206 protein-coding genes, 12 pseudogenes and 1 riboswitch (1 of these 219 cut by a window edge) are annotated in these 228,368 nt (G+C 58.1%); of the genes and pseudogenes, 167 read left to right on the top strand and 51 right to left on the bottom strand.

The window, feature by feature from the left end; genetic code table 11:
- From AB4N33_RS14485 to AB4N33_RS14475, 3 genes are all read right to left on the bottom strand, one after another.
- Positions 1 to 70 carry the start of an SH3 domain-containing protein gene (locus AB4N33_RS14485; protein ID WP_460140009.1) on the bottom strand. Its footprint begins 344 nt before the window's first position, so only the first 70 of its 414 coding nucleotides appear in the window; its start codon is at positions 68 to 70; its stop codon lies off the left edge, out of view.
- Positions 71 to 180: 110 nt separating this feature from the next.
- Positions 181 to 480, bottom strand: a complete 300-nt coding sequence (locus AB4N33_RS14480; protein ID WP_008156126.1) for a YciI family protein — start codon at positions 478 to 480, stop codon at positions 181 to 183.
- 1 nt (position 481) lies between these two features.
- Positions 482 to 1,078: a septation protein A gene (locus AB4N33_RS14475; protein WP_460117201.1), complete on the bottom strand. Its 597-nt coding sequence runs from the start codon at positions 1,076 to 1,078 to the stop codon at positions 482 to 484.
- Between the two features lie 87 nt (positions 1,079 to 1,165).
- Between AB4N33_RS14475 and AB4N33_RS14470 the strand changes: the two genes are divergently transcribed.
- The 7 genes from AB4N33_RS14470 (at position 1,166) to arfB (ending at position 8,196) form a co-directional block, all read left to right on the top strand.
- Positions 1,166 to 2,029 carry a PHP domain-containing protein gene (locus tag AB4N33_RS14470; protein WP_476457609.1) on the top strand — a complete coding sequence of 288 codons (864 nt, stop codon included), beginning with the start codon at positions 1,166 to 1,168 and terminating at the stop codon, positions 2,027 to 2,029.
- 13 nt (positions 2,030 to 2,042) lie between these two features.
- Positions 2,043 to 2,672, top strand: a complete 630-nt coding sequence (locus AB4N33_RS14465; RefSeq protein WP_460117198.1) for an L-threonylcarbamoyladenylate synthase — start codon at positions 2,043 to 2,045, stop codon at positions 2,670 to 2,672.
- Positions 2,673 to 3,494, top strand: a complete 822-nt coding sequence (locus tag AB4N33_RS14460; RefSeq protein WP_460117197.1) for a segregation and condensation protein A — start codon at positions 2,673 to 2,675, stop codon at positions 3,492 to 3,494.
- An 11-nt stretch (positions 3,495 to 3,505) separates the two neighbouring features.
- A complete protein-coding gene (gene scpB, locus AB4N33_RS14455) occupies positions 3,506 to 4,450 on the top strand; it encodes an SMC-Scp complex subunit ScpB (protein ID WP_476457608.1) in 945 nt (314 codons plus the stop codon).
- A 224-nt stretch (positions 4,451 to 4,674) separates the two neighbouring features.
- The gene (gene rluB / locus AB4N33_RS14450; RefSeq protein WP_476457607.1) at positions 4,675 to 5,850 is read left to right on the top strand and encodes a 23S rRNA pseudouridine(2605) synthase RluB; all 1,176 of its coding nucleotides are present in this window, start codon (positions 4,675 to 4,677) and stop codon (positions 5,848 to 5,850) included.
- 374 nt (positions 5,851 to 6,224) lie between these two features.
- Positions 6,225 to 7,637 carry an amino acid permease gene (locus AB4N33_RS14445; protein ID WP_476457606.1) on the top strand — a complete coding sequence of 471 codons (1,413 nt, stop codon included), beginning with the start codon at positions 6,225 to 6,227 and terminating at the stop codon, positions 7,635 to 7,637.
- Between the two features lie 145 nt (positions 7,638 to 7,782).
- On the top strand, positions 7,783 to 8,196 hold the full coding sequence (arfB, locus tag AB4N33_RS14440; protein ID WP_460117193.1) for an alternative ribosome rescue aminoacyl-tRNA hydrolase ArfB: 414 nt from the start codon (positions 7,783 to 7,785) through the stop codon (positions 8,194 to 8,196).
- Here the strand turns inward: arfB and AB4N33_RS14435 are convergent.
- The 6 genes from AB4N33_RS14435 to phhA all read right to left on the bottom strand — a co-directional run bounded on the left by AB4N33_RS14435 (position 8,193) and on the right by phhA (position 12,561).
- Positions 8,193 to 9,407 (bottom strand): MFS transporter, encoded by a 1,215-nt coding sequence (locus tag AB4N33_RS14435; RefSeq protein ID WP_460117192.1) that lies wholly within the window; start codon positions 9,405 to 9,407, stop codon positions 8,193 to 8,195. The genes arfB and AB4N33_RS14435 overlap by 4 nt on opposite strands.
- A gap of 103 nt (positions 9,408 to 9,510) precedes the next feature.
- Entirely contained in the window at positions 9,511 to 9,693 is a 183-nt protein-coding gene (locus AB4N33_RS14430; protein ID WP_460117191.1) for a hypothetical protein, read from the bottom strand.
- A gap of 75 nt (positions 9,694 to 9,768) precedes the next feature.
- Positions 9,769 to 9,900: a hypothetical protein gene (locus AB4N33_RS14425; RefSeq protein WP_368557644.1), complete on the bottom strand. Its 132-nt coding sequence runs from the start codon at positions 9,898 to 9,900 to the stop codon at positions 9,769 to 9,771.
- 208 nt (positions 9,901 to 10,108) lie between these two features.
- Complete coding sequence (locus tag AB4N33_RS14420; RefSeq protein ID WP_476457605.1) at positions 10,109 to 11,302, bottom strand: amino acid aminotransferase; 1,194 nt, start codon at positions 11,300 to 11,302, stop codon at positions 10,109 to 10,111.
- Entirely contained in the window at positions 11,302 to 11,658 is a 357-nt protein-coding gene (locus tag AB4N33_RS14415) for a 4a-hydroxytetrahydrobiopterin dehydratase (RefSeq protein WP_476457604.1), read from the bottom strand. The genes AB4N33_RS14420 and AB4N33_RS14415 overlap by 1 nt, the downstream gene beginning before the upstream one ends.
- Before the next feature lie 117 nt (positions 11,659 to 11,775).
- The gene (gene phhA / locus AB4N33_RS14410) at positions 11,776 to 12,561 is read right to left on the bottom strand and encodes a phenylalanine 4-monooxygenase (protein WP_476457603.1); all 786 of its coding nucleotides are present in this window, start codon (positions 12,559 to 12,561) and stop codon (positions 11,776 to 11,778) included.
- A 275-nt stretch (positions 12,562 to 12,836) separates the two neighbouring features.
- Between phhA and AB4N33_RS14405 the strand changes: the two genes are divergently transcribed.
- The 60 genes and pseudogenes from AB4N33_RS14405 (at position 12,837) to AB4N33_RS14110 (ending at position 79,179) form a co-directional block, all read left to right on the top strand.
- A complete protein-coding gene (locus AB4N33_RS14405; protein WP_476457602.1) occupies positions 12,837 to 14,408 on the top strand; it encodes a sigma-54-dependent transcriptional regulator in 1,572 nt (523 codons plus the stop codon).
- A gap of 136 nt (positions 14,409 to 14,544) precedes the next feature.
- Positions 14,545 to 15,246: a WbqC family protein gene (locus tag AB4N33_RS14400; RefSeq protein WP_476457601.1), complete on the top strand. Its 702-nt coding sequence runs from the start codon at positions 14,545 to 14,547 to the stop codon at positions 15,244 to 15,246.
- Between the two features lie 49 nt (positions 15,247 to 15,295).
- The gene (locus tag AB4N33_RS14395; protein ID WP_476457600.1) at positions 15,296 to 18,841 is read left to right on the top strand and encodes a glycosyltransferase; all 3,546 of its coding nucleotides are present in this window, start codon (positions 15,296 to 15,298) and stop codon (positions 18,839 to 18,841) included.
- Positions 18,842 to 18,886: 45 nt separating this feature from the next.
- Positions 18,887 to 19,615: a class I SAM-dependent methyltransferase gene (locus AB4N33_RS14390; protein ID WP_476457599.1), complete on the top strand. Its 729-nt coding sequence runs from the start codon at positions 18,887 to 18,889 to the stop codon at positions 19,613 to 19,615.
- Positions 19,612 to 20,460 carry an NAD-dependent epimerase/dehydratase family protein gene (locus AB4N33_RS14385; protein ID WP_476457598.1) on the top strand — a complete coding sequence of 283 codons (849 nt, stop codon included), beginning with the start codon at positions 19,612 to 19,614 and terminating at the stop codon, positions 20,458 to 20,460. Before AB4N33_RS14390 ends, AB4N33_RS14385 begins: the two co-directional genes overlap by 4 nt.
- Positions 20,457 to 21,434 carry an ATP-grasp domain-containing protein gene (locus AB4N33_RS14380; RefSeq protein WP_476457597.1) on the top strand — a complete coding sequence of 326 codons (978 nt, stop codon included), beginning with the start codon at positions 20,457 to 20,459 and terminating at the stop codon, positions 21,432 to 21,434. The genes AB4N33_RS14385 and AB4N33_RS14380 overlap by 4 nt, the downstream gene beginning before the upstream one ends.
- Positions 21,415 to 22,092, top strand: coding sequence for a metallophosphoesterase family protein (locus tag AB4N33_RS14375; RefSeq protein ID WP_476457596.1), 678 nt, complete (start codon positions 21,415 to 21,417; stop codon positions 22,090 to 22,092). The genes AB4N33_RS14380 and AB4N33_RS14375 overlap by 20 nt, the downstream gene beginning before the upstream one ends.
- Positions 22,093 to 22,143: 51 nt before the next feature.
- A complete protein-coding gene (rffA, locus tag AB4N33_RS14370) occupies positions 22,144 to 23,289 on the top strand; it encodes a dTDP-4-amino-4,6-dideoxygalactose transaminase (RefSeq protein WP_476457595.1) in 1,146 nt (381 codons plus the stop codon).
- A 191-nt stretch (positions 23,290 to 23,480) separates the two neighbouring features.
- Positions 23,481 to 24,221 (top strand): flagellar basal body rod protein FlgF, encoded by a 741-nt coding sequence (locus AB4N33_RS14365; RefSeq protein WP_476457594.1) that lies wholly within the window; start codon positions 23,481 to 23,483, stop codon positions 24,219 to 24,221.
- Positions 24,222 to 24,266: 45 nt separating this feature from the next.
- Positions 24,267 to 25,052, top strand: coding sequence for a flagellar basal-body rod protein FlgG (flgG, locus tag AB4N33_RS14360; protein WP_008055493.1), 786 nt, complete (start codon positions 24,267 to 24,269; stop codon positions 25,050 to 25,052).
- Positions 25,053 to 25,104: 52 nt separating this feature from the next.
- Complete coding sequence (flgH, locus tag AB4N33_RS14355) at positions 25,105 to 25,800, top strand: flagellar basal body L-ring protein FlgH (protein WP_460117175.1); 696 nt, start codon at positions 25,105 to 25,107, stop codon at positions 25,798 to 25,800.
- A 27-nt stretch (positions 25,801 to 25,827) separates the two neighbouring features.
- Positions 25,828 to 26,916 (top strand): flagellar basal body P-ring protein FlgI, encoded by a 1,089-nt coding sequence (locus AB4N33_RS14350; RefSeq protein ID WP_476458825.1) that lies wholly within the window; start codon positions 25,828 to 25,830, stop codon positions 26,914 to 26,916.
- An 11-nt stretch (positions 26,917 to 26,927) separates the two neighbouring features.
- The gene (flgJ, locus tag AB4N33_RS14345; protein ID WP_476457593.1) at positions 26,928 to 28,226 is read left to right on the top strand and encodes a flagellar assembly peptidoglycan hydrolase FlgJ; all 1,299 of its coding nucleotides are present in this window, start codon (positions 26,928 to 26,930) and stop codon (positions 28,224 to 28,226) included.
- Positions 28,227 to 28,251: 25 nt separating this feature from the next.
- Entirely contained in the window at positions 28,252 to 30,330 is a 2,079-nt protein-coding gene (flgK, locus tag AB4N33_RS14340) for a flagellar hook-associated protein FlgK (RefSeq protein WP_476457592.1), read from the top strand.
- A 13-nt stretch (positions 30,331 to 30,343) separates the two neighbouring features.
- Positions 30,344 to 31,891 (top strand): flagellar hook-associated protein 3, encoded by a 1,548-nt coding sequence (locus AB4N33_RS14335; RefSeq protein WP_460117171.1) that lies wholly within the window; start codon positions 30,344 to 30,346, stop codon positions 31,889 to 31,891.
- A gap of 110 nt (positions 31,892 to 32,001) precedes the next feature.
- Entirely contained in the window at positions 32,002 to 35,574 is a 3,573-nt protein-coding gene (locus AB4N33_RS14330) for a glycosyltransferase (RefSeq protein WP_476458824.1), read from the top strand.
- Between the two features lie 73 nt (positions 35,575 to 35,647).
- Positions 35,648 to 38,407, top strand: a complete 2,760-nt coding sequence (locus tag AB4N33_RS14325) for a glycosyltransferase family 2 protein (protein ID WP_476457591.1) — start codon at positions 35,648 to 35,650, stop codon at positions 38,405 to 38,407.
- On the top strand, positions 38,404 to 39,183 hold the full coding sequence (locus AB4N33_RS14320) for a class I SAM-dependent methyltransferase (RefSeq protein ID WP_460117169.1): 780 nt from the start codon (positions 38,404 to 38,406) through the stop codon (positions 39,181 to 39,183). The genes AB4N33_RS14325 and AB4N33_RS14320 overlap by 4 nt, the downstream gene beginning before the upstream one ends.
- Before the next feature lie 295 nt (positions 39,184 to 39,478).
- On the top strand, positions 39,479 to 40,405 hold the full coding sequence (locus AB4N33_RS14315; protein ID WP_460117168.1) for a ketoacyl-ACP synthase III: 927 nt from the start codon (positions 39,479 to 39,481) through the stop codon (positions 40,403 to 40,405).
- Between the two features lie 274 nt (positions 40,406 to 40,679).
- Complete coding sequence (locus AB4N33_RS14310; RefSeq protein WP_460117167.1) at positions 40,680 to 41,528, top strand: flagellin domain-containing protein; 849 nt, start codon at positions 40,680 to 40,682, stop codon at positions 41,526 to 41,528.
- A gap of 73 nt (positions 41,529 to 41,601) precedes the next feature.
- Complete coding sequence (locus AB4N33_RS14305; protein WP_460117166.1) at positions 41,602 to 41,967, top strand: flagellar protein FlaG; 366 nt, start codon at positions 41,602 to 41,604, stop codon at positions 41,965 to 41,967.
- An 82-nt stretch (positions 41,968 to 42,049) separates the two neighbouring features.
- Entirely contained in the window at positions 42,050 to 43,483 is a 1,434-nt protein-coding gene (gene fliD / locus AB4N33_RS14300) for a flagellar filament capping protein FliD (protein ID WP_460117165.1), read from the top strand.
- Between the two features lie 130 nt (positions 43,484 to 43,613).
- Complete coding sequence (gene fliS / locus AB4N33_RS14295; RefSeq protein ID WP_460117164.1) at positions 43,614 to 44,009, top strand: flagellar export chaperone FliS; 396 nt, start codon at positions 43,614 to 43,616, stop codon at positions 44,007 to 44,009.
- A gap of 10 nt (positions 44,010 to 44,019) precedes the next feature.
- A complete protein-coding gene (gene fliT, locus AB4N33_RS14290; protein WP_460117163.1) occupies positions 44,020 to 44,316 on the top strand; it encodes a flagellar protein FliT in 297 nt (98 codons plus the stop codon).
- Between the two features lie 172 nt (positions 44,317 to 44,488).
- Positions 44,489 to 45,964 carry a sigma-54 dependent transcriptional regulator gene (locus tag AB4N33_RS14285; protein WP_460117162.1) on the top strand — a complete coding sequence of 492 codons (1,476 nt, stop codon included), beginning with the start codon at positions 44,489 to 44,491 and terminating at the stop codon, positions 45,962 to 45,964.
- Between the two features lie 110 nt (positions 45,965 to 46,074).
- A pseudogene (locus AB4N33_RS14280) lies at positions 46,075 to 47,297 on the top strand (sensor histidine kinase).
- A gap of 5 nt (positions 47,298 to 47,302) precedes the next feature.
- Positions 47,303 to 48,688 (top strand): sigma-54-dependent transcriptional regulator, encoded by a 1,386-nt coding sequence (locus AB4N33_RS14275; protein WP_476457590.1) that lies wholly within the window; start codon positions 47,303 to 47,305, stop codon positions 48,686 to 48,688.
- A 119-nt stretch (positions 48,689 to 48,807) separates the two neighbouring features.
- Positions 48,808 to 49,137, top strand: coding sequence for a flagellar hook-basal body complex protein FliE (gene fliE / locus AB4N33_RS14270; RefSeq protein WP_460117159.1), 330 nt, complete (start codon positions 48,808 to 48,810; stop codon positions 49,135 to 49,137).
- A 15-nt stretch (positions 49,138 to 49,152) separates the two neighbouring features.
- Positions 49,153 to 50,940: a flagellar basal-body MS-ring/collar protein FliF gene (gene fliF / locus AB4N33_RS14265; RefSeq protein WP_476457589.1), complete on the top strand. Its 1,788-nt coding sequence runs from the start codon at positions 49,153 to 49,155 to the stop codon at positions 50,938 to 50,940.
- Positions 50,933 to 51,952: a flagellar motor switch protein FliG gene (fliG, locus tag AB4N33_RS14260; protein ID WP_192302130.1), complete on the top strand. Its 1,020-nt coding sequence runs from the start codon at positions 50,933 to 50,935 to the stop codon at positions 51,950 to 51,952. The genes fliF and fliG overlap by 8 nt, the downstream gene beginning before the upstream one ends.
- A gap of 7 nt (positions 51,953 to 51,959) precedes the next feature.
- On the top strand, positions 51,960 to 52,754 hold the full coding sequence (gene fliH / locus AB4N33_RS14255; protein WP_460139995.1) for a flagellar assembly protein FliH: 795 nt from the start codon (positions 51,960 to 51,962) through the stop codon (positions 52,752 to 52,754).
- Positions 52,744 to 54,102, top strand: a complete 1,359-nt coding sequence (gene fliI / locus AB4N33_RS14250) for a flagellar protein export ATPase FliI (RefSeq protein WP_476457588.1) — start codon at positions 52,744 to 52,746, stop codon at positions 54,100 to 54,102. Before fliH ends, fliI begins: the two co-directional genes overlap by 11 nt.
- A gap of 6 nt (positions 54,103 to 54,108) precedes the next feature.
- Positions 54,109 to 54,558: a flagellar export protein FliJ gene (gene fliJ, locus AB4N33_RS14245; protein ID WP_460117155.1), complete on the top strand. Its 450-nt coding sequence runs from the start codon at positions 54,109 to 54,111 to the stop codon at positions 54,556 to 54,558.
- A gap of 137 nt (positions 54,559 to 54,695) precedes the next feature.
- Positions 54,696 to 55,001 (top strand): STAS domain-containing protein, encoded by a 306-nt coding sequence (locus AB4N33_RS14240; RefSeq protein WP_460117154.1) that lies wholly within the window; start codon positions 54,696 to 54,698, stop codon positions 54,999 to 55,001.
- Positions 55,002 to 55,006: 5 nt separating this feature from the next.
- Positions 55,007 to 56,713, top strand: coding sequence for an ATP-binding SpoIIE family protein phosphatase (locus AB4N33_RS14235; RefSeq protein WP_476457587.1), 1,707 nt, complete (start codon positions 55,007 to 55,009; stop codon positions 56,711 to 56,713).
- Positions 56,714 to 56,743: 30 nt separating this feature from the next.
- The gene (locus AB4N33_RS14230; protein ID WP_460117152.1) at positions 56,744 to 57,106 is read left to right on the top strand and encodes an Hpt domain-containing protein; all 363 of its coding nucleotides are present in this window, start codon (positions 56,744 to 56,746) and stop codon (positions 57,104 to 57,106) included.
- An 81-nt stretch (positions 57,107 to 57,187) separates the two neighbouring features.
- Positions 57,188 to 58,570: a flagellar hook-length control protein FliK gene (locus AB4N33_RS14225; RefSeq protein WP_476457586.1), complete on the top strand. Its 1,383-nt coding sequence runs from the start codon at positions 57,188 to 57,190 to the stop codon at positions 58,568 to 58,570.
- A 164-nt stretch (positions 58,571 to 58,734) separates the two neighbouring features.
- Complete coding sequence (gene fliL, locus AB4N33_RS14220; RefSeq protein ID WP_460117150.1) at positions 58,735 to 59,238, top strand: flagellar basal body-associated protein FliL; 504 nt, start codon at positions 58,735 to 58,737, stop codon at positions 59,236 to 59,238.
- Between the two features lie 9 nt (positions 59,239 to 59,247).
- On the top strand, positions 59,248 to 60,216 hold the full coding sequence (gene fliM / locus AB4N33_RS14215; RefSeq protein ID WP_460117149.1) for a flagellar motor switch protein FliM: 969 nt from the start codon (positions 59,248 to 59,250) through the stop codon (positions 60,214 to 60,216).
- A gap of 69 nt (positions 60,217 to 60,285) precedes the next feature.
- Entirely contained in the window at positions 60,286 to 60,744 is a 459-nt protein-coding gene (gene fliN / locus AB4N33_RS14210) for a flagellar motor switch protein FliN (RefSeq protein ID WP_460139993.1), read from the top strand.
- Positions 60,745 to 61,188, top strand: a complete 444-nt coding sequence (fliO, locus tag AB4N33_RS14205; protein ID WP_460117147.1) for a flagellar biosynthetic protein FliO — start codon at positions 60,745 to 60,747, stop codon at positions 61,186 to 61,188.
- The gene (gene fliP, locus AB4N33_RS14200) at positions 61,188 to 61,946 is read left to right on the top strand and encodes a flagellar type III secretion system pore protein FliP (RefSeq protein WP_053156624.1); all 759 of its coding nucleotides are present in this window, start codon (positions 61,188 to 61,190) and stop codon (positions 61,944 to 61,946) included. Before fliO ends, fliP begins: the two co-directional genes overlap by 1 nt.
- Positions 61,943 to 62,212: a flagellar biosynthesis protein FliQ gene (gene fliQ, locus AB4N33_RS14195; protein ID WP_460117146.1), complete on the top strand. Its 270-nt coding sequence runs from the start codon at positions 61,943 to 61,945 to the stop codon at positions 62,210 to 62,212. The genes fliP and fliQ overlap by 4 nt, the downstream gene beginning before the upstream one ends.
- 3 nt (positions 62,213 to 62,215) lie before the next feature.
- Positions 62,216 to 63,001 (top strand): flagellar biosynthetic protein FliR, encoded by a 786-nt coding sequence (gene fliR, locus AB4N33_RS14190; protein WP_460139991.1) that lies wholly within the window; start codon positions 62,216 to 62,218, stop codon positions 62,999 to 63,001.
- Positions 63,002 to 63,004: 3 nt separating this feature from the next.
- Positions 63,005 to 64,144 carry a flagellar biosynthesis protein FlhB gene (flhB, locus tag AB4N33_RS14185; protein ID WP_460117144.1) on the top strand — a complete coding sequence of 380 codons (1,140 nt, stop codon included), beginning with the start codon at positions 63,005 to 63,007 and terminating at the stop codon, positions 64,142 to 64,144.
- Positions 64,145 to 64,365: 221 nt separating this feature from the next.
- On the top strand, positions 64,366 to 66,495 hold the full coding sequence (flhA, locus tag AB4N33_RS14180) for a flagellar biosynthesis protein FlhA (RefSeq protein ID WP_460117143.1): 2,130 nt from the start codon (positions 64,366 to 64,368) through the stop codon (positions 66,493 to 66,495).
- An 11-nt stretch (positions 66,496 to 66,506) separates the two neighbouring features.
- Positions 66,507 to 67,838 carry a flagellar biosynthesis protein FlhF gene (flhF, locus tag AB4N33_RS14175; protein WP_476457585.1) on the top strand — a complete coding sequence of 444 codons (1,332 nt, stop codon included), beginning with the start codon at positions 66,507 to 66,509 and terminating at the stop codon, positions 67,836 to 67,838.
- 110 nt (positions 67,839 to 67,948) lie between these two features.
- The gene (gene fleN, locus AB4N33_RS14170; protein WP_008001746.1) at positions 67,949 to 68,779 is read left to right on the top strand and encodes a flagellar synthesis regulator FleN; all 831 of its coding nucleotides are present in this window, start codon (positions 67,949 to 67,951) and stop codon (positions 68,777 to 68,779) included.
- Positions 68,776 to 69,516: an RNA polymerase sigma factor FliA gene (fliA, locus tag AB4N33_RS14165; RefSeq protein WP_007894214.1), complete on the top strand. Its 741-nt coding sequence runs from the start codon at positions 68,776 to 68,778 to the stop codon at positions 69,514 to 69,516. Before fleN ends, fliA begins: the two co-directional genes overlap by 4 nt.
- Positions 69,517 to 69,683: 167 nt before the next feature.
- Positions 69,684 to 70,055, top strand: coding sequence for a chemotaxis response regulator CheY (locus AB4N33_RS14160; protein WP_008006721.1), 372 nt, complete (start codon positions 69,684 to 69,686; stop codon positions 70,053 to 70,055).
- A gap of 22 nt (positions 70,056 to 70,077) precedes the next feature.
- Positions 70,078 to 70,866 (top strand): protein phosphatase CheZ, encoded by a 789-nt coding sequence (locus tag AB4N33_RS14155; protein WP_460117140.1) that lies wholly within the window; start codon positions 70,078 to 70,080, stop codon positions 70,864 to 70,866.
- Positions 70,867 to 70,903: 37 nt separating this feature from the next.
- The gene (locus tag AB4N33_RS14150) at positions 70,904 to 73,168 is read left to right on the top strand and encodes a chemotaxis protein CheA (RefSeq protein WP_476457584.1); all 2,265 of its coding nucleotides are present in this window, start codon (positions 70,904 to 70,906) and stop codon (positions 73,166 to 73,168) included.
- Positions 73,169 to 73,218: 50 nt separating this feature from the next.
- Positions 73,219 to 74,337, top strand: coding sequence for a protein-glutamate methylesterase/protein-glutamine glutaminase (locus AB4N33_RS14145; RefSeq protein ID WP_476457583.1), 1,119 nt, complete (start codon positions 73,219 to 73,221; stop codon positions 74,335 to 74,337).
- Entirely contained in the window at positions 74,337 to 75,077 is a 741-nt protein-coding gene (locus AB4N33_RS14140; RefSeq protein ID WP_192302110.1) for a flagellar motor protein, read from the top strand. Before AB4N33_RS14145 ends, AB4N33_RS14140 begins: the two co-directional genes overlap by 1 nt.
- A 15-nt stretch (positions 75,078 to 75,092) precedes the next feature.
- Positions 75,093 to 75,983: a flagellar motor protein MotD gene (gene motD, locus AB4N33_RS14135; RefSeq protein ID WP_460117137.1), complete on the top strand. Its 891-nt coding sequence runs from the start codon at positions 75,093 to 75,095 to the stop codon at positions 75,981 to 75,983.
- A gap of 43 nt (positions 75,984 to 76,026) precedes the next feature.
- Positions 76,027 to 76,815 (top strand): ParA family protein, encoded by a 789-nt coding sequence (locus AB4N33_RS14130; RefSeq protein WP_460117136.1) that lies wholly within the window; start codon positions 76,027 to 76,029, stop codon positions 76,813 to 76,815.
- Position 76,816: 1 nt separating this feature from the next.
- Positions 76,817 to 77,695, top strand: coding sequence for a CheW domain-containing protein (locus AB4N33_RS14125; protein ID WP_460139986.1), 879 nt, complete (start codon positions 76,817 to 76,819; stop codon positions 77,693 to 77,695).
- 74 nt (positions 77,696 to 77,769) lie between these two features.
- Positions 77,770 to 78,255 (top strand): chemotaxis protein CheW, encoded by a 486-nt coding sequence (locus tag AB4N33_RS14120; RefSeq protein WP_192302106.1) that lies wholly within the window; start codon positions 77,770 to 77,772, stop codon positions 78,253 to 78,255.
- Complete coding sequence (locus tag AB4N33_RS14115; protein ID WP_460117134.1) at positions 78,256 to 78,648, top strand: DUF2802 domain-containing protein; 393 nt, start codon at positions 78,256 to 78,258, stop codon at positions 78,646 to 78,648.
- 297 nt (positions 78,649 to 78,945) lie between these two features.
- Positions 78,946 to 79,179 carry a hypothetical protein gene (locus AB4N33_RS14110; RefSeq protein ID WP_476457582.1) on the top strand — a complete coding sequence of 78 codons (234 nt, stop codon included), beginning with the start codon at positions 78,946 to 78,948 and terminating at the stop codon, positions 79,177 to 79,179.
- Positions 79,180 to 79,773: 594 nt separating this feature from the next.
- Here the strand turns inward: AB4N33_RS14110 and AB4N33_RS14105 are convergent.
- From AB4N33_RS14105 to fliK, 6 genes and pseudogenes are all read right to left on the bottom strand, one after another.
- Entirely contained in the window at positions 79,774 to 80,397 is a 624-nt protein-coding gene (locus AB4N33_RS14105; RefSeq protein ID WP_476457581.1) for a hypothetical protein, read from the bottom strand.
- Between the two features lie 408 nt (positions 80,398 to 80,805).
- A complete protein-coding gene (locus tag AB4N33_RS14100; protein ID WP_476458823.1) occupies positions 80,806 to 81,771 on the bottom strand; it encodes a hypothetical protein in 966 nt (321 codons plus the stop codon).
- 219 nt (positions 81,772 to 81,990) lie between these two features.
- Positions 81,991 to 82,227, bottom strand: a pseudogene (locus tag AB4N33_RS14095) (PAAR domain-containing protein); the annotation flags it as partial.
- On the bottom strand, positions 82,227 to 82,715 hold the full coding sequence (locus tag AB4N33_RS14090; RefSeq protein ID WP_476457580.1) for a PAAR domain-containing protein: 489 nt from the start codon (positions 82,713 to 82,715) through the stop codon (positions 82,227 to 82,229). The gene AB4N33_RS14090 and the pseudogene AB4N33_RS14095, both read right to left, overlap by 1 nt.
- A gap of 183 nt (positions 82,716 to 82,898) precedes the next feature.
- Positions 82,899 to 83,228: an EscU/YscU/HrcU family type III secretion system export apparatus switch protein gene (locus AB4N33_RS14085; protein WP_460117131.1), complete on the bottom strand. Its 330-nt coding sequence runs from the start codon at positions 83,226 to 83,228 to the stop codon at positions 82,899 to 82,901.
- Entirely contained in the window at positions 83,225 to 84,799 is a 1,575-nt protein-coding gene (gene fliK / locus AB4N33_RS14080; protein WP_476457579.1) for a flagellar hook-length control protein FliK, read from the bottom strand. Before fliK ends, AB4N33_RS14085 begins: the two co-directional genes overlap by 4 nt.
- Positions 84,800 to 84,995: 196 nt before the next feature.
- Between fliK and ccmA the strand changes: the two genes are divergently transcribed.
- The 12 genes and pseudogenes from ccmA (at position 84,996) to AB4N33_RS14020 (ending at position 93,163) form a co-directional block, all read left to right on the top strand.
- Positions 84,996 to 85,631 carry a cytochrome c biogenesis heme-transporting ATPase CcmA gene (gene ccmA, locus AB4N33_RS14075; protein WP_460117129.1) on the top strand — a complete coding sequence of 212 codons (636 nt, stop codon included), beginning with the start codon at positions 84,996 to 84,998 and terminating at the stop codon, positions 85,629 to 85,631.
- The gene (gene ccmB, locus AB4N33_RS14070) at positions 85,628 to 86,296 is read left to right on the top strand and encodes a heme exporter protein CcmB (RefSeq protein ID WP_266018381.1); all 669 of its coding nucleotides are present in this window, start codon (positions 85,628 to 85,630) and stop codon (positions 86,294 to 86,296) included. Before ccmA ends, ccmB begins: the two co-directional genes overlap by 4 nt.
- Before the next feature lie 94 nt (positions 86,297 to 86,390).
- Positions 86,391 to 87,146, top strand: a complete 756-nt coding sequence (locus AB4N33_RS14065) for a heme ABC transporter permease (RefSeq protein WP_460139980.1) — start codon at positions 86,391 to 86,393, stop codon at positions 87,144 to 87,146.
- Positions 87,143 to 87,319, top strand: a complete 177-nt coding sequence (ccmD, locus tag AB4N33_RS14060) for a heme exporter protein CcmD (protein WP_476457578.1) — start codon at positions 87,143 to 87,145, stop codon at positions 87,317 to 87,319. The genes AB4N33_RS14065 and ccmD overlap by 4 nt, the downstream gene beginning before the upstream one ends.
- Positions 87,316 to 87,771, top strand: a complete 456-nt coding sequence (gene ccmE, locus AB4N33_RS14055; RefSeq protein WP_460117127.1) for a cytochrome c maturation protein CcmE — start codon at positions 87,316 to 87,318, stop codon at positions 87,769 to 87,771. The genes ccmD and ccmE overlap by 4 nt, the downstream gene beginning before the upstream one ends.
- Positions 87,772 to 87,774: 3 nt before the next feature.
- Complete coding sequence (locus AB4N33_RS14050) at positions 87,775 to 89,763, top strand: heme lyase CcmF/NrfE family subunit (RefSeq protein WP_460117126.1); 1,989 nt, start codon at positions 87,775 to 87,777, stop codon at positions 89,761 to 89,763.
- Positions 89,760 to 90,296: a DsbE family thiol:disulfide interchange protein gene (locus tag AB4N33_RS14045; protein ID WP_460139978.1), complete on the top strand. Its 537-nt coding sequence runs from the start codon at positions 89,760 to 89,762 to the stop codon at positions 90,294 to 90,296. The genes AB4N33_RS14050 and AB4N33_RS14045 overlap by 4 nt, the downstream gene beginning before the upstream one ends.
- Positions 90,293 to 90,766, top strand: coding sequence for a cytochrome c-type biogenesis protein (locus AB4N33_RS14040; protein WP_476457577.1), 474 nt, complete (start codon positions 90,293 to 90,295; stop codon positions 90,764 to 90,766). Before AB4N33_RS14045 ends, AB4N33_RS14040 begins: the two co-directional genes overlap by 4 nt.
- Positions 90,759 to 91,976, top strand: coding sequence for a c-type cytochrome biogenesis protein CcmI (ccmI, locus tag AB4N33_RS14035; protein WP_476457576.1), 1,218 nt, complete (start codon positions 90,759 to 90,761; stop codon positions 91,974 to 91,976). The genes AB4N33_RS14040 and ccmI overlap by 8 nt, the downstream gene beginning before the upstream one ends.
- 13 nt (positions 91,977 to 91,989) lie before the next feature.
- The gene (locus AB4N33_RS14030) at positions 91,990 to 92,394 is read left to right on the top strand and encodes a hypothetical protein (protein WP_460117123.1); all 405 of its coding nucleotides are present in this window, start codon (positions 91,990 to 91,992) and stop codon (positions 92,392 to 92,394) included.
- 152 nt (positions 92,395 to 92,546) lie between these two features.
- Positions 92,547 to 92,759 (top strand): annotated as a pseudogene (locus AB4N33_RS14025) (type II toxin-antitoxin system HicA family toxin).
- Positions 92,759 to 93,163 (top strand): type II toxin-antitoxin system HicB family antitoxin, encoded by a 405-nt coding sequence (locus tag AB4N33_RS14020; RefSeq protein WP_460139975.1) that lies wholly within the window; start codon positions 92,759 to 92,761, stop codon positions 93,161 to 93,163. Before AB4N33_RS14025 ends, AB4N33_RS14020 begins: the two are co-directional and overlap by 1 nt.
- Positions 93,164 to 93,184: 21 nt before the next feature.
- Here AB4N33_RS14020 and AB4N33_RS14015 read toward each other — a convergent pair whose 3' ends face one another.
- The gene (locus AB4N33_RS14015) at positions 93,185 to 94,390 is read right to left on the bottom strand and encodes an MFS transporter (RefSeq protein ID WP_460139974.1); all 1,206 of its coding nucleotides are present in this window, start codon (positions 94,388 to 94,390) and stop codon (positions 93,185 to 93,187) included.
- Between the two features lie 159 nt (positions 94,391 to 94,549).
- On the opposite strand from AB4N33_RS14015, the gene AB4N33_RS14010 reads away from it, so the two are divergent.
- The gene (locus AB4N33_RS14010; protein ID WP_476457575.1) at positions 94,550 to 95,476 is read left to right on the top strand and encodes a class I SAM-dependent methyltransferase; all 927 of its coding nucleotides are present in this window, start codon (positions 94,550 to 94,552) and stop codon (positions 95,474 to 95,476) included.
- An 83-nt stretch (positions 95,477 to 95,559) separates the two neighbouring features.
- Here AB4N33_RS14010 and AB4N33_RS14005 read toward each other — a convergent pair whose 3' ends face one another.
- From AB4N33_RS14005 to gcl, 8 genes are all read right to left on the bottom strand, one after another.
- The gene (locus AB4N33_RS14005) at positions 95,560 to 96,555 is read right to left on the bottom strand and encodes a sulfate ABC transporter substrate-binding protein (RefSeq protein WP_460139972.1); all 996 of its coding nucleotides are present in this window, start codon (positions 96,553 to 96,555) and stop codon (positions 95,560 to 95,562) included.
- A gap of 93 nt (positions 96,556 to 96,648) precedes the next feature.
- On the bottom strand, positions 96,649 to 97,473 hold the full coding sequence (locus AB4N33_RS14000; protein ID WP_460117119.1) for an ion transporter: 825 nt from the start codon (positions 97,471 to 97,473) through the stop codon (positions 96,649 to 96,651).
- Positions 97,474 to 97,494: 21 nt separating this feature from the next.
- Positions 97,495 to 98,409 carry an urea transporter gene (locus tag AB4N33_RS13995; protein WP_460139970.1) on the bottom strand — a complete coding sequence of 305 codons (915 nt, stop codon included), beginning with the start codon at positions 98,407 to 98,409 and terminating at the stop codon, positions 97,495 to 97,497.
- 102 nt (positions 98,410 to 98,511) lie between these two features.
- Complete coding sequence (gene pyk, locus AB4N33_RS13990) at positions 98,512 to 99,927, bottom strand: pyruvate kinase (RefSeq protein WP_460139969.1); 1,416 nt, start codon at positions 99,925 to 99,927, stop codon at positions 98,512 to 98,514.
- The gene (locus tag AB4N33_RS13985; protein ID WP_460117116.1) at positions 99,917 to 101,197 is read right to left on the bottom strand and encodes a glycerate kinase type-2 family protein; all 1,281 of its coding nucleotides are present in this window, start codon (positions 101,195 to 101,197) and stop codon (positions 99,917 to 99,919) included. Before AB4N33_RS13985 ends, pyk begins: the two co-directional genes overlap by 11 nt.
- 173 nt (positions 101,198 to 101,370) lie before the next feature.
- A complete protein-coding gene (locus AB4N33_RS13980; protein ID WP_460117115.1) occupies positions 101,371 to 102,264 on the bottom strand; it encodes a 2-hydroxy-3-oxopropionate reductase in 894 nt (297 codons plus the stop codon).
- Between the two features lie 141 nt (positions 102,265 to 102,405).
- Positions 102,406 to 103,188 (bottom strand): hydroxypyruvate isomerase, encoded by a 783-nt coding sequence (hyi, locus tag AB4N33_RS13975; RefSeq protein ID WP_460117114.1) that lies wholly within the window; start codon positions 103,186 to 103,188, stop codon positions 102,406 to 102,408.
- 118 nt (positions 103,189 to 103,306) lie between these two features.
- Positions 103,307 to 105,082 carry a glyoxylate carboligase gene (gene gcl / locus AB4N33_RS13970; protein ID WP_476457574.1) on the bottom strand — a complete coding sequence of 592 codons (1,776 nt, stop codon included), beginning with the start codon at positions 105,080 to 105,082 and terminating at the stop codon, positions 103,307 to 103,309.
- A 268-nt stretch (positions 105,083 to 105,350) separates the two neighbouring features.
- Here gcl and AB4N33_RS13965 point away from each other — a divergent pair, with 268 nt between their 5' ends.
- Both AB4N33_RS13965 and AB4N33_RS13960 read left to right on the top strand, forming a co-directional pair.
- A complete protein-coding gene (locus AB4N33_RS13965; RefSeq protein WP_476457573.1) occupies positions 105,351 to 105,791 on the top strand; it encodes a GlcG/HbpS family heme-binding protein in 441 nt (146 codons plus the stop codon).
- 212 nt (positions 105,792 to 106,003) lie between these two features.
- Positions 106,004 to 106,460 (top strand): annotated as a pseudogene (locus tag AB4N33_RS13960) (REP-associated tyrosine transposase).
- A 110-nt stretch (positions 106,461 to 106,570) separates the two neighbouring features.
- Here the strand turns inward: AB4N33_RS13960 and AB4N33_RS13955 are convergent.
- The gene (locus AB4N33_RS13955; protein WP_476457572.1) at positions 106,571 to 107,176 is read right to left on the bottom strand and encodes a TetR/AcrR family transcriptional regulator; all 606 of its coding nucleotides are present in this window, start codon (positions 107,174 to 107,176) and stop codon (positions 106,571 to 106,573) included.
- Between the two features lie 135 nt (positions 107,177 to 107,311).
- Here AB4N33_RS13955 and AB4N33_RS13950 point away from each other — a divergent pair, with 135 nt between their 5' ends.
- Positions 107,312 to 108,226: a DUF808 domain-containing protein gene (locus tag AB4N33_RS13950; RefSeq protein WP_460117110.1), complete on the top strand. Its 915-nt coding sequence runs from the start codon at positions 107,312 to 107,314 to the stop codon at positions 108,224 to 108,226.
- 128 nt (positions 108,227 to 108,354) lie between these two features.
- On the opposite strand, the gene AB4N33_RS13945 is transcribed toward AB4N33_RS13950, so the two are convergent.
- Together AB4N33_RS13945 and AB4N33_RS13940 are read right to left on the bottom strand one after the other, a co-directional pair.
- Positions 108,355 to 109,143: an MlaA family lipoprotein gene (locus tag AB4N33_RS13945; protein ID WP_460117109.1), complete on the bottom strand. Its 789-nt coding sequence runs from the start codon at positions 109,141 to 109,143 to the stop codon at positions 108,355 to 108,357.
- Positions 109,136 to 110,434 (bottom strand): alpha/beta fold hydrolase, encoded by a 1,299-nt coding sequence (locus tag AB4N33_RS13940; RefSeq protein ID WP_460117108.1) that lies wholly within the window; start codon positions 110,432 to 110,434, stop codon positions 109,136 to 109,138. The genes AB4N33_RS13945 and AB4N33_RS13940 overlap by 8 nt, the downstream gene beginning before the upstream one ends.
- 224 nt (positions 110,435 to 110,658) lie before the next feature.
- On the opposite strand from AB4N33_RS13940, the gene AB4N33_RS13935 reads away from it, so the two are divergent.
- Complete coding sequence (locus AB4N33_RS13935) at positions 110,659 to 111,018, top strand: hypothetical protein (protein WP_460139963.1); 360 nt, start codon at positions 110,659 to 110,661, stop codon at positions 111,016 to 111,018.
- Between the two features lie 105 nt (positions 111,019 to 111,123).
- Here the strand turns inward: AB4N33_RS13935 and AB4N33_RS13930 are convergent.
- Positions 111,124 to 112,718: pseudogene (locus AB4N33_RS13930) on the bottom strand (glycoside hydrolase family 17 protein).
- Positions 112,719 to 113,005: 287 nt separating this feature from the next.
- Here AB4N33_RS13930 and AB4N33_RS13925 point away from each other — a divergent pair.
- The 3 genes from AB4N33_RS13925 (at position 113,006) to AB4N33_RS13915 (ending at position 116,061) form a co-directional block, all read left to right on the top strand.
- On the top strand, positions 113,006 to 113,857 hold the full coding sequence (locus AB4N33_RS13925) for a glycine betaine ABC transporter substrate-binding protein (protein WP_460117106.1): 852 nt from the start codon (positions 113,006 to 113,008) through the stop codon (positions 113,855 to 113,857).
- Positions 113,858 to 114,094: 237 nt separating this feature from the next.
- Positions 114,095 to 114,406, top strand: coding sequence for a DUF485 domain-containing protein (locus AB4N33_RS13920; RefSeq protein WP_008052644.1), 312 nt, complete (start codon positions 114,095 to 114,097; stop codon positions 114,404 to 114,406).
- Positions 114,403 to 116,061, top strand: a complete 1,659-nt coding sequence (locus AB4N33_RS13915) for a cation acetate symporter (protein ID WP_460117105.1) — start codon at positions 114,403 to 114,405, stop codon at positions 116,059 to 116,061. Before AB4N33_RS13920 ends, AB4N33_RS13915 begins: the two co-directional genes overlap by 4 nt.
- A 293-nt stretch (positions 116,062 to 116,354) precedes the next feature.
- Here the strand turns inward: AB4N33_RS13915 and gltA are convergent, their stop codons facing one another.
- Positions 116,355 to 117,644, bottom strand: coding sequence for a citrate synthase (gltA, locus tag AB4N33_RS13910; protein WP_421140421.1), 1,290 nt, complete (start codon positions 117,642 to 117,644; stop codon positions 116,355 to 116,357).
- 363 nt (positions 117,645 to 118,007) lie between these two features.
- On the opposite strand from gltA, the gene sdhC reads away from it, so the two are divergent.
- From sdhC to AB4N33_RS13850, 12 genes and pseudogenes are all read left to right on the top strand, one after another.
- The gene (gene sdhC, locus AB4N33_RS13905) at positions 118,008 to 118,382 is read left to right on the top strand and encodes a succinate dehydrogenase, cytochrome b556 subunit (protein WP_460117104.1); all 375 of its coding nucleotides are present in this window, start codon (positions 118,008 to 118,010) and stop codon (positions 118,380 to 118,382) included.
- Positions 118,376 to 118,744 (top strand): succinate dehydrogenase, hydrophobic membrane anchor protein, encoded by a 369-nt coding sequence (sdhD, locus tag AB4N33_RS13900; RefSeq protein WP_027922414.1) that lies wholly within the window; start codon positions 118,376 to 118,378, stop codon positions 118,742 to 118,744. The genes sdhC and sdhD overlap by 7 nt, the downstream gene beginning before the upstream one ends.
- Before the next feature lie 3 nt (positions 118,745 to 118,747).
- Positions 118,748 to 120,520: a succinate dehydrogenase flavoprotein subunit gene (gene sdhA, locus AB4N33_RS13895; protein ID WP_460117103.1), complete on the top strand. Its 1,773-nt coding sequence runs from the start codon at positions 118,748 to 118,750 to the stop codon at positions 120,518 to 120,520.
- An 11-nt stretch (positions 120,521 to 120,531) separates the two neighbouring features.
- Positions 120,532 to 121,236: a succinate dehydrogenase iron-sulfur subunit gene (locus tag AB4N33_RS13890; RefSeq protein WP_192302072.1), complete on the top strand. Its 705-nt coding sequence runs from the start codon at positions 120,532 to 120,534 to the stop codon at positions 121,234 to 121,236.
- Between the two features lie 262 nt (positions 121,237 to 121,498).
- Positions 121,499 to 124,330, top strand: a complete 2,832-nt coding sequence (locus AB4N33_RS13885) for a 2-oxoglutarate dehydrogenase E1 component (protein WP_460117102.1) — start codon at positions 121,499 to 121,501, stop codon at positions 124,328 to 124,330.
- A gap of 42 nt (positions 124,331 to 124,372) precedes the next feature.
- Positions 124,373 to 125,596, top strand: coding sequence for a 2-oxoglutarate dehydrogenase complex dihydrolipoyllysine-residue succinyltransferase (gene odhB, locus AB4N33_RS13880; protein ID WP_368553157.1), 1,224 nt, complete (start codon positions 124,373 to 124,375; stop codon positions 125,594 to 125,596).
- A 106-nt stretch (positions 125,597 to 125,702) separates the two neighbouring features.
- Positions 125,703 to 127,139 carry a dihydrolipoyl dehydrogenase gene (gene lpdA / locus AB4N33_RS13875; protein WP_460117101.1) on the top strand — a complete coding sequence of 479 codons (1,437 nt, stop codon included), beginning with the start codon at positions 125,703 to 125,705 and terminating at the stop codon, positions 127,137 to 127,139.
- Positions 127,140 to 127,316: 177 nt separating this feature from the next.
- Positions 127,317 to 128,483: an ADP-forming succinate--CoA ligase subunit beta gene (sucC, locus tag AB4N33_RS13870; RefSeq protein ID WP_003223015.1), complete on the top strand. Its 1,167-nt coding sequence runs from the start codon at positions 127,317 to 127,319 to the stop codon at positions 128,481 to 128,483.
- Complete coding sequence (gene sucD / locus AB4N33_RS13865) at positions 128,483 to 129,364, top strand: succinate--CoA ligase subunit alpha (RefSeq protein WP_068587916.1); 882 nt, start codon at positions 128,483 to 128,485, stop codon at positions 129,362 to 129,364. Before sucC ends, sucD begins: the two co-directional genes overlap by 1 nt.
- Positions 129,365 to 129,727: 363 nt before the next feature.
- Positions 129,728 to 131,040 (top strand): annotated as a pseudogene (gene brnQ / locus AB4N33_RS13860) (branched-chain amino acid transport system II carrier protein).
- Between the two features lie 197 nt (positions 131,041 to 131,237).
- Positions 131,238 to 131,975 carry a DUF599 domain-containing protein gene (locus tag AB4N33_RS13855; RefSeq protein WP_460117099.1) on the top strand — a complete coding sequence of 246 codons (738 nt, stop codon included), beginning with the start codon at positions 131,238 to 131,240 and terminating at the stop codon, positions 131,973 to 131,975.
- Entirely contained in the window at positions 131,975 to 132,376 is a 402-nt protein-coding gene (locus tag AB4N33_RS13850; RefSeq protein WP_476457571.1) for an MAPEG family protein, read from the top strand. The genes AB4N33_RS13855 and AB4N33_RS13850 overlap by 1 nt, the downstream gene beginning before the upstream one ends.
- A gap of 48 nt (positions 132,377 to 132,424) precedes the next feature.
- Here AB4N33_RS13850 and AB4N33_RS13845 read toward each other — a convergent pair whose 3' ends face one another.
- The gene (locus AB4N33_RS13845; RefSeq protein WP_476457570.1) at positions 132,425 to 132,679 is read right to left on the bottom strand and encodes a hypothetical protein; all 255 of its coding nucleotides are present in this window, start codon (positions 132,677 to 132,679) and stop codon (positions 132,425 to 132,427) included.
- A 160-nt stretch (positions 132,680 to 132,839) separates the two neighbouring features.
- Here AB4N33_RS13845 and AB4N33_RS13840 point away from each other — a divergent pair, with 160 nt between their 5' ends.
- From AB4N33_RS13840 to htpG, 3 genes are all read left to right on the top strand, one after another.
- A complete protein-coding gene (locus AB4N33_RS13840) occupies positions 132,840 to 133,316 on the top strand; it encodes a PaaI family thioesterase (protein ID WP_476457569.1) in 477 nt (158 codons plus the stop codon).
- Positions 133,313 to 133,765, top strand: coding sequence for a PaaI family thioesterase (locus AB4N33_RS13835; protein WP_476457568.1), 453 nt, complete (start codon positions 133,313 to 133,315; stop codon positions 133,763 to 133,765). The genes AB4N33_RS13840 and AB4N33_RS13835 overlap by 4 nt, the downstream gene beginning before the upstream one ends.
- An 81-nt stretch (positions 133,766 to 133,846) precedes the next feature.
- Entirely contained in the window at positions 133,847 to 135,751 is a 1,905-nt protein-coding gene (htpG, locus tag AB4N33_RS13830) for a molecular chaperone HtpG (RefSeq protein ID WP_476457567.1), read from the top strand.
- A gap of 391 nt (positions 135,752 to 136,142) precedes the next feature.
- Here htpG and AB4N33_RS13825 read toward each other — a convergent pair whose 3' ends face one another.
- Both AB4N33_RS13825 and AB4N33_RS13820 read right to left on the bottom strand, forming a co-directional pair.
- Positions 136,143 to 137,003, bottom strand: a complete 861-nt coding sequence (locus AB4N33_RS13825; RefSeq protein ID WP_476457566.1) for a pirin family protein — start codon at positions 137,001 to 137,003, stop codon at positions 136,143 to 136,145.
- A 61-nt stretch (positions 137,004 to 137,064) separates the two neighbouring features.
- Positions 137,065 to 137,481 (bottom strand): OsmC family protein, encoded by a 417-nt coding sequence (locus tag AB4N33_RS13820; RefSeq protein ID WP_460117091.1) that lies wholly within the window; start codon positions 137,479 to 137,481, stop codon positions 137,065 to 137,067.
- A 145-nt stretch (positions 137,482 to 137,626) separates the two neighbouring features.
- Between AB4N33_RS13820 and AB4N33_RS13815 the strand changes: the two genes are divergently transcribed.
- Positions 137,627 to 138,637 carry an amidohydrolase family protein gene (locus AB4N33_RS13815; RefSeq protein WP_476457565.1) on the top strand — a complete coding sequence of 337 codons (1,011 nt, stop codon included), beginning with the start codon at positions 137,627 to 137,629 and terminating at the stop codon, positions 138,635 to 138,637.
- 54 nt (positions 138,638 to 138,691) lie between these two features.
- Here AB4N33_RS13815 and AB4N33_RS13810 read toward each other — a convergent pair whose 3' ends face one another.
- From AB4N33_RS13810 to purM, 3 genes are read right to left on the bottom strand one after another with little or no spacing between them, the layout of a single operon-like run.
- Entirely contained in the window at positions 138,692 to 139,405 is a 714-nt protein-coding gene (locus AB4N33_RS13810; protein WP_476457564.1) for a DUF3108 domain-containing protein, read from the bottom strand.
- A gap of 8 nt (positions 139,406 to 139,413) precedes the next feature.
- A complete protein-coding gene (gene purN, locus AB4N33_RS13805) occupies positions 139,414 to 140,064 on the bottom strand; it encodes a phosphoribosylglycinamide formyltransferase (protein WP_460117088.1) in 651 nt (216 codons plus the stop codon).
- A complete protein-coding gene (gene purM, locus AB4N33_RS13800) occupies positions 140,064 to 141,122 on the bottom strand; it encodes a phosphoribosylformylglycinamidine cyclo-ligase (RefSeq protein WP_460139953.1) in 1,059 nt (352 codons plus the stop codon). Before purM ends, purN begins: the two co-directional genes overlap by 1 nt.
- Positions 141,123 to 141,492: 370 nt before the next feature.
- Here purM and AB4N33_RS13795 point away from each other — a divergent pair.
- The 6 genes and pseudogenes from AB4N33_RS13795 (at position 141,493) to AB4N33_RS13770 (ending at position 146,853) form a co-directional block, all read left to right on the top strand.
- Positions 141,493 to 142,552: pseudogene (locus AB4N33_RS13795) on the top strand (DUF2066 domain-containing protein).
- 34 nt (positions 142,553 to 142,586) lie between these two features.
- Positions 142,587 to 143,660 (top strand): AI-2E family transporter, encoded by a 1,074-nt coding sequence (locus tag AB4N33_RS13790; RefSeq protein ID WP_476457563.1) that lies wholly within the window; start codon positions 142,587 to 142,589, stop codon positions 143,658 to 143,660.
- A 229-nt stretch (positions 143,661 to 143,889) separates the two neighbouring features.
- Complete coding sequence (gene hda, locus AB4N33_RS13785) at positions 143,890 to 144,594, top strand: DnaA regulatory inactivator Hda (protein WP_460117084.1); 705 nt, start codon at positions 143,890 to 143,892, stop codon at positions 144,592 to 144,594.
- Positions 144,595 to 144,807: 213 nt separating this feature from the next.
- Positions 144,808 to 145,437, top strand: a complete 630-nt coding sequence (locus AB4N33_RS13780) for a C40 family peptidase (protein ID WP_460117083.1) — start codon at positions 144,808 to 144,810, stop codon at positions 145,435 to 145,437.
- A gap of 213 nt (positions 145,438 to 145,650) precedes the next feature.
- Complete coding sequence (locus AB4N33_RS13775) at positions 145,651 to 146,184, top strand: C40 family peptidase (protein ID WP_460117082.1); 534 nt, start codon at positions 145,651 to 145,653, stop codon at positions 146,182 to 146,184.
- A 15-nt stretch (positions 146,185 to 146,199) separates the two neighbouring features.
- Positions 146,200 to 146,853: an O-methyltransferase gene (locus AB4N33_RS13770; protein ID WP_476457562.1), complete on the top strand. Its 654-nt coding sequence runs from the start codon at positions 146,200 to 146,202 to the stop codon at positions 146,851 to 146,853.
- A gap of 135 nt (positions 146,854 to 146,988) precedes the next feature.
- Here AB4N33_RS13770 and AB4N33_RS13765 read toward each other — a convergent pair whose 3' ends face one another.
- Together AB4N33_RS13765 and AB4N33_RS13760 are read right to left on the bottom strand one after the other, a co-directional pair.
- A complete protein-coding gene (locus tag AB4N33_RS13765; protein ID WP_476457561.1) occupies positions 146,989 to 148,302 on the bottom strand; it encodes a PQQ-dependent sugar dehydrogenase in 1,314 nt (437 codons plus the stop codon).
- 68 nt (positions 148,303 to 148,370) lie between these two features.
- Positions 148,371 to 148,955, bottom strand: coding sequence for a hypothetical protein (locus AB4N33_RS13760; protein ID WP_476457560.1), 585 nt, complete (start codon positions 148,953 to 148,955; stop codon positions 148,371 to 148,373).
- A gap of 154 nt (positions 148,956 to 149,109) precedes the next feature.
- A riboswitch (cobalamin riboswitch) is annotated at positions 149,110 to 149,324 on the top strand.
- A gap of 83 nt (positions 149,325 to 149,407) precedes the next feature.
- Here AB4N33_RS13760 and cobO point away from each other — a divergent pair.
- The 14 genes from cobO to AB4N33_RS13690 all read left to right on the top strand — a co-directional run bounded on the left by cobO (position 149,408) and on the right by AB4N33_RS13690 (position 160,967).
- Positions 149,408 to 150,019 (top strand): cob(I)yrinic acid a,c-diamide adenosyltransferase, encoded by a 612-nt coding sequence (gene cobO / locus AB4N33_RS13755; protein WP_075948452.1) that lies wholly within the window; start codon positions 149,408 to 149,410, stop codon positions 150,017 to 150,019.
- Entirely contained in the window at positions 150,016 to 151,398 is a 1,383-nt protein-coding gene (locus AB4N33_RS13750; RefSeq protein WP_476457559.1) for a cobyrinate a,c-diamide synthase, read from the top strand. Before cobO ends, AB4N33_RS13750 begins: the two co-directional genes overlap by 4 nt.
- Complete coding sequence (gene bluB / locus AB4N33_RS13745) at positions 151,395 to 152,045, top strand: 5,6-dimethylbenzimidazole synthase (RefSeq protein WP_476457558.1); 651 nt, start codon at positions 151,395 to 151,397, stop codon at positions 152,043 to 152,045. Before AB4N33_RS13750 ends, bluB begins: the two co-directional genes overlap by 4 nt.
- Positions 152,042 to 152,950, top strand: coding sequence for an adenosylcobinamide-phosphate synthase CbiB (gene cbiB, locus AB4N33_RS13740; protein WP_476457557.1), 909 nt, complete (start codon positions 152,042 to 152,044; stop codon positions 152,948 to 152,950). The genes bluB and cbiB overlap by 4 nt, the downstream gene beginning before the upstream one ends.
- Positions 152,943 to 153,935, top strand: coding sequence for a threonine-phosphate decarboxylase CobD (gene cobD, locus AB4N33_RS13735; protein ID WP_476457556.1), 993 nt, complete (start codon positions 152,943 to 152,945; stop codon positions 153,933 to 153,935). The genes cbiB and cobD overlap by 8 nt, the downstream gene beginning before the upstream one ends.
- Positions 153,932 to 155,404 (top strand): cobyric acid synthase, encoded by a 1,473-nt coding sequence (locus AB4N33_RS13730; RefSeq protein WP_476457555.1) that lies wholly within the window; start codon positions 153,932 to 153,934, stop codon positions 155,402 to 155,404. The genes cobD and AB4N33_RS13730 overlap by 4 nt, the downstream gene beginning before the upstream one ends.
- A gap of 122 nt (positions 155,405 to 155,526) precedes the next feature.
- On the top strand, positions 155,527 to 156,048 hold the full coding sequence (gene cobU / locus AB4N33_RS13725) for a bifunctional adenosylcobinamide kinase/adenosylcobinamide-phosphate guanylyltransferase (protein WP_476457554.1): 522 nt from the start codon (positions 155,527 to 155,529) through the stop codon (positions 156,046 to 156,048).
- Positions 156,045 to 157,100 (top strand): nicotinate-nucleotide--dimethylbenzimidazole phosphoribosyltransferase, encoded by a 1,056-nt coding sequence (gene cobT / locus AB4N33_RS13720; protein ID WP_476457553.1) that lies wholly within the window; start codon positions 156,045 to 156,047, stop codon positions 157,098 to 157,100. The genes cobU and cobT overlap by 4 nt, the downstream gene beginning before the upstream one ends.
- Complete coding sequence (cobC, locus tag AB4N33_RS13715) at positions 157,097 to 157,672, top strand: alpha-ribazole phosphatase family protein (RefSeq protein ID WP_476457552.1); 576 nt, start codon at positions 157,097 to 157,099, stop codon at positions 157,670 to 157,672. Before cobT ends, cobC begins: the two co-directional genes overlap by 4 nt.
- Positions 157,673 to 157,674: 2 nt before the next feature.
- Complete coding sequence (locus tag AB4N33_RS13710) at positions 157,675 to 158,406, top strand: adenosylcobinamide-GDP ribazoletransferase (protein WP_476457551.1); 732 nt, start codon at positions 157,675 to 157,677, stop codon at positions 158,404 to 158,406.
- Positions 158,407 to 158,575: 169 nt separating this feature from the next.
- Complete coding sequence (locus AB4N33_RS13705) at positions 158,576 to 158,980, top strand: MarR family winged helix-turn-helix transcriptional regulator (protein WP_460117068.1); 405 nt, start codon at positions 158,576 to 158,578, stop codon at positions 158,978 to 158,980.
- A 54-nt stretch (positions 158,981 to 159,034) separates the two neighbouring features.
- Entirely contained in the window at positions 159,035 to 160,243 is a 1,209-nt protein-coding gene (locus AB4N33_RS13700; protein ID WP_460117067.1) for an MFS transporter, read from the top strand.
- Complete coding sequence (locus tag AB4N33_RS13695) at positions 160,240 to 160,362, top strand: hypothetical protein (RefSeq protein ID WP_460117066.1); 123 nt, start codon at positions 160,240 to 160,242, stop codon at positions 160,360 to 160,362. Before AB4N33_RS13700 ends, AB4N33_RS13695 begins: the two co-directional genes overlap by 4 nt.
- Before the next feature lie 53 nt (positions 160,363 to 160,415).
- Entirely contained in the window at positions 160,416 to 160,967 is a 552-nt protein-coding gene (locus AB4N33_RS13690) for a glutathione peroxidase (protein ID WP_476457550.1), read from the top strand.
- Between the two features lie 136 nt (positions 160,968 to 161,103).
- Here the strand turns inward: AB4N33_RS13690 and AB4N33_RS13685 are convergent, their stop codons facing one another.
- The 3 genes from AB4N33_RS13685 to AB4N33_RS13675 form a co-directional block, all read right to left on the bottom strand.
- Positions 161,104 to 162,381: an OmpP1/FadL family transporter gene (locus AB4N33_RS13685; RefSeq protein ID WP_460117064.1), complete on the bottom strand. Its 1,278-nt coding sequence runs from the start codon at positions 162,379 to 162,381 to the stop codon at positions 161,104 to 161,106.
- Positions 162,382 to 162,528: 147 nt separating this feature from the next.
- On the bottom strand, positions 162,529 to 163,011 hold the full coding sequence (locus AB4N33_RS13680) for a hypothetical protein (protein ID WP_460117063.1): 483 nt from the start codon (positions 163,009 to 163,011) through the stop codon (positions 162,529 to 162,531).
- Positions 163,012 to 163,386: 375 nt separating this feature from the next.
- On the bottom strand, positions 163,387 to 163,611 hold the full coding sequence (locus AB4N33_RS13675) for a hypothetical protein (protein WP_008031832.1): 225 nt from the start codon (positions 163,609 to 163,611) through the stop codon (positions 163,387 to 163,389).
- A gap of 982 nt (positions 163,612 to 164,593) precedes the next feature.
- Here AB4N33_RS13675 and AB4N33_RS13670 point away from each other — a divergent pair.
- Positions 164,594 to 164,917: an SEL1-like repeat protein gene (locus AB4N33_RS13670; RefSeq protein ID WP_460117062.1), complete on the top strand. Its 324-nt coding sequence runs from the start codon at positions 164,594 to 164,596 to the stop codon at positions 164,915 to 164,917.
- 196 nt (positions 164,918 to 165,113) lie between these two features.
- Positions 165,114 to 166,457 (top strand): DNA recombination protein RmuC, encoded by a 1,344-nt coding sequence (locus AB4N33_RS13665; RefSeq protein WP_460126788.1) that lies wholly within the window; start codon positions 165,114 to 165,116, stop codon positions 166,455 to 166,457.
- Between the two features lie 389 nt (positions 166,458 to 166,846).
- On the opposite strand, the gene AB4N33_RS13660 is transcribed toward AB4N33_RS13665, so the two are convergent.
- Both AB4N33_RS13660 and AB4N33_RS13655 read right to left on the bottom strand, forming a co-directional pair.
- Positions 166,847 to 170,317 carry a hybrid sensor histidine kinase/response regulator gene (locus tag AB4N33_RS13660; RefSeq protein ID WP_476457549.1) on the bottom strand — a complete coding sequence of 1,157 codons (3,471 nt, stop codon included), beginning with the start codon at positions 170,315 to 170,317 and terminating at the stop codon, positions 166,847 to 166,849.
- Positions 170,318 to 170,458: 141 nt separating this feature from the next.
- Positions 170,459 to 170,998 carry a TetR/AcrR family transcriptional regulator gene (locus AB4N33_RS13655; protein WP_476457548.1) on the bottom strand — a complete coding sequence of 180 codons (540 nt, stop codon included), beginning with the start codon at positions 170,996 to 170,998 and terminating at the stop codon, positions 170,459 to 170,461.
- Positions 170,999 to 171,089: 91 nt separating this feature from the next.
- On the opposite strand from AB4N33_RS13655, the gene AB4N33_RS13650 reads away from it, so the two are divergent.
- From AB4N33_RS13650 to AB4N33_RS13635, 4 genes are all read left to right on the top strand, one after another.
- Positions 171,090 to 172,286, top strand: a complete 1,197-nt coding sequence (locus AB4N33_RS13650; protein ID WP_476457547.1) for an MFS transporter — start codon at positions 171,090 to 171,092, stop codon at positions 172,284 to 172,286.
- Positions 172,287 to 172,360: 74 nt separating this feature from the next.
- Positions 172,361 to 172,672, top strand: a complete 312-nt coding sequence (locus tag AB4N33_RS13645) for a cupin domain-containing protein (RefSeq protein ID WP_476457546.1) — start codon at positions 172,361 to 172,363, stop codon at positions 172,670 to 172,672.
- 106 nt (positions 172,673 to 172,778) lie between these two features.
- Positions 172,779 to 173,930, top strand: coding sequence for a TDT family transporter (locus AB4N33_RS13640; RefSeq protein WP_460139939.1), 1,152 nt, complete (start codon positions 172,779 to 172,781; stop codon positions 173,928 to 173,930).
- A 99-nt stretch (positions 173,931 to 174,029) separates the two neighbouring features.
- Positions 174,030 to 175,904: an MFS transporter gene (locus tag AB4N33_RS13635; RefSeq protein ID WP_476457545.1), complete on the top strand. Its 1,875-nt coding sequence runs from the start codon at positions 174,030 to 174,032 to the stop codon at positions 175,902 to 175,904.
- Between the two features lie 36 nt (positions 175,905 to 175,940).
- Here AB4N33_RS13635 and AB4N33_RS13630 read toward each other — a convergent pair whose 3' ends face one another.
- The 5 genes from AB4N33_RS13630 to AB4N33_RS13610 all read right to left on the bottom strand — a co-directional run bounded on the left by AB4N33_RS13630 (position 175,941) and on the right by AB4N33_RS13610 (position 180,697).
- Positions 175,941 to 176,840, bottom strand: a complete 900-nt coding sequence (locus tag AB4N33_RS13630; protein WP_476458822.1) for a GGDEF domain-containing protein — start codon at positions 176,838 to 176,840, stop codon at positions 175,941 to 175,943.
- Positions 176,841 to 177,029: 189 nt separating this feature from the next.
- Positions 177,030 to 177,770, bottom strand: coding sequence for a YciK family oxidoreductase (locus AB4N33_RS13625; protein WP_460117054.1), 741 nt, complete (start codon positions 177,768 to 177,770; stop codon positions 177,030 to 177,032).
- Between the two features lie 163 nt (positions 177,771 to 177,933).
- Positions 177,934 to 178,605: an N-acetylmuramic acid 6-phosphate phosphatase MupP gene (gene mupP / locus AB4N33_RS13620; RefSeq protein WP_476457544.1), complete on the bottom strand. Its 672-nt coding sequence runs from the start codon at positions 178,603 to 178,605 to the stop codon at positions 177,934 to 177,936.
- Between the two features lie 4 nt (positions 178,606 to 178,609).
- Positions 178,610 to 179,308, bottom strand: coding sequence for a bifunctional 2-polyprenyl-6-hydroxyphenol methylase/3-demethylubiquinol 3-O-methyltransferase UbiG (gene ubiG / locus AB4N33_RS13615; RefSeq protein ID WP_476457543.1), 699 nt, complete (start codon positions 179,306 to 179,308; stop codon positions 178,610 to 178,612).
- 54 nt (positions 179,309 to 179,362) lie between these two features.
- Positions 179,363 to 180,697 carry a TRZ/ATZ family hydrolase gene (locus AB4N33_RS13610; RefSeq protein WP_476457542.1) on the bottom strand — a complete coding sequence of 445 codons (1,335 nt, stop codon included), beginning with the start codon at positions 180,695 to 180,697 and terminating at the stop codon, positions 179,363 to 179,365.
- A gap of 108 nt (positions 180,698 to 180,805) precedes the next feature.
- Here AB4N33_RS13610 and mtnA point away from each other — a divergent pair, with 108 nt between their 5' ends.
- From mtnA to AB4N33_RS13440, 34 genes and pseudogenes are all read left to right on the top strand, one after another.
- Positions 180,806 to 181,882 (top strand): S-methyl-5-thioribose-1-phosphate isomerase, encoded by a 1,077-nt coding sequence (gene mtnA, locus AB4N33_RS13605; RefSeq protein ID WP_476457541.1) that lies wholly within the window; start codon positions 180,806 to 180,808, stop codon positions 181,880 to 181,882.
- A gap of 419 nt (positions 181,883 to 182,301) precedes the next feature.
- A complete protein-coding gene (gene gyrA, locus AB4N33_RS13600; protein WP_476457540.1) occupies positions 182,302 to 184,956 on the top strand; it encodes a DNA gyrase subunit A in 2,655 nt (884 codons plus the stop codon).
- 226 nt (positions 184,957 to 185,182) lie between these two features.
- Entirely contained in the window at positions 185,183 to 186,268 is a 1,086-nt protein-coding gene (gene serC, locus AB4N33_RS13595; RefSeq protein WP_476457539.1) for a 3-phosphoserine/phosphohydroxythreonine transaminase, read from the top strand.
- Positions 186,268 to 187,362, top strand: a complete 1,095-nt coding sequence (gene pheA / locus AB4N33_RS13590) for a prephenate dehydratase (RefSeq protein WP_460117046.1) — start codon at positions 186,268 to 186,270, stop codon at positions 187,360 to 187,362. The genes serC and pheA overlap by 1 nt, the downstream gene beginning before the upstream one ends.
- A gap of 10 nt (positions 187,363 to 187,372) precedes the next feature.
- Entirely contained in the window at positions 187,373 to 188,485 is a 1,113-nt protein-coding gene (gene hisC / locus AB4N33_RS13585) for a histidinol-phosphate transaminase (RefSeq protein WP_460139934.1), read from the top strand.
- Positions 188,486 to 188,513: 28 nt separating this feature from the next.
- Positions 188,514 to 190,721 (top strand): bifunctional prephenate dehydrogenase/3-phosphoshikimate 1-carboxyvinyltransferase, encoded by a 2,208-nt coding sequence (locus AB4N33_RS13580; protein WP_476458821.1) that lies wholly within the window; start codon positions 188,514 to 188,516, stop codon positions 190,719 to 190,721.
- Positions 190,718 to 191,405: pseudogene (gene cmk, locus AB4N33_RS13575) on the top strand ((d)CMP kinase). The gene AB4N33_RS13580 and the pseudogene cmk overlap by 4 nt, the downstream one beginning before the upstream one ends.
- A gap of 119 nt (positions 191,406 to 191,524) precedes the next feature.
- A complete protein-coding gene (gene rpsA / locus AB4N33_RS13570; protein WP_460117043.1) occupies positions 191,525 to 193,219 on the top strand; it encodes a 30S ribosomal protein S1 in 1,695 nt (564 codons plus the stop codon).
- A 211-nt stretch (positions 193,220 to 193,430) separates the two neighbouring features.
- Positions 193,431 to 193,710, top strand: a pseudogene (locus AB4N33_RS13565) (hypothetical protein).
- Between the two features lie 143 nt (positions 193,711 to 193,853).
- Positions 193,854 to 194,150 (top strand): integration host factor subunit beta, encoded by a 297-nt coding sequence (ihfB, locus tag AB4N33_RS13560; RefSeq protein WP_460117041.1) that lies wholly within the window; start codon positions 193,854 to 193,856, stop codon positions 194,148 to 194,150.
- Positions 194,151 to 194,177: 27 nt separating this feature from the next.
- Positions 194,178 to 194,417 (top strand): LapA family protein, encoded by a 240-nt coding sequence (locus AB4N33_RS13555; protein ID WP_476457538.1) that lies wholly within the window; start codon positions 194,178 to 194,180, stop codon positions 194,415 to 194,417.
- Between the two features lie 440 nt (positions 194,418 to 194,857).
- On the top strand, positions 194,858 to 195,382 hold the full coding sequence (gene rfaH / locus AB4N33_RS13550; protein WP_476458820.1) for a transcription/translation regulatory transformer protein RfaH: 525 nt from the start codon (positions 194,858 to 194,860) through the stop codon (positions 195,380 to 195,382).
- 160 nt (positions 195,383 to 195,542) lie between these two features.
- The gene (locus tag AB4N33_RS13545) at positions 195,543 to 196,523 is read left to right on the top strand and encodes an NAD-dependent 4,6-dehydratase LegB (RefSeq protein WP_460117039.1); all 981 of its coding nucleotides are present in this window, start codon (positions 195,543 to 195,545) and stop codon (positions 196,521 to 196,523) included.
- A 9-nt stretch (positions 196,524 to 196,532) separates the two neighbouring features.
- A complete protein-coding gene (locus AB4N33_RS13540) occupies positions 196,533 to 197,681 on the top strand; it encodes a LegC family aminotransferase (RefSeq protein ID WP_476457537.1) in 1,149 nt (382 codons plus the stop codon).
- Positions 197,678 to 198,832, top strand: a complete 1,155-nt coding sequence (gene neuC / locus AB4N33_RS13535) for a UDP-N-acetylglucosamine 2-epimerase (RefSeq protein ID WP_476457536.1) — start codon at positions 197,678 to 197,680, stop codon at positions 198,830 to 198,832. The genes AB4N33_RS13540 and neuC overlap by 4 nt, the downstream gene beginning before the upstream one ends.
- Before the next feature lie 3 nt (positions 198,833 to 198,835).
- Complete coding sequence (locus AB4N33_RS13530; RefSeq protein ID WP_476457535.1) at positions 198,836 to 199,468, top strand: N-acetylneuraminate synthase family protein; 633 nt, start codon at positions 198,836 to 198,838, stop codon at positions 199,466 to 199,468.
- Complete coding sequence (locus AB4N33_RS13525; RefSeq protein WP_476457534.1) at positions 199,392 to 199,928, top strand: N-acetylneuraminate synthase family protein; 537 nt, start codon at positions 199,392 to 199,394, stop codon at positions 199,926 to 199,928. Before AB4N33_RS13530 ends, AB4N33_RS13525 begins: the two co-directional genes overlap by 77 nt.
- On the top strand, positions 199,925 to 200,593 hold the full coding sequence (locus tag AB4N33_RS13520; protein ID WP_476457533.1) for an acetyltransferase: 669 nt from the start codon (positions 199,925 to 199,927) through the stop codon (positions 200,591 to 200,593). Before AB4N33_RS13525 ends, AB4N33_RS13520 begins: the two co-directional genes overlap by 4 nt.
- A 17-nt stretch (positions 200,594 to 200,610) precedes the next feature.
- Positions 200,611 to 201,249: a sugar phosphate nucleotidyltransferase gene (locus AB4N33_RS13515; RefSeq protein WP_476457532.1), complete on the top strand. Its 639-nt coding sequence runs from the start codon at positions 200,611 to 200,613 to the stop codon at positions 201,247 to 201,249.
- A gap of 58 nt (positions 201,250 to 201,307) precedes the next feature.
- The gene (locus tag AB4N33_RS13510; RefSeq protein WP_476457531.1) at positions 201,308 to 201,655 is read left to right on the top strand and encodes a sugar phosphate nucleotidyltransferase; all 348 of its coding nucleotides are present in this window, start codon (positions 201,308 to 201,310) and stop codon (positions 201,653 to 201,655) included.
- Positions 201,656 to 201,884: 229 nt separating this feature from the next.
- Positions 201,885 to 203,144 carry a lipopolysaccharide biosynthesis protein gene (locus AB4N33_RS13505; protein ID WP_476457530.1) on the top strand — a complete coding sequence of 420 codons (1,260 nt, stop codon included), beginning with the start codon at positions 201,885 to 201,887 and terminating at the stop codon, positions 203,142 to 203,144.
- Positions 203,145 to 203,222: 78 nt separating this feature from the next.
- The gene (locus AB4N33_RS13500; RefSeq protein ID WP_476457529.1) at positions 203,223 to 204,494 is read left to right on the top strand and encodes a hypothetical protein; all 1,272 of its coding nucleotides are present in this window, start codon (positions 203,223 to 203,225) and stop codon (positions 204,492 to 204,494) included.
- 27 nt (positions 204,495 to 204,521) lie between these two features.
- Positions 204,522 to 205,664, top strand: a complete 1,143-nt coding sequence (locus AB4N33_RS13495) for an N-acetyl sugar amidotransferase (RefSeq protein WP_476457528.1) — start codon at positions 204,522 to 204,524, stop codon at positions 205,662 to 205,664.
- Complete coding sequence (hisH, locus tag AB4N33_RS13490; protein WP_476457527.1) at positions 205,661 to 206,275, top strand: imidazole glycerol phosphate synthase subunit HisH; 615 nt, start codon at positions 205,661 to 205,663, stop codon at positions 206,273 to 206,275. Before AB4N33_RS13495 ends, hisH begins: the two co-directional genes overlap by 4 nt.
- A 1-nt stretch (position 206,276) precedes the next feature.
- Positions 206,277 to 207,059, top strand: coding sequence for an AglZ/HisF2 family acetamidino modification protein (locus AB4N33_RS13485; RefSeq protein WP_476457526.1), 783 nt, complete (start codon positions 206,277 to 206,279; stop codon positions 207,057 to 207,059).
- A 39-nt stretch (positions 207,060 to 207,098) separates the two neighbouring features.
- Positions 207,099 to 208,133, top strand: coding sequence for a polysaccharide biosynthesis protein (locus AB4N33_RS13480; RefSeq protein ID WP_460117028.1), 1,035 nt, complete (start codon positions 207,099 to 207,101; stop codon positions 208,131 to 208,133).
- Between the two features lie 3 nt (positions 208,134 to 208,136).
- Positions 208,137 to 209,255 carry a UDP-2-acetamido-2,6-beta-L-arabino-hexul-4-ose reductase gene (wbjC, locus tag AB4N33_RS13475; RefSeq protein WP_460117027.1) on the top strand — a complete coding sequence of 373 codons (1,119 nt, stop codon included), beginning with the start codon at positions 208,137 to 208,139 and terminating at the stop codon, positions 209,253 to 209,255.
- A 23-nt stretch (positions 209,256 to 209,278) separates the two neighbouring features.
- Positions 209,279 to 210,410, top strand: a pseudogene (gene wecB / locus AB4N33_RS13470) (non-hydrolyzing UDP-N-acetylglucosamine 2-epimerase).
- 14 nt (positions 210,411 to 210,424) lie between these two features.
- Positions 210,425 to 211,677, top strand: a pseudogene (locus AB4N33_RS13465) (glycosyltransferase family 4 protein).
- On the top strand, positions 211,677 to 212,642 hold the full coding sequence (locus tag AB4N33_RS13460; RefSeq protein ID WP_476457525.1) for a UDP-glucose 4-epimerase family protein: 966 nt from the start codon (positions 211,677 to 211,679) through the stop codon (positions 212,640 to 212,642). The pseudogene AB4N33_RS13465 and the gene AB4N33_RS13460 overlap by 1 nt, the downstream one beginning before the upstream one ends.
- Entirely contained in the window at positions 212,642 to 213,661 is a 1,020-nt protein-coding gene (locus AB4N33_RS13455) for an MraY family glycosyltransferase (RefSeq protein ID WP_460117023.1), read from the top strand. The genes AB4N33_RS13460 and AB4N33_RS13455 overlap by 1 nt, the downstream gene beginning before the upstream one ends.
- A 93-nt stretch (positions 213,662 to 213,754) precedes the next feature.
- Complete coding sequence (locus tag AB4N33_RS13450) at positions 213,755 to 215,764, top strand: polysaccharide biosynthesis protein (RefSeq protein ID WP_460117022.1); 2,010 nt, start codon at positions 213,755 to 213,757, stop codon at positions 215,762 to 215,764.
- 311 nt (positions 215,765 to 216,075) lie between these two features.
- Positions 216,076 to 216,561: a hypothetical protein gene (locus AB4N33_RS13445; RefSeq protein ID WP_460117021.1), complete on the top strand. Its 486-nt coding sequence runs from the start codon at positions 216,076 to 216,078 to the stop codon at positions 216,559 to 216,561.
- A 32-nt stretch (positions 216,562 to 216,593) separates the two neighbouring features.
- Complete coding sequence (locus AB4N33_RS13440) at positions 216,594 to 217,598, top strand: hypothetical protein (protein ID WP_476457524.1); 1,005 nt, start codon at positions 216,594 to 216,596, stop codon at positions 217,596 to 217,598.
- A gap of 522 nt (positions 217,599 to 218,120) precedes the next feature.
- Here AB4N33_RS13440 and AB4N33_RS13435 read toward each other — a convergent pair.
- The 4 genes from AB4N33_RS13435 to AB4N33_RS13420 all read right to left on the bottom strand — a co-directional run bounded on the left by AB4N33_RS13435 (position 218,121) and on the right by AB4N33_RS13420 (position 221,139).
- Positions 218,121 to 218,873: a class I SAM-dependent methyltransferase gene (locus AB4N33_RS13435; protein ID WP_476457523.1), complete on the bottom strand. Its 753-nt coding sequence runs from the start codon at positions 218,871 to 218,873 to the stop codon at positions 218,121 to 218,123.
- Positions 218,870 to 219,232, bottom strand: coding sequence for a GtrA family protein (locus tag AB4N33_RS13430; RefSeq protein WP_460126782.1), 363 nt, complete (start codon positions 219,230 to 219,232; stop codon positions 218,870 to 218,872). Before AB4N33_RS13430 ends, AB4N33_RS13435 begins: the two co-directional genes overlap by 4 nt.
- Before the next feature lie 276 nt (positions 219,233 to 219,508).
- Positions 219,509 to 220,453 carry a glycosyltransferase family 2 protein gene (locus AB4N33_RS13425; protein ID WP_460117018.1) on the bottom strand — a complete coding sequence of 315 codons (945 nt, stop codon included), beginning with the start codon at positions 220,451 to 220,453 and terminating at the stop codon, positions 219,509 to 219,511.
- Complete coding sequence (locus AB4N33_RS13420) at positions 220,450 to 221,139, bottom strand: WbqC family protein (RefSeq protein ID WP_460117017.1); 690 nt, start codon at positions 221,137 to 221,139, stop codon at positions 220,450 to 220,452. Before AB4N33_RS13420 ends, AB4N33_RS13425 begins: the two co-directional genes overlap by 4 nt.
- Before the next feature lie 383 nt (positions 221,140 to 221,522).
- On the opposite strand from AB4N33_RS13420, the gene AB4N33_RS13415 reads away from it, so the two are divergent.
- From AB4N33_RS13415 to AB4N33_RS13400, 4 genes and pseudogenes are all read left to right on the top strand, one after another.
- Positions 221,523 to 221,861, top strand: coding sequence for a ComEA family DNA-binding protein (locus tag AB4N33_RS13415; protein WP_460117016.1), 339 nt, complete (start codon positions 221,523 to 221,525; stop codon positions 221,859 to 221,861).
- A gap of 201 nt (positions 221,862 to 222,062) precedes the next feature.
- On the top strand, positions 222,063 to 222,857 hold the full coding sequence (locus AB4N33_RS13410; RefSeq protein ID WP_460117015.1) for an SDR family NAD(P)-dependent oxidoreductase: 795 nt from the start codon (positions 222,063 to 222,065) through the stop codon (positions 222,855 to 222,857).
- A 32-nt stretch (positions 222,858 to 222,889) separates the two neighbouring features.
- A pseudogene (gene fabF, locus AB4N33_RS13405) lies at positions 222,890 to 224,047 on the top strand (beta-ketoacyl-ACP synthase II); the annotation flags it as partial.
- 2,664 nt (positions 224,048 to 226,711) lie between these two features.
- Positions 226,712 to 226,909: a hypothetical protein gene (locus tag AB4N33_RS13400; RefSeq protein ID WP_476457522.1), complete on the top strand. Its 198-nt coding sequence runs from the start codon at positions 226,712 to 226,714 to the stop codon at positions 226,907 to 226,909.
- The last annotated feature ends 1,459 nt before the right edge of the window (positions 226,910 to 228,368 follow it).

Raw genomic sequence — 228,368 nt, 5'->3', positions numbered from 1 at the left:
TTTCCTCACCGTGGGCGGGCGCGACAATCGACAACGTGACCAACAGCAGACACAACGGACCTTTGCGCATGGCAACTCCTGAATTCCAATCGAGTATTGGGCAGGTTGTCGGCAGGCAAACGAGAATAATGAGCGATTGAGAGCGCGATGAACCGCGAAGGTTCATCGCGAGCCTGGACTTTAAGGCAGGACTTGCTTGAATGGCTTGACCGAAACGTTGGCGTAGACGCCGGCAGCGATGTACGGGTCGGCATCGGCCCAGGCCTGGGCGGCGCTCAGGGAATCGAACTCGGCGACGATCAGGCTGCCGGTGAAACCCGCTGCGCCCGGATCATTGCTGTCGACCGCAGGGTGCGGGCCGGCCAATACGATACGGCCTTCGCCCTTGAGCACTTGCAGACGCTCGAGGTGCGCGGGGCGCGCGGCCAGGCGGGCTTCCAGGGAGTTGGCGACGTCTGTGGCAATGATTGCGTAAAGCATGTCAGTCCTCGGTTTTTGGCGTGGTGGTATCGGTGTCGTGCAGGTGGCGCGACAGGTAGATGCCCTGGGCAACCAGGAACAGCACCGTCATGCCCAGGCTGCCGAAGACCTTGAAGTCGACCCAGTAGTCCTGGAAGGTGAACGCGACAAACAGGTTGGCGGCGCCGCAGAACAGGAAGAAGGCGATCCAGGCAATGTTCAGGCGTGTCCAGACAAGGTCCGGCAACGTCAGCGCGTGACCCATGATGCGCTTGATCAGCAACTGATTGCCGATGAAGTGACTGCCAATGAACGCCAGGGCAAACAGCCAGTTCACCACCGGGGCTTTCCATTTCAGGAAGGTCTCGCTATGGAAGGCCAGGGTCAGGCTGCCGAAGACCAGGCAGGCGATGAGCGTCAGCCATTGGCTTTTTTCCAGCTTGCGCTGTTTGATGAACAGGGCGCCATAGACCACAAGGGAGCTGATGATGAGCATCGCGGTGGCGCTGTAGATACCGCCTACAGTGACCTGGTGACCGGCGATGTCGACAACCCGAGGGTCTATTTTGAATACGATGAAAAACAGCAGGAGCGGGATGAAATCGATGAATTGTTTCACAGTGGCAGCCAGAAGCAGGATGTGGCGGCATAATAACAAACATATGGGCGCGCGATAGCGCCAGCTGATTTGAGGTCATGTATCCCCGTGAATGTCGATTTGCACTGCCACAGCACCGCCTCCGATGGTGCGCTCGCGCCCGCCGCCCTGGTGGCGCGCGCGCATGAGAAGGGCGTGCAGGTCCTGGCCTTGACCGATCATGACACGGTCGAAGGCCTTGAAGAGGCCCGCAGCGCGGCGACGGCACTGGGGATGCAACTGATCAATGGTGTGGAGTTGTCCTGCACCTGGGGCGGCGCGACCATCCACGTATTGGGTTACGCATTTGACCCAGACGCGCCGCCGTTGGTCGAGGCAATAGCCCGATTGCACGATGGGCGTTGGCTACGGTCTGAAGAAATAAGCCGCAAGCTGTCGCTCAAGGGCATGCCGGGGGCGCTGGACGGCGCCCGTGCCATCCAGCAGGAACTGGGCGACAGCGGCAATGCGCCGGCCCGTCCGCATTTTGCCGACTGGATGGTGCGAGAAGGGTTCGTCAAGGATCGCGCCGAAGCGTTTCGCAAATGGCTGGGCGCGGGCAAGCTGGGGGACGTCAAGCAACACTGGCCGGCCCTGGAGGAAACCGTGGAAACCCTGCGTGCATCCAATGCCTGGGTCAGCCTGGCACATCCCTGGCACTATGATTTCACGCGTAGCAAGCGTCGTCGGCTGATTTCTGACTATATTCAAGCGGGAGGCCAGGCGCTCGAAGTAGTCAATGGTCATCAGCCCGCCGAGCAAGTGGGCAGCCTTGCCATCCTGGCTCGGGAGTTTGGTCTGCTGGTCAGTGCCGGCAGTGATTTTCATGGCCCTGGAGGCTGGTCCGAGATCGGCGAATACCGCCCGCTCCCGGAGGATCTGCCACCACTGTGGTGTCGATTCAAACATGACCCAATTATTACCGTCGTCTGAACAGGTAGAGAATGTGAGTCAATTTTTCCAGATTCATCCGGAAAACCCGCAAGCGCGTCTGATCAAACAGGCTGTCGAGATCATCCGCAAGGGCGGGGTGGTGATTTATCCCACCGACTCGTCCTACGCCATTGGTTGCCAGATCGGTGACAAGGTGGCCGTGGAACGCGTACGCCGCCTGCGTGGGCTCGACGACAAGCACAACTTCGCGCTGATCTGCAGCGACCTGTCGCAGCTGGGGCTGTTCGCCAAGATCGACACCGGGACCTTCCGTATCCTCAAGGCGCATCTGCCGGGGCCCTACACGTTTATCCTCAACGCCACCCGCGAAGTCCCACGGCTATTGCTGCACCCGAAAAAACGCACCATCGGCCTGCGGGTGCCCAGTCATCCCATTGCCCTGGCGCTGCTGGCCGAGCTCGGCGAGCCGCTGATGAGCGTCACGCTGATCATGCCCGGCGACACCGATCCGCTGAGCGATCCGTACGAGATGCGCCAGTTGCTGGAGCATCAGGTAGACCTGATCATCGACGGCGGTTTTGGCGGGATCAAGGCGTCCACCGTGATCAACCTCGCCGATGGCGAGCCGGAAGTGATCCGCGTCGGTTGCGGCGACCCTTCGCCGTTCATGGCCGAGGCCTAGATGTCGGCCGTGGAACCCGCTGTCGACAGTCAGGCCGGCGCCCAGCAGGAACTGCCCTTTGCCATGGTCTATGGGCAGGCGGTGCTGGAAATGCCCCTGGACCTGTACATCCCGCCCGATGCGCTCGAAGTGTTTCTCGAAGCCTTCGAAGGCCCGCTCGATTTGCTGCTGTACCTGATCCGCAAGCAGAACATCAACATCCTTGACATCCCGGTGGCGGAAATCACCCGCCAGTACATGGGTTACGTCGAGTTGATGCAGTCGGTCCGCCTGGAACTGGCCGCCGAGTATCTGGTGATGGCCGCGATGCTGGCCGAGATCAAGTCGCGGATGTTGCTGCCTCGGGCGGAGACTGTCGAAGACGAAGAAGACGATCCGCGCGCCGAGTTGATCCGCCGCTTGCAGGAGTACGAGCGCTTCAAGAACGCGGCCGAAGGCATCGACGGCCTCAGCCGTGTCGGTCGAGACGTGGTGGTGCCAAAACTGGATGCCCCGGAGGCCCGGGCCCGTAAGTTGTTGCCGGATGTCAGCCTGGAAGAGCTGTTGATGTCCATGGCCGAGGTGCTGCGCCGCGGCGACATGTTCGAAAGCCATCAGGTCAGCCGCGAGGCCCTGTCTACTCGCGAGCGCATGAGCGATGTGCTGGAGCGGCTCAAGGGCGGCGGTTTCGTGCCGTTTATCGAGCTGTTCACTGCCGAGGAAGGACGCCTGGGAGTGGTGGTGACTTTCATGGCGATCCTCGAACTGGTCAAGGAATCCTTGGTCGAGCTGGTGCAGAATGAGCCGTTCGCGGCGATTCACGTGCGAGCCCGAGCCGAATAACGAGTTGAATCATGAACCTGACTGAACCCCGCGAGCTGGCGCCACTGCTTGAAGCCTTTCTGTTGGCCTCGGGAAAACCGCAATCGCTTGAACGCCTCTACGAACTGTTTGAGGAAGGCGAACGGCCGGAGCCCCCGGTGTTCAAGAAAGCGCTGACATTGCTGGCCAAGTCCTGCGACGGTCGTGCTTTTGAACTGAAGGAAGTCGCTTCCGGTTATCGGCTGCAGATACGCGAAAAATTCTCGCCGTGGGTGGGGCGCTTGTGGGAAGAGCGGCCGCAACGCTATTCCCGCGCCATGCTGGAGACCATGGCGCTGATTGCCTATCGTCAGCCCATTACCCGTGGCGAAATCGAAGACGTGCGGGGCGTGGCGGTCAATAGTTATATCGTCAAGACGCTGCTGGAGCGCGAGTGGATCCGCATCGTCGGCTACCGCGATGTGCCGGGAAAACCGGCGATGTTCGCCACGACCAAGGCGTTTCTCGACCATTTCAACCTGAAGAACCTCGACGATTTACCGCCGCTCGCGGACTTGCGTGAGCTGGAGCCGGACCCGGTCCTGGACTTTGATGACGCACCGGTGCCTGCCGGATTGCAGGAACTGGCCGATGCCAGTGCCGAGCCGGAAGAACCCAAGGAAGAAACCAGTTTCCACACGCTGTTGCTGGAGTTGGACAGCATGGAAGAGGGGCTCAAGACCGATTTCGACGATATGTTGCGTGATGGCGATTCGGGAGAGATGCCGGAGGTTGAGGCCGAACCCGAACCCGAACCCGAGCCCGAGCAAGAAGACGATGTGCTTGGCGTGGCCGAGGCACGGGAAAAACTCCTGGCCGCCGTCGCCGCCCTCGAACAGACACCGCCCGAACCGGAGCCCGAACTGAGCGAAGAAGAAGCCGAGGCCCGCGCCCTGGCCGAAGCGATCGAAGCCGAACGCCGCGAATTCGAGGATTGACGCGGTTGAACTGACTATGGAAATCCCTGTGGGAGCGGGCAAGCCCGCTCCCACAATGGAAATACAGTGATAGTGAGATTTATACGCCCCACCACCGGTCGCCCCACGACCGGCAAATTCCCTCCATCAACTAGTCTTTGATGCGCAAACGCCCTCATGCGCGTATGATTCGCGACCCTCAGGCGATCCCTTCGCCGATTCAGACCACACCGGGAGGTGCCCAGATGAGTATCAACGATCAGCAAGACGACCAGCCAATCGGCCCAGCAGGCGAAAAACTGCAGAAAGTCCTCGCCCGTATCGGCGTCGGCTCGCGCCGTGACGTGGAAGCGTGGATCAGCCACGGCCGGATCAAGGTCAACGGCAAAGACGCCACCCTTGGCCAGCGTGTCGATATGCACGACGCCATCAGCATCGATGGCAAGGTGATCAAGCGTGAAGAGGCCGCCGAGTCGGTCCGCCGCGTGATCATGTACAACAAACCCGATGGCGAAATCTGCACACGCGTCGACCCGGAAGGTCGCCCTACGGTGTTCGACAAACTGCCAAAGCCCAAAGAGGGGCGCTGGATCAACATCGGCCGCCTGGACATCAACACCACTGGTCTCTTGATGTTCACCACCGACGGTGAGTTGGCCAACCGCCTGATGCATCCATCCTTCGAGATGGACCGTGAATACGCTGTGCGTGTGCGTGGTGAAGTCGACGACGAGATGATCGAGCGACTGAAAGCGGGCGTCGTTCTCGAAGACGGTCCGGCCAAATTTACCGACATCAAGCAAGCACCCGGTGGGGAAGGTTTCAACCACTGGTACCACTGCGTGGTGATGGAAGGCCGCAACCGCGAAGTCCGTCGCCTGTGGGAATCCCAGGGCCTTGTGGTCAGCCGTCTGAAGCGCGTGCGTTTCGGCCCGGTGTTCCTCAATTCCGATCTGCCGATGGGGCGCTGGCGCGAAATGAGCCAGTACGAAGTCGACATCCTCAGCTCTGAAGTGGGCCTGACGCCGGTAGCGATGCCGCAGATGAACGCCAAGAGCAAGGACAAGCTGGAGCGGATGCAGCGCAAATCGTCGCGGCCAATGGCGCGCACGGATCGTGTGCGCACCCTGCGCCCGGCGGCTGACGCACCGGCTTCCCCACGCGTGGCTCGCGAGCCGCAGATTGAGGGCGAGCGCAGGCCGGCCGCCCGCCAGGACGGTGAGCGCGCGCCACGCCCGCCACGCCCGGCCAAGGGCCGTACCGAGCGCGGCGAAGGTCGCGGTACGCCGGTGGCTGATCGTCCGGTCGAAACCAAGCGTCCGGCCAAACCGGCCGCCAAGCGTCCGGGCATCAAGCTGGTCGACGGTGATGCGCCTGCGGGCAAGCGTCGCGGCGCGCCGACGGGTGTGAAGAAGCGGTAAGCGATAAGCGGTAAGCTGCAAGTTAAAAACGCCATCCTTTGGGGTGGCGTTTTTTTTGGTTTGCCTTTCAGGGTGTGTTGGCTGGACTGGCCTCATCGCTCCCACATGTTTACCGCAGCCCCCTGTGGGAGCGGGCTTGCCCGCGATGGGGCCATTGGCAACACCACACATCCCTGCCCAGACATCCCTGGCAACAAGCCGCCGACCCCTCGGCGTCTGGCACGGCGCGGTCAGCGGTGTACAATGCGCCCCGTTTTACCTGTGACCTCCTGCGCAGCAGCGCAATCCTCAAGGCTACCCGCTTTGTTCACTCCGCCACGTCACGAGCGTGTCGGGTTCGATTTCGTCACAGATAAAAACAAAACAGGTGACGCATGACCGCTGTAGATAATCTGAATTCAGGCGAGCTGAAACGCGGCCTGAAGAATCGTCATATTCAACTGATCGCCCTCGGTGGCGCGATTGGTACCGGCCTGTTCCTCGGCTCGGCCGGTGTCCTCAAGTCCGCTGGTCCGTCGATGATTCTCGGCTACGCCATCTGTGGCTTCATTGCCTTCATGATCATGCGCCAGCTCGGCGAGATGATCGTCGAAGAGCCCGTGGCCGGCTCCTTCAGCCACTTCGCCCACAAATACTGGGGCGGATTCGCCGGCTTTCTGTCGGGCTGGAACTGCTGGATCCTGTACATCCTGGTGGGTATGTCTGAGCTGACCGCGGTCGGCAAATACATTCATTACTGGGCGCCGCACATCCCGACCTGGGTGACGGCCGCCGGCTTCTTTGTGCTGATTAACCTGATCAACCTGGCCAACGTCAAAGTGTTCGGTGAAGCCGAGTTCTGGTTTGCGATCATCAAGGTCGTGGCGATCATCGGCATGATTGCCCTGGGCAGCTACTTGCTGGTCAGCGGTCATGGCGGCCCGCAGGCCTCCGTGACCAACCTGTGGTCCCATGGCGGTTTTTTCCCCAATGGCGTCGGAGGCCTGGTGATGGCCATGGCGATCATCATGTTCTCCTTCGGCGGCCTGGAAATGCTCGGTTTTACTGCCGCCGAAGCTGACAAACCGAAAACGGTGATCCCCAAAGCCATCAACCAGGTGATCTACCGGATTCTGATTTTCTATATCGGGGCCCTGGTCATCCTGCTGTCGCTGACACCTTGGGACAGTCTGCTGGCGACGCTGAACGCTTCGGGCGACTCCTACAGCGGTAGCCCGTTCGTGCAGGTGTTCTCGATGCTGGGCAGCAACACTGCTGCGCATATCCTCAACTTCGTCGTGCTGACCGCTGCGCTGTCGGTGTACAACAGCGGCACTTACTGCAACAGCCGCATGCTCCTGGGCATGTCGGAGCAGGGCGATGCGCCCAAGGCATTGGCGAAGATCGACAAGCGTGGCGTGCCGGTGCGCTCGATCCTGGCGTCGGCCGCAGTGACCTTGATCGCGGTCTTGCTCAACTACCTGATTCCGCAAAACGCGTTGGAATTGTTGATGTCGCTGGTGGTCGCTACGCTGGTCATCAACTGGGCGATGATCAGCTACTCGCACTTCAAGTTCCGCCAGCACATGAACAGGACCGGCCAGACGCCGCTGTTCAAGGCGCTGTGGTATCCCTACGGCAACTTCATCTGCCTGGCGTTCGTGGTGTTCATCCTGGGTGTGATGCTGCTGATCCCGGGCATCCAGATTTCCGTATATGCGATCCCGGTGTGGGTGGTGTTCATGGGGATCTGCTATTGGATCAAGAACAAGCGCAGTGCGGGGCGGGAGTTGGCGGGAGCCAGGTAAACTTCCCTAGACCTCACGGTCCCCTGTAGGAGCGAGCTTGCTCGCGATTCGATATGCCAGACAAAGGCTGGGTGACTGACACTCCGCTATCGCGAGCATGCTCGCTCCTACACGAGTCACAGGTCCAGAATAGGGACGCCATTGCATGCTGGTGATTTCCAACACCGTACAACTGCCGGATCATGAGATCGAGTTGACCGCCATCCGCGCCCAAGGCGCCGGTGGGCAGAACGTCAACAAGGTCTCCAGCGCCGTGCACCTGCGCTTCGACATCCCGGCTTCGTCTTTGCCCGAGTTCTACAAGGAACGCTTGCTGGCGTTGCGTGACAGTCGCATCACCAGCGACGGCGTTTTGATCATCAAGGCCCAGCAGTACCGCACGCAGGAAGCCAATCGTGCCGATGCACTGGAACGGCTGGTCGAGTTGATCCAGAGCGCCACCAAGGTTGAAAAAAAACGCCGCCCAACCAAGCCCACATTGGGCTCGAAAACCCGACGGCTCGAATCCAAGAGCAAGCGCGGCAGTATCAAGGCCGGTCGCGGCAAGGTCGACTTCTAGCGCGTCGAACGTTCTTCGCGGTGTTTTTCATCCAGTTGCTTCGGCATTTGCCGGTACAGGTAAACACTGAGGACCAAGCCCGTCAGGGCGGCGAGTGCGGCGAACAGGAAGATCGAGGCGAAGCCAAAACCGGCAGCAATCGCGCCCGCCAGCGGTCCGGTGATGCCCAGCGACAGGTCGATGAACAGTGAGTAGGCGCCCACCGCTGCGCCACGACTGGAAGCCGGCACCAGGTTGACCGCTTCCACGCCAAGGGCCGGGAACACCAGCGAAAAACCGAAACCACTCAATGCCGCCCCGGCCAGCGCCCAATGGGCATCCGGCGCGAGCCAGAGCAGCAACAGGCCCAGAGTTTCCACCGAAAGGCAGGCAATCGCCACGCGAAAGCCCCCGAGCCGGTTGATCAGGTTGCCGAACAGCAACCGCGCGCCGATGAAGCTGGCACCGAAAAGGCTCAGGCACAGCACCGCGTTATCCCAATGCTGGGTGGCGTAATACAACGTGATGAAGGTGGCGATGGTGCCGAAGCCGATCGAGCCCAGCGCGAGGCCGCAGCCGTGCGGCAGTACTCGACCCAACACGTGCATGAACGGCAAGCGTTCTCCGGCGACGATCGGTGCAGCCGTTTTCGGCCAGGCCAGCGCCAGCCCCAGCACCGCCAGCAGCACGATGCTCACGCCCATGCTCCACAAGCCCAGGCCATTGACCAGAAATACCCCCAACGGTGCGCCGACTGCCAGCGCGCCATAACTGGCGATACCGTTCCAGGAGATCACTTTGGCCGTATTTGCCGCGCCAACCCGGCCAATGCCCCAGCCGATCGACCCCGAGCCCACCAGGCTTTCCGCGCTGCCGAGCACCAGACGGCCGATCAACAGGCTGATCAGGCTGAGCATCGGCAGGCTCTGGGTCCAGGCCGAAATCAACATGAACACGCCGCTCAAGCCGCAACCCGCCAGGCCATACATCACCGCGAGTTTGCTGCCCTTGATGTCGATGATTTTGCCGGCGTACGGACGGCTGAGCAGGGTGGCCAGGTATTGCACGCTGATCACCAGCCCTGCGATCACCGCGCTGAAGCCCAGATCGTTGTGGACGTAGCCGGGCAATACGGCCAGGGGAATGCCGATATTGAGATAGCCGATGAACGTAAAGAGGACGATGGAAACGACTTGCAGCGTGACCGCCAGGGGGCGCTGGTTTTCAGACATGGGGCAAAGGTCCACGGGAAAGCAGAATAGATAGGCTGCTTATGATAGCGGTGCAAGCGCCTATCAGGCGTGGAAAAGTAAAACTATTTGCCGGACGGAAGCGTCAGGGTTGGGTGGGAGCGACCAGTTGGGTCGTGACCAGTGCGGCCAGCGCATTTTCTTCGCTGCCGAAACGGGCGAGCAGGGCGGCCTGTTTTTCCGGGGAGAGGCGGTTCCAGATCTCGATCATCTTTTCAGCGGTGCCAATCAGTACGCTGGCTTGCTCTTCGGAAAATTCATCGGTCATGGGGGAGGGCTCAAGGTTCAGGCAGTGTGGAAAGCGCATGTTAGCGCTTTCCACACGGTCTGTACGGCGGGTGTTTCAGTCTTCGCTGTCGGCCTTGCGGCTGTCAGTGGCTTCTTTCGGCTCGGGCTGTTGGGCGCCGGCTTGTTGCGGGGTCGTCTGCTCAGGTTCGTGCAGGCTTGGGAAGGGGAGATTGGGAATCTCGTGCATGGTTGCGCTCCTCGCTAAGTCTGTTGGTAGATCTGGTAGATCCGCGCTTTCAAAAAAGCTTGGGCAGGATACAGCAGGAGAAATGACAAATAGACTTTTATATCTGTTTGTTTCGACGGGTGGGGTTGTCTAGACAGGTCGGTGGGAGGTACTGATCCCCTGCAGGAGCGAGCATGCTCGCTCCTGCAGGGGTTGCGGCGTTTGTGGGTTACTTACACACGTCCGCAATCGCTTCCGCCAGCAGATCCAGGCGCGTCGCGTCGATGCCGGCCACGTTTGCCCGACCGGTGCCGACCATGTACACGCTGTGGCGGTCACGCAGTTGCTTGACCTGCTCGGGTAACAACCCGGTGTATGAAAACATGCCGCGCTGCACGCCAATGTGCGCAAAACGCTCGCGCAAGCCATGGGGCTCGAGCGCCTCGACCAGGCCGCTGCGCAATTGTGCGATGCGCAAACGCATGCCTTCGACTTCATCGGTCCACAGGCTTTTGAGCTCGGGATCGCCCAGGATCGTTGCCACCACGGCCGCGCCATGATCCGGGGGTGTCGACCACAGGTTGCGGGCGATGTTGGCGAGTTGGCTGCGGATATCCAGCAGTTTGTCGGTGCTCTTGGCGCAGACGATCAACGCGCCGGTGCGGTCGCGGTACAGACCGAAATTCTTCGAGCAGGAACTGGTGATGAGCACTTCCGGCAGTTCGGCGGCAAACAAGCGGGTCGACCAGGCGTCCTGTTCCAGGCCATCGCCAAAGCCTTGGTAAGCGAAGTCGATCAGCGGCACCAGATCGCGACGACGCACCACTTCCAGCACACGACGCCATTGCTCGTGACTCAGGTCGAAACCGGTGGGGTTGTGGCAGCAGGCGTGCAGCAACACCACGTCGCCGATTGGCGCCTGGTTCAGCGCAGCCAGCATCGCCTCCACGTCGAGGCGGTTATCACTGCCCACGTAGGGGTAGTGGTTCACCTTGACCCCGGCCGTGGCGAAAATGGTTTCGTGGATCGGCCAGGTTGGGTTGCTCAGCCAAACGCCGCGACCCGGCAGGCATTGGGCGATGAAGTCCGCGCTCAGGCGCAATGCGCCGGTGCCGCCGGGGGTCTGGGTAGCGCCAACCCTTTGTTCGGCGATCAGCGCAGAGTCGGCGCCGAGCACGAGCGCATTGATCGCCTTGCCGAACGCCGGCTCGCCATGCCCGCCGATGTAGGTCTTGGTGGTCTGGCGATCCACCAGGCGTTGCTCGGCGAGTTTCACGGACGCAAGGATCGGCGTCAGGCCCTGGGCATCCTTGTAGACGCCAACGCCCAGGTCGAATTTGCGCGGGTTCGGGTCCTGCGCGTAGGCCTCCATCAGGCCCAGGATCGGGTCGCCGGGTACTCGAGCGATGGCGTCGAAATGCATTACTTGCGGCCCTCGGCATCCTTGGCCACGTCGTCGGTGCGCGCGGCCATGATGAAGTCGTTGCGGTGCAGGCCCTTGATGGAGTGGCTCCACCAGGTCACGGTGACTTTGCCCCATTCGGTCAGCAGGCCCGGGTGGTGGCCCTCGGCCTCGGAGATTTCACCGACGGCATTGGTGAAGGCCAGCGCGTGCTTGAAGTTCTTGAACAGGTACACCTTTTCGAGCTGCATGACGCCGTCGCGAACTTCAATGTTCCAGTCAGGGATCTGTTTGATCAGTACCGGCAGTTCTTCGTCGCTGACCTGTGGTGCGTCGGCGCGGCAGGCTTCGCAATGGGCTTGGTTCAAAGTGGACATGATGTGTTCCTGAAATCGAATGTTTGGGAAGTCGGGGTCATCGTTACCAGGGGATGGCTTTACGCTAAAGCAAAGCGTCGCTCGGTAACAGACACACTTGTTGCGAAAAGTCGCGGGTCACGCAGCTTTCGGCGGAAATTTCGGGGCGTGCAGGCCCAGTTGCATGCCTTGCTTGACCATACCCATGATGTCTTCGTGGGCGAGGTCGAACAGGCGCTTGAGATCGGGCAGGACAAAGTACAAGGGTTGCAGGATGTCGATGCGATACGGCGTGCGCATGCATTCCAGCGGATCGAATGCCTGGTGCTCGGGTTCGTCCGAGAGGCAGTAAACGGTTTCCTTCGGCGAGGAGAGAATGCCGCCGCCGTAGATGCGCAGTCCTTGGGGCGTATCCATCAGGCCGAACTCGATGGTCATCCAGTACAGGCGCGCCAGGTACACGCGTTCTTCCTTCGAAGCTAGCAGGCCAAGTTTGCCGTAGGTGTGGGTGAATTCAGCGAACCATGGGTTGGTCAACAGCGGGCAGTGGCCAAAGATCTCGTGGAAAATGTCAGGCTCTTGCAGGTAATCCAGCTCTTCGCGCGTACGGATGAACGTCGCCACCGGAAACTGCTTGTTGGCCAGCAATTCGAAAAAGGTCTGGAACGGAATCAGCGCCGGCACGCGTGCCACTTGCCAGCCGGTGGTTTCACCCAGGACCTTGTTGATTTCACTCAGCTGCGGGATACGGTCGTGGGGCAGGCCGAGTTGTTCGATGCCGTCCAGGTACTCCTGGCACGCACGGCCCTCGATCACTTTCAGTTGGCGGGTGATCAGCGTGTTCCACACCGCGTGCTCTTCGCTGGCGTAGTGGATAAAACCTTGCGCATCGGGCTCACGGGCCACGTATTGCGTCTGCTTCATGCTGTTCTCCAGGGGAATACGTTCTTGTTATGGCGGCTATGGATTCAGAAATAGCGCATGCATTGCGCCATTGCAGTACGGGGAAGCCATTGCTTGCGAAGTGTTGAGCGGGTTTTTGTAAAGTTTTCGTTACGATGTCGCTGTCATTGAGCTCCGCTTCGATTTTGGTGGGTTGAATAGCGGCTCGAGTGTCACGTAATCTTTACGACTAAATGACCCCCTGCGCAGAAAATTCCTCTCACGGGGCGTCGGTCACTCGAGATCCGAGGCTCCCCATGCGTATCAAAGTCCACTGTCAGAACCGCATCGGCATCCTGCGCGACATCCTCAACCTGCTGGTGGAGTACGGCATCAACGTGGCTCGCGGTGAGGTGGGTGGCGAGCATGGCAACGCGATCTATCTGCATTGCCCCAATCTGATCAATCTCCAGTTCCAGGCATTGCGTCCGAAGTTCGAGTCGATTGCCGGGGTCTTTGGCGTCAAGCGTGTAGGGCTGATGCCCAGCGAGCGTCGGCACATGGAACTCAATGCCTTGTTGGGTGCGCTGGAGTTTCCGGTGTTATCGATTGATATGGGCGGATCTATCGTCGCGGCTAACCGCGCGGCGGCGCAGTTGCTTGGAGTGCGGGTGGACGAGGTGCCGGGCATTCCGTTGTCGCGTTATGCCGAGGACTTCGACTTGCCGGAACTGGTGCGCGCCAACAAATCGCGGATCAACGGGCTGCGCGTCAAGGTCAAGGGCGATGTGTTCCTGGCTGACATCGCGCCTTTGCAATCGGAACACGACGACAGCGAAGCCATGGCGGGGGCCGTGTTGACGTTGCACCGTGCCGACCGGGTGGGCGAGCGCATCTATAACGTGCGCAAGCAGGAACTGCGCGGCTTCGACAGCATCTTCCAAAGCTCGAAGGTCATGGCTGCCGTGGTGCGCGAAGCCCGGCGCATGGCGCCGTTGGATGCGCCGCTATTGATAGAGGGCGAAACCGGCACCGGCAAGGAGTTGCTGGCACGTGCCTGTCACCTCGCCAGTCCGCGCGGGCAGTCGCCATTGATGGCGCTCAATTGCGCGGGGCTGCCAGAATCCATGGCCGAAACCGAGTTGTTCGGCTACGGCCCCGGCGCGTTCGAAGGCGCGCGCGCCGAGGGCAAGCTTGGCCTGCTGGAGTTGACGGCCGGCGGAACCCTGTTTCTCGATGGGGTGGCAGAAATGAGCCCGCGCCTGCAGGTGAAATTGCTGCGCTTCCTGCAGGAAGGATGCTTCCGACGTGTCGGCAGCGATGAAGAGGTGTACCTGGATGTGCGGGTGATCTGTGCGACCCAGGTCGACCTCTCGGAATTGTGTGCCCGTGGCGAGTTCCGCCAGGATCTGTATCACCGCTTGAATGTGCTGTCGCTGCACATTCCGCCCCTGCGTGAATGCCTAGACGGTTTGCCGCCGCTGGTGGAGCATTTCCTCGACCAAGCCAGCCGGCAGATCGGCTGCCCTTTACCGAAACTGGCATCGTCTGCCATGGAAAGACTCACTCACTATCATTGGCCGGGTAACGTTCGCCAGCTGGAAAACGTGTTGTTCCAGGCGGTCTCGCTGTGCGAGGTCGGGACGGTCAAGGCCGAACATATTCGCCTGCCGGATTATGGCGCGCGTCAGCCGCTTGGCGATTTTTCGTTGGAGGGCGGTTTGGATGCGATTGTCGGTCGGTTCGAAAAGGCGGTGCTGGAGTGTCTTTACGCCGAATACCCCAGCAGCCGCCAACTCGGCAAACGGTTGGGGGTTTCGCACACCACCATCGCCAATAAGTTGCGCGCGTACGACGTACAAGTAGACCAAATCCTCCCAGAGCCTTGATCCCGGCGGTCAGCACCTCAACCGAGGGGGTGGTATGGGATTTGCTAGTTCGGGGTTCCTGTCAGATTTTTCATGTCTGGCGGCGACTTTTTGACTAGGCAACGCTGCGGTTTGCGCTGTGTACGTGAGGTTCAGGATGCAAAAGAAAATTGCTGTGGTGCAGTCGAACTATATCCCCTGGAAGGGCTATTTCGATCTGATCCGCAGTGTCGATGCATTCGTCCTCTATGACGACGTCCAGTACACCCGCAGTGACTGGCGTAACCGCAACCAGATCAAGACCGCTCAGGGCGAGCATTGGTTGAGCATCCCGGTCAAAAAGAAAGGGCTTCTCGGTCAGTTGATCAATGAAGTGCAGATCAGTGATCCGGGATGGGCCGCAGCGCACTGGAAGACCATCGAGCAGAGCTATCGGCGTGCAGCATGCTTCTCTCGAATGGAGTCGCCAATCCGCGCCCTCTACGAGCAGGCGGCTGACCTGACCCACCTGAGCGCCATCAACCACCTGTTCATCGCAGGCTTGTGCCCTCTGCTGGACATTCACACACCGCTCTACCGCTCCGAGGACCTGGGCGGCGTGGAGGGCAGGAACGAACGCCTGATCCATTTATGCGGGGCCCTCGGTGCCAACGAATACCTCTCGGGACCTGCGGCCAGTCATTACCTCGACGAAGCGGCGTTCGCCGCCCATGGAATCACCGTGGCGTACATGAGTTATGCAGGCTATCCCGAATATCCGCAGGTGTACGGCGAATTTCAGCATGCGCTCAGTGTGATCGACCTGCTGTTCAATACCGGCGCGGATGCATCGGCTTATCTGAAGAAAGGGGTGGCCTGAGCAATCTCTGCCAGTCCCCCTGTTTGATTTGATTTGGAGATTGCACCCGATGTCGAACCTAGCGCAGCTAGACGCTCCCTCGCTCGAACAGGCACTGGCGCGTCTGCGGCTGATGTATGCCAAACCCGAACATCCATACTATTTCCTGGCGCCTGCCTACCGGGAGACGTCGTCGGGTGTCGTCACGCTGCATTATCTCTGCCATATGCTCAACCTCAGCGGGCGCGAGGCTTACATCTGCGGCAACGATGTGGTCAATCCGGACCTGAAGACGCCCGTGCTGACCTCGGCGATTGCCCAGCGCCATGTGGCGATGGGCAAGGTGCCGATTGCGGTGTATCCCGAGGTGTTCCCGGGTAACCCGCTCAACTGTTCGGTCGTGGCCCGATTTCTGCTGAACTTTGAGGGCTTTCTCACCGCAAAAGGCATGGATGCCGCCCCCAGCGACTTGATTTTCTATTACGCCGCTCGCCTCGCCGAGCACCGGGGTGACCCGGACGGCGACCTGTTGTGCGTGCCGGCCATCGACGTCGAAATGTTTTCGCCAACCGCCCCTGACACCGTGCGCAAGGGCGCGTACCTGTACCAGAACCGTCACCCGCTCGAGAAAATCGACTACTCGCAACTGCCCGCGGATATCGAGCTTCTGAGCATGGCCAATCCCCGGACCCTGCCTGAGCTGGCCAAGCTGCTGCGTCAGGCCGAAGTGATGTACAGCTATGAGTGGTCGATGACGTGCGTGATGGCGGCGATGTGTGGGTGTCCGGTGATCTTCATGCCAGGGCATGGCATCGACCAGCAGGTGCTCGATACCAGTTTCTTCGGCAGTACCGGCTTTGCCATGTTCGATCAACCGCAGCCATTGGCCATCGCCCGGTCAACCCTGGGTGATGCCTTGCATCGTTACGTCGAGCGTACGGCGTCTTTCTGGCAGCAACTCGATGTGTTTATTGCCAAGACCCAGGCCAGCGCCGCCCGCCAGGCGGAGGGTAACCGCCTGGGGATGCTCGACTGGTTGCGCCAGCGCTACCCGCTCGCGCCGCAATTGCGCCTGATCAATGAGCGGTTGGCGAGCCCGACAGCGCCGAGCTTCACCGTACTGGTTCGCGATGATGGCGATCAGTTGGCCTTGGCTCGTAGCCTGGACAGCCTGGATGAGCAACTGTACCCGCGTGTGCATGTCTGCGTGATGGGCAGCGCTGATCCGGGGCGTGCCAATGTTCAATGGCTGGCCTGTGAGCCGAAGCAGCCGGCCGCCGCGATCAATGGCTGGCTCGAAAACAATCAGAGCGACTGGTTGCTGCTGATCGACGCCGGGGAGGAGATCATCGCCCCCGGGTTGCTGGTAACGGCCCTGAATCTGCTCGAAGCGCCCGACACTTGCCTGGCGGTGTACGCCGACGAGGCATTGCGTGTCGGTGGCGGGGTGGTCGACATCGCGTTGCGCCCGGATCTGAACCTGGACATGCTGTTGGCGTTTCCGGCCAGCTTGTCCCGTCATTGGCTTTATCGTCGCGAGGCGCTGGTGCGCCTGCACGGGTTTGACAACTTCAGTGGTGGCGCCTTTGAACTGGCCTACCAACTTCGCCTGATCGGCGAGCAGGGTGTGGCCAGCATCGGCCATGTCAGCGAGCCACTGCTGACCGCCAACGAGGTGCGCAAAACCGCTTGTGCCGACGAGCGCGCGGTCATCGAGGCGCATCTTCACGGACGTGGGTATGGGCAGGCGCGTGCCATCGCGCTGGAAAACGAGCCGGGCCGCTATCGTATCGACTACGGTCAGGCACGACAGGCCTCGGTCAGTATCCTGATTTACCTGCAGGGGCAGTTGGCGAACTTCCAGCGTTGCCTGGAAAGTCTGTTTGCGCACACCGACTCCGTGGACTACGAAATCCTGCTGATCGAGCCGGGCAGCGAGGAACCCGCTTTATTGGAGTGGCTCGGGCTGATCGAGCAGATGGGGGGAAGTCGCATCCAGGTGTTGCGATTCATGCCGGGCCAGCCTCGTGCAGCGATGTGCAATGCGGCGGCGCAGGAGGCGCGTGGCGAGTATCTGGTCTGGCTCGATGCACACAGCGCTGTGCTCGATGCCGAGTGGCTGCCAGCTTTGCTCAATCACGCCCAGCGTCCGGAAGTCGGTGCCGTGGGCGGCAGGTTGCAGGACAGCCGCGATCGCATCGTTCAGGCCGGCCTTGTGCTGGGTTTGGGCGGGACGCTCGGGAAAGCATTTGAAGGCTTGTCGTCCGAGGCGCCGGGTTACATGGGGCGTCTTCGCCTTGAGCAGAACTGCTCGGCAGTTGGCGGCGAATGCCTGATGGTGCGTCGGGCGCTGTTCCTGGAGGCAGGCGGTTTCGATATCGATTCGTCTCAGGCCCCCTGGACAGCGGTCGACCTGTGCCTGAGGTTGCAGCAGGCTGGCTACCTGAACGTCTGGACGCCCTATGCGCGACTGTTGCTGGACCCGGTACCCGTCGCCTCAGCCAGTAGCGACCAAGAGGACGCATTGTTCGCGCGATGGTTGCCGCAGTTGGCCCATGACCCGTCCTACAATGCCAATTTTTCGCTTCGCTCAGGCGAGGCCTTCGTGCTGGAAACCAATGACCTGATCTGGCAAATGCCGAAAGGCAGCGTGCCGAGGGTGCTGGCCTGTGTCACCGACCAGCAGGCGCCGGGGCACTCGCGACTGGCTCAGCCGCTCAAGGCCTTGCTGGAGGCAGGGGAAGTCGACGGGGCGGCCGTTTCGAGTCTGTTGTCAGCCGTGGAAATCGAGCGCCTGGCGCCGACCAGTGTGGTGTTGCAACGGCCTCTGGATGATGCCGGGCTGGCCACTTTGCGGCGCTTGAGGGCGTTTTCCAAGGCGTTCATCGTCTACGATCTGGACGGTTACTTGCCGCACATGGAGTTGAACGGCGATTACTCCTCCGATGAACTGCTCGAACGGATGCGTTTAGGGCTGATGCAGGCCGATCGGGTACTGGTCGGCACGCCTGCGCTGGCCGAACTGCTGCAGGGTGAGCACGACGATATCCGCGTGGTGGAGAGCCTGCTGCCCGCTCCGTGGGGACGGATACAAAGCCAGCGGGGCGTGGCGTCCAAGCCGCGCCTGGGCTGGCTGGGTGGGAAGGACTCGCAACTGCTCGCCGATGTGCTGCCTGCGCTGGCGGGCGAAGTCGAGTGGGTGGTGCTCGGCGACTGTCCCGAGTCCATGCGACCGTTTTTGAAGGAGCTGCACCCGGCCGTCGAGCAGCGCCAGTTGGCGGTGGCCATGGCCGCACTGAATCTGGACCTGGCGCTGGTGCCCATGGAAGAAACCCTGAACAATACATGTTCCGGTGATCTGCGAGTGCTGCAACATGCCGCCTGTGGGCATCCGATCATTTGCAGTCGAGTGCAGGGTTTTGTCGGGGGTGAGGTCCTGCCGCTTTCACGGGTGAGCAACCAGGCGCAGGACTGGATTCGGGCGATTCGCCTGCATCTGGAAGATCGTGCCGCCTCGGCGACGCTGGGCGACGCCTTACAGTCGACCGTGCGTGCACAGTGGCTGCTCGAGGGGGAGCGTCTGGAGGCCTGGCGACGAGCCTGGCTGGCCGATTGATGCATACTGATTATTATTTTTGCCGCTCAGCGGAGTGCCAGTGACATGAGCAACGACCTTGATACATTTATCGCCGCCTACAGCGACAGCTTTGGCTATGCGTATGACAACAACATCATTTTGAACTGGTACCCTCGGCGTATCATGGCGTTATGCACCAAAGAGCAAAGCCTGCTGGAACTCGGTATTGGCCATGGATTCAGCACCAATCGTTTCTCGCAGTTCTTTGGTGAGCACACGGTGATCGATGGTTCCGCCTCGGTGATCGGTCAGTTCAAGGCACAATACCCGGACAATACGGCCGAGATCGTCGAAAGTTACTTCGAGACATTCGACACCGACAAGCGATTCGACCTGATCGTCATGGGGTTTGTGCTTGAGCATGTCGACGATCCGCAGGCTGTCCTGCAAAAGTTCAAGCACTACCTGGCCCCGGGCGGGCGTTGCTTCGTGCTCGTGCCCAATGGTGAGTCCCTGCATCGGCGGTTCGGTCATGCCGCCGGGCTGCTCGGCGACATGATGGCGCTGGGGCAGGGTGATCTGGAGTTGGGTCATGTGCGCAGCTATTCGCTTCAGAGCCTGACCTCTGAACTGGAATCCGCCGGATACCAAGTGGTGCGCAAGGAGGGGGTATTTCTCAAGCCATTCACTACCGGGCAATTGAAGGCATTGGACTTGAGTGCCGACGTGGTGGCAGCCATGTGCACCGTGGGCATCGACTATCCGGAGCTCAGTTGTGCGTTGATGCTTGAAGCGACCGTTGCCCCGTCATGAAAAGCCTGGTCATCGGAAGCACGTCAGTCATCGGCAGGGCGGTCGCCCGCGAGTTGTCACGTCTTGGGCAGGTCAAGTTGGCGGGGCGTCGGGATGCCGATGTCACGTTTGACTTGAGCAGTCAGGAACCTTGCGATTGCGACGAGCGCTTTGACCTGGTTGTACTCGCTGCTGCCGATTTCGGCGGCGGCCAACCGGACGATCTGGTCCGTGCCGAACTGGTCAACAGCGTGGGAGCATTGGCTGCCTGCCGCCTTGCCGAACAATGCGGAGCGCGGCATTTCATCCTGTTGTCATCGCATTCGGCCTGCTATCAGCCAACGGATCCCTACTTTGGCATCTATTCGCTGTCCAAGCGCCATGCCGAAGAAGTGGCGAGCCTTTATTGCCAGGCGCGGGGCATGGCGTTGACGGTGCTGCGCATCAGTCAAGTCTATGACAGCGAGGGGCTGTGCCAGCCTCATCAGCCTTTGCTCTACGCCATTGCCGACAAGGCCCGGGAGGGCCAAACTGTCGAGTTGTATGGCAGCAATGATGCAAGGCGTAACTACCTGCATTTGAATGATCTGGCCGAGATCTGCGCCCGGTTGGCGGAGCAAGGTATCCCTGGTTTTTACAACTGCGGACACCCTGAAAGCCTTCATCTTTCCGAGATTGTCCAGGCTGCATTCGATGCGGTTGGCAAGCCATTGGATCTCCGCTTCCTGGTGGAAAAAAGTGATATTCCCGATCTGCCACTCTTTGAGGGTGCGGGTGAGTTGTTCGAGTGCATTGGATTCACCCCGCGAATCGGTGTTCGCCAGGGCTTCGAGCTGATGAGAGCACACCGGGAGAATCTATTATGAAGACCGTCATGGTGACGGGCGTAGGCGCCATCATGGGCTACGGCCTGCTTAAGTCGCTGCGTGCGGCGGACCCCTCCGTTCGCCTGGTTGGCACCGATATCTACGAAGACGCTGTGGGGCGCGGCTGGAGCGATGTGTTCGAGCAGGCGCCGTTGACCTCTGCGCCGGAGTACGGCCAATGGTTGGGCAATACGCTGGCCCAGCACCAGGTTGACCTGCTGATTCCGGGGATTGAACAGGACATTCACTGGCTGTCGGACAACCGGGCGTTGCTGGCCACCTTCGACTGCCGGGTCGTGCTCAATAGCCAGAACCTGATCGAACTTTCCAGGGACAAATGGGCAATGGCTCAGGCATTGCTGGCGCTGGGGGATGCCAGTCGTATTCCCACGCTGCTTAGCGGAGATTTTCATTCGCTCAAGGCCGCCCTGGGCCTGCCGTTCCTGCTCAAGCCGCGTAGGAGCTATGCCTCCAAAGGGTTGGTCTGGGTTCGTGAAGAGCGTGACTTTGCCCCTCATGCAGCCCTGCTCGGTGACCATCTCATGGCGCAGCCGATCATCGGCAGCGCAGCCGATGAGTTCACGGTGGCGGCGTTTGGCGACGGTCGGGGAGGTGCCGGGCCGATCATTACCTTCCGCCGGAGTCTGGCCTCGGACGGTTCCACCGCCAAGGCTTGGGTGGAGCAGCATGATTCGCTGGACCAGACGGTCATCAGGCTGTGCCAGGCGTTCAAGCCGGCAGGGCCGACCAATCTGCAGTTCCGCCGTGGCAGTGACGGCACTTGGCGTCTGCTCGAAATCAACCCCCGCATTTCCTCGACCAGCTCGATCCGTCGCGCATTTGGCTACAACGAGGCCGCCATGTGCCTGGACCATTACCTCGATGGCAAGACGCTGGCCCAGCCAGTGATCCGCAGTGGTTTTGCTGTTCGTTTTATAGAGGACTTCATTGTCTATGATCGGGATCATTTCTGATGTACACGGCAACTACAGCGCCCTTCGGACCGTGCTTGCGAAGCTCGATGAGCTGGGCGTGTCGCGGATTATCTGTCTGGGCGATACGGCCGGTTATTACAGTCAGGTCAACGAGTGTTGTGAGGCCTTGCGCGAGCGCAACATCTTTTCCGTGATGGGCAATCATGACTGGTATCTGGCCAGGCGCGAGCAATGCCCTCGCTCCAACAGTGCCAATGCCTGCCTGGACTATCAGCGCAGCGTCATCACGGCGCAGAACCTGGCGTGGCTGGACTCCCTTGCAGAGCGCTCGATCCAGGGTGAATTGAGTGTCGTCCATGGCGGCTGGAACGATCCACTGGATGAATACCTGCGGCCGTCGAATGAATACTTCATGCCTTTGCCTGGCCGGTTTTTCGCATCGGGCCACACCCATGTGCAGTGCTTGTGGAGTGGTGCGGGCAAGGCCTATTGCAATCCCGGTTCGGTGGGCCAGCCCCGGGACGGTGATGCTCGAGCAGGTTTCGCGACCTGGGACGGCGAAGCATTCGAGCTGTACCGAATTGAATACGACATCGGTGAAACCCAGCAAGCGATGAAGAAGGCCGGCTTCACTCCGTACTTCTATGAGAATCTTGATAAGGGCACTCAGATAGGTGGCCGAATCAGCACACTTTGAGACGTTGTGTCTTGCGCCACTAATTACTATGCCCACCCAGGGAAGTTCGCAATGAGCAAAGAAAAGATATTCTTCAACCGGCCTCACATGACTGGCAAGGAGCTGAATTACATCGCCCAGGCCAAGTTCGGTAACATGCTTGCCGGTGATGGTCCATTCACCAAGCATTGTCACCGCTGGCTGGAGTCCAATACTGGTTGCAACAAGGCATTGCTCACGCACTCGTGTACTGCGGCACTGGAGATGGCGGCCCTCCTGCTGGACATTCAGCCGGGCGACGAAGTCATCCTGCCTTCCTTTACCTTCGTTTCCACGGCCAATGCTTTTGTGTTGCGTGGCGCGGTGCCGGTTTTCGTCGACATTCGTCCCGATACCCTGAACCTGGACGAGCGCCTGATCGAGGCAGCCATCACGCCACGGACCAAAGTGATCGTACCGGTGCACTACGCAGGCGTAGCCTGCGAGATGGATGCAATTCTCGCGATTGCGCGCAAGCATGGGCTGGCGGTGGTCGAAGACGCCGCGCAAGGCGTAATGTCGACCTACAAGGGTCGTGCCCTGGGCAGCATCGGCGACCTTGGGGCGTTCAGTTTTCATGAAACCAAGAACGTCATTTCGGGAGAGGGTGGGGCATTGCTCGTCAACGATCCCGAGCTGGCATTGCGAGCCGAGATCATCCGCGAGAAAGGCACCGATCGCAGCCGGTTCTTTCGCGGCGAGGTCGACAAATACACCTGGCAAGAGGTCGGCTCCTCGTTTCTGCCTGGCGAACTGATCGCGGCTTTCCTCTGGGCGCAACTGGAAGAAGCTCAAGCCATTACCCATAGCCGACTGGCGATCTGGGAGCACTATCATGCGGCCCTGGCGGAATTCGAACGCGATGGCTTGTTGCGTCGCCCGATAGTGCCTGAAGGTTGTCAGCACAACGCGCACATGTACTACGTACTGCTCGCCCCGGGTATTGATCGTCAACGGGTGCTCGACGAGTTGAAGAAACAGGCCATCTATGCCGTGTTTCATTACGTGCCGCTGCATTCTTCGCCTGCCGGGAGGCGTTATGGCCGTGTGCATGGCTCCATGGAAGTGACCGATGGATATTCCGAGCGCTTGCTGCGATTGCCTCTATGGCTTGGTTTGTCCGGGGAGCAACAGAACCAGGTCGTGGGTGTTCTGCGCAGTGCGCTGGCAAGGGTCTGACGGTCCTTGCCTCTTACCGGCATGACACCGCCGGTTTTTCGTCTTCGATAGATTCCCCTGTCTCCCCCTGATCCCTTCAACCCCTTTGTTTAGCGGCTCCAACGCCGCTGAAACAAAGTTGGTCTGCAAATTGCTTGAGGCTCAGTAATACAGCAGTGGGCGGCAAACGCCCGGCATGCAGAGGAAAGAGTGTGGACAAGTACCTTTATGTGGCAATGACCGGCGCCAGCCAGAATGCACTGGCGCAGAAGGCTCACGCGAACAACCTGGCGAACATCTCCACCAATGGTTTCCAGCGGGACCTGGAGCAGGCCCGTTCGATGCCGGTGTTCGGTGACGTCTTTCCGGCGCGTGCGTTTGCCATGTCAGAGCGTCCCGCCACCGACTTCTCCCCGGGTTCGTTGGTGCAGACCGGTCGCGATCTCGACGTCGCGGTGCAGGGCAATGGCTGGCTCGCCGTTCAGACTCCGGATGGCGGTGAAAGCTATGTGCGCACCGGCAGCCTGAACATTGATGCCCTGGGCGTATTGCGCGCCGGCAACGGTATGCCCGTGCTGGGCAACGGCGGACCTATCTCCGTGCCGCCCGAGCAGCAGATTGAAATTGGCGAGGACGGTACCGTCAGCATTCGTGCGATGGGCGAAGGTCCACGCGTGATGGCCGAGGTCGACCGCATCAAGCTGGTCAACCCGGACTTCAAGAACATGACCAAAGGCCTGGATGGCTCCATTCACACCAAGGACGGTCAGCCGGCGCAAGCCGATGCCAACGTCAAACTGGTGTCCGGGTTCCTTGAGTCGAGCAACGTCAACGCCGTGGAAGAAATGACTTCGGTGCTGGCGCTGGCCAAGCAGTTCGAGCTGCACGTCAAGATGATGAACACCGCCAAAGAAGACGACCAGGCCATGGCTCGGGTCTTGCAGATCAGCTAATTATCAGAACGTCGCGCCGTAAAACAGGCGCACGAGGAGAATCGAATGCTTCCGGCTCTATGGGTTGCCAAAACCGGTCTGTCCGCCCAGGACACCAACCTGACCACCATTTCCAACAACCTGGCGAACGTGTCGACCACGGGTTTCAAACGTGACCGTGCCGAATTCCAGGACCTGCTGTATCAGATCAAGCGTCAGCCAGGCGCCCAGTCGACCCAGGACAGCGAACTGCCTTCGGGTCTGCAACTGGGTACCGGTGTGCGGATCGTCGGCACCCAGAAAAACTTCAATGCCGGCAGCCTGCAAACCACCGAGCAGCCGCTGGACATGGCCATCGACGGCCGCGGTTTTTTCCAGATCCTGCAACCGGATGGCACCACGTCCTATACCCGTGACGGCACCTTCCACCTCGATTCCAATGGCCAGATCGTCAACGCCAGCGGTTTCGCTCTGGAGCCGGCCATTGTCATTCCGAACGATGCCCAGACCTTCACTGTGGGCAAGGACGGTACCGTGTCCATCACGGTCGCCGGCAACCCGGCCTCCCAGGTAATCGGTAACCTGCAGACCGCCGACTTCATCAACCCGGCCGGCCTGCAAGCCGTGGGTAACAACCTGTTCCTGGAAACCGCTGCCAGCGGCGCGCCGCAAGTCGGCACTCCTGGTCTGGCCGGTTTCGGTACCACGCTGCAGAACACCCTGGAAACGTCCAACGTCAGCACCGTTGAAGAAATGGTCAACATGATCACCACTCAGCGCGCCTACGAGATGAATTCCAAGGTGATCTCCACCGCCGACCAGATGCTCTCGTTCGTAACGCAGAATCTGTAATCAAGTCTATGAGGCGGCCCTGAGGTCGCCTGCTACACCGTGAGGTAGGGTCATGAATCGCTTTGTATCTGTCCTGGCACTGAGTGGGGTCGCCGCATTGGCAGGGTGCGTCGGCCCGACGCCCAAGCCCAATGACCCTTACTACGCTCCGGTGTTGCCGCGTACGCCATTGCCGGCTGCCGCGAATAACGGCTCGATCTACCAGGCCGGGTTCGAGCAGAACCTGTACAGCGACCGCAAGGCGTTCCGGGTCGGTGACATCATCACCATCACCCTGAACGAGAAGACCCAGGCCAGCAAGAACGCCAACTCACAGGTCGGCAAGACCAGCAAGGCCGGTATCGGTTTGACCTCGTTGTTCGGGACAGTGCCGAACACCAACAACCCGCTGGGCAGTGGTGACCTGACCCTGGAGGCCGGCTACAGCGGTGATCGTGCCACCAAGGGCGACAGCAAGGCCGGGCAGGGCAACAGCCTGACGGGTTCGATCACCGTGACCGTCGCCGACGTGTTGCCCAACGGCATTATCGCCGTGCGTGGCGAGAAGTGGATGACCCTCAACACCGGTGACGAACTGGTGCGCATTGCCGGTCTGGTTCGCGCGGATGACATCGCCACTGACAACACCGTTTCGTCGACCCGCATCGCCGACGCACGCATCACTTACTCGGGCACCGGTTCGTTTGCCGATGCGAGTCAGCCAGGCTGGTTCGACCGTTTCTTCCTCAGCCCGCTGTTCCCTTTCTAGGTGGCTACGTTGAATTTCAAACACCTTATGGTGGCTGCCCTGACGCTGTGTGCAGCCTTCAGCGCTCAAGCCGAGCGCTTGAAGGACATCGCCAGCATTTCCGGCGTACGTTCCAACCAATTGATCGGCTACGGCCTGGTGGTCGGGCTTAACGGTACGGGTGACCAGACCACCCAGACCCCGTTCACCCTGCAGACCTTCAACAACATGCTCTCGCAGTTCGGCATCAAGGTGCCGGCAGGTTCCGGTAACGTGCAATTGAAGAACGTTGCGGCCGTGTCGATCAGCGCCGATTTGCCGGCCTTTGCCAAGCCCGGTCAGCAGGTGGATATCACCGTCTCGTCCATCGGTAACTCCAAGAGCCTGCGTGGCGGCACCCTGTTGCTGACCCCGCTCAAGGGTATCGATGGCAACGTCTATGCGGTCGCCCAGGGCAACCTGGTGGTCGGCGGTTTCGATGCTGAAGGTCGCGACGGTTCGAAGATCACCGTCAACGTTCCGTCGGCAGGTCGTATTCCTGGCGGCGCCTCCGTTGAACGAGCCGTGCCGAGCGGTTTCAACCAGGGCAACAGCCTGACCCTGAACCTCAATCGTTCGGACTTCACCACCGCCAAGCGCATCGTCGACAAGATCAACGACATGCTCGGCCCAGGGGTGGCCCAGGCCATCGACGGTGGTTCGATTCGCGTCAGCGCGCCGCTGGACCCGAGCCAGCGCGTCGACTACCTGTCGATCCTGGAAAACCTCGAAATCGATCCGGGTCAGGCCGTGGCGAAAGTCATCATCAACTCGCGTACCGGCACCATCGTCATCGGCCAGAACGTCAAGGTTTCACCGGCCGCCGTGACCCACGGCAGCCTGACCGTGACCATCACCGAAGACCCGATCGTCAGCCAGCCAGGCCCGCTGTCCAATGGCCAGACGGCGGTTGTGCCGCGTTCGCGGGTCAACGCCCAGCAGGAAGCCAAGCCGATGTTCAAGTTCGGCCCGGGCACCACACTCGACGAAATCGTGCGTGCGGTGAACCAGGTTGGCGCGGCGCCGGGTGACTTGATGGCCATCCTCGAAGCACTGAAGCAGGCCGGCGCGTTGCAAGCCGACCTGATCGTGATCTGAGGACGGCAACCATGGATATGTACAAGAGTGGTCTGGTCAGCAGCAGCGATTCGGGTTCCTACTCGGACCTCAATCGCCTGAACCAGCTCAAGGTCGGCGACAAGAACAGCGATGCGAACATGCGCAAGGTGGCGCAGGAATTCGAGTCGCTGTTCCTCGGCGAAATGCTCAAGTCCATGCGCAAGGCCACTGACACCCTGGGCGAGGGCAACCCGCTCAACACGCCGGCGGCCAAGCAGTACCAGGAAATGTACGACCAGCAACTGGCCGTTTCCATGTCTCGCGAAGGCGGCGGTATCGGCCTGGCGGACGTGCTGATGCGCCAGATGTCGAAGAACAAACCCCTGGCGCCGGGCGAAGCCGAAGCGGCATCGGCGGCCAAGCAGGCGGCGGCGAAAGCTGCCGTGGAAACCCCGATTGCCGCTGGTACGCTGGCCGTCAACGGGCCATTGTCGCGGGTCAATGGCGAGCGTCCATTGTGGGCTTCGCGCTCGGTACGCGCACCGCAGGCGGCGGGTGAGGGCGAGCATCGCAATGATATGGCGCTGCTCAATCAGCGCCGCCTGGCGTTGCCGCCGAAACTGGCTGATCGCTTGCTCGCGGGCCTGGTGCCTTCGGCGACGACGGCCAGCGCGACCACGGTCGCAGCAGCCAGCAAGACTCAGCTTCCGGAGCGCTCTACAATCACCGGTTCTGGCCCGCTGTTCAACGGCGACTGGCTGGCGAACGCACAATCCGCCGCCAACGGTGGCCTGCAGATTCATGGTCGGGCCATGGCGCAGATTCCGTTGGCGCCGGCGAAGAAAGCCTTCGGTTCTGCCGACGAATTCGTCGACACCATGCTGCCGATGGCCCAGGAAGCGGCCGCGCGCATCGGCGTCGATCCGCGTTATCTGGTGGCCCAGGCCGCGCTGGAAACCGGTTGGGGTAAATCGGTCATGCGCGCCCAGGACGGCAGCAGCAGTCACAACCTGTTCGGCATCAAGGCCAGTGGCAACTGGACGGGCAATTCGGCGCGGGCGATCACCAGCGAATTCAGGAATGGCGCGATGGTCAAGGAGACGGCCGAGTTCCGTTCCTACGACTCTTACAAGGACAGTTTTCATGACCTTGTGACTTTGCTGCAAACCAATAATCGCTATCAAGATGTCGTGAAATCGGCCGATAACCCAGAACAGTTTGTACGCGAGTTGCAGAAGGCCGGTTACGCAACCGACCCGAACTACGCAAGCAAGATTTCGCAGATAGCCAAGCAGATGACGAGTTACCAGAACTACGCTGCGGCGGGCGTTTCCACTACGCCTTTATAAGGGCACAAGGATTAAGGTCTGAACCATGAGTTTGCTCAATATCGGGATGTCGGGTCTGTCCGCTGGTCACTCTTCATTGGTGACCACCGGCAACAACATCGCCAACGTCGACACCGCCGGGTACTCACGCCAGCAAACAGTGCAGGGCACCAAGGCCTCGCAGCAGTTCGGCAATGTGTGGATCGGTACCGGTACGACGCTGGCCGATGTACGCCGGGTCTACAACAGCTACCTCGACGCCCAGTTGCAGACCACCACGTCGCTCAACAGTGATTCGGCCGCCTATCTGGGCCAGGTCACGCCGCTGGACAAGCTGCTGTCGGACAGCGGCACCGGCCTGAACGGCGCCCTGACCAAGTTTTTCGCCTCGGTACAGAACGTCAATGCCAAGCCAGGTGACGACGCGTCCCGCCAGTTGCTGCTCAGCGATGCCCAGGCCTTGAGTAATCGCTTCAACTCGATATCCACGCAGTTGAACCAGCAGAACACCGCGATCAACGGCAACCTCACGAGCATGGCCGATCAGGTCAATAAACTGGCTGCTACCGTGGCCCAGTTGAACCAGCGCATTTCGGAAGTTTCCAGCACTGGTGGTATGCCGAACGAGTTGCTCGACGCCCGTAACGAAACCATCCGCCAACTGTCGACCTTCACCGGTGCACAAGTGGTCGAGCGTGAAGGCAGTCTCGATATTTACCTGGGCAGCGGTCAACCGCTGGTCATGGGCAACACCGTGAACAAACTGGAAGTGGTGCCGAGCAAGGACGATCCGAATCGTCTGGCGCTGCAAATGAACCGCGGTTCGAGCAGCATCGATATCACTTCGATCATGACCGGCGGCGAAATCGGTGGTCTGCTGCGCTACCGCAGTACCGTGCTGGATCCGGCCATGAACGAACTGGGCCGCGTGGCCCTGGTTGTCGCCGATCAGATGAACAGCCTGCAGGCCCAGGGCATCGACAAGAACGGTGACTTCGGCTCGACCCTGTTCAACAGCATCAACAGCGCCGCCCAAGTGGCTCAGCGCAGCATCGCCACCATCGGCAACAACGCTGGCACTGGCAATTTCGATGTGACCATCGAAGATTCCGGCAAGCTGACCACCAGCGATTACAAGGTCACGTTCACCAGCGCCACCGACTACACCGTCCAGCGTCTGCCGGGCAACACCCCGGTGGGCACCTACAGCACCACGACGACCCCGCCACCGGTGATCGACGGTTTCTCGCTGAACCTCAAGGGCGGCACGCCTGCTCCGGGCAATACCGCCACCGCCGGTGACACATTCAAGATCACCCCGACCCGCAACGCGGCGGCGAACATCAAGACCGAGATGACCGACTCCAAGCGTCTGGCCATCGCGGCACCGTTGGGCGCAGCCATTGCTGCAGGCTCCAGCGGCACCCTGACAATTCCGGCCAGCGGTCAACCGACCCTGACCACCAAGTTCGACATCTACGACACCGCCACCGCGACGGCGATGCAGAACGGCCTGAAGTACTCCACGCCAACCAAGGTTGTATTCGGTGACGTGTCCGCCGATGGCACCAGCCAGGCCTACCAGTTCCTGGATGCCAATGGCGGTGTGATCAGCAGCGGCACGATCAAGCCAAACGAGAACAACACGCTCAACTTGAGCATCCCGCTCAAGGACGCCACTGGCGCGCCGATTCCGCCGCCACCTGCGACCCAGTACACGGCCACCTTTGAAATGACCGTTGCCGGTTCTCCGGCCAAGGGCGCCGCGATCAACGTTTCGTTGAGTCAACCGGGTACTCTGGACAACCGCAACGGCACCGCACTGGCCAATCTGCAGACCGCCCAGACCGTGGACACCGGTTCGGGCAGCAAGGGCATTTCCCTGACCGATGCCTACGGCAAGCTGGTTGAAGGTGTAGGCTCCAAGGCGGCCCAGGGCAAGCTCGACAGCGCTGCCACCGACGCCATCCTGGCCAACGCCAAGGGCGCGCGCGACTCGCTGTCGGGTGTCGACCTCGATGAAGAGACCGGCAACCTGGTCAAGTATCAGCAGTACTACACCGCGTCTTCGCAGATCATCAAGGCTGCGCAGGAAATCTTCAGCACACTGATCAACAGCCTTTAAGGAGTCGTAGTCCATGCGCATTTCTACCGCCCAGTTTTACGAGTCCACGGCCGCCAACTATCAGAAGAATTTCGCCAACGTGGTCAAGAGCAGCGAAGAGGCCAGCAGCCTCGTGCGCGTCAACACCGCCGCCGATGATCCGGTCGGTGCTTCGCGCCTGCTGCAATTGGGTCAGCAAGCGTCGATGCTCGATCAGTACGCGGCCAATACCAACACCATCAAGGCAACCCTGGGTCAGGCTGAGTCGGTGTTGACCAGCATCAACAACGTGCTGCAACGTGCCAAGGAATTGGCCATCGGCGCCAATAACTCTGGTTACACCGATTCCGACCGCCAGGCTAACGCCTCGGAACTGGGCCAGATCGAAGAACAGTTGTTGAGCCTGATGAACACTCAGGATGAAAACGGCAAGTACATCTTTGGCGGTTCCAAGGGCGACACGGTTCCGTTCACCCGTAACTCCGATGGCACCTACACCTACAATGGCGACCAGTCGACGTTGAACCTGCCCGTGGGCGACAGCATGTCGATGGCCACCAACAGCACCGGCTGGGAGCTGTTCCAGCAAGCGGTCAACACCGCCCGTACCCAAGTGACCGGTTCGATGAATGACGGTCTGGTGACCCTGTCCAATGGTCAGGTGAACTCGAGCGTGACGTACAACAACAAGTTCCGCGGTGGCGAGCCGTACACGATCGACTTTGTCAGCGCGACCCAGTTGAGAATCACTGATGGTACCGGCCAGGACGTGACCAACGAAGCCTCGCAGAATGGCGTGATCACCACGGGTACCAATCAGAGCTTCAGCTTCCGTGGCATCGACCTGAGCCTTAACTTCAACGACCCTAACGCACCGTTGGCCGGTCGTACGTTCTCGCTGGAATCCAAACCCGACACCTTCAACGTTTCCCGAGCGCCTGGAAACCCGGGGCCTGTGCAAGCAACCGGTACCCGGATTACTGATCCCGCTGCGTACAAGGCCAGCTTTCCAAATGGCTCTGCGGTGCTGAAGTTCACCAGCGCCACAACATTTGATTTGTACGCTGCACCTATCACTGCCGACAGCCGTCCGGTCTCCAGCGGCACCATGGTGGGTAATACCGCGACGGCCTCCGGTGTGGAGTTCACGTTGAACAACACTGCGGCCGATCCACTTCAAAACGGTGACCAGTTCAATATTGCGGTCAACACCCACGAGACCCAGAACATCCTGGACACCGTGAGCCAGTTGAAGACTGCCTTGAACACGCCGACCACCGGTAACGCCGTAGCTGCCCAACAACAACAGGCAGCGATGACGGCAGGCTTGGGCAACCTCGCCAGCGGCATCGACCAGGTGTCAGCCGGATTGAGTTCGATCGGTGGTCGTGGTTCGGCGCTCGATACACAGAGCGACACCAACCAGGCACTGGTACTGGCAAACGCCCAGACCCAGTCGACGATCCGGGACTCGGACCCGGCTGAAGTGATGACCCGCCTGACCTTGCAACAAACCATGTTGCAGGCCTCGCAACTGGCGTTCAGCAAGATTGCGCAATTGGGCCTGTTCAACAAAGTCTGATCCGGAGCAGGGATCGCATGAGGGCATGCGATCCCTGATCCTCTATTTTTTACGGTTCAGGACGTTGCGCTTCCGCAGCAGATGACGCCCGCCGGTCGAGAATCATGCGCGTGAATCCTAATCCTCTTGTCAGCATCGCCATCCCCGCCTACAACCCCCGTTTTTTCCGTGCGGCACTGCAAAGCGCACTCGACCAGACCTACGAAAACCTTGAAATCGTCATTTGTGATGATTGCCCTACGGATGAAATCGAGCAGATCGTCGACTCGATGAGCGTACCGGCGCACGTGCGCGTGAATTACCAGCGCAACGCCGTCCGCCTGGGTTTCCAGCAGAACCTGCTGCATTGCTTCGAAAAGAGCCGGGGCGAGTTCATCAAGTTTCTCTGTGATGACGATCAACTGATGGTGAACGATATCAGGCAGCAGGCCGCCGTTTTGAGCGAGCATGCCGAAGTGATCCTGGTGGTCAGCAAGCATCATGTGGTCGACGCCAACAACTACATCTTGCCGATCCGCATGGAAAACGTCGGGCTGACGTCGTTCGATGCGTTGTTCAAAGGTGATGATCTGCTGGCCGCCTTCGAAAGAAGCCCGCGCAATATTCTGGGTGGTTTCACATGTGCGCTCATGCGTCGAGATGACATTGCCACATTGTTGCCAACGCTGATTGAGGCCGGGTTCACTGCCGTCCTCGATTTCGCCTTGTATCTTTGCCTGTTGCGTCGTGGCAACCTGGTCCAGCTTAGCAACGTCGGCAGCATCGAGCGTCTTTACCCGGAGCGGTTGAGCAAGCGCCCGGAAATGGTTTCTGCTGCGGTCACCGAATGGGAATGGGTGGCTCAGATGATCTCCCAGCGCGGTGGCGAGGCTGCGCCGGCCACCGATTGGGTGCGATACGTGATGATGGAGGAGCTCACGGATGTGCAACCACGCGAGTGGGATGAGCTCAATCTTTACTCGGTCATGTCCACCCGTCAGGGGATCATGTTGGTTCAGGTCGGCACGGACTCGGAGAGTTATGCCGAGCTCTACTCGCAATGGATCAACTGCCGCCGCTTGACGCCATCGCGCAAGCAAGTGTTGTCTCGGCAGATAGCGCGCTGGGCGCATCGTCCCGCCATTGTGCCGGTGGTCATCGATCTCGACGAAGATGCTTACGAACTTGGCGTGACCCTCAAGAGCCTCGCGGCTCAAACCTACGCCTGTGAAACGATTGTGCTGTTGTCCAATGGAACCGGTGAGCTGGATGCAGGGATTGTGCGCCTGCCGATGCAATCGGACTGGCCGCAGCAACTGAACCAGTTGATGCCCCAACTTGATCAGGCTGACTGGTTCTACCTGTTGCGTGCTGGCGACCGGCTCACCGAGTCCGCGCTGCTGGTGCTGGCCGACCGGATTGTGGGCGCGCCGGGCGCCTCGTGCATCTACAGCGACGAAGGTGCGCTGGTGGACGGCAAGTCCGAACAGCCGATTTTCAAGCCTGATTTCAATCTCGACCTCATGCGCGGTTATCCGTATGTCGGTCGCACCCTGGCCTTCGAGCGCCAGCGCTTCCTCGCCCTGGGCGGTTTCGATGAGGCGGCGGGTGAGCTGGCCCCCCATGACCTCATATGGCGTCTGGTGGAAAAGGACGGCCCGCACGTCATCGGTCATATTCCCGAAGTGCAGGTCGAATCGACGTTCGCCTTTGCACAGTGGTTATCCCTGCAGCAAGTGATCGAACAAAACGCGCGCGTGATCACGGCTCACTTGCAACGCATCGGCGTCAGGCACGAGCTGCATCCGGGGCCGGTGCTGAAATTGGTCCCGCGGATCGAATATCACCATGCCGAGCGCCCGCTGGTGTCGATCATCATCAATGTGTGTGACGAATTGGCTGCGCTTGAGCGCTGTGTCAACAGCCTGATCAGCACCACTGCTTACAGCCACTATGAAATCATTATCGTCGACAATGCCAGTCAAAGCGCCGAGATGCGCCATTGGCTCAAGGCAATGGCTGAACTGGGCAGTGACACGTTGCGCATTCATTGCTGTTCGGAGAAGGCCGGCGATGCACAGGTCAGGAACTTCGCGGCCCAGCAGGCGCGAGGAGATTATCTGCTGTTGCTCAGTCCTTACTGTGTGGCACATGAAGAGCGCTGGCTGGATGAACTGCTCAATCATGGTCAGCGTCCGGAAGTGGGGATCGTCGGGCCGCGCACGGTCAACCTGCAAGGTAATGTGATTGATGGTGGCCTGGTTTTGGGTCTCAACGGCCTGGCGGGCAGGGCATTTGTCAATGAGCCTGCAACGTCTGGTGGCTACATGCAGCGCCTGAATGTGGTGCAGAACTGGAGTGCGGTCAGCGGTCATTGCCTGTTGGTGCGAAAGCAGGTGTTCGACAGTGTTGGTGGTTTCGAGGAGACCATCAGTACCCAGGGTATCAACGTTCTCGAACTGTGCCTGCGCATTGGTCGAGAGGGTTACTTGCTCCTCACGACGCCATACTCCAATGTCGTGCTGCTGCCTTCACCACAGAACCGTAACGAGGAGCGCAGCCAGCAACTGGAACTTGAACAGGAAGCGTTCTACCGACGCTGGCTGCCGCAGATCGCCAACGATCCTGCCTACAACCGCAACCTGAATCTGAGTGGTGACAGCTTCAGCCTGAATCCTGGTTCACGTACCGGCTGGAATCCGCTGTGCATGCGCAATGTGCCGTCGATTCTCGGTTTGGCGCTCAACAGCTCGGCGATTGGTCATTACCGTGTCAGCCAACCGCTCTTCGAGTTGCAGAATGCCGGGCGAATTGTTGGACGAGTGGCGTATGACATGCCGTCGATCATTGAAGTCGAGCGCCAATCGCCAGACGTCATCATTCTTCAGGGGCGGTATAACCCCAACAAAATCAACGACGTCACTCAGGTGAAGAATTACTCCCGGGCCATGCGAATTTATGAGCTGGACGATTACGTCGTCCGGATTCCGGAGAAAAACGAACACACGCGCAACATGCCTGCAAATATCGAGGCAATGATGCGCAAAGGTATCGCCATGTGCGATCGGGTGGTCGTGTCGACCCATGCGCTGGCCGGTGCCCTGGCGGATATGCACCACAATATTCGCGTGGTGCCAAACATGTTGGCGCCGTATCTGTGGAGCCACCTTACCAGTCAGCGACGGACCTCAAGCAAGCCGCGTATCGGCTGGGGTGGAGGTACCAGTCACCGAGGTGACCTGGAACTGATCGCCGATGTCGTTCGCGAGTTGGCAGATGAGGTCGAATGGGTGTTCTTCGGTATGTGCCCTGACTTGCTCAGGCCCTATATCCACGAATTTCACCAGGGCGTGGCCCTTTCCGCCTACCCGGAAAAACTCGCGAGCCTTAACCTCGATCTTGCGCTGGCGCCGCTGGAGTTCCATATCTTCAACGACTGCAAGAGCAACCTGAGGCTGCTCGAATATGGCGCCTGCGGCTACCCGGTGATTTGTTCGGATACCGAGGCTTATCGCGGGCATTTGCCATGCACCCGCGTTCGCACCAACAGTACGGACGAATGGCTCCAGGCTATTCGCATGCATTTGTCGGACCCGGCGGCCAGCTATCGGATGGGCGACGATTTGCGGGAAGTGGTCTTGCGCGATTTCATGCTGCGCGGCGATAACCTGCAGTACTGGGCCGATGGCTGGCTACCGGATTGATGAAGCTCAACATCAAACTGCCAAAAGAACGTAATGCCGATGATCCGGCAACCCGCTCGTTATAGGAATTGATATGCAAAGCAACTTCTCGAATGGAACAACTGCTGCGTTGAACGAGCGGATGACTCTGGTGCTGCTGGCCCACGAACAACCGCGCGCCGTGCGTCGTGCGTTGCGCTACTACAGCACCTTGCCATGCGCCGTGTTGGTGGTCGACTCTTCTACAGAGCCCGATACCGGTCTGGCTGCGGCTTTCTCCGGCATACAGTACCTGCACGCCCCCGTGCCGCGCTTGGAGCATTTCACCGTGACCGTGCGCAAGGTAATAGAGCGCATCTCGACGCCTTACATGGTTGTCGCTGAAGTCGAAAGCTTCCTGCTGCCTGAAGCCCTCGGCCAATCACTGGCGTTCCTTGAAGCCAATACTGACTATGGCACTTGCCAGGGTTATAGCCTGGCGTTCGAAGCCCATGCTGATCGTATCGATTTCTATCGCCGCGACCGAAAGGGTTGCGAGGATTACAACGACGATTCGGCTGAAGCCCGCTTGGTCGTGCTGGAACACGAAGGCACGTCCCTCGCCAACGCCGTTACGCGCACTGATGTCCTGCGGCGCTGGTATGCGTCTATGGAACAGGGTTTCAACCCGAACGGACGCGGCAACGGTTATTCCAATGGGTTGGCAGCGGGCGCCAAAGTGCGCGTCTTGCCCATCCCTTATGCACTGCACGAGCGGCGCAGCATCACGTTTGGCGAAGTGACCGAGAAACTGTTCGAGTCGACCTGGAGTGCCCAGCTGGGTGGGCCGGTTCGTCGCTTCGAACCTACGCAATACGTCGAGTTGCCGTTCTATAACCAGGCGTTTTTTGAAGTGCTGAGTGAGCTGGAGTTTCTGCTGCACGCAGTGCCGACGAGCCGGATGCAACTTGAAGAGCTTGAGGCCGCGATGCTCAAGCAGAAAGAGTGGTCGCGCATTCACCGAAACACCAGCGCCGAACCGCTCAATGAGCGCTTGCTCAAGGCCTTCGAGCTGTACGCGTTCAATCAGGATGTGGTGCAGCAACTCGCTCGTTCGCTGCAAGCCGATGGCGACAAGGAGCAGGCACAAAAAGTGCTGGCGTGGGGCCAGCGCCTGGGGGCAGCGACGCTTGAAGACAATGGCAGGCTGTTCGATGCCACGCCGTCCGGTCAGCTGCTGCAGTGGCTGGAGGCGCGCGATCCGAGCGCAGCTCAGGTCAAGGACATATCCCGGCACCTTGCGCGTCATGCCGGTGGTCCGACGTTCGGCATTCTGTTGCTGGACCTGGAAGCCGATATTCACAAGCTGCAGGCGACCTTCGACAGCATCATGAATAGCTACTGCCGTGCGTTCAAGATCGTCGTCTTCACCACCGGCGATCTGCCGGCCGAAACCACGCTGAAAAATACGCTGCATTTCGTCAAGGTCAACGAAAGCAATTATGTCGACAAGATCAATCAAGTCGCCGAGCAGACTGACTGCGATTGGTTGATGTTGGCCGAAGCGGGTGATGAGTTGACGCCGAGCGGCCTGTACCAGGCGAGTCTGGAACTGCTGGGCGAGAAAGAGATTCGTGCCGTGGCCATGGATGAATTCCAGCGACAGGAGAACGGCACGTTGACCGGTGTCTTCCGTCCAGGCTTCAATCTCGATCTGTTGCAAAGTTACCCTGGCGTGATGGCTCGTCATTGGCTGATCCGCCGGGAAGTGATGGTTGAAGCCGGTGGATTTGCGCGCGAATTCAAGAAGGCGCTGGAATTCGACCTGCTGCTGCGTTTGATCGAACAAGGCGGGCTTGATGGCTTCGCGCACCTGGCTGAGCCCCTGTTGATTTGCACTGCACCGCAACTGGAGGCCAGCACGGATGAGCGCAGGACGCTGTTACGTCACCTCGCCACCCGTGGCTACCAGGCCGATGTCGGCACACTGGTGCCGGGCACTCACAAAATCGACTACCGCTTCACCGAGCGCCCCATGGTCTCGGTTATCTTGCATGGCGTCAGCGATCTCGAGACTTTGCAACGCTGCATTCGCAGTATCCTGCAGCGCACTCGCTACCATCGTTACGAAGTGCTGCTGGCGGACGATTCGGCTTACTCGGCGGCTTTGGGCAACTGGCTGGACAGTCAGGGCCCGCACGCCAACCGGGTTCGTCTGTTCAGCGCTGAGACCGGCCTGTCAACGGCCAACCTGATCAACACCGCCAGCCAGCATGCTCAGGGTGAATACCTGGTGACCCTGGCAGCCGATGCGCAGGTGGTCAATGTCAACTGGATCGAGTCCTTGCTCAATCAGGTGCTTCGTCCGGAAGTCGGCGTGGCCGGTGCCAAACTGCTCGACGACCAAGGTTTTGTCACGCAGGCGGGTCTGATCCTGGGTTTCAACGGTTTGGTGGGTTCACCGTTCGTTGGCGAGTCGAAGACTGCAAATGGCTACATGAATCGCCTGGCCTTGGAGCAAAACTGCTCGGCCGTTTCCTTTGCCTGCCTGATGATTTCCAAGCAGCTGTTCGAAGCGGCTGATGGCATCGATGTCGAGCAGTTCGGCGAAGCGTTCGGTGATATCGACTTGTGCCTGCGTGTCGGCCAGGCCGGCTATCTGACTGTTTGGACGCCTCACGTACAGGTCATCCAGTCGGGCGTGCTGGCGCAGTCCGAAGTGGCTCGCCAGGCGTTCGGCGAGAAGTGGGCAGCGGTGCTCGGGCATGATCGTTTCTACAACAGGAACCTGTCCGTTGAAGGTAGCGGTTTCACACTTGGGCAAGTCATCAGCATTGACTGGTCTGAAGTCATGAAAGAGAAGGAGCAGGTATGAAAGTCTGCATTACCCACCGAGAAGCCTTTTATCACCTTCTCCGCGCAGTGTTTACCGCCTACGACAAACAGCCGCTGGTAGCTGAGCTGGGTGTACTGCGTGGTGAGAACGCGTTGAATCTATACAACGCGCTGAACCCCAGACACATGGTCCTGATCGATAGCTGGAGCCCCGCCGCCAACGACGCCTACAGCCCTTTTGATCAGTTGCCACCCTGGGTCGAGCCGGTCGAAAAATACGCTTACTACTACGGTGGCCCCATGTATGACATGGCCACTTACGACAAGCTGTATGAAGAGTGCCTGAACAGATTCAGCGACAAGGACAACGTGACGCTGATCCGTTCCGAGACGATTGCCGCCATCGACGACATTCAGCCGAGAACCGGTATCGATAAATTCGACCTGGTCTACATCGATGCCAATCATCAGTATGAGTACATCCTGCGTGACTTGATGTACTACCAGAACCTGGTGGCCGACGATGGCTTCATCCTGCTGAACGATTGCTGCCACAGTGTGCAGGGCACCAAGCAGAACCTGGGTGTGCTTGAAGCGATGAGCAGCTTCATCAAGCGATCGGACTTCATCCCCCTGGCGGTCAGCAGTACCGACTGGTCCGACGTGATTCTGGTTAGGAAAAACTCGATCATGGTGCAGCTCGTCGACATCGCGCTGACCAACTCGGACATTCCGTTTGTCGAGATCCCTCACCAGCTCATGCCGGCGGCCCGGGTTGTCTATGGCCAGCGACGGGTCAACCTGAGCTTCGCCTGATTCACCCTGATACAAAGCCCCGTTCGGGGCTTTGTTCATTCTGCGACAGCAACCTCTGGCCCATGGTCCGAGAAGCACGCAAAGTCAGCCCTTTCCTGCAGCATTGTTTCGTTTCGCAGGTGAAATATTACATTCATGCGCTTAACGGCGTGACGCATAGGTCATAAAGTGCATCTTCACTGTATTGTGTTCCTGGGTGCGGGCGATCAGTCCGCCTCCGGAAATCAACCATTTTGATGCGCCCCTGAGCTTTTTCGGGGTGAACCTAGTCGCTGTTTATGATCGGGAAGCCATAATGATTGGCATAAAAAGCATAGCGAGTTACGTGCCGGTGGCCGGCGTGGATAACTACGCTCAGGGTGCCAAATTCGCCAAGGATGAAGAGTTCATCCTGGGCAAGATTGGTTCGGCGTTCCTGCCGCGCAAAGGCGCTGAGCAGGAAACCTCGGACCTGTGTGTTGAAGCCGTCAACGCACTGTTTGCCAACAATCCTGATCTGAAGCGTGAGTCCATCGACGCGCTGATCGTCGTCACCCAGAATGGTGATGAGGAAGGCCTGCCCCACACCGCCGCAATCGTTCAAGATAAACTCGGCTTGCCTACGCATGTGGCTGCGTTCGACATTTCCCTGGGGTGTTCGGGTTATGTCTACGGCATCTACGCCATGAAAGGATTCATGGAAGCCGCTGGCTTGAAGAATGGTTTGCTGATCACCGCCGACCCTTACTCAAAAATCGTCGATCCGGAAGACCGCAATACCACCATGCTCTTCGGTGATGCCGCCACGGCTACCTGGATGGCGGACGACGCGTCCTGGCAGTTGGGGAAATCCAAGTTCGGCACCGACGGTTCTGGTGCACCACATCTGAAAGTCAGCGACGGTGTGTTCTTCATGAATGGTCGCCAGGTCTTCAACTTTGCGCTGTTGAAGGTGCCTGCGCACCTGCATGAGCTGCTTGACGAATCGGCCCTCCAAGCCAGCGACATCGACGCTTTCTGCATCCATCAGGGCAGTGCGGCCATTGTCGATGCCGTGGCGCGACGCTTTGAAGGCGAACCGGAGAAGTTCATCAAGGACATGGTCGAGACGGGTAACACGGTCTCTTCGAGCATTCCTTTACTGTTGGAAAAACACGTCCTGACGTCTGACTGGAGCCGCGTGGCCATCAGTGGATTCGGCGTGGGCCTGTCTTGGGGCTCTGCGATTCTCTATCGCGACTGATCATTCGAAGTTTTTTCATAGCGCTGCCGGCTTGCCGTCAGCGCTATTTTTTTGCCTGGATCTTTCTGTCGCGGCTTTTTTGGCGCCATTTTTTTATGCCGTACCAGTGGCAAGTCCTTGATTTACGGGGGATGGCAGTCTGCTAGTAATTTTTTTTAAAAAAGCCCTCAAGCAACCTGCCACGACGACGATAACTATTACGAAGGTTCTCTAGGCCATACCCGGCGGTTGCCAGGGCCGGAAGCCGCAGTACCCAACCAACGAGGAATTCGTCATGGCTTTAACAGTAAACACTAACGTTACATCGTTGAACGTTCAGAAAAACCTGAACAAGGCTTCCGATGCTCTGTCGACTTCGATGACCCGCCTGTCGTCCGGCCTGAAAATCAACAGCGCCAAAGACGACGCTGCTGGCCTGCAAATCGCTACCCGCATGACTTCGCAGATCCGTGGTCAGACCATGGCGATCAAGAACGCCAACGACGGTATCTCGATCGCTCAGACCGCTGAAGGCGCGATGCAGGAACAAACCAACATCCTGCAACGTATGCGTGAACTGGCTGTTCAATCCCGAAACGACAGCAACAGCTCCGACGACCGCGACGCTCTGAACAAAGAGTTCTCGCAGATGGCTGCCGAGCTGACCCGTATCGCCGGTTCGACCAACCTGAACGGTAAGAACCTGCTCGACGGTTCCGCCAGCACCATGACCTTCCAGGTGGGTTCCAACACTGGCAGCACCAACCAGATCACTCTGGACCTGACCGCCAAGTTCGACGCCGACAGCCTGGGTATCACCTCCGGTATCACCATTGCCGGTTCGGACAGCACTGTTGCCGAAACCAACTTCTCGGCAGCTGTTGGCGCGATCGACGACGCTCTGAAAACCATCAACTCCAGCCGTGCTGACCTCGGTGCTGCACAAAACCGTCTGACCAGCACCATCTCCAACCTGCAGAACATCAACGAAAACGCCAGTGCTGCACTGGGTCGCGTACAAGATACCGACTTCGCTGCTGAAACTGCACAGCTGACCAAGCAACAAACTCTGCAACAAGCTTCCACCTCGGTTCTGGCACAAGCCAACCAACTGCCATCCGCTGTACTGAAACTGCTTCAGTAATAGCCGGTGACTTTCGGCGGGGGAGTGCGCTTGTCGCGCTCTCTCGCTTTTTTGATTAAGTGAGGTGGTGGACATGGATATGAGCGTGAAGCTGAACTTGTCTTATCCTGCGGTCAAGCCGGCGACGTCTACTGCTGAAGCGGCTGCTGAAAAGCCTCAAGCCGATGTTGCAAAAGTGGCGTTGGTCAAGGATGAGTCCAAGGATGCAATGAGTGATCAGGACAAGCTTAAAACGGCTGTCCAGGAAATTGAAAAATTCGTTCAGTCGATAAAGCGTAACCTGGAGTTCTCGATTGACGAGCCTTCGGGCAAAGTTGTTGTTAAAGTCATTGCCAGTGATTCGGGTGAGGTGATCCGTCAGATCCCCAACGAAGAAGTCCTGAAGTTGGCTAATAGTTTGAATGACGCAAGCAGTCTGCTGTTCAGCGCCAAAGTCTGACAGCTGGCACGAAATTTGTTGCTATGTTCTTTTGGGCGTTGTAGTGGTCAAAAGACCGGCGAGACACTGAAGGGAGATCTACATGGCAAGTCCAATTCTACCGGGCACGGGTTTAGGTTCGGGCCTCGATACCGGTGCTATCGTCAAGGCACTGGTCAACGCTGACAAGGCGGCCAAGCAGGGTCAGATCGATCGTGGCACTACTACCAACACCGCGTCGATCTCCGGTGTCGGCACTTTGAAGTCTTTGCTCGCCACCTTCCAGGCGTCCATGAAGACTCTGGGCAACTCCACGGAGCCTCAGTTCACCGGTTTCGTTGCCACGTCGGCCGATACCAAGGTGCTGACCGCGACCGCCAACAATTCGGCTGTCAGCGGCATCTACAAGATTCACGTCGACGCGCTCGCGACCGGTTCGAAAGTGGCCACGCAGGCATTTGCCTCGGGTCCTACTGCGTCCGTGAATAGCGGTGCTGCCGGTGTTCTGACCATCACGCAGGGTACGCCCGACGGTGCCGACAAGACCTACAACCTTGACGTGCCGGCCGGTTCGACACTTGAGTCGGTCGCCAAGGCGCTCAACAGCAAATATCAATTCAGCGGCCTGAGCGCCAGCGTCGTGACGGATAACTTCGGCTCCCGTCTTGTGGTGAGTTCGGCAAACACCGGCGCGGGCAGCGATATTTCGCTTAGCGGTGTTGCTGGCCTGGAGGTCGATGGCAAGGCAGTGATGTCCACTACGCCGCCGTCGGCCACTTCGTCGGGTGCGGTCGGTGCGGTGGCGCAAGACGCCAAGTTCACACTGGACGGAATGCCGATCACGAGCCACACCAACAAGCTGGACAAGACGCTGTCGGGTTTGTCGATGACATTGACAGGCACTGGTGACACTCAGGTTGTCATTGGTGCCAACACTGACGGTCTGAAGGCTTCGATCCAGAAATTTGTCGATGCCTACAACGCCGTGGCCAATGCGATCACCTCGCTGACCAAGCCTTCGCTCGATGATGACGGCAATCCGACCATTGCGGCCGCATTGACCGGTGACTCGATGCCGCGCTCCATCATGGCGGCAATGCGCGGGCCGTTGGCTGAGACCGGTAATGGCGACAAGCTGACCGTGCTCTCGCAGTTGGGTATCACCACCGACCAGAAGACCGGTGCGCTGAACTTCGATTCCAACAAGTTCAACGCTGCCATGACCGACAAAAAGCTTGGCGGCGAAGTGCAGACCCTCTTCACGGGTGACAACGGCCTGCTGGCTCGCATGGACAAGGCCCTCACGCCTTACACTGAGACCGGTGGCATTCTCGACACCCGCACCACGGCGTTGAACAAGACCAAGACCAAGCTGGCGAACGACCAGTTGGCCCTGGATCGCCGCATTGAGTCCCTGACCGCCGTACTGACCAAAAAGTACAACGACATGGATACGCTGGTGGGCAAGCTGAAGGCCACTGCCAGCAACATCACTTCGATGTTCGAAGCGATGAACGCCCAGCAGAAGAACAGCTAACTCGCCAATAACGCCAAAAGCCCGGCAGCGTCGTCAAGCGCTCCGGGCTTTTGTGTTTGGTCATTAAAGTTTTTTGACGCGTCGTCGATACGCTGTTTATACGAACCACCGTTTTTTGATGAGGTAAAACATGAATCCAATGTTAGCCCTTCGCCAATACCAGAAGATTGGCGCGCAGGCGCAGACTTCCGAAGCCAGTCCTCACCGTCTCGTGCAGATGCTGATGGAGGGTGGGCTCGACCGTATCGCCCAAGCCAAGGGCGCGCTGGAGCGCAAGGACATTCCCGCCAGGGGAATTTTGATCGGCAAGGCCATCGGCATCATCGGTGGTCTTCTCGAAGGCCTGGACTTGGAAAATCAGTCGGAGTCAGTCGGCGAGCTGGCCAACCTGTACGAGTACATGATGAAGCGCCTGACCGAAGCCAATGCCAAAGCCGACGCTAAGATCCTCGACGAAGTCGCTGACCTGCTGCGCACGGTCAAGGACGGTTGGGATGCCATCGGCACGCCGGCTCCGCAGTTTTAAGGAGATCACCATGAGTCTTGTATTGCAGCGAATCGAAGAAACCCGTGAAGGCCTGGTCGATGCCCTGGCCAACCGAAACTGGGAAGCCATTGGTGAATTGGACCTGGCTTGCCGTTCCTGCATGGAAGACGTCTTGAGTGAGGCTTCGGTGGACGAGACGGCGTTGCGCGATAACCTTGAGGTGCTGCTGGGGGTCTACAAGCAGCTACTCGAGGCGGCAACGGGGGAGAGGCAGGCGATTGTTGACGAGATGTCGCAGATCCACCAAGCGCAGAACGCGGCGAAGGTATACCATCTGTTTGGTTAATTGAGCTCAGTTAATCCAAGCGAGTGCGCCATAAATTTGACTGTGCACGGTTTTTTGACTTAACTAGTGGCTGGTTGCAGATATCAGGCGTCTACAGGCATAACGTGTCTGCAAGCGTCGAGCTTGCCCCGCATTTTTCGGGCATTGAGTTGACTAGGGAAGTTGCTATTGCATGTGGCGTGAAACTAAAATTCTGCTGATCGATGACGATAGCGTCCGCCGCCGCGATATGGCGGTGATCTTAAATTTTCTCGGCGAAGAAAATTTACCCTGCGGTAGCCATGACTGGCAGCAGGCTGTCGGCTCTTTGTCATCAAGTCGTGAAGTGATCTGTGTCCTCATTGGCACGGTCAACGCCCCGGGCGCACTTCCGGGCTTGTTAAAGACACTCTCAACCTGGGATGAGTTCCTTCCAATTTTGTTGATGGGCGATAATTCTTCCATCGACCTGCCGGAAGACCAGCGTCGCCGAGTGCTTTCGACCCTTGAAATGCCGCCCAGCTACAGCAAATTGCTCGATTCACTGCACCGTGCGCAGGTCTATCGCGAGATGTACGACCAGGCCCGTGAGCGCGGTCGTCAACGCGAACCCAATCTTTTCCGCAGCCTCGTCGGCACCAGCCGGGCGATTCAACATGTCCGCCAAATGATGCAGCAGGTTGCCGACACCGACGCCAGCGTGCTGATTCTCGGCGAGTCCGGCACGGGCAAGGAAGTGGTCGCACGCAACCTCCACTACCATTCCAAGCGTCGTGAAGCGCCTTTCGTGCCCGTCAACTGCGGGGCGATCCCGGCCGAGTTGCTGGAAAGCGAATTGTTCGGTCATGAGAAGGGCGCCTTCACCGGCGCCATCACCAGCCGCGCCGGGCGTTTTGAACTGGCCAATGGCGGCACGCTGTTTCTCGACGAAATCGGCGACATGCCGCTGCCGATGCAGGTCAAGCTGCTTCGCGTTTTGCAGGAGCGCACCTTCGAGCGCGTGGGCAGCAACAAGACCCAGAGCGTCGACGTACGTATCATCGCGGCGACCCACAAGAATCTGGAAAGCATGATCGAGGTCGGCTCCTTCCGCGAAGACCTCTACTATCGCCTGAACGTTTTCCCGATCGAGATGGCACCGCTGCGTGAGCGTGTTGAAGACATCCCGCTGCTCATGAACGAGTTGATCTCGCGGATGGAGCACGAGAAGCGCGGTTCGATCCGTTTCAATTCTGCGGCGATCATGTCGCTGTGCCGTCACGGCTGGCCGGGCAACGTCCGAGAGTTGGCCAACCTGGTGGAACGCATGGCGATCATGCACCCGTATGGGGTGATCGGCGTGGTCGAGTTGCCGAAGAAATTCCGCTACGTCGACGATGAAGACGAGCAATTGGTCGACAGCCTGCGCAGCGACCTGGAAGAGCGTGTGGCGATCAATGGCCATACCCCGGACTTCGCTGCCGGCGCCATGCTGCCGCCGGAAGGCCTCGACCTCAAGGACTACCTCGGAGGTCTGGAGCAAGGCCTGATTCAGCAGGCGCTGGACGATGCCAACGGTATCGTCGCACGTGCTGCCGAGCGCCTGCGGATTCGTCGAACCACGCTGGTCGAGAAGATGCGCAAGTACGGCATGAGCCGCCGTGAAGGTGATGAACAGGCGGATGATTGACGCCCGTTTTTCAAGTCATTCATTTTACAGCGGTTTTTTTTAGGCACGGGTATTGCTAAGTCCCTCGCAACGTTCCGTTTCACTGACGGTCAGCCAAGCGAGAGAGCACGATGCCCCAAGCCGCCCAGATGTCTCCTGTCCCTGACGCTTCGGGGCACCCGTCCTCCGTAGAGCAGGCCAGTCGTCAAGGCCTTGAGCAGGCATTTGCGCTGTTCAGCCAGATGTCCAGCCAACTGACCGATTCCTACAGTCTGCTGGAAGCCCGGGTCACCGAACTCAAGGGTGAGCTGGCAGTGGTCAGTGCCCAGCGTATGCAGGAGCTGGCGGAAAAGGAACGCCTGGCCAATCGTCTGCAAAACCTCCTCGACCTGCTGCCCGGTGGCGTGATCGTCATTGACGCGCAAGGCATCGTGCGCGAAGCCAATCCCGCCGCTTGTGAATTACTCGGCTTGCCCCTGGAAGGTGAGTTGTGGCGCCACGTCATTGCCCGTTGCTTTGCCCCACGCGAAGACGACGGTCATGAAATTTCTCTGAAGGACGGTCGACGCCTGTCGATCGCGACCCGCTCGCTGGATGCCGAGCCGGGCCAGTTGGTGTTGCTCAATGACCTGACTGAAACCCGTCATCTGCAAGGTCAGTTGGCCCGCCACGAGCGCCTTTCGTCCCTCGGTCGGATGGTCGCGTCGCTTGCCCACCAGATTCGCACGCCGTTGTCTGCCGCACTGCTCTATGCCAGTCATCTCACCGAGCAAGAGTTGCCGGCCGCCACGCAGCAGCGTTTCGCCGGGCGCCTGAAGGAACGGCTGCATGAACTTGAGCATCAAGTGCGCGACATGCTGGTGTTTGCGCGCGGCGAACTGCCGCTGACCGATCGTGTCACGCCGAAGGTGTTGATGCAGTCACTTCAGTCGGCGGCTTCGGCGCATGTCCAGGGCCTCGCGATTCGCTGGCAGTGCGACAGCCATGTGGGGGAGTTGCTGTGCAATCGCGACACCCTGGTCGGTGCGCTGCTGAATCTGATCGAGAACGCCGTCCAGGCCAGTGCGGGCGACGTACGCCTCAAAGTCCATCTCTATGCCCGCGACAACACTTTGCGGGTGTCGGTCAGCGACAGTGGCAGCGGCATCGATGCCCAGGTGCTGGCACGTCTGGGAGAACCTTTTTTACCACTAAGGCGACCGGAACGGGCCTGGGCCTGACTGTGGTCAAGGCGGTGGCCCGTGCACATCAGGGAGAGTTGCACCTGCGCTCGCGACCCGGTCGGGGCACTTGTGCGCAGGTTGTCCTGCCACTTTTTTCCGGTGAAAGGCTCAGCGCTCTGGGAGCGGAGTGAAGGATATGGCTATCAAGGTTTTACTGGTCGAGGACGACCGCGCATTGCGCGAAGCGTTGGCCGATACATTGTTGCTGGCCGGACATGACTTCAAGGCAGTCGGTTCGGCTGAAGAGGCCCTGGATGCTGTAGGAGGAGAGGCCTTCAGCCTGGTGCTTAGCGACGTGAACATGCCGGGCATGGATGGGCACCAGTTGCTGGGCATGCTTCGAACGCGCCAGCCGCAATTACCGGTGTTGCTGATGACTGCGCACGGCGCGGTGGAGCGTGCGGTGGATGCGATGCGCCAGGGGGCGGTGGATTATCTGGTCAAGCCGTTTGAGCCCAAGGCGTTGCTGGATCTGGTCAGTCGTCATGCCCTGGGTAATGTGGGGGCGGGTGATAGCGAAGGTCCGATCGCCGTTGAGCCGGCCAGTGCACAATTGCTCGAACTGGCCGCGAGGGTGGCACGCAGTGATTCCACGGTGTTGATTTCCGGCGAGTCCGGCACCGGCAAGGAAGTGTTGGCGCGCTACATTCATCAGCACTCCCATCGAGGGAGCCAGCCGTTCATTGCGATCAACTGTGCGGCGATCCCTGACAACATGCTCGAGGCGACGCTGTTCGGTCACGAAAAGGGATCGTTTACCGGCGCCATCGCGGCGCAGGCCGGCAAGTTCGAGCAGGCAGACGGCGGGACCATCCTGCTCGACGAGATTTCGGAAATGCCCCTGGGGCTCCAGGCCAAGTTGCTGCGCGTGTTGCAGGAGCGAGAAGTCGAGCGAGTGGGGGCGCGCAAGCCCATCACGCTGGACATTCGTGTAGTGGCGACCACCAACCGCGATCTGGCCGGGGAAGTCGCGGCAGGGCGGTTCCGTGAAGATCTCTATTATCGTCTTTCGGTATTTCCGCTGGCCTGGCGTCCGCTCCGTGAGCGTACCGCCGATATCCTGCCGTTGGCCGAGCGTCTTCTGGTCAAGCACGTCAATAAAATGAAGCACGCTGCTGCAAGACTGTCGCCTGAGGCCCGGGCGTGTCTGGTGGGGTACCCGTGGCCGGGTAACGTGCGCGAGTTGGATAACGCGATACAGCGTGCATTGATTCTGCAGCAAGGAGGGTTGATCCAGCCCCAGGATTTCTGTCTTGCCGGGCCTGTCGCCTGTGCACCGTTGTCGGCCGCAGCGCCATCGCCGGTGCGTGCGGTGGGGGTCGATGCAGAGTCGGCGGGTGCGCTGGAGGATGATCTGCGCCGTCGAGAGTTCCAGATGATCATCGACACGCTGCGCGCCGAGCGCGGGCGCCGCAAGGAGGCTGCCGAGCGTTTGGGTATCAGCCCTCGCACCCTGCGGTACAAGCTGGCGCAGATGCGGGACGCCGGGATGGATGTCGAGGCCTATCTGTTTGCCAGTTGAGAATTGCCGTCGGGTAGGGGATTTGTTGAAGTTCCCCCGGAGCTGGCACCCTTGTTGCTAACACCTTGGTATCGCTGAGCGAGTGTCAAAAAAACGCGTGCCGCCATTGAGAGTAGAACATGAGCCAAGGTATTGAATTTAATCGATTGATGCTGGATATGCGCGCCATGCAAATGGACGCCATGTCTGCGCAGAAATCGACTGCCGCCGTCCCTGAAATGAGTGGCAGCAGTTTTTCCGACATGCTCGGTCAGGCCGTCAATAAAGTGAACGATACCCAACAGGCCTCCAGCCAGTTGGCCACGGCTTTTGAAATCGGCAAGAGCGGCGTCGATTTGACGGACGTGATGATCGCCTCGCAAAAGGCCAGCGTGTCTTTCCAAGCCTTGACCCAAGTGCGTAACAAGCTGGTTCAAGCCTATCAAGACATCATGCAGATGCCGGTTTAAGGACGAGATTGAGTCATGGCAGAAGCAGTCGCCGATAACGTTCCGGCCAAGGCCACTCCGATAGACGGCAAACCGCCGCTGTTCGGCTTGTCCTTTCTGGAAAACCTCTCCGAGATGACCATGTTGCGTCAGGTGGGCCTGTTGGTCGGCCTGGCTGCGAGCGTGGCGATTGGCTTCGCCGTGGTGTTGTGGTCCCAGCAGCCGGATTATCGGCCTCTGTACGGCAGCCTTGCCGGTATGGATGCCAAGCAGGTCATGGACACCCTGGCGGCCGCCGACATTCCCTACACCGTGGAGCCGAACTCCGGTGCCTTGCTGGTCAAGGCCGATGACGTTTCGCGTGCACGTTTGAAACTCGCGGCTGCGGGTGTCACCACCGGCGACGGTAACATCGGCTTCGAGATTCTCGACAAGGAACAGGGCCTTGGCACCAGTCAGTTCATGGAAGCGACCCGTTATCGTCGCGGCCTGGAAGGTGAGCTGGCGCGGACCATCTCCAGCCTGAACAACGTCAAGGGTGCCCGTGTGCACCTGGCGATCCCGAAAAGTTCGGTGTTCGTGCGCGATGAGCGCAAGCCCAGTGCTTCGGTTCTGGTCGAACTGTATTCGGGCCGCTCACTGGAGCCTGGTCAGGTCCTGGCCATCGTCAATCTGGTGGCGACCAGCGTTCCTGAGTTGAGCAAGTCGCAGATCACGGTGGTCGACCAGAAAGGCAACCTGCTCTCGGATCAGGCGGAAAACTCCGAGCTGACCGTGGCCGGCAAGCAATTCGATTACAGTCGCCGGATGGAAAGCATGCTGACCCAGCGTGTGCATAACATCCTGCAACCGGTCCTGGGTAACGATCGTTACAAGGCCGAAGTGTCGGCCGACGTGGACTTCAGTGCTGTCGAATCCACTTCCGAGCAATTCAACCCCGACCAGCCGGCGCTTCGCAGCGAGCAGTCGGTCAACGAACAACGCACCGCCAGCAATGGCCCACAAGGTGTGCCGGGTGCCCTGAGCAACCAGCCACCGGCACCGGCTTCCGCGCCTCAGACCACGGGCGGGGCGACTGCCCAGGCGGGCATGGTGCAGCCAGGTCAGCCTTTGCTGGACGCCAACGGTCAGCAAATCATGGATCCTGCGACCGGTCAGCCAATGCTGGCGCCGTACCCGGCGGACAAGCGTCAACAGTCGACCAAGAACTTCGAGCTCGACCGTTCCATCAGCCATACCAAGCAGCAACAGGGCCGCTTGAATCGCCTCTCGGTGTCGGTGGTCGTGGACGATCAGGTCAAGGTCAACGCGGCCAACGGCGAAACCACCCGTGCGCCGTGGACCGCCGACGAATTGGCGCGCTTCACCCGTCTGGTCCAGGATGCCGTCGGCTTCGATGCCAGTCGTGGTGACAGCGTCAGCGTGATCAACATGCCGTTTTCGGCTGATCGCGGTGAAGTGGTCGCCGATATTCCTTTCTACTCTCAGCCTTGGTTCTGGGACATCGTCAAACAGGTGCTGGGTGTGTTGTTCATCCTGGTGCTGGTGTTCGGCGTACTGCGCCCGGTGCTCAACAACATCACCGGTGGTGGCAAGGGCAAGCAACTGGCCGGCATCGGCAGCGACGTGGAGCTCGGCGGCATGGGCGGCCTGGATGGCGAACTGGGCAACGATCGCGTCAGCCTCGGCGGCCCGACCAGTATCCTGCTGCCGAGCCCGAGCGAAGGCTATGACGCACAATTGAACGCAATCAAGAGTTTGGTGGCAGAAGACCCGGGCCGTGTGGCCCAGGTCGTGAAAGAGTGGATTAACGCAGATGAGTGATAACCGAGCCGTTGCCGCCAAACTGACCCGGGTCGACAAAGCCGCGATTCTGCTGCTGTCCCTGGGCTCTACCGACGCTGCCCAAGTATTGCGCCATATGGGCCCCAAAGAAGTTCAGCGCGTTGGTGTGGCCATGGCGCAGATGGGGAACGTGCATCGCGAGCAGGTCGAGCAGGTCATGAGCGAATTCGTCGACATCGTCGGCGACCAGACCAGCCTGGGCGTCGGTTCCGACGACTACGTGCGCAAAATGCTCACCCAGGCTCTGGGTGAAGACAAGGCCAACGGCCTGATTGACCGCATCCTGCTGGGCGGCAACACCAGTGGTCTCGACAGCCTGAAGTGGATGGAGCCGCGAGCCGTCGCCGACGTGATCCGTTACGAGCACCCGCAGATCCAGGCGATCGTGGTGGCGTACCTCGACCCGGACCAGGCCGGTGAAGTGCTGGGTAACTTCGATCACAAGGTGCGTCTGGACATCATTCTGCGAGTTTCCTCGCTCAATACCGTGCAGCCGGCCGCCTTGAAGGAACTCAACCAGATTCTCGAGAAACAGTTCTCCGGCAACTCGAATGCCTCGCGCACCACCCTGGGTGGCATCAAGCGCGCGGCGGACATCATGAACTTCCTCGACAGCTCGATCGAAGGCCAGCTCATGGACTCGATCCGCGAAGTCGACGAAGACCTGTCCGGTCAGATCGAAGACCTCATGTTTGTATTCAACAACCTGGCCGATGTCGATGACCGCGGTATTCAGGCGTTGCTGCGCGAGGTGTCTTCCGACGTACTGGTCCTGGCCCTCAAGGGCTCGGACGAAGGCGTCAAGGAAAAGATCTTCAAGAACATGTCCAAGCGTGCTGCCGAACTGCTGCGCGACGACCTGGAGGCCAAGGGCCCGGTGCGCGTCAGCGACGTGGAAACTGCACAGAAGGAAATCCTCACCATTGCTCGCCGTATGGCCGAAGCCGGAGAAATCGTTCTCGGCGGGAAGGGCGGCGAAGAGATGATCTAAGTTCACTATGTCGTCCAAACATGATGAGTCCAACACCGACCTGATCCGTGCCAAGGATGTCGGTGGTTTTGATGTCTGGTCGTTGCCCAGTTTCGACCCGCATGTACCGGAGCCGGAACCCGAGCCGGAGCCAGAACCGCCCGAAGTCGAGGAGGTGCCGCTGGAAGAAGTCCAGCCACTGACGCTCGAGGAGCTCGAAGCCATTCGCCAAGAGGCTTACAACGAAGGCTTTGCGACTGGCGAAAAAGAGGGTTTTCACAGCACCACGCTCAAGGTCCGTCAGGAGGCCGAGGCGGCCCTGACGCCGAAGATCGCGGCGCTGGAACAACTGATGGTCAATTTGTTCGAGCCGATTGCCGAACAGGACACGCAGATCGAAAAGTCCCTGGTCGACCTCGTGCAGCACATCGCCCGTCAGGTGATTCAGCGCGAACTGGCCATAGACTCTACGCAGATCGAACACGTCATGCGTGATGCCCTCAAGCTGTTGCCCCTGGGCGTGAACAATGTGCGGCTGTACATCAATCCGCAGGACTTCGAACAGGTCAAGGCCCTGCGCGAGCGCCATGAGGAAACCTGGCGCATCGTCGAGGACGAAGCCTTGCTGCCGGGCGGTTGCCGCGTCGAGACCGAGCACAGTCGTATCGATGCCACCATCGAAACCCGCGTTGCCAGGGTCATGGACAAACTGTTCGATCAGTTGCATGACCAAGCCTTGCATCCCGCAGCGCCGGATCTGAGCCTGGAGTTGCCGATCACGCCAGCGCCTGAACCCGGGCCGGAAGAACCCGATGCGCCTTGACCGTACCAGCTTCGCCAAGCGCCTGGGCAGTTACTCCGAGGCCACGGAGCTGGCTGGCGCGCCAATTCTTGAAGGCCGTCTACTTCGCATGGTCGGGCTGACCCTCGAAGCCGAGGGTTTGCGCGCCGCCATGGGCAGCCGCTGCATGGTCATCAACGATGACAGTTATCATCCGGTGCAGGTTGAAGCCGAGGTCATGGGCTTCTCCGGCAGCAAGGTCTTCCTGATGCCCGTCGGCAGCGTAGCCGGCATTGCACCCGGCGCACGCGTGGTACCGCTGGCGGATACCGGTCGTTTACCGATGGGTATGAGCATGCTGGGGCGGGTGCTCGACGGTGCCGGCCGTGCGCTGGACGGCAAGGGCGGCATGAAGGCCGAAGACTGGGTGCCGATGGACGGCCCGACGATCAACCCGCTCAAGCGTCATCCGATCAGCGAACCGCTGGACGTGGGCATTCGTTCCATCAACGGTTTGTTGACCGTCGGTCGCGGCCAGCGTCTCGGTCTGTTCGCCGGTACGGGCGTGGGCAAGAGTGTGCTGCTGGGCATGATGACGCGCTTCACCGAGGCCGACATCATTGTCGTCGGGTTGATCGGTGAGCGGGGTCGTGAGGTCAAGGAGTTCATCGAGCACATTCTCGGTGAAGAAGGCCTCAAGCGCTCGGTAGTGGTGGCGTCTCCGGCGGACGATGCGCCGCTGATGCGCATGCGTGCAGCCATGTATTGCACGCGGATCGCCGAATATTTTCGTGACAAGGGCAAGAATGTCCTGTTGCTCATGGACTCGCTGACCCGTTTCGCCCAGGCCCAGCGGGAAATTGCCCTGGCCATCGGCGAACCGCCCGCGACCAAGGGTTACCCGCCCTCGGTGTTCGCCAAATTGCCCAAACTGGTGGAGCGCGCCGGTAATGCCGAGAAGGGTGGTGGCTCGATCACTGCGTTCTACACGGTATTGTCCGAAGGCGATGACCAGCAGGACCCGATCGCCGATTCGGCGCGGGGCGTGCTCGATGGCCACATCGTCCTGTCCCGGCGCTTGGCGGAGGAAGGACATTACCCGGCCATCGATATCGAAGCGTCCATCAGCCGGGTGATGCCGTCGGTGGTGTCGCCGGAACACATGACCCGCGCGCAGTATTTCAAGCAACTGTGGTCGCGTTATCAGCAAAGTCGCGACCTCATCAGCGTCGGCGCCTACGTCGCCGGTGGTGACCGGGAAACCGACCTGGCGATTTCCCTGCAGCCACAATTGGTCAAATACCTGCGCCAAGGGCTCAACGACAGCATCAGCCTGGGTGAGAGCGAAGCCTACCTCGGCTCGATCTTCGCGCCTGCGGCGGGCGGTTAATCGGTCATGGCACAAAGTCGGGCTGGGCGCCTGGCGCCCGTGGTCGAAATGGCCGAGAAAGAGGAGAAAACGGCCGTCCAGCGTCTGGGGCATTTTCAAGGCCAGGTGCGTTTGGCCGAGAGCAAGCTCGCTGACCTCGAGGCCTTCCGTCTCGATTATCAGGAGCAATGGATCATTCGTGGCAGCAGTGGTGTTTCGGGCCAATGGTTGCTCGGTTATCAGGGCTTTCTGGCGCAACTGGGCGTGGCGATTGACCAGCAGCGCCAAAGCCTGGCCTGGCATCAGAACAATCTGAACAAGGCTCGGGAAACCTGGCAACAGGCCTACGCCCGGGTCGAGGGCTTGCGCAAGCTGGTGCAGCGCTACGCCGATGAAGCCCGGCAACTGGAAGACAAGCGCGAGCAGAAGCTGTTGGATGAGTTGTCCCAGCGGTTGCCGCGAGAGCATCCTTACTGAGTCACGTTTTTATCCTGTAGGAACGGGCTCGCCCACCAAGGCGTCCTTGATAACACCAAGACTCAGCCCTTGCCCCCACCTGCACCAAGTGCTAAACCTTGTACAACATTGTTCAATAATGACAAGGAAGCCGTCCAATGTCAGTCGTTACTGAAGTCTCTCCCGATGGGCAAAAACTGACGATATCGATCAAGGGACGATTCGATTTCGCCAAGCATCAGGCGTTTCGCGAGTCCTATGAGCACTTGCATCCAAAGCCCGACTTTTTTGAAGTGAACCTGAAAGACGCCACCTACCTCGACAGTTCGGCGCTTGGCATGCTGTTGTTGCTGCGCGATCACGCGGGTGGCGAGAATGCCGAAATCAGGTTGACCCATGCCAATACGGATGTGCGCAAAATTCTCGCCATCTCCAATTTCGAACAGATCTTCGACGTGGTGTGAGTGTCGTGCAGCCGATGTTCGAAACGTTGACGATACTGATCGCCGAAGACAGCGCGGCCGATCGCATGTTGTTGTCCAGCATTGTCCGCCGTCAGGGCCACGAAGTGCTGACGGCGTCGAACGGCGCGCAAGCAGTCGAAGCATTTCGTCAGCAGCGACCACAACTGGTGTTGATGGATGCGATGATGCCAGTCATGGATGGCTTTGAAGCTGCGCGGCAGATCAAGGCCCTGGCCGGGGAGACCCTCGTACCGATCATTTTCCTGACGTCGCTCAGCGAAAGCGAGGCCTTGGCTCGCTGCCTGGAGGCTGGGGGTGACGACTTTCTGGCAAAACCCTACAACCAGGTGATCCTCGCCGCCAAAATCAAGGCGATGGACCGCTTGCGCCGGTTACAGGCGACGGTACTGGAGCAGCGTGACCAGATTGCCAGGCACCACGATTATCTGCTCAACGAGCAACGCGTGGCCAAGGCAGTGTTCGACAAGGTCGCTCATTCCGGTTGTCTGAACGCCCCCAACATCCGCTATCTGCAATCGCCCTATGCATTGTTCAACGGCGACTTGCTGTTGGCAGCGTTCACCCCGGCCGGCGACATGCATGTATTGCTGGGAGATTTTACCGGCCATGGCTTGCCCGCTGCCGTCGGGGCCATGCCTTTGGCGGAAGTTTTCTATGGGATGACTGCCAAGGGCTATGGTCTGGCGGAAACCCTGCGGGAAATGAACGCCAAGCTCAAGCGCATACTGCCGGTCGACATGTTTTGTTGTGCGACGCTGCTGAACCTGAGTTTTCAGCGGGGCTCGGTGGAAGTGTGGAATGGCGGGATGCCAGACGGTTATCTGCACAGCGTTGCCAGCAACGAGCGCACGCCGTTGAAGTCTCGATATCTGCCGCTTGGCGTACTGAGTCCGCACGCCTTTGATGACCGGACCGAGGTGTACCCGATGGCCGTGGGTGACCGGGTCTTCCTGTTGTCCGACGGGGTCATCGATACCTGTGACGCCAACGAACACCTGTTTGGGGTCGAGCGTTTGCAGCAAGTGTTTGCCGCCAACTGCGATCCGGATCGCCTGTTCGAAGAGATCGAACAGGCGTTGCGGGATTTTCGCGGTGAGGCTCGCGATGACGTGAGCATGGTCGAAGTGAGTCTGTTGCAAGCGGCTCAACTGACACTGCCGGCACCCGTTTATTCAGACAGTGGCCAGTCCTGTCCGTTGGATTGGTCGGTGAGTTTCGAGTTTCGTGCCGCTACCCTCAAGCGCTTTAATCCGTTGCCGTACCTGCTGCAATTGCTGCTGGAGGTTCACGGTTTGCGCGGCCAGAGCGGAGCGCTCTACAGCGTGCTCGCGGAGTTGTACTCCAATGCCCTGGAGCACGGCGTGCTGGGGCTTGACTCAAGTCTCAAGCGCGACGCCTGCGGATTTGCCCGCTATTACCAAGAGCGCAATGTGCGTCTGGAAGCGTTGCAGGAAGGTTATGTTCGGGTGCATTTGCAGGTGGTGCCAAAGGAGGAGGGTGGCCGTCTGACCGTTCGGGTCGAGGACAGTGGCAAGGGGTTTGATGTGGAGCGAGTCATGGCTCGTCCGGTTGACGGTATCCGTTTGTCGGGTCGTGGCGTCAGTTTGATCCGCCAGTTAGGGCGTAATGCAAACTGGTCCGACGATGGTCGTACCGCCTGCGTGGAGTTTTTCTGGGACGCTCTGGCATAATCCACGCATTCTTGATCAAGGAGTGAACAAGTGGCTGACAAACACCTGAATCGCGACGTCCTCAGCTCGTTGCAAGAGGTCATGGGCGAAGAGTATCCAACGTTGCTCGATACGTTCCTGGCCGATTCCGAAGTACGCCTGAGCCAGTTGCACGAGACTGGCGATGCCGAAGCACTCGGCGCCACTGCGCACAGTTTCAAAGGCAGTTGCAGCAATATGGGCGCGACCCGTCTGGCACAGCTATGCCATGAACTTGAACAGCGCAGCAAACAGAAGCCACTGCAAGGCATCGAGAGGCTGGTCGGCGAGATCAATGGCGAATTTGCCGTTATTCGCCCTCTCTATGAGGCGGAGCGCAGACGCTCCCTCAATTCGACCGTTCAGCGTTTTTAAATCGGGTTTGCCAAAACTGGCTCAACCTTTGCAGCATTCTGGGGACTGTACCTACGATTCCAGTGCAGCGGAGACCGTTTCATGCCCGTTACCCCCAATATTCTTCTTCAAGCCACTGCGCAGGCCAAGACTCAGGCCGCTTCCGCCAATTCATCGGCGCTGACCGCAGAGACCGGGGACAAGGCGTCCAGCTTCGCTCAGGTCTACGCCAATCAGTCTCAGAACAAGTCCTTCGCTGCGGTTGATGTCCCGGCGAAACCGCTTCGGGACAAGGTCCCGGAAAAGACCGCAGACACCGCCAGCAAAAAGGATGTCGCCGACAAGAAGTCTGCCGCCCCGGAACCGACGGTTGCCGATAGCGGCAAATCCTTGCCCGCCGACAAACCGGCGGCTAACGGCGACACGGCTGCCAGTGATGACGTGACGAATGCGGCTCCTGCGGCCGAGGCCCCAGTCGCTGACGCCGCGCCGGCTGATCCGACCCTCGATCCTGCCTTGTTGCAGGTAGCGTTGCCGGTGGTCACCGAGCCAGCGCCACAAGCAGCACCGGTGGTGGTCACGGTGCAGCCTCAGGTTGAAGCGCCTGTCGCTGCCGCGGTGGTGACTGCGCAGCAGCCTGCGGTCGCGGCTGAAAGTGATTTCGATCCAGAGGCAGACCCGCTCGACGCATTGCCAGCAGTGCGCATGGCCATGGAGCAGGGTGGCCATATTTCCGCCGCCAGTCAGGCACAGCCCAAGGCTGCACCGACGTCCGCCCAAGCGCAGTCGGACGGTGAGCCGACCTCGGCGCAGAACTTCGCCGCCGGTATGGCGAGCATGCTCGACGTGCAGGCTGACAAAGACAGCACCAGCCAGGGTGGGGAGAAGGCGTTCAGCGGTCTGATCAGTGACGGGCTCAAGGACTTGAAGTCCGCCACCAGTGATACCCGCGTCGACGATTTCGCCAACCGTCTGGCGGCGCTGACCCAGGCTGCTACGCCGAAAACCGCCAACGCGTTGCCGGTGAATCAGCCTATTGCCATGCACCAGAACGGCTGGACCGAGGAAGTCGTGAATCGGGTCATGTACCTGTCCAGCGCCAATCTCAAGGCGGCCGACATCCAGTTGCAACCCGCCGAGCTGGGGCGGCTCGATATCCGCGTCAACATGGTTCCGGATCAGCAAACACAGGTGACGTTCATGAGCGCTCATCCAAGCGTTCGCGAAGCGCTGGACGGCCAGATGCACCGCCTGCGCGATATGTTTGCGCAGCAGGGCATGGGCCAGGTTGATGTCAACGTCTCTGACCAGTCCCGAGGTTCGCAGCAGGGGCAGGAGCAGGCTCAACAAAGCCAGAGCGGGCGCGCGACGTCCAATGGTGGGCGAATTGATGCGTCGGAAGACGAGCTTGCAACCGGCATCGCCGAAGCCGCCGCAACGGCGACGAGTGTGATTGGCACCAGTGCGGTCGATTATTACGCCTGATCCCTAGTGATCCCCGAGTAGGAGCGAGCTTGTCGAGGCGTCGAACCGTCGCGACAAGCTCGCTCCTACAGTTGTTTGTGCTATCCGGTGGAAGGTTCTGGCATAACACTTGCTCTCCCCAATCCGTGCGACTGTGAACCCCCGAATAGTGACGGATTATTGGCATGGCGAAGAGCGAAGCTGCAGCAGTAAAAGACCCCGCAACCAAAGGCAAACTCAAGCTGATCATCGCGGGCGTGGTGGCTTTGCTGCTGGCGATTGGCTTGTCGGTGGGCGCCACCTGGTACTTCATGCACAGTGCCCAGAGCAAGCCGCAAGCCCCGGTTGATGCCGCCCCGGTTGGCAAACAGGCGGCGGTGTTCGAGGCGATGGCGCCGGCCTTCGTGGCCAACTACAACCAGAACGGTCGCCAGCGCTACATGCAGGTGAGCATCACCATGCAGGCGCGCAGCCAGGCTGATCTGGATGCCCTCAAGGTGCACATGCCGGTCATCCGCAACAACCTCGTCATGCTGTTCTCCGGGCAGGATTTCGCGACCCTGGCATCGCCGGTCGGTCAGGAAATGCTGCGCCAGAAGGCTACGGCCAGCGTCCAGGAAGTGGCGCAGAAAGAACTCGGCAAAGTGGTCATCGAACAGTTGCTTTTCACCAATTTCGTACTGCAGTAGGAACACGACATGGCCGTGCAAGACCTGCTGTCCCAGGATGAGATCGACGCGCTGTTGCATGGTGTCGACGATGGTCTGGTACAGACCGATACCGCTGCCGATCCCGGTAGCGTCAAAAGCTATGACCTGACCAGCCAGGATCGCATCGTCCGTGGACGCATGCCGACCCTGGAAATGATCAACGAGCGTTTTGCCCGCTACACGCGTATCAGCATGTTCAACATGTTGCGTCGCTCGGCGGACGTGGCGGTCGGTGGTGTGCAGGTGATGAAGTTCGGCGAATACGTGCACTCGCTGTACGTACCGACCAGCCTCAACCTGGTCAAGATCAAGCCCTTGCGCGGCACCGCGTTGTTCATTCTCGACGCCAAGCTGGTGTTCAAGCTGGTGGACAACTTCTTCGGCGGCGACGGCCGCCACGCAAAGATCGAAGGGCGTGAGTTCACCCCGACCGAACTGCGTGTGGTGCGCATGGTGCTGGAGCAGGCCTTCGTCGATTTGAAGGAAGCCTGGCAGGCGATCATGGAAGTGAACTTCGAGTACATCAACTCGGAAGTGAACCCGGCCATGGCCAACATCGTCGGGCCGAGTGAGGCCATCGTGGTGTCAACCTTCCACATCGAACTCGATGGCGGTGGCGGCGACCTGCACGTGACCATGCCGTATTCGATGATCGAGCCGGTGCGCGAAATGCTCGATGCCGGCTTCCAGTCCGACCTCGACGACCAGGACGAGCGCTGGGTCAATGCCCTGCGTCAGGACGTGCTGGATGTCGACGTGCCAATCGGCGCCACGGTTGCCCGCCGCCAGTTGAAGCTGCGCGACATTCTGCACATGCAGCCGGGGGACATCATCCCGGTGGAAATGCCCGAAGACATGATCATGCGCGCCAACGGCGTGCCGGCCTTCAAGGTCAAGATGGGCTCCCATAAGGGCAACCTCGCGTTGCAAGTGATCGAGCCGATCGAGCGCCGATAAGCGGCGCTCCCACCTATTTGCTATTAACTGACGGCAGCCCGCGAAGAGGTTGCCTGCCGAGGACACATGATGGCTGACGAAATGAATACCCAGGACGACCAGGCACTGGCTGATGAATGGGCTGCGGCCCTGGAGGAAACCGGTGAAGGTGGCCAGGACGACATCGACGCGCTGCTCGCGGCAGATGCGGCCAGTACTTCATCCAACCGTCTGCCGATGGAAGAGTTTGGCAGCGTGCCGAAGAACAACGAACCGGTGAGTCTGGAAGGTCCGAACCTGGATGTGATCCTCGACATCCCGGTGTCGATTTCCATGGAAGTGGGCAGCACCGACATCAACATCCGCAACCTCCTGCAGCTCAACCAGGGTTCTGTGATCGAGCTTGATCGCCTGGCGGGCGAGCCGCTGGACGTGCTGGTCAACGGCACGCTGATCGCCCATGGCGAGGTGGTGGTGGTCAACGAAAAGTTCGGCATCCGCCTGACTGACGTGATCAGCCCAAGCGAACGCATCAAGAAGTTGCGCTGAGTGAAAAAGGTTCTGGGTTCCTTGTTGCTGCTGGCGCTGTCGTCCGCGGCGCTGGCGGCCGAGCCTGCGGCAACCGCTGCTGCGGCACCGGCTGTCAGTGGTGGTGTCGCGGGGCAACTGACGCAGTTGGTGCTCGGTCTGCTGCTGGTGCTGGGGTTGATCTTCTTCCTCGCCTGGTTGTTGCGCCGGGTCCAGCAAGCCGGGCCCGCCGGCAAAGGGCAGGTGATCGAGTTGATCGGTTCCCGTGCGCTGGGTCCGCGGGATCGTCTGATGCTGGTGCAGGTGGGTAATGAGCAGATTCTGCTTGGCCTGAGCCCAGGTACCATCACGGCGTTGCATGTGCTCAAGGAGCCAGTGCAGGTGCCTGTTACCGAAAACGCCACCCCGGAGTTTGCCCAGCGTCTGATGGAGCTGATGGGCAAGGATCAGAAGGATAAGAAGTAATGGGTGCGCTACGCATCGTCTTGACGCTGGCACTGATGCTGGCGGCGCCGCTGGCCTTCGCCGCCGATCCGTTGTCGATTCCGGCCATCACCCTGGGTACCAATGCCGAGGGTGCGCAGGAGTATTCGGTCAGCCTGCAGATTCTGCTGATCATGACCGCGCTGAGCTTCATTCCAGCGTTCGTCATGCTGATGACCAGTTTCACTCGGATCATCATTGTCTTCTCGATCCTGCGCCAGGCCCTGGGTTTGCAGCAAACGCCGTCGAACCAGATCCTCACCGGCATGGCGCTGTTCCTGACCCTGTTCATCATGGCGCCGGTATTCGACCGGGTTAACCAGGATGCCTTGCAGCCGTATCTGGCAGAAAAACTCACTGCGCAGGACGCGGTGGCCAAGGCCCAGGTGCCGATCAAGGACTTCATGCTCGCCCAGACCCGCAGCAGCGACCTGGAACTGTTCATGCGCCTGTCCAAGCGTACGGACATCGCGACGCCGGATCAGGCGCCTTTGACCATTCTCGTGCCGGCGTTCGTCACGTCTGAGCTGAAAACTGCGTTCCAGATCGGTTTCATGATCTTCATTCCGTTCCTGATCATCGACCTGGTGGTGGCCAGTGTGCTGATGGCCATGGGTATGATGATGCTGTCGCCGCTGATCATTTCCCTGCCGTTCAAGATCATGCTGTTCGTGCTGGTGGATGGTTGGGCATTGATCATCGGAACCCTGGCGAGCAGCTTCGGCGGTGTCTCGCCATGACGCCGGAAGTTGCGGTAGACATCTTCCGGGAGGCGTTGTGGCTGACCACCATGATGGTGGCGGTGCTGGTGATTCCCAGCCTGCTGGTCGGCCTGCTGGTGGCGATGTTCCAGGCTGCCACGCAGATCAACGAACAGACACTGAGCTTTCTGCCGCGCCTGCTGGTGATGCTGGTCACCTTGATCGTGGCCGGTCCATGGCTGGTGCAGACCTTCATGGAATACATTATCCAGCTTTACCACAACATTCCGCTGGTCATCGGTTAAGCCATGTCGTCTCTGCTGCAACTGACCGATACCCAGATCAGTACCTGGGTGGCGACGTTCATGCTGCCGCTGTTTCGCGTCGGGTCCATGTTGATGGTCATGCCGGTGTTCGGTACCAAGATGGTACCCACGCGAGTGCGCCTGTACTTCGCCCTGGCGATCACCTTCGTGATTGTCCCCGCGCTGCCGCCCATGCCGGCGGTGAGTCCGCTTGATTTGAGCGGTCTGCTGTTGATTGCCGAGCAGATTCTTATCGGCGCCGTCCTCGGGTTTTCCCTGCAGTTATTCTTCCAGGCCTTTGTGGTGGCCGGGCAGATCGTGGCGGTCCAGATGGGTATGGGCTTCGCCTCCATGGTCGATCCTACCAACGGTGTGTCCGTGGCAGTGATCGGGCAGTTCTTCACCATGCTGGTGACGCTGTTGTTCTTGTCCATGAACGGCCATCTGGTGGTCTTCGAAGTGCTGACCGAAAGCTTCACTACGCTGCCGGTCGGCGGTGGGTTGATGGTCAATCATTTCTGGGAGCTGGCCGGCAAGCTGGGTTGGGTGCTCGGTGCCGCACTGATGCTGGTATTGCCGGCAATTACCGCGCTGCTGGTGGTCAATATCGCGTTTGGCATCATGACCCGGGCGGCGCCGCAGTTGAACATCTTCTCCATCGGCTTCCCGTTGACCCTTGTGCTCGGGCTGTTCATTGTTTGGGTGGGGCTGGCGGACATTCTCAATCAGTATCAACCGCTGGCCTCCGAGGCCCTGCAGTTTTTACGCGAACTGGCACAGGCGCGCTGAGTCATGGCTGAGAGCGAAAGCGGTCAGGACAAAACAGAAGACCCCACGGAGAAAAAGAAAAGGGACGCCCGTGAGAAGGGGGAAATTGCCCGCTCCAAGGAGCTCAATACGCTGGCGATCATGATTGCCGGGTCTGTTGCGTTGTTGATTTTTGGCGGTGCTTTGGCTCAAGACCTGATGGCGCTGATGCGGCACAACTTCACCTTGCCGCGAGAGGTCATTCTCGACCAGAAGTCCATGAGCACTTATCTCATGAGTTCGGGATTGAGTGCGTTGCTGGCCATCCAGCCGATCATGATTACCCTGGTGCTGGCAGCGTTGATCGGTCCTATTTCCCTGGGTGGGTGGTTGTTCGCGGCCGGCTCGCTGGCGCCGAAATTCAGTCGCATGAACCCGTTGGCGGGTCTCAAGCGGATGTTCTCGATCAAGGCGGTAGTGGAGCTGCTCAAAGCATTCGCGAAGTTTCTGATCGTGTTAATCGTGGCGCTGACCGTATTGTCATCGGACATCGATGACCTGATGCGCATCGCCCATGAGCCTCTGGACATGGCTATTATCCATTGCCTGCAGGTAGTGGGCTGGAGCACGTTGTGGATGTCTTGCGGGCTGATCATCATCGCTGCGGTGGACGTGCCAGTACAGCTCTGGGAAAGCCACAAGAAGCTGCTGATGACCAAGCAGGAAGTGCGCGACGAGCACAAGGACTCGGAAGGGAAGCCTGAGGTCAAGCAGCGCATTCGCCAGCTTCAGCGCGAAGTGTCCCAGCGACGCATGATGGCGGCGATTCCCGAAGCTGACGTGGTCATCACTAACCCGACCCACTACGCCGTCGCGCTCAAGTACGACGCGGACAAAGGCGGAGCGCCAGTGCTGCTCGCCAAGGGCAGCGACTTCCTGGCGCTGAAGATTCGCGAAATTGCCGTGGCCAACGAAGTGATGCTGCTCGAATCGCCGGCGCTGGCGCGTTCGATCTACTACTCCACCGAGCTGGAGCAGGAAATCCCTGGCGGCCTGTACCTCGCTGTCGCCCAGGTGTTGGCCTATGTCTACCAGATCCGCCAGTACAAGGCGGGCAAGGGCAAGCGGCCTGATCCTCTGAAGGATGATTTGCCGATTCCGCCGGATTTGCGGCGCGATTCGTAATCCTTCAATGCTCCCGGCCTTGTAGGAGCGAGCTCGCTCGCGATGGTCGTCAACGATTACGCTGGCAGCCTGGCACACCACGGTGTCTGATCCGCGAGGAAGCCGCTCCTGCAAAACAGCTCTATTCCCACCCTCTGCAAAAGTTGGACAGCTTTTTGCAGTAGCCCCGGTGCGCCTGCTTCAGGCGTCAAAAGTTTGCTTTAAAGGAACGGGGAAAACCGGTGGATCGCTCTCAGTTACTCAACAGTGCCCGCACGAACATGGCCGACCTCAGTCGAGGTAATCTGGGCGTGCCGTTGTTGTTGCTGGTCATGTTGGCGATGATGATGTTGCCGGTGCCGCCGTTCCTGCTGGACGTGTTTTTCACCTTCAACATTGCCTTGTCGATTGTGGTCCTGCTGGTGTGTGTCTACGCCTTGCGGCCGCTGGATTTTGCGGTGTTTCCGACCATTCTGCTGGTGGCGACGCTGTTGCGACTGGCGCTGAACGTGGCCTCCACCCGGGTGGTCATGCTTCACGGTCAGGACGGTCACGCCGCCGCGGGCAAGGTGATCCAGGCGTTCGGCGAGGTGGTGATCGGCGGCAACTACGTGGTTGGTATCGTGGTGTTCGCCATTTTGATGATCATCAACTTCGTCGTGGTGACCAAGGGCGCCGGGCGGATTTCCGAGGTGAGTGCACGTTTTACCCTCGATGCGATGCCCGGTAAGCAAATGGCGATCGACGCCGATCTGAACGCCGGCCTGATCGATCAGGCTCAGGCGAAGGCCCGTCGTTCTGAAGTGGCTCAGGAAGCCGAGTTCTACGGTTCCATGGACGGTGCCAGCAAGTTCGTACGCGGTGACGCCATCGCCGGCCTGCTGATCCTGTTCATCAACCTGATTGGTGGCATGGCGGTCGGTATCTTCCAGCACGGCATGACCTTTGGCGACGCCGGTCGTGTTTATGCCTTGCTGACTATCGGTGACGGTTTGGTGGCGCAATTGCCATCACTGTTGTTATCTACAGCTGCTGCGATCATGGTGACCCGCGCTTCCGGTTCGGAAGACATGGGCAAGCAGATCAATCGCCAGATGTTCGCCTCGCCCAAAGCGCTCGCGGTGGCGGCGGGCTTGATGGCGGTGATGGGCCTGGTGCCTGGCATGCCACACTTCTCCTTCCTGACCATGGCCGCCCTGGCGGCCGGTGGTGCGTACCTGTTCTGGAAGAAGCAAAATGTCGCCAAGGTCCACGCGCTGCAAGAGGTCAAGCGTCAGCAGGAACTGCTGCCATCGCCAGCCCGAGCCATGGAAACCAAGGAGCTTGGCTGGGATGACGTTACGCCGATTGACATGATTGGCCTGGAGGTCGGTTACCGCCTGATTCCACTGGTGGACCGCAACCAGGGCGGCCAATTGCTCGCGCGAATCAAGGGTGTGCGCAAGAAGCTCTCCCAGGACCTCGGCTTCCTCATGCCGACAGTGCACATCCGGGACAACCTCGACCTGGCGCCAAGCGCCTACCGCCTGACCCTGATGGGCGTCATCCTGGCCGAAGCGGAGATTTATCCAGATCGCGAACTGGCGATCAACCCGGGGCAGGTCTACGGCTCGCTCAATGGCATCAACGCCAAAGATCCGGCTTTCGGGCTGGAGGCTGTCTGGATCGAAATCAGTCAGCGTGCGCAGGCGCAATCCCTTGGTTACACCGTGGTCGATGCCAGTACCGTAGTGGCGACCCACTTGAACCAGATTCTGTACAAGCACTCCAGTGAGCTGATTGGCCACGAGGAAGTGCAGCAACTCATGCAATTGCTGGCCAAAAGCTCGCCTAAGCTGGCAGAAGAGCTGGTGCCGGGCGTGGTGTCGTTGTCGCAGTTGCTCAAGGTGTTGCAGGCGTTGCTGGCCGAACATGTGCCGGTGCGTGACATCCGCAGCATTGCCGAAGCTATCGCGAACAATGCCGCCAAGAGTCAAGATACCGCCGCGTTGGTCGCTGCCGTGCGGGTCGGTGTATCCCGCGCAATCGTGCAAAGCATCGTGGGGACTGAGTCCGAGCTGCCAGTTATCACGCTGGAGCCAAGGTTGGAACAGATTTTGCTCAATAGTCTGCAAAAGGCAGGACAAGGCTCGGAAGAGGGCGTTCTGCTGGAGCCAAGCATGGCCGAGAAGCTGCAACGTTCGTTGATCGAAGCAGCCCAGCGTCAGGAAATGCAAGGTCAGCCAGTGATTCTGCTGGTGGCTGGCCCGGTCCGCGCGATGCTGTCGCGATTTGGCCGGCTGGCAGTTCCTGGCATACACGTGTTGGCTTACCAGGAAATCCCGGACAACAAGCAAGTGACCATCGTTGCGACAGTAGGGCCCAACGGCTGAGGTAGTGGTTTATGCAAGTTAAGCGTTTTTTCGCCGCCGATATGCGTCAGGCCATGAAGCTGGTTCGTGATGAGCTGGGCGCTGAGGCCGCCATCATCGGTAATCGCCGGATCGCCGGCGGTGTCGAGCTGACGGCGGCCCTGGATTACAAACTGTCGGCACTGGCCCCGCGTGTTCCCAACATGGAACTCGAGGATGAGCTGCGCAAGACCCAATCGCGGATCGTCACCGCTCAGGCCGAACTGAGCCTGCGCAGCGAAGGCGAGAGCGACAAGTCGACCAATCGCCAGTTGTTCGCCGGCTTGCCGTTGACCGCTGCCGAGCCGCTGATCGAGCCGACGTACAGCGAGCCACGCCGTGCCGCAGCTGCGCCTGCGCCCGCTGCACCGGCCGGCGTCGATCCACGGATGCTCGATTCGATGCGTTTCGAGCTCAACAGCCTGCGCGAACTGATGGAAGTACAACTGGGCTCGCTGGCGTGGAGCCAACTGCAGGGTAATGCGCCGGCCCAGGCCAACCTGTGGCGTCGTCTGCAGCGTATTGGTTTGTCCGGCCCGTTGTCGCGCGACCTGCTGGAAATGATCTCTGGCGTTGAGGAACCTCGGCAGGCCTGGCGCATGTTGCTGGCGCACCTGGCGCGGATGATCAGCACGCCGGAAGTCGAGCCACTGGAAGAAGGAGGCGTGATTGCCATGGTCGGTCCGGCCGGCATGGGCAAGACCACCACCCTGGCCAAACTGGCGGCCCGCTACGTGCTCAAGTACGGCGCGCAGAGCATTGCCCTGGTGAGCATGGACAGCTACCGCATCGGTGCCCAGGAGCAACTCAAGACCCTGGGGCGCATTCTCAACGTCTCGGTCACCCACGTCGATCCGGGCCAGTCCCTGGTTCAGGCACTGGATCCGTTGCTGCGCAAGCGCGTGGTGTTGATCGATACCGCCGGCCTCCAGGCCAGCGATCCAGCGCTGCGCATGCAGCTTGAAAGCCTGGCCGGTCGTGGCATCCGGGCAAAAAATTACCTGGTGCTCGCAACCACCAGCCAGAAGCAGGTTCTAACGGCCGCTTATCATAGTTACAAGCGCTGCGGGCTGGCAGGCTGCATCCTGACTAAACTGGATGAAACGGCTAGTTTGGGCGAAGTGTTGAGCCTGGCAATCAGTCATGAATTGCCGGTGGCTTACCTCACCGATGGACCACGTATTCCGGATGACTTGCATTTGCCGCGCCGTCATCAGTTGGTCAGTCGCGCCGTCAGCGTGCAAATGCAGGAAGAACCCAGCGAAGAAGCCATGGCTGACATGTTCGCTGACATCTACCACAGTCCGACCAAGCAGGTTGGCTGAGGTGAACAGTTTTTGTACCTACATCGATGGTCTGCCAGGCATTGTTCCAGTTGCGAACGCGCAGCCAGTCATGTGGCCTCCGTCTATGCAAGACAAGGTAAAGAAATAACATGGGCAGCATGCATCCCGTACAGGTGATCGCGGTGACCGGCGGCAAGGGTGGCGTCGGCAAGACTAACGTGTCAGTGAACTTGTCCCTGGCTCTAGCGGAGCTAGGCCGGCGGGTCATGCTGCTGGACGCCGATCTGGGGCTGGCGAACGTCGACGTTCTGCTGGGCCTGACACCCAAACGCACCCTGGCCGACGTGATCGAGGGCCGCTGCGAGCTGCGTGACGTATTGTTGCAAGGCCCCGGCGGCATCCGCATCGTTCCCGCCGCCTCCGGCACACAGAGCATGGTGCACCTGAGTCCGGCCCAGCATGCCGGCCTGATTCAGGCGTTCAGCGATATCGGCGACAACCTCGATGTGCTGGTGATCGATACCGCTGCGGGTATTGGTGACTCGGTAGTCAGTTTTGTCCGCGCCGCCCAGGAAGTCCTCCTGGTGGTCTGCGACGAGCCAACGTCCATCACCGACGCTTACGCTCTGATCAAGCTGCTCAACCGTGATTACGGCATGAACCGTTTCCGCGTCCTGGCCAACATGGCCCAGAGCCCTCAGGAAGGGCGCAACCTGTTCGCCAAGTTGACAAAGGTCACGGATCGTTTCCTTGACGTCGCCCTACAATACGTCGGCGCGGTGCCCTACGACGAAAGCGTACGCAAGGCCGTCCAGAAGCAGCGCGCTGTTTATGAAGCTTTCCCGCGTTCCAAGTGCTCGCTGGCTTTCAAGGCCATTGCACAGAAGGTCGATACCTGGCCACTGCCCGCCAACCCGCGCGGGCACCTGGAGTTTTTCGTCGAGCGCCTCGTGCAACAAACGGCAGGACCCGTGCTATGACCGCCAGCGGTTACAACCTCTACAAGAAATCGGCGCGTGACGCGCAGTACGAGCTGATCGAGCGTTACGCGCCACTGGTCAAACGCATTGCGTATCACTTGTTGGCGCGCCTGCCGGCCAGTGTTCAGGTCGAAGACCTGATCCAGGCCGGGATGATCGGCCTGCTGGAAGTGTCCACCAAATACGACGCCAGCAAAGGCGCCAGTTTCGAGACGTACGCGGGCATTCGAATCCGTGGCGCCATGCTTGATGAAGTGCGCAAGGGGGATTGGGCGCCACGCTCGGTTCACCGCAATACCCGCATGGTCAGCGACGCAATTCGCTCGATTGAAGCTAAAACCGGCCGTGACGCTAAAGATCACGAAGTTGCGGCCGAACTCCAATTGAGTCTCGATGATTATTACGGGATTTTGAACGACACCCTGGGCAGCCGGTTATTCAGTTTCGACGATCTTTTGCAGGACGGCGAACACGAAGGGCTGCATGAGGATGGCGCGAGTGCTCATCTCGAGCCGTCACGCGATCTGGAAGACGAACGCTTCCAGGCGGCGCTGGCGGACGCGATTGCCAATTTGCCGGAGCGCGAGCGACTGGTGTTGGCGCTGTACTACGACGAAGAATTGAATCTCAAGGAAATCGGTGAGGTCCTGGGGGTCAGCGAATCTCGGGTCAGCCAGTTACACAGCCAGTGCGCGGCCCGTTTGCGGGGGCGTTTGGGGGAGTGGCGAGCGCGCTGAAGGCAGTGTGGGGACACTGCGAACGTGGCTGGTGCGGGGTTGAACCGCGCCGGTCTCGATCTGTTGTGCTCCAGACAGTCATTGAGTGCTCTGCCGAATTGATTGAAATGGCGCGTCCAGGTGCTGGGCGCGTTTAAGACTGCTTGGAGGTCGAATTGGACAAGAACATGAAAATCCTCATCGTTGATGACTTTTCAACGATGCGGCGGATCATCAAGAACCTGTTGCGTGACCTTGGGTTCACCAACACGGTTGAGGCTGACGATGGCATCACCGCCATTCCGGTTCTCAACAGCGGAAGCATCGACTTTCTGGTAACCGACTGGAACATGCCTGGCATGACCGGTATCGATCTGCTGCGCCACGTGCGCGCCGACGAAAAACTCAAGCACCTGCCGGTATTGATGGTCACTGCAGAAGCCAAGCGCGAGCAGATCATCGAAGCCGCCCAGGCCGGTGTAAACGGTTATGTCGTCAAACCCTTCACGGCCCAGGCGTTGAAAGAAAAAATCGAGAAGATTTTCGAACGCATCGGTTGAGTCACCGCGCCACGGGGGAGCTATGGACCACAAAGAATCTTCACAGGGCGAGTTCGAGTCGACCCTGAAAAAACACGCGGTCGAATTGGTCGAAAGCCTTGAAAAAGGCAAGTTCGGTGACGCGGTACAACTGATCCATGAGCTCAATCAGACCCGTGACCGCGGCCTGTATCAGGAAGTGGGCAAGCTCACCCGCGAATTGCATAGCGCGATCGTCAATTTCCAGATTGATCCGCACATGCCGCAAGCCGAGGAAGTGTCCCAGATCACGGATGCCACCGAGCGCCTGGGGTATGTTGTCAAGCTGACCGAGGCCGCTGCGAACCGCACCATGGATCTGGTCGAAAGCTCAACGCCTCTGGTCAACAGCCTTGGCGATGAAGCCCAGGCATTGAGCACGGACTGGGGGCGTTTCATGCGCCGCGAAGTCGGGGCCGAAGAGTTTCGCGAACTGGCGCGGCGTGTCGACGGTTTCCTGGCTCGCAGCAGCAAGGACAACCGGGCGGTATCGAGCAACCTCAACGACATTCTGCTCGCGCAGGATTACCAGGATCTCACCGGTCAGGTGATCAAGCGTGTGACGCAATTGGTCACGGACGTTGAAACCAATCTGCTCAAACTTGTGCTCATGGCCAGTCAGGTGGACCGCTTTGCGGGCATCGAACATGACCGGGAAGCGATGCTTGCAGAAAAAGATCCACAAAAACATCTCTCTCAGGGTGAAGGTCCGCAGATTCATGCCGATAAAAGAGAAGACGTTGTGTCCGGTCAGGACGATGTGGACGATTTGCTATCCAGCCTTGGATTTTAGGTTTTATTAGACCTGTTCTGTTAGGAGCACACCATTAATGAGCTTCGGCGCCGATGAAGAGATCCTTCAGGATTTCCTGGTTGAGGCCGGCGAGATTCTAGAGCAACTGTCCGAGCAGCTGGTCGAGCTGGAAAGTCGACCTGATGATGCGGACTTGCTCAATGCAATTTTTCGCGGTTTTCACACTGTAAAAGGGGGCGCCGGCTTCCTCCAGCTCAATGAGCTGGTGGAGTGCTGTCACATCGCCGAGAACGTGTTTGACATCCTGCGCAAGGGTGAACGTCGCGTCGACTCGGAATTGATGGACGTGGTTCTCGAAGCACTGGACTCGGTGAACAGCATGTTCAGCGAAGTTCGCGACCGTAGCCCGATTACGGCTGCTACGCCTGAATTGCTCGCCGCGCTGGCTCGTCTGGCCGAGCCGCAATCGGCTGATGAGGCCGCGCCGGTTGCAGCCGTGGCTGAAGAGCCACAAGCAGCGGCGCAAGCCGAATCAGGCGACATCACCGACAACGAATTCGAACAGTTGCTGGACTCGCTGAACGCCGTCAAGGCCGAAGCCGAGGCGCCGGTGGCCGCTGCGGTCGAAACGTCCGAGGTGGCCAGTGATGAGATCACCGACGCCGAGTTCGAGTCGCTGCTCGACCAGTTGCACGGCAAGGGCCAGTTCGCCGCCGATGCGGTCGGTGCCGCGCCAGCCGCACCTGCGGCCAGCGCGAGCGCGAAAGAGCCGGGCGACAGCTCCGACATCACCGACGACGAGTTCGAGGCACTGCTCGATCAGTTGCATGGCAAAGGTAACTTTGCGGTCGACGCATTGGAGTCGGCCATCGCATCGGTCCCTGCGTCGGCTGCGCCAAACGCTGCCGCTGCCGGCAGCGATCTGATCACCGATCACGAATTTGAATCGTTGCTCGATGATTTGCACGGCAAAGGCAAGTTCACCGATGTGAACGGCGGTGCGTCTGCTGCTTCGGTGGCAACACCTGTGGCCAAGGCTCCGGCGGCGGCTGCCAAGGCGTCCGAGCCCAAGGCCGAAACACCGAAGCCTGCTGCCGCAGCCAAACCAGCTGCCGCACCGGCACCTGCCCGCGCGGCAGCGGCGCCGCCGGCGGAAAAACCGGCGAGCGAAGCCGAGACCACCGTGCGGGTCGACACCGCACGCCTCGACGAAATCATGAACATGGTCGGTGAACTGGTGCTGGTGCGTAACCGCCTGGTGCGCCTGGGCGCCAACAGCGCCGATGAAGCCATGTCCAAGGCCGTGTCGAACCTCGACGTGGTCACTGCCGACTTGCAGACCGCGGTCATGAAGACCCGGATGCAGCCGATCAAGAAAGTCTTCGGGCGCTTCCCGCGCCTGGTTCGTGACCTGGCTCGCCAGCTCAAGAAAGAGATCAACCTGGAGTTGGTCGGTGAAGAGACCGACCTCGACAAGAACCTCGTCGAGGCCCTGGCCGATCCGCTGGTCCACTTGGTGCGAAACGCCGTCGACCACGGTATCGAGTCGCCGGAAGAGCGCGAAGAATCGGGCAAGGCCCGGGGTGGCAAAGTCATCCTCGCCGCCGAACAGGAAGGCGACCACATCCTGCTGTCGATCTCCGATGACGGCAAGGGCATGGACCCGAATGTCCTGCGCGCCATCGCGGTAAAACGCGGGGTGATGGACAAGGACGCGGCCGACCGCCTGAGCGACACCGAGTGCTACAACCTCATCTTCGCCCCGGGTTTCTCGACCAAGACCGAGATCTCCGACGTGTCGGGTCGTGGCGTGGGCATGGACGTGGTGAAAACCAAGATTTCCCAGCTCAACGGTTCGATCAACATCTACTCGACCAAGGGCCAGGGTTCGAAGATCGTCATCAAGGTGCCGTTGACGCTGGCGATCATGCCGACCCTGATGGTCATGCTCGGCAACCAGGCGTTTGCGTTCCCGCTGGTAAACGTCAACGAGATTTTCCACCTCGACCTGTCGACCACCAACGTGGTGGATGGCCAGGAAGTGGTGATCGTGCGGGACAAGGCGCTGCCGTTGTTCTACCTCAAGCGCTGGCTGGTCAGTTCTGCCGCTCACGAAGAGCAGCGTGAAGGCCACGTGGTGATCCTCTCGGTGGGCACACAGCGGATCGGCTTCGTCGTCGATCAACTGGTGGGCCAGGAAGAGGTGGTCATCAAGCCATTGGGCAAAATGCTCCAGGGAACCCCAGGCATGTCGGGCGCCACCATCACCGGTGACGGTCGCATCGCACTGATTCTCGATGTTCCGAGCATGCTCAAGCGTTACGCCGCACGGCGTATTTGATTCAGGGGGAGCGGGGCGCTAGTGCCCCGCCGCCGCCTAACGGAGTGTTTATGGCAGTCAAGGTCCTGGTGGTGGACGATTCGGGTTTTTTCCGCCGCCGCGTCTCGGAAATTCTTTCAGCAGACTCCAACATCCAGGTCGTCGGTACGGCGACCAACGGTAAAGAAGCGATCGATCAGGCGCTGGCCCTCAAGCCGGACGTGATCACCATGGACTACGAGATGCCGATGATGGATGGCATCACGGCGGTGCGGCACATCATGCAGCGCTGCCCGACTCCGGTGTTGATGTTCTCCTCGCTGACGCACGAAGGCGCCCGGGTCACCCTGGATGCGCTGGACGCTGGTGCGGTGGATTTCCTGCCGAAGAATTTCGAAGACATCTCGCGTAATCCCGAGAAGGTCAAGCAACTGCTGTGCGAGAAGATCCTGAGCATCTCGCGCAGTAATCGTCGTGGCAGTGCCTACAGCGCACCGGCACCGACGCCAGGGCCGAGTTCTGTGTCTTCCAGTCTTGGTGGTAGCAGCACCCCTGCGCGTGTGGCGGCTACACCAACCCGCACAACGGCAGCGGCCCACGCACCGTCTTCGCCGGCGCCCAAGCGCAAACCCTACAAACTGGTGGCCATCGGTACGTCTACCGGTGGTCCGGTTGCCCTGCAACGGGTGTTGACCCAATTGCCGGCCAGTTTCCCGGCACCGATCGTGTTGATCCAGCACATGCCGGCAGCGTTCACCAAGGCGTTCGCCGAACGTCTGGACAAGCTCTGCCGTATCAGTGTCAAGGAAGCCGAGGATGGCGACATCCTGCGTCCGGGCTTGGCGTTGCTGGCACCGGGTGGCAAGCAGATGATGATCGACGGCCGGGGAGCGGTGAAAATCCTGCCCGGTGACGAGCGTCTGAACTACAAGCCGTGCGTGGATATCACCTTCGGTTCGGCGGCCAAGTCCTACGGCGACAAAGTTCTGGCGGTAGTTTTGACCGGCATGGGCGCTGACGGTCGTGAAGGCGCGCGCCTGCTCAAGCAGGGTGGCAGTTCGATCTGGGCGCAGGATGAAGCCAGTTGTGTGATCTACGGCATGCCGATGGCCATCGTCAAAGCTGAACTCGCCGACGCGGTGTACAGCCTCGACGATATTGGCAAGCACCTGGTCGAGGCGTGCATCTGATGGACGTACTCAGCCTTATCGGGATCATCATGGCGTTTGTCGCCATCATCGGCGGCAACTTCCTTGAAGGCGGTCACCTGGGTGCGCTGGCAAACGGTCCTGCGGCGCTGATCGTGCTCGGCGGGACCATCGGCGCGGCGCTGCTGCAGTCGCCCATGAGCGCCTTCAAGCGCGCCATGCAGATTCTCGGCTGGATCCTGTTCCCGCCGCGCGTTGACCTGGCCGGCGGCATCGATCGCGTGGTGAACTGGAGCCTGACCGCGCGCAAGGAAGGCCTGCTCGGTCTGGAAGGCGTGGCCGATGCCGAACCCGATAGCTACTCGCGCAAGGGCCTGCAACTGCTGGTCGATGGTGCCGAGCCTGAAGCGATTCGCAGCATTCTTGAGGTGGATTTCTACACTCAGGAAAGCCGCGACATCGAAGCCGCCAAAGTCTTTGAAAGCATGGGCGGTTACGCGCCAACCATCGGCATCATCGGTGCGGTCATGGGCCTGATCCACGTCATGGGCAACCTGGCTGATCCGGCGAACCTGGGGAGCGGCATCGCCGTGGCCTTCGTCGCCACCATCTACGGTGTGGCCAGCGCCAACCTGGTGCTGCTGCCAATCGCTGCCAAGCTCAAGTCCGTGGCTTTGCGTCAGTCGCGTTATCGCGAAATGCTGCTCGAAGGCATCCTGTCCATCGCCGAAGGTGAAAACCCTCGCTCTATCGAATTGAAGCTTCAGGGCTTCATGGATTGATGGGGGTAATGGGCAATGGCACGACGTCGACATCGTGAAGAGCATGTAAACCATGAGCGTTGGCTGGTTTCCTACGCCGACTTCATCACCTTGCTCTTCGCCTTCTTCGTGGTGATGTACTCGATTTCCTCGATCAACGAAGGCAAGTACAAGATTATTTCGCAAGCGCTGGTCGGCGTTTTCACCGATGCGGATCGCTCGCTGCAACCGATTCCCATCGGCGAGGAGCGGCCCAAGACCGTGACCCCGGCCAAGCCGCTGGTCAAGGACAGCGAGCAGGTGGATGCCGGTATCGCCGGGTCCACCGATCCGCTGAAAAGCATCGCCGATGACATCAGCGCCGCGTTTGGCGACCTGATCAGCTCCAACCAGATGACGGTTCGTGGCAACGAACTGTGGGTCGAGATCGAACTTAACTCCAGCCTGTTGTTCGGTAGTGGTGATGCCATGCCCAGCGACGTCGCGTTCAATATCATCGACAAGGTCGCGGGCATCCTGAAGCCGTTCGACAACCCGATCCATGTCGAAGGTTTTACCGACGACCAGCCGATCCGCACCGCGCAATACCCGACCAACTGGGAACTGTCCTCGGCGCGCTCGGCAAGCATCGTGCGCATGCTGGCGATGCAGGGCGTCAACCCCAGTCGGATGGCGTCGGTGGGTTACGGCGAATTTCAGCCAGTGGCCAACAACACCACGGCAGAGGGCAGGGCGCGTAACCGCCGCGTGGTATTGGTGGTGTCTCGCAATCTCGATGTGCGTCGCAGCCTGACCGGCACCGGAACGGCCAATGCGCAACCGGATGCGGCGTTGAAGCGTGCTGGCACACAAACTGCACCTGCACCGGTCAAACCGCCGGTACGTGAGAGCTCCGTCAATTCTCCGTCACCCGTATTAACACGTTGAGCTATTTCTCGGTCGACCGGTGCGGCCGGGAGGAACAATCCGAATGAGAGTCTGGGCAGTTGCCAATCAAAAGGGTGGTGTTGGTAAAACCACTTCCTCCATCGCGTTAGCCGGGTTACTGGCCGATGCGGGCAAGCGCGTGGTCGTTGTCGATCTCGACCCACACGGGTCGATGACCAGCTACTTCGGTTACGACCCCGACAGCCTGGAGCACAGCAGCTACGATCTGTTCCTGCACAAGGGCAGCGTGCCGCAGGGCCTGCCTGGGCAGTTGCTGTTGCCCACCAGTCACGCCAGCATATCCCTGCTTCCGTCGAGCACTGCGTTGGCGACCCTGGAGCGTCAGTCGCCAGGGCAGAGTGGCCTGGGCCTGGTCATCGCCAAGAGCCTCGCGCAACTGTGGCAGGACTTTGATTACGCAGTGATCGACAGCCCACCGCTGCTCGGCGTGTTGATGGTCAATGCCTTGGCGGCCAGTCAGCAATTGGTTATTCCGGTACAGACCGAGCACCTGGCCGTCAAAGGCCTGGAGCGCATGGTCAATACCCTCGCAATGATCAATCGCTCGCGCAAGCAGCCACTGGCGTTCAATATCGTGCCGACCCTGTTTGACCGCCGCACTCAGGCGTCCCTGGGCACCTTGCGCGTCTTGCGCGACAAGTACCCGGATGAAATTTGGCAGGGCTATATCCCGGTCGACACGCGCTTGCGCGACGCCAGCCGTGCCGGTGTCACGCCTTCGCAGTTCGACGGCAAGAGCCGTGGCGTCTTGGCCTACCGTGCCCTGCTCAAGCAATTGCTGGCGCAGCAATCCGTCGCGCAGGTGGCGTAAGATGAATCGCCCGGTCAAAATCACGTCTCGTCCACAACTGGCACTCCAGTCTTATCTGGACAGCTTGCTGATGGATGCGACCGAAGAATTGCCGCCAGAAGTCGAGGTGGTTGCCGAGGTGCCCGAGGTCGAAGCGGCACTCGACGAATTCCAGGCCGCAGTGCTCGAAGAGCAGGCTCGTGATGCCCAGAAGGCGCCCGAGAAACCAGCGCCTGTCGCTGCCCCAGTGGCAGCGCCGGTCGTGAAAGCGCCGGTCGCGTTAGTGGATGCACCCGCCCCGGTAATGGCGCCGGTGTCAACCATTGCGCCGTTGCTGCAGGCGCTGGTGCCACCGATCGTTGAAGTCCACCTGCCGCCGAGCAACACACCGCCACCGGTGGAGTCCGACGGTCGTCCAGCATGGGCGGCCGACGCGTTCGAATGCCTGTTATTCGATGTGGCCGGGCTGACCCTGGCAGTGCCGCTGGTGTGCCTGGGTTCGATTTATTCCCTGGCCGGCCAGGAACTGACGCCCTTGTTCGGGCAACCGGAGTGGTTCCTCGGCATCCTGCCGAGCCAGGCCGGTAACCTGAAGGTGCTGGACACCGCCCGCTGGGTCATGCCTGATCGTTATCGCGATGACTTCCGCCAAGGCTTGCAATACGTAATTTCTGTCCAGGGCTACGAGTGGGGGCTGGCGGTGCATCAGGTCAGCCGCTCATTGCGCCTGGACCCGAACGAAATCAAATGGCGCACCCATCGTGGCCAGCGACCGTGGCTGGCAGGCACGGTCATTGAGCACATGTGCGCGCTGCTCGACGTTGCCGCACTCGCCGAGCTGATTGCCAGCGGCGGTGCAAAGCACATGGGCGGCGTCAAGCCGATCCACAAACCAACATAAAAACACGCGGGGGCAAATGACTTGCCATCGCACCGAACACACACCGCCAGGGCGGTTTTTCGAGGGGTCAGGGTATGAATGATAAGGCGTCGTCTGCAAAGGGTTCCGAAGATCCGATCCTGCAATGGGTAACCTTCAAGCTGGACAATGAAACCTACGGCATCAACGTGATGCGCGTTCAGGAAGTCCTGCGCTACACCGAGATCGCGCCGGTTCCGGGTGCTCCAAGCTATGTGCTGGGTATCATCAACCTGCGTGGCAACGTGGTGACCGTGATCGATACTCGCCAGCGTTTCGGCCTGATGAACGCCGAGATCAGCGACAACACCCGTATTGTCATCATCGAAGCCGACAAGCAAGTCGTTGGCATCATGGTCGACAGCGTGGCCGAAGTGGTTTACCTGCGTCAGTCGGAAATCGAAACCGCACCTAATGTCGGTAACGAAGAGTCCGCCAAGTTCATTCAAGGCGTGTGCAACAAGAACAACGAGTTGCTGATCCTGGTCGAGCTGGACAAGATGATGAGCGAAGAGGAATGGTCGGAACTGGAGAATATCTGATTGATTCTCGAGGTTGCGGTCATTGTCCTGTTCCTTTTCTGGGCAGGCACGCTGGCAATGTTCCTGGCGTACATTCGTGGTCAGCGGCAGATCGCCGCGCAACAGGCCCAAGGCGATGCGCTGCGTGATCAGCGCATCAAGGAACTGGCCAGGCTGGTCGAAAACTATCAGAGCGGCAACGTGCGCATGGGCGAAGACCTGCATGAACTGCGCGCGGTGGTCGCTCCGCTGCCCGACAAGCTGGCTCAGTTGGAGCAGCGTGACCCCTCCAGCCTGTCATTTGCCCAGGCGGCACGATTGGTCGGGATGGGCGCAAGCGTCGACGAACTGACCCAGTCCTGCGGCCTGACACAGGCCGAGGCGGAGTTGATGAGCAAGTTGCACAGAGGCTGAATCCCTCCCTGACCCGCGGCGTCTGCCTCGCTCCCAAGGTGACACACAAACCTGTAGGAGCGAGCTTGCTCGCGATGGACTTAAACTATGACGCTACATGCCTGATGCACCGCGTTGTTTGGTCCTCCATCGCGAGCAAGCTCGCTCCTACAGATGCTGTTCATATCTGGCAATACTCGGATCCAGCCCGGTTTTGCTAACAGATCTGCCAGATTACACCTGCGGTTACTCTCTTTAAGATGCGTGTTCGCTCACCGGCGATATCCTCCTCGGACTTAACCACGCTGGAGAGTAACGATGAGCAAAGTTGTTCGGGTTAAAGGTGTCATTACAACATGTGATCTGGAAAAGTCGCTTCTAGGTTTAATTACCGGTGAGGATGGACAAGAACTCAAGTACTTCAGGAAGTCCTTTCTTGACTGGGATGGTGATTTTGATAATCCTCCCGAAGTAGGTCAGAAAGTAACGTATGAAGTTCAACTCAGTCACCCCCATGGCCATATAGCGGCTCAGATTCGCAGGGAAAATTGAATGCCCTGTCGATAAATTTTCAGAACGCGCCATCTTTCAACAGGTATGGCGCGTTTTGTACTGTGCTCCGGACTCAATGCCATGTAGAGGGTATTGGATGTTGTCGAAGCACAGTATGGGGCTAAATTTTGATAAATATGACGAGGTCGGCGCAGAAGGTCGTAGTTGCCGACGCTTAATGACGTTTCGTTTGGGTTTAAACTACCTCATCTATAAATTTAAAAAGTAATGCACCTGCAACTCCCCAGGAAAATGCGATATATACTAACCAGCAAGATGCAAGTAGTCGACATTTTAAACTATTTGGGAAGTTTTCCAGGTCCGTAGGGTTTAATAGTCCGCGACGAATATTCAAATTTTTATGCAGCAGTAAACCGCTGATCGCGGCTACTGTATAGCATCGGGATATCAGGTTATCGTCTGAGAACCTGAATAGAGGATGCTCAAGGGCTTTGCTATTGGAGAGTGCGGTTCTCATTCGGTGAAAATCGTTTGTGCCAGCAATGTAGGCGCCCAAAGCCATGCCAGACCAACCGATTATGAATGGAGTGACGCCGAAAGCTATTTGCGCATACAACCAAAACTTGTATTCGCTCACTTCGTGGCCTTATAGGTTGTTTCACCTATCAATTCGCCGAACCATTCTCCTACTTCACCCCCTAGGTAGCTGCCTGCTCCAACCAATATTAAACCGCACACCACCCCGCCCACACCTGCGGTGGCAGCTCCAACTCCAACGCAAACAGTGGACGCCGCGGTGCCGCCACTCCATGCGCCGAACCCACCGAACCCCATCCCACCCACAAAACTCCCCGTCTCCGTAAACCGCACTTTTTCACATTCCTCCGTTTCTCCGGCCCGACACACTTCCTGAACTTTCATATACGACGTAGCGCCTCCCAGCGTGGTGCCGACATATCCGCCGTATTTAAGGTACTTGGCCGTTTTGGCGATCTGCTCCATGTGGGTGGCATAACCCGGTATCGGCCCCGAGGCGCCTGCCTTGTTCCAGTGATGGACGAGGCTGCGTGTGGATATACCGAGGTCTCGGCGCAGGAGGTCGTAGTTGCCAAGGTTGAGCGGTTTGTTCAGGAAGGTGCTTTTCAGTTGCCCATCCAGTTGTTGGTAAAGCTCACGGCGCGCGTTGAAAAACGCCGGGCTTTTCAGGTGGCCGTGGGCGTTGAACTCGCGTTGGTGGAGATGCTCGAAGCTGCCCACGGGCAACCAATGTGATTTAGGCTAACCTCTAATCAATGTGAACGTAGTTGATTATCATCGCCCAAAGCATCCCCGCAGTTGTCAACCAAAATGAGAGAAACATTCGTCGTTTCAAACGAAAAGGAAAATTTTGCACGTCGTTTGCGTCCAGCGCGCCAAGGCGGATGTTTCTATTTGAAAGGAGGAGGAATCCAGTAAATGCGCATACTAGGTAGCAACGCCACTTGAAGCTTTTATCGCCCAAAACATTAAGGTAATGCAGGGGCGCTTTACTGTTCGAGAGCGCATTCTGAATGTTCTCAAAATCTCGTGTGCAAGCAATATGCACACCTATGCCGATTCCAACCACCCACAGCATGAACGGGGATAGCAAAGCCGATAGTTTCCACCAGAAACTCCATGAGTCGATCATGGGTTGACTGCTCTAAAAATGAGTTCACCTGCTTCTTCCCCTATTTTTCCCCCCTGTACTCCTCCAAAGTAGCTCCCTGCTCCAACAACTATCACACTACACGCGATCCCTCCGATCCCAGCGGTTGTAGCTCCAATTCCGATACATAGAGCATTCCCCGCTAGTGCGCCTACCCATGTCCCTGCAGCACCACCCCCCATCCCACCCACAAAACTCCCCGTCTCCGTAAACCGCACTTTTTCACATTCCTCCGTTTCTCCGGCCCGACACACTTCCTGAACTTTCATATACGACGCAGCGCCTCCCAGCGTGGTGCCGACATATCCGCCGTATTTAAGGTACTTGGCCGTTTTGGCGATCTGCTCCATGTGGGTGGCATAACCCGGTATCGGCCCCGAGGCGCCTGCCTTGTTCCAGTGATGGACGAGGCTGCGTGTGGATATTCCGAGGTCTCGGCGCAGGAGGTCGTAGTTGCCAAGGTTGAGCGGTTTGTTCAGGAAGGTGCTTTTCAGTTGCCCATCCAGTTGCTGGTAAAGCTCACGGCGCGCGTTAAAAAACGCCGGGCTTTTCAGGTGGCCGTGGGCGTTGAACTCGCGTTGGTGCAGATGCTCGAGGCTGCGCACCGTGTCCTTTATCCGTTGCAGACCACTGTCGAGTATGTCTTTGCTGACGCCCAGCGATTGACTGACGCCCGACATGATGGCGATCTCGACCTGGTGACGGGCCATGAAGTCGGCTTCATCCTCGCTCAGGGGCGCCAGGGCCGAGCGCACTTGTTCCGCGGCGGCCATCATTGCGGCTTCTTCGCGGGTGCACATCATGGGCGCGTGGGAATCGCCCAGCACAAAGAGTTCACCGGCCTTGTAGCCTTTTTCGAATGTCGGGTTGAGCATCAGCAGCCGGTCGGTCGGCTGCGCAGGGGAGGAGGGGAGTAACCGAGCCAGCAATTGCGAGCCGGACATGCTGAACGGAACGACGTGGAAGCCCGGTTCCAGAATAGGCGAGTCTGTCGGTTGAGCAGGCGCAGGGGCATGCAGACTGGATGGACGATTTGCCGGTTGAGCCCCAGAGGTGGCCGCAGCAGGCAAGTCGCTCACCGCTGTACGACCAGCGCTGGTGCGTAATCTGGCCGGTCGCTCAAGCGGAGCTTTCAGCCGGTTGGTACCCGGCGGGCACCCACAGCGGATTTGCGCCCCGTCCAGCACCGTCGGAATGCCGCGCCACTTCATGGCCGGCATACTGTCGGTGATAACGCCGGGTTCACCGCACCTCGGGCACGGCGTGGTTTTATCCCCAAGCCTCAATACGGCTCGCCCTCCCTGAGTAGCACAGGGGAGGCTACTGATACAGACCGCACCGGTAGTCGTCCGGTCTTCGTGCAGTCCCTGACCCAACCCGTTGACGCTTTGTCGACCCATTATTCATTCCCTACGCAGGGGAGAAAGTCTTCGGGCATGGGAGAGCCGTCGCGAATCACGAACAGACTGACGTTTTGCGGCGTATTGATGATGGTATCGCCGTTATCCAGTTGACTGCCGACCAGCGCGACGTGGCTATTACTCTGCCCGGCGCCTGTCACGATTCTTGCGGTTTGGCCATTCGCATACAGCGCGTAGTCTCCAACGCGGGCAACTCGCACCTCTTGGTCGTCTTCGAGCGTGATCTGTACAACACCTGAGGCCTGAACGATGACGCCGCCGTCGCGGGTCTGACTGCCTTCAGTTGCCATCCTGCGAATGGCTATCGGGGGGTGGTTCTCGCAGAAAATCAAATTCTGGCGATGACAGGCGAGGGCTTGTTCACTGAACCCTTCGAGTTGTTGCTCGGTAAAGGGAGCTTGGTCCAGTGATTGGAGAAATTCAGAAGACACTTCGTTGGTGTAGAAGCGGCGAGAAAGTGCGTTCATTCCATGATCCTGACTTTTTTTGATTAACAGAACACAGAGTTCGCTTCACAAGCGTGTGTCCTGCGTTCGGCGAATGGCCGAAAGCTACCAGCCAACCCCGAAGCTAAAAAGTCGTTACTAAAAAATCAGAAACTACGCACACTGACCCAGCCCAATTCCTACAAAATCGGGTCGAAACCGACCTCAATAATCATCCCCGCGGTCGGTTACATCCTTCTCCACCATCGGCGCATCCGGATCGTGCCCCTCGGGAAACCTGCCCTTCAGGTTCCACGCGAACGCAATGATCTCGGCGATCGTGCGGTACAACTCCTCCGGAATGCTGTCCCCCAGTTCCATGCGTGCCAGCAATCGAACCAATTCGGGGTTCTCGTAGATTGGCACTTCATAGTCGCGGGCGATCCGCAGAATCTCTTCGGCCAGCTCCTCGTCGCCCTTGGCGGTCAGGGTTGGCGCGTGGCTGCCGTCGTATTTGAGGGCGATGGCCTGGCGTGGAGTGTGGAAATCATTCATGCCGTTTCGTCCACCCAGCGTTGTTCCAGACGGGTTTGCGGCCCCTGGGGAGGTTTGCCGTGATGGCAGTCGAGGTCGCCCACATTGAGGCCCGAATCCAGCAGGCGCTGGCGCAGGGCAACCAGGTTGTTTTCGATCAGGCTGGCGGTGTACGGGCGTTCAGCCCATAGCTGGCTGGACAGGCTGCCAGCGATCAACTGCGCCTGAACCTGCAAAGGGCCCAGCGGCTCCATGTCGAACGCCAGATCCACACGCCACAATTGCTGCTTGGGTTCGCGTTCGTCACGACGTTCCTGGGGCTGTTCTTTCTCCGGTGCTTCCTCGCGCTGGAACTTGACTTGCAAGGGCACGATGTCCTGCATATTGCGCATCGGGATTTCCAGCTGCCAGGTGCTCATCAGGCGACCATCGCTGGTCACGCCGGTCTGCTCCAGGCTCGATAGCTGATGGCTTTGCAGGCGCGATACCGCAGCGGCGGCAAGGCGCAGCAGGTGTTCGAGATCGCCTTCACCTTCAGCGCTTTGCAGCAGGCGCTCGGGTATCGGGAAACTGGTGGGCGACGGCTTGGCGCTGACTTGCCCGAGCATGCCCAAGGCATTACGCACGAAGCTGGGCATGGCCTGGGCGAGTGTATTGGCGGCAATGATCGCGCCGAGACTGGTGTTGGCCGGCAGGCCCTGCGCGGCTTGTGCAATCAGCTTGAGCAAATCGCCTTTCATGTCCGGCGCCAACGTCGGGTTTTGCCCGCCGAGCAGCTTCGACTCCAGGAAGGCGCCGCTGCTGGCGAGGGCCAGGGCCAGGCCTTTGGGCGTGGTCAGTTGCGCAACGTCCGGCAGGCCAGCGAGCAACCGGCTGGCGGCGGCACGCAGGTCGCTGGAAGTCTGGTCGCTGGCCGGCAGGTTTTGCAGCAGTTTGAGCAGACCGTCCAGCGAACCCTGGCGGCTCTGCTGGCCGGCCAGTTGCTGGGTAACAGCCAACTGCTCCTGGCGATTGCTCAGGGGGACGAACTTCAGGGTCTGGCTGTCCTGCACCTGGGCACTGAGCAAAGTGCCGATGCGCAAGGGCGTCGGGCTATCGATGGTCAGCGTCTTGCCGCTCAACGCGGTGTTGAGCAGGCTCACCAGCGAACGGAAGACCGTCGGCTGACCGGGTACTTGCGGCAGCACCTGGGCCGTCAGCACCTTGCCTTGCAGCAATGTGCCCAGCGGCAATTGAGCGGTGTCGATACGGGTGAGGGTGGCGACGCTGGAGGCAATCGCCTGTTGTACCGTGACCGCCAGATTGCCCGCCGAAGGCTGGGTGATTGCCAGGCTGGTGCCCTGGGGGAGCGGCTGGTTGCTGGTGGCCTGGACCGTGGTCTGCCGGCCGCCCTCGAGGGTCACCTTGAGCAGCAGCTGAAACGTCTGATCCGCCTGCTTTAACGACAGTACTTCAGCCTTGGCCGATTGCCCGGCGCTGATCAGGCCTTCCACCGGCGTCAGCAATTTGAGCAACTCACCGCTCATCACCAGCGGCCGTGAGGTCGCGGGGGTGGGTTGGGGGAGCGGGAGGATGTTCATTTCGCCTGTCATACGCGGTCACAACCTGAAGAAATTGCCCTCTTGAGAGTAGGGCATGACATGTATAATGCCGCCCGTCTTTCAGAGAGTGGCAAAAACATTGCAATTGTTTGACGCAGCTCTCTAGAACAGGCCGCCAATGCGACTATGCTGCACCCCTTTAGCGGCCGCCGAGCTGCCGACTTGAACCGTAAAGGCCCGTGATCTCTTGACCAGTCCAGTCCTGCAAACCGTCGCCCTCGCCTGTGAGCGAGACCTCCGACTGCTGTTCGAAAATCTCGATTTGAGACTGGCCAGTGGCGAAATGGTGCAAATCAGCGGTCCCAACGGCAGCGGCAAGACTAGCCTGCTGCGCTTGTTGTCCGGCCTGATGCAGCCGACGGCTGGTCAAATCCTGCTAAACGGCCAACCGCTTAACGAGCAGCGCAACGAACTGGCACGTAACCTGTTATGGATCGGCCATGCCGCCGGCATCAAGGACCTGCTGACGCCGGAAGAAAACCTCAGTTGGCTCTGCGCCCTGCATCACCCGGCCAACCGTGAGTCCATCCAGGATGCGCTTGCCCTGGTCGGACTGCGCGGATTCGAGGATGTTCCCTGTCACACCCTGTCCGCCGGCCAGCAACGTCGCGTCGCGCTGGCGCGGTTGTACCTGGACAGCCCGCCGCTGTGGATTCTTGACGAACCGTTCACCGCCCTCGACAAGCAGGGCGTGGCGCAACTCGAAGCTCATCTGGCCGGCCACTGCGAACGCGGCGGCATGGTGGTGTTGACCACTCACCACACACTGACTCGCAAGCCGGTCAATTATCGCGACATCGATTTGGGGAATTGGGCCGTATGAGTGTGTTCGGTCTGCTGGTGGCCCGTGAGGCGCGTCTGTTGTTCCGCCGTCCTGCGGAGTTGGCCAATCCGCTGGTGTTCTTCGCCATTGTGGTTTCCCTGTTTCCACTGGCGGTCGGACCCGAGTCTCAATTGTTGCAAACCTTGTCTCCGGGACTGGTGTGGGTAGCGGCTCTTTTATCGGTCCTGCTCTCGCTGGACGGGCTTTTCCGCAGTGATTTCGAGGACGGTTCCCTCGAACAGTGGGTCCTTTCGTCGCACCCCCTGCCTCTTCTGGTTTTGGCCAAGGTACTGGCACACTGGGCCTTCTCTGGCCTGGCCCTGGTTTTACTCGCTCCACTGCTGGCATTGATGCTGGGTTTGCCAGCCGCCTGTCTGCCGGTGTTGCTGCTTTCCCTATTACTGGGTACACCCGTGCTGAGCCTTCTGGGTGCAGTGGGTGCAGCCCTGACGGTGGGGTTGAAGCGCGGCGGCCTGCTGTTGGCTTTGCTGATTCTGCCGCTGTATATCCCGGTGTTGATTCTCGGCAGCGGCGCCTTGCAGGCCGCGTTGATGGGCATGCCGGCGACCGGTTATCTGCTGTGGCTTGGCAGCCTGACCGCCCTGGCAATAACCCTGACACCGTTTGCAATCGCTGCTGGCCTGAAGATCAGCGTCGGCGAATAATAATGAGGTCTGATCAAAAACTGATCACTTCTTTGAACCAAAGAATGACCCACGCTCCTCGTGATGGCGAGTGGCAACCGTGATGGAAACAGCAATGAACTGGACCTGGTTTCATAAGCTCGGCTCACCCAAGTGGTTCTACGGCATCAGCGGCAAGCTGCTGCCCTGGTTGAGCGTCGCCGCCGTGCTGCTGATTGGCGTCGGTGCCGTCTGGGGCCTGGCCTTCGCGCCGCCTGACTATCAGCAAGGCAACAGCTTTCGCATCATTTATATTCATGTCCCCACCGCGCTGCTGGCCCAGTCCTGCTACGTGATGCTCGCGGTGTGCGGCATCGTCGGGCTGGTATGGAAAATGAAACTGGCCGATGTCGCCCTCCAATGCGCGGCCCCCATCGGCGCCTGGATGACCGCGGTGGCGCTGGTCACCGGAGCGATATGGGGCAAGCCGACCTGGGGGTCATGGTGGGTCTGGGATGCCCGACTGACGTCCATGTTGATCCTGCTTTTCCTGTACTTCGGTCTTATTGCACTGGGCAACTCCATCAGTAATCGTGACAGTGCGGCCAAGGCCTGCGCGGTGCTGGCGATTGTCGGCGTGATTAACATTCCGATCATCAAGTACTCGGTGGAGTGGTGGAACACCCTGCATCAGGGCGCCACCTTCACCCTCACTGAAAAACCGGCGATGCCCGTGGAAATGTGGTTGCCGCTGCTACTGATGGTGCTGGGTTTCTACTGTTTCTTCGGCGCCGTGCTGTTGCTGCGCATGCGTCTTGAAGTGCTCAAGCGCGAAGCCCGCGCCAGCTGGGTCAAAGCAGAAGTGCAGAACAGCCTGGAGGCCGCTCGATGAGTTTTGCTTCATTTGGCGATTTCCTCGCCATGGGCCATCACGGCCTGTATGTCTGGTCGGCCTATGGCATCTGCCTGGCGGTGCTGGTTCTGAACGTGGCGGCGCCGGTCCTGGCCCGCAAGCGGTATCTGCAACAAGAGGCGCGTCGTCTGCGCCGGGAGAGCAGCAAGTGAATCCGTTGCGTAAAAAGCGTCTTATCATCATTCTGGCGATTCTGGTCGGTGTCGGTGCTGCGGTTGGTCTGGCGCTGAGCGCCCTGCAGCAGAACATCAACCTGTTCTACACGCCCACCCAGATCGCCAACGGCGAAGCGCCGCTTGACACGCGCATCCGCGCCGGCGGCATGGTCGAGAAGGGGTCGCTGCAACGTTCAGGCGATTCGCTGGACGTGAAATTCGTCGTTACCGATTTCCAGAAGTCCGTCACGGTCACCTATCGCGGCATCCTCCCGGACCTGTTCCGTGAAGGACAGGGCATCGTCGCCCTGGGCAAGCTCAACGCCGATGGCGTGGTGGTCGCCGATGAAGTGCTGGCCAAGCATGATGAAAAATACATGCCCCCGGAAGTGACCAAGGCGCTTAAAGAAAGCGGTCAATCTGCCCCAACACCCGTGAAGGAGGGTTGATCGATGACTTCCGGTCTGTTTATTCCAGAGCTGGGTCACCTGGCGATGATCCTGGCGTTGTGTTTTGCCTTGTTCCAGGCCGTGGTGCCGTTGTTGGGCGCCTGGCGCGGTGATCGCTTGTGGATGAGCCTGGCTCAGCCCGCCGCCTGGGGGCAGTTTGCCTTCCTGGCGTTTGCCTTCGGTTGCCTGACCTACGCGTTCATGACCGACGATTTCTCGGTCGCCTACGTCGCCGGCAACTCCAACAGCGCATTGCCCTGGTATTACAAATTCAGCGCCGTATGGGGCGCGCACGAAGGTTCGTTGTTGCTGTGGGCGTTCATCCTCGGCGGTTGGACCTTTGCCGTGTCGGTGTTCTCGCGTCAACTGCCGCAAGTCATGCTGGCGCGGGTGCTGGCAGTGATGGGCATGATCAGCAGCGGTTTCCTGATGTTCCTGATCATCACCTCCAACCCGTTCTCGCGCATCCTTCCGCAGATTCCCACAGACGGTCGTGACCTCAATCCGTTGTTGCAGGACATCGGCCTGATCGTGCACCCGCCGATGTTGTACATGGGGTATGTCGGTTTCTCCGTCGCCTTCGCCTTTGCGATCGCCGCGTTGCTTGGCGGTCGCCTCGATGCGGCATGGGCGCGGTGGTCGCGTCCATGGACTATCGTCGCCTGGGCCTTCCTGGGCATCGGTATCACCCTCGGCTCGTGGTGGGCTTACTACGAGCTCGGCTGGGGTGGCTGGTGGTTCTGGGACCCGGTGGAAAACGCCTCTTTCATGCCATGGTTGGTGGGAACAGCGTTGATTCACTCGTTGGCGGTCACGGAAAAACGTGGCGTGTTCAAGAGCTGGACCGTGCTGCTCGCCATTGCGGCCTTCTCCTTGAGCCTATTGGGTACGTTCCTCGTGCGTTCCGGCGTGTTGACCTCGGTTCACGCCTTCGCCGCCGATCCAGAGCGCGGCGTGTTCATCCTGTTTTTCCTGTTGTGCGTCGTCGGTGGCTCGTTGACCCTGTTCGCTCTGCGGGCACCGGTGGTCAAGAGCCAGGTCGGATTCAATCTCTGGTCTCGGGAAACCCTGTTGCTGGGCAACAACCTGGTACTGGTAGTGGCTGCCTCGATGATTCTGCTGGGCACTTTGTATCCGCTGGTCCTCGACGCGATGACCGGGGCCAAGCTGTCGGTCGGCCCGCCGTACTTCAATGCGCTGTTCATTCCGTTGATGGCCGTGTTGATGGTGGTCATGGCGGTCGGTGTGTTGGTGCGCTGGAAAGACACCCCGGTGAAATGGCTGACAAGCATGCTCACCCCTGTGTTGCTCGGCAGTGCTGCGCTAGCGGTAGTGGCAGGCATCGCTTATGGCGATTTCAACTGGGCGGTGATTGCGACGTTCATGCTGGCGGCGTGGGTATTGCTGGCCGGCGTGCGCGATATCCTCGACAAGACGCGCCACAAAGGCCTGATCAAAGGCCTGCCGACCCTGACCCGCAGCTACTGGGGCATGCAAGTCGCGCACCTGGGCATCGCCGTGTGCGCACTCGGTGTCGTGCTGTCGAGCCAGAACAGTGCCGAACGTGACCTGCGCCTGGCTCCGGGCGAGTCCATGGACCTGGGCGGTTATCAGTTTGTGTTCGAAGGTGCCAAGCACTTCGAAGGCCCGAACTTCACCTCCGACAAGGGCACCATCCGAGTCATCCGTGACGGTCGTGAAATCAGTGTGCTCCATCCGGAAAAACGCCTGTACACCGTGCAGGGCTCGATGATGACCGAAGCCGGGATCGATGCCGGTTTTACCCGCGACCTCTACGTTGCTCTCGGCGAGTCGCTGGGGGATGGTGCCTGGGCCGTGCGAGTGCACGTCAAACCGTTCGTTCGCTGGATCTGGTTCGGCGGGTTGCTCACCGCGTTCGGCGGGTTGCTGGCAGCGATGGATCGTCGTTATCGGGTCAAGGTAAAAAGCCGCGTGCGTGAAGCACTGGGCATGAGTGGAGCCACTGCATGAAACGTTGGTTGATGCTGTTGCCACTGGCGATTTTTCTGGTGGTGGCTGTTTTCCTGTATCGCGGGCTGTACCTGGACCCCGCCGAGCTGCCTTCGGCGATGATCGGCAAGCCATTCCCCGAGTTTTCGCTGCCTGCTGTGCAGGGCGACAAGACCCTGACCCGGGCCGACATCGTGGGTAAACCGGCGCTGGTCAATGTCTGGGGCACCTGGTGCATTTCCTGCCGGGTCGAACACCCGGTACTGAACAAACTGGCCGAGAAGGGCGTGGTGATCTACGGCATCAACTACAAGGACGTCAACGCCGATGCCTTGAAGTGGCTGGCGGAGTTCCACAACCCCTATCAGTTGGACATCCGTGACGACGAAGGCACTTTGGGCCTGAACCTGGGCGTGTACGGTGCACCGGAAACCTTTTTCATCGACGCCAAGGGCATCATCCGCGACAAATTCGTCGGGGTGATCGACGAACAGGTCTGGCGTGAAAAACTGGCGGCCAAGTACCAGGCCCTGGTGGACGAGGCCAAGCCATGAAGCGCTGGATTGCAGCGGCCATTCTTGGTTTGAGCATCGCCGGCGTGGCGCACGCCGCCATCGATACCTACGAGTTCACCAAGGAAGGCGATCGCGAGCGCTTTCGCGAGTTGACCAAAGAGCTGCGTTGCCCAAAGTGTCAGAATCAGGACATTGCCGACTCCAATGCCCCCATCGCCGCTGACCTGCGCAAAGAGATTTTCCGCATGTTGGGTGAGGGCAAGGACAATCAGCAGATCATCGACTTCATGGTCGACCGCTACGGTGATTTCGTCCGCTACAAGCCGGCCCTCACCGCCAAGACCGCGTTGCTGTGGTTCGGGCCCGCCGGCCTCTTGCTGGGCGGTGTGGTGATCATTGCCGTCATCGTCCGCCGTCGTCGCTTACAGCGCGCCGACAACCGCGCCGAGCTTTCCTCTGATGAGCGTGAGCGTCTCGACCACCTGTTGGATAAAACCAAGAATGATTGATTTCTGGCTCGCTGCAGGTCTACTGCTTCTGGTAGCCCTGAGTTTTCTGCTGATTCCCGTTCTTCGTGGCCGTCGTGCCCAGCTCGAAGAAGATCGCACTGCGCTCAACGTCGCACTCTATCAAGAGCGCGTGGCCGAGCTGCAGGCTCAGCAGCAAGAAGGTGTTCTCGACAGCGCGCAAATGGACAGTGGTCGCGCCGAAGCCGCCCGTGAGCTGTTGGCCGACACCGAGGGCGCAGACACTTCCCGGGTTTCTCGCCTGGGCAAACCGTTGCCTCTGTTGGCGGCGATCCTGGTGCCGTTGCTCGGCTTGGGGCTCTATCTGCATTTTGGTGCCAGCGACAAGGTCGAGCTCACCCGTGAGTTCGCCCATGCACCGCAATCGATGGAAGAAATGACCCAGCGCCTGGAGCGAGCGGTCGAGGCGCAGCCGGATTCAGCGGAAGGCCTGTACTTCCTTGGCCGTACCTACATGGCACAGGATCGTCCTGGGGACGCGGCGAAGATCTTCGAGCGCACCGTCAATCTGGCGGGTCGCCAACCTGAGCTGTTGGGGCAGTGGGCTCAGGCCCAGTATTTCGCCGACGGCAAGAAGTGGTCGGACAAGATCCAGACCCTGACCGACGAAGCCTTGAAGGCCGACCCGAAGGAAGTCACCAGCCTTGGCCTGTTGGGCATCGCCGCGTTCGAGAGCGCGCGTTACCAGGACGCCATCGACTATTGGACACGCTTGTTGACGCAACTGCCGCCGCAAGACAATTCCCGCGCAGCCTTGCAGGGCGGCATTGATCGTGCGACCGAGAAGCTCCAGGCCAGCGGCGGTAAAGTGGCGCAGGCACCTTCGCAAAAGCCACCTGTGGCCAAGGGCCCAGCGCTGCTCAAGGTCAGTGTTGACCTGGCGCCGGAGCTCAAGGCCAAGGTCCAGCCAGGTGACAGCGTGTTCATTTTTGCCCGCGCCGTTTCCGGACCTCCGACACCGCTGGCCGCCAAACGACTGACCGTGGCGGACCTGCCGGCGACTGTCGAACTGGGCGATGCCGATGCAATGATGCCGCAGTTGAAACTGTCGAACTTCCCTGAAGTCCAACTGGTTGCACGCATCTCCCGCGCTGGCCAGCCGGCAGCCGGTGAGTGGATCGGTCGCAGCCAGCCTCTGGCCAGCAGTACCACCGCGGCGCAAACACTGACCATCGACAGCCCGGACAAATAACAGGAACGCCACCATGACCGCTATCGCACGTATCACTCTGCTCAGTCTTGTCATGGGGTTAAGTGCGTGTGCGGTCCAGCGGCCCGAGCCGACTCCGCTGCCGCCGATCCCGCCCTCGCAGCCGAGCCCGACACCGTCGACGAGTCCGGCACCCGGCAAACCGGGTGTGCCAGCCAAACCGGCCAAACCGGTGCCACGCACCTCTGCCAGCTTCGCGCCTCCGCCGGGTGGCAACAGCCACTGGGATCAGAAGATGGGTGTGTATGTGCTGGACGACCAACCCAATACCTTCTACCGCCAGCGTACCTATTATCGCTGGAACAACGGCTGGAGCCGTTCGATCAGCCCAAATGGGCCATGGGAAGACACCGACATCCATGGCGTGCCGGGTGGCCTGGGACGGCAATTCGGGCAGTAGTAACAAGGCGACCTTCGGGTCGCCTTTTTTGTGGTCGCTCCTTCAAGGACTTCACAATCGGCAACACAACCGAACGTCGTGAACCGGGTTTTTGTGCTTGTCTATATATAACTCTGGAGTTACTTTTCTCGAGCCGAAGCAAGGAGGCGTTGGTGCAGAGCAGGTTATTGATCAAGGAATTGGAGGAGGCCGGTTGGAGGCTGGATCGAGTCACAGGCAGCCATCATTTGTTCACTCACCCCTACAGCCCGTTCATCGTCCCGGTTCCTCACCCGAAAAAGGATTGACCCATCGGCACGGTCAAGAGCATCAGACGGCGAGCCGCTCTGCACCACCCGCCAGCCAGTCACGCAGGAGATCCATAATGCAATATCCCATCTGTATCGAATGGGGCGACGAGAACACCGCCATCGGTATTCAGATCCCCGATATCCCGGGGGCCGTCACCGCCGGGGACACCTTCGAAGACGCCTATAACGCGGCCATCGAGATTGCCCACATCATGCTTCAGGAAATAGCCGCCGACGGCGAGGCGATTCCAATGCCAACCTCGGCAGCTGTCCACCGTAGCAATCCGGACTTCGCTGAAATGGGCTGGGGCATGCTCGAACTGGACATCGCGCCCTACATGGGTAAAACCGAGAAGGTCAACGTGACATTGCCCGGTTATGTCATCCAGCGCATCGACCGCTACGTGCGCGAGCACAACGTGAAGAGTCGCTCTTCCTTCCTGGCCGACGCTGCGCTGGAGAAGCTGGTCCGGCAATGAACATCAGCGGGAAGGTGGCGGTCATGCCGCCGCCAGCGAATGCTCTCGCGAAGCGCTCAGGAAGCGCAACAACGCCAGCAATGGGAACGCGCTACCAACGATCACGATCCACAACCAGCCACCGTGCTCGTACACCACACTGGCCACCGACGACCCGAACGCGCCGCCAATGAAAATGCTGGTCATGTAAAGCGCGTTCAGGCGACTGCGACTTTTGCCGTCGAGGGCATAGACCGCCCGTTGGCCCAGGACCATGTTCATCTGGACGCAAAAGTCGAGCACTACACCGGTGACGGCCAGGCCGATGACGCTGTAGGCCGGGTGGATGAAGGCGGGCAGGAAACTCAGGCTGGCGAACAGCAGGGCCAGCAGCGAGGCGATGCGCGTGTGCCCGGCGTCCGCCAGCCGGCCGGCGATGGGGGCGGCGATGGCACCGATGGCACCTACCAGGGCGAAGATTGCGATCTGCGTTTGCGACAGGCCATGATGACGCGCCAGTTCCAGCGGCGCGGCCGTCCAGAACAGGCTGAAGGTGGCAAACATGCAACCCTGGTAAAACGCTCGCTGGCGTAAAACCGGCTGTTGGCGCAGCAGCGTCCACAACGACCCCAGCAACTGGCCGTAGGAGGCACTGTGGTCAGGCTGCCGTTTGGAAATGGTGAGCGCCAGCACAAGGCTGATGGCTGCCATCAGCGCTGCCGCAATCACGAACATCGCACGCCAGCCGAAATGGTCGGCCACGATGCTGGATACGGGGCGGGCCAAGAGAATCCCCAACAGCAAGCCGCCCATGATGCCACCGACCACTCGGCCACGGCTTTCCTCGGGGGCCAGGTGGGCGGCCAGAGGAATGAGGATCTGCACTGACACGGAGCTGAAACCCACCAGCAGCGAGATCAGCAAGAAGACGTTCGGTTGGTCCGTGAAGGCGGCACCCAGCAGGCTGGCAATCGCCACCAGCGTGGTGAGGATCATCAGTCGGCGGTTTTCCAGCAGATCGCCCAGCGGCACCAGGAAAAACAGGCCCAGGGCGTAACCGATCTGGGTCAGCGACACGATCAGACTGGCCAGGGTGCTGCTTAGGCCAACGTCCGGTGCGATCAGTTCGATGATCGGTTGCGCGTAGTAGATGTTGGCGACAATGGCGCCGCAGCAGAAGGCAAACAGCAGCACCCTGCCTTTGGTCATGGTTGCGGCGCCGTGGGGGGCGGTGTGGGCTGGTGTCATCAGGTTTCTCGTTGCGCAGGGTGGTATGCATGCAGCCCCGAAAAATAGGGCGAAACGCATTCTTGCTCAATGTTTTTTTGCGCTTGCCGATAGTTTGAAGGCGTAGGTACGTTTCTCTTTTTTTCCATTAAGCAGGTCTCTCAGGGATTTGGAGTCGATATGAATGTGCAGGGCATGGCGTTGGCCAGCAAGTATTGTCAGGGCGCAGGCCTGGAGGTCGGTGCCGCTGCGCACAATGCGTTTTATCTGCCCAATTGCATCAACCTGGGTCCCAGCGATGGCGAAGCCTTTCTGTATCCACAGGATCTCGTCGACTACGGTCACTACAAAAAGGAGCAGGCAAATTACAACGTCGAGTCCGCCAGGGTTGATGCGCTGGGCGATTTTATGGACATTCCATTTCTTGATGCGACTTTCGATTACCTGATCAGCTCACATGTGATCGAGCATGTCCCGAACTTGTTTGCCGCTTTCATTGAGTCTTCCCGGGTGGTGAAGGACGGTGGGGTGTTCTTCTGCATTTTTCCGAAAAGAAACGCCGAACCGACCGACCGACCGCGAGCGCTGACCACTCTGGATCAGATGATCGACAGCTATGAAAAGCGTGTCGACATGAACACCGTGGACCTGGAAACGTGGAGATGTCACTACCTGGTGTTATCGTTGCAAAGCATGCTCCGCGCAATCAACCTGATGAACTCGGTCGGCCTCGGGCATTGGCTGATCGAATGCATTGAAGAAACCGATACCAAAGTCGGAAACGGTCACACGGTGGTGTTGAGAAAACAGGTCGGCTTGTCCGCTTCGCTGTACAAGGACATCAAACTGTTCAACGAAGCGTTCAATGCGCACCTGACTGCACAGGAGCTCGGCAAGGCGCTGCACTTGGTCAAGGTCGCTCTGTCATTCGACTTCTTCAATGCTCATTTCTTGTATCTGGCGTTTGCACTCAACTGCCAGATGGACAATATTCGCGAAGGGATAGAATTTTTGCGTCAGGCCTTGGTCATCGATCCTGAGAACGAAGAGTATCGTCGATTGTTCATCCAGTTCACGGGCGGGCCTTATATCAACCCTGTGCAATAAGGCTGTCAGCCAGCCACCCCTGATTGCCTGATACGCTGGCGAAAAAAAGGCGACCTTTACAGGTCGCCTTTTTCATTGCTGGCTTACTGCGTGTAGATCTGATCGAAAATCCCACCATCATTGAAGTGGGTTTTCTGCACGGTACGCCAGTCGCCGAAGGTCTTTTCCACCGACAGGAAGTCCACTTTGGGGAAGCGATCGGTGTATTTGGCCAGCACGGCTGGGTCGCGCGGACGCAGGTAGTTGGCAGCGGCAATTTCCTGCCCTTGCGGCGACCACAGGAATTTCAGGTATTCCTCGGCGGCAGCACGAGAACCTTTTTTCTCAACCACTTTGTCGACGACGGACACCGGTGGCTCGGCTTCGGCGGAGACGCTTGGGTAGATGACTTCGAACTGATCGCGACCGAACTCGCGGGCAATCATTTCCGCTTCGTTTTCGAAGGTCACCAGCACGTCGCCGATCTGGTTGGTCATGAAGGTGGTCGTGGCGGCACGGCCACCGGTGTCGAGCACAGGTGCCTGCTTGAACAGTTTGCCAACGAATGCCTTGGCCTTGTTCTCATCGCCACCGTTTTTCAGCACGTAGCCCCAGGCGGACAGATAGGTGTAGCGGCCGTTGCCCGAGGTTTTCGGGTTGGGCACGATCACTTGTACGCCGTCCTTGAGCAGGTCAGGCCAGTCTTTCAGGGCTTTGGGGTTGCCTTTGCGCACGATGAAAACGGTGGCGGAGGTGAATGGCGCGCTGTTGTTCGGCAGACGGGTGACCCAGTTCTCCGGAACCAGTTTGCCGTTGTCGGCCAGGGCGTTGATGTCGGTGGCCATGTTCATGGTGATCACGTCAGCCGGCAGGCCGTCGATGACCGAGCGCGCCTGTTTGCTGGAGCCGCCGAAAGACATCTGCACGGTGATGTTTTCGTTGTGCTCGGCTTGCCAGTGTTTCTGGAAGGCAGTGTTGTAGTCCTTGTAGAAATCTCGCATCACATCGTAGGACACGTTGAGCAGGGTCGGTGCGGCCTGGGCCACGCTGGTCAGGGCGAGACCAGCGGCCAGAAGTGAGGCGCCAAAGAGTTTTTTCACTGCGCATTCCTTGTTCGATATTTGAGATGAGGCATTTTGCCAGCGACTATAACCGGCGCCGCATAGGCGTTTAAAGATTAAAAAGCACTTTGCTTATTCCAGTTTCTTAAACAACGCATTGCCGCAACGGGAACAGAATGCAGCGCCGTGCTCGTGGCTGTTTTTCTTGCACACCGGGCAGTCGTGTTGGAGCTGTTCGCCACGCATGGCATTGGCCAGTTCGGCGGTAAAAATCCCTGTCGGTACGGCGATGATCGAGTAACCGGTGATCATCACCAGCGACGAAATGACCTGCCCCAGCGGCGTCTTTGGCACGATGTCGCCGAAGCCCACCGTGGTCAGCGTCACGATAGCCCAATAGATGCCTTTGGGGATGCTGGTGAAGCCATGTTCCGGACCCTCGATGACATACATCAGGGTGCCGAACACCGTTACCAGTGTGCAGACGCTGACCAGGAACACCACGATCTTCTGTTTGCTGCCGCGCAGCGCCGACATCAGGTAGTTGGCTTGCTTGAGGTACGGGCTGAGCTTGAGCACCCGGAAGATCCGCAGCATCCGGATGATGCGGATAATCAGCAAATACTGGGCATCGGAGTAATAGAGGGCGAGGATGCCGGGGACGATGGCCAACAAGTCCACCAGGCCGTAAAAACTGAAGGCATAGCGCAACGGCTTGGGCGAGCAATACAGGCGCAGGATGTACTCGGCGAGGAAGATCACCGTAAAGCCCCATTCGATGTACGCCAGCACATCGGCGTAGTTCTTGTGGACGGTGTCGATGCTGTCGAGCATCACGATCACCAGGCTTGAGAGGATGATCAACAGCAGAATGCCGTCGAAGCGCCTGCCAGCCTTGGTGTCGGTCTGGAAAATCATGACGTAAAGCTGATCACGCCAGTTTTTGCTGCTGTCCATGGATAACGCCTGACTCGTAGATCAGCGCAGCCTAGGTTGATTGTCCCTGTGAGCGCAAGGCGTGTCATCACGCGGGGTTTTGCCGAACATTTGCATGCCGGTACGAATGAGCCAGCAGGCGAGGATGAAGGGTGCGGTCAGCGTCGCCAGGCCAATGGCAGCGAACAGCGGCGTCAACAACAGCACCATGACGACGCCCAGCAGCGGCAGCCACGGGTGCTGGCGCTGCGTGCTGAGGGCAAGGGCGGTCAGCACGGCGTTGTAGCCACCAAGGCCGAGCAGGGCGGTGCCGGTTTCGTGATGCAGCAAGCTGGAGCCAAGGCCGAGCAGAGACGCCGTCATCGCCCAGCAGAAGGCTCGACGATCAGCAATCAGCAAACCGCTGGCAATCATTGCCCCGGCCAGCGGATGGTCGAGAAACATCACCTGGCCGATCCCCCGGAGCGATGCTGCCAGCAGGTCCACGGTGTTCATTTCGATGAGCGGTGTGGGGACCGATGGCGTGGCGAAACACAGCAGTAACCAGCTCAAACCCACGAATGGTGCGGTATAGGCGGGAACACATTGATTGACCCGGGCACGCTTGAGCCATTGCTGGGTGATCATCGCGCTCAGGCCGCCGGCTGCCAGGATAAGCGGTGGCATTATCGCCGACCAAGGGAAATACAAGCTCAACATCAGACCGAGCAACACGCCGTTGTAGCTGAACAATCCAGCCTGGCGATCAGCCTTCGCATAGTTGCGCCGTTGCGCGGTCAGCAGTCCGGCGACGCCGCCCAGCAGCGCGCCACCCAGTAGCGCCGGCGCAGTGAACAGAATCGCACACAGGCACAGCAGGCCGCATAACGGATGGCGCTGGAGGAATATCTGGCTGAAGCCATTAAGCAGGGCTTCGGCCCAGTCGGGGCAGTGGGTATTGAAGTGATTGGCAGGCATGGCAGTTAAAAAATAAGAAGTGGCACCGAGTCGCCTGCATCGCGGGCAAGCCCGCTCCTACTGGAGCGGGGCTGTTCCGGCGATGAGGCCGGTAAGGGCGTTCTAGATCAACGTCTCGATACGCAACGAGTTAGTCGACCCAGGCTGCCCAAACGGCACACCCGCCGTGATCAACAGGGTATCGCCCCGTTCGGCCATGCCCTGGGCCTGGGCAATTTCCAGTGCGGTGGAGCACACCTCGTCCACCTGGCGCAGGCGGTCATTGACCACCGACTGCACTCCCCACGCTACCGTCAGGCGCCGTGCTGTCTGCAGATTTGGCGTCAGGTTGAGAATCGGCACCGTCGGCCGCTCCCGCGCCGCCCGCAGGCTGGAGGCCCCCGACTCGCTGTAATTGACCAATACCGCCACGGGCAGCACATTGCTGATGCGGCGGATCGCGCAACTGATCGCATCGGCCACTGTGGCTTGCGCCTTCGGTCGGCTCACGTCCAGTTGTGTCTGGTAGTCCGGGCCGTTTTCCACCTGGCGGATGATCTTGCTCATCATCTGCACGGCTTCCAATGGGTACTCGCCGGACGCGGTTTCCGCCGACAGCATCACCGCATCGGCGCCCTCGGCCACGGCATTGGCCACATCGGTGACTTCGGCGCGGGTCGGCGCCGGGGAAAACCGCATCGACTCCAGCATCTGCGTCGCCACCACCACCGGTTTGCCGAGCTGGCGGCAGATGCCAATGATGTTCTTCTGGATCTGCGGCACGCTTTCGGCCGGTACTTCCACGCCCAGATCACCCCGGGCGACCATGATCGCGTCGCTCAACTCCGCGATTTCCCGCAGATGAGTGACTGCCGACGGTTTCTCGATTTTCGCCATCAAGAAGGCTTTGTCGCCGATCAGCGTGCGGGCCTCGCGGATGTCTTCCGGGCGCTGCACGAACGACAGCGCCACCCAGTCCACGCCCAGCTCAAGTCCGAAGCTCAGGTCGCGGCGATCCTTGGCGGTCAACGGGCTCAACTCCAGCACCGCTTGTGGCACGTTTACGCCCTTGCGGTCGGACAGTTCACCACCATTGAGCACCGTGGTGTCGATGGCGTCGCTGTACTTGCTGACCACCCGCAGGCGCAACTTGCCGTCGTCCAGCAGCAGGTCCATGCCGGGTTCGAGCGCGGCAATGATTTCCGGATGCGGCAGGTTGACCCGGCGCTCGTCGCCCGGCGTCGGGTCCAGGTCTAGGCGCAGGGCCTGCCCGCGATGCAGTTGAACGCGGCCTTCGGCGAACTTGCCAACGCGCAGTTTCGGGCCTTGCAGGTCCATCAGGATGCCCAGCGGATAGTTGAGCTGTCGCTCGACTTCACGAATCCATTGGTAGCGCTGGGCGTGGTCGGCGTGATCACCGTGGCTGAAGTTCAGGCGGAAGATGTTCACCCCGGCCTGAACCAGTTCACGTATGCCGTCGATCCCGTCGATGGCAGGGCCCAGCGTGGCGAGGATTTTGACCTTTTTATCAGGCTTCATGATGAGGGTTCTCGAGTATTAGGATGGCGCGAAAGTCGTTGACGTTGGTGCGCGTCGGCTCGGTGACGATCAGGGCGTCGAGTGCCGCGAAGTAGCCGTAGCCGTTGTTGTTATCCAGCTCGTCGCTGGCGCTGAGGCCCAGGGCGGTGGCGCGGGTGTAGCTGTCCGGGGTCATGATCGCGCCGGCGTTGTCTTCGGAGCCGTCGATGCCATCGGTGTCACCGGCCAGGGCGTAGACGCCGGGCAAGCCTTTGAGGCTGTCGGTCAGGCTCAGCAGGAATTCGGCATTGCGTCCGCCACGGCCATTGCCACGCACGGTGACGGTGGTTTCGCCGCCGGAGAGAATCACGCAGGGCGCTGCCAGAGGCTGGCCGTGTTGCACCACCTGACGGACGATACCGGCATGGACTTTCGCCACTTCGCGCGATTCACCTTCCAGGTCGCCCAGGATCAGCGGGCTGAACCCGGCCTGACGGCACTTCACCGCCGCCGCTTCCAGCGATTGCTGCGGGCGCGCGATCAACTGGAAGTGACTGCGGGCCAGGCTTGGGTCACCGGGTTTGACGGTTTCCGATTCCGGGCTTTGCAGCCAGTTGCGCACCGACGCTGGCACGTCGATGCCGTAGCGCTTGAGGATCGCCAGTGCTTCAGCGCTGGTGCTCGGATCCGCCACGGTGGGGCCGGAAGCAATGACAGTAGCAAGATCGCCCGGTACATCGGAAATCGCGTAGGTGTATACAGTCGCCGGCCAGCAGGCCTTGCCCAGGCGTCCGCCCTTGATTGCAGAGAGATGCTTGCGCACGCAATTCATCTCGCCGATGGAGGCGCCGGACTTGAGCAGGGCCTTGTTGATCGATTGCTTGTCGGCCAGGGTGATCCCGACGGCCGGCAAAGCCAGCAACGCCGAACCGCCACCCGACAACAGGAAAATCACACGGTCCTCTTGCGTCAGGTTGCTGACCAGCTCGAACACGCGCTTGGCAACGGCCTGGCCAGCGGCGTCAGGCACCGGGTGGGCGGCCTCGACCACTTCGATTTTCTCGCAAGGGGCGCCATGACCGTATCGCGTCACGACCAGGCCGGATACCTCTCCCTGCCAGCAGCGCTCGACCACTTGAGCCATGGCCGCTGCGGCCTTGCCGGCGCCTATGACGATGACCCGCCCCGTGCGATCGGCGGGCAGATGGGCTTCGAGCACTTGCTGCGGATGGGCGGCGTTGATGGCTGTGGTGAACAGCTCGCGCAGCAATTGTTGCGGATCGACCGACATGGCGGGCTCCCGGGATTCTTGTTATTTGGAGTAGGGCGATAACTTCTGGGCGCCTGGTCTCTTGTGGGAGCTGGCTTGCCTGCGATTCAGACGCTGCGGTCGTACAGGTGGACCGAGGTGATTTCATCGCGGGCAAGCCCGCTCCCACAGGACCGGGTTGGAACGGGCAGGGCTTACGGCTTCTCGCGAATCGAAAAATTCGCCATGTGTTCCAGGCCCTTGATCAGTGCCGAGTGGTCCCAGTTACTGCCGCCGATGGCCGCGCAGGTGCTGAACACCTGTTGGGCGTTGGCGGTGTTGGGGAGGTTGATGTTCAGCTCCCTGGCGCCTTGCAGGGCCAGGTTAAGGTCCTTCTGGTGCAGGCTGATGCGGAAGCCCGGATCGAAGGTGCCCTTGATCATGCGCTCGCCGTGCACTTCGAGGATCTTCGAGGACGCAAAACCACCCATCAACGCTTCACGAACCTTGGCCGGATCGGCACCGTTTTTCGAAGCGAACAGCAGGGCTTCCGCGACGGCCTGGATGTTCAGCGCGACGATGATCTGGTTCGCCACTTTTGCGGTCTGGCCATCGCCATTACCGCCGACGAGGGTGATATTTTTGCCCATGGCCTGGAACAGCGGCAGGGCGCGTTCGAAGGCATCGGCGTCGCCGCCGACCATGATGCTCAATGTGGCAGCCTTGGCACCGACTTCGCCGCCGGAGACTGGCGCGTCGAGGTACTGAGCGCCTTTTTCATTGATTTTCGCGGCAAAGGCTTTGGTGGCGGTCGGCGAGATCGAGCTCATGTCGATCACTACCTTGCCTTTACCGACACCGGCGGCTACGCCGTCGGCGCGGAACAGCACGTCATCGACCTGCGGGGTGTCCGGCACCATGACGATGATGAATTCGGCTTCCTGCGCCACTTCTTTCGGGTTGGCCAGGGCGATGGCACCTGCGGCGACCAGATCGGCCGGGGCAGCATCGTGGTGCGCTGACAGGAACAGGCTGTGACCGGCTTTCTGCAGGTTCGCCGCCATTGGGTGGCCCATGATGCCGGTGCCGATGAATCCGATTTTAGCCATGAGAAATTCCTCTTGTTTTAATGAGTCGCAACGCCTGCCCCCTGTAGGAACGAGCTTGCTCGCGATAGCGGTGTGTCAGGCAACAGGGGTGTTGAATGTGCCGGCCTCATCGCGAGCAAGCTCGCTCCTATAGGGAGGGGGTCAGATCGCGTTATGGGTTTTCAGCCAGCCCAGGCCCGCTTCGGTCGTGGTCAGTGGCTTGTATTCGCAACCGACCCAACCCTGATAACCGATGCTGTCCAGGTGTTCGAACAGGAAGCGGTAGTTGATCTCACCTGTGCCTGGTTCGTTGCGCCCCGGATTGTCGGCCAACTGGATGTGGTTGATCTCGCTCAGGTGCGTGGCCATGGTGCGGGCGAGGTCCCCTTCCATGATTTGCATGTGATAGATGTCGTATTGCAGGAACAGATTGGCGCTGCCCACCTGTTCGCGAATCGACAGGGCCTGCGCCGTGTTGTTCAGGTAGAAGCCTGGAATGTCGCGGGTGTTGATCGCCTCCATCACCAGTTTGATGCCCGCCGCTTGCAGCTTGTCGGCCGCGTACTTGAGGTTGGCGACGAAGGTCTTTTCCACGGTGGCATCATCGACGCCTTGCGGGCGGATGCCGGCCAGGCAGTTGACCTGGGTATTGCCCAGTACTTGCGCGTAAGCAATCGCCAGGTCGACGCCGGCGCGAAACTCTTCAACCCGGTCCGGCAGGCAGGCCAGGCCGCGTTCGCCCTTGGCCCAGTCACCGGCGGGCAGGTTGAACAGCACCTGGGTCAGGCCGTTGGCATCAAGCCGGGCCTTGATTTCGGCGGAGCTGAAATCGTAGGGGAACAGGTACTCGACGCCACTGAAGCCGGCCTTGGCGGCCGCTTCGAAACGGGCGAGAAAATCCTGCTCGGTGAACAGCATGGATAGGTTGGCTGCGAAACGCGGCATGGTGGTCTCCTGTAAATCTTGTGAGGACCCCCTGCAGGAGCGAGCTTGCTCGCGATAGTGCATATCTGACACACCGCTATCGCGAGCAAGCTCGCTCCTACAGGGGGAGCTTCAATTGTTAATCAAGCATCGAAATCGCCGTGGGCGCATCGTTGCCGACCAGCGCCAGGTCTTCGAACTCGTTGACCGCGTTGATCTCGGTGCCCATGGAAATGTTGGTCACGCGCTCCAGGATAATCTCGACGATCACCGGCACCTTGAACTCTTCGATCAGCGCCTCGGCCTTGCGCAGGGCAGGGGCGATGTCAGCCGGTTCGAACACCCGCAGCGCCTTGCAGCCCAGGCCTTCGGCCACCGCGACGTGATCGACGCCATAACCGTTGAGCTCTGGCGCGTTCAGATTATCGAAGGACAGCTGCACGCAGTAGTCCATTTCGAAACCGCGCTGGGCCTGGCGGATCAGCCCCAGGTATGAGTTGTTCACCACCACGTGGATGTACGGCAGCTTGAACTGCGCGCCCACGGCCAGCTCTTCGATCATGAACTGGAAGTCATAGTCGCCCGACAACGCCACGACCTTGCGGCTCGGGTCGGCCTTGACCACGCCCAGTGCTGCCGGAATGGTCCAGCCCAGCGGGCCGGCCTGACCGCAGTTGATCCAGTGACGTGGCTTGTAGACGTGCAGGAACTGCGCGCCGGCAATCTGAGACAGGCCGATGGTACTGACGTAGCAGGTGTCCTTGCCGAACACCTGGTTCATCTCTTCGTATACGCGTTGCGGTTTGACCGGCACGTTGTCGAAGTGGGTCTTGCGTTGCAGGCTGGCCTTGCGCTGCTGGCAGTCCTGCAACCAGGCACTGCGGTTTTTCAGCTTGCCAGCGGCTTGCCATTCGCGCGCGACTTCAATGAACACGGTCAGTGCCGAGGCCGCGTCGGAGACGATGCCCAGGTCCGGGGTGAACACGCGGCCGATCTGCGTGCCCTCGATATCGACGTGAATGAACTTGCGGCCTTCGGTGTAGACATCGACCGAGCCGGTGTGGCGGTTGGCCCAACGGTTGCCGATGCCCAGCACCACGTCGGACTTGAGCATGGTCGCGTTGCCGTAGCGATGCGAGGTTTGCAGGCCGACCATGCCGACCATCAACGGGTGATCGTCGGGGATCGTGCCCCACCCCATCAAGGTCGGGACGACCGGGATACCGGTCAGCTCGGCGAATTCGACCAGCAGGTCGCTGGCGTCGGCGTTGATGATGCCGCCGCCGGCCACCAGCAGTGGGCGTTCGGCCTGATCGAGCAGGGCCAGGGCTTTTTCCACTTGCACGCGGGTGGCGCAGGGCTTGGCCAGGGGCAGCGGCTGATAGGCATCGATGTCGAATTCGATTTCGGCCATCTGCACGTCGAACGGCAGATCGATCAGCACTGGGCCTGGACGACCGGAGCGCATTTCATAAAAAGCTTTCTGGAACGCGTACGGCACCTGGCCCGGCTCCAGGACCGTGGTTGCCCACTTGGTCACTGGCTTGACGATGCTGGTGATGTCGACAGCCTGGAAGTCTTCCTTGTGCATACGGGCGCGCGGAGCCTGGCCGGTGATGCACAGGATCGGAATCGAGTCGGCGGAGGCGCTGTACAGGCCCATGACCATGTCGGTACCGGCAGGACCGGAAGTGCCGATGCACACGCCGATATTGCCGGCCTTGGTGCGGGTGTAGCCCTCGGCCATGTGCGAGGCGCCTTCAACGTGGCGAGCGAGGACGTGATCGATGCCGCCGACCTTTTGCAGGGCGGAGTACAACGGGTTGATCGCGGCGCCGGGAATGCCAAAGGCGGTTTCAACCCCTTCACGGCGCATCACCAGAACGGCGGCTTCGATTGCTCTCATTTTGCTCATGGTTTTGTGCCTCTTTACGTTTTTTAATTGTATACAAGTGGCTTTGCGTGGAGTTTATTCACGACTGGCTGCGAAGGTCAATCCATTTTCTCAAGCGCCTGTTTCATTCGTCGGAAGGCCAAATTGCTGTGACTTTTCGTCGCATGTAACGTTTTACGCGGATTATTGTATACAAAAAGAGAATTTACTGTGTTCTATTTGTTGCATGAGGCTGCGACGTAAACGCGCAGCTCGACCGCTTTCCCTATAACAAAATGAGGACAGCACCATGAGCGCTTTAACCTTGAAAGTGGCAGTCAACCTGGTCAACGAGGCCATCAACGCCGGGCGGGCCATTGCGGCCGCCCCCCTGACCATCGCGGTGCTCGATGCCGGCGGGCATCTGATCGCCCTGCAACGTGAAGACGGCGCCAGCCTGCTGCGTCCGCAGGTCGCCATCGGCAAAGCCTGGGGCGCCATCGCCCTGGGCAAGGGGTCGCGCCTGCTGGCCTCGGACGCCCAGCAACGCCCGGCGTTCATCGCCGCCTTGAACACCATGGGGCAGGGCAGCGTCGTCCCCGCGCCCGGTGGCGTGCTGGTGCGCGATCAGGAGGGCAATGTACTGGGCGCGGTGGGCATCAGCGGAGATTTGTCGGATGTCGACGAGCAGTGCGCGATCAATGCGATCGAGGCGCTGGGGTTGCGGGCGGATGCGGGGGTTGTGGTTTGATTTGATTTGCAGGGCCTGAACTGACGCCATCGCGGGCGAGCCCGCTCCCACACTGTTCGGGGTATGCAGATGATCTGTGTACAGCATCAATCACTGTGGGAGCGGGCTTGCCCGCGATGGCTGTCTGACTGACACATCCAGCGAAAGGTTTGAATCATCTCTAGGCATTTTCATAACTAGCCTTCCCAGTACTTCACCAGGAGGGCAAAGGAATGCTTGATTTACCTGCTTCACGTCGCTTGAGATGGGGCGATATACCGAACCCCACAGGTCTACTTGCTGACCACCAATACAATTGATCGGGAGCCCATTTTCAGAGATGTCAGATTGGGCATATTGGTCGTGAATCAATTTCGCCGGGCTCAGAATTTTGGGTGGGCGAACGCGCTGGCTTGGGTCGTTATGCCGGACCACTTTCACTGGTTAATCGAGCTGGAGAATTGTTCGCTCTGCAATTTGATGCGCAGAACCAAATCATTGATTGCCCGAGAGGTGAATCTTGCCAGCAATAGAATCGGACCGCTTTGGCAGCAGGGTTATCACGATCGCGCTTTAAGGCGAGAAGAGGATCTGGTGAAAATAGCGCGGTATGTTGTCGCCAATCCTTTGCGGGCGGGATTGGTCGAGCGTCTTGGCGACTATCCACTGTGGGATGCGATCTGGCTTTGACGACTGAAATTGAGTCGTCCCCATCGCGGGCAAGCCCGCTCCCACAGGATCCCTGGAACTCACAAAACCATTGTGGGAGCGGGCTCGCCCGCGATAGGGTCAATGAGATTTCAGTCCAGCTCACATCCCTTGAGCACCAACCGGATAATCGTCTGTGCCGCCGCTTCATAATCGGCTTCGTCCAGCTTTTCCTTGCCGGTGACGGCGGTGATTTGCCAGTCGAAGTCGGCGTAAGTCTGGGTGGCCGCCCAGATGCTGAACATCAGGTGGTTGGGGTCGAGCGGGGCGATCTGGCCGCGGTCGATCCAGGTCTGGATGCAGGCGATGTTGTGCCGGGCCTGGCTGTTGAGCTGTTCGACCAGATCGCTGCTCAGGTGCGGGGCGCCGTGCATGATTTCGCTGGCGAACACTTTCGAGGCAAAGGGCAGGTCGCGGGAGATGCGGATTTTCGAACGGATGTAGCCGCTCAGTACATCATTGGGTTCGCCTTCAGGGTTGAAGGGGGTCGAAGCCTGCAGAATCGGCTCAATGATGCTTTCCAGGACCTCGCGATAGAGGTTTTCCTTGGTCTTGAAATAGTAATAGACGTTGGGCTTGGGCAACCCGGCCCTGGCGGCGATGTCGCTGGTTTTGGTCGCAGCGAAGCCTTTGTCGGCAAATTCTTCACTGGCGGCACGCAGTATCAGTTGTTTGTTGCGCTCGCGGATCGTGCTCATAAACCAGGGGGTTCCTTGCCTGTTCTGGCGGTTGCGCATGGTAGCACCGGGCTTCGGCGGCGCTCAAGAATGCTCCATGCGGCGCGCCGCCGCGCTATGCTGCTTGGCATCCATACAAAGAAGGAAGCGTGATTCATGGCAGGAAGCAGCCTACTGTTGCTGATCGACGACATTGCCGCCGTGCTGGACGACGTGGCGTTGATGACCAAAATGGCCGCCAAGAAAACCGCCGGCGTGTTGGGCGACGATCTGGCGCTCAATGCCCAGCAGGTGAGCGGTGTGCGGGCCGAACGGGAAATCCCCGTGGTGTGGGCGGTTGCCAAGGGATCGTTCATCAACAAACTGATCCTGGTGCCTTCGGCTCTGGCCATCAGCGCATTCATCCCCTGGCTGGTGACGCCTCTGTTGATGGTCGGTGGCGCTTACCTGTGTTTCGAAGGATTCGAAAAACTCGCTCACAAAATCCTGCACAGCAAAGCCGAAGAGCAGACGGAGCACGCGCAATTGGTCGAGGCCGTGGCAGACCCGGCAGTGGATCTGGTGGCGTTCGAAAAGGACAAGATCAAGGGTGCGATCCGCACCGACTTCATTCTCTCGGCGGAAATCATCGCCATCACCCTTGGCACGGTGGCGGGGGCGTCTCTGACCCAGCAAGTCATCGTGCTATCGGGCATCGCGATCGTCATGACCATCGGCGTCTATGGCCTGGTGGCGGGGATCGTCAAACTCGACGACCTGGGCTTGTGGCTGACGCAAAAGCCAGGGCAGATGGCCCGTAGCGTCGGTGCCGGGATTCTGCGCGCGGCACCGTACATGATGAAAAGCCTGTCGGTGATTGGTACGGCGGCGATGTTCCTGGTAGGCGGCGGGATTCTCACCCACGGGGTGCCGGTGGTGCATCACTGGATCGAGAGTGTCAGTGCCGGGGCCGGTGGGGCCGGGTTTATCGTGTCGATGTTGCTCAATGGCGTGGCGGGGATTATCGCGGGGGCGGCGGTGCTGGCGGTGGTGATGGCTGTTGGCAAAATCTGGAAGGCGTTCAAAGGTTGAATTGAAACACTGAACGGATGTGGGAGCGGGCTTGCTCGCGAAGGCGGTGCATCATTCGACTCAAACGTCGACGGATACAATGTCTTCGCGAGCAAGCCCGCTCCCACAGGTTTAGCTGTTGCCTTTGGTTACTCGGCAATCTGCAACTTGCGCGACTCGGTATACACGTAACGCACCTTTTCATACTCGAACGGCGAGTTCAGCTGACCGTAGCGGAAGCTGGTCTGATAGCGCTTGTCCACAGCCCGCAAGGCCCACACTTCCGGGTGGTTTGAGCTGACTTCGGCCACGTTGAGGAAGTTGATCGCGTTCTCGGCGCTGAAGTCCACCACTAAACCGCCGGTATCGCGCAGGTTCGACGGCCCGAGTATCGGCAGTACGAAGTAGGCACCGGCCGGCACACCGTAGAAACCCAGCGTCTGGCCGAAGTCTTCGCTCTGTCGCTGGAGCCCCATGGCGGTGGCCGGGTCCCACAGGCCGGCGATGCCGATGGTGGTGTTGAGCAGCAGGCGTCCGGTGATTTCCATCGAACGCTGGCCCTTGAACTGCAACAGGCTGTTGAGCAGGTTCGGCACGTCGCCAAGGTTGTTGAAAAAGTTGCTGACCCCGGTGCGCACGAAGCTCGGAGTGATGTAGCGATAACCATCGACCACCGGCAGGAATACCCACTCGTCGAAGCGATAGTTGAAGTGGTAGACGCGACGGTTCCAGGATTCCAGCGGGTCATACACGTTCAACGCACTCAGCGTGGAGCGTTCGAACTCGCGCTGGTCCAGCCCCGGGTTGAACTTGAGTTTGCTCAACGGCTCCTTGAAGCCATCACTGTCGATGACCACAGGCGCGTTGGCCTTGCTGTTGTCAGCATTGGCGGTGGTTGCACAGAGGAGCGCGGCGATAAGCAGGAGGTATTTAGCCACGGAAGAACTCCAGCATGGCGTCGCTGTTGACGCGGTAGTTAAGGTTGCCGCAATGGCCGCCCAGTGGGTAAACGGTCAGGCGATCGCCGAAAGTGCGGCGCAGGAAACCGAGATCGCCCGGGCCCAGGATCACGTCATCGGCGTTGTGCATGACGGCAATTTTAGGGCTCTTGTGCAGGTAATCCGCCAGTGCGTACAGGCTCACCTGGTCGATCAGTTGCAGCAGGCTGCCGCCATCGGTGCGGGCGCGCCACATCGGGATGACCTGTTCGGTGATGTAGCAGTCGAAGTCGCATTGCAACGCACGCTTGAGGTACGGCGTAAGGCTGGTGCCCTCGGTGATCGGCGTCTTGGGCGGCGTGATCAGGCCGCGACGGTTGATCAGGTCCGAGGTAAAAGCGATATCGGCGGCCGAGAAGCGGAACGAGGTGCCGATCAGCATTGCCATCTGCTCGTTGCTCAAATGCTGCTTGGACTGCTGGAAGTCATAGAGCAGCGCATCGTTGAGGTCGATGTAGCCTTTCTGCTGGAAGTAGCGGGTCAGTTTGTTCAGCACCAGCTCATAGAAGGTGGTGGTGTTGTTGATGCCCTTGACCTCGGTTTGAACAAGCTTGTCGAGGTTTGTGATCGAGGTGTAGAGGTTGACCGGCGGGTTGAGCAGCAGGACTTTCTTGAAATTGAAACTGCGGCGGGTTTCGTCCAGATGGGCGACGAATGCCGCATCCAGTGCGCCCAGGCTGTACCCCGTGAGGTAGTAATCGGTGACCGGCAACTTCGGGTTTTGCGCCCGCACGGCCTGCATGACGCGATACATGTCTTCGGCATCGTCCTTGGTGATGCCTGGCGTGGCAAAGCGCGACGCCGCGCTGATGAAGTCGAAGCTGGTGGGCGAAGACAGCTGTACTACGTGGTAGCCAGCCTTGTAATACAGCTTTTTCAAATACTCGTTCAGGGTGCTGTCATAACGCGCGCCAGTGCCGGCGATCAGGAAGATCAGCGGGGCAGGTTTGTCCTGGGTTGCGATGCGATAGGTGAGTTTTTTCACTGGCCAGAAGTTGTCTGGCAGCTGGAACTCACGCTCAGGGCGTAGCCTGAGGGTGTGATCCGATTGATCGATGTCGTCGTCCAGTGGCAACTCCGGACGCAAATCCGGTGGCGTCGTGGCGATGGTCGCTTCAAACGGGTTGGTCAAGGGGTAGCCATAACTGGCGGGGTCGATATCTGCCGCCAGTGCGGACGCACTCAGGATAAGGCCACCCAACAGGGCGGCGAAGCGCAAGGAACGGAGCATGACTGAATCCCTTAAGAAAGGTGCCGAATGAAGTTCGCAGGCTATGACCACCGGGTTTGCGCCAAAGTGCCACGCAGCGGCACCAAACAGGCCTGATTTCGGAGTAATAGTAGCTGGACGATACACTTTGCAGCGATTGGATAGCCAGTTAACAGTTGTTAGCGTTTTGCTTAACGCTGACCTGCGATTAAGCTGGCCGCCGTTTTCGATGATTGGAGTGCTTCATGTCCCGCCGCCTGCCCGTGATTCTTCTGCTCATTCTGCTGCCGTTATGGCTGGCCGCCAGCTATGGCGCGCGTTACGGCTTCATGGAGGATGCGCAGTGGGTCGGCCTCTGTGTCGATGAGGCGAGCCGTTGGGAGTGCCAGGTCCGTTCGAACCTGGGGTTGATGATTCACTTCAAGGTATTGGGCTGGGGAGCAGTCGCCGCCGCCTTGATCGGCTTTGTGCTGCCGGGGCGAGCAGGGTGGTGGCTGGCGGTGCTGGCGCTGGTGCTCGGGTTTCCGGCGCTGGCGCTGTACAACACCACGCTGGCGGTGTTTGCGGTGGTGATTGCGGGGTTGCGTCTGGTTCGCGGCGCCTGATAAGCCGCCATCGCGGGCAAGCCCGCTCCTACAGGTCTTGTGTACGCCACAAATCCCTGTAGGAGCAGGCTTGCCCGCGATGAGGACAGTAAATTCACCGAAGATTCAAGCCTTGCGCACCCGCAATGATCGCCACAACGCCGCCATCATCAACACGCTCACCAGCGCCCAACCCCAGGCCTGCTGGTTCTGCAGCCCTTCACGAAACAGCTGCGGCGCTATTCCGGCGCCAATGATGAAAGTCAGCAACGCAATTTCCCGACGTGGCACGCTGACCGGACGACACAGATAGACCAGCGCCGGCACGATGAATGCCACGCTCGGAAAGCTGCGATAGCGCGGGTCGAAGACCAGTTCCAGCATCGACACCGCCGCTGCAAATCCAATCAACGCCACCAACACGCCTGAGCGACGTTCGAGCACATTGAATGCACGCCCACGCCAGCCGCTGCGCGGGCTCAATGCCAGTGCCCCATGTGCCAGCGCCAGCAGATTCAACGCTGTCAGCAATCCGACCCACAGCCATTCACTGGAAAATCGCGTGGTCACTCGGGCCAAGTCGCCCCATACGCCGAGCGAACCGGCGGCAAGCGCCCCCAGCAGCGGCAACACAAGGGCGGCACGTGTATCACGCACGCGCCCGCCCAGGATCAGTGTGCCGATGAAGATCAAGCCACCGACAATCAACCACTGCGACCAGTACGGCACATTCGTGACCGGCCCTGCCAGCACGCCCTTGTCCTGGCGGTCGGCATCGAACAATCCCCAGTAACCGCCAACCGCCCCTTCGCTGGCGCGTTTCCATGGTTGGTCGAAGGCCTCGATCAGGTTGTAATGCCAGCCTTGCTGCTCGGCCATGGCGACAAAACCGCGAATGAACTTGGCTTCGTTGACTCGGCTCGGTAATGCCGTTTCACGTTGGCGGCCTTCGCTGGGCCAGCCGGTTTCGCCGATCATCACGTCCTTGGGCGCGAACTTGTTGCCGAATACTTGGCGTACCTCGGCCACATGCTGCAAGGCGGCATCGATATTGGAAGGATCGTCTTCCCAGTACGGCAGCAGATGGATGGTCAGGAAGTCCACCGCCGGTGCGATTTCGGGATGCTTGAGCCAGAACTCCCAGACATCGGCGTAAGTGACCGGTTGTTTGACCTGGCTTTTAACCTTATTGATCAGTCTGGCGAGTTGTGGGCCGGTCACCTCTTTGCGCAACAATGCTTCGTTGCCGACGATCACTGCGCTGACCACATCCGGGTTGGCGTTGGCGGACGCGATCAGCAGGTCGACCTCTTTCTCGGTGTCCACCGGGTTGCTGTTGACCCAGGCGCCAATCATTAACTTCAGGCCGTGTTTGCGTGCGAGATCCGGCAGGGCGTCGAGACCCGTCATCGAGTAGGTGCGGATGCACTCAAAGCGCGTGGACAGCAGGGCCAGGTCTGCGTCCATGCGCTCGGGACGCAGCTTGAACGGCTGATCGAACGGTGATTGATCCTTGTCGAACGGGGTGTAGGACGCGCATTGAAGCTTGTGCGTGGCGCTGGCGACATCGGGCAGGATCACCGGCTGGCCGATGCCATACCAAAAGCCACCCAGGGCAAACAGGCCCAGCAGGCAAGCGAACAAATAGGCAAAAAAAGGAAAGCGTGAGGTCGCAGGCATGGTCAGCCGTCCGGAAGCAAAGCGGCGCATGTTACCTGCATTTGCAGCGCGCTTGGTGGCCTGCACGATTTTGACATGCAAAGTTCAGGCTGATCGTCCGAGACATTTATATGGCGTGTGGTTAATGGCGTTCTGATGTCGTTTCTCGATGCCTTGAGGTCGCTGGCAGCACAGGTTCAGGTTGGCGTCAGGTTGATGATCAAAGCGTCAGTACTCCGCTGATGTTCGAATGAGTTTGCGGTGAAGCGTGATGGGGGCGCTGTGCACCATAACAATACGTTGACGCGGCTCGGCACCCGTCGAGCGCAGCACTTTCGGGGAAGTAACGATGAAGATGCGACGACTTTTAGGCGCAGGTGCCGCTCTGGTACTTGCGATGGGTTCGACATTCGCCAACGCAGAAAAGCAGACCCTGAGCATCGGTTACGTTGACGGCTGGTCCGACAGCGTTGCGACGACTCATGTGGCAGCAGAAGTGATCAAGCAGAAGCTCGGTTATGACGTGAAGCTGCAAGCCGTCGCCACCGGCATCATGTGGCAAGGCGTGGCCACCGGCAAACTCGACGCCATGCTGTCGGCCTGGCTGCCGGTGACTCACGGTGATTACTGGGCGAAGAACAAGGACCAGGTCGTCGACTACGGCCCGAACTTCAAGGATGCCAAAATCGGCCTGATCGTGCCGGAGTACGTCAAGGCCAAGTCCCTTGAAGACCTGAAAACCGATGACAGCTTCAAAAAGCGCATCGTCGGCATCGACGCCGGTTCAGGCGTGATGCTCAAGACCGAGCAGGCCATCAAGGATTACGACCTGACCGGCTATCAACTCAAGGCCAGTTCCGGCGCCGGCATGATTGCCGAGCTGACCCGTGCCGAGAAGAAAAATGAATCCATTGCCGTGACTGGCTGGGTGCCGCACTGGATGTTCGCCAAGTGGAAACTGCGCTTCCTCGAAGACCCTAAAGGGGTGTATGGCGCGGCTGAAACCGTGAACAGCATCGGCAGCAAGGAGCTGGATACCAAGGCGCCGGAAGTGGCCAAGTTCCTGAAAAACTTCCAGTGGGCTTCGAAGGATGAAATCGGTGAAGTCATGCTGGCCATCCAGGAAGGCGCCAAGCCTGACGCGGCTGCCAAGGACTGGGTCGCCAAACACCCGGATCGTGTGGCGGAGTGGGTCAAGTAAGCGGTTGAGTTAATCAGACAAGCTTTCTCCCCCCCTCCTGTAGGAGCGAGCTTGCTCGCGATAGCGGATTGTCAGGCACGCAAATGTTGACTGACACACCGCCATCGCGAGCAAGCTCGCTCCTACATTGGCGATTCTGTCATGGCGATCTAAGACTAAGGTCGTCTGGAACCCGGCTCGCAGCCGAATAAAGTGGGTACCGTTCCAACAATAATCTGTGCTGCGAGGATAAAAACAATGAACGACAGCATTTACCTCTCGATTCAAAACAGCCCCCGATTCAAGGAGCTGGTGAGCAAGCGAGAAAGGTTCGCCTGGATTCTTTCGGCGATCATGCTTGGGCTTTACTCTGGCTTCATCCTTCTGATCGCTTACGGGCCGCAGGTGCTGGGGGCGAAAATCAGCCCTGAGTCATCCATTACCTGGGGTATTCCAATTGGTGTCGGCTTGATCGTTTCGGCGTTCATCCTCACCGGGATCTACGTGCGACGCGCCAACGGCGAGTTCGACGACCTGAACAATGCGATTCTCAAGGAGGCTCAGCAATGATCCGGCGTCTAATGGCTCTTTTGAGTATCGCGGCCTTTGCACCGGGCGCCTGGGCAGCTGATGCCCTGACCGGTGCCGTGCAAAAACAACCTCTCAACGTATCCGCGATCCTGATGTTCGTCGCGTTCGTCGGCGCGACCTTGTGCATCACCTACTGGGCGTCCAAGCGCAACAAGTCGGCTGCCGACTACTATGCGGCGGGCGGCAAAATCACCGGTTTCCAGAACGGTCTGGCGATTGCTGGTGACTACATGTCCGCAGCGTCCTTCCTGGGGATTTCCGCGCTGGTGTTCACCTCCGGCTACGATGGCTTGATCTATTCGATCGGCTTCCTGGTGGGCTGGCCGATCATTCTCTTCCTGATCGCCGAGCGTCTGCGTAACCTGGGTAAATACACGTTTGCCGATGTGGCGTCCTATCGCCTGGGCCAAACCCAGATTCGCTCGCTGTCCGCCTGTGGTTCGCTGGTGGTGGTGGCGTTCTACCTGATCGCGCAAATGGTCGGTGCCGGTAAGCTGATCCAACTGCTGTTCGGCCTCGACTACCACGTTGCGGTGATCCTGGTGGGTATCCTGATGTGCGCCTACGTGCTGTTCGGCGGCATGCTGGCAACCACTTGGGTGCAGATCATCAAGGCGGTGCTGCTGCTGTCCGGTGCGTCCTTCATGGCACTGATGGTGATGAAGCACGTCAACTTCGACTTCAGCACGCTGTTCTCCGAGGCGGTCAAGGTTCACCCCAAAGGTGAGGCGATCATGAGCCCTGGCGGTCTGGTGAAAGATCCGATCTCCGCATTCTCGCTCGGCCTGGCACTGATGTTCGGTACTGCTGGCCTGCCGCACATCCTGATGCGCTTCTTCACTGTAAGTGACGCGAAGGAAGCTCGCAAAAGCGTACTGTACGCGACTGGCTTCATTGGTTACTTCTACATCCTGACCTTCATCATCGGCTTCGGCGCGATCCTATTGGTCAGCACCAACCCTGCGTTCAAGGATGCGGCGGGTGCGCTGTTGGGCGGTAACAACATGGCGGCGGTGCACCTGGCCGACGCAGTGGGCGGCAGCATCTTCCTGGGCTTCATCTCGGCGGTTGCGTTCGCGACCATCCTGGCTGTAGTTGCGGGCCTGACCCTGGCCGGTGCCTCGGCGGTGTCCCACGACCTTTACGCCAGCGTGATCAAGAAAGGTAAGGCCAACGAGAAGGACGAAATCCGCGTTTCGAAAATTACCACCATCGCCCTTGCGGTATTGGCGATTGGCTTGGGCATTCTGTTCGAAAGCCAGAACATCGCGTTCATGGTGGGCCTGGCGTTCTCCATTGCCGCGAGCTGCAACTTCCCGGTGCTGCTGCTTTCCATGTACTGGAAGAAACTGACCACCCGCGGTGCGATGATCGGCGGCTGGCTGGGGCTGCTCAGTGCCGTGGGCCTGATGATCCTCGGTCCAACCATCTGGGTGCAGATCCTGCATCACGAGAAGGCTATCTTCCCGTATGAGTACCCGGCGCTGTTCTCGATGATCATTGCCTTCGTGGGGATCTGGTTCTTCTCGATCACCGACAAATCGACTGCAGCCGACAACGAGCGGGCGCTGTTCTTCCCGCAATTCGTTCGCTCGCAGACCGGTCTGGGCGCGAGTGGGGCGGTTTCGCACTAAGGCTTGATGCTTTTATATAGATAGCGAAGCTTGAAGAAATACCCCGGTCGAGAGATCGGGGTATTTTTTTTGCCCGCCCGTCCCCCGGCTTCCCCGCCCCCTGTAGGAGCGAGCTTGCTCGCGATGGAGGCCCAGGCACCACGGGCATCCAGGCACCCAGCGGTGTCCGGGCTACCATCGCGAGCAAGCTCGCTCCTACAGGGGGGGTGTCCGTATCGGCCACAAACAAAAACGGCCTCTATCAGATAGAGGCCGTTCTCGGTGCAACTCAACACGCTAGAGCAAGACAGGTCTTACTTGCGGTCTTCCAGCTTGGTGATGTCACGCGACTCGTAGCCGGTGTACAGCTGGCGAGGGCGGCCGATCTTGTACGGGCTGGAGAGCATTTCTTTCCAGTGCGAGATCCAGCCTACGGTACGCGCCAGGGCGAAGATCACGGTGAACATGCTGGTTGGAATGCCGATGGCCTTGAGGATGATCCCCGAGTAGAAGTCGACGTTCGGGTACAGCGAGCGCTCGATGAAGTACGGGTCGGTCAGGGCAATCTCTTCCAGGCGCATGGCCAGTTCGAGTTGCGGATCGTTGTTGATGCCCAGTTCCTTCAGCACTTCGTCACAGGTCTGCTTCATGACGGTGGCGCGTGGGTCGCGGTTCTTGTAAACGCGGTGACCGAAGCCCATCAGCTTGAACGGATCGTTCTTGTCCTTGGCCTTGGCGATGAACTTGTCGATGTTCGAGACATCGCCGATTTCATCGAGCATGGTCAGCACGGCTTCGTTCGCACCGCCGTGGGCAGGGCCCCACAGTGCGGCGATGCCGGCAGCGATGCAGGCGAACGGGTTGGCGCCCGAAGAGCCGGCCAGGCGTACGGTGGAGGTCGAAGCGTTCTGCTCGTGGTCAGCATGGAGGATGAAGATCCGGTCCATGGCCTTGGCGAGCACCGGGCTGATCGGTTTGATCTCGCACGGGGTGTTGAACATCATGTGCAGGAAGTTTTCGGCGTACGACAGGTCGTTGCGCGGGTACATCATGGGTTGACCCATGGAGTACTTGTAAACCATCGCTGCCAGGGTTGGCATCTTGGCAACCAGGCGGATCGCGGAGATTTCGCGATGCTGCGGGTTATTGATGTCCAGGGAGTCGTGGTAGAAGGCCGAGAGGGCGCCGACTACGCCGCACATGACGGCCATCGGGTGGGCGTCGCGACGGAAGCCGTTGAAGAACGTCTTCAGCTGTTCGTGAACCATGGTGTGGTTCTTGACGGTGCTGACGAATTGGGCCTTCTGTTCCGCGGTCGGTAATTCGCCGTTGAGCAGCAGGTAGCAGGTTTCCAGATAGTCCGACTTCTCAGCCAGTTGCTCGATCGGGTAGCCGCGATGCAGCAGGATGCCATTGTCGCCGTCGATGTAGGTGATCTTCGACTCGCAGGAGGCGGTCGACATGAAACCTGGGTCAAAGGTGAAACGGCCCGTGGCCGTCAGGCCCCGTACGTCGATAACATCGGGACCAACGGTGCCGGTTAAAATGGGCAGCTCGACGGGGGCTGCGCCCTCGATGATCAACTGCGCTTTTTTGTCAGCCATGTGGCCTCCTATTTATGCTTGAAATCATCAGACAGACCCCCCACGCAGGGCCCGCACCACTATAGTGAGATAAATTCGAATGTCAATTTGCCTAAAGTCTTGCTCCAGAAGGCTTTAACCCTACTTTTTTCTCGAAATTGCCTGCCATTTACGCCTTTTATCCAACTTGCGCAATCCGCTATTAGGGGAAGGTGAACGCGTTGTCATTAGTAGCCTAACTGTCTATACTCGGCAGCCGACCGCCAAGGGCTTTTGGGCTTGCGTTATTGGGGGTCGCCTCCCTGGGTGGTGGTTACCTGACCAGTGCACTCCCCAACAACTTTGCCCTGATTGTTAGGGGCTCTTCAGTGTGAAAAATAAGCCGTGAAAAGCCAACGACCTGTAAACCTAGACCTAAGGACCATCAAACTCCCAGTCACTGCTTACACGTCCATTCTTCACCGTATTTCCGGTGTCATCCTCTTCGTGTGCCTTGCCATCATGCTTTTTGCATTGGACAAGTCGCTCAGCTCCGAGGAAGGCTTCGGCGAGGTGAAAGCGTGTCTGACCAGTCCGCTAGCCAAGCTAGTGATTTGGGGCATCCTGTCCGCTCTGCTGTATCACCTGGTAGCCGGTGTGCGCCATTTGATCATGGACATGGGCATCGGTGAGACGCTGGAAGGCGGCAAGCTGGGCTCGAAAATCGTTATCGCCGTTTCCGTGGTGGTAATCGTTCTGGCAGGAGTTTGGATATGGTAACTAACGTCACGAACCTCTCGCGTTCGGGCCTCTATGACTGGATGGCGCAACGTGTGTCGGCGGTCGTTCTCGCGGCTTACTTCATTTTCCTGATCGGATACGTCGTTGCCCACCCTGGCATCGGCTACGCCCAATGGCATGAACTGTTCGCAAGCAACTGGATGCGTATTTTCAGTCTCCTGGCCCTTGTTGCCCTCGGCGCTCACGCCTGGGTCGGCATGTGGACCATCGCGACCGACTACCTGACGCCAATGGCGTTCGGCAAGTCCGCGACTGCAATCCGTTTCCTTTTCCAGGCAGTATGCGGCGTTGCGATGTTCGCTTACTTCGTCTGGGGTGTGCAGATTCTCTGGGGTATCTGAGTCATGGCTAACATTCCAACGATTTCTTTCGACGCCATCATCATTGGTGGCGGCGGCGCCGGCATGCGCGCAGCGCTGCAGCTGGCACAGGGCGGTCACAAGACTGCCGTGATCACCAAGGTGTTCCCGACGCGTTCGCACACCGTATCGGCTCAAGGCGGCATCACCTGCGCCATCGCCTCTGCGGATCCGAACGATGACTGGCGCTGGCACATGTACGATACCGTCAAGGGTTCCGACTACATCGGTGACCAGGACGCTATCGAATACATGTGTCAGGAAGGTCCTGCCGCGGTTTTCGAGCTGGACCACATGGGTCTGCCGTTCTCCCGTACCGAGCAAGGCCGTATCTACCAGCGTCCGTTCGGCGGTCAGTCCAAGGACTACGGTAAAGGCGGCCAGGCTGCCCGTACCTGTGCGGCATCCGACCGTACCGGTCACGCCCTGCTGCACACCCTTTATCAAGGCAACCTGAAAGCCGGTACCACGTTCCTGAACGAGTACTACGCCGTTGACCTGGTGAAGAACGACGCAGGCGAGTTCGTCGGCGTTATCGCCATCTGCATCGAAACCGGCGAAACCACCTACATCCGTGCAAAAGCCACTGTGCTGGCGACCGGTGGCGCTGGCCGTATCTACGCTTCGACCACCAATGCCCTGATCAACACCGGTGACGGCGTCGGTATGGCCCTTCGTGCAGGCGTACCGGTGCAAGACATCGAAATGTGGCAGTTCCACCCAACCGGCATCGCCGGCGCCGGTGTACTGGTCACCGAAGGGTGCCGTGGTGAAGGTGGTTACCTGATCAACAAGCACGGCGAGCGTTTCATGGAGCGTTATGCTCCGAACGCCAAAGACCTGGCAGGTCGTGACGTGGTTGCTCGCTCGATGGTTAAAGAGATCATCGCGGGTAACGGTTGCGGTCCGAACGGCGACCACGTAATGCTTAAACTCGACCACTTGGGCGAGGAAGTGTTGCACAGCCGTCTGCCTGGTATTTGCGAACTGTCGAAAACGTTTGCTCACGTTGACCCAGTCGTTGCTCCGGTTCCGGTTGTTCCAACCTGCCACTACATGATGGGCGGCGTTGCCACCAACATTCACGGCCAGGCGATCACCCAGAATGGCGAAGGCGTGGACACCATCATCCCGGGCCTGTTCGCTGTAGGCGAAGTGGCTTGCGTATCGGTTCACGGTGCCAACCGCCTGGGCGGCAACTCGCTGCTCGACCTGGTGGTATTCGGCCGTGCTGCCGGCCTGCACCTGGAAAAGGCGCTGACCGACGGTATCAACTACGACGACGCCACCGAAGCCAACATCAATGCCGCTCTGGCCCGTCTGTCCGCCCTCAACGAGCGTACTGATGGCGAAGACGTGGCTACCCTGCGTCGCGAGCTGCAAAGCTGCATGCAGAACTACTTCGGTGTATTCCGTACCGGCGAATACATGCAGAAGGGTATTGCCCAACTGGCCGACCTGCGCAAGCGCATTGCCAACGTCAAGATCAACGACAAGTCGCAAGCGTTCAACACGGCTCGTATCGAGGCACTGGAACTGCAAAACCTGCTGGAAGTGGCTGAAGCTACCGCCATCGCTGCCGAAGTACGTAAAGAGTCCCGCGGTGCTCACGCCCGTGAAGACTTCGAAGACCGTGACGACGAAAACTGGCTGTGCCACACCCTGTACTTCCCGGGTGACAAGCGCGTTGCCAAGCGTGCCGTGAACTTCTCGCCGAAGACGGTTCCGACTTTTGAACCTAAGATTCGGACTTATTAAGGGTGGCCGCCATGTTGCAAGTCAGTGTTTATCGCTACAACCCTGATCAGGACGCTGCGCCGTTCATGCAGGAATTCCAGGTCGATACCGGTGGTAAGGACCTGATGGTGCTGGACGTGCTCGCGCTGATCAAGGAACAGGACGAGGGTTTCTCCTATCGTCGCTCCTGCCGTGAGGGCGTTTGCGGCTCCGACGGCATGAACATCAACGGCAAGAACGGCCTGGCGTGCATCACGCCGCTGTCCGCTGTCGTAAAAGGTAACAAGTTGATCGTTCGTCCTCTGCCAGGTCTTCCGGTGATCCGTGACCTGGTCGTCGATATGAGCATCTTCTACAAGCAATACGAGAAGGTTAAGCCATACCTGCAGAACGACACGCCGGCTCCAGCCATCGAGCGTCTGCAGTCCCCTGAAGAGCGCGAAAAGCTCGACGGTCTGTACGAGTGCATCCTGTGCGCCTGCTGCTCGACCTCTTGCCCGTCCTTCTGGTGGAACCCGGACAAGTTCCTGGGTCCAGCTGCCCTGCTGCAAGCGTACCGCTTCCTGGCAGACAGCCGCGACACCAAGACTGCCGAGCGTCTGGCTTCGCTGGATGACCCGTTCAGCGTATTCCGCTGCCGCGGGATCATGAACTGCGTCAACGTTTGTCCGAAAGGCCTGAACCCGACTAAGGCCATCGGTCACGTACGTAACATGTTGCTGCAAAGCGGCGTGTGATTCAGCTGCAGTACCCGTAGGACTGTTGTACCCGTAGATGCTGCGGCGCAGGCTTCAACCGGCGCCGTAGTTTTAACCTGAGCAGCAGCTCGTGAAGTTGCGGCTCTTATTTTGAAGAAATGAGACAAGCAGGGGCATCCGGGCTGGTACCCGGACTATCAGCGTGATCCTAGGTGGCTTGTTTTGGTCGCTGCATTCGGACTTCTGCAAGTTTGCTCGGTGTCGACGCCGGTGGTGTTCCCCTAACCGAGGGTGACCAAGCATGCAAGAAAGCGTGATGCAGCGCATGTGGAACAGCGCGTACCTTTCCGGAGGTAACGCTGCCTATGTGGAAGAGCTTTACGAGCTCTACCTGCACGACCCTAACGCTGTGCCAGAAGAGTGGCGCACCTACTTTCAGAAGTTGCCGACCGAAGGCAACTCTGCCACCGATGTTTCGCACTCGACAATTCGCGATCATTTCGTCTTGCTGGCAAAGAACCAGCGCCGCGCCCAACCGGTTTCCGCCGGCAGCGTGAGCAGTGAGCACGAGAAGAAGCAAGTTGAAGTGCTGCGATTGATCCAGGCCTACCGTATGCGTGGCCACCAGGCAGCCCAGCTTGACCCGCTGGGGCTGTGGCAGCGTCCTGCACCAGCAGACCTGTCGATCAATCATTACGGCTTGACCAATGCCGATCTTGATACGACCTTCCGTGCCGGCGACCTGTTCATCGGCAAAGAGGAAGCGAGCCTACGCGAAATTCACGAAGCGTTGCAGCAGACATATTGCCGCACCATCGGCGCTGAATTTACGCACATCACCGATTCCGAGCAGCGCCAGTGGTTCCAGCAGCGTCTGGAAAGCGTGCGTGGCCGTCCAGCGTATTCCGCGGACATCAAGAGCCACTTGCTCGAGCGCGTGACCGCCGGTGAAGGCCTGGAAAAATACCTGGGCACCAAATACCCGGGCACCAAGCGTTTCGGTCTGGAAGGCGGCGAAAGCCTCATTCCAATGCTCGACGAACTGATCCAGCGTTCCGGCTCCTACGGCACCAAGGAAATCGTCATCGGCATGGCCCACCGTGGTCGTCTGAACGTACTGGTCAACACCTTCGGCAAGAACCCGCGCGAGCTGTTCGACGAGTTCGAAGGCAAGAAGAAGGTCGAGCTGGGTTCCGGTGACGTCAAATATCACCAGGGCTTCTCGTCCAACGTCATGACCACCGGCGGTGAAGTTCACCTGGCGATGGCGTTCAACCCATCCCACCTGGAAATCGTTTCCCCAGTGGTCGAGGGTTCGGTGCGTGCCCGTCAGGATCGTCGTAACGATTCCACCGGTGAGAAGGTCCTGCCGATCTCCATCCACGGTGACGCGGCATTCGCCGGTCAGGGCGTGGTGATGGAAACCTTCCAGATGTCGCAAACCCGCGGTTTCAAGACCGGCGGTACCGTGCACATCGTGATCAACAACCAGGTTGGTTTCACCATCAGCAACCCGCTGGACTCGCGCTCCACCGAATACGCGACCGACGTTGCGAAAATGATCCAGGCGCCGATCCTCCATGTAAATGGTGATGATCCGGAAGCCGTCCTGTTCGTGACTCAGCTGGCCATCGATTACCGCATGCAGTTCAAGCGTGACGTGGTGATTGACCTGGTCTGCTACCGTCGTCGCGGCCACAACGAAGCTGACGAGCCAAGCGGCACCCAGCCTCTGATGTATCAGCAGATCACCAAACAGCGCACCACCCGTGAGCTGTATGCCGACAGCCTGACTCAGAGCGGCGTGCTGGATGTAGAGCGTGTTCAGGCGAAAGTCGACGAATACCGCAATGCGCTGGACAACGGCCTGCACGTTGTAAAAAGCCTGGTCAAGGAACCGAACAAAGAGCTGTTCGTGGACTGGCGTCCGTACCTGGGCCACGCCTGGACCGCGCGTCATGACACCCGCTTTGATCTGAAAACCTTGCAGGAACTGTCCGCCAAGTTGCTGGAAGTTCCGGAAGGCCTGGTCGTTCAGCGTCAGGTCGCCAAGATCTACGAAGACCGCCAGAAGATGCAAGCCGGTGGCCTGCCGATCAACTGGGGCTTCGCCGAAACCATGGCGTACGCGACCCTGTTGTTCGAAGGTCACCCGATTCGCATGACCGGCCAGGACATCGGTCGCGGTACGTTCTCGCACCGTCACGCTGTCCTGCACAACCAAAAAGACGCCAGCACCTACGTACCGCTGAAGAACCTGTACGACGGTCAGCCGCGTTTCGAAATGTACGACTCGTACCTGTCCGAAGAAGCCGTACTGGCATTCGAATACGGCTACTCGACCACCACGCCGGATGCGCTGGTGATCTGGGAAGCCCAGTTCGGTGACTTCGCCAACGGTGCCCAGGTGGTTATCGACCAGTTCATCACCAGTGGCGAGCACAAGTGGGGCCGTCTGTGCGGTCTGACCATGCTGCTGCCGCACGGTTATGAAGGTCAGGGTCCGGAGCACTCGTCGGCGCGTCTGGAGCGTTACCTGCAATTGTGTGCCGAGCACAACATTCAGGTGGCGGTACCGACTACGCCAGCCCAGATCTACCACTTGCTGCGTCGTCAGGTGATCCGTCCGCTGCGCAAGCCGCTGATCGTGTTGACTCCGAAGTCGCTGCTGCGTCACAAGTTGGCCATCTCGACCCTGGAAGACCTGGCCGAAGGTTCGTTCCAGACCGTTATCCCGGAAATCGATGCCCTGGACCCGACAAAGGTCGAGCGCGTTGTTCTGTGTAGCGGCAAGGTCTACTACGACCTGCTGGAAAAACGCCGTGCCGAAGGCCGTGACGATATTGCCATCGTGCGTATCGAACAGTTGTACCCATTCCCTGAGGACGACTTGAAAGAAGTCCTGGCTCCTTACACCAACGTCAAGCATGCCGTCTGGTGCCAGGAAGAGCCGATGAACCAGGGTGCCTGGTACTGCAGCCAACATCACCTGCGTCGTAGCATCGCAAACCTCAACAAGTCTCTCGTACTCGAGTACGCGGGCCGTGAGGCTTCTGCTGCACCAGCATGTGGTTACGCATCGATGCACGCCGAGCAGCAGGAAAAACTGCTGCAAGACGCCTTTACTGTTTAACGCCTTCGCGCACCTGAAACCGAATTTAAGGAACCACAGACAATGGCTATCGAGATCAAAGCCCCCACTTTCCCGGAATCGGTTGCCGATGGCACCGTTGCCACCTGGCACAAACAACCGGGCGACGCGGTCAAGCGCGACGAGCTGATCGTCGACATCGAAACCGACAAAGTCGTACTGGAAGTGTTGGCCACCGCTGACGGCGTGCTGGGCGCAATCGTCAAGAACGAAGGCGACACCGTTCTGTCCGACGAAGTGCTGGGCTCGATCGTTGAAGGTGGCGCTGCTGCCGCCGCTCCGGCTGCCGCTGCTGCTCCGGCCGCTGCCCAGGCTGCTGCTCCAGCTGCAGAAGGCGAAGACGATCCAGTAGCTGCCCCGGCTGCTCGCAAGCTGGCTGAAGAAAACGGCATCAACATCGCTTCCGTTGCCGGCACCGGCAAAGGCGGTCGTGTGACCAAGGAAGACGTGGTTGCAGCCGTAGCCGCCAAGAAAGCCGCTCCGGCCGCTGCACCTGCCAAGGCTGCCGCACCGGCCGCTGCTGCTCCTGTGTTCGCTGCTGGCGACCGCATCGAGAAGCGCGTGCCGATGACCCGCGTTCGTGCGACCGTGGCCAAGCGCCTGGTAGAAGCCCAATCGAACATGGCCATGCTGACCACTTTCAACGAAGTCGACATGACCGAAGTCATGGCCCTGCGTTCGAAGTACAAGGACCTGTTCGAGAAGTCTCACAACGGCGTGCGCCTGGGCTTCATGTCGTTCTTCGTGAAAGCGGCCACCGAGGCGCTGAAACGCTTCCCGGCTGTCAACGCGTCGATCGACGGTGGCGACATCGTTTACCACGGCTACGCCGACATCGGTGTTGCCGTTTCCAGCGACCGTGGCCTGGTTGTGCCGGTCCTGCGTAACGCCGAACTGATGAGCCTGGCCGAAATCGAAGGCGGCATCGCCACCTTCGGCAAAAAAGCCCGTGACGGCAAACTGTCGATGGACGAAATGACCGGTGGCACGTTCACCATCACCAACGGTGGTACCTTCGGTTCGATGATGTCGACTCCGATCGTCAACCCGCCGCAGGCTGCGATTCTGGGCATGCACAACATCATCCAGCGTCCTATGGCAATCAACGGCCAGGTCGTTATCCGTCCGATGATGTACCTGGCGCTGTCCTACGATCACCGTCTGATCGATGGCAAAGAAGCTGTAACCTTCCTGGTGACCATCAAGAACCTGCTGGAAGATCCGGCTCGTCTGTTGCTGGATATTTAAAAAGCAGCGGCAAGCCGCAAGCGACAAGCCCCAAGCTCAAGCCGAGCGGGCTTTGAACTTGCGGCTTGCGGCTTGTAGCTTGTTGCTAAAAAGAGGATTCTTTTACATGTCGCAGAAATTTGACGTAGTAGTGATCGGCGCGGGCCCTGGCGGCTATGTGGCCGCCATCAAGGCCGCACAATTGGGCTTTTCCGTTGCTTGCATCGAGAAATATACCGATGGCGAGGGCAAACTGGCCCTGGGCGGCACCTGCCTGAACGTCGGCTGCATTCCATCCAAGGCGTTGCTGGACAGCTCCTGGAAGTACAAGGAAGCCAAAGAAAGCTTCAACGTCCACGGTATCTCCACTGGCGAAGTCAAAATGGACGTCGCTGCGATGGTTGGCCGCAAGGCTGGCATCGTCAAGAACCTGACCGGCGGTGTTGCCACCCTGTTCAAGGCCAACGGCGTTACTTCGATCCAGGGCCACGGCAAGCTGCTGGCTGGCAAGAAAGTCGAAGTCACCAAGCCTGACGGTTCGGTTGAAGTCATTGATGCCGAGAACGTGATTCTGGCCTCCGGCTCGCGTCCGATCGACATTCCGCCTGCTCCAGTCGACCAGAAAGTCATCGTCGACTCCACTGGCGCCCTGGAATTCCAGACCGTGCCTAAGCGCCTGGGTGTGATCGGCGCCGGCGTCATCGGCCTGGAACTGGGTTCGGTATGGTCGCGTCTGGGTGCAGAAGTGACTGTCCTGGAAGCCCTGGACACCTTCCTGATGGCTGCTGACACTGCCGTTTCCAAGGAAGCGCTGAAAACCCTGACCAAACAGGGCCTGGACATCAAGCTGGGCGCTCGCGTGACCGGTTCGAAAGTCAACGGCGACGAAGTCGTGGTTAACTACACCGACTCCAACGGCGAACAGACCATCACTTTCGACAAGCTGATCGTTGCCGTTGGTCGCCGTCCAGTGACCACTGATCTGCTGGCTGCCGACAGCGGCGTGACCATCGACGAGCGTGGTTTCGTATTCGTCGACGACCATTGCGCCACCAGCGTACCGGGCGTCTACGCCATCGGTGACGTGGTTCGCGGCATGATGCTGGCACACAAGGCCTCGGAAGAGGGCATCATGGTCGTCGAGCGCATCAAGGGCCACAAAGCCCAGATGAACTATGACCTGATCCCTTCGGTTATTTATACTCACCCGGAAATCGCGTGGGTCGGTAAAACCGAACAGGCCTTGAAAGCTGAAGGCGTAGAAGTTAACGTCGGCAGCTTCCCGTTCGCAGCATCCGGCCGTGCCATGGCCGCCAACGATACCGGTGGTTTCGTCAAGGTCATCGCCGATGCCAAGACTGACCGTGTATTGGGCGTCCATGTGATTGGCCCGAGCGCTGCAGAACTGGTTCAGCAAGGCGCGATCGCAATGGAATTCGGCACCAGCGCTGAAGACCTGGGCATGATGGTTTTCTCCCATCCGACCCTGTCCGAAGCCTTGCACGAAGCAGCTTTGGCTGTGAATGGCGGCGCCATCCACATCGCCAACCGCAAGAAGCGTTAAGACAATAAGAAACCACGGCGGTATGGCCCGTCGTGAGCCTTGCGTGCAAGACTCACCGCGGAATATCCGCTGGACGCAGTCTTGCGTAGCCCAGGCTACGCAAGCAGCAGTCACAGGTGGTGCGGCACTCTGAGTGCAGCACCGAATGCGCAGTACCTAACGAAGACGGTAATAAGCATGAATCTTCACGAGTATCAGGGTAAGCAGCTGTTCGCTGAGTACGGCCTGCCAGTATCCACCGGTTACGCGGTAGACACCCCGGAAGCAGCAGCAGAAGCTTGCGACAAAATCGGCGGCAGCGAGTGGGTTGTCAAAGCCCAGGTCCACGCCGGTGGTCGCGGTAAAGCGGGCGGCGTCAAGCTGGTTCGCAACAAAGAAGACGCCAAAGCCTTCGCACAGCAGTGGCTGGGCAAGCGTCTGGTGACTTACCAGACTGACGCCAATGGTCAGCCTGTCACCAAGATCCTGGTTGAATCGTGCACTGATATCGCTAAAGAGCTGTACCTGGGCGCTGTCGTTGACCGTTCGAGCCGTCGCATCGTGTTCATGGCTTCCACCGAAGGTGGCGTGGACATCGAGAAAATCGCTCACGACACTCCAGAAAAAATTCTGAAGGCCACTATCGATCCACTGGTTGGCGCTCAGCCATTCCAGGGTCGCGAGCTGGCGTTCCAACTGGGTCTGGAAGGCAAGCAAGTTGCCCAGTTCGCCAAGATCTTCGTTGGTCTGGCCAAACTGTTCCAGGATCACGATCTGGCCCTGCTGGAAGTGAACCCGCTGGTGATCAAGGCTGATGGCGATCTGCACTGCCTGGACGCCAAGATCAACATCGACGCCAACGCCATGTACCGTCAGCCTAAGCTGAAGACTTTCCACGATCCGTCCCAGGACGATCCGCGCGAAGCGCACGCTGCCAAGTTCGAACTGAACTACGTAGCGCTGGAAGGCAACATCGGTTGCATGGTCAACGGTGCTGGCCTGGCCATGGGTACCATGGACATCGTCAACCTGCACGGCGGCAAGCCAGCCAACTTCCTTGACGTGGGCGGCGGTGCTACCAAAGAACGGGTTACCGAAGCATTCAAGATCATTCTGTCCGACACCAACGTCGCTGCAGTACTGGTTAACATCTTCGGCGGCATCGTTCGTTGCGACATGATTGCCGAAGGCATCATCGGTGCAGTGAAAGAAGTCGGCGTGAAAATCCCGGTTGTTGTTCGTCTTGAAGGCAACAACGCTGAACTGGGCGCTAAAGTACTGGCAGAAAGCGGTTTGAACATCATCGCTGCTACCAGCCTGACCGACGCTGCTCAACAAGTCGTTAAAGCTGCGGAGGGCAAGTAATGAGCGTCCTGATCAATAAAGACACCAAAGTTATCTGCCAGGGCATTACCGGTTCGCAAGGTAGCTTCCACACCCAGCAAGCCATCGAGTACGGCACCCAGATGGTGGGTGGTGTAACTCCGGGCAAAGGCGGCACCGAACACCTGGGCCTGCCAGTGTTCAACACCGTGAAAGACGCTGTAGCTGCCACTGGCGCTACCGCCAGCGTGATCTACGTTCCGGCTCCTTTCTGCAAGGACTCGATCCTGGAAGCAGCTTTCGGCGGCATCAAGCTGATCGTCTGCATCACCGAAGGCATTCCTACCCTGGACATGCTGGACGCTAAAGTTAAGTGCGACGAGCTGGGTGTTACCCTGATCGGCCCTAACTGCCCAGGCGTGATCACTCCAGGCGAATGCAAGATCGGCATCATGCCAGGTCACATTCACTTGCCAGGCAAGGTCGGTATCGTTTCCCGTTCCGGCACCCTGACCTACGAAGCTGTGAAGCAGACCACTGACGCCGGTTTCGGTCAGTCGACTTGCGTCGGCATCGGCGGTGACCCGATCCCAGGCTCGAACTTCATCGACATCCTGAAGCTGTTCCAGGAAGACCCGAAGACCGAAGCGATCGTCATGATCGGTGAGATCGGCGGTTCGGCTGAAGAAGAAGCGGCTGCCTACATCAAGGCACACGTGACCAAGCCGGTTGTTTCCTACATCGCTGGTGTGACTGCTCCTCCGGGCAAGCGCATGGGCCATGCTGGCGCAATCATCTCCGGCGGCAAAGGCACTGCAGACGAGAAATTCGCTGCTCTGCAAGACGCAGGCGTGAAAACCGTGCGTTCGCTGGCAGACATCGGCAAGGCCCTGGCCGAGCTGACTGGTTGGGCTGTCAAGTAAGCCTCGCGCTTGGCTGACGCTTTACCAAACAAAGGCCACCTTCGGGTGGCTTTTGTCGTTTTGAAGCAGTTGCGAGCGGTAAGCTCCAAGCTGCAAGCAGTCCCAGCGCGAACGAGCTTGTAGCTTGCAGCTCGCTGCTTGAAGCTGCCTTTTTGCGACACAAAGATGTCGTAGATCGGAATGTTTGCCCTCAATCAGTGCGTTTTTCTGCCAGATTCGTTAGTCTAGCCGCGATTTTTTCGCGTGAAGCCCAAAAGGCAGTCTCACGCCAACCGGGTCGGTCCTATACGGATTGACAGCATTTCCCTCACCCATAGGGAAATCCCCCTCTAAATTCCGATTCAGTAGTGTGGTATTTCCTTAATGAAAGTGTTGAAAGGTCAGGACATCCTGGCACTTGGTTTTATGACGTTTGCCCTGTTTGTCGGGGCCGGTAACATCATCTTCCCGCCTATCGTCGGTTTGCAGTCCGGGCCTCATGTCTGGATGGCGGCGCTAGGCTTTCTGATCACGGCAGTCGGCCTGCCGGTCATCACCGTCGTCGCCCTGGCCAAGGTCGGGGTGCCATGGACGCCCTGAGCAGTCCCATCGGCAAAATCGCCGGTGGCTTACTGGCGGCCGCCTGCTACCTTGCCGTGGGCCCGTTGTTCGCGACGCCGCGCACCGCGACCGTGTCGTTCGAAGTCGGCCTGGCCCCGTTGACCGGCGAGAGCCCGCTGGCATTGTTCCTGTATAGCGCCGTGTATTTCCTGCTGGTGTTCTTCATTTCGCTCTACCCGGGCCGCCTGCTGGATACCGTTGGGCGCTTCCTCGCGCCGCTGAAGATCATCGCCCTGGCTGTCCTGGGCATTGCGGCTTTCGCGTTGCCGGCCGGTGACATTGGCGTGGCCACGCCCGAATATGTCGCGGCGCCATTTTCCCAGGGCTTCATCAATGGTTACCTGACCATGGATACGCTCGGCGCACTGGTGTTCGGCATTGTGATCGTCAATGCCATCCGTTCCCGTGGCGTTGAATCGCCAGCGCTGATCACCCGTTACGCGATCATTGCAGGCCTGATCGCTGGCGTTGGCCTGGCCCTTGTGTATGTCAGCCTGTTCCGTCTCGGTTCGGGCAGCCATGAAGTGGCGGCCGGTGCGACCAACGGTGCGGCCGTGCTGCATGCTTACGTCCAGCACACTTTCGGCTCGCTGGGCAGCGGGTTCCTCGCGGTGCTCATCTCGCTGGCGTGCCTGGTGACGGCGGTTGGCCTGACCTGCGCCTGCGCCGAATACTTCAGCCGTGTACTGCCGCTCTCCTACAAGACGCTGGTGGTGATACTGGCCGCATTCTCATTGCTGGTGTCCAACCTGGGCCTCACCAAGCTGATTGCGTTCTCGATCCCGGTGCTGACCGCGATCTATCCGCCGTGCATCGCCCTGGTCGCCCTGAGCTTCTGCAAGGACTTCTGGCATGAGCAGGGTCGTATTGTCGGCCCGGTCATGCTGGTGTCGTTCCTCTTCGGTGTGATTGATGCCCTCAAGGGAGCCGGCCTGGCGGACTGGATGCCGGCCCAACTGGCTCATCTGCCACTGAGCGAGCAAGGCCTGGCCTGGCTGGTACCGTCGGTGATGACCCTGGTCGTCGCGGTGGTGTGCGACCGCATGCTGGGCAAGCGAGCCGAAGCACTGGCGTAAGCTTCGCCGCTCAACCGAAATGCCCCGTATCAAACGATACGGGGCATTTTTTTCGCTTCACGCAAATCATTGTGGGAGCGGGCTTGCTCGCGAAGGGGGCTTATCATTCAATAGTTGCATCGACTGATACGCCGCCTTCGCGAGCAGGCTCGCTCCCACAGGACTCGGTGTTTTGCCATTTCATCACAAGGACCTGCATGTCGTTCATCCAAGCCAACCTGATCCACATCATCGCCGCTGCCTGGTTTGTCATTTGCTGGGGCGGCTACACCCGCTACGCGACGTGGAAGGGCCGCGACACCGCGTGCCTGGCCAGTGTGTTGCACTTGTATCGCGAAGACTGGATGCGTCGGATGCTGCTGCGCGACAACCGCATCGCCGATGCGAGCGTGATCGGCAACCTGGAGCGCAACGCGTCGTTCTTCGCGTCCAGTACGCTGATTATCCTGGCGGGCATTCTGACCGTGTTGGGGGCGTCGGAGAGGGCCGTGTCGTTGCTGGCCGATATCCCCATGGTGCAACAGGCTTCCCAGGGCATGTCGGAGATCAAGCTGCTGTGTCTGGCGCTGGTGTTTGTCTATGCGTTTTTCACGTTCAGTTGGTGCATGCGCCAATACAACTTCGCCGCGATCCTGGTGGGCTCAGCACCGATGATCGGCGAGCGTCACGTCTCCGAACAGGAGCGCAAGGCCTTTGCGGCCCGGGCGGCGAGGGTTATTTCCATGGCTGCCAACCAGTTCAACTTTGGCCTGCGTTCCTACTATTTCGGCATGACGATGCTGGCCTGGTTTGTCAGTCCGTGGCTGTTCATGTTGTTGAGTGCCGGGGTGGTGCTGGTGCTCTATCGCCGGGAATTTCATTCCGACGTACTCGATGTGATGGTCTATACCCCTACAGAGGCGCCATTGCCTGACACGCCTAAAGAGGTCGTTTGATGAGTATCCCGTTCTGGTGTGTGTTGATCAGTGCTCTATTGATTTACGTGGCCCGCATGCCGGTCACCAAGGCCATGAAGGAGCAGGGTGGTTACAACAACCATCTGCCGCGTCAGCAGCAGGCGCAACTCACCGGGTTCGGTGCCAGAGCGCTCGCCGCGCACCAGAACAGTATCGAGGCGTTCATTTTGTTTGCGGTGGGGGTATTGATGGCGCATACCACGCAGACGGCGGGGTGGCTGATCGATTCGCTGGCAATCATCTTTGTCATCACCCGCATTCTGTACTTGTTCTGCTACTGGCGGGATCTGGCTTCGTTAAGAAGTCTGGTGTGGTTGATCGGGCTGGTATGTTCGTTACTGCTGATGATTAGTCCGACTTTTAGAACTATCTTGATCTAAGCATGTAAAACAAACGGACAAAAGAAAACCCGCGATTGGCGGGTTTTCTTATCGCACTGAAAGAACGGTTAGTTCTTTTTTGGCTTCTTCAGCAGCGGCTTCGTTCGATTCAGCCTGATCTTTGGCGGCTTCGGCGTTTTCCTTCGCGGCGTCGTTCACTTTATCCTGAGCTTCGTTCATTTTTTCCTGAGCTTGCTCGGCGTGTTGGTTGGCATCTTGAGCTTTGTCCTCGGATTTTTTATCGCAGGCAGCGAGACCGAGGGAAGCGGTCAACATCAAGGCAATAGCTAAAGTCTTACGCATGGGGTGTTTCTCCTTATGGAAATCATCTACTTGCCCTTTCGAGCGCGACCCTCATGGTTAAGTTCCTTGAATCGTTCAGATATATAAGTTTGAAGCTGCGCGGAACTTTTACCGAACCTGCCGAGTGCGATGTCTGACTATTAACAAGAGTACTTTTCAAATGGCCGCAAACCCCGTTTTTGAGCGCGCGACGCGATTTCTGTCGGCCCTTCGCCACTGTCACGTGCTTGGCTTGCGCGTACACAGCGCGAGCAACGACGGCCTTACCGTGATATTGCCGTACAGCCCGCAAATCGTCGGAAATCCCGAGACCGGGGTCATTCATGGTGGTGCTTTGACGTCGTTGATGGACACTGCTTGTGGCATGTCCACGCTTTGCGTGTTGCCGGAGTTCGAGGTCTGTCCGACCCTCGACTTGCGCATCGACTACATGCATGCCGCTGAACCACATAAGGATGTCTATGGTTTCGCCCAATGCTATCGGGTCACCACGGACGTGATCTTTGCCCGAGGGTTCGCCTATCAGGACGATCCCGAGCAGCCCATTGCTCACGTGGTGGGCACGTTCATGCGCATGGGCAAGGGCGTTAAGGGCACCAAGGGCTTTGGCGGCGTCATCACAGGGGCTGCGCAATGATCGAGAACCTCACGGAGCAACTGCAACAAGCTCACGAGAAAGGCGACTACACCGAACTGCTGCGACTGATCCCCTACGCCCAACTGATCGGTGTCGAATGTTCGCGGGTGGGAGATGACCTGTTGTTTCGTCTGCCAGCCAACAAGGACAACATTGGTAACCCTTTACTGCCGGCGATCCATGGTGGCGTGATTGCCGGGTTCATGGAGCTGTCGGCAGCGCTGCACTTATTGATATTCACCGGGGCCCCGGACGTACCGAAAATCATCGACTTCTCCCTGGATTACCTGCGTGCCGGGCAGTTTCGCGATACGTGGGCCCGGTGCCAGGTGTGTCGCCAGGGGCGTCGTGTCGCGAATGTGGCCGTGACCGCCTGGCAGAGCACCGAAGGCGAGCCCATTGCCACGGCCCGCGCGCATTTCAAAGTCAATGAGCCCTTGAAATCCTGATCGCTGCCCCCAACTTTGATGACAACCCGCCGCCGACCCTCTGGGACGCGGTCACTGCCATCTGATTGGAGTTTGATGACCATGAGTGTGGAAACTCAAAAGGAAACCCTGGGCTTCCAGACCGAGGTGAAGCAACTGCTGCACCTCATGATCCATTCGCTGTATTCCAACAAGGAAATCTTCCTTCGCGAATTGATCTCGAACGCCTCTGACGCTGTCGACAAATTGCGCTTCGAAGCCCTGTCCAAGCCTGAGTTGCTGGAAGGTGGCGGCGAACTGAAAATCCGCGTGAGCTTCGACAAGGACGCCAAGACCGTCACCCTCGAAGACAACGGCATCGGCATGAGCCGTGAAGATGTGATCACCCACCTGGGGACGATCGCCAAGTCCGGTACTGCCGACTTCATGAAAAACCTGTCGGGCGACCAGAAGAAGGATTCGCACCTGATCGGTCAGTTCGGTGTCGGCTTCTACTCGGCGTTCATCGTTGCCGACAAGGTCGACGTCTTCAGCCGTCGTGCCGGCGCTGCTGCCAGCGAAGGCGTGCACTGGTCGTCCAAGGGCGAAGGCGACTTCGAAGTGGCGACCGTCGAGAAAGCCGAGCGCGGCACTCGCATCGTATTGCACCTCAAGTCCGGTGAAGACGAGTTCGCCGACGGCTGGCGCCTGCGCAACATCATCAAGAAGTACTCCGACCACATCGCTCTGCCGATCGAATTGCCCAAGGAAGTCGCCGCTGCCGAAGGCGAAGAGCAACCGGCCGCCGAATGGGAAACCGTCAACCGCGCCAGTGCCCTGTGGACCCGTCCTCGCACCGAGATCAAGGACGAGGAGTACCAGGAGTTCTACAAGCACATCGCTCACGATTTCGAGAACCCGCTGAGCTGGAGCCACAACAAGGTCGAAGGCAAACTTGAGTACAGCTCGCTGCTCTACGTGCCGGCCCGTGCTCCGTTCGACCTGTACCAGCGTGAAGCGCCAAAAGGCCTGAAGCTGTACGTGCAGCGCGTGTTCGTCATGGATCAGGCCGAGTCGTTCCTGCCGCTGTACCTGCGTTTCATCAAGGGTGTGGTCGACTCCAACGACCTGTCGCTGAACGTGTCGCGGGAAATCCTGCAGAAAGACCCGATCATCGATTCGATGAAGTCGGCGCTGACCAAGCGTGTGCTGGACATGCTGGAAAAGCTGGCGAAGAACGAGCCTGAGCAATACAAGGGCTTCTGGAAGAACTTTGGCCAGGTCATGAAGGAAGGCCCGGCAGAAGACTTCGTCAACAAGGAAAAAATTGCCGGCCTGCTGCGTTTTGCCTCGACCCACGGCACCGATGAAGAGCAGAACGTTGGCTTGGCCGAGTACCTGGCGCGTGCCAAGGAAGGTCAGGACAAGATCTACTTCCTCACCGGTGAATCCTACGCCGCCGTCAAGAACAGCCCGCACCTGGAAGTCTTCCGCAAGAAAGGCATCGAAGTGCTGCTGCTGACCGACCGTATCGACGAATGGCTGATGAGCTACCTCAGCGAGTTCGACGGCAAGAGCTTTGTCGACGTGGCACGCGGTGACCTGGACCTGGGCAACCTGGACTCGGAAGAGGACAAGAAAGCCGCAGAAGAAGTCGCCAAGTCCAAAGAGGGTCTGGTCGAGCGCCTGAAAACCGCTCTGGGTGACTCTGTTGCCGAAGTACGGGTTTCCCATCGCCTGACCGACTCGCCGGCGATCCTCGCCATCGGTGAACAAGACCTGGGCCTGCAAATGCGCCAGATCCTCGAAGCCAGTGGACAGAAGGTGCCGGACTCGAAGCCGATCTTCGAATTCAACCCGGCTCACCCGCTGATCGAGAAGCTCGACAACGAGCAGAGCGACGAACGTTTTGGCGATCTGTCGCACATCCTCTTCGACCAGGCAGCCCTGGCGGCGGGCGACAGCTTGAAAGACCCGGCCGCGTACGTGCGCCGTCTCAACAAGCTGTTGGTTGAGCTCTCGGCTTAACCGAGTTGCAACAAAAAACCCGCTTCGGCGGGTTTTTTTGTGGGAGCGGGCTTGCCCGCGAAAGGGCCGACACATCCAACATCTTCGCTGCTGACATACTGCCATCGCGAGCAAGCTCGCTCCTACAAGGGCTCAACGGTGACATCGAGTTCCCCTGTAGGAGCGAGCTTGCTCTCGATGCGGTCAGCACATCCACCATCATTGGCGCCTGATACTCCGCTATCGTGAGCATGTTCGCTCCTACAGGGGGAACAGTGTCGACCACACATTTTTTGGCCGCTGAGATTCATTGTGGGAGCGGGCTTGCTCGCGATGCGGTCAGCACATCCACCATCTTCGCTGGCTGACACACCGTTATCGCGAGCAGGCTCGCTCCTACAGAGTCTCGCTCTCAGGGCAGTTCGATGCGCTCCACTTCTCCTGGTACGGTTGGCCAGTCTCCGGCGGCCCATCGGCGGCGGGCTTCGTCGATGGCTGCCGGGTCGCTCGCGACGAAGTTCCAGTTGATGCGTCGCGGTCCATCCAGGGGCGCGCCACCGAACACCACCGCATGCGCGTCGCTTTCGGCGAACAAAGTCATCTCCTGCCCTGGCGGCAATACCACCAGCGCGTGGGGCTCGATCACCTCGCCATCGAGCTGTACGGCGCCTTCGAGCACATACAGCGCGCGCTCTTCGTGCTCGGTCGGGATCAGCAATGTCGTCGCAGTTTGCAGGTGCAATTCGGCATACAACGTAGGAGAAAGCACCGGTACCGGGGATTCCAGGCAAAAGCCTGATCCGGCGATCATGCGGATTTTCACCCCCAGGTTGTCGCTAAACGGCAACGTCGCCGCCGGGTGATGGCTGTAATGCCCAGGACCCTGCTCATGGTCCTTGGGCGAAGCCAGCCAGATTTGCAAGCCGTGCAGGGTAAACCCGCTGGCTTTCAAGGCTTCGGGCGTGCGCTCGACGTGGGCAATGGCGCTGCCCGCCGTCATCCAACTGACATCGCCGGCATTCACCACCTGATCGGAGCCGAGGCTGTCCTTGTGCTGTACCGAACCTTCGAACAAGTAGGTCAGGGTCGACAGGCCAATGTGCGGGTGCTGACGGATGTTCATGCCTTTACCTGCCGGATAGCGGGTTTCGAGCATGTGGTCGAAAAACACGAAAGGCCCCACGTTGCGGCATTTGGTGGATGGCAGAGGGCGAAGTATCGGTTGGCCTTCGACATCTTCGGTGCGGGGACGGATCACAAGCGGAGAGTTCATGGTGCATTCCAGGCTGAGCGGGTGACGCGTGGAGCATAACCCGCTTGCCCGTGCGTTGCTGCTATTGGCTGAAAGCGCCTTCGGACAGATGAGTCTCGATGCTGACATCAGTGGTGGTCATCAGTTTGTGGATCGGGCAGCGATCGGCCACACGGTGTAACTCATCGCGCTGGGCGTCGGTGAGCACACCCTTGAGGGTCAATTTGACGTGCAGCGCATACTTGCCCTTGAGTTCCTCGCTGTTGTCGCGTTTGACCTCAACGCTAACGCCGGTCAGCGGGATGTTCTTTTTCTTCGCATACAGTTTCAGGGTCAGGGCCTTGCAAGCGCCGAGGGCCGCGTCGAAATAGTCGTGTGGCTCGGGTGCCGAGCCTTCACCACCGGCGGAGGGCGGTACATCGGCAAACAGCTCGTGCTCATCTATTTGCACGCTATGGCGAAAACCCTCGGCGGAAACGGTATTGACGGTGACGGTCATGAGATACCTCAGTAGTCGGAAAAGTCATTGGGTCGCAGACCCTACTGTTATAGAGCATTACGACCCTTTTACGTTGCACTTTCTTGTTGGTGAACCCAGGTCCATACGCTGGGGTCTACGCTGTTCATGACCCTGGAGATTGCCCGTGCCCTTGAATCGCTTGAGTCTCGCCTGGTTGGGGGCGTTGTGCAGCCTGTGCGTTGAAGCCCGCGAATATTCCTATAGCGATGCGCACCTGCATTACGTGGATTTTTTCCAGGAAACGGCGGGCATGCCGAAACTGCTCAAGGCCATGGCGGACAATCGCATCGAACATGTGATGATGTCGGGCATTCCGGTGGCCAAGAAATGGCACGAAGACGAACCCAAGCGCCCGCGTTACTACGCCGGCGACGACGCCGATGCCTACTGGTACAGCGCAACCGACACCATCGTCGCTGCGGCTGTAAACCGGCTGACGGTCGAGCAGCGCCAGCACTTTCACCCATTCCTGTCTGGCTTCAATCCCAACGACAAGAACTCCGCCACGCATATCCAGCGCATGCTCGATCTCAATCCAGGCCTATGGCAGGGCATCGGCGAAGTCTTTACCCGCCATGATGACCTGACCGCGCTGACGTCCGGCGACACGCCTCGGGCGAATAACGAGGCGATGACACGCATCTACCACCTGGCCGCCGAGAACGACCTGCCGGTGATGCTGCATTCGAACATTACTTCCAAGCGCGAGCGCAACCCGCTGTATCTAGCCGAAGTTGAGGAGCCGCTGCGTAACCACCCGCATACCCGTTTCATCTGGGCTCACGCCGGAACCAGTGCCGAAATCCACCGGCATCAGACTCGCCTGGATTTTCTGCTGCCAACCCTGACGCGGATGCTGGAGGCGTACCCCAATCTGTATATCGATCTGTCCTGGAGCCTGCTGACGCCTTATCTGCTGGACGAACAAGGCACCCCGCGTCGGGAGTGGGTGCAGTTGGTGGAGCGCTTCCCAGACCGCTTCATGATCGGCTCGGATGTCGTTGGGCGTTTCAACAAGCTTGGAAAGGAAATGCGCAGCTTCGATCCGTTTCTGGACGCGCTGCCGGAGGAGGTGGCGAGAAAGGTCGCCCGGGACAACTTCCTGTCGATCCTGCCGCGAACGGTTCAGCACTGAACAAAAAAAGCCCCGCATTGGCGGGGCTATTTCGGATCGGGGGGGGCAGCGGTCTCAGTTGCCTTTGACGGTCTTGCCGTTGACCTTGCCGTCCTGGAGCATGATGTTGTACTCCTTGCCGTCGGTTTCAACCTGTTGCAGGCGAACCAGCAGGTAATCCCAGTCCTTGGCGAACCACAGTACGGTGATGCGCTTGCTTTGTGTCGGGTCGCGTACGCGTTCGACCTTGATTGCATCGATCTGGCCGGCCTTGGTATCGACCTTTTCCGATCCCAGCACGCGGAAATCATAGGTGTCGACTTCGCCATCATCCACAACCTGATAGCTCATGCTTTTCTTGCCGGCGGCCACGTCGTGTTGCAGGGCCAACTGGTAAGTGGACTTGTCGACCATGCCACGGTTGAGCGGAATGTTGACCGCGTCGCCGCGATCAGTACCGGTCACCTTTTTCGCGGTCCAGTCAAAGTCCAGGTCGGCTTTCTTGGCTTTGCCCAGGCCGCCACGTTCAAAGTGATAGGACTGTGGCAGCAGGGTGTCCTTGTCCAGCGTGAGGGTGCTTTCTTCGGACAGGCTGGCGATCATCATCGACGCCTTGAAGCTGAGTTTCCAGACGCCGTTGGCTTCCTTGGTCAGGCTGCGCTCGGCTGTGCCGCTCATGGGGAGCTGCTTCCAGTCGGCGGTGTAGCTGGCGGAGAAGGGTTGAAGGTCTGCAGCCTGCGCGAAAGGCAGGGCGAACAGAGCGCAAGCGAAGAGCAGGGCGCGACGCATAAAATCTCCTAGGTTCGAATCAAGTGGCCGCTGGCCGCGAGTAACTGGCCATCGAGTAAAGCACCTTGTTCGCCGAGTGATAAACGACCTTCGGCAAACCAGCGTACCGCCATCGGGTAGATCAGGTGTTCCTGGGTGTGAACTCGCTGCGCCAGACTCTGCGGTGTGTCGTGCAACTCTACCGGTAATACTGCCTGTACGACCAGTGGTCCGCCATCGAGTTCCTCGGTGACGAAGTGCACGGAGCAGCCATGTTCTGTGTCGCCGGCTTCCAACGCTCGCTGATGAGTGTGTAACCCTTTGTATTTGGGCAGCAACGAGGGGTGGATGTTCAGCAGGCGGCCCGCGTAATGGCGGACGAAGTCAGCACTGAGGATGCGCATGAAACCGGCCAGGACGACCAGTCTCGGTTGGAAAGCGTCGATCAGTTCCATCAGCGCGGCATCGAAGGCCTCGCGGCCCTCGTAAGCCTTGTGGTCCAGGGATCGGGTGGCAATACCTGCGTCCCTGGCACGTTGCAGGCCGTAGGCGTCGGCGCGGTTGGAAATCACCGCAGCGATGCGGACCGGGCTGTCGCCGGTCCGCGTGCTGTCGATCAAGGCCTGCAAGTTACTGCCGGTGCCGGACAGCAGCACCACGACATCACAGGTGGCAGGCATCAGTGCGCCTTGAGGTTCTTCAGTTCAACCTGGGCCGCGCCTTCGGCAGCGGTGGAGATCTGGCCGATGACCCATGGCTGCTCGCCGCCTTCACGCAGGACGTTCAGCGCGGTCTCAACGTGCTCTTGCGCCACGCAGATCACCATGCCAACGCCGCAGTTCAGGACGCGGTGCATTTCGTTCTCGTCGACGTTGCCTTTCTCTTGCAGCCAGTCGAAAACGGCAGGACGGGTCCAGCTCGCGACGTCGACCACCGCTTGTGCGCCTTTTGGCAGTACGCGGGGGATGTTGTCCAGCAGGCCGCCGCCGGTGATGTGAGCCATGGCCTTGACTGCGCCGGTTTCCTTGATCAGCTTCAACAGCGGCTTCACGTAGATACGGGTCGGGGCCATCAGCAGGTCGGTCAGCGGTTTGCCGTCGAGCTGGGTGTTTTCGATGTCGGCGCCGGACACTTCGATGATCTTGCGGATCAGCGAGTAGCCGTTGGAGTGCGGGCCGGAAGAAGGCAGGGCGAGCAGGGCATCGCCAGCAGCGACTTTCGAACCGTCGATGATTTCGGATTTCTCCACGACGCCGACGCAGAAACCGGCCAGGTCGTAGTCTTCGCCTTCGTACATGCCAGGCATTTCAGCGGTTTCGCCGCCGACCAGGGAGCAGCCGGACAGTTCGCAGCCAGCGCCGATGCCGGTCACCACTTGAGCGGCGGTGTCGACGTTCAGTTTGCCGGTGGCGTAGTAGTCGAGGAAGAACAGCGGCTCCGCGCCGCAGACCACCAGGTCGTTCACGCACATGGCGACCAGGTCGATGCCGATGCTGTCGTGCTTGTTAAGGTTCAGCGCCAGACGCAGCTTGGTGCCCACGCCATCGGTGCCGGAAACCAGCACAGGCTGCTTGTAGCCGGCCGGGATTTCGCAGAGGGCGCCAAAACCGCCCAGGCCGCCCATGACTTCCGGGCGCGCAGTGCGCTTGGCGACGCTCTTGATGCGTTCGACCAATGCTTCACCGGCGTCGATGTCTACACCGGCGTCCTTGTAGCTCAGGGAGGGTTGCTTGCTCATGATCCAGGCCTTTAGGGGGGATTCAGGGGTAACGACCGAGTCCAGTGGGGCCGCCGAAACAACGATGGGCAGATGCCATGCGCGGATTTCGGGGGGCCCGGCTGTTGCCGGTCTGCGAAGGCGCGCGATTTTATCAGGCTTGAGCACCAGCGGCCATCCTCAGGCCGACAGCAGGGGCATATCGACACAAAAAAACCGCGTTGTTCGGCTCCGTGCCTATATAAGGTAGGACCAGGAACCGTCTATCGTTAGGGTTGTACGAAAAACATAAGCGGAACAGGTGAATGTTTTGCGTCGGGCGATGGTCACAGCCTTGCTCGATTGTCTTCATGCGGTCAGTTCCAGCCGCTCTTGTCGTCAGGAATTCTTCATGCGCTTTTTCAGATCATTGTTTGTGGGTTGCTTGTCTGTGGTGAGCCTGGCGAGCCATGCCGAAACCGTCAAAAGCCTTTATCAGGTGCGTGAGCCCGTTACCAGCCAGACCCCCGATGAGCGCGATCAAGCCACCCAGCGTGCACTCGACACATTGGTGTTGCGTCTGACCGGCGATCCCAAGGCGGCGCAAAACCCGGGCCTGGCTGACATTCGCAAGGATCCGCAGCAAATCATCAGCCAGTATGGTTTCGATGCGGGCCCGCCGGAAGTGCTGAAGGTCGATTTCGACCCCGCCAGCACCGCGCAGGCATTGCGTCGCGCCGGGCTGTCATTGTGGGGGGCGAATCGGCCATCGATCCTGGCCTGGTGGTTGAACGACTCCACTGAAGGTTCGAGCCTGGTAGGAGATGGCCAGGCGAGCGCCGAACCGCTACGACGTGCGGCTCAACACCGAGGGGTTGCCGCTGCGGCTGCCCTTGGCGGACCTCAGTGAGCAACTGGTTGCCACGGCGCCGACGCTCGAAGGAGCCGATGCCACGCCGTTGCGTGATGCTTCCGAGCGTTACAACGCCGATGCCTTGCTGGCGGTGCATGCCCGTGAGGAGGGCGGCCAATGGCAAGCCAAATGGCACCTCTGGCTGGGTGACCAGAAGGAGGCGGGCAGCGTTCAGGGCGCGGACCAGGCAGCACTGGCGGATGCAGTGATGCTGGCGGTCAATCAGCGGCTGGCACCCCGATTCGTGGTCAAGCCAGGCGCATCCGGCGAGCAGTTGCTGGAAGTACAGGGCATGAACCTGGAGCGTTATGCAACGCTGGGACGCCTGTTGGACCCCTTCGGTGCGCGGCTGGTGGCTGTCGACGCCGACCGGATTGTGTACCGGGTCAATGCCAGTGCCGAACAGTTGCGCTCGCAGTTGTCGCTGGCGAAGTTGCAGGAGGTTCCGGTGAGTGATGCGCCAGCGCCCACGGCGCCTGTACAGCCCGCTGCCGAAGGGGCTGCGCCAGCCGTGGCCGCCACACCGGCCCTGGTGCCGCAATTGCGTTTCCGTTGGTAATTTTTTCTCTGGATAGATGCAGATGGAGTGGTACATGGCCGATACGCGGCGTTGGTTCTGGTTGGGTGGAGTGGTCCTGCTCTGTGCTTTTATCTGGTTGTTGCATCCGATTCTGACGCCATTTTTGGTGGCGTTGCTTTTGGCTTACCTGTTCGACCCGCTGGTGGATCGGCTGGAACGGGTCGGGTTATCCCGTACTTGGGGAGTGGTGGCGGTGTTTACCCTGTTCACCTTGATTGTGGTTGCCTTGCTGCTGGTGCTGGTGCCGATGCTCGCCAAACAGCTCGTTCGCCTGTATGAGCTGGCGCCGCAGATGCTCGACTGGCTGCAGCACACCGCGCTGCCGTGGGCGCAATCGAAGTTCGGCTTGTCGGATGGTTTCTGGAAGTTCGACAAGGTGAAGGCCGCCATCAGTGAGCACATGGGCCAGACCACTGACATCGTCAGTGTGGTGCTGAGTCAAGCAACGGCCTCCAGTCTCGCGTTGATCGGTTGGCTGGCCAATCTGGTGTTGATCCCGGTGGTGAGCTTTTACCTGCTGCGTGACTGGGATTTGATGATGGCCAAGATTCGCAGCCTGCTGCCCCGTGATCGCGAAGAGCGAGCCGTGGCGCTGGCGGGTGAGTGCCATGAAGTGCTGGGCGCTTTTGTGCGCGGGCAATTGCTGGTGATGCTGGCGTTGGGCGTGATCTACGCCGCGGGCCTGATGCTGGTCGGATTGGAGCTGGGCCTGTTGATTGGCCTGATTGCCGGGTTGGCGGCCATCGTGCCGTACATGGGCTTCGTCATCGGGATTGGCGCCGCGCTGATTGCCGGTCTGTTCCAGTTCGGTGGCGATCTGTACCCGATGATCGGCATCGTCGCCGTATTCATGGTGGGGCAGGCGCTGGAGGGCATGGTGCTTACGCCGTTGCTGGTGGGGGATCGGATTGGCCTCCACCCGGTGGCGGTAATCTTTGCGATCCTGGCCGGCGGCGAGTTGTTCGGCTTTACCGGTGTGCTGCTGGCGCTGCCGGTGGCGGCGGTGATCATGGTGCTGGTGCGCCACGTGCACGACTTGTACAAGGATTCGGATATCTACAGCGGCGCCGATGACCCTGAGCTCTAGCGCCTGTCGATGCGCTGCTTGGGGTGGCCTGGTTCATGACCGGGCTGCCCCATGCCTTCGCGTGGCTGTCACATGCGCCGCCAAAGAAACCCTCGGAAATACGGCGTAATAACGCAAACCTTTGATTTTGCTTGTGGTCTGTCGGATTGTGCGGCCAGCCTCACGGGTATAAACTTCGCGAACTTTACACAGAGGCCACTAACGGTTCATTTGGAACCGTTCAGTCAGCATGAAACCGATTCAGCTGCCCCTAGGTGTGCGTCTGCGTGATGACGCTACCTTTATCAACTACTACCCAGGCGCCAATGCCGCTGCACTCGGCTATGTCGAGCGGCTTTGCGAAGCCGACGCCGGCTGGACCGAAAGCCTGATTTACCTCTGGGGCAAGCACGGGGTAGGGCGTACGCATCTGCTGCAGGCCGCGTGCCTGCGTTTCGAACAGATGGGTGAACCAGCGGTTTACCTGCCGCTGGCCGAGTTGATGGATCGCGGCGTTGAAATTCTCGACAACCTCGAACAGTACGAACTGGTCTGTCTGGACGATTTGCAGTCGGTGGCCGGGCATGCGGACTGGGAAGAGGCCCTGTTCCATCTATTCAACCGTCTGCGCGACAGCGGGCGGCGGCTGTTGATTGCAGCTTCGACCTCTCCGCGCGAATTGCCGGTGAAGCTCGCCGACCTCAAATCACGCCTGACCCTGGCACTTATCTTTCAGATGCGACCCTTGTCCGACGAAGACAAACTGCGCGCGTTGCAGCTACGCGCGTCTCGTCGCGGCCTGCACCTGACTGACGAAGTCGGGCATTTCATCCTGACTCGAGGCACTCGCAGCATGAGCGCATTGTTCGACCTGCTCGAGCAGCTCGATCAGGCCTCCCTGCAAGCCCAGCGCAAGCTGACCATCCCTTTCCTGAAAGAAACATTGGGCTGGTGAGCCCCGGTTTTTCAGGGCTTTCGGCATATTTCAGGCGTCAACAAACCCGCGTTCATACAGGGTGTAGGCCGCGTAAGCGTCTAAATGGGGCTTAAGCGCTTAGATGTAAACGCGAAAACGAAAAGTCACAAAAGTTTTGATTGAATTTGCAAATGAGGTCGATAGCGGGCATAGTCTCGGCTTCTTTACAACTATGAAGTCACGGTCGTGCCCATGCTAAAGCGCTTCGCACCCCTCGTGCCCCTCGCACTCGTTACCCTGTTGTTCGGTTGCGCCGCCCACACCCCAGTGTCGGAGCAGGCTCCTCAACAGCAGGTCAGCAAAAATTCGGTTACCGCACAATCTTCCGCCGAGCGTTTCCAGCAAGAACTGGAAACCGACAAGGAACTGGCCAACTTCGCCGACGGCAAGTCGTACCAGCTTCCGGTCCTGGCGGACAGCATCCTCGAGCGCGGTATGTCCCTGATCGGTACCCGCTACCGTTTCGGCGGCACCTCCGAGGCTGGCTTTGATTGCAGCGGTTTCATCGGCTATCTGTTTCGTGAAGAGGCTGGCATGAACCTGCCACGCTCCACTCGCGAAATGATCAACGTCGATGCGCCACTGGTTTCCCGTAGCGCGCTCAAGCCGGGCGATCTGCTGTTTTTCGCTACCAACGGCCGTCGCGGTCGTGTGAGTCACGCCGGGATCTACCTGGGCGACAACCAGTTCATCCACTCCAGCAGCCGCAAAAGCGGTGGTGTACGGGTCGATAGTCTGGGCGACAGCTACTGGAGCAAGACCTTCATCGAAGCCAAGCGTGCACTCGCCATGGCGCCGACAGTGGTTACCGCACGCAAGTAATGTTTGATTCGGTCGCCATATTCATGGCGGCCACTGCCGGGCAGTAACCGCACTGGTTACATGGTGAACTTAAAGTCTTACTTGAAGTTTGCCCCATAGGCGCTAGAATCCTGATCTATTATTGATGGCAAACCGCCTGCGTCTTGCGCAGGCGGTTTTCTTTTCTGTCGCTTGGGCAGAAAAAAGCCGCAGACAGATCAGGATGCCCTGCTTATGACGATGTCGGCCCGCCTCGCACTCATGCTCCTCGCCGCGCTGCTCAGCGCTTGCGCCAGCCGCACGCCACCTGCGCCTGTGGTTCGCGCGCCGATTGTCTTTGGTACGCCACAGCCGTCCTCACCCGAGGCAGAAGACGTGTTGTTTCGCGCTCTGGGCCTGGTCGGCACACCTTATCGCTGGGGTGGCAACACACCGGATTCCGGTTTCGATTGCAGTGGCCTGATTGGTTACGTCTATCGCGACGCCGCCGGTATTTCGTTGCCGCGTACGACTCGCGAAATGATCAGCATGCAGGCGGCCGATGTCGGCAAAGAAGGCCTGCAAAGTGGTGATCTGGTGTTCTTCGCCACCAATGGCGGCTCTCAGGTGAGTCACGCCGGGATCTACGTTGGTGAGGGTCGATTTGTCCATGCGCCGGCCACCGGTGGCACGGTCAAGCTCGACAGCTTGTCCAAGGCGTATTGGCAGAAAGCCTACCTGAGCGCAAAGCGTGTTCTGCAACCCGAGCATCTGGCGCGCAACCCCTAGTCTGGAGAGGTTGTCATGACCGCTCGCACGCTGAATCTCGATGATGCCCTGTACCAATACCTGCTCGACGTTTCCCTGAGGGAAACGCCGCTGCTCAAACGGCTGCGCGACGAAACCCAGGCGCTGCCCATGGCGCGCTGGCAGGTGGCCCCGGAACAGGGGCAATTCCTTGCCTTGCTGGTCAGGCTGATCGGTGCAAGACGAATTCTGGAAATCGGCACTTTCACCGGTTACAGCGCGTTGTGCATGGCGGCCGCCTTGCCGGATGACGGTGCACTGATCTGCTGTGATGTACCCGGCGACTATAATGTCATCGCGCGTCGTTACTGGCAGGAGGCGGGCCTGGACGAGCGGATTGACCTGCGGCTGGCGCCTGCGCTGCACACCCTGTCTCAGTTGGATGAGCCAGGGCAGTTCGATCTGATCTTCATCGATGCCGACAAGGCCAACTACCCCCACTATCTTGAGCATGCCCTGCGTCTGTTGCGCGTTGGCGGCCTGGCGGTGTTCGACAACACGCTGTGGAGTGCGCGGGTGCTGGAGTCAGCGCCCGAAAGCGCTGACACCCGCGCGATCCAGGCGCTCAATCGTGCGTTGAAGGATGACGCGCGAGTGGACCTGTCGCTGTTGCCACTGGGGGATGGGTTGACGCTTTGTCGTAAGCGCTAGAGGCCTTCACGCGCGCCCTGTAGGAGCGAGCATGCTCGCGATGGACTGGAAAACGCCGCTGGGTGTCAGATAGCCAACGTTTTCGTTGACGATCATCGCGAGCATGCTCGCTCCTACAGGAAGCAGGGCGCTGCATCACTTGAGCGCCGACACCCGCCACACCTTGTTCCCCACATCATCGGCCACCAGCAGGTCGCCTTGCTGATCGATCACCACGCCCACCGGGCGACCCATGGCTTTCTCTTCGTCATTGAGAAAACCCGTGAGCACATCCACTGGCGCGCCGCTCGGTTTGCCCGCGCTGAAGGGCACGAAGATCACTTTGTAGCCACTGTGCGGTTTCCGGTTCCACGAGCCATGCTGGCCGACGAATGCGCCTTCCTTGAATTGGGCCGGCAACGTATTGCCTTCTGCGAAGGCCAGGCCCAATGAGGCGGTATGCGGGCCGACTGCGTAATCCGGTGCAATAGCCTTGGCCACCAGGTCTGGATTTTGAGGTTCTACGCGTACATCGATGTGCTGGCCGTAGTAACTGAACGGCCAGCCATAGAACGCACCTTCCTTCACCGAAGTGATGTAGTCCGGCACCAGGTCACTGCCGATTTCATCGCGCTCGTTGACCGCTGTCCACAGCGCGCCGCTCTGCGGTTCCCACGCCATGCCGTTGGGGTTGCGCAAGCCCGAGGCGAATATCCGGTGGTTGCCAGTGGCGCGATCCACTTCCCAGATCGCCGCGCGTCCTTCTTCCTTGTCCATGCCGTTTTCGCCGACGTTACTGTTGGAGCCCACCGTGACGTACAGCTTGCTGCCGTCCTTGCTTGCGATGACGTTTTTTGTCCAATGGTGATTCAGCGTGCCACCCGGCAGGTCAATCACCTTCATGGGTTGGGATTTGATCGTGGTGTCGCCTTGCTGGTAATTGAAACGCAGCAGTCTGTCGGTGTCGGCGACGTACAGGTCATTACCCACCAGTGTCATGCCGAAGGGCGAGTTGAGGTTTTCCAGGAACACGGAACGGATTTCGGCGATGCCATCGTGGTCTTTGTCGCGCAGCAACGTGATGCGGTTGGGGCTGGGTACGGCAGCCCCGGCACGGCTCATGACTTTCTTGGTGATCCAGCCCTTGATGCCTTTATCGTCATCGGGTTTGGGCGGCGCATTGGTTTCGGCCACCAGCACGTCGCCGTTGGGCAGTAAGTAGAGCCAGCGTGGGTGATCGAGGCCTTCGGCAAATGCAGCCACCTGAGTGCCCGCTGCTGCCGTCGGTTTGGCGCCGGCCGGCCAGCCGATGGCCGGGGCGATGTTCATTGTCGGGAACAGTGTCTTGTTCGGTTCTGGCAGTTGCGGGGATGGGCCGGTGCCGTCGGAGACCTGTAGGGTGGAAGTTTCACCGCAGGCAGCGAGCCCGGCGGCCATGGTGATGACGAGAGCGAGCTGGGGCTTGCGCATGCTGAACTTCCCTAAGAATGCAGTGACCTGATCAGTAGAGAAGCGCAAGCCCGAGATGGTTCAACCGGTCAGCCGTGAGCTTCCTTGAACAACACCGCGATGCCCGGATGATAGTTGCCCGCTTCGTTGCGTAATTTGCGGTAGGCGTAGGGGAAGTACCAGGCGACCGCGCAGGAATGTTCTTTTTGCAGGTCATCGACCATGTCCTGCAGCTCTTCCGGCGTGGCGCCGTGCTGGGCTTTTTGCGGGGCCACGAACAGGCAGCCCAGTTTCAGGTCGCTGCTGTAGCTGATGCGCTTGGCGTCGCTGGTGATTTCCGCCAGCGCCTGGGTCAGGTTGAGGCTGTTGACCCGTGGCCAGCGTTGAGTGGCCTGAAGATACGCGCGCGTTTCGCTGGAGGCGATGAGCAGATTGGCGCGGGCGTTGCGTTCGCCTTCCTCAAGCTGCTTGCGGGTCTGGGTGTCTTGCAGGGTGACCATTTCGGCCATCCAGGCGGCGGCCGCGAGCAAACCCAGATTGGCTTTTTCGTCGTACCAGTAAGGCGTGTCGTTATCGCCCCGTACGGCGTTGTAGCGGTCTATACAGTCAAACCAGCGTTCCAGCAGCGGGCGCAGGAATTCCAGTCGCGGATTGCTGATAATCATGCCTTGCATGGTGCTCACCCTTGTTCTTGTGATGTGGGGTTGTGGCTCTTTGATATCACTGCTGGGAGTCTGGCACAAGATTGGCGTCATTTTATTGATCGACGGCAGTTATTCATCCGCCAGCGTCCCGGCTTTAATTGACGCTCCACCCCCAACCCTCTAACCTTCGCGGCTTGTTTCAGGTGCTCTGTGACCCAGGTCGGCAGAGTGAAACAGGGAAGCCGGTGAGTGCGTGCACGATCCCGGCGCTGCCCCCGCAACGGTAAATGAGTGAAAGCTGCGCCTTGAGCCACTGTGTCGATCGCGACATGGGAAGGCGCGCAGTCCGGCGTGATGCCGCTCATGAGCCCGGAGACCGGCCTGATTCAATCCAGCGACATCACGGTGGGCGATGTCGGGCTTCTTGCCATCTGTTTCTTGTGCCTGCCCGCCGTTATCCCGCCTCAACGGAGAGCTCCCCCATGACCGATACCCCAGATCGTGACGAACGCCATTTGGCGCGCATGTTGCGTAAAAAAGCCGTGATCGACGAACGCATCGCCAACTCGCCAAACGAATGCGGCCTGCTGCTGGTGCTCACCGGCAATGGGAAAGGCAAAAGCAGCTCGGCGTTTGGCATGCTCGCCCGTTCCATGGGCCATGGCATGCAGTGCGGCGTGGTGCAGTTCATCAAGGGTCGCAACAGTACCGGTGAAGAATTGTTTTTCCGCCGCTTCCCGGAGCAGGTGCGTTTCCACGTGATGGGCGAAGGCTTTACCTGGGAAACCCAGGACCGCCAGCGTGACATCGCTGCCGCCGAAGCGGCCTGGGCGGTGTCCCGCGAGTTGCTGCGCGATCCGTCGATTGGTCTGGTGGTGCTGGATGAGTTGAACATCGCTCTCAAGCACGGCTACCTCGACCTCGATCAGGTCCTCAGCGACCTGCAAGCGCGTCCGCCGATGCAGCACGTGGTGGTGACCGGCCGCGGCGCCAAACCCGAGATGATCGAGTTGGCCGACACCGTTACCGAAATGGGCATGATCAAGCACGCCTTCCAGGCCGGTATCAAGGCGCAGAAGGGCGTTGAACTGTGAGTGAGCCACGTCATTGCCCGGCGGTATTGATTGCCGCGCCGGCCTCCGGTCAGGGCAAGACCACCGTCACCGCCGCCCTGGCGAGGTTGCATCGCAACCAGGGGCGCAAGGTGCGCGTCTTCAAGTGTGGCCCGGACTTTCTCGACCCGATGATCCTCGAGCGCGCCAGCGGTGCGCCGGTGTATCAATTGGACATGTGGATGGTCGGCGAGCAGGAAAGCCGGCGACTGTTGTGGGAAGCCGCCGCCGAGGCTGACCTGATTCTCATTGAAGGGGTCATGGGCCTGTTCGACGGTACCCCGTCCAGCGCCGACCTGGCGCGTCACTTCGGTGTGCCTGTACTCGCGGTGATTGACGGCACGGCCATGGCGCAGACCTTTGGCGCCCTGGCACTGGGCCTGGCCCGCTATCAACCGGACCTGCCGTTTGCCGGTGTGCTGGCCAACCGGGTCGGCACCCTGCGCCATGCGCAATTGCTCGAAGGCAGCCTGACCGAAGGTTTGCGCTGGTACGGCGCGCTGTCCCGGGAAACCGGAATCGAGCTGCCGAGCCGACACCTGGGCCTGGTTCAGGCCAGTGAATTGAACGATCTGGATCTGCGTCTCGATGCTGCTGCCGATGCCCTGGCCAGCAGTTGCGAAGTCGCGCTGCCGCCCGCCGTGGCGTTTGCGGCCCCCGAAGTGATCGCGGTCGATCCTTGGCTGGCCGGCGTGCGCATTGCCGTGGCGCGTGATGAAGCCTTTGCGTTCACCTATGGCGCCAGCCTGGACCTGCTGCGGGCGATGGGCGCCGAGTTGGCATTCTTCTCGCCGATTCGCGACACGCAACTGCCGCTCGCCGACAGCCTCTACTTGCCCGGCGGTTACCCGGAACTGCACCACGTGGCGCTGGCGCAGAACACGTCGATGCTAGAAGCGATCCGCGCCCACCATGCAGCCGGCAAACCGTTGCTGGCCGAATGCGGCGGCATGCTCTACCTGCTTGATTCGTTGACCGATGTCGAGGGCACTCGCGCCGAGTTGGCCGGCTTGCTGGCGGGGGATGCGGTGATGCAGAAACGCCTGGCGGCGCTCGCCTTGCAGGCGGTTGAATTACCGGAAGGCTCGCTGCGCGGGCACACCTATCACCATTCGCTGACCACCACCGAGCTGGCTCCGATTGCTCGCGGCCTGAGCCCGAACGGGGGGCGCGGCGCGGAGGCCGTTTATCGTGAGGGGCGGATGACGGCTTCTTATGTGCATTTTTATTTTCCGTCAAATCCTCCTGCGATTGCTGCGCTTTTTGCGCCGGACCTTACGGACGCCATCGCGGGCACGCCCGCTCCTGCAGGGGGCGAGTGTATTGGTGTAGGAGCGGGCTTGCCCGCGATTAGGCCATGACCGACAACGCCTTCTCCGAGGCCGAACGCCAAGCGGTCTACCGAGCCATCGCCGAACGCCGCGACATGCGTCACTTCACGGGTGGCACCGTAGAACCTGAGCAACTGCGGCGCCTGCTCGAAGCCGCGCACCAGGCGCCGAGCGTTGGCCTGATGCAGCCGTGGCGCTTCATCCGCATCAGCGACCGCAGCCTGCGCGGCAGGATCCAGTCGCTGGTGGAGGAAGAACGCATGCGCACCGCTGAGGCCCTCGGCGAGCGCAGTGACGAATTCATGAAGCTGAAAGTCGAAGGTATCAACGACTGCGCCGAGGTGCTGATTGCGGCGCTGATGGACGACCGCGAACGGCATATTTTCGGCCGCCGCACGTTGCCGGAAATGGACATGGCCTCGTTGTCCTGCGCGATCCAGAACCTGTGGCTGGCATCCCGCGCCGAAGGGCTCGGCATGGGTTGGGTTTCGTTGTTCGAGCCCCAGGCCCTGGCTGACCTGTTGGGGCTGCCCGCCGGGGCCAAGCCTTTGGCGATTCTGTGCCTGGGGCCGGTCGAACAGTTTTATCCGGCACCGATGCTGGTGCTTGAAGGCTGGGCGCGGGTACGTCCATTAAGCGAAATGTTGTATGAGAATTATTGGGGAGTGAGTCAATGAGTGTGGCGTTGTTGAGTGTCGCTGCGGTGGCGCTGGATGCGCTGCTGGGCGAGCCCAAGCGCTGGCATCCGCTGGTCGCCTTCGGCCGTTTTGCCGACCGCATCGAACAACGTTTCAACGGGGGTGGTCGCGGCTGGCGCAGTCATGGCGTGACGGCCTGGGTGATTGCGGTCGTGCCGCTGACCTTGCTCGCCACGGCTTTTTCCTGGGCGCCTTATGTGGGTTGGATCGTCGAGATTCTCGCCCTCTATTGTGCGCTTGGCTTGCGCAGCCTGGGGGAGCACGTCGAGCCGGTTGCCAAGGCTTTGCGTAGCAATGATCTGGAGCAGGCGCGCCAGCGTGTCGGTTATCTGGTCAGTCGCCAGACCACTGAGCTGGATTCAACCGAAGTGGCCCGCGCCGCCACTGAATCGGTCCTGGAAAACGGCAGTGACGCCGTCTTCGCGGCGTTGTTCTGGTTTGCCGTGGCCGGCGCGCCAGGCGTGGTGCTCTATCGCTTGAGCAACACGCTGGACGCGATGTGGGGCTATCGCAACGAGCGTTTCGAACGCTTCGGCTGGGCGGCTGCGAAGATCGACGACGTGCTCAACTACATTCCTGCCCGATTGGTGGCGTTGACCTATGCACTGTTGGGCAAGACCCGACTCGCATTCAAATGCTGGCGCACACAAGGCCCGACCTGGGACAGCCCGAACGCCGGTCCGGTGATGGCCGCCGGGGCAGGTGCCCTGGGGGTCGAGTTGGGTGGGGCGGCGATTTATCACGGTGAGTTGCACCCGCGTCCCCAGTTGGGCGAAGGTGTGCCAGCGGACGCCGATTCCATTGATCGAGGCTGGCAACTGGTCCAGCGCGGGGTATGGTTATGGTTGCTGATTCTGTGTGTGGGAGCTGAATTTTATGCTTGAACACGGTGGTCGGTTGCGCAAGGCGGCGCTTGAATACGGCATTGCCGAAGCGGATTGGCTCGACCTGTCCAGCGGCCTTGCGCCCTGGCCGTTTGCCGTGCCGGACATTCCGCTGCGCGCCTGGGCGCGGTTGCCGGAAGCCGACGATGGCCTGGAGCAGGCGGCCTGCGAATACTACGGCGCCTCGCAGGTGCTGCCGGTAGCGGGCTCGCAAATGGCGATCCAGTTGCTGCCGCGTTTGCGTCGGGCCGGCAAGGTCGGAGTGCTGTCACCCTGTTACGCCGAACACGCCGAGGCCTGGCGCCGCAACGGCTACATCGTGCGTGAGGTGGTGGAACAGGAAGTCGATTTTTTCATCGACAACCTCGATGTGCTGGTGGTGGTCAATCCGAACAATCCAACCGGCTTGTGCATCGCGCCTACGCGTTTGCTGGAATGGCATTCCCGGTTGGCTCAACGGGGCGGCTGGCTGGTGGTGGACGAGGCGTTCATGGACAACACGCCGCAATTGAGCCTGGCACCTTTTTCCCATCAGGTCGGCCTGGTGGTGCTGCGCTCCTTTGGCAAGTTTTTTGGTTTGGCCGGCGTGCGCCTGGGGTTTGTCCTGGCCGAGCGCAAGTTGCTCAAGTTGCTTGCCGAACAAGTCGGACCCTGGGCCGTCAGTGGGCCGACCCGTGTGTTGGGGCGAGTCTGCCTGCTGGATAAACAGGCGCATGCCAGTCAGCGCGCGCGCAGCGATGCCGCCAGTGAGCGGCTGGTGACGCTGCTGGAAAAACACGGTTTCAAACCCCAGGGCGGTTGCGCCCTGTTTCAGTGGCTGAGCACCGAACACGCCGAAGAGTTGCATGAGTTCATGGCCCTGCGCGGCATCCTGCTGCGCCTGTTCTCCAGCACCAGCAGCCTGCGCTTTGGCCTGCCGGGCGAGGAAGCTGATTGGTTGCGGCTGGATCAGGCATTCGAAGCCTTTGCCAGGGAAAAACGATGACTGCGCTCCAGCCCCGGGGCTCCACCTTGATGGTACAGGGCACCACGTCCGACGCCGGTAAAAGCACGCTGGTGACGGCCTTGTGTCGTTGGGTCACTCGCCAGGGCGTCGAGGTGGTGCCGTTCAAGCCGCAGAACATGGCGCTCAACAGTGCCGTGACCGCCGACGGTGGCGAGATCGGTCGCGCACAAGCCGTGCAGGCCCAGGCGGCTTATCTCGAACCGCACACCGACATGAATCCGGTGCTGCTCAAGCCCAACAGCGACACTGGCGCCCAGGTGATCATCCACGGCCGTGCGGTCACGACGATGAATGCGGTGGCATACCACGACTACAAAGCCATCGCGATGGAAGCGGTGCTGGCTTCGCACCAGCGCTTGAGCGCGGCGTATCCAGTGGTCATGGTCGAAGGCGCGGGCTCGCCGGCAGAGATCAACTTGCGTGCCGGCGACATTGCCAATATGGGCTTCGCCGAGGCGGTGGATTGCCCGGTCGTGCTGATCGCCGATATCAATCGCGGCGGCGTGTTCGCGCACCTGGTCGGCACACTGGAGCTGTTGTCGCCCAGTGAGCAGGCTCGGGTCAAAGGCTTCATCATCAACCGTTTTCGTGGCGACATCGCCTTGCTCCAACCGGGACTCGACTGGCTGCAGGCCCGCACCGGCAAACCGGTGATCGGCGTCTTGCCCTACGTGATGGACCTGCATCTGGAAGCCGAGGACGGCATCGACCAGCGTCAGGCCGACAAGGCCGATCAGGTGCTCAAGGTGGTGGTGCCGGTGTTGCCGCGTATCAGCAACCACACCGATTTCGATCCACTGCGCCTGCACCCCCAGGTGGACTTGCAATTCATCGCCCCCGGCCAAGCCATTCCCCCCGCCGACCTGATCATTCTTCCCGGCTCCAAAAGCGTGCGCAGCGATCTGGCGTACTTGCGGGCGAATGGCTGGGACACTGCCATCACCCGCCACCTGCGTTACGGTGGCAAGGTGTTGGGGATCTGCGGTGGTCTGCAAATGCTCGGTGAACAAGTCCACGATCCGCTAGGCCTTGAAGGCGCGCCCGGTTCCAGTGCCGGCCTTGGGTTGTTGGCGTTCGAGACTCGGTTGGAAGCCGACAAACAACTGCGCAATGTGCGTGGGCGCCTGGTGCTGGAGGATGCGGACGTCATGGGTTATGAAATTCATGCCGGCGTCACCACCGGGCCAGCCCTGGAGCAAGCGGCCGTGTTCCTGGATGACGGTCGCTGCGATGGCGCGCAGAGTGCCGACGGGCAGATTTTCGGCACTTACCTGCATGGCTTGTTCGAGTCGCCGGCGGCGAGTGCTGCATTGTTGCGATGGGCAGGGCTGCGGGATGTGCAGGAAGTCGATTACCACGGGCTGCGCGAGCGGGATATCGAACGGTTGGCGGATCTGGTGGAGAAGCATCTGGATACCGGGCTTTTGCGCAAGCTCTGTGGGATTTGAGTTGTTCCTGCCGGCTCATCGCGGGCAAGCCCGCTTCTACAGGTTTGGTGAACGACACGGTAGGAGCGGGCTTGCCCGCGATGAGGCCAGTTGCCTCACCATCTATTTTTCAGGATGTCTCAATGCTCCAACTGATCCTCGGCGGCGCCCGCTCCGGCAAGAGCCGCCTGGCCGAGAAACTCGCCGCCGACAGCACCCTGGCTGTGACCTACATTGCCACCAGCCAACCGCTGGACGGTGAGATGAATGATCGTGTGGCCCATCATCGCGCCCGGCGACCGGCCGCGTGGGCGCTGATCGAAGAGCCGGTGCAGCTCGCGCGCGTCCTGCGTGAAACCGCCCGGGCTGACCGTTGCCTGCTGGTGGATTGCCTGACCCTGTGGATGACCAATCTGCTGATGCTCGACGACGCCGAACGCCTGGCGAGCGAGCGGGAAGCGTTGCTGGACTGCCTGGCGGACCTGCCGGGCGAAATCATTTTTGTCAGCAACGAGACCGGAATGGGTGTCGTGCCGCTGGGCGAATTGACTCGCCGTTATGTCGATGAAGCCGGTTGGCTGCATCAAGCGCTGGCTGAACGTTGCCAGCGCGTGGTGCTGACCGTCGCCGGCTTGCCCCTGACTTTGAAAGGAAACGCGTTATGACCCCATCCTGGTGGTTGAATCCATGCAAGCCCATCGACGCCCAGGCCGTCGAACAGGCGCAGGCTCGCCAACAACAGCTGACCAAACCCGCCGGTTCCCTCGGTCATCTTGAATCGGTGGCGGTGCAATTGGCCGGTATGCAGGGGCGGGTGAAACCAAGCCTGGACCAGGTATGGATCGCCATTTTTGCCGGTGACCATGGCGTGGTGGCAGAGGGTGTGTCGGCGTTTCCCCAGGAAGTCACTGGGCAGATGTTGCTCAACTTCGTCAGCGGTGGCGCGGCAATCAGCGTGCTGGCGCGCCAGCTCGGCGCATCACTGGAAGTGGTCGACCTTGGCACGGTGACGCCGGCGTTGAACCTGCCGGGTGTGCGTCATTTGAACATCGGCCCGGGCACGGCGAATTTTGTCCAGGGTCCGGCCATGAGCCAGGTTCAGGGCGAACTGGCCTTGCAGGCCGGCCGCGACAGCGCTCGCCGCGCCCTCGAGCGGGGCGCGCACTTGTTCATCGGCGGCGAGATGGGAATAGGCAACACCACAGCAGCCAGTGCGTTGGCCTGTGCCTTGCTCGATTGCCCGGTCACCCACCTGACAGGCCCTGGCACCGGACTGAACGCTGCGGGTGTCAGCCGTAAGGTGCAGGTCATCGAACGGGCGTTGTCCGTGCACGAGGCCCAGCGCGGCGATGCGTTGCAGACCCTGTTCAACCTTGGCGGGTTTGAGATCGCCGCACTGGTGGGTGCGTACCTGGCGTGCGCCCAGGAAGGGATCGCCGTGCTGGTGGACGGGTTCATCTGCAGCGTCGCGGCGCTGTTGGCGGTACGCCTGAACCCGCCGGCGCGCCAGTGGATGCTGTTTGGTCATCGTGGTGCCGAGCCGGGTCATCGTCATGTGCTGCAAATGCTGGAGGCCGAGCCGGTGCTGGAGCTGGGTCTGCGATTGGGCGAGGGCAGTGGTGCGGCGCTGGCCGTGCCGGTGCTGCGCCTGGCGTGTGATCTTCACGGGCAAATGGCGACGTTCGCCGAGGCGGCCGTCGCGGATCGTCCGGCATGACCTTGCGCCTGGACCTGCTGCGCCACGGCGAAACTGAACTCGGTGGCGGCCTGCGCGGCAGTCTCGACGATGCGCTGACCGACGCCGGTTGGGCGCAGATGCGTGCGGCGGTGGTTGCGCAGGGGCCCTGGGATCGGCTGGTCAGTTCACCCTTGCAGCGTTGCGCGCGCTTTGCTGAAGAACTCGGCGAGCAACTGGGTTTGCCCGTGCAACTGGAGGTCGATCTGCAGGAACTGCATTTCGGCGCCTGGGAAGGGCAGAGCGCAGCCGCGTTGATGGAGACGGATGCCGAAGCGCTCGGCTTGTTCTGGGCCGATCCCTACTCGTTCACACCGCCGCAAGGGGAGCGCGTCGAGGACTTTTCGGCGCGGGTCCTGGCCGCCATTGCGCGGCTGCACGCAGCCCATGCCGGCGAACGGGTGTTGTTGATCAGCCACGGTGGGGTCATGCGCCTGCTGCTGGCGCAGGCACGTGGATTGCCACGCGAGCAGTTGCTCAATGTGGAAGTCAGGCATGGCGCGCTGTTTTCTTTAAACGTCACACCCGGCGTCCTTCTCAAGGAATTGATCTGACCATGTTGCCGTTCTGGATCGCCCTGCAATTTCTCAGCAGCCTGCCGATTCGCCTGCCAGGCATGCCAGCACCCCAGGAGCTGGGGCGTTCTTTGCTGTTTTATCCGCTGGTGGGGTTATTGTTCGGGGTGATCCTCTGGACGTTGAACGGCTTGTTGCTCGGTGCGCCATTGTTGCTGCACGCGGCGCTGTTGCTGACGGCGTGGGTGTTGCTCAGTGGCGGCTTGCACCTGGATGGTCTGGCCGATAGCGCCGACGCGTGGCTGGGTGGTTTCGGTGATCGCGAGCGCACACTTGCGATCATGAAGGACCCGCGCAGCGGCCCGATTGCGGTGGTCACGCTGGTAGTGGTGTTGTTGCTGAAATTCTGCGCGTTGCTGGCGCTGATTGAGCAACAGCACGCGGTGCTGCTGATCATCGTGCCGGTAATCGGTCGCAGTGCGTTGTTGGGGCTGTTTTTGACCACGCCTTATGTGCGGGCGGGTGGTTTGGGGCAGGCGTTGGCGGATCATTTGCCGCGTTTGGCCGGCAAGCAGGTGTTGGCGGTTAGCGCTTTGGCGTGCGTGTTGATCGGTGGGCTCAGTGGGGCTTTTGCCGTCGTGTTGGCGGCCTTGGTGTTCGTCTGGTTGCGACGGGTGATGCTGCGGCGGCTGGGAGGGGCGACGGGGGATACGGCGGGGGCACTGCTGGAGTTGCTGGAGGTGGCGGTGTTGGTTGGGGTTGTGTTGGTCTGACGTTGTTGTGTGAGGGAGGAGACCGCTATCGCGGGGCAAGCCCGCTCCCACCATTTGACTTGTATACACCAGGCCCAATGTGGGAGCGGGCTTGCCCGCGATAGCAATCTAACTTACAACACCATTTTTGAAACTTGATTTAACTGATTCGCGGGTATATACACGCACCATGCTCGACTCCCAATGTTTATGCATCAACCTGCGTCGCGCCGCTCGTGGCGTCAGCAGGCATTACGACGGCGCTCTCGATGGCTTCGGGATCAACGTCGCCCAGTATTCTTTGCTGTGCAATCTGCAGCGCCTGGACCAACCGAGCATTTCCAGCCTGGCCGAAGCCATGGGCCTGGACCGTAGCACCCTTGGGCGCAACTTGCGGGTGCTGGAAGGCGAGGGCCTGGTGATGCTGGTCGAGGGCGAAGACATGCGTAACCGCATCGTCAAGCTCACCCAAACGGGTGCTGAACGTCTGGTGGCGGCCTTGCCGGCTTGGGAAGCCGCGCAACAACGATTGGTCGAACGCCTGGGTGCCGAGAAACGAGAAACCTTGCTCAAGCTGCTGGACGAACTGGCCTGAGGCCTGTTTTTCCGACTTTAAGCGGGTATATACCCGCTACCGGAGAATAAGAATATGACATCGATGTGGCGTACTTGCGGCTGGGTTCTGTTGGGGAGTGCGTTGATTCTTGCGTTGTCCCTGGGCGTACGGCATGGCTTCGGGCTGTTTCTGGCGCCGATGAGTGCCGAGTTTGGCTGGGGGCGTGAAACCTTTGCCTTTGCCATCGCGTTACAAAACCTGATCTGGGGCCTGGCCCAGCCCTTCACCGGCGCGTTGGCCGATCGCTTCGGTGCGGCGAAAGTCGTGCTGATCGGTGGTGTGCTGTACGCCTCGGGCCTGGCGTTGATGGGGCTGTCGGATTCTGCATTGACCCTGTCGTTGAGCGCCGGTCTGTTGATCGGCATTGGTCTTTCAGGCACATCGTTCTCGGTGATACTCGGCGTGGTGGGGCGTGCGGTCCCGCCGGAGAAACGCAGCATGGGCATGGGGATCGCCAGCGCGGCCGGTTCCTTCGGTCAGTTCGCCATGTTGCCCGGTACGCTGGGATTGATCGGCTGGCTGGGTTGGTCGGCGGCGTTGCTGGTGTTGGGCCTGCTGGTGGCCATGATCGTGCCGTTGGTGAGCATGCTCAAGGACAAGCCATTGCCGGCGGCCGGCCACGAACAGACCCTGACCGAAGCACTGCACGAAGCCTGCTCCCATTCCGGGTTCTGGCTGCTCGCGTTCGGCTTCTTCGTCTGCGGTTTCCAGGTGGTGTTCATCGGCGTGCACCTGCCAGCCTACCTGGTGGATCAACATCTGCCCGCGACGGTTGGCACGACGGTGCTGGCGCTGATCGGCCTGTTCAATATCTTTGGTACTTATACAGCGGGCTGGCTTGGCGGGCGCATGTCCAAGCCACGTTTGCTCACCGGCCTGTATTTGCTGCGGGCGGTGGTAATCGGACTGTTCCTGTGGGCGCCGGTCACGACCACCACGGCCTATCTGTTTGGTATGGCAATGGGCTTCCTCTGGTTGTCGACGGTGCCATTGACCAACGGTACGGTGGCGACCTTGTTTGGCGTCCGTAATCTGTCCATGCTCGGTGGGATCGTGTTCCTGTTCCACCAGCTCGGCTCGTTCCTCGGCGGCTGGCTGGGCGGGGTGGTGTATGACCGAACCGGGAGCTATGACTTGATCTGGCAAGTCGCGATTCTGTTGAGCCTGATGGCTGCCGCGCTGAACTGGCCAGTGCGTGAACGGCCTGTGGCGCGCCTGCAAACGCAAATGAGCGCGACATGAATAGCCTGTGGCCGCGGGTCGCCGTTGCGGCCGCTGGCACCCTGTTGCTGGCCCTGGCGTGGTGGGGCTGGCACCGGGGCGGGCTGGCGTTGATGCAACTGGGCATGGGTGCTTGCTAGCGCAAGCCCAGGGCGAGTAAGTTCGTTGCAGATGACTTGAAGGATGACTGGATATGTTGATGCGCTGGCTTGCTGTTCCCGCGTTACTCCTAGCCGTTGGCGGTTTGGCGCAGGCCGCCGAATGCCCGGAGCTGTTGCAGGGCTCGTTGCCGAAACTGCGCGCCAAGGAGTCCATCGATTTGTGCCAACGCTTCGCCGGCAAACCGCTAGTGGTCGTCAATACCGCCAGTTTTTGCGGCTTTGCCCCACAATTCAAGGGTCTTGAGGCGCTCAATCAGCGATACAAGGACCAGGGGCTGGAGGTCATTGGCGTCCCGTCCAATGACTTCAAGCAGGAGTCCAAGGACGGCGAAGAGACCGCCAAGGTCTGCTACGTGAACTACGGCGTGACATTCACCATGACCGAGCCGCAGAAGGTTCGTGGTGATGACGCCACGCATCTGTTCCGGGTGCTGGCAGCCCAGAGCGGCGCGCCGAAGTGGAATTTCTATAAATACGTGGTTGATCGCAAAGGCCACGTGATCGCCAATTTCTCCAGCCTGACCAAACCGGATGATCCGGCCTTCATCAGCGCCGTGGAAAAAGCCCTGGCTTCACAGCCCTGATCTTCATGCATTCTGTAGGAGCGAGCACGCTCGTGATGGAGGTTTAGGCCCCGCTGGGTGTCAGGCATCCAGCGTTATCGTTGACGACCATCGCGAGCATGCTCGCTCCTACAGGGACAGGTTCAGGCGTTGATCATCAGAAGCGGTAAGTTGCGCCTACACCAAAACCGTTTGCCGAGTTTTCATACTTGGAGCTATACGACTGGTTGCGAGGTGCACCGTTGGAGTTGTTCACCGTCACCGACTCTTCTTTCAGGTACGAGTACGCCACGTCGATGGTCAGGTCGTCGGTCGGGCTCCAGCCGGCGCCCACGCTGAAGATCGTGCGATCGCCAGTCGGGATGCGTGGGGAGCGGTGTTCGTTGTTGGTCGGCGACTGGTCGAAGGACAGGCCGGTACGCAATACCCACTGCTTGTTCAACTGGTAGGAAGCACCGATGGCGTGAGCCCAGGTGTCGTGCCAGTCTTGCTCTTCAGTGATGGTGCCGAACTGGGGACGCAGTGCGGCTGGAACGCCATCGTTCTCAACCGAGATCTCCTTCAGGCGGCTCCAGCGGGTCCAGGTGCTGCCTGCGTAGAGGGTCCACTGGTCGTCCAACTGGTGAGTCACGGAGAAATCAACCGACTCAGGGGTGGAGATGTCCAGGGAGGCGTCGTACTTCTGGTTCGGATTCTGGCCTGCAAGGGCGAGACCGACGTAGCTGACCTTGGTGTCGCCGTCGAGTTTGTACTTCACTTTCGAGTGGTAGGTCATGCCCAGGCGAGTGCTGTCGGTGGCTTGAACCAGTACACCCACGTTGAAGCCCAGGGCAGTATCGTCACCCTTGATGGTCACAGTGCCGTCCGGACCCCGAGGGTTCAGCGACAGGTTTGATTCCAGTTTGCCGTCGATGCGGTTGATGGTCGGCCCGAAACCGATCGACACCTTGTCGTTGAAAGCGTAGCTGATGGTTGGCTGGACGGTCACGATCTTGACTTCGCTTTTGCTGCCGAAGTACTTGCCGGCAAAGCCGTTCTCGTAGTCGGTTACCAGGCCGAACGGCGCGTATACGCCCAGGCCGAATGCCCAATGGTCGTCGATTGGCTTGACGTAGTAACCCATAGGTACGCCCATGAACGGAACCATGTCACCTTTATTGGTGCCGCGGTTCGGGCTGGAGCTGGCGTCGCTGATATCGGTGTGTGCGTCAATGAATGCAACACCGCCGGTCACTTGTTCGCGCTTGAGGCGCGCCATGCCGGCAGGGTTGCCAAATACGGTGGATGCGTCGTCGGCAGAAGAAGAGCGCCCGGCAAAACCTGTCCCCATCCCGCTGATGCTTTGTTCGTTGAGGGCGAAGCCACTCGCAAAGATCTGGGTGGAGGCGAGGGTAACGGCGAGGCTAAGGGTGGTTTTGAGCATGACTTTTTTCATTATTAGAACTCCTGATGATCACCGGGGCGGAAATTACCAACATTTTCGTCCGGGCGCTATAGGCTGTATCGCTTGAGTTAGAGCGGTTTTGTAGGACAATCCAACCAGATTCGCGGCATGTTGCACGATCTTTCGGAGCGGGGTGTATCAGCAGGCGACCTGATTCAGCGGTGAAACACAGGTTTGCCAGGCATAGGTGAAGTCTCTGAGGCGTCCTTGCGGCTGAAAGGTCTGGCGCCAGATGCGCGCCATGCCCAACAGGTCGTCGGCTTCGGGGAGTGGAGTGTTCTGTTCTTCCACCAGCAGCCAGGCGATGGCTGTGGCGTAACGCAGGTTGACGGTCAATTCAATGTGGGGGCCACTGAGGAAAGCGTGTTGGCTGGCCAGCCCGCGGACCAGGCTGGCGCGTTCCGGGTCCAGTGCCAGGTAATCGTCCCACAGCGCCTGGTGGCGGGGTTCGGCAATCCGGTACAGGCCATGGCCACGGCGGTCATGCAGGGCGGAACCAAGGGCGGACTGACTGGCGGCGATGCCCAGCAACAGGGATTCGGCGGTTGCGTTATGGCGTCCAAGGTAGATCAACGTCGGACGGATCACATAACGGCACAGTTCGCTGGCAGCGATACCCATAACACCCTCGGAACATGAAGTGGTCGGCGAGTCCTGAGAGGGAGCGTTGGCAGCGGTGGATAAAGACTCAGGCTCGCCGGAAGCGGATCAAGCCGCTTGAGTTGAAGTCTAGTGTCATATTCGCGTTGTAAAGGATTGTTTTTAAAATATTTCTGATTGGCAGTTATAAACGTTATATCGATTGGGACTTAGTCGCTGAGAAACACAAGGCAATAAAAAGCCCCGCTTTTAGGGCGGGGCTTTCGCTTTCGCTGCACTCTGTAGGAGCGAGCATGCTCGCGAATGGAGGTCGGTGCACCGCGGGCATTCAGGCATCCCGCGTTTTCGTTTACGTCCATCGCGAGCTTTTGCTCGCTCCTACATGGCGTGGCAGTGTCAGGCGACCAGCGCCTGGCGAGTACGCTCGATCACGGCCTGCAGCGGCTCGGCGCTGGAGTACTGGTCGGGGTACAGGCGTTCGCTGTGACGAGCGATGCCGTGTTCGTTGACCAGCGTAAAGCTGAAGCAGCCTTTGCGAGCGGCCATGATCAGGCAGTTCATCGGAGCAAAAGCATTGGTGAGGGTGCGGATTGCATCCTGTGTATGGATTTGAGTAGTCATTAAAGGTGTTCCTGCAAGCGACACGGATATGAACCGTGCAAAATTAAAACGTTCCAGTAACGACGACCACCATTGGTCGAACGAAGAACCCGACTGGAACAAAGCAGCCAGTTTGAAGCGCTGATTAAATTGGCGCGCTTGGGCTGGCAGGTAGGTACTTAGGAGGGCAGGCATCACATCGAGGGCAAAGGTTCTGGGCCCGGGGTGAAGATCCTGATCAATTTGCAGGTTGGTTCGGTCAGAGTAAGGGGCTTCGCAACACCCTTTGATTGCGATTCAAAGGTCGTGTTGGCGCAAGTTTTACCTGGAAACCATCGAGGTGGCCGATCCCGCTTGTTCGGTGGGCTTCTGTGCAAGAAGGCATGCCGGGGGGATTTGTTCGACCAGAATTGACTTTCAGCTTGGTACTAACGCCGCGGATAGTAACGGATCGAACGGAGAAAGGGAAGGGTATCGATCAATTACCTTTGAGTAGGCCTCTGGGCTCAATCCCCCTGCGGCATTTCCCGGGGCTTTTTTGCCCCGAAATGGCCCGGAATCCGACAGTCGGTCAATGACGTTCGTCGCCCAAAAGGCGGCCTTAGGCCAGGGGTTGCCAAGGTTTATCCCCAGATTAAGTAACAAAACGCGCCGAAAAAGCGCATCCATATAACCGCCCTGGAGGTACTTGTGCACATTAGTTGCGCAACCTGTAACCTCGCTGTCACATCGCCCTCAAGCGCAATGGCTGCCTGCAGGAAAAATTTAAGTCAATGAAAAACATCGCTTTTTTTTACTGGTGAAAAAATCGTCAGTTTGACTGCGAGCCCCATTCCATAAGGCTTTGCGGGAGTTCAAGGGCGGTTGTCCACTGAGTTATCCACAGCTTCTGTGGATTGTCCCGAGCGCTTGCTCTAGGACGGGCGTGCCGGGATTTTTTAGACTTTACCTGTAAGAAAAAGAGAGTAGAGTGGCGCGCCTCCGATTTGCCCCACAGTGCTTTATGAAGTTTCGCTCCGTATCAGTTTCTGCCACCTCAAATCCTTCCAGTGTTACCCCACCTAAACGCATATCGATGCGCGTAGCCGAGTGGCTGCTCGACAGTCCACGCCTGGGTGACAACACCAATGTCAAACATTTCGCCGGACGTTTGCTCAAGCAGCCAGCTCGCGAAGGGGTGGTGGCCGCGCAAAGCCGCCTCGGCCAGTTAATGTGCCGCGAGTGTGGCAATGCCCGGGATCGCCGTATCGGCCAGGACCTCCTGCGCCAGGCGGCTCGAGCCGGTGACCGCCGTGCCCAGAAGGAACTCGGGTTGATCGAAGACTGAGCTGTCCAAGACCTGACGCCTTGGTTAACCTTCAATTTTCAGCGGATGGGCAGGAATGGCAATGGCGATGGACTTGACCAGCATATTGCTGGGTCTGGCAGGGGCCGCACTGCCGTTGTTGGCGTTGGCCTGGCAACTGCAACGCCGGGCGAGCCATTCGCAGTCGGACGTTGCCCTTTTGGAAGAGCGCCTGGCCATGGCTCAGATGGCCCAGAATGGCTTGAACGCGCAACTTGAAACCTGTCGCGACGAAATAGCCGATCTGGGGCAGGCTAACACCGCCAGGCAGGCTGAACTGGCCGCCCTGCGCCGTGAAGTCGAACTGCTGCAGATCGAGCGTGACGATGCCCGTGACGCTGCCCATGCCTGGAACATCGAGCGCGCGGGCAAGGAGGCCGAGCTGCGTCGTCTGGATGCGCAGGCCGCCTCGCTGAATGCAGAACTGCGTGAGCAACAGGAAAGCCACCAACAGCGCCTTAATGACCTGCAAGGCTCGCGAGACGAGCTGCGTGCCCAGTTCGCCGAACTGGCCGGCAAGATCTTCGACGAGCGTGAGCAGCGTTTTGCCGAATCCAGTCAGCAACGTTTGGGGCAGTTGCTCGATCCGTTGAAGGAGCGCATCCAGTCGTTTGAAAAACGCGTTGAGGAAAGTTACCAGGCCGAGGCTCGCGAACGCTTTTCCCTGGCCAAGGAGCTGGAGCGCCTGCAACAGTTGAATCTGCGCCTGAGCGACGAAGCCACCAACCTGACCCGCGCGTTGAAAGGCCAGAAAACCCAGGGTAACTGGGGCGAGCTGATTCTTGAGCGGGTGCTGGAACACGCCGGCCTGGAGAAAGGGCGCGAGTACCAGACCCAGGTCAACCTCAAGGGCCCGGACGGTGAGCGCTTTCAGCCGGATGTGATTATCTACCTGCCGGGCGACAAGCAAGTGGTGGTCGACTCCAAGGTCAGCCTGACCGCCTATCAGCAATTCGTCGCGGCTGAAGATGACGGCATTGCCCAGATCGCCATCAAGCAGCACGTGCAATCGTTGCGCAGCCACGTCAAGGGGCTGGCCGGCAAGGACTACAAGCGCCTCGACGGCCTGCACAGTCTGGATTTCGTCTTGTTGTTCGTGCCCATCGAGGCGGCGTTTTCCGCCGCGTTGCAGGCCGAGCCGAGCCTGTTCCAGGAAGCGTTCGACCGCAACATCGTGATTGTCAGTCCGACCACCCTGCTGGCCACGCTGCGGGTGATCGACAGCTTGTGGAAGCAGGAGCGCCAGAGCCAGAACGCCAGGGAAATTGCCGAGCGGGCAGGATGGCTGTACGACAAGTTTGTGTTGTTCATCCAGGATCTGGACGAGGTCGGAAATCGCTTGCAGCAGCTGGACAAAGCCTACAGCGCGGCGCGCAACAAGCTGACAGAAGGTCGCGGCAATCTGGTCAGTCGTAGCGAGCAACTCAAGTTGCTCGGGGCGCGCGCCAGTAAAAGCCTACCGGCGGATTTGCTGGAGCGGGCGATGACGGATGTCGATGGGTTGGTCGAGCTGCCTGAATAAAACCCCAGCAGGTGTCCGCATCCCCCCTGTAGGAGCGAGTTTACTCGCGATGGTCGTCAACGATGACGCTGGACACCTGACACCCAGCGGTGCCTGGGCCTCCATCGCGAGCAAGCTCGCTCCTACAGGTCTCCGCATCCCCCCTGTAGGAGCGAGTTCACTCGCGATGGTCGTGAACGATGACGCTGAACACCTGACACCCAGCGGTGCCTGGGCCTTGATCGCGACGGTTCGACGCCTCGACAAGCTCGCTCCTACAGGTGTCCGCATCCCCCCTGTAGGAGCGAGTTTACTCGCGATGGTCGTCAACGATGACGCTGGGTACCTGACACCCTGTGGTGCCTGGACCTTGATCGCGAGCAAGCTCGCTCCTACAGGTAAAGCGCCCATCACAGCGGCAAATGCCGGCTCAACAAGGCGCGCAGCGCCGCAGGCTTGACCGGCTTGGCCAGGTAATCCAGGCCAGCTGCATGCACCCGCGCCACCGTCTCCGGGTGACCATCGGCGCTGATCACCACGCCTGGCACCGGCTCACCCAGGCGGGTGCGCAGCCAGGCCATCAACTCGGTCCCGGTCTCGCCATCGTCCAGGTGGTAATCGACCAATGCCAATTGCGGATGTATGCCGCTGTCCAGCAGTGCCGCGCACTCGTCACGGTTGCGGGCGGTCCAGACCTGGCAACCCCAGCGGGTCAGCAGGCTGTTCATACCGATCAGGATGCTGTCTTCATTGTCGATGCACAGTACCTGCGCGCCGCTCAACAATTTACCGTTGAGTTCGGTGGCGTTGATCGGTGCGGCAACAGGGGCTTTGCTCAACGGCACGCTGACGCTGAACACGCTGCCGCGTCCTGGCCAGGAGCGCACTTGCAAGGTATGGCCGAGCACACGGCACAGCCCATCGGCAATGGCCAGGCCCAACCCCAGGCCTTTCTCGGCGCGGGTCTGATGGCTGTCGAGGCGCTTGAATTCTTCGAAGATCACTTTCAATTTGTCTTCGGCAATCCCCGGGCCGCGATCCCAGACTTCCAGGCACAGCTCGCCCTTGCGCCGACGTACTCCCAGCAGCACCGGGCCACGGGCATAGCGGAAAGCATTGGTGAGGAAATTCTGCAGGATCCGGCGCAGTAGCTTGATGTCGCTGTCGACCCGCAGGGTGCTGCCGCGCACCCTGAACTTGAGCCCTTGCTCGCGTGCCAGCGCCTTGAATTCCGCGCCGAGAATGTCAAACAGCTCGTTGAGCATGAACGGTTTGATATCCGGGTTGATCTTGCCGTTCTCCAGGCGCGAAATATCCAGCAGGTCGCTGATCAGGTCTTCGGCCGAGCGCAGTGACGAATCCAGGTGTTGCACCAGCTTCTGCGCCTCGCTGGACAAGCCGTCGTCCTGATGGGACAAGGCGGCAGAGAACAGGCGTGCGGCGTTCAGCGGCTGCATCAGGTCGTGGCTGACCGCCGCAAGGAATCGGGTTTTCGACTGATTGGCCGACTCGGCGGTGCCCTTGGCTTCGGTCAGCGCGATGTTGAGTTGCGACAGCTCGTGGGTGCGCTCCGTTACCCGGCGCTCCAGGCCTTCGTTGGCTTCGGTGAGCGCCTGTTCGGCCTCGCGGAACGCGGTGATGTCGGTGAAACTCATGACAAACCCGCCGCCCGGCATCGGGTTGCCGATCAACTCGATCACACGCCCGTTAGGGAACAATCGTTCGGAGGTGTGGGCGCGGCCCTGGCGCATCCAGTGCAAGCGGCGCGCGACGTGCACTTCCGCTTCACCGGGGCCGCAAAGCCCACGCTCGGCGTTATAGCGGATGATGTCGGCAATCGGACGGCCGACACTGATTAACCCGTCGGGGTAGTTGAACAGCTCCAGATATCGTCGGTTCCACGCTACCAGGCGCAGCGATTGATCGACCACGCTGATGCCCTGGGTGATGTTCTCGATCGCACCCTGCAACAGCGCGCGGTTGAATTGCAGCACTTCCGAGGCTTCGTCGGCGATTCGGACGACGTCCTCAAGTTGCATTTCCCGACCTTCGATGGCGGCTTTTACCACTGCCCGCGTCGAAGACGCGCCGAGTACACCCGCCAGCAGGCGTTCAGTGTGGGCAATCCATTCATCGTCGGCGTTCTGGTTGGGATTGAAGCCTTTGCCCTGGCGGTAGGCGAAGCGGATAAAGCTCTGGCGGGCCCGTTCTTCACCGACAAAACGGGCCGCCAGTTGCAGCAGGTCGTCGATTTGCACCGCCAGCATTGAACGGGCGCTGGGGCGGGCACTGATTTCCTGGCCAATGAAACGACCTGCTTGCCAGTGTTCCGAGACGCGGGTTCGCGACAGTACCGATACCCAGGCGAACAGGGTGAAGTTGCCCGTCAGGGACAGCACCACACCTTGCGTCAGGGGGGTGATTGGCAGATTCAGTGGATTGCTGTGCAGCCAGGCCAGGCCCGGGAAGCTGCTCAATGACAAGCCCAGGCTGTGGGCGGCAATCGGCAGGACCAGCGTGTAGAACCACAGGAACGTGCCAGCGGCGAGACCCGCGAACACGCCCCGGCGATTTGCCTGTTTCCAGTACAACGCACCCAGCATGGCCGGCGCCAGTTGGGTCACGGCGGCGAAGGCGATCTGGCCGATAGTCGCCAGGCTGGCGGTTGAGCCCAGCAATCGATAGCTGACGTACGCCAGCAGCAGAATTACCACGATGCTGACGCGGCGCACGGAGAGCATCCATTGGCGGAACACTTCGAACGGCCGCTCGGCATTGTTACGGCGTAGCAACCAAGGCAGCAGCATGTCGTTGGAGACCATGGTCGACAGCGCCACGCTGGCCACAATGACCATACCGGTCGCCGCCGACGCGCCGCCGATAAATGCCAGCAATGCCAGCGCGGGATGGGACTGGGCCAGTGGCAGGCTGATCACGAACGAGTCAGGTATCACTGAACTGGGCAGCATCATTTGGCCGGCCAGGGCGATGGGCACCACAAACAGCGCCGCCAGCGCCAGATAGGCGGGGAACACCCACTTGGCCAGGCGCAGGTCCTGCGGATCGATGTTCTCCACCACCGTCACATGGAATTGTCGCGGCAGGCAGATGATCGCCATCATTGCCACACCGGTCTGCACCACCATCGATGGCCAGTTGATGGTTTCCTTCCAGTATTCCTCCAGGCGCGGGGCGAGCATGGCCTGGTCGAACAGGTCGTCGAAACCGTCGTACAGCCCGTAGGTCACGAACGCGCCGACCGCAAGAAAGGCCAGCAGCTTGACCAGCGACTCGAACGCAATCGCCAGCACCATGCCGCGGTGGTGTTCCGTGGCGTCGAGGTTGCGAGTACCAAACACGATGGTAAACAGCGCCAGTACCAGTGACACGATCAGCGCGGTGTCCTGGGCGCGGGTGCCCATCGCGTCGGCACCAGCTCCGATCAGCAGGTTCACGCCGAGCACGATGCCCTTGAGTTGCAGGGCGATGTAGGGCAGCACACCGACGAGGCAGATCAACGCGACGACGATCGCCAGCGACTGGGATTTGCCGTAGCGGGCGGCGATGAAGTCGGCGATGGAGGTGATGTTCTCCTGTTTGCTGATCATCACCATTTTCTGCAGGACCCACGGTGCACAGACCAGCAGCAGGATCGGCCCCAGGTAGATCGGGAGGAACGACCAGAGTTGTTCAGCCGCCTGGCCGACGGCGCCGAAGAAGGTCCAACTGGTGCAATAGACCGCCAGCGACAGGCTGTATACCCAGGCACGCACTCGCGGTGGCAGCGGCGTACTGCGCCGGTCACCGTAGAAGGCGATGGCAAACATGATGGCCATATAGGCCAGGGCAACGGCGGCGATCAGCCCGCTGGACAGCGACATGGAGACTCCAGACAAAAGACACCCGGGGCATTTGCCCGGACAGACAGTCTCGCACGACCGTCTGCGTTAGTCAGTGTCGACCAAGGTCGTGGCGTGGCGGGGTGTCGCATGGGGTTTTCCGGGGGATTTACGGTGGCGGTTTCACTGACTCAACGCAATCCCGACCAACTCCTGCAACTCCTCAATCTCCAGCGGCGCCGTGGAGAACAGAATGCGGAACACTGAAGGCGCCACCACCAGATTGATCAGATGATCCACGCTGGGCCTGGGCTGATCGGGATAACGATCCAGGATCGCCTGCAACTGCCCGGCAATGATGGTCGCGCAGCAGCCGGGTGTCGGGCTCGCCTGCACATCGCGCAGCATGTTGCGGCCTGGCTCGGAGCTCATTTCGTCCAGGTACTGCTCCGCCCATGCCTGCACGTCGCCGCGAAGGCTGCCGGTATCGAGCGGCTGACTATCGGGCTGCATACGCGCCAGGGCGACATCTGCGAGCAGGGCCGACAGATCACCCCAGCGCCGATAAATGGTCGACGGCGTAACGCCCGCACGCGCAGCGATCTGCGGGACGGTCACGCTGGCGCGATCCTGCTCGGCAAGGAGCGCGCGCACCGCCGAGTGGATCGATTCCTGAACCCGGGCGCTGCGACCGCCTGGGCGTAAACCTTCTTTAATAGCCATGTGCCGGACCTTAACACAAAGAATTTGCTTTAAGCGCCAGTGAGTCGCACACTCCGCAAAAGCAAAAAATTAGCTTTTGCGGAGTGTGCACATGCCGAATTCAAATTCCACACGATCAAGCCTGGGCTTTCTGGCGATCACTTTACTCAGTTTTCTCGCCGCTTCCACGGCGCCGACGCCCTTGTATCACCTGTATCAAGAGCAACTGCAGTTCTCGGCGGCAACCCTGACCCTGATTTTCGGCGTGTATGCCATGAGCCTGCTCGTGGCGCTGCTGACAGTCGGTTCACTTTCCGATTACCTCGGACGCAAGCCGGTCATTTTTACCGCGGTGCTGCTCAACATGTTGGCCATGCTGCTGTTTATCCATGCCGACAGCGTGGCCTGGTTGATCGGCGCGCGCGTCCTTCAAGGTTTCGCTACCGGGATGGCCACCGCATCGTTGGGGGCGGCACTGCTCGATTGCGATCGACAGCAAGGCCCATTGGTCAATAGCGTAGCGCCGTTGCTGGGCATGGCGGCTGGGGCCATGGGCTGCGGCTTGCTGGTGGAATTCGCACCCCTGCCATTGCAATTGACCTTCTGGATTCTCTTCGCGCTGTTCGCCTGGCAGGCACTCTATGTCTGGCGTCTGCCAGAGAGCGTGAGTCGCCAACCCGGCGCGCTGTCGTCGTTGCTGCCAACGCTGCATGTGCCGGTGCAGGCGCGGCGGACCTTGTACCTGGTGCTGCCGATCAACACCGCCGCTTGGGCGCTGGGTGGTTTTTTTGCCTCCCTCGCTCCTTCGCTGGTGCGAACCGCCACGGGCTCGACCTCGAACCTGATCGGTGGCGCGACCGTGGCCGCGCTCACCGTCACCGGTGCCCTGATGATTTACACCTTGCGCAATCGGCCTGCCGACAAAGTTTTGCGCCTGGGGGCGAGCGTCCTGCCCGTGGGCGTGATACTCATTCTGCTGGCTGTGCACAGCGCCAGCCTGGTGTTGTTCTTCATCGGGACCCTGGTTGCCGGTTGCGGCTTCGGTGCGAGTTTTCTCGGCACGCTGCGCACGGTTGTGCCACTGGCCTTGCCGCATGAGCGAGCGGGGCTGATGTCGGCCTATTACGCGTTGAGCTATCTGGCGTTCTGCTTGCCGTCGTTGCTGGCCGGTAACCTGACGCGAACCTTTGGCCTGGTAAAGACCACCGAGGGCTACGGTGTCGTGCTGATCGTCCTTGCAGTCGGTGCGCTGCTGGCGTTGCTGCGCCAGCAGCGCGCCCAACCGTACAGCGCCGCCGGGCGTCCATGAAATGCGCCGCTGGGTGAAGCCGCAGCGGGGCATTTTGGGTTAGCCTTGGCCGGTCATTCATCGACGGACCGACCATGAACATCATCCGCAGCAAAAGTTTCACCGCCGAGCGTGCCTGGGGCGCGCTCGACATCTCCAACATGAATGGCATCACCACGCGCCTGCACTGGACCGACCAGCCCTACAAATGGCACGTGAACGACGGCCAGGAGGTATTCGTCGTGCTCGATGGCCACGTGCAGATGCGATACCGCGAGGACGGTGTCGAGAAAACCGTCGTACTGGAAGTCGGCGATATCTTCTATGCGTCGGTCGGGACCGAGCATGTGGCGCGGCCATTGGGCGTGGCGAGAGTCCTGGTGATCGAGTCGGAAGGCAGTGTCTAGAACACTTATCTGTGAAATAGATAACAGTTAGAGAAATTACCCGTTATATAGATATTCGATCTGGATCTACCATGGGCTCTACCTCTTCAGAGGACAGGAGTTCGACATGACATGCCCCACTATCGCCACGCCCAGTTTCAGACCTTTAAGCCATTTGCAGCATCCGCGCGATGTCATTCGCCATTTCACCCCGAACTGGTTCGCCGCCACCATGGGCACCGGTGTCCTTGCGTTGGCGCTTGCACAACTGCCATTCGCAGTGCCCGGTTTGCGAGCGTTGGCTGAAGCGCTCTGGCTGTTGAACATCGTTCTGTTTGCCTTGTTCACGGCGCTCTACGCAGCGCGTTGGCTACTGTTTTTCGATGAGGCCCGGCGCATTTTCGGCCACTCCACGGTCTCGATGTTCTTTGGCACCATTCCCATGGGGCTGGCGACCATCATTAACGGTTGCCTGGTGTTTGGGTTGCCGCGCTGGGGCGATGGCATGATTCAGGTCGCCGGGTTGCTGTGGTGGCTGGACGTGGCGCTGTCCGTGGCCTGTGGCGTGTTGATTCCTTATATGATGTTCACGCGCCAGGAGCACAGCATTGACCAGATGACCGCTGTCTGGCTCCTGCCGGTGGTGGCTGCCGAGGTCGCCGCCGCCAGTGGTGGGTTGCTTGCACCGCACCTGGCCGATGCCCATGCGCAACTCGTAGTGCTGGTCACCAGTTACGTGCTGTGGGCGTTTTCCCTGCCGGTGGCCCTGAGCATTCTGACCATCCTGTTGTTGCGCATGGCCCTTCACAAGTTGCCCCACGAAAACATGGCGGCGTCGAGCTGGCTGGCGCTCGGCCCGATTGGGACCGGGGCGCTGGGCATGTTGTTGCTGGGTAATGACGCGCCGGCGATTTTCGCCGCCAACGGCATGCCGGGTGTCGGTGAGATCGCTGCGGGCCTGGGGCTGGTGGCGGGGATCACGCTATGGGGCTTCGCGCTGTGGTGGATGTTGATCGCGTTTCTGATCACCTGTCGTTACCTGAGCTCCGGCATTCCGTTCAATCTGGGCTGGTGGGGCTTTACCTTTCCCCTGGGCGTCTATGCGCTGGCGACGCTGAAACTGGCGAGCCATCTGGACCTGATGTTTTTCAGTGTCTTTGGTTGCGCGTTGGTGGCGCTGCTGGTGGTGATGTGGTTGATCGTCGCCGGACGCACGGTGCAGGGCGCTTGGCGCGGCGAGTTGTTTGTCTCACCTTGTATTGCAGGTTTAAAGAAATAACCGTCCAGGATTCGGTAAGGTGTGGCCTGGATCGACGTTCGACATTCCAATAATTAGAATCCAGGCCACTCGTTACCCAAGAACAGGGACACACGGAAGATGAGTCACCCCTCACAGTTCACCTTGCTGCGCACCCGGCGCTTCCTGCCGTTCTTTCTGACTCAGTCCCTCGGGGCATTCAACGACAACGTGTTCAAGCAGTCGTTGATTCTTGCCATTCTGTACAAGCTGACCATCGAGGGGGATCGCTCGATCTGGGTCAACCTGTGCGCGCTGCTGTTTATTCTCCCGTTTTTCCTCTTCTCGGCACTGGCCGGGCAGTTTGGTGAGAAGTTTGCCAAGGACGCGCTGATCCGTCTGATCAAGCTCGGGGAAATCGCGATCATGGTGGTAGGGGCGGTGGGATTCGTCTTCGATCATCTGGCCTTGATGCTGGTGGCATTGTTCGCCATGGGCACGCACTCGGCGCTGTTCGGCCCGGTGAAATACTCGATCCTGCCCCAGGCGCTGCACGAGGAAGAGCTGGTCGGCGGCAACGGTCTGGTGGAGATGGGCACCTTCCTGGCGATTCTCGCCGGAACGATCGGCGCCGGGATCATGATGTCGTCCGCCAACTACGCCCCTATCGTCTCCACGGCGATCATCGGCATCGCGGTGCTCGGTTATTTGGCCAGCCGCAGCATCCCGCGTGCGGCGGCCTCGTCACCGCAAATGCGTCTGAACTGGAACATTTTCAGCCAGTCCTGGGCCACCTTGAAACTGGGGCTGGGGCAAACGCCGGCCGTGTCGCGCTCAATCGTTGGCAACTCGTGGTTCTGGTTCGTCGGGGCGATTTACCTGACGCAGATCCCGGCCTATGCCAAGGAGTGGATGCACGGCGACGAAACCGTGGTGACCCTGATCCTCACTGTATTCTCGGTGGGCATCGCCCTCGGCTCGCTGCTTTGCGAAAAGCTGTCCGGGCGCAAGGTTGAGATCGGCCTGGTGCCATTCGGCTCGTTCGGCCTGACCGTATTCGGTCTTTTACTGTGGTGGCATTCCGGTGGGATCCCCGACAGCACCACCGGCCACGGCTGGATCGAAGTCCTCGGTTTCGCTCACACCTGGCTGGTGTTGATGGACATTCTCGGACTGGGAATCTTCGGTGGTTTCTACATCGTGCCGCTGTACGCGCTGATCCAGTCGCGCACGCCGGAAAACGAGCGGGCGCGGGTGATTGCCGCCAACAACATTCTCAATGCGTTATTCATGGTGGTCTCGGCCATTGTCTCGATCGTGCTGCTGAGCGTGGCCAAATTGTCGATCCCGCACCTGTTCCTGGTGGTGTCGCTACTGAACATCGGCGTCAATGCCTACATTTTCAGGATCGTTCCCGAGTTCACCATGCGATTCATGATCTGGCTGCTCAGCCATTCCATGTACCGCGTCGAGCATCGCAACCTGGAGGCGATTCCGGATGAAGGTGCGGCGTTGCTGGTGTGCAATCACGTGTCGTTCGTCGACGCGTTGCTGATCGGCGGCGCAGTGCGTCGGCCGATTCGCTTTGTGATGTATTACAAGATCTACAACCTGCCCGTGCTGAACTTCATCTTCCGCACTGCCGGGACCATCCCCATCGCCGGGCGTCATGAGGACATCCAGATCTATGAAAAGGCTTTCGCGCGGATCGCGCAGTATCTGAAAGACGGTGAGCTGGTGTGCATTTTTCCCGAGGGAAAGTTGACGGCCGATGGCGAGATCAACGAGTTCAAGGGCGGCCTGACGCGGATTCTCGAGGAAACCCCCGTGCCGGTGATTCCACTGGCGTTGCAGGGCTTGTGGGGCAGCTTTTTCAGTCGCGATCCTGCCAAGGGAATCTTCCGGCGCCTGTGGTCGCGGGTGACGTTGGTGGCGGGGCCGGCGGTAGCGGTTGAGTTGGCGGAGCCAGCCAGTTTGCGCGCACGGGTCGGCGAGCTGCGCGGCACGCTGCGCTGAGGTGTCGAGATGGGCCGCTGCGGCGGCCAGCCCGATTCAGCCTGCCATCGCCAGGCGATTGCGTCCTTCACGCTTGGCCACATAGAGCGCGCTGTCGGCACGGCGAAGCAGGCTCTCGGCCGACTCGCCGGGCAGCAGGGTCGAACAGCCAAGGCTGACGGTCAACTCGATCAAATGACCATCGGCGAGGAAATCCTGGTTCTGTGCACAAGCTCGCAAGCGCTCGCCAACCAGGGCTCCGGCCTCGCGGCCGGTGTTGGACAGCAGGATCAGAAACTCCTCGCCACCGTAGCGAAACACCATGTCGACGTTGCGCAACTGGCTCTTGATCGCGGCTGCCACGGCACGCAGTACGTCATCGCCAGCGCCGTGGCCATGGGTGTCATTGATCTGCTTGAAGTGATCGATGTCCAGCATGAGCACTGACAAGGGCTGCAGATGCCGACGCGACATGTCGATTTCCCGCTGCAGCGTCTGATCCATGGCGATGCGGTTGCCGGTATCCGTCAGCGGGTCGCGCAGAGCGCTTTGGGTGGCTGCGCGATAGAGCAGGGCATTGCGCATCGGGTACAACAGGGTCGAGAGCAGCGATTCGAGGTTGCCCAGCTCCTGATCGCTGAAGCGCTGGTTGCGGCGGAACACCAGTTCGCCCAAGTGCTCGCCTTCATGACTGAGGCTGTAGCTGATCGAGTGGTGGCCGCGTCGGCCGAACTCCAGGCGCAGGTCGCTGGCCTTGTGTTCATAGCTCAAGGCGTCCAGTGGCACCAGCCGATGAACTTCACGGAAAAAACCGTCGAGAATACGTTGCGGCTCAAGACTGGTCTGCAGCTGCTGATTCAACTGCTGGCGCACTTGCGCAAGGCTGACCGGCCGCTTCAGCAGCGAGGGTTGCAGACCAATGCCCAGGCGTTGCAATTTGGCAGCGTCGAAGTCAATTGCGTTGGTCTGGGGGGGATTTCATATGGCGTGCGCCCTTGAGCAGTAAGTCTGTCTTACAAGCAGGGTGAGGGCGGCACTGGCTGCGCGTCGTACTGATCCATCAGTCCCGTAGGACATTTACGACAAAGTTTAGTGGGAAGAGTGCCGTGACGGGAATTCGCCACGGCACAAAGCCGACGCACGGTATTACTGGGCGTTGAACGCCTGGCCGTTGATGCCAGTGCTGTCCGGACCCATCAGGTAGAGGTAGACCGGCATGATCTCTTCGGGGGTTGGGTTGTTCAGCGGATTTTCCCCAGGGTAGGCCTGGGCACGCATGCTGGTGCGGGTGGCGCCGGGGTTGATGCTGTTGGAGCGCACCGGGGCAACGGTGTCGACCTCGTCCGCCAGGGTTTGCATTAGCCCTTCGGTGGCGAATTTCGACACGCCGTAAGCGCCCCAATACGCACGGCCCTTGCGCCCGACACTGCTGGAAGTGAACACCACCGAGGCGTCCTGCGACAGCTTGAGCAATGGCAGCAGGGTGCTGGTGAGCATGAACATGGCGTTGACGTTGACCTGCATGACACGCATGAAGTTTTCGCCGGACAGCTGTTCGATGGGCGTGCGCGGACCAATGATCGACGCATTGTGCAGCAAGCCGTCGAGGTGGCCGAACTCGCCCTCGATCATCGCCGCCAGTTCATCGTACTGATGGGGCTGGGCGGTCTCCAGGTTGAACGGGATCACCGCTGGCTGTGGATGGCCGGCGGCTTCGATTTCGTCGTAGACCTGGGTCAGGTTGGCTTCGGTCTTGCCGAGCAACAGCACGGTGGCGCCGTGGGCCGCGTAGGCCTTCGCTGCGGCGGCACCGATGCCACGACCGGCACCGGTGACCAGGATGATGCGGCCCTGAAGCAGATCGGGGCGGGCGGAGTAATCAAACATAAGAACCTCAACAAATCAGGTTGTGCGCCGGGGTGACCGCTGCGCGGTCTTCGCGAGCAAGCCCGCTAGCACAGGGTCAGGGGTGTAAACACCACTTATGTACGACGCAGTAACTGTAGGAGCGGGCTTGCCCGCGATGGCGTCAGCCGAGACAACGCAAATCTCAGCACCCACACAACGCGCTATCAAGCACCTTGCGCAGCTCCAGCGGATGATCCACCACCACGTCCGCACCCCAATGCTGCGGATTGTCGTCGGGGTGAATGTAGCCATAGGTCACCGCCGCCGTACGGGTGCCGGCGTCGCGGCCCGACTCGATGTCGCGCAGGTCGTCGCCGACGAACAGTACGCTGGCCGGGTCCAGGTCGAGCATCTTGCACGCCAGGATCAACGGCTCCGGGTCAGGCTTGCTGTTCTTCACATGGTCGGGGCAGATCAACAGCGCCGAACGCTCGGCCAGCCCCAGTTGCTGCATGATCGGCTCGGCAAACCGCACGGGCTTGTTGGTCACCACGCCCCAGATCAGGTTGGCCTTCTCGATGTCGGCCAGCACTTCAGGCATGCCGTCGAACAACTTGCTGTGAACGGCACAACCCTTGAGGTAGCGTTCCAGGAATTCCTGGCGCAGCTCTTCGAAGCCCGGGGACTCCGGGTCCATGGAAAATGTCACGGCGACCATTGCCTTGGCGCCACCGGAAATCTCGTCGCGGATATGTTTGTCATTGATTGGCGGCAGGCCGCGATCGGCCCGCATTGCCTGACAGATCGCGATGAAGTCCGGCGCGGTGTCGAGCAGGGTGCCGTCCATGTCGAAAAGGACCGCTCTGATACGCATCGGCTTACTCCTCGCGCAGGGTCTGGATCATGTAGTTGACGTCCACGTCGCCAGCCAGCTTGTAATGCTTGGTCAGTGGGTTGTACGTCAGGCCGATGATGTCCTTGACGGTCAGGCCGGCCATGCGGCTCCAGGCACCCAGCTCGGAAGGGCGGATGAATTTCTTGAAGTCGTGGGTGCCACGCGGCAACAGCTTCATGATGTATTCGGCGCCGACGATGGCGAACAGGTACGCCTTCGGGTTGCGGTTGATCGTGGAGAAGAACACCTGGCCACCCGGCTTGACCATTTTGAAGCAGGCGCGGATGACCGACGAGGGGTCTGGCACGTGTTCGAGCATTTCCAGGCAGGTCACCACATCGAATTGTTCCGGCATTTCTTCGGCCAGGGCTTCGGCGGTGATCTGTTTGTATTCGACTTGTACGCCGGATTCCAGCTGATGCAGTTGTGCGACGGCCAAAGGTGCTTCGCCCATGTCGATGCCGGTCACGGTGGCGCCGCGCTGGGCCATGGCTTCGCTGAGGATGCCGCCGCCGCAACCGACGTCGAGCACCTTTTTGCCGGCCAGATTGACGCGCTCGTCAATCCAGTTGACTCGCAGAGGGTTGATGTCATGCAGGGGTTTGAACTCGCTTTCACGGTCCCACCAGCGATGGGCCAGGGCTTCGAATTTGGCGATTTCGGCGTAGTCGACGTTACTCATGGTTCATCCTCTAAAACTTGAAAAATCCTGTTGCCCCGACGGCGGTCAGGGGGCTTACGATTCGTTGTGGCCGCTGATGCGCTGGCCCCAGGCCCTCGCGGTAGCGGCCAGTTGTTCTTCATCGAGCCGCGTCAGGCGGCGATCATCGAGCAATTGTTTACCGGCGACCCACAGGTGTTTCACGCAGTCGCGGCCGGTGGCATATATAAGCTGCGAAACCGGATCGTAGACCGGCTGCTGCGCCAGGCCAGACAGGTCGAATGCAACCATGTCCGCGACCTTGCCGATTTCCAGCGAGCCTGTCTCGGCTTCGATCCCCAGGGCTCGGGCACCGTTGAGCGTGGCCATGCGCAGGGCGCGATGGGCGTCCAGCGCAGTGGCCGAGCCCGCGACGGCTTTGGCCAGCAGGGCCGCCGTGCGGGTTTCGCCCAACAAGTCGAGGTCATTGTTGCTGGCTGCACCATCGGTGCCGACCGCCACGTTGACGCCCGCCTGCCACAACCGCTCTACGGGGCAGAAACCACTGGCCAGTTTCAGGTTCGATTCCGGGCAGTGAACCACCGAGGTGTTGCTTTCTACCAGCATCGCCAGGTCTTCATCGCTGATCTGAGTCATGTGTACCGCCTGAAAACGCGGTCCCAGCAGACCCAGGCGCGCCAATCGGGCCAATGGTCGCTCGCCACGCTGCTCCATGGCCTGTTGCACTTCGAACGCGGTCTCATGCACGTGCATGTGGATCGACGCATCCAGTTCTTCAGCGATCACCCGGATTTTCTCCAGGTTTTCATCGCCCACGGTATAGGGTGCATGGGGGCCGAATGTCACTTTGATGCGCTCGTGATGCTTGAGGTCGTTGAACAGTTCTACGCCCTGACGAATGGCTTCATCGGCGTTGCTCGCGCCCGGAATGGGGAAGTCGAGGATCGGAATCGCGATCTGCGCGCGGATACCGCTGTTATGTACGCGTTCGCTGGCAACCTTCGGGAAGAAATACATGTCAGAGAAACAGGTGATGCCGCCTTTGATCTGTTCGGCGATGGCAAGGTCGGTGCCGTCGCGTACAAAGGCTTCATCGACCCATTTGGCCTCTGCCGGCCAGATGTGGTTTTCCAGCCAGGTCATCAGTGGCAGATCGTCAGCCAGGCCGCGGAACAGGGTCATTGCCGCATGGCCGTGGGCATTGATGAGGCCGGGACTGAGCAGCGTGTCCGGCAATTCGCGGACTTCGCTTGCGTTGAGCTTGAGCGCTGCGGCGCGTGGACCGATGAACACGATGCGGCCGTCGCGGATGCCCAGGCCATGATCCTTGAGGACAACGCCTGCGGGTTCGACGGGTACCAGCCAGGTCGGCAGCAATAACAGGTCGAGCGCAGCGGCAGTGTTCGGCATCGAGGATCGGTTCCAGTACTTTTGTAAAAGATGGCGAAGTATACCCGAGCGTCTTCGCGGGGGGATCGCTATAATCGGCGGCTTTTGTTCATGAGTGCGGGGTGAAGGATGCGCGATCGACTGTTGGCGGCGGAGAAAGTTAAGGCCATCGATTGGCGTGATGGCGCCCTGTATCTCCTGGATCAGCGCATTTTGCCACTCGAGGAAACCTGGCTTGCGTACACGAGTGCGGCCGGGGTGGCCGAGGCCATTCGGTCGATGGTGGTGCGCGGCGCTCCGGCAATCGGCATTGCTGCCGCTTATGGCATGGTGCTCGCCGCCCGGACACGTATCGCCGAAGGTGGCGACTGGTATGCGGCGCTGGAAGAAGATTTCGCCCTGCTGGCCGACTCCCGTCCCACGGCGGTCAATCTGTTCTGGGCGCTGAATCGTATGCACGATCGGCTCGATCGCCTGAAAGACCATGACAATCCGCTGGCAGCGCTGGAGGCTGAGGCCATCGCCATTCATGAAAGTGATCGCGAGGCCAACCTCACCATGGCGCAACTGGGAGTGGATCTGATCCGCAAGCACCAGGGCAATGCCCAGACCATCCTGACCCACTGCAACACCGGCGCGCTGGCCACGGGCGGCTTCGGCACGGCGCTGGGCGTCATTCGTGGTGCTTTCATCGAAGGCATGGTCGAGCGGGTGTATGCCGACGAAACCCGTCCCTGGCTGCAAGGTTCTCGATTGACCGCGTGGGAGTTGGTCAACGAAGGCATTCCCGTGACGCTCAATGCCGACTCGGCCGCAGCGCACATCATGAAGACCAAAGGCATCACCTGGGTCATCGTCGGTGCGGACCGCATCACCGCCAACGGCGATGTGGCGAACAAGATCGGCACCTATCAACTGGCGGTGAATGCCATGCACCACGGTGTGCGCTTCATGGTGGTGGCGCCGAGTTCGACCATCGACATGAACCTGGCGAGCGGTGACGACATTCCGATTGAAGAGCGCGAAGGTCGTGAGTTGCTGGAAGTGGGCGGCAAGCTGATCGGCGCGGATGTCGATGCGTTCAACCCGGTATTCGACGTGACCCCGGCGGACCTGATCGATGCGATCGTGACGGAGAAGGGCATCGTCGAGCGTCCGGATACGGCGAAGATGGCCCAGTTGATGTGCCGTAAGCGGCTGCATTAAAAATTTTTGTTGTCTGGGTAGGCCTGATCGCGAGCAAGCTCGCTCCTACAGTGGGTTGATGTCGCTCACAATCCCCTGTAGGAGCGAGCTTGCTCGCGATTAGGCCAGTAAAACCAACAAAAGAACCAGATCCAACCCTGTTTTCAACATTCGATACAGCTCTAAGCCCCTCAGAACCCCGTCAAGCCAGTCACCGCTCATCTAACTACTCTCCATGCGCATCAGGGGGATAGGTGCGTGGCGGCTCTTGTGATAACATCCGGCGGTTTCCAGGGTCGCCCGAGGTGGCGGCCCCAACTGCGCAGATCCATGGCATAACTTGTTGATTTGTCGTAAGTCGGTGCATTGGCAATCAGCCGGCATCGGCGAGCTTCGTTGGTCCTGACGAAGTTTCACCAGAAAAAGGAATCAGGCTTCTCATGGGCGAACTGGCCAAAGAAATCCTCCCGGTCAATATCGAAGACGAGCTGAAGCAGTCCTACCTCGACTACGCGATGAGCGTAATCGTCGGGCGGGCACTGCCGGATGCGCGCGATGGCTTGAAGCCCGTGCACCGGCGTGTGCTGTTCGCGATGAGCGAGCTGGGCAACGACTTCAACAAGCCGTACAAGAAATCTGCCCGTGTCGTCGGTGACGTGATCGGTAAGTATCACCCTCACGGTGATACCGCGGTGTACGACACCATCGTTCGGATGGCGCAGCCATTCTCGCTGCGTTACCTGCTGGTCGACGGCCAGGGCAACTTCGGTTCGGTGGACGGCGATAACGCCGCGGCCATGCGATACACCGAAGTGCGCATGACCAAGCTGGCCCACGAGCTGCTGGCCGACCTGCACAAGGAAACCGTGGACTGGGTGCCGAACTACGACGGCACCGAACTGATCCCGGCGGTCATGCCGACCCGTATTCCCAACCTGCTGGTCAACGGTTCCAGCGGTATCGCCGTGGGCATGGCGACCAACATTCCGCCGCACAACCTCGGTGAAGTCATCGACGGTTGCCTGGCGCTCATCGACAATCCGGAACTGACTGTCGATGAACTGATGCAATACATCCCTGGCCCGGACTTCCCGACCGCAGCGATCATCAACGGTCGCGCCGGCATCATCGAAGCCTACCGCACCGGTCGCGGACGCATTTACATGCGCGCCCGCTCGACCATCGAAGACATCGACAAGGTCGGTGGCCGCCAGCAGATCGTCATCACCGAACTGCCTTACCAGTTGAACAAGGCGCGCCTGATCGAGAAGATCGCCGAGCTGGTAAAAGAGAAGAAGCTCGAAGGCATCACCGAGCTGCGCGACGAGTCCGACAAGGACGGTATGCGCGTTGTGATCGAACTGCGTCGCGGCGAAGTGCCTGAGGTGATCCTCAACAACCTTTACGCCCAGACCCAGTTGCAGAGCGTGTTCGGTATCAACATCGTTGCGCTGATCGACGGCCGTCCGCGGATCCTCAACCTGAAGGACCTGCTGGAAGCCTTCGTTCGCCACCGTCGCGAAGTCGTGACCCGCCGTACCGTGTTCGAGCTGCGAAAAGCCCGTGAGCGCGGTCACATCCTCGAAGGTCAAGCGGTTGCGCTGTCGAACATCGACCCGGTCATCGCCCTGATCAAGGCCTCGCCAACGCCGTCGGAAGCCAAGGAAGCGCTGATCAGCACGCCTTGGGAGTCGACCGCCGTGGTCGCGATGGTGGAGCGTGCCGGCGCCGATTCGTGCCGTCCGGAAAACCTCGATCCGCAATACGGTCTGCGCGATGGCAAATACTTCCTGTCGCCAGAGCAGGCCCAGGCCATCCTGGAACTGCGCCTGCACCGCCTGACCGGCCTGGAGCACGAGAAGCTGCTGGCCGAATATCAGGAGATCCTCAACCAGATCGGCGAGCTGATCCGCATCCTCAACAGCGCAGCGCGCCTGATGGAAGTGATCCGCGAAGAACTGGAAGTGATCCGCGCCGAATACGGCGATGTGCGTCGCACCGAGATCCTGGATGCCCGTCTCGACCTGACCCTGGGCGACATGATCCCGGAAGAAGAGCGCGTTGTGACCATCTCCCACGGCGGTTATGCCAAGACCCAGCCTTTGGCTGCGTACCAGGCACAACGTCGTGGCGGTAAAGGCAAGTCGGCTACTGGCGTCAAGGATGAGGACTACATCGCTCACCTGCTGGTCGCCAATAGCCACACCACGCTGTTGCTGTTCTCCAGCAAGGGCAAGGTGTACTGGCTGAAAACCTACGAAATTCCAGAGGCGTCCCGCGCTGCTCGCGGTCGTCCACTGGTGAATCTGCTGCCGCTGGACAGTGATGAGTACATCACCACCATGCTGCCGGTCGAGGAATACACCGAAGGTCACTTCATCTTCATGGCCACCGCCAAAGGCACCGTGAAGAAGACCCCGCTGGAATCCTTCAGTCGTCAACGCAGTGTCGGCCTGATCGCGCTGGAGCTGGACGAAGGCGACGTGCTGATTTCCGCTGCCATCACCGACGGCGAGCGCGAAGTCATGCTGTTCTCCGACGGTGGCAAGGTGACTCGCTTCAAGGAAACCGACGTTCGCGCCATGGGCCGTACCGCTCGTGGGGTGCGCGGCATGCGCCTGCCGGAAGGCCAGAAGCTGATTTCCATGCTGATCCCGGAAGAAGGCAGCCAGATCCTCACCGCTTCCGAGCGTGGTTATGGCAAGCGTACCGCGATCACCGAGTTCCCTGAGTACAAACGTGGCGGCCAGGGCGTTATCGCCATGGTCAGCAACGACCGTAACGGCCGCCTGGTTGGCGCGGTCCAGGTTCTCGACGGTGAGGAGATCATGCTGATTTCCGACCAGGGCACCCTGGTTCGTACCCGTGTCGACGAAGTGTCCAGCCTGGGCCGTAATACCCAGGGCGTGACCCTGATCAAGCTGGCCAACGATGAAACGCTGGTGGGGCTTGAGCGGGTGCAGGAGCCTTCGGAAGTCGAAGGCGACGAACTGGAAGGAGAAGAGGGTGCAGGGTTCGACGGTGAGGTCGTGATAGACGACGTTGCCGAAGACCAGCAACTCGACGCCGCCGCTGACGAAGAACCGCAAGAGTAAGCGGGTAAAGAGGGGGCGGATGAAAATTCGCCCCCTTGTTGTTTGCCCCTGATGAAAATATTGATTTCCTGTAGGAGCGAGCTGGCTCGCGAAGACGGACTGGCATCCACTGACGATGTCTGCTGATGGATCGCTTCGCGAGCAAGCTCGCTCCTACAGTAGATCGCTGCCGAGCGATCACAGTGTATTTGTTGTGTGATACCACCAAATCAGAGCGAGATTGGATGTGAGCAAGAGAGCCTATAACTTCTGTGCCGGTCCTGCGGCACTTCCCGAAGCTGTCCTGAAGCGCGCTCAAGGTGAACTCCTTGACTGGCACGGCAAGGGCCTGTCCGTCATGGAAATGAGCCATCGCAGCGATGAGTTCGTGTCCATCGCGACGAAGGCCGAGCAGGACCTGCGTGATCTGCTGAATATCCCATCGAACTACAAAGTGCTGTTCCTGCAAGGTGGCGCAAGCCAGCAGTTCGCTCAGATCCCGCTGAATCTCTTGCCCGAGGGCGGCAGCGCTGACTATATCGACACCGGTATCTGGTCGCAGAAAGCTATTGAAGAAGCTTCGCGCTACGGCCATGTCAATGTCGCGGCAACCGCCAAGCCTTACGATTATTTCGCGATTCCCGGCCAGAACGAATGGAATCTGTCCAAGGACGCGGCCTATGTTCACTATGCGCCGAACGAAACCATCGGTGGCCTGGAGTTCCAGTGGATTCCCGAGACCGGTGACGTTCCGCTGGTCGCCGACATGTCTTCCGACATTCTCTCGCGCCCGGTCGACGTATCGCGCTTTGGCATGATCTACGCCGGTGCCCAGAAAAACATCGGCCCAAGCGGCATCGTCGTCAACATCATTCGCGAGGACTTGCTGGGCAAGGCCCGCGCCCTGTGCCCGACCATGCTCGACTACAAGGTCGCAGCCGATAACGGCTCGATGTACAACACCCCGCCAACCCTGGCCTGGTATCTGTCCGGCCTGGTGTTCGAGTGGCTCAAGGAGCAGGGCGGTGTCGAAGCCATTGGCAAGCTCAATGAAGTCAAACAGCGCACCCTGTACGATTTCATCGACGCCAGCGGCCTGTACGGCAACCCGATCAACAAGTCCGATCGCTCGTGGATGAACGTGCCGTTCCGCCTGGCTGACGATCGCCTCGACAAGCCGTTCCTGGCCGGTGCCGAGGAACGTGGCCTGCTGAACCTCAAGGGGCACCGCTCCGTGGGCGGCATGCGTGCCTCCATCTATAACGCCGTGGATATCGGTGCAATCAATGCACTGATTTCGTACATGGCAGAGTTCGAGAAGGAACACGGCTGATGTCTGAGCAAGAACTCAAGGCGCTGCGCGTTCGCATCGACGCCCTGGACACCAAAGTCCTGGAGCTGATCAGCGAGCGTGCACGCTGCGCCCAGGAAGTTGCGCGAGTCAAGATGTCTTCGCTGGCTGAAGGCGAAGTGCCGGTGTTCTATCGCCCGGAGCGCGAAGCTCAGGTGCTCAAGCGCGTGATGGAGCGTAACCAGGGGCCGCTGGGTAACGAAGAGATGGCGCGGCTGTTCCGCGAAATCATGTCCTCGTGCCTGGCGCTCGAGCAGCCATTGAAAGTCGCTTACCTTGGCCCTGAAGGCACCTTCACTCAGGCCGCCGCCATGAAGCACTTTGGTCACGCCGTGATCAGCAAGCCGATGGCGGCAATCGACGAAGTGTTCCGCGAAGTGGCGGCCGGTGCGGTGAATTTTGGCGTGGTTCCGGTGGAGAACTCCACCGAAGGCGCGGTCAACCACACCCTCGACAGCTTCCTCGAACACGACATGGTCATCTGTGGCGAAGTCGAGCTGCGTATTCACCACCACCTGTTGGTGGGTGAAAACACCAAGACCGACAGCATCAGCCGCATCTATTCCCATGCGCAGTCGCTGGCCCAGTGCCGCAAGTGGCTGGATGCACACTACCCGAATGTCGAGCGCGTGGCGGTTTCGAGCAATGCCGAGGCGGCCAAGCGGGTCAAAGGGGAGTGGAACTCGGCGGCGATTGCCGGCGACATGGCGGCTAGCCTCTATGGTCTGACTCGCCTGGCCGAGAAAATCGAGGATCGTCCGGACAACTCCACGCGTTTCCTGATGATCGGTAACCAGGAAGTGCCACCGACCGGCGACGACAAGACGTCGATCATCGTCTCGATGAGCAACAAACCCGGTGCGCTTCATGAATTGCTGGTGCCGTTCCACGACAATGGCATCGACTTGACCCGCATCGAGACGCGTCCTTCGCGCAGCGGTAAATGGACCTACGTGTTCTTTATCGATTTCGTGGGTCACCACCGCGATCCGCTGGTCAAGGGCGTGCTGGAAAAAATCAGTCAGGAAGCAGTGGCACTTAAAGTGTTGGGTTCCTACCCGAAAGCCGTTCTCTAAGGGGTAGCAAATGAGTGGCAACTTCCTCGCCCTGGCACAGCCAGGCGTGCAACAACTGTCGCCCTACGTTCCGGGCAAGCCTGTGGACGAACTGGCGCGCGAGCTGGACATCGATCCGGCCAGCATCGTCAAACTGGCCAGCAACGAAAACCCGTTGGGTGCCAGCCCCAAGGCGCTGGCAGCGATTCGTGAAGAGCTGGCGGAGCTGACCCGCTATCCGGACGGCAATGGTTTTGCGCTCAAGTCCCTGCTGGCCGAGCAGTGCCGCGTCGAGCTCAATCAGGTGACGCTGGGCAATGGTTCCAACGACATTCTGGAGTTGGTCGCCCGTGCTTATCTGGCGCCCGGCTTGAATGCGGTGTTCAGCGAGCATGCGTTTGCGGTCTACCCCATCGCGACGCAAGCGGTTGGCGCCACGGCCAAAGTGATCCCGGCCAAGGCGTGGGGGCATGATCTGCCGGCCATGCTGGCCGCGATCGACGCCAATACTCGCGTGGTCTTCATCGCCAACCCGAACAACCCGACCGGGACCTGGTTCGACGCCGAGGCGCTGGACGAATTCCTCCAGGACGTGCCAGAGCATGTGCTGGTGGTGCTGGACGAGGCCTACATCGAATACGCCGAAGGCAGCGATCTGCCGGACGGTCTGGATTTCCTGGCGGCCTACCCGAACTTGCTGGTGTCGCGCACTTTCTCCAAGGCGTATGGCCTGGCGTCGCTGCGCGTAGGTTATGGCCTGTCCACCGCCGTGGTCGCCGATGTGCTGAACCGGGTTCGCCAACCGTTCAACGTGAACAGCCTGGCCCTGGCGGCTGCGTGTGCCGCGCTGAAAGACGAAGAGTACCTGGCCGAAAGCCGTCGTCTGAACGAGGCCGGCATGCAGCAACTGGAAGCGGGTTTCCGCGCATTGGGGCTGAGCTGGATCCCGTCGAAGGGCAACTTCATCTGCGTCGATCTGGATCGTGTCGCCGCTCCTGTGTTCCAGGGCCTGTTGCGCGAAGGCGTCATCGTGCGTCCGGTGGCCAACTACGGCATGCCCAATCACCTGCGCGTCACCATCGGTCTGCCATCGGAAAACAGTCGCTTCCTCGAGGCGCTGACCAAGGTTCTGGCTCGTGGTTGATGTCACTTTGCCGCAATCTGCTGAGCCTATGTTCGGTCGCCTGGTGGTGGTGGGGCTGGGATTGATCGGTGGTTCGTTTGCCAAGGGCTTGCGTGAAAGCGGTCTGTGCCGCGAGGTGGTCGGCGTCGATCTGGATCCGCAATCGCGCAGGCTGGCAGTTGAGCTGGGCGTGGTCGATCGTTGTGAAGAAGACCTGGTGAAGGCTTGCCAGGGCGCCGATGTGATTCAGTTGGCCGTGCCGATCCTGGCCATGGAAAAACTGCTCGGCCGTTTGGCCAGCATGGATCTAGGGCAGACGATTCTGACCGACGTGGGCAGCGCCAAGGGCAATGTCGTGCGCGCGGCTACCGAGGTGTTTGGCGGCATGCCGGCGAACTTCGTGCCGGGTCACCCGATTGCCGGTTCCGAGCAGAGTGGGGTAGAAGCCTCCAATGCCGAACTGTTTCGTCGTCATAAAGTTATCCTGACCCCGCTGGATCAAACCGATCCGGCGGCGCTGGCACTCGTTGACCGCTTGTGGCGTGAGCTGGGCGCCGATGTCGAGCACATGCAGGTCGAGCGCCACGACGAAGTGTTGGCGGCGACCAGTCATCTGCCGCACTTGCTGGCGTTCGGCTTGGTCGATTCGCTGGCCAAGCGCAATGAAAACCTTGAGATCTTCCGTTACGCTGCCGGCGGTTTCCGCGATTTCACGAGAATCGCGGGGAGCGACCCGGTCATGTGGCACGACATCTTCCTCGCCAACCGCGAAGCTGTCCTGCGCACACTCGATACATTTCGCAGCGACCTCGACGCCTTGCGCGACGCGGTCGATGCTGGGGATGGGCACCAGTTGTTGGGCGTCTTCACTCGCGCCCGGGTTGCCCGCGAACATTTCAGTAAAATCCTGGCCCGCCGGGCTTATGTGGACGCTATGAACTCCAACGACCTGATTTTCCTGGGACAACCGGGTGGCCGCCTGAATGGGCGGATTCGTGTACCGGGCGACAAATCGATTTCTCACCGTTCGATCATGCTGGGCTCCCTGGCTGAAGGCGTGACCGAAGTCGAAGGCTTCCTCGAGGGTGAAGACGCTCTGGCTACCTTGCAGGCTTTCCGCGACATGGGCGTCGTGATCGAGGGACCCCACCACGGCCGCGTGACCATCCACGGTGTCGGCCTGCACGGCCTGAAGCCAGCGCCGGGCCCGATCTACCTGGGTAACTCCGGCACTTCGATGCGTCTGTTGGCGGGGCTTTTGGCCGCACAGAACTTCGACAGCACCCTGACCGGTGACGCTTCGCTGTCCAAGCGTCCGATGAATCGCGTGGCCAATCCGCTTCGCGAGATGGGCGCCGTGATCGAAACCGCCGCCGAAGGTCGTCCGCCGATGACCATTCGTGGCGGGCATAAACTCAAGGGCTTGACCTACACCATGCCGATGGCCAGCGCCCAGGTTAAATCCTGTCTGCTGCTGGCGGGCCTGTATGCCGAAGGCAAGACCACCGTCACCGAGCCGGCACCGACTCGCGACCACACCGAGCGCATGCTGCGCGGCTTCGGTTACCCGGTCAGTGTCAACGGCGCAACAGCATCGGTTGAATCCGGCCACAAGCTGACCGCCACCCACATTGAGGTCCCAGGGGATATTTCTTCCTCTGCGTTCTTCCTGGTGGCCGCATCGATTGCCGAAGGTTCGGAGCTGGTGCTCGAGCACGTCGGCATCAACCCGACCCGTACTGGCGTTATCGATATCCTGCGTCTGATGGGCGCTGACATCACCCTGGAAAACCAGCGTGAAGTCGGCGGCGAACCTGTTGCGGACTTGCGCGTGCGTGCAGCTAAACTCAAGGGTATCGATATCCCCGAGGAGCTGGTGCCGCTGGCCATTGACGAATTCCCGGTATTGTTCGTGGCCGCAGCCTGCGCAGAAGGGCGCACCGTGCTGCGCGGCGCTGAAGAGCTGCGCGTCAAGGAATCGGACCGGATCCAGGTGATGGCCGATGGCTTGCTGGCGCTGGGCGTCAAGTGCGAACCCACTCCGGACGGCATCATCATCGACGGCGGCCTGATCGGCGGCGGCGAAGTGCACGGTCACGGCGATCACCGTATCGCGATGGCCTTCAGCGTGGCGTCACTGCGCGCCACCGCACCCATCCGCATCCATGATTGCGCCAACGTCGCGACTTCGTTCCCGAATTTCCTGGCGCTGTGCGCGCAGGTCGGTATCCGTGTTGCACAAGAGGCTCAGTCGTGAAAAACATTGCCCCGGTTATCACCATCGATGGGCCAAGTGGCTCCGGAAAGGGCACGGTAGCCGGAATCCTGGCCAAGCGCCTGGGCTGGAACCTTCTGGATTCCGGTGCGCTGTACCGTTTGTTGGCGTTTGCGGCGCATAACCATGGCGTCGACTTGACCAACGAAGAACTGCTGAAAAAACTCGCCGCTCATCTGGATGTTCAATTCATTGCGGCGACCGAAGGTCAGTTGCAGCGCATTATCCTGGAAGGCGACGAAGTCAGCGATGTGATCCGCACCGAAACCATCGGTGCCGGTGCGTCCCAGGTAGCGGCCTTGCCGGCCGTGCGAGAGGCGCTGCTGCAGCGTCAGCGTGCATTCCAGGAGGCGCCTGGTCTGGTGGCTGACGGGCGGGACATGGGAACCGTCGTTTTTCCGGATGCCCCGTTGAAGATTTTCCTCACTGCCAGTGCCGAGGAGCGCGCGCCGTCGATACTTGCAGTTGAAGGGAAAAGTCGATGGTGTTAGTCTGTCGAGTCTGCTAGATGAGATACGTGCGCGCGATGAGCGTGACACCCAGCGAGCGGTAGCCCCGCTCAAGCCGGCGGCTGACGCCATTCAGCTGGATTCCACGGAATTATCCATCGATCAGGTGCTGGAACGCATCATGAGCGAGATCGCCATTCGCGATATCGCCGGGTGACCAAGAGGGCCGCAGGGGACCAGTCATAGTCCTGGGGCGCCTCTTTTAAATGCAACCAACCCACATCGTCTGGGATGTGGAAATGGGCGTATTCTTCGCCCTTATCTACAGGAATTAAAATGAGCGAAAGCTTTGCGGAACTCTTTGAAGAAAGCCTAAAAACCCTGAACCTTCAGGCTGGCTCCATCATCACCGGTGTTATCGTTGATATCGATTACCAAGCTCGCTGGGTAACCGTTCACGCTGGCCTGAAGTCTGAAGCACTCATCCCGCTTGAGCAGTTCTACAACGATGCTGGCGAACTGAACATCAACGTTGGTGACGAAGTTCACGTTGCTCTGGATTCGGTTGAAGACGGCTTTGGTGAAACCAAGCTGTCCCGTGAAAAAGCCAAGCGCGCTGAATGCTGGATTGTTCTGGAAGCAGCCTTCGCAGCCGAAGAAGTGGTCAAGGGCGTTATCAACGGTAAGGTTAAAGGCGGCTTCACTGTCGACGTTAACGGCATCCGTGCGTTCCTGCCAGGTTCTCTGGTTGACGTCCGTCCTGTGCGCGATACCACGCACCTGGAAGGCAAAGAGCTGGAATTCAAGGTCATCAAACTCGACCAGAAACGCAACAACGTTGTCGTTTCCCGTCGCAGCGTCCTCGAAGCCGAGAACTCCGCCGAGCGTGAAGCTCTGCTGGAATCCCTGCAGGAAGGCCAACAAGTCAAAGGTATCGTCAAGAACCTCACCGATTACGGCGCATTCGTCGATCTGGGTGGCGTCGATGGCCTGCTGCACATTACCGACATGGCTTGGAAACGCATCAAGCATCCTTCCGAAATCGTCAACGTTGGCGACGAGATCGATGTCAAGGTTCTGAAATACGATCGCGAGCGCAACCGTGTTTCCCTGGGCCTGAAGCAACTGGGTGAAGATCCATGGGTCGCTATCAAAGCCCGCTACCCAGAAAGCACCCGCGTTACCGCTCGTGTAACCAACCTGACCGACTACGGCTGCTTCGCTGAGCTGGAAGAAGGCGTTGAAGGTCTGGTACACGTTTCCGAAATGGACTGGACCAACAAGAACATCCACCCTTCGAAAGTCGTACAAGTCGGCGACGAAGTGGAAGTCATGGTTCTGGACATCGACGAAGAGCGTCGTCGTATCTCCCTCGGCATCAAGCAGTGCAAGTCCAACCCATGGGAAGACTTCTCTGGCCAGTTCAACAAGGGCGATAAAATCTCCGGCACCATCAAGTCGATCACCGATTTCGGTATCTTCATTGGTCTGGACGGCGGCATCGACGGTCTGGTTCACCTGTCCGACATCTCCTGGAACGAAGTGGGCGAAGAAGCCGTACGCCGCTTCAAGAAGGGCGACGAGCTGGACACCGTTATCCTGTCGGTTGACCCAGAGCGCGAGCGCATCTCCCTGGGTATCAAGCAACTGGAAAGCGATCCGTTCTCCGAGTACGTCTCGGTTAACGACAAAGGCGCCATCGTTAAAGGCACTGTGAAAGAAGTTGACGCCAAAGGCGCCATCATCGTTCTGGCCGACGATATCGAAGCGACTCTGAAAGCCTCCGAAATCAGCCGTGACCGCGTTGAAGACGCGCGCAACGTTCTGAAAGAAGGCGAAGAAGTAGAAGCCAAGATCATCAGCGTTGACCGCAAGAGCCGCGTAATCCAGCTGTCGATCAAGTCGAAAGACGTTGAAGACGAAAAAGAAGCCATCCAGAGCCTGCGCGACAAGCCAGTCGCTTCGGATGCTCCAGTAGCCACCACCCTGGGTGACCTGCTGCGTGCTGCACAAGCGGAAAAACAGAACTAAGTTCTGACTTTCTGTGAAAAAGGGCGACTTCGGTCGCCCTTTTTTGTGCCTGAGATTTAGTGCGGCCCACGTATTCCGGGGAAATCACCCTCGGGAAACCAAAGGCCGTCTACTGGGGTCTGTTTCTGTAGCAGGATCAAATGCTTATTTGCGGCTAGTCTTGGTCTAAAGCGAGTCGCAGTCGGACAGGGTGCCTGGCCTAAGGAAGTGAATGAACAAGCTCATTGTCGTGATAACCCTAGTGATGCTGGCGGGTTGTGGCACCACAGCAAAGACGCATGCCGTGCGCGGGGTCAGCGGTATAAAGGTCGACTGGCTCAGGGTTGGGCTCGGGATGGGAAAAATGCCAGAAGCGCGCCGCCAAGGAATGTAAGGGGGCCGGTTACAAAGTGATCACAAGGTCTGACGACGCCAAGGATGAGGATGAATACCCCTTCGGATTCAACCCTGCTGGCTACTTGACACGTACCATGCTGGTTGTCTGTGTGTAGCTGGCGCCCGGTATTGCTGAATCGCATCAGGTTCTCAATGCAACGTGGGGGCTGATGTCAATACTTAGGCTGTTCAAATGCCTCCGGTCGTGCTAAAACCTCTGAAGCGATTTTCCTAGCTGCTTGAAAAAGAAGGGAAAAATATGACGAAGTCGGAGTTGATCGAACGAATTGTCACCCATCAAGGGCTACTCTCATCGAAGGATGTGGAGTTGGCCATCAAGACTATGCTTGAACAGATGTCCCAGTGCCTGGCGACCGGTGATCGGATTGAGATCCGCGGGTTTGGCAGTTTTTCTCTGCACTATCGGGCGCCACGGGTTGGGCGTAATCCGAAGACTGGGCAATCGGTGAGTCTGGACGGGAAGTTTGTTCCGCATTTCAAGCCGGGGAAGGAGTTGAGGGATCGGGTTAATGAGGAGGAGGAGCAGGAGGTTTGATCCTGTACTCACTTCAGGGGGTATGCTATGCGTAATCTCATGCGGATGGTCTTCGTCGTATCCGTTCTGTTGCTGATTCTGTTGATCCTGGCATTTGTATTGGAGAATCAGCAGTCTGTTGCGCTTTTGTTTCTCGGGTGGGCAGTCCCTGAGTTGCCAGTATCGCTTCTCATACTTCTAGCGATGCTCTTCGGTATGTTGATTGGGCCCACTGTTTACTGGGGTGTGAGGCGCAAGGCTAAAGTCACAAGCAAGCGCGTTGTCTGATTGAATTAGCACGTCCAGTCAGGCCTCAATTGTCTGCTAATTGTTTGAGCTGTAGTTTCCTCTTTCTTTGTGAGTTCGCTGCCTTCCTGTTGGGCTCAATGCTGACGGACCTTTTTCGGGGGTTTGTCGGCATCGTCATGTGCGGTTACAAAAACTCCTGCGTTGAAGCTTGGCGCTCAAGGGGAAGTTCTTTTCTATTCCCGGAACGTGTCGTCTTTGAGTAAATCCTCCGGTGCGGCGTCATCGGCTTTCGCGGTTGGAGGATGAGGTGTAGCTGGTCATGACGGGTGGGGGGGCAGGATGAGGGGATGTAGTGTGTTAATGTGTAGATCTGCTTGGTCGTCATCGAAGCTGATGGCCATTTGATAAGAAATTTCCGATTGCTTCATTAGGCTGCAAGCGATGGCTGAATCATGGATGCGACCATTAGTGACAAGTACATGGCTGTGAACAGCTGCGACCCAAGCCTCCATCTTCCCGCTTGCGAAAAAAGCGAGTGGTATCTCGTGCAGTGTAAACCTCGACAGGATAAGCGCGCTGAAGAAAACCTCAGTCGGCAAGGCTACCAGTGTGCCCGTCCTGTATGTCGTCGCGATCGGGTCGTGCGCGGTAAGCAGGCCTCCGTGCGAGAGTCGCTGTTTCCAGGTTACCTCTTTATCTGCCTTCCAAGCAGCGCCAATTGGGCACCTCTACGCTCCACGCGAGGTGTCAGCCGAGTGGTCAGTTTTGGCGGAAAACCCTTGGCGGTTGACCCGGAAATCGTGATCCAGCTACAGCGCCGAGCGGAAGATCCCAGGCCTGCATTCGTTGCGGGCGCGCGCGTTCGAGTTTTCGATGGGAAATTAGGTGGTCTGGAGGCTATTTTTATGTCAGCGGACGGTGGTGAGCGCGTAGTATTGTTGATCAATCTGCTCCATCGTCAGCAAACGGTGAGCATGCCACTCGTGAGCGTCTCTGCGTTTTGAAAAAGAGGATGCGGACATTGCAAGCACTACGTTCTCGGGAAGTCGACGTAAAATCCTGTGGCGGTAGCGTGCCCGGTGATGATGACGTTCTTTGACCTTGGTGAACGCTTCTTGTGTTCAAGGCAATGAGTCTTTACTTAAAATTCAAAGGTAAAAGCAAGTGAAAAAAGTATTAGTGACGGGCGCCGATGGCTTTATTGGCTCTCACTTGACGGAGTTGTTGGTTCGAGAGGGCTATGAAGTCAAGGCGCTATCCCAATATAACTCCTTTAATTATTGGGGGTGGTTGGAAGACGTTGATTGTTTGAATAGTATTGAAGTGCTGAGTGGCGACGTGCGAGATCCTCATTACTGCAAGCATATTACCAAGGATGTCGATCTGGTATTCCATCTTGCAGCACTAATTGCCATCCCTTATTCGTATGTTGCACCGGACAGCTATGTAGATACAAATGTCAAAGGGACGTTGAATATTTGTCAGGCGGCGTTAGAGAATGGTGTTCAGCGCATTATTCATACTTCCACCAGTGAGGTGTATGGTACCGCGCAGTATGTGCCGATAGATGAAAAACACCCGTTGCAAGCTCAGTCGCCCTATAGTGCGTCGAAGATAGGCGCAGATGCAATGGCTATGAGTTTTTTCAATGCTTTCGATTTGCCACTGACTATCGCGCGCCCCTTTAACACTTATGGTCCTCGACAATCAGCGAGAGCTGTAATTCCTACGATCATTACCCAGATTGCGAGCGGTAAAAAACAGATAAAATTGGGTGATGTAAGTCCTACTCGGGACTTCAACTATGTGGCAGATACGTGCCGGGGTTTCCTCGAACTTGCTAGATGTGAAAAGGCTGTCGGAGAGACGGTCAATATCGGCTCGAACTATGAGATTTCAGTTGGGGATACACTTCACCTAATCCGCGAGTTGATGGGTAGTGATGTAGAATTTCTGACTGATGATCAGCGTATTCGCCCGGAAAAATCGGAAGTCTTCCGTCTGTGGTGTGATAATACAAAAATAAGCAACCTAACCGGCTTCAAGCCAGAGTACTCTATCCGCCAGGGGTTGCAAGGAACCATCGATTGGTTGTCGCGTCCGGAAAACCTAGCCAAATATAAAGCAGATATATACAACGTTTGAGGCTCTAGCATGTTCGACTCGCTTGTAAGTTTTGTGCGTGAACAGTATCGTACAAACGAATTTATTCCACTGCATGCTCCTAGTTTTAAGGGGAACGAACGGGATTATGTGGTGGAAACCATTGAGTCGACTTTTGTTTCGAGCGTTGGTTCTTTCGTCGATCGTTTTGAACGTGATATGTCTGCTTACACTGGCAGCCCGCGGGCTATTGCGACTGTAAACGGGACTGCGGCGTTACACACAGCATTGATGTTGGCTGGTGTAAAGGCGGGAGACCTCGTTATCACCCAGCCTCTAACATTCGTTGCAACCTGCAATGCTATCGCTTACTGCGGAGCTGAGCCGGTTTTTATCGATGTCGATCGTCACACCTTAGGACTGTCCCCAGTTGCGCTAGATGAGTGGCTTCATGAGTATGCCCGATTGGATGTAGATGGGCTGTGCCGGCTTAAGGGGGGGCGCATAGTCCGAGCCTGTTTGCCCATGCACACCTTCGGTCATCCTGTCGAAATTGATAAACTGCTTGAGGTTTGTCGTAGATGGCGGTTGGTAGTCGTTGAAGACGCTGCGGAGTCGTTGGGGAGTTTGTATAAAGGTCGGCATACCGGCACCTTCGGTGAGTTGGGTACTCTGAGCTTTAATGGCAACAAAATCATTACTACCGGAGGCGGTGGCATGATTTTGACCAATGAAAATCTTGGAATAAAAGCCAAGCACTTGACTACGACGGCCAAACTTCCTCACCCATATGAGTATGTGCATGATGAGGTCGGTTACAACTATCGACTTCCCAATCTGAATGCCGCACTGGGATGCGCTCAATTGGAGCAACTGGAAGAGTTCATCAAAATGAAACGGTCCTTGGCAGCGCGGTATGAGAAGGAATTGCAAGGGAGCGAACTGCATTTTGTTCATGAGCCAGAAGATTGTCGCTCTAACTATTGGCTGAACGCGGTGGTGTGTGAAAACCGCGACAGGCGCGACGCTTTGCTGAAGGCGACGAATGATAGAGGTGTCATGACTAGACCCATTTGGCAGCTGATGAACCATCTGCCAAAGTACTCTAATTGTTTACGTGGCGATCTCAGTAACGCGACATGGTTGGAGGCTCGTATCGTCAACCTCCCCAGCAGCGTCACTCCGGAGGTTAGTGCGTGAAACGAAAAGTCGCCGTTTTCACTGGTACGAGGGCGGAGTACGGTCTGCTTTATTGGTTGATGAAGGATATCGAGGCGAGCCGTCACCTCGAACTACAGCTCATCGTCAGTGGCACTCATCTCTCGCCGGAATTTGGTGAAACCTGGCGGCAAGTGGCGGAGGATGGTTTTTCTATTGATGCGAAGGTAGAGATGCTGTTGTCCTCGGACACCTCCGTTGGCGTGGTCAAGTCAATGGGGCTGGGGACTATTGGTTTCGCGGACGCGTTGGACAGGTTGAAGCCAGATGTGCTCGTGGTGCTGGGTGATCGGTTTGAAGCTCTGGCAATCGTCCAGGCCGCTTTGATTATGCGAATTCCGGTAGCACACCTTCATGGCGGTGAAATCACCGAAGGTGCCTATGACGATGCCATTCGACACGCCATCAGCAAGATGGCCTATCTGCATTTTGTAGCGGCGCAGCCCTATCGGACGCGTGTCATACAAATGGGAGAGTCGCCTGAGCGAGTTTTCAATGTGGGTGCTATCGGCCTGGACCATCTGCTTCGCAGCCCCCGGATGGATCTCGCAGAGCTTTCTGAAAGCCTCGGATTCGAGCTTCGCTCGCCGTTTATATTGGCGACATACCATCCCGTCACTATGCTCGAAGAAGATCCAGTCCGGAGTTTTTCTGCCCTACTAGAGGCCCTGGATCAGTTTCCGACACATCAGATAATTTTGACGTATCCAAATGCGGATAATGGAGGCAGAGCGATTATTCCGCTCTTGGAAGCCTATGCGCAAGCGGAACCCGCGCGAGTACTGGCTATTCCTACTCTCGGGTTCAGGCGTTATCTGAGCGCCGTTTCGTTGGCGGCAGTCGTTATTGGCAATTCGTCCAGCGGAATCATTGAAGTGCCAGCATTTGGTATCCCTACCGTTGATATTGGTGCGCGTCAACAAGGGCGATTGGCGGCGGATTCCGTCCTCCATTGTGCGGCGGATACCGCGGCTATTCAGTCGACACTAATCAAAGCTTTGACGAAAGAGTTCGCCGAAATTTGTAGGCATACGATAAATCCTTATGGGAAGGGTAATACGTCTCAGAGCATCGTGAATGTCCTTGAACGATTCGACGGAATATCTCATAAAACATTCCACGATTTGAGCTGATAAATGAACCAGTCCAGTAAAGATACCGTGTATATCATTGCCGAAGCGGGCGTAAACCATAATGGTGATCGGGCACTGGCTTTTGCGTTGGTTGACGCCGCCGCTGATGCGGGCGCTGATGCCGTGAAGTTTCAGACGTTTGACGCTGCACGTCTGGCCTCGCGTCATGCTCCAAAGGCGTCTTATCAGAAGAAAAGTACGGACGAGTTCGAGAGTCAGCTGTCCATGCTTAAAAAGCTGGAGTTGCCGAGAGAATGGCACAAGGAACTTCAAAGCTATGCCAGAGGCAAAGGGGTTGAGTTTTTATCCACTGCCTTTGATACCGATAGTCTGACGTTTCTTTCGGATCTTGGAATGCCTTTCTTCAAGGTTCCTTCGGGTGAACTAACCAATGGACCGCTATTATGGCAGTTTGCGCGGACCGGAAAAAAACTGGTTCTGTCCACTGGTATGGCAACGCTGAGTGAGGTCGAGCAGGCTCTTGCGATTGTCGCGCATGCAATGCAGTTCAGCCAGGAGCCTGTTGACATGGACGAAGCCTGGCGTTGCTGGGGAATGAGTGAGTGCCGCGCACGGCTACAGGGGGCACGTCACGCTACTGCATTGCACTTCTCAGTACCCTACACCGTGGAATGAAGTCAATTTAAAGGCAATGGACACATTGGCAAACGCTTTCAATCTGGACGTCGGTTATTCAGACCATACAGTTGGCTGCCTGATTCCGGTTGCAGCAGTAGCTCGCGGCGCCAAGGTGATAGAAAAACATTTCACACTTGATCGCTCTTTGCCTGGTCCTGATCACAATGCTTCGCTGGAGCCCGATGAACTGAAACAAATGGTTTCGGAAATTCGAGCTCTGGAGTTGGCGCTGGGCAGTCCATGCAAAGCGCCCCAAGCCAGCGAATGGGACACGCGTAAAGCAGCGCGACAACAAGTCGTCGCTGCGAGGGGTATTGCTGCGGGTTCGAAATTGGTTCGGGAGGATTTGAGCACTGCACGCAGTGGGCAGGGGTTGCCGGCAATCGCGTTATGGAGCTTGGTTGGCACTTTCTCGGCTCGCAGCTATGAAGCGGGCGATGCGATTACCGACCAATGACAAAGAACTCTGCGAATCATATGCCATTGGTCATGCTCGGTGCGGGAGGGCATGCCAAGGTGCTACTGTCACTGGCTCAGTTGTTGGGTTTGGATATTCATGGCATCTGCGCACCAGAGTTGAGGGAGCAGGGCATTGGCGAGTGGCGCGGTTGCAAGGTTCTAGGTGGGGATGAGGTCCTTGAGATGCTTGATCCTGGCAGTGTAGGCCTGATCAATGGCATTGGGCAGTTAGTTGGAGGTTCCGGCAGACGTAATGTCTACGAGCGACTCACAGCACGGGGCTTTCTCTTTCCTGCACTAAAACATCCTGCAGCCTGGGTTGATCCAAGTGTCTCTCTTGGCGACGGGGCACAAATAATGGCCGGAGCCATCATTCAGGCTGACGCTGTCATCGGTGCAAACTCAATCATCAATACCCGAGCCAGTATCGACCATGACTGTCGTATTGGATCACATGTACATGTCGCTCCCGCGGCTACACTGTGTGGAAATGTGCGCGTCGGAGACCGGGCATTCATTGCTTGCAGTGCCGCGGTGATACAAGGCATCAGCATTGGCAACGATGCGGTCGTTGGGGCGGGAGCTGTTTTGGTTCGAGATCTTGCCGCTCACCATATAATGTTTGGCTCCAGGGCACCGAGTCGCTTCGTGCCGGGTGAGTAATCAAAAGAAGGTATTCAATGAAGCAGTGGGAGTTAACGCTCGTCGGCCCAGAGATTTCTCTGGTGGACGCTATTGCTACGCTTGACCGCGTGGCACTGAAAATTGTCATGGTCGTCGATCATGAGCGTCGTCTCTTGGGTACGGTTACTGATGGCGATGTCCGTAGAGCTTTGTTGAAGCGTCTGTCACTGGAAACGCCGGTGCGTGACGTGATGTGTGCTACTCCAAGGACGGCTGAGAAAGGTTGGGACAGGGCTCGAATCCTTGCGGTGATGGAAAAGTACAAGCTGTTGCAGCTACCGGTGCTGGACCCGCAGGGGTTGGTCATTGGCCTTGAGACCTTGCAGGAGCTTCTGGATAACCAGCGCAGGCACAATCCAGTATTTCTGATGGCGGGTGGCTTCGGTACTAGGTTACGGCCACTGACTCAAAATTGTCCGAAACCCCTTCTGAAAGTAGGTGAAAAGCCTATTCTCGAGCTAATCCTAAGAAGTTTTATCAATTCTGGATTTCATCGGTTTTTCATATCTACTCATTACATGCCGGAGATGATCCGAGAGCACTTCGGAGATGGCAGCAAATGGGGGGTAGACATCCGCTACGTGCACGAAGAGGAGCCGCTGGGTACGGGGGGCATTGGGTTTACTACCACATGATGAGATTGATTTACCGCTGTTCATGATGAACGGAGATTTGCTAACGACACTAAATTTCTTGAATCTGCTCGAGTTTCACCAGAATCATTCTGGTGCAGCGACCATGTGCGTGCGCGAATATGAATACTGCGTGCCTTACGGCGTTATTCAAAGTGAAGGTCATCGAATTCGTTCCATGGTAGAGAAGCCAATTCAACGCTTTTTTATCAATGCTGGTATTTACATATTATCGCCCGAGTTGGTGAAACGTGTAGCACCGGGGACTCGTGTTGATATGCCAACTTTGTTGGAGTCAGAGATTGCCGAAGGGCGAGATGTCAACATGTTCCCAGTGCATGAATATTGGCTGGATATCGGCAGGATGGAAGATTTTCAGCGCGCGCAGCAAGAGTTCGGATCGTTATGAATGTTGCTTCTCAGAGTTTCTTTGAGGTGGGCGGCGAAAGCATTGCCCGCAGGTTATTCGATAAAAATTTTGCAATGCTTCAGTACTCCAGTGTTTGACCTGAAGCACAGGTAGAGGCAGTAGTAATGAGTGCGTTGCAATTGTGCGTCACGTGGCAAGGTAGTCGATCGTTGCGTGATGCATTGGTAAATTAAAATAAACTATGGTGATGATCATACTAGTTGGTAACATGCTGAAGGAAAATATATTCCGTTGTATCAATATCGTTCTCCGCGGTATGACATTGGTCAGCAAATTCATATTGATTTTTTTTCTGGCAAAATTTCTGGTATCCGGCGAGGTTGGTTTATTTGGACTTTTGTCAGCGACCGTCGGGTATGCACTCTATGTAGTCGGCTTCGAGTTCTATAATTTCTCGACGCGTGAAATGATCGGTGAGGAACCAAAGCGCTGGCTTGGGATGATCAGAGATCAGTTGGTTCTTTATATCATTTTGTACGTCGTATTCTTGCCATTCGCACTATTTGTTTTCTTCAAGGGATGGCTGCCTTGGACGCATGTTTACTGGTTTATCACGTTGGCACTGCTTGAACATATCGCCCAAGAACTCAATCGGATATTAGTGGCTGTCTCGGAGCAGTTGCTCGCCAGTGTAGTGTTGTTCCTGAGAAGCGGCGCCTGGTGCCTGGTCGTTGTCGCTGTGATGTGGGTCGATCCCGCGTCACGTAACTTAGAGTTCGTATTAGGAGGTTGGGTTCTCGGTTGTTTTTTTGCTTGCGCCATTGCGATCAAAAAAGTCTTAAGCTTTGATAAGGCTTCATTGAAAGACTCAGTTAACTGGAGTTGGATTGCTAGAGGAATAAAAATTGCCATTCCGTTGCTTATCGCAAGTCTTGCAATAAGAGGAATATTTACTTTTGATCGGTATTGGGTAGAAAGTGTATCTGGATTGAGTGTTTTGGGGGCGTATGTTCTTTACGTCGGTATGGCAACTGCCGTTCTATCCTTTATAGACGCGGGTGTGATTGTGTTTTTTTATCCGAAGTTAGTGTCTTCCGCAAAAAAAGGTGATACGTCTGGTTTCAAGAAAGATATGAAAGATCTGACCATTAATATTATTGGTGTTACAGCTTTTCTTATTTTAGCTTGCTATGGTGTGAGTGGCTTCGTTTTACAGTGGTTGAATAATTCTGTCTATTCTGAAAATGTCAGTATCTTGTATTGGCTGCTGGCGGCGATTGCCATCTATTCAGTCAGCATGATTCCGCATTTAGGGCTCTATTCCTTCGGTTACGATACGGCTATCTCCTATAGTCAGGTGGCAGGTTTTTTTGCATTTCTGGTAGTTGCATATCTTTTTAGTAATAAAGTAGGGGTGGTCTCCATACCGTTAGGTATGTGTGTCGCTTTTACGCTGATATTGGGTTGGAAGTCTTTTGCTTACTGGGCAATGCTAAGAAAAAAAACCATGCTTGAGACGACGCTATAAAGTAAGTAATGGTTATTTCCTGGCGCGCGGTGTAGGGCATGCATACTCTTATTTTGAATTTATGTTGGTGGTTGGTTAATGACTGAACAAGGATTGAGGTTCATTGTTGAATATATCCGGGCTACGGAAAATGAAATCGCGATAGATTGCAGTGTCTATACGCTTTCGAACGTTTTGCCAGAACAGTTAAATTACGTTCCGAGGCCCGCCAAGATCCTGAATAAATTCGCTGGGAATAGAAAAATCTTCAAACTGCTTGTGAGTGTGTTCAAAACAACGTGGCGCTTCGGTGGTGCTTCGTTGTATTTTTTGTATGAGATGATTATTTTTTATCGTCATTCCTTGCGATGCAGCGATCAATTAGGATCAAGTGCTGATGCTGGTGATTACGCCCTGGCATTTTCTTCGCGTGCTGGGGATATCTTGCAGTCGTCAATCCTTGGGTTAGCGCCGAAGTACTGGATTACATTTCCATGGGCGCCCGTAAATCGTCAAAAGCTTAGTGGGCAACATGTCGACATTTTCTCATTACTCGGTGCGAAAGACTTTATACGTGCTTTCAAGTTAGCAATAACAGCGTCCAAGAAGCTGGTGTATCGAAAACAGACGAAAAACTGGATTTTACAGAGCTATACCGCATTTCGATGGTTCGCCGTCAGAATCGCGCTTGAGAAACTCAGTATACAAAAGCTCGTGATTGCCGAGCATTACGATAGATGGGCTGTCCTAGCAGATAGAGTTGCCGCAGAAAAGAATGCCTCATTAGTTATGGTTCAGCACGGGGCGCTTTCTGGGTTGACGTTATCAGAACATGAAACCCAAGCAAGGTTGCCATTCCGCCTTGCACATCGTCTTTCCAGTGTGAAGCAACTTTTCGTTTATGATGAATCATCCCGTTCGATCTTTGCAACGGATATTCTATCGGCTGGATGCATTGCCAAGGGTGTGGCAGTCAACTATTTTCAGCCCATAATTGAACTCACTCGCTTTTCATCTAAAAATGCAGTCAGTATTCTATTTGTAGGGCACCCAATTTGTGAGGCTCTGCATATTTATATGTTTAAAGAGTTGAGCCGGGAATATAGCGTAAGTTTTTATTATAAGCCTCATCCAACCGCCGGTGTCAGTGACTCAGTAAGAAAACAAGGCTGGCATGTCATTGAAGGTCGAAGCTGTTTTCCCGAGGTCGACTTTCTGATTGCTTACCCGTCTACACTTGTGAGTGAGTATTCTACATCGGGCATTTCTGCGGTGCTCCATTCCATGAATCAGGACAAGGATTTTTCCGCTGGCCTTCTAGGGTCAGTCAAGTCAAAATTGGACGCGCTTGCTTGTGAAAAATTGGTGTGAGCATGGTTTTCTTTTTCTGGGGTGGATATGAGCAATAAAACGTATCAAATGTGTTCTCGCTGCATCATGGATAGCAGTGATCCACATATCCATTTTAATGACCAGGGATTGTGCGATTACTGCGTGAATTTTGATTCGGTCATCAAGCCAAACTGGCACCCTGACGAGCGGGGCTACGCTGAGCTCATGAAGCTGAGCGAAAAGATCAAGAAGGATGGTCAGGGTCGTGACTTTGATTGCATCATTGGTCTGAGCGGGGGCCTGGATAGCTCCTACGTAAGCTATATAGCCAAAGAAAAAATGGGTTTGCGACCGTTACTCTTCCACGTAGATGCTGGTTGGAATACGGATCAGGCGGTAGGGAATATCGAAAAGCTGGTCGATGGGCTGGGGCTTGACCTCTATACTGAGGTGATCAATTGGGAGGAGATGAAAGATCTGCAGGTGGCCTTTCTCAAGGCGCAGATTTCCGATCAGGATCTTCCCCAGGATATCGCATTTTTCTCTGGACTTTATAAGTTTGCTAAAGCACACAAGATAAAATATATCTTAACAGGTGGTAATTTTTCCACGGAATGTTGCCGAGAGCCGGAAGAGTGGGGTGGGTACCCCGGTATAGACAAGCGGCTCATCAAGGATATTCACTCGAAGTTTGGACGACGCGCACTCAAAACTTTCCCAATCGTGGATATTCTTTCCTATAAACTTTATTATCGATTCTTGTTAGGAATGAAAGTTGTAAAGCCGTTGAACCTGATTCCATATGTGAAGCAAGATGCTGAGAGCCTTCTAAGTGACTTGTTCGGGTGGAAGAAGTTTCAACATAAGCATCACGAGTCGCGGTTTACTCGGTTTTATGAAGACTTCTGGATGCCCAAAAAGTTCGGCTTTGAAAAGCGAAGGGCGCACTTTTCAAGCTTGATTATGACGGGGCAAATGACCCGCGATGCAGCAATTGCGCGGATTGCAAAGCCAGAGTTGGATGAGCAATTTTTAAAGTCTGAATTTGAATACGTGGCTAATAAGCTAGATCTTACAGTAGATGAGTTGCAAGCGATATTTGATGGGGAAAACAAAACCTGCTCTAATTATAAGAGCAAACGGTTCTTGATTGGGCTCGGTTCACGTGTGATGAGTGCTATTGGCCTGGAGAGAAGATTGTTCAGATGATCACGATCATTGATTATGGATTGGGTAATATTCAAGCTTTCGTGAATGTGTACAAGCGACTGCACATTCCTGTTGCGGTTGCTAGGTGTGTTGATGATTTTGAGGGGGCGCAAAAGCTCATTCTGCCCGGGGTAGGTGCATTCGATCATGCCATCGAGCGCTTGAACGCATCGGGGATGCGACCGGCACTTACGGAATTTGTCCAAGGTAGAAAAGTCCCGGTTCTTGGCATTTGCGTTGGGATGCAAATTCTCGCCGACTCCAGTGACGAGGGTACCTTACCTGGCTTAGGGTGGGTGCCTGGTAGCGTTCGGTCCTTCAAGTCGATTCCCAATTTAAAGGATTTGGCTCTTCCTCATATGGGGTGGAACGATGTTAGCCCGACGACAGGCTCAGCGCTCTTCAAGGGATTTGAAGCGGAAGCGCGTTTTTATTTCCTTCACTCATACTTTTTTGATTGCGTTGATCCAGAACATGTTGCTGCGACTTCTTCTTATGGTCTGGATTTCAGCTGCGCGGTCAGGGCCGGAAATGTATATGGCGTCCAATTTCACCCCGAAAAAAGTCATCATTTTGGGGTGGGCTTATTGAAAAATTTTGCGGAGCTATAACATGCTGAGGCCGAGAATAATTCCGTGCCTTTTGATCCAGGAAAGTGGCTTGGTCAAAACGGTCAAATTCAAAGATGCCAAGTATGTCGGTGATCCTATCAATGCCGTTAAAATATTTAACGAAAAGGAAGCCGATGAACTGATTGTCATCGATATCGACGCCACTGTTACCGGTGCAGAGCCCAATTACAAGCAGATAGCCAATCTCGCCGCCGAATGCCGTATGCCACTTTGCTATGGCGGTGGAATTCGGACAGCTGATCAAGCTAAGAAGATAATTGCGCTGGGGGTTGAAAAAGTGGCTATCAGCTCAGCTGCCCTTGATAATCCCCACCTTATTTCGCAGATTGCTGAGGAGATCGGTAGTCAGAGCGTCGTAGTGGTTCTGGACTACAAGCCCCGTTTACTTAGTAAAAATCACGAAGTTTGGACTCATAATGGTAAACGCAATACGAAGCGTAACGTATTGGAAGTTGCGGTCGAGGTTGAGAAGCTTGGCGCAGGCGAGATTGTATTAAATTCGATCGAGCATGATGGCCGGATGAAGGGTTACGACGTCAGCCTCGCGCGAAAGCTTCGTGAAACAGTGCATATACCCATCACGGTGCTGGGTGGCGCGGGTTCGCTTGAAGATATGCGTGATGTCGTAGCTGCATGTGGGGTTGTGGGCGTCGCGGCGGGAAGCCTCTTTGTATTTAAGGGGCCTTATCGTGCCGTATTGATCAGTTACCCGTCGAGCCGTCAGAAAGACGAACTTATTTATTCAGCATTGCGATCTGAATGATTCATTCGCCGTCGCACGCATTGATTCAGGACTTAACTTATGTTTAGCGGAAGAAAACTACTCATCTCGGGTGGTACAGGTTCATTTGGGAATGCTGTCCTAAAGCGTTTTCTCGAGACCGACATTGCTGAAATTCGTATTTTCAGTCGGGACGAAAAGAAGCAAGATGACATGCGTAAACGTTATGCCAATTCCAAACTTAAGTTTTACATCGGTGATGTCCGAGATTATCAAAGCGTCCTGAATGCAACGCGAGGCGTTGATTATATATTTCATGCGGCCGCACTCAAGCAGGTTCCTTCCTGCGAATTTCACCCGATGGAGGCAGTAAAAACTAACGTCATCGGTACTGATAACGTTCTTGAAGCCGCTATTCAGAATGAAATCAAGCGAGTGGTTTGTTTGAGTACTGATAAAGCTGTTTACCCTATTAATGCGATGGGTATTTCCAAAGCAATGATGGAAAAGGTGATGGTTGCAAAGTCGCGAAACGTCGATGAAACCAAGACAGTTATTTGCGGCACGCGCTATGGAAATGTAATGGCGTCGCGGGGGTCCGTTATACCATTGTTCATTGAGCAAATTCGGGCGGGCTTGCCGTTATCGATTACAGACCCAAACATGACACGCTTCATGATGACGTTGGCAGATGCAGTAGATCTAGTTTTGTACGCCTTTGAGCATGGCAATAATGGCGATTTGTTCGTGCAAAAAGCTCCAGCCGCGACAGTCGAGACCCTTGCACGTACCTTGACCGTGATGCTTGGTAAGCCGGAGCACCCTATTCAGATCATAGGCACACGACATGGTGAAAAGCTTTACGAGGCGCTGCTCAGTCGAGAGGAGATGGCCTGTGCTGAAGACATGGGCCAATATTACCGCGTTCCGCCAGACCTGCGCGATCTCAACTACAGTAAATATGTTGAGCAAGGTGAGGAAAAAATCTCCAGCACGGAAGATTACAACTCGCACAATACGGTACGATTGGATGTCGAGGGAATGAAAAATCTTCTTCTTAAACTGGATTTCATGCTCGCAATTCAGCGTGGTGAACACGCTATTCCTGAGGAATAAGGCATGAAAGTATTGGTCACCGGTGCAAACGGATTTGTAGGGAAAAACCTTCTTGCGCATCTTCGAGTGCGGAGCGACATCCAGATTTTCTCATTTTGTCGGGAAGACAGTATTGAACAATTGAGGTCGCTGGTTTCTGAAGTGGATTTCATTTTTCATTTAGCCGGAGTTAATCGACCACAAGATCCGGAGGAGTTTAAGGCGGGTAACACTAACCTGACACACGATTTAGCCGATGCAATCATAGCGAGTGGCCGTCAAATTCCACTGTTGTACACCTCCTCAATTCAGGCTGAGTTGGATAATGCATATGGCAACAGCAAGAGAGAAGCGGAGAAAGCCTTAGCTGAGCTTTCGGATAAGTATGGTTCAGCTGTTTATCTTTTTCGCCTTACCAATGTATTTGGCAAGTGGGCAAAACCAAACTATAACTCCGTTGTAGCGACCTTTTGCCACAATATCGTCCATGGGTTGCCTATTGAAATAAATGACCCGGGCGCGTTGGTGAACCTAGTATATATAGATGATGTTATCGAGAAGTTTTTATCCGTTATGGATGGACGCTATCTCGGTCAAACCTTGATCAAGGTAGAGCCGCAATATTCGCTCACAGTTGGTGAGCTATCAGTACAACTGCATGCATTTCGTGAAAGCCGATATACCATGGTAACCGAACCTGTCGGTACCGGACTGGTGCGAGCGCTTTATTCTACCTACCTGAGTTATTTGCCGACAAAAAAATTTACTTATGAGGTCCCCAAGTATGGTGATCCCCGCGGTGTTTTTGTAGAGATGCTCAAGACCCGTGACGCGGGTCAGTTCTCCTACTTTACTGCTCATCCGGGAATTACGCGCGGTGGTCATTATCATCACTCGAAGACCGAAAAGTTTCTGGTGATCAAAGGGAACGCCTGTTTTCGCTTCCGCCATATTATGTCTGGTGAGTTTTATGAGTTATTTACCACGGGAGACAAGCCTGAGATCGTGGAAACCGTGCCTGGATGGACCCATGACGTAACCAACGTGGGAGCTGAGGAAATGATCGTTATGCTATGGGCGAACGAGGTATTTGATCGCGAGAGGCCGGACACTTTCGCGCTTCCAGTCGGCACTCAGCCGTAAACCTAGCCATGAAGAGAGCGGTAATGAAAAAACTCAAGATTGTCACCGTCGTTGGCACCCGACCCGAGATCATTCGTCTGTCTCGGGTCATGGCCGCGCTGGACAAGCACTGTGACCACGTACTGGTTCATACCGGGCAAAACTATGACTACGAACTAAACGAGATTTTTTTCCAGGATCTGGGCATTCGCAAGCCCGATCATTTTCTCAACGCGGCTGGTGCCAGCGGCGCTGAAACTATCGGAAACGTGATTATTTCGGTCGACCGAGTCCTTGCAGAAGTTGCGCCTGAAGCCATCCTGGTTCTTGGGGACACCAACAGCTGTATGGCGGTGATCCCCGCAAAGCGGAGAAAGATACCCACTTTTCATATGGAGGCGGGAAATCGCTGTTTTGATATGCGCGTTCCAGAGGAGATTAACCGTCGTATCGTCGACCATACTGCGGATATCAATCTCACCTATAGCACCATCGCTCGCGATTATCTGCTGCGAGAGGGGCTAAATCCGGATATGGTTATCAAAACCGGCAGTCCGATGTTTGAGGTTCTTAACCATTTCCGGGACGGCATTGAATCATCTGATGTGTTGGAGCGTCTGTCACTGGCTTCCGGTAATTTTTTTGTAGTCAGCGCACATCGCGAAGAAAATATTGATTCGGATAAAAATTTCCTCAAGCTGGTTGACGTGCTGAATTCCGTCGCCGCTCATTATGGATTGCCGGTTATCGTTTCCACACATCCTCGAACGCAAAAAACGCGTCGACGCGATGGGGGTGACCTTTCACGAGAATGTTCGGTTGCTCAAGCCGCTCGGCTTCAAGGATTACAACAAGTTGCAAATTGAGTCGAAGGCGGTTTTGTCAGACAGCGGTACTATTAGCGAAGAGTCTTCAATCTTGAATTTCCCGGCGCTCAATATTCGCGAGGCCCATGAGCGCCCTGAGGGCATGGAAGAAGCTGCCGTAATGATGGTCGGGCTGGAAGTAGAGCGAGTACTGCAAGGATTAAAAATTCTGGAAAGTCAAGATCGTAGTGATTTGCGAAGCCTCCGATTGGTAGGTGATTACAGCATGCCAAATGTTTCCGATAAATTGGTCAGAATTGTTCACAGCTATACTGATTATGTAAATCGCGTGGTTTGGAAACGGTATTGAGTCGAGATTCAGGAATGTCCAATAACAATTTAAGAATCTTGATCGTCTCTCAGTACTTCTGGCCAGAAAATATGCGAATCAACGATCTGGTTCGTGACTTTGTGGATAAAGGGCATGACGTAACGGTCCTTACAGGATTGCCAAACTACCCAGAAGGAAAAATTTACGATGCATATACATCTGACCCGGCTAAATTCACACAGTTTGGTGGTGCGAAGATAATCAGGATTCCGTTGGTGCCACGTGGTAAGCGAAGTATTAGCTTGATTTTAAATTATTTGTCTTTCTTTATCGGTGCATCATTTTTAGGCCCGATTAAGCTGAGGAAAAAGATTTTGATGCTATTTTCGTCTATGCCGTTTCACCTATCATGGCTGCTATTCCTGCGTTGGTAATTGGCAGATTGAAAAGGGCGCCGGTTTTCATCTGGGTTCTCGACCTCTGGCCGGAGACTCTCAAAGCTGTGGGAGTGGTGAAACACTCAGTACCACTTGCCTTGGTTGGCCGAATGGTATCTTGGATTTATAACCGAGCCGATTATTTGCTATTGCAGTCGCACGGGTTTTTCGACAACGTTAAAAAATACTGTACGAAAAAGATCGACTCCAGTCGTTTGCAATATTTTCCTAGTTGGGCTGAGGATGACTTTTCGTCCCCAGCGTCCATCGGCTCGAACTTGTTGCCGCGTGACGAGTCCGTCTTCACCATCGTATTCGCCGGCAACCTCGGTGAAGCGCAGGATCTTCCAGCTGTTCTTAATGCTGCTGAAATATTGACCGACGAGTTGCCCATCCGCTGGGTTTTTGTTGGGGATGGTCGCATGAGCGGATGGCTAACTGAGCAGGTCGAGTCGAGAAGCCTGAGCAATGTATTGATCCTGGGCCGTCATCCGCTGGAGGCCATGCCCGCGTTATTTGCTGATGCTGATGCGCTGCTTGTTTCCCTCAAAACGAATGACGTTTTCGAAAAAACGATACCTGGTAAGGTTCAGGCCTATTTGGCGTCGGGGCGACCGCTACTTGGCATGATCAATGGCGAAGCCGCACGGGTCATCAACGAATCTGGTGCCGGTCTCTCGTGCCAGTCAGGTGATGCCGAAGGTTTGGCACGCATAGCATTGGCACTAGCGAAGACGGAGCCAGAGCAATTGAAACTCATGGGCCTGGCGGGGAGAAGGTATTACGAAGCGAACTATTCAAAAACCGTTCTGTTGCAACGGCTGGAAAATATGTTCCGCGCTGCTACTTTGCGTAAGGTGACCAGGTGATGGCGCAATCCGTTTTAGTGACTGGGGTTACTGGGTTTGTCGGTGGCGCGATTCTTCGTCGCATAATCAGCGAAAATAAATACCCTGTAGTGGCGGCGCTGCGTGACCATTCTCCCTCGCTTGTTGAAACGATCGATACCGTGCGTTTTGCGACTTTGGATGGAGCGACTTCGTGGGAGGGATGCTTTGCCCATACGAGGGTAGTGATCCATTCTGCCGCTCGCGTGCATGTCATGAATGACACAGAAAGAGACCCACTGTCTGCTTTTCGCAAAGTCAACGTGGAGGGCACCATCAATCTCGCCCGCCAAGCATTTGCCGCTGGCGTCAGTCGCTTTATCTACATCAGTTCCATAAAGGTAAATGGTGAGGGTACCGCTGAGTCCCAACCGTATGAGGCAGATGACCTTCCATCGCCCGCAGATCCTTACGGTGTATCCAAGATGGAGGCTGAGATAGCCTTGCGCGAGTTGGCCGCAGAGACGGGGCGCGACGTTGTGATTATTCGTCCCGTGCTGGTTTACGGTCCTGGTGTCAAAGCTAATTTTTTGAATATGATGCGTTGGTTGGATAAGGGCATTCCCCTGCCATTCGGCGCTATTCGCAACCGGCGCAGTCTGGTGTCAATTGACAACTTGGTAGACTTGGTCCTGACTTGCGTTGAACATCCAGCCGCCGCTAATCAGACGTTCCTGGTTAGCGATGGCGAGGATTTGTCTACGACCATGCTGCTGAAGAAAATGTCGCAAGCTTTGAATGTTCCGGCACGCCTTGTGCCGGTTCCAAGCTGGGTACTGCAAGTCGGTGCTGGTTTGCTGGGTAAAAGAGCGCTTTCTCAACGCCTCTGTGGATCCTTGCAAGTAGATATATCCAAGACTCGTTCGCTTTTAGGCTGGGCACCTCCAGTTAGCTTAAATGCAGCTCTCAAAGCAACCGCGTTGCACTTTCGGGAACATCAAAAATAATGAACTACGGTTGGATGATTCCAGTTATTGCTGCGTTTTCATTTGTGTTGACTGCATTCCTTCGCAGATACGCGCTGGCTAAAAGCATTATTGATGTTCCGAATAATCGGAGTTCACATTCGATGCCTACTCCTCGAGGAGGCGGTGTCGCGATCGTCCTGGCATTTCTCGCCGCGTTACCATTTTTGGCGGGGGGCGAACAGGTGTCTTGGCAAATGCTGGTTGCGCTCGCTGGAGCCGGCGCTTTGGTGGCTGTCGTAGGGTTCATGGATGATCACAAGCACATCCCGGCACGATGGCGCCTCCTTGGACACTTCAGCGCCGCGATATGGGCGCTTTTCTGGATCGGAGGGTTACCGCCGCTGATCGTCTTCGGAGCGGGTGTGGATCTCGGACTTTCGGGGCATATCCTAGCGGCTGTATATCTCGTGTGGATGCTCAATCTTTATAATTTCATGGACGGCATTGATGGAGTCGCCAGTGTCGAGGCGATCTGTGTCTGTCTGAGTGCCTGCTTGTTATATTGGTTGGGCAATGTCGACAGTATGATCTGGCTTCCGTTGACACTCGCCGTCTCGGTCGCAGGCTTTCTGTTCTGGAATTTCCCCCCTGCGCGTATTTTCATGGGCGACGCTGGGAGCGGTTTTCTCGGGGTTGTGCTTGGCATTATTTCTCTGCAAGCTGCGTGGTCTTCTTCACAGCTATTTTGGGCTTGGTTGATTTTGCTCGGCGTCTTTATCGTCGACGCAACGTTTACATTGGTTCGTCGCATGTTCAGGGGAGATAAGGTCTACGAGGCCCATCGCAGTCATGCTTATCAGTTTGCCTCTCGCAGGTATGGCAAGCACCTGCCGGTAACCCTTGCCATCGGTGCAATTGATCTCTTTTGGCTTTTGCCCGTAGCCCTTTGCGTCATTCTTTTGGGGCTGGATGGGTTTACAGGGGTGATAATTTCATACGTACCGTTGATTTTTCTGGCGGTCAAATTTAACGCTGGGTCTCGCGAACTGGAAAGCTGATATTAGTTGATGAGCTCGGGTATTTTGGTCTTACGTATTTAATCTATCAGCAATCGAAGGCGCAGGGAGAAAGACGGGTGTTCGGAGGATTTTATGGATAATTTGCGAGCTTTCTTGTTGGGATTGTCCCGCCGGTATAAGCGTATTATACAGTTGACCACCGACGTGGTTCTGGTCTGGGCAGCCTTGTGGATGGCGTTTATCGTCCGTTTAGGTATAGATGAATTAATCGACCCGTTCTCGCAGCATCTGTGGTTATTTCTCAGCGCACCCTTGGTCGCAATCCCACTTTTCATCCGTTTCGGAATGTACCGTGCCGTCATGCGCTACTTTGGGAATGACGCCCTGATTGCTATCATCAAGGCCGTCAGTTTGTCGGCACTGATATTGGCACTAGTGGTATATGTGTACAGCAACCATCAGCGTGTGGTTCCCCGCTCCATTATCTTCAATTACTGGTGGTTGAGTCTGATAATGATCGGGGGACTGCGCTTGGCGATGCGTCAGTATTTTTTAGGCGATTGGTTTACTGCTGCTCAGCATGTCCCCTTTACTAATCGGGATGATGGTTTACCGAAAGTAGCTATCTATGGCGCCGGTGCTGCGGGTAACCAACTTGTTGCGGCACTACGCATGGGACGAGCCATGCGCCCGGTAGCATTTATCGACGATGACAGCACCATTGCTGACCGGGTTATTTCTGGGTTACAGGTCTATGAGCCGAAGCATATCCAACAGATGATCGACGCCACGGGAGCTCAAGAAATTCTTCTTGCGATTCCTTCGTCTAATCGTGGTCGACGTCGTGAGATTCTCAGTTTCCTGGAAGGCTTCCCGCTTCATGTACGTAGCATTCCGGGATTCATGGACTTGGCAAGCGGCCGGGTTAAGGTCGATGACATTCAGGAAGTGGACATCGCCGACTTGCTCGGACGGGATTCTGTGCCTGCACAAGCTGAGTTGCTGGAGCACTGTATTAGAGGAAAGTCTGTGCTGGTAACCGGTGCCGGAGGTTCAATCGGCTCAGAACTCTGTCGACAGATTTTGGTTTTACGACCTACGACGCTTTTGCTTTTCGATCATAGTGAGTTCAATCTTTACAACATTCTGTCAGAGCTTGAGCAACGTGTAGATCGAGAGTCGTTGTCAATAAAGCTCCTACCAATTCTTGGATCCGTCCGCAATCCGAAAAAATTACTCGAAGTTATGAAAACGTGGAGTGTGGATACCGTATACCACGCGGCCGCCTATAAACATGTGCCTATGGTTGAACACAACATAGCCGAGGGTGTACTGAACAACGTAATTGGTACGCTGAATACTGCCCAGGCAGCTTTGCAAGCTGGTGTAGCGAATTTCGTGCTGATCTCCACTGACAAAGCGGTTCGCCCGACAAATGTTATGGGAAGTACGAAGCGCCTGGCGGAATTGGTTTTGCAAGCGCTCAGTAGGGAAATCGCTCCGGTTCTATTCGGCGACACTTCCAACATATCCCGGGTGAATAAAACTCGCTTCACTATGGTGCGTTTTGGGAACGTATTAGGCTCCTCTGGCTCGGTTATCCCTCTGTTTCACCAGCAAATCAAGTCTGGCGGGCCATTGACAGTTACGCACCCCAAGATCACTCGTTACTTCATGACTATCCCCGAAGCCGCTCAGTTGGTTATTCAGGCTGGGTCTATCGGCCTCGGTGGGGATGTTTTTGTATTGGACATGGGCGAACCAGTTAAAATTGTCGAACTGGCAGAGAAAATGATTCATCTATCTGGACTAAGCGTTCGTTCAGAAAGAAATATACATGGAGATATGGCCATCGAGTTTACGGGGCTTCGTCCGGGGGAGAAGCTTTACGAAGAATTGCTCATTGGCGATAACGTCGTGGCGACCCAGCATCCAATGATTATGAGCGCTCACGAAGATTATTTGCCATGGGACGTATTGAAAGCGAAATTGGACGAGTTAGTTACAGCGGTTGAGAAAGACGATTACACGCGGGTTAGACAGCTGCTGCGTGATACTGTCAGCGGCTATTCGCCAGAAGGCGAGATTGTTGACTGGATATATCAGCAACACCGTCTGGAACCTGATACTCACCTGCGTTAAGCGTGTGTACAACTGATGATATTCGGAACTCTCTACGACAGTTTAATATCGTGTCTGTTTGACTGTTTCACCGCTAATTTTCGCAGGTCGTGATGGTGATTTGGGCTACATCCATGGCCATTTTGCTTCTCTACGTTATCTAAAGCGATTGCGGGTCAATATGGCTAATCTGTAAGCAGATCAGGTTTGTAACGTGTGCCTGAATGGGGATACAGTGAGGATGTGCGTTGTCTCAGCACTGGCGAGTGGTTCATAACTAAGTTGTTGACAGAACATTTCTGTCTTTCGCTGCCGAATGAAAAGGAAAGATCTTGGCGTTTTTTGAAAAAATACATTTTAGTGCTGAACAAAAATTCATTGTCTTAGCAGCTTTTCTGTACTCACTAATGCACGTCGGCATATTCTTCATTTCTGATGCGGTATATTTCGACGACTGGGTCGTTGTTGATTCTTCCAGTGAAACAATACTGAATATCTTCCAGCAAGCAGGCGCCATGTTTAATTTGGTTGGCTATCTACATGTCGGTTTTGTCAGTATGGGGGTGTGGAGTTATAAGTTTTTGACGTTTGTACTAATGGCGGTGGCGGGTCTTTTCCTCAACGAAGTGCTCAAGAGAAATGGCACGTTTGGATGTCAAACACGCTGGTGTGTCATCCTTCTGTTTTTGCTGCTTCCATTTAATATGGCGCGTGTGCCGCTAATCGACTTTCCTTATACAGCCTGCTATGTGATGTTTTTCGGCGCATGGCTGGCTATTGATCGATATCGAGTTTTGTCCGCCATTCTTTTTTTCTAAGCTTTAATACAAACTCGCTACTTGTTTTTTACGTGTTGCCGATACTCGATCTGTGGTATCGCTCTTCCGAGCGTCATTCTCTTTCGACGTTGATTAAAGTCGCGTTGGCACGCTGGGAATTAATGGTTATTCCGTTCCTGTTTTTTGGGGCGAAGTTCATGTTCTATCGGCCAGAGGGTTTTTATGCAGGATATAACCAGAGCTATAGTCTGAAGGTGATTCCCAGTATGGTCGCGGCTCAGATTAGAGATATTTTTGATTTGCACTTTAATAGTAGTGTCGTTCTAGCACTTTTTCCGCTTGTGTTTTTTTTATTGTGGAAATTATTTTCCTCGAATGGAAAAAAGCAGAACACCCTTTCGCATTTGTGGTATCTGGCGCTTGGGGGCATGGCTAGTGTTCTCGCTTGTTTGCCTTATTGGATTTTAGGCTATACCCCGACGTTCTCAGATTGGACGTCAAGATATCAACTTCTAATGCCGCTAGGCGCTGCTTTGTTAGTTTCTGCAGGGCTAATGCTTCTTCCTAAATTTTTTAAAGTTATCTCGCTTTCTATTGTTTTATCAGCATGCATTAGTTATGGGGTGAGCGGATATTATCATTTCTATATTGATTGGCAAAAGCAGCTTATTCTCCTTGATGAGTTCAGGAAAGATCCCGTAGTTTCTGAAGCCAACCTTATATTAATTAAAGATCGAACCAAAGACCTGGGTGCTTTCGGCCGCACATATCGTTTTTATGAGTGGAACGGTTTGTTGGCGCGCGCGTTGGGGGATGACCGTCGGTTCGGTTTGGAGTTGGGGGAAGTAAGTAAATACGCTAAGGGTGATTTTGATAAGTTTTTCGTAACTCAGTATAAGTCGGGCAAACATGTCCGCAGTGCTGAGGAGGCCGTTGCCATAGTACAACTGGATCTAAAGGCTGAAGATGGAGAGGGTCTATGGTCGCGCCTCGCCCCCAAAATCGCTTACAAATCCCGTATTCTTAGCAAAAAAGAATGGGTGGATCTGAGCTCCAGCGAGGCAGTGCCCCTATAAACTAGTCGACTAATACAGAGCTAAAAGGCTGTATTCTCAAAAATCGTTAGTCAGGCCGCACTGAGGTGAGTTGCCCTTCAGTACATCGATAACAGGGTGTTGTTGATGTACTGGTAGACCTACCTGTAGCCGGAGATGTGGGAATGGGCTCTGGCTAGCAAACTCCTGGCTTTCATGGAGTCAGTCGCTCTAGCGTGGCGTTCCGGTGATTAGTGAAGTGGTATTTAGTGGGAGGTCAAGACGATTGCATTTTTCCAAATTTCGTCGGAAAGAACAATCTGCTTTTTGCCACGCGACCACCATTTCAAGAGAAGCAGCGCATGAGCCTTATGCGGCCAGCATTTGAATCCGGCGATGACAGCGCTTGAGGTAAGCCATCGCCGGATGCTCTATGCTGAACTTGCAACGCAGGCTTAGGGGAATTCACTCATGTCGCGTGGTGGCTAAAATGAATCCTTGCAAGGTTCATGCATATTGTCTCAATGGCAATAAGCGCTAGTTGTTTCAAATGCGGTAAAGCAATTATTTTTTTCTCGCGACCATTAGAAGTGAGCCGCCAACTGGAATACGTATTCCCAGTTTCAGCAGGCCGAGCTCTAACTTCATGATCTTTTCCAGAGAGTAATTTAACCCGGCCGGGATCTTGAATTCGGCCATGGGATCGTAATCGCTGGTCCGTGCCCTGAGTCGCGACAGCCACATTAATGGTACAAGAAAACTCACGAAGGAGGTTGCGTATTCAACGTGAAGGCCCGAAGATTGAATCTTCTCGGTTAGTTCCGAGCGGGTATAGCGACGTACATGGCAAGCGTATTCATCGACTTCTGACCAGAGCCAGCGGTGTTGAGGAACGGAAATCAATAATGAGCCGCCTGTTTTCAGCGCATTGCTTAAGTTGTTAATTACTAACTGATCTTGCTCGATATGCTCGATAACATCAAACGCTCCAATGACGTCGTAGCGTTCACTATCAGTCATTTTTGTAGCGTCTAATTGGGAAAAAGTGGCAGAAGGCATTCTCTTTCGGGCATGCAGAAGGCCTTCTTCGAAATATTCCGAGCCGTAAATATCTGCTTTTGGATAGGCTTTACTGATCCCCTCCAAAACAAACCCGGTGCCGCAACCGATTTCCAGAAAGCTATCGAAGTGACCAACACGTGAAACGAGGGCCCATAAAAGCACCCGATTGCGCGCACGGAACCACCAATGGCCGGCTTCGGCTGCCGCAAGTGCTGCGAAGGTTTCTTCAGGGAAAGGAGTGCGTGCAGCAGTCATTCCTGGATGCTCCGAAATACAAAAAATTTGAACATGATGAAAAGAAAAGCAGCAACCGCAAAGATAGCTGCGGCCTGGATGATCTGATGTGGGTAACCTAACAGGTCAACAAATATGACTAGTATACCCAAGTTTAAAAGGTATCCAGCTATATGCACCAAAATATATCGGGTCCCCGACCCTAAAATGCTTCCTTTGTACGCAAATGTCAAACGACTGTTCCCGATGAAGCCGATAGTCGCGCCAACCACGTACAACATGGTCATGGACCATTTCGGGCTTACGCCGAGATGTGTCGTAGCGAGATAAAGCAGGTAGCCAACGCCATTAGTGGAGATTCCAATGATCCCGTATTTCATTAATTGTACGACCGTACGGTCAATCCATCCAATTTTGAAGTGCACTTTTTCCGCCAATACTCGTTCCCATTGAAAGGTTCACGGAAATTTGATGTGAACCCCGTCAGAGCCATTTTTCGCTGACTATACCTGATGCTGTTCCCTTAAAAACCTCGCGTACTGAGTCAATCTCCCGGCGATCACGGTGCGTCTATCTGCGCTTCGAAGAGGAGTGCGCAACTTAACTCTAGGTGCTCAATCGCTACGGTGCACATAGCCTCGATGAACTCGTCGAATTTATTGCTCATTTTCGTGTCCATAGGTCTTGCGAACTATATATAAGGGGCGTCGCTTGGCTTCTTGGAATATTTTCGCAATATAGAGTCCAATAATGCCCGTGCCAAGTATTATGGTACCTCCCAAAAACCAAATTGAAATCATAATGGAGGTAAATCCAGACAGCACGGTCTCGGGAAACAATAATTTTTCAACAAAAATTCCGAGTGCGAATACAATAGATCCTAGCCATATCAGTAACCCCGTCAAGAATAGCACCATCAGGGGAGCAACACTGAACGAAGCAAACGAATCAGCGACCTGCACGAGCTTGCGTGACAAGTTGTAGCTCGATTTTTGCAGTGCGATCCGCGGGGTTTTTATCAAGGGGATCGCGACTTGGGAAAAGCCTGCCCAAGCAAATGTCCCTGCTAGGTAGAGCACCCGGTCCTGGACGGTCAGAAGTGCTTCAACATACCTTCTTGTCATTAATCGACATGTCATCGGATTATGGGGAATCCTGACGCTTGACATGAAATTCAGCGCGGACCAGAAAATCTCTCCGAAGAAGTTTGATGTACGGGACGCCGTTCTTTGTTGCTGCACTCCATAAACGACATCCGCATTTGTATGGTCCATTGTTTCGGAAAACAGCTCTAGCCACTCAGGTTGCTCTTCCAGGTCACAGTCCATCAGAAGGACTCGCTCTCCCGTACTCAGTTCCAGTCCTGCAACTATCGCGGCATGGTGGCCAAAATTTCGGGATAAATCTACGACTTTGATGCTCGGATGCTGACTCTGCAGGCTCAAAGCCAATTGCAGCGATGTGTCAGGAGAACCATCATTTACCAAGATGATTTCGAAATTATCGCCAGCATTTTGTCGCGCAGCGGCAATGGTACGTTGGCAAAATTCTTCCAGAAACATGCTGGACTTGTATAGAGTGGCAATAATTGAAAGTTTCACGGATTTGTATGCTTCATATAATTTTTAGCGGATTCCCCGCAATTGAACAGCAGATCCAGAATCGATACCTCATGTGTGAAGTCTCCCCACAACTGAGGGTGGTCCTGATAGCCGGAGTAGTCAAACCAGGTTACTTTTATTCCCCGGTCAGAAAAAACATTCTTGTCCAAATAGCCTTTTGCCGCAGGGCCTGAAATATATTCGCTCGCCGCAGCTTGAGCACATAACTCAACCAGTCGCTCTGACTTTCCCTCTGTCAATGTGTAGTCCCAGGAATAAGTGACTTTTGTATTGATGTTCAAGTAGTTGCAAATAGATTGAATGAACGCGCAGTTGAGTTCGCTGAGATTGGTGTGTTGCTGATTCAAGTACAGTGGTTCGAGCCACGCAGCGACCTCGCGAAAATACCGAGATTTACCATAGTTGGAAGTTAGCGTTTTCCAGTGTTTTATCTGCCAGCGGTAATCGGGTATCTGGACATCCCTGATGCGTCGACTGATATTCTGACCGGTCGGTACGGTTAACCATTCAAGTCCGTTCGGGGTCTTAATACGATTGCGATTTCGCCAATCGTTTTTCGTGTATTGCATATCATCATAAATGATGAACTCATCCACGGCCGCGATCATGTCAAAATATCCCTTCCAGGGAATATAGTTTGATTGAAGAATTGCAATTTTCTTCACTGTGTACACTTCATCGAGTCGTTTTCCTCGATCCGGTCGATGTGAGTCACTAGACCCTCCCCCTGTGGTGTCCCCATTTTATGCGGTGATAGTTTGCGGGAAAAGATCATCAAGCACCAAAGGAAAATCCACATAAAAGGTTTGTGTGGCGAAAATCGGCTCACCCCTTTGAGTTCAAGCGGTTGGCATTAGCGAGCCTAGCTCCCGACCTGCGCCACTAAGAGGATGGGGTCGGATTTCCGTCAGTGATCCGGAAAATTGAGAGCCCATATTTCACACAATCGGTAACCTACGCATTTTTGACAGGCTCCACCCATCACCTAAATTTGAGGAGCAGCTTGGGAAAAGCTGCGTTCTCAAATCAATGCCATGGAGCTTCAATTATGCGTACAAACTACTTCCAGTCGCTCATGCTGGTTCTGCTCGCCACTGTCTGTGGTGCTACGGCTTTCGCTGCACCCTCCAATAAACCCGAAACGGTCAACGCTCCCCTTGTCATGGAGATTTCATCCAAGACCTTGTCCGAAAAAGTCGACGTGAATCAAGCCGACGCCTCGACATTGCAACAAGAGCTGGCTGGAGTGGGGGAGGCCAAAGCTCAGGCGATCGTTGCCTACCGTGATGCCAATGGTCCTTTCTCCTCAGTGGACGAGCTGCTCGAAGTCAAGGGAATAGGCAAAGCCATCCTAGATAAGAATCGCGAGAAGCTCGAGGCGAACTAAGCTAGTAACCCTGCGCCATAAGGCCGGTCATTGACCGGCTTTTTGCAATCTCGCATGGGTGCTAAGCGCGCCTTTCGTCTGCATTGAGAAAATTACAGCTATCATATGCAAATTAAATTATGCCTATAATGATAGCGTTCTCCGCAGGCAGCTGGGCCAGCGATCATATGTTTTCTTTCACGCATCTTCAGGAGCACGGTCATGAATTCTCCCCAGTTTCAGGGCATAGCTGTCGTCACTGGCGCTTCGTCAGGCATCGGCGCCTTCTACGCTGAGCGCCTAGCAGCGCGCGGTTTTGATTTATTGCTGGTGGCTCGTGATCAACAGCGAATGGACGCCGCAGCTCACAAGCTCAGATCAAGGCATGGCGTTCAGGTCGAGGTATTGAAAGCCGACCTGACCCAAAAAGACGACGTGCTGAAAGTTGAACAACGTTTGCGCAGCGACTCCAGTATCAGCTTGTTGCTGAACAACGCGGGCGTCGCGGCGGATGGATTGCTCGCCAATACCGACCTTGATCAACTGGAGCGGCTCATTCAGTTGAACGTCACGACTCTGACGCTCCTGGCCTCAGCGGCAGCTGCGAATTTCGCCAAGGCTGGTCGAGGCACGATCATCAACATTGCTTCTGTGGTGGCTTTGTTTCCAGAACGCTTCAACGCTACCTACAGTGCGAGCAAGGCTTATGTGCTGAGCCTTTCGCAGTCACTGAACGCCGAGCTCGATGGCACCGGTGTCAAGGTGCAAGCAGTATTGCCAGGCGTGACGCGCACCGAAATCTGGGAGCGTTCTGGTATTGACGCGAGCCACATTCCGGCAGACATGGTCATGGAGGTGGAAGAGATGGTCGATGCGGCGCTGGCAGGTTTGGACCAGGGCGAGTTGATCACGATTCCTTCGTTGCCGAATGTTGCTGATTGGGACGCCTTCGTCGCTGCGCGTTATGTAATGGCGCCAAATCTTTCCAGGAACAAGGCTGCCTCCCGATACAAGTGAGGCGCCATCCATCGGCTGGAGGTAGTTGTTGTATGAGTAATATTCGAGTGGTTGTTACGGGTATGGGGCTGGTGTCGCCTCTGGGTTGTGGTGTCGATGCGGTTTGGACGCGTCTGCTGGCCGGATGCTCTGGCATAAAGCGTTTGCCGGATGAAGTGGTCGCGGATCTGCCTGCGCGCATTGGCGGTGCCGTCCCGACGTTGGCTGATGATGCGCAGGCTGGGTTTGATCCCGACTTGGCGACACCGCCCAAAGAACAAAAGAAGGTGGACCGCTTCATCCTGTTTGCTATGGAAGCCGCACGTCAGGCGGTTGAGCAGGCGGGGTGGCATGCGCCAACCGATGAGACCCAGGAGCGTACCGCCACCATCATTGGTTCGGGCGTGGGTGGTTTTGGCGCAATTGCTGATGCGGTTCGCATCACTGACAGCCGTGGCCCGCGTCGTTTGTCGCCGTTTACCATACCTTCTTTCCTGGTCAATCTGGCTGCCGGCCATGTATCGATCAAGCATGGTTTCAGAGGCCCTTTGGGTGCTCCGGTAACGGCATGCGCCGCCGGGGTGCAGGCGATTGGTGACGCGGCGAGGCTGATTCGGTGCGGCGAAGCGGATATTGCTATCTGTGGAGGGGCGGAGGCAGCAATTGACCGTGTCAGCCTCGCTGGATTTGCCGCTGCACGCGCCTTGTCCAGTGGATTCAACGAGACTCCCGAACGTGCGTCGCGCCCGTTTGACGCTGATCGTGACGGCTTCGTGATGGGCGAAGGTTCAGGCCTTCTGGTCATCGAATCTCTCGAGCATGCTCTGGGTCGTGGTGCGCAACCGCTGGCGGAACTGGTCGGTTACGGCACCAGCGCGGACGCCTATCACCTGACTGCTGGTCCTGAAGATGGCAGCGGTGCGCGGCGGGCGATGTCGCTTGCCTTGGCCCAGGCCGGTATCTCCCCTGATCAAGTGCAACATCTCAACGCGCACGCCACGTCGACGCCGGTTGGGGATCTGGGTGAGTTGGCAACGATCAAATCGTTGTTCGGTGCGGACAACAAGATCGCCGTGACGTCGACCAAGTCGGCTACCGGGCATCTGCTCGGCGCTGCGGGGGGGATTGAGGCAATTTTCACCCTGTTGGCACTCCGCGATCAGGTCGTGCCGGCCACCCTCAATTTCGATCACCCGGACCCGGAAGGCGACGAAGATGGATGCTCGTTATAACAACCGGTACGGGAAAAAGGAGTCGTTGCTCGTGCTCCCTTGGCGGGTTTGGGCGGCGGGGTTCGGCAACGGTGGCGGCGGCGGCGTGTTCAAACGCTGGCGTTCAAATATCGTCCAAGTGTTTGAGAGGTAACCTGGGAAGGTAATCCAGGTCTTCCTCATTCCGGTGGGGCCGTTGGGTTTCTCTGACATGCAAGGCAAAACCATGGCAGCTCAAACCCATGGAGGGGGGGGGGGGGGGGGGGGGGGGGCCAACAAGTGTATAATGACATGCAAGTGTTGGCAGCATCCCATCACCAAAAAAGAAAAAAAGAAAAGCCCTACTTGCCCCTCATTATTTGTTCAACCTTGCTTTCAGCATCCCAGATCAGAAGAAATTTGGCCATCCGCACATAGACCAAATTCCAGGTATGGTCATTATAATCTCTCTCTCTCTGCATAGAAGACGACTAGTCAGATGAAAAGAAAGGCAAAATCTAAATTCCTCTGGAAGAAAAGATGGTGGCTATCAGTGACAACTCTGGGGGGGGGAGGGTAGGTTCTTTTGTTTGGGGAGAGCCGGGAGGCCGTGGCGGCTGTGTGCACACATCAGTTCCCTCTCGCGCTGCCCTGCAGGCTTTTTTTTTTTTTTTTTTTTTTTTTTTTTTTTTTTCCTCCTCCCCCCCCCCCCCCCCCCCCCCCCTCAGTTCGTCTTAGGGTGGGGTACAGATAGGCTGTTCTTTTGAATTCCTACCTAAACTGAGACACAGCATTCATCTGGCAGTTTGGGGAACTAGGTCTATCAAATCCTGACAGGAAAATTAAACATGGTCTTCTGGAAATAAATGCCATTCATGTGTTTGGAGGCAGTGGTCTGCCCCTGACTAGCCTGCATTTTAATCCACCATTAGCACTTCATCTTGACAATAAAATAGATGTGAAAACGTGGTGACCACTTCTTTAAAAAAAAAAAAGAATTTCAGATTATTCTTTTTTTTTTTTTTTTTTTTTTTTTTTCCTCAGTGAAAAGAAAAAGAAAACCCAAAACAAAAAAAAAAAAAAAAAAAAAAAGAGCAGACATGAAGAAATTCTTGGCTCCGCGGGGGGGGGGGGGAAATCCCTCTGCAACTGGTCTGTGCAGGACACCATCATGTTCAGAAAAGGTTATAGTATCAGCTTGCAAACCCCCCCCCCCAGCCCTTTTTTTTTTTTTTTTCTTCTTCTGATTTTTTTTTTTCGTGGATAATCAGAAGCCGCCCAGAGTTACAGACTCCGCCCGGGGGGGGGGGGGGGGGGGGGGGCTCGTCCAATGCAAAGACTGCTTCCCTCCTGCAATCTGGACACCCCCCCCCCCCCCCCCCCCCATCTTTTTTTTGGGGGGGGGGGGGGGGGGGGGGGGGGGGGGTCATGCAAAAACAGATTTGCAAGAAAGTTCATTTTTTTTTTGCAATTCAAGGAAATAATCTTATTTTTTTTAGACGTTCGTGGAGGGGACACCGCGATGCTGGAGGCAGGCAGTGAAGCACATTCATTATTCAGCATGTCCTGCAGTATAATAATGACGATGGGGGTGTGGGTGCAGGCTGTGGGCACTCAAACCCCTCTCCCCAATTTGATGCTGAGAGACTATTGATAGGGGAAGGAAACTCCGCCGAATCTGAAGACACCTCTGATCTTCAGTAATGAGTCAGTGAAGGATAACATCTTGGACTTTTTTTTTTTTTTTTTTTTTTTTTTTTTTTTTTTTTTTTTTTTTTGAGATGGCTCTTCCTTTTTTTTTTTTTGTCTTTGTTTGATATGGCAGTTTTACTTATACAAACAGCCAGCCCAGTCATGCAGCTACTGTGTTGCTTCTATGCAGGAATGCAGGCCTTTGCAGGCTCTGTGCCACGTGGAGATGCCCCTCTGGCAGTGACAGAGCAGTCCAGCCTGTGGACGCGGCCGTCTCTGAGGCCTTCGTTTTTTTTTTTTTTGTCCTTGAAATCTAATATGTATCTTGTATCCTTGCAGTAGGATAACATTTTGATCTAATCTTCCCCGCTCCTTCTTCTCAGTCCCTTAACCGCTGATGGCGCTTGACGGGAAGGTAATCCCCTGCATAACACCATATTGCCTGCCCCCCGCCCCCCCCCAAACATTCTGCCTTTGTCGTCAGGAGGACAGCTGTGCCAGCTGTGGAGATCAGCTGTTGCCCCCAACATCATTCTGGGACCAGCGACCAAGGTATCCTCCTACAGCCTTTTTTTTTCGGCCTTGAAAATCAGACATCATTGGTTTTAATCCTTGCCCCACAGTGAGGCAGTGGCTACCATTAAGTGTGGGGGGGGGGGGGGGGGGGGGGGGGGGGGGGGGGGGGCGTTGCCCTGCAGTGCAAAAAAAAAAAAAAAAAAAAAAAAAAAAAAAAAAAGGCCGTCTGTCATTGCTTCCTCAATAGTTTTTCACACACACACTTTTTTTTAAAAGCCAGTGCTTTTATTCTATTATATGGCTGCTTGTAAAAAAAAAAAAAAAAAAAAAAAAAAAAAAAAAAAATGATATCATTTTATTAGGAATGAAAAAAAAAAAAAAAAAAAAAAAAAAAGAAAGAAAGAAAGAACTGGATAAATGCGAATGGGGGGGGGGGGCGCATGATCAAAACCTACCGAGCCCATTGGAGGAGCAGCCATGAAAACAATGAACAGTGAGAGAGAGAGAGAGAGAGAGAGAGAGAGGAAGAGAGAGAGAGAGAGAGAGAGAGAGAGAGAGAGAGAGAGAGAGAGAGAGAGAGAGATCATCTTATCTGGCCTCCCCCACATGGGGATGCTACTGATGAGGATGAACTTTCCACCATCAGACAGATCACTGGGTGTGTGTGGAGCATGAAACCATCATCGTGGAGGAGTTTCATCGAATGCATCGCAGAATCATCCATGCACCTTGTGATGTTGTGCTGAAAAGCGAAGGACGAAGGTTGGTTGAAATTCATAGGAGGATCTGTGCATTGCCCTGTTGTATGAAGAACAATGATGGAGAGAAGCGTCTGGGACGCGATAATCAAAACCTGTCAGAGGACCAGTGATTCCAGACACAATCCAACGTAGAGTCGTTGTCAGCAGGGGTTTGCGTTGTTCTGTGATTGAGGGGAATAAATCAAAGTGTGGGAGGAGCCTGCTTCACAGAAAACCTGGACAACGACGTCAGCATGAATTAATGCCTATCGGAGGCGGCACACACACTCATTCATAGACGGATGGGGGGGGGGGGGGGGGGGGGGGGGGGGGGGGGGGTGAGCATACACACACAATTCGGAGGATATGTGATAAGAAGGGATCATTAGGCGGCATAGCATCCCAGCGGTCTTCTGCTAATCAGGCAGACATGACGCCTTCTGGTTTGTCCGTGCCTGGTGTGGATGGGCTCTCAGTGCAGTGGACATGGGCAGGCAGTGCTGCAAGCTGGAAATCAATGGCGCCGCTGGTCAGAGTGGTGGGCAGTCCTGTGGTTTCGAATGTGACCGAGCCATCTTCAGTGTGGAGGAGAACATCCCAGCGGAGGTGCCAGTCCAGGGCCCATCGCATCTGACATCAATGTCATGAGGGGACCTTTGTGATTTGTGCCTACCAGCTTGTGAGTCAAACCACCTTCACCTTCCCCTGAGTTGGATGGGTGCAGTTCTGGACTGTCCCTTGCCCTGGGCATTGCCCTTGGTGCATCACAGTCTGATTTCCCCAGATCCGCCGCGGCTGTCCTGGCTGTTCTCAGCAGCTGACATGGGTGACATGAGAGAGAGGGGAGGAAAAGCCGGAAAAGCTTTCTGCGTGGATGTGGGAGGAAGGAAATTATCAGATTGGACCTTCCCCAGCTGCTGGAGACAACCCCAGTGTTCTGTCCTTTTCTTTATGGTTGATAACTGTGATGGTCCCGTGGTGCCCCATTACAGTTTTTTTTTTTTTTTTTTTTTTTTTTTTTTTTTTTTTTTTTTTTTTTTTTTAATTGAGTGTTCTCTTCACATTGGGCATTTTAATACCTTGTTTCTTGTTTTTTTTTTTTTTTTTTTTTTTTTGGAAACTCAGTCTGGACTTTTTTTTTTTTTTTTTTTTTTTTTTTCTTCATTAAAAAAAAAAAAAAGGGAGGGGGGGGGGGGGGGGGGGGGGGGGGGGGGGGGGGGGGGGGGGGGGGGGGGGGGGGGGGGGAAAGAGAGAGAGAGAGAGAGAGAGAGAGAGAGAGAGAGAGAGAGAGAGAGAGATGCAGTCTGAGACAGAAAATTAACCACCCCCCCCCCCCCCCCCCCCCCCCCCCCCCCCTTTTTTTTTTCTATTTATACGGGGGGGGGGGGGGGGGG

This window comes from Pseudomonas sp. S1_E05 (assembly GCF_056337105.1).
Note: the sequence above shows the minus strand (reverse complement) of the source record. Positions and strands in the feature narration are given on the sequence as shown.

What these genes read in the sequence shown, in the direction of transcription:
- AB4N33_RS14480 (WP_008156126.1), bottom strand. Translation starts at nt 480, where the DNA reads ATGCTTTACGCAATCATTGCCACAGACGTCGCCAACTCCCTGGAAGCC.
- AB4N33_RS14460 (WP_460117197.1), top strand. Translation starts at nt 2,673, where the DNA reads ATGTCGGCCGTGGAACCCGCTGTCGACAGTCAGGCCGGCGCCCAGCAG.
- scpB (WP_476457608.1), top strand. Translation starts at nt 3,506, where the DNA reads ATGAACCTGACTGAACCCCGCGAGCTGGCGCCACTGCTTGAAGCCTTT.
- rluB (WP_476457607.1), top strand. Translation starts at nt 4,675, where the DNA reads ATGAGTATCAACGATCAGCAAGACGACCAGCCAATCGGCCCAGCAGGC.
- AB4N33_RS14445 (WP_476457606.1), top strand. Translation starts at nt 6,225, where the DNA reads ATGACCGCTGTAGATAATCTGAATTCAGGCGAGCTGAAACGCGGCCTG.
- arfB (WP_460117193.1), top strand. Translation starts at nt 7,783, where the DNA reads ATGCTGGTGATTTCCAACACCGTACAACTGCCGGATCATGAGATCGAG.
- AB4N33_RS14435 (WP_460117192.1), bottom strand. Translation starts at nt 9,407, where the DNA reads ATGTCTGAAAACCAGCGCCCCCTGGCGGTCACGCTGCAAGTCGTTTCC.
- AB4N33_RS14430 (WP_460117191.1), bottom strand. Translation starts at nt 9,693, where the DNA reads ATGACCGATGAATTTTCCGAAGAGCAAGCCAGCGTACTGATTGGCACC.
- AB4N33_RS14425 (WP_368557644.1), bottom strand. Translation starts at nt 9,900, where the DNA reads ATGCACGAGATTCCCAATCTCCCCTTCCCAAGCCTGCACGAACCTGAG.
- AB4N33_RS14420 (WP_476457605.1), bottom strand. Translation starts at nt 11,302, where the DNA reads ATGCATTTCGACGCCATCGCTCGAGTACCCGGCGACCCGATCCTGGGC.
- AB4N33_RS14415 (WP_476457604.1), bottom strand. Translation starts at nt 11,658, where the DNA reads ATGTCCACTTTGAACCAAGCCCATTGCGAAGCCTGCCGCGCCGACGCA.
- phhA (WP_476457603.1), bottom strand. Translation starts at nt 12,561, where the DNA reads ATGAAGCAGACGCAATACGTGGCCCGTGAGCCCGATGCGCAAGGTTTT.
- AB4N33_RS14405 (WP_476457602.1), top strand. Translation starts at nt 12,837, where the DNA reads ATGCGTATCAAAGTCCACTGTCAGAACCGCATCGGCATCCTGCGCGAC.
- AB4N33_RS14400 (WP_476457601.1), top strand. Translation starts at nt 14,545, where the DNA reads ATGCAAAAGAAAATTGCTGTGGTGCAGTCGAACTATATCCCCTGGAAG.
- AB4N33_RS14395 (WP_476457600.1), top strand. Translation starts at nt 15,296, where the DNA reads ATGTCGAACCTAGCGCAGCTAGACGCTCCCTCGCTCGAACAGGCACTG.
- AB4N33_RS14390 (WP_476457599.1), top strand. Translation starts at nt 18,887, where the DNA reads ATGAGCAACGACCTTGATACATTTATCGCCGCCTACAGCGACAGCTTT.
- AB4N33_RS14385 (WP_476457598.1), top strand. Translation starts at nt 19,612, where the DNA reads ATGAAAAGCCTGGTCATCGGAAGCACGTCAGTCATCGGCAGGGCGGTC.
- AB4N33_RS14380 (WP_476457597.1), top strand. Translation starts at nt 20,457, where the DNA reads ATGAAGACCGTCATGGTGACGGGCGTAGGCGCCATCATGGGCTACGGC.
- AB4N33_RS14375 (WP_476457596.1), top strand. Translation starts at nt 21,415, where the DNA reads ATGATCGGGATCATTTCTGATGTACACGGCAACTACAGCGCCCTTCGG.
- rffA (WP_476457595.1), top strand. Translation starts at nt 22,144, where the DNA reads ATGAGCAAAGAAAAGATATTCTTCAACCGGCCTCACATGACTGGCAAG.
- flgG (WP_008055493.1), top strand. Translation starts at nt 24,267, where the DNA reads ATGCTTCCGGCTCTATGGGTTGCCAAAACCGGTCTGTCCGCCCAGGAC.
- flgH (WP_460117175.1), top strand. Translation starts at nt 25,105, where the DNA reads ATGAATCGCTTTGTATCTGTCCTGGCACTGAGTGGGGTCGCCGCATTG.
- AB4N33_RS14350 (WP_476458825.1), top strand. Translation starts at nt 25,828, where the DNA reads ATGGTGGCTGCCCTGACGCTGTGTGCAGCCTTCAGCGCTCAAGCCGAG.
- flgJ (WP_476457593.1), top strand. Translation starts at nt 26,928, where the DNA reads ATGGATATGTACAAGAGTGGTCTGGTCAGCAGCAGCGATTCGGGTTCC.
- flgK (WP_476457592.1), top strand. Translation starts at nt 28,252, where the DNA reads ATGAGTTTGCTCAATATCGGGATGTCGGGTCTGTCCGCTGGTCACTCT.
- AB4N33_RS14335 (WP_460117171.1), top strand. Translation starts at nt 30,344, where the DNA reads ATGCGCATTTCTACCGCCCAGTTTTACGAGTCCACGGCCGCCAACTAT.
- AB4N33_RS14325 (WP_476457591.1), top strand. Translation starts at nt 35,648, where the DNA reads ATGCAAAGCAACTTCTCGAATGGAACAACTGCTGCGTTGAACGAGCGG.
- AB4N33_RS14320 (WP_460117169.1), top strand. Translation starts at nt 38,404, where the DNA reads ATGAAAGTCTGCATTACCCACCGAGAAGCCTTTTATCACCTTCTCCGC.
- AB4N33_RS14315 (WP_460117168.1), top strand. Translation starts at nt 39,479, where the DNA reads ATGATTGGCATAAAAAGCATAGCGAGTTACGTGCCGGTGGCCGGCGTG.
- AB4N33_RS14310 (WP_460117167.1), top strand. Translation starts at nt 40,680, where the DNA reads ATGGCTTTAACAGTAAACACTAACGTTACATCGTTGAACGTTCAGAAA.
- AB4N33_RS14305 (WP_460117166.1), top strand. Translation starts at nt 41,602, where the DNA reads ATGGATATGAGCGTGAAGCTGAACTTGTCTTATCCTGCGGTCAAGCCG.
- fliD (WP_460117165.1), top strand. Translation starts at nt 42,050, where the DNA reads ATGGCAAGTCCAATTCTACCGGGCACGGGTTTAGGTTCGGGCCTCGAT.
- fliS (WP_460117164.1), top strand. Translation starts at nt 43,614, where the DNA reads ATGAATCCAATGTTAGCCCTTCGCCAATACCAGAAGATTGGCGCGCAG.
- fliT (WP_460117163.1), top strand. Translation starts at nt 44,020, where the DNA reads ATGAGTCTTGTATTGCAGCGAATCGAAGAAACCCGTGAAGGCCTGGTC.
- AB4N33_RS14285 (WP_460117162.1), top strand. Translation starts at nt 44,489, where the DNA reads ATGTGGCGTGAAACTAAAATTCTGCTGATCGATGACGATAGCGTCCGC.
- AB4N33_RS14275 (WP_476457590.1), top strand. Translation starts at nt 47,303, where the DNA reads ATGGCTATCAAGGTTTTACTGGTCGAGGACGACCGCGCATTGCGCGAA.
- fliE (WP_460117159.1), top strand. Translation starts at nt 48,808, where the DNA reads ATGAGCCAAGGTATTGAATTTAATCGATTGATGCTGGATATGCGCGCC.
- fliF (WP_476457589.1), top strand. Translation starts at nt 49,153, where the DNA reads ATGGCAGAAGCAGTCGCCGATAACGTTCCGGCCAAGGCCACTCCGATA.
- fliG (WP_192302130.1), top strand. Translation starts at nt 50,933, where the DNA reads ATGAGTGATAACCGAGCCGTTGCCGCCAAACTGACCCGGGTCGACAAA.
- fliH (WP_460139995.1), top strand. Translation starts at nt 51,960, where the DNA reads ATGTCGTCCAAACATGATGAGTCCAACACCGACCTGATCCGTGCCAAG.
- fliI (WP_476457588.1), top strand. Translation starts at nt 52,744, where the DNA reads ATGCGCCTTGACCGTACCAGCTTCGCCAAGCGCCTGGGCAGTTACTCC.
- fliJ (WP_460117155.1), top strand. Translation starts at nt 54,109, where the DNA reads ATGGCACAAAGTCGGGCTGGGCGCCTGGCGCCCGTGGTCGAAATGGCC.
- AB4N33_RS14240 (WP_460117154.1), top strand. Translation starts at nt 54,696, where the DNA reads ATGTCAGTCGTTACTGAAGTCTCTCCCGATGGGCAAAAACTGACGATA.
- AB4N33_RS14225 (WP_476457586.1), top strand. Translation starts at nt 57,188, where the DNA reads ATGCCCGTTACCCCCAATATTCTTCTTCAAGCCACTGCGCAGGCCAAG.
- fliL (WP_460117150.1), top strand. Translation starts at nt 58,735, where the DNA reads ATGGCGAAGAGCGAAGCTGCAGCAGTAAAAGACCCCGCAACCAAAGGC.
- fliM (WP_460117149.1), top strand. Translation starts at nt 59,248, where the DNA reads ATGGCCGTGCAAGACCTGCTGTCCCAGGATGAGATCGACGCGCTGTTG.
- fliN (WP_460139993.1), top strand. Translation starts at nt 60,286, where the DNA reads ATGGCTGACGAAATGAATACCCAGGACGACCAGGCACTGGCTGATGAA.
- fliP (WP_053156624.1), top strand. Translation starts at nt 61,188, where the DNA reads ATGGGTGCGCTACGCATCGTCTTGACGCTGGCACTGATGCTGGCGGCG.
- fliQ (WP_460117146.1), top strand. Translation starts at nt 61,943, where the DNA reads ATGACGCCGGAAGTTGCGGTAGACATCTTCCGGGAGGCGTTGTGGCTG.
- fliR (WP_460139991.1), top strand. Translation starts at nt 62,216, where the DNA reads ATGTCGTCTCTGCTGCAACTGACCGATACCCAGATCAGTACCTGGGTG.
- flhB (WP_460117144.1), top strand. Translation starts at nt 63,005, where the DNA reads ATGGCTGAGAGCGAAAGCGGTCAGGACAAAACAGAAGACCCCACGGAG.
- flhF (WP_476457585.1), top strand. Translation starts at nt 66,507, where the DNA reads ATGCAAGTTAAGCGTTTTTTCGCCGCCGATATGCGTCAGGCCATGAAG.
- fleN (WP_008001746.1), top strand. Translation starts at nt 67,949, where the DNA reads ATGGGCAGCATGCATCCCGTACAGGTGATCGCGGTGACCGGCGGCAAG.
- fliA (WP_007894214.1), top strand. Translation starts at nt 68,776, where the DNA reads ATGACCGCCAGCGGTTACAACCTCTACAAGAAATCGGCGCGTGACGCG.
- AB4N33_RS14160 (WP_008006721.1), top strand. Translation starts at nt 69,684, where the DNA reads ATGAAAATCCTCATCGTTGATGACTTTTCAACGATGCGGCGGATCATC.
- AB4N33_RS14155 (WP_460117140.1), top strand. Translation starts at nt 70,078, where the DNA reads ATGGACCACAAAGAATCTTCACAGGGCGAGTTCGAGTCGACCCTGAAA.
- AB4N33_RS14150 (WP_476457584.1), top strand. Translation starts at nt 70,904, where the DNA reads ATGAGCTTCGGCGCCGATGAAGAGATCCTTCAGGATTTCCTGGTTGAG.
- AB4N33_RS14145 (WP_476457583.1), top strand. Translation starts at nt 73,219, where the DNA reads ATGGCAGTCAAGGTCCTGGTGGTGGACGATTCGGGTTTTTTCCGCCGC.
- AB4N33_RS14140 (WP_192302110.1), top strand. Translation starts at nt 74,337, where the DNA reads ATGGACGTACTCAGCCTTATCGGGATCATCATGGCGTTTGTCGCCATC.
- motD (WP_460117137.1), top strand. Translation starts at nt 75,093, where the DNA reads ATGGCACGACGTCGACATCGTGAAGAGCATGTAAACCATGAGCGTTGG.
- AB4N33_RS14130 (WP_460117136.1), top strand. Translation starts at nt 76,027, where the DNA reads ATGAGAGTCTGGGCAGTTGCCAATCAAAAGGGTGGTGTTGGTAAAACC.
- AB4N33_RS14125 (WP_460139986.1), top strand. Translation starts at nt 76,817, where the DNA reads ATGAATCGCCCGGTCAAAATCACGTCTCGTCCACAACTGGCACTCCAG.
- AB4N33_RS14120 (WP_192302106.1), top strand. Translation starts at nt 77,770, where the DNA reads ATGAATGATAAGGCGTCGTCTGCAAAGGGTTCCGAAGATCCGATCCTG.
- AB4N33_RS14110 (WP_476457582.1), top strand. Translation starts at nt 78,946, where the DNA reads ATGAGCAAAGTTGTTCGGGTTAAAGGTGTCATTACAACATGTGATCTG.
- AB4N33_RS14100 (WP_476458823.1), bottom strand. Translation starts at nt 81,771, where the DNA reads ATGTCCGGCTCGCAATTGCTGGCTCGGTTACTCCCCTCCTCCCCTGCG.
- AB4N33_RS14090 (WP_476457580.1), bottom strand. Translation starts at nt 82,715, where the DNA reads ATGAACGCACTTTCTCGCCGCTTCTACACCAACGAAGTGTCTTCTGAA.
- AB4N33_RS14085 (WP_460117131.1), bottom strand. Translation starts at nt 83,228, where the DNA reads ATGAATGATTTCCACACTCCACGCCAGGCCATCGCCCTCAAATACGAC.
- fliK (WP_476457579.1), bottom strand. Translation starts at nt 84,799, where the DNA reads ATGACAGGCGAAATGAACATCCTCCCGCTCCCCCAACCCACCCCCGCG.
- ccmB (WP_266018381.1), top strand. Translation starts at nt 85,628, where the DNA reads ATGAGTGTGTTCGGTCTGCTGGTGGCCCGTGAGGCGCGTCTGTTGTTC.
- AB4N33_RS14065 (WP_460139980.1), top strand. Translation starts at nt 86,391, where the DNA reads ATGAACTGGACCTGGTTTCATAAGCTCGGCTCACCCAAGTGGTTCTAC.
- ccmD (WP_476457578.1), top strand. Translation starts at nt 87,143, where the DNA reads ATGAGTTTTGCTTCATTTGGCGATTTCCTCGCCATGGGCCATCACGGC.
- AB4N33_RS14050 (WP_460117126.1), top strand. Translation starts at nt 87,775, where the DNA reads ATGACTTCCGGTCTGTTTATTCCAGAGCTGGGTCACCTGGCGATGATC.
- AB4N33_RS14045 (WP_460139978.1), top strand. Translation starts at nt 89,760, where the DNA reads ATGAAACGTTGGTTGATGCTGTTGCCACTGGCGATTTTTCTGGTGGTG.
- AB4N33_RS14040 (WP_476457577.1), top strand. Translation starts at nt 90,293, where the DNA reads ATGAAGCGCTGGATTGCAGCGGCCATTCTTGGTTTGAGCATCGCCGGC.
- ccmI (WP_476457576.1), top strand. Translation starts at nt 90,759, where the DNA reads ATGATTGATTTCTGGCTCGCTGCAGGTCTACTGCTTCTGGTAGCCCTG.
- AB4N33_RS14030 (WP_460117123.1), top strand. Translation starts at nt 91,990, where the DNA reads ATGACCGCTATCGCACGTATCACTCTGCTCAGTCTTGTCATGGGGTTA.
- AB4N33_RS14020 (WP_460139975.1), top strand. Translation starts at nt 92,759, where the DNA reads ATGCAATATCCCATCTGTATCGAATGGGGCGACGAGAACACCGCCATC.
- AB4N33_RS14015 (WP_460139974.1), bottom strand. Translation starts at nt 94,390, where the DNA reads ATGACACCAGCCCACACCGCCCCCCACGGCGCCGCAACCATGACCAAA.
- AB4N33_RS14010 (WP_476457575.1), top strand. Translation starts at nt 94,550, where the DNA reads ATGAATGTGCAGGGCATGGCGTTGGCCAGCAAGTATTGTCAGGGCGCA.
- AB4N33_RS14000 (WP_460117119.1), bottom strand. Translation starts at nt 97,473, where the DNA reads ATGGACAGCAGCAAAAACTGGCGTGATCAGCTTTACGTCATGATTTTC.
- AB4N33_RS13995 (WP_460139970.1), bottom strand. Translation starts at nt 98,409, where the DNA reads ATGCCTGCCAATCACTTCAATACCCACTGCCCCGACTGGGCCGAAGCC.
- pyk (WP_460139969.1), bottom strand. Translation starts at nt 99,927, where the DNA reads ATGAAGCCTGATAAAAAGGTCAAAATCCTCGCCACGCTGGGCCCTGCC.
- AB4N33_RS13985 (WP_460117116.1), bottom strand. Translation starts at nt 101,197, where the DNA reads ATGTCGGTCGATCCGCAACAATTGCTGCGCGAGCTGTTCACCACAGCC.
- AB4N33_RS13980 (WP_460117115.1), bottom strand. Translation starts at nt 102,264, where the DNA reads ATGGCTAAAATCGGATTCATCGGCACCGGCATCATGGGCCACCCAATG.
- hyi (WP_460117114.1), bottom strand. Translation starts at nt 103,188, where the DNA reads ATGCCGCGTTTCGCAGCCAACCTATCCATGCTGTTCACCGAGCAGGAT.
- gcl (WP_476457574.1), bottom strand. Translation starts at nt 105,082, where the DNA reads ATGAGCAAAATGAGAGCAATCGAAGCCGCCGTTCTGGTGATGCGCCGT.
- AB4N33_RS13965 (WP_476457573.1), top strand. Translation starts at nt 105,351, where the DNA reads ATGAGCGCTTTAACCTTGAAAGTGGCAGTCAACCTGGTCAACGAGGCC.
- AB4N33_RS13955 (WP_476457572.1), bottom strand. Translation starts at nt 107,176, where the DNA reads ATGAGCACGATCCGCGAGCGCAACAAACAACTGATACTGCGTGCCGCC.
- AB4N33_RS13950 (WP_460117110.1), top strand. Translation starts at nt 107,312, where the DNA reads ATGGCAGGAAGCAGCCTACTGTTGCTGATCGACGACATTGCCGCCGTG.
- AB4N33_RS13940 (WP_460117108.1), bottom strand. Translation starts at nt 110,434, where the DNA reads ATGCTCCGTTCCTTGCGCTTCGCCGCCCTGTTGGGTGGCCTTATCCTG.
- AB4N33_RS13935 (WP_460139963.1), top strand. Translation starts at nt 110,659, where the DNA reads ATGTCCCGCCGCCTGCCCGTGATTCTTCTGCTCATTCTGCTGCCGTTA.
- AB4N33_RS13925 (WP_460117106.1), top strand. Translation starts at nt 113,006, where the DNA reads ATGAAGATGCGACGACTTTTAGGCGCAGGTGCCGCTCTGGTACTTGCG.
- AB4N33_RS13920 (WP_008052644.1), top strand. Translation starts at nt 114,095, where the DNA reads ATGAACGACAGCATTTACCTCTCGATTCAAAACAGCCCCCGATTCAAG.
- AB4N33_RS13915 (WP_460117105.1), top strand. Translation starts at nt 114,403, where the DNA reads ATGATCCGGCGTCTAATGGCTCTTTTGAGTATCGCGGCCTTTGCACCG.
- gltA (WP_421140421.1), bottom strand. Translation starts at nt 117,644, where the DNA reads ATGGCTGACAAAAAAGCGCAGTTGATCATCGAGGGCGCAGCCCCCGTC.
- sdhD (WP_027922414.1), top strand. Translation starts at nt 118,376, where the DNA reads ATGGTAACTAACGTCACGAACCTCTCGCGTTCGGGCCTCTATGACTGG.
- sdhA (WP_460117103.1), top strand. Translation starts at nt 118,748, where the DNA reads ATGGCTAACATTCCAACGATTTCTTTCGACGCCATCATCATTGGTGGC.
- AB4N33_RS13890 (WP_192302072.1), top strand. Translation starts at nt 120,532, where the DNA reads ATGTTGCAAGTCAGTGTTTATCGCTACAACCCTGATCAGGACGCTGCG.
- AB4N33_RS13885 (WP_460117102.1), top strand. Translation starts at nt 121,499, where the DNA reads ATGCAAGAAAGCGTGATGCAGCGCATGTGGAACAGCGCGTACCTTTCC.
- odhB (WP_368553157.1), top strand. Translation starts at nt 124,373, where the DNA reads ATGGCTATCGAGATCAAAGCCCCCACTTTCCCGGAATCGGTTGCCGAT.
- lpdA (WP_460117101.1), top strand. Translation starts at nt 125,703, where the DNA reads ATGTCGCAGAAATTTGACGTAGTAGTGATCGGCGCGGGCCCTGGCGGC.
- sucC (WP_003223015.1), top strand. Translation starts at nt 127,317, where the DNA reads ATGAATCTTCACGAGTATCAGGGTAAGCAGCTGTTCGCTGAGTACGGC.
- sucD (WP_068587916.1), top strand. Translation starts at nt 128,483, where the DNA reads ATGAGCGTCCTGATCAATAAAGACACCAAAGTTATCTGCCAGGGCATT.
- AB4N33_RS13855 (WP_460117099.1), top strand. Translation starts at nt 131,238, where the DNA reads ATGTCGTTCATCCAAGCCAACCTGATCCACATCATCGCCGCTGCCTGG.
- AB4N33_RS13850 (WP_476457571.1), top strand. Translation starts at nt 131,975, where the DNA reads ATGAGTATCCCGTTCTGGTGTGTGTTGATCAGTGCTCTATTGATTTAC.
- AB4N33_RS13845 (WP_476457570.1), bottom strand. Translation starts at nt 132,679, where the DNA reads ATGCGTAAGACTTTAGCTATTGCCTTGATGTTGACCGCTTCCCTCGGT.
- AB4N33_RS13840 (WP_476457569.1), top strand. Translation starts at nt 132,840, where the DNA reads ATGGCCGCAAACCCCGTTTTTGAGCGCGCGACGCGATTTCTGTCGGCC.
- AB4N33_RS13835 (WP_476457568.1), top strand. Translation starts at nt 133,313, where the DNA reads ATGATCGAGAACCTCACGGAGCAACTGCAACAAGCTCACGAGAAAGGC.
- htpG (WP_476457567.1), top strand. Translation starts at nt 133,847, where the DNA reads ATGAGTGTGGAAACTCAAAAGGAAACCCTGGGCTTCCAGACCGAGGTG.
- AB4N33_RS13825 (WP_476457566.1), bottom strand. Translation starts at nt 137,003, where the DNA reads ATGAACTCTCCGCTTGTGATCCGTCCCCGCACCGAAGATGTCGAAGGC.
- AB4N33_RS13820 (WP_460117091.1), bottom strand. Translation starts at nt 137,481, where the DNA reads ATGACCGTCACCGTCAATACCGTTTCCGCCGAGGGTTTTCGCCATAGC.
- AB4N33_RS13810 (WP_476457564.1), bottom strand. Translation starts at nt 139,405, where the DNA reads ATGCGTCGCGCCCTGCTCTTCGCTTGCGCTCTGTTCGCCCTGCCTTTC.
- purN (WP_460117088.1), bottom strand. Translation starts at nt 140,064, where the DNA reads ATGCCTGCCACCTGTGATGTCGTGGTGCTGCTGTCCGGCACCGGCAGT.
- purM (WP_460139953.1), bottom strand. Translation starts at nt 141,122, where the DNA reads ATGAGCAAGCAACCCTCCCTGAGCTACAAGGACGCCGGTGTAGACATC.
- AB4N33_RS13790 (WP_476457563.1), top strand. Translation starts at nt 142,587, where the DNA reads ATGGCCGATACGCGGCGTTGGTTCTGGTTGGGTGGAGTGGTCCTGCTC.
- hda (WP_460117084.1), top strand. Translation starts at nt 143,890, where the DNA reads ATGAAACCGATTCAGCTGCCCCTAGGTGTGCGTCTGCGTGATGACGCT.
- AB4N33_RS13780 (WP_460117083.1), top strand. Translation starts at nt 144,808, where the DNA reads ATGCTAAAGCGCTTCGCACCCCTCGTGCCCCTCGCACTCGTTACCCTG.
- AB4N33_RS13775 (WP_460117082.1), top strand. Translation starts at nt 145,651, where the DNA reads ATGACGATGTCGGCCCGCCTCGCACTCATGCTCCTCGCCGCGCTGCTC.
- AB4N33_RS13770 (WP_476457562.1), top strand. Translation starts at nt 146,200, where the DNA reads ATGACCGCTCGCACGCTGAATCTCGATGATGCCCTGTACCAATACCTG.
- AB4N33_RS13765 (WP_476457561.1), bottom strand. Translation starts at nt 148,302, where the DNA reads ATGCGCAAGCCCCAGCTCGCTCTCGTCATCACCATGGCCGCCGGGCTC.
- AB4N33_RS13760 (WP_476457560.1), bottom strand. Translation starts at nt 148,955, where the DNA reads ATGCAAGGCATGATTATCAGCAATCCGCGACTGGAATTCCTGCGCCCG.
- cobO (WP_075948452.1), top strand. Translation starts at nt 149,408, where the DNA reads ATGACCGATACCCCAGATCGTGACGAACGCCATTTGGCGCGCATGTTG.
- bluB (WP_476457558.1), top strand. Translation starts at nt 151,395, where the DNA reads ATGACCGACAACGCCTTCTCCGAGGCCGAACGCCAAGCGGTCTACCGA.
- cbiB (WP_476457557.1), top strand. Translation starts at nt 152,042, where the DNA reads ATGAGTGTGGCGTTGTTGAGTGTCGCTGCGGTGGCGCTGGATGCGCTG.
- cobD (WP_476457556.1), top strand. Translation starts at nt 152,943, where the DNA reads ATGCTTGAACACGGTGGTCGGTTGCGCAAGGCGGCGCTTGAATACGGC.
- AB4N33_RS13730 (WP_476457555.1), top strand. Translation starts at nt 153,932, where the DNA reads ATGACTGCGCTCCAGCCCCGGGGCTCCACCTTGATGGTACAGGGCACC.
- cobU (WP_476457554.1), top strand. Translation starts at nt 155,527, where the DNA reads ATGCTCCAACTGATCCTCGGCGGCGCCCGCTCCGGCAAGAGCCGCCTG.
- cobT (WP_476457553.1), top strand. Translation starts at nt 156,045, where the DNA reads ATGACCCCATCCTGGTGGTTGAATCCATGCAAGCCCATCGACGCCCAG.
- cobC (WP_476457552.1), top strand. Translation starts at nt 157,097, where the DNA reads ATGACCTTGCGCCTGGACCTGCTGCGCCACGGCGAAACTGAACTCGGT.
- AB4N33_RS13710 (WP_476457551.1), top strand. Translation starts at nt 157,675, where the DNA reads ATGTTGCCGTTCTGGATCGCCCTGCAATTTCTCAGCAGCCTGCCGATT.
- AB4N33_RS13705 (WP_460117068.1), top strand. Translation starts at nt 158,576, where the DNA reads ATGCTCGACTCCCAATGTTTATGCATCAACCTGCGTCGCGCCGCTCGT.
- AB4N33_RS13700 (WP_460117067.1), top strand. Translation starts at nt 159,035, where the DNA reads ATGACATCGATGTGGCGTACTTGCGGCTGGGTTCTGTTGGGGAGTGCG.
- AB4N33_RS13695 (WP_460117066.1), top strand. Translation starts at nt 160,240, where the DNA reads ATGAATAGCCTGTGGCCGCGGGTCGCCGTTGCGGCCGCTGGCACCCTG.
- AB4N33_RS13690 (WP_476457550.1), top strand. Translation starts at nt 160,416, where the DNA reads ATGTTGATGCGCTGGCTTGCTGTTCCCGCGTTACTCCTAGCCGTTGGC.
- AB4N33_RS13685 (WP_460117064.1), bottom strand. Translation starts at nt 162,381, where the DNA reads ATGAAAAAAGTCATGCTCAAAACCACCCTTAGCCTCGCCGTTACCCTC.
- AB4N33_RS13680 (WP_460117063.1), bottom strand. Translation starts at nt 163,011, where the DNA reads ATGGGTATCGCTGCCAGCGAACTGTGCCGTTATGTGATCCGTCCGACG.
- AB4N33_RS13675 (WP_008031832.1), bottom strand. Translation starts at nt 163,611, where the DNA reads ATGACTACTCAAATCCATACACAGGATGCAATCCGCACCCTCACCAAT.
- AB4N33_RS13670 (WP_460117062.1), top strand. Translation starts at nt 164,594, where the DNA reads ATGAAGTTTCGCTCCGTATCAGTTTCTGCCACCTCAAATCCTTCCAGT.
- AB4N33_RS13665 (WP_460126788.1), top strand. Translation starts at nt 165,114, where the DNA reads ATGGCTCAGATGGCCCAGAATGGCTTGAACGCGCAACTTGAAACCTGT.
- AB4N33_RS13660 (WP_476457549.1), bottom strand. Translation starts at nt 170,317, where the DNA reads ATGTCGCTGTCCAGCGGGCTGATCGCCGCCGTTGCCCTGGCCTATATG.
- AB4N33_RS13655 (WP_476457548.1), bottom strand. Translation starts at nt 170,998, where the DNA reads ATGGCTATTAAAGAAGGTTTACGCCCAGGCGGTCGCAGCGCCCGGGTT.
- AB4N33_RS13650 (WP_476457547.1), top strand. Translation starts at nt 171,090, where the DNA reads ATGCCGAATTCAAATTCCACACGATCAAGCCTGGGCTTTCTGGCGATC.
- AB4N33_RS13645 (WP_476457546.1), top strand. Translation starts at nt 172,361, where the DNA reads ATGAACATCATCCGCAGCAAAAGTTTCACCGCCGAGCGTGCCTGGGGC.
- AB4N33_RS13640 (WP_460139939.1), top strand. Translation starts at nt 172,779, where the DNA reads ATGACATGCCCCACTATCGCCACGCCCAGTTTCAGACCTTTAAGCCAT.
- AB4N33_RS13635 (WP_476457545.1), top strand. Translation starts at nt 174,030, where the DNA reads ATGAGTCACCCCTCACAGTTCACCTTGCTGCGCACCCGGCGCTTCCTG.
- AB4N33_RS13625 (WP_460117054.1), bottom strand. Translation starts at nt 177,770, where the DNA reads ATGTTTGATTACTCCGCCCGCCCCGATCTGCTTCAGGGCCGCATCATC.
- mupP (WP_476457544.1), bottom strand. Translation starts at nt 178,605, where the DNA reads ATGCGTATCAGAGCGGTCCTTTTCGACATGGACGGCACCCTGCTCGAC.
- ubiG (WP_476457543.1), bottom strand. Translation starts at nt 179,308, where the DNA reads ATGAGTAACGTCGACTACGCCGAAATCGCCAAATTCGAAGCCCTGGCC.
- AB4N33_RS13610 (WP_476457542.1), bottom strand. Translation starts at nt 180,697, where the DNA reads ATGCCGAACACTGCCGCTGCGCTCGACCTGTTATTGCTGCCGACCTGG.
- mtnA (WP_476457541.1), top strand. Translation starts at nt 180,806, where the DNA reads ATGCGCGATCGACTGTTGGCGGCGGAGAAAGTTAAGGCCATCGATTGG.
- gyrA (WP_476457540.1), top strand. Translation starts at nt 182,302, where the DNA reads ATGGGCGAACTGGCCAAAGAAATCCTCCCGGTCAATATCGAAGACGAG.
- pheA (WP_460117046.1), top strand. Translation starts at nt 186,268, where the DNA reads ATGTCTGAGCAAGAACTCAAGGCGCTGCGCGTTCGCATCGACGCCCTG.
- hisC (WP_460139934.1), top strand. Translation starts at nt 187,373, where the DNA reads ATGAGTGGCAACTTCCTCGCCCTGGCACAGCCAGGCGTGCAACAACTG.
- AB4N33_RS13580 (WP_476458821.1), top strand. Translation starts at nt 188,514, where the DNA reads ATGTTCGGTCGCCTGGTGGTGGTGGGGCTGGGATTGATCGGTGGTTCG.
- rpsA (WP_460117043.1), top strand. Translation starts at nt 191,525, where the DNA reads ATGAGCGAAAGCTTTGCGGAACTCTTTGAAGAAAGCCTAAAAACCCTG.
- ihfB (WP_460117041.1), top strand. Translation starts at nt 193,854, where the DNA reads ATGACGAAGTCGGAGTTGATCGAACGAATTGTCACCCATCAAGGGCTA.
- AB4N33_RS13555 (WP_476457538.1), top strand. Translation starts at nt 194,178, where the DNA reads ATGCGTAATCTCATGCGGATGGTCTTCGTCGTATCCGTTCTGTTGCTG.
- rfaH (WP_476458820.1), top strand. Translation starts at nt 194,858, where the DNA reads ATGGCTGTGAACAGCTGCGACCCAAGCCTCCATCTTCCCGCTTGCGAA.
- AB4N33_RS13540 (WP_476457537.1), top strand. Translation starts at nt 196,533, where the DNA reads ATGTTCGACTCGCTTGTAAGTTTTGTGCGTGAACAGTATCGTACAAAC.
- AB4N33_RS13530 (WP_476457535.1), top strand. Translation starts at nt 198,836, where the DNA reads ATGAACCAGTCCAGTAAAGATACCGTGTATATCATTGCCGAAGCGGGC.
- AB4N33_RS13520 (WP_476457533.1), top strand. Translation starts at nt 199,925, where the DNA reads ATGACAAAGAACTCTGCGAATCATATGCCATTGGTCATGCTCGGTGCG.
- AB4N33_RS13515 (WP_476457532.1), top strand. Translation starts at nt 200,611, where the DNA reads ATGAAGCAGTGGGAGTTAACGCTCGTCGGCCCAGAGATTTCTCTGGTG.
- AB4N33_RS13505 (WP_476457530.1), top strand. Translation starts at nt 201,885, where the DNA reads ATGCTGAAGGAAAATATATTCCGTTGTATCAATATCGTTCTCCGCGGT.
- AB4N33_RS13500 (WP_476457529.1), top strand. Translation starts at nt 203,223, where the DNA reads ATGACTGAACAAGGATTGAGGTTCATTGTTGAATATATCCGGGCTACG.
- AB4N33_RS13495 (WP_476457528.1), top strand. Translation starts at nt 204,522, where the DNA reads ATGAGCAATAAAACGTATCAAATGTGTTCTCGCTGCATCATGGATAGC.
- hisH (WP_476457527.1), top strand. Translation starts at nt 205,661, where the DNA reads ATGATCACGATCATTGATTATGGATTGGGTAATATTCAAGCTTTCGTG.
- AB4N33_RS13485 (WP_476457526.1), top strand. Translation starts at nt 206,277, where the DNA reads ATGCTGAGGCCGAGAATAATTCCGTGCCTTTTGATCCAGGAAAGTGGC.
- AB4N33_RS13480 (WP_460117028.1), top strand. Translation starts at nt 207,099, where the DNA reads ATGTTTAGCGGAAGAAAACTACTCATCTCGGGTGGTACAGGTTCATTT.
- wbjC (WP_460117027.1), top strand. Translation starts at nt 208,137, where the DNA reads ATGAAAGTATTGGTCACCGGTGCAAACGGATTTGTAGGGAAAAACCTT.
- AB4N33_RS13460 (WP_476457525.1), top strand. Translation starts at nt 211,677, where the DNA reads ATGGCGCAATCCGTTTTAGTGACTGGGGTTACTGGGTTTGTCGGTGGC.
- AB4N33_RS13455 (WP_460117023.1), top strand. Translation starts at nt 212,642, where the DNA reads ATGAACTACGGTTGGATGATTCCAGTTATTGCTGCGTTTTCATTTGTG.
- AB4N33_RS13450 (WP_460117022.1), top strand. Translation starts at nt 213,755, where the DNA reads ATGGATAATTTGCGAGCTTTCTTGTTGGGATTGTCCCGCCGGTATAAG.
- AB4N33_RS13435 (WP_476457523.1), bottom strand. Translation starts at nt 218,873, where the DNA reads ATGACTGCTGCACGCACTCCTTTCCCTGAAGAAACCTTCGCAGCACTT.
- AB4N33_RS13430 (WP_460126782.1), bottom strand. Translation starts at nt 219,232, where the DNA reads ATGAAATACGGGATCATTGGAATCTCCACTAATGGCGTTGGCTACCTG.
- AB4N33_RS13415 (WP_460117016.1), top strand. Translation starts at nt 221,523, where the DNA reads ATGCGTACAAACTACTTCCAGTCGCTCATGCTGGTTCTGCTCGCCACT.
- AB4N33_RS13410 (WP_460117015.1), top strand. Translation starts at nt 222,063, where the DNA reads ATGAATTCTCCCCAGTTTCAGGGCATAGCTGTCGTCACTGGCGCTTCG.
- AB4N33_RS13400 (WP_476457522.1), top strand. Translation starts at nt 226,712, where the DNA reads ATGAAAACAATGAACAGTGAGAGAGAGAGAGAGAGAGAGAGAGAGAGG.